Source organism: Actinoplanes subtropicus (assembly GCF_000721705.1).
Lineage (GTDB): Bacteria > Actinomycetota > Actinomycetes > Mycobacteriales > Micromonosporaceae > Actinoplanes > Actinoplanes subtropicus.
This window is the reverse complement of sequence record NZ_JOJL01000002.1, coordinates 230,686-461,371: the sequence shown is the minus strand read 5'-3', so window position 1 is coordinate 461,371 and position 230,686 is coordinate 230,686. Positions and strand designations below refer to the sequence as shown.

Below are 230,686 nucleotides of genomic sequence, written 5' to 3'. Positions count from 1 at the left end.
ATCGGCCGCCCTGCGGACAGTTCAGCGGTACGCCGGCTCGCGGTCTCCGCGGCCGAGGTGTACGCGCTGCTCGCCAACGGAGCGGTGTACCACTTCGACAGCGCCACCCGGGTCTGGCAACACCTGCGCGACGGCATGGTGGACCTGCTTGCCAGCCGGGACGGCACCGTGTCCCTCGACCCCAACACGCTGGGCCAGCTGCACCCGTTCCTTTACGGGGTGGACCGTGACGGTGGCGTCTGGCGGCAGGTCGGGCAGAGCTGGACTCTGATCGGCAGTGGCGCGGGCGTGGGCTCGCTGGCCGAGCGCGGCTGGTTCGGGCGCACCAGCCTGTACGAATTGAACTCCGCGCGCACGCTCGTGCAGGAGTGGGGCGGCGCGCCCGGTTCCTGGGTGCCCATTGGCGGGATGGCCAAGTCCATCACGGCCAACCAGAACTTCGTCCTGGTGACCAGCAACAGCGGCCAGCCGATGACGTACCTGGACGCCCCGTTCAAGTGGGCGTCGTGGGCGGTACCCGCCGGAGCCACCGTGCCGTTCGCCGCGGGCGGGCGGGCCATTCTCGGCGAGCGCAGCATGTACTACCGCACGGCGACGGGCGAACTGTTCGGCATACGCGGGCCCTCGGGGTTGCCCGGCATCGTCGTGGTGACGCCGTGGTGGCACCTGGCCGCATCTACTGTGGACAGTGTGGCGCCGCACCAACCGGTGCGGGGCGACGCGGACGCGACCGTCCTGCGGCACGAGGGCGTCGCCGTGGAGACCACCTGGGGCTCGATCGACCTGGCCGCCGTGTCGTTCGCGGCGCCCGACGCGGTGCAGGGCGAGGACTACCACGCGGCCGTCGCCGTCGTGACCGACTGGACCGGCTGGTTCGGCGCGACCGTGCTGTCCGGCACGCTGCCGCCCGGAATCACCGCCGGCGCGGATCACACCGGGCACCTGCTGCTGTCCGGTCGGGCCACGGCGGCGGGCAGCTTCGCCGCGACGCTGCGGCTGTGGGACGACGTGGGGGCGGTACGTGACCTGCCCATCACGGTCGTGGTGCAGCCGCCCGGTGGCGTGGTGATCACGAGCGACGACACGGTGAACCCGACCAGCGGCATCGAGCTGGGCAACTGCCTGCGCAGCCGGGTACCGATGCACGTGCTCGTCCGGAACGCCACCCGGGACGAGAGCTGGTCCGAGATCGCAGGCTCGCCGGTACCCGTACAACTCGACGCGGCCGGCGTCTGCCGGGCGGGTGCCGGCAGCGGCGTGCGGTGGCCGACTGTGCCGGCCGATCTGATCGAGGTGGTGGCGCTGGACACGGCCGCGCCGCAGTGCGCGGGACGCGTCGATCCGTCGGTGCTCGGCTGCGTGGCCATGCGCCGCTGGATCACCGGGTCCCCGGGCTTGCCGACGGACTTCCGTGTGGTCACCGGCTGAACCGCCGGGCCGGCGGTGTGCGCCGGCTCGGCACCGTGCGGGCATGGACGAGGCGACGGGGTATGCCGCGCGACGCACGCCGCGCATCCCGACCGGAGCCCGGCGCTGTGCGTGCCGAAAACTCCATCCAACCTCCTGAGCAGGGAGTTCCCGCCGCGACTGCCCGGTACGGGCATCGCGTGTGTGAACCCGTTCAAGGTCACTGAGCGAGGTTCTTGAGCATGTTCAAGAGCTGGGCATCAGGACTTGAACGCGTTCATCTTCCCGACTTACCCACGAGGGAGAGGCTGACCGAAGCCCAGGTCAGGGGCTTGGATGAGTTTTCGGCACCTACAGGAAGATTTATCTGATTCAGCGGAAAAGCCGAAAGAGTCTTTGGAGAATTTCTCATCGGGGCTGGGCCACCGCCAAGGACGGGCGCGGAACCACGACTCATGAACGGGCCGGTTCGAGACCTGTATCAGGGAGGAGCCACTCATGGGCCTTCGTATCAACCAGAACATCGCCGCGCAGAACGCCTACCGGAACCTCTCGGTCACCGACAACAATCTATCCAAGTCCCTGGAGAAGCTGTCCAGCGGTTTCCGGATCAACCGGGCCGCCGACGACGCGGCGGGCCTGTCGATCTCGGAGGGCCTGCGCTCGCAGACCAGCGGCCTCAAGGTCGCCGTCCGCAACACCCAGAACGGCATCAGCGTCGTCCAAACCGCTGAAGGCGCCCTCAACGAGTCCACCGCGATCCTGCAGCGCATGCGCGACCTCGCCGTCCAGACCGCCAACGCCGGCTCGATGGACGCCGACGCCAGGGACGCCGCGAACAAGGAGTTCCAGCAGCTCAACCAGGAGCTCGACCGGATCGGCAAGACCTCCTCATTCGGCAGGTCGAAGCTGCTCGACGGCTCCTTCGGCGCCACCGCGACAACCGCAACCGGCAGGGCCCTCGCCGCCGGCACCCATGCCGGGACCATTGCCGCCGCAATCGCGCTCGTCGGCGGTGGAACCTTTAAGCTCACGCGGATCGGCGGCGCCCCCACCGCCCCCGCCGCCGGCATCGACGTCACCCTCCCGGCCAAGGCGGTCTCGGCCACCTCCAGCGGCCAGGACATCGCCAGTGCGGTCAACACCGCGATCTCGACCGCACTCAAGGGCGTGGGTTACCAGCTGAGCACCCCGATCGCCATCAATATCGCAAGCGGCAGCTTTTCGAGCGCTGTCACCGGCCAGGATGTCACCGATGTCATCAACCTCGCGATCAAGACCGAACTCCAGGCCAACGGCTACCAGGGCGACGAAATCCAGATGACGGCCAGCACCGCGGCCAACGGCGACACCACCTTCACCACGTCCGGCGCCAGCGCCTTCACGATGACCGACGGTACCGCTGAGCACCCCGATCGCCATCAATATCGCAAGCGGCAGCTTTTCGAGCGCTGTCACCGGCCAGGATGTCACCGATGTCATCAACCTCGCGATCAAGACCAAACTCCAGGCCAACGGCTACCAGGGCGACGAAATCCAGATGACGGCCAGCACCGCGGCCAACGGCGACACCACCTTCACCATGTCCGGCACCGGCGCCTTCACCGCCACTCAGCCCACGGCTACCGGCATACTCGGTGACCTCAGGTTGACAACCACCACGACGCTCACTGGTGTCACGACCGTCGTCGGTGTCACTGACATCGTCGGTGGCGCTACTGTCGTCGGTGACACTCCCGTCACGAACGGTAACAGTGGCCGATTCCAGGTCGGTGCCAACGCGAACGATCGGATCGGCATCGCCATCGGCGCGGTCAATTCCCATACGCTCGGCACCGCCGCTCTCAACCTGACCACGCCTGCCGGACCGGACGCCGCGATCGCCGCGATCGGCAGGGCCATCGGCTACGTCTCCGACACCCGCGCGAACCTCGGCGCCTTCCAGAACCGGTTCGAGCACACCGTCAACAACCTCAACGTCGCGATCGAGAATCTCTCGGCCTCGGAGTCCCGTATCCGCGACACCGACATAGCCCAAGAAATGGTCAGCGTCACCCGCAACCAAATCCTGATCCAGGCCGGCACCTCCATGCTGTCCCAGGCCAACCAGACCGCACAGGGCGTCCTCTCCCTGCTCCGCGGATAAAGTTCGGCGATCTCCTCGACCATACGGGCTGTGGCGACTTCTTCGAGGGCGGCTTCGACGTAGCGGGCGGTGGTGCCAGCGTTGTTCGGCGTTTTCGGCATGTCCTGCGTAGGCGAGAGCGACACCGTAGTCGAAGACGCGTTCCACCCAGGTAAGCGTGGTGTGGCGCAGCCAGTGCGCGGAGACCTGCTGCTTGGCCACCCAGGGCAGAATCTTGCCGAGCCGTTCCCACAGGTAGTCATAGCGGCGCCGGGTGATTGGTTTTCCGTTCGCGTACCGCAGCAACTGCCCGTCGCCGGGGACGCGACGTTGCAGACAATGCCGCTGCAGGCACTGCTGGGACGCCGGCCGAATTGGTACGGCCACCCGGGTGGTGTTGGTGGGCGATCTGACGTTCCCGTGAGCCGGCGGTGTTGCGAAGCTCAGGAGCTCCGTTCGCGGTCGTCCAAAAGGCGACAGGGCGGCCCCAGCCTGCCGGATGCGTCGGCGTCGGTCGCCGGCCGGTGTGAGGTCCGCCCTGTGCTGCTGCGCGGGGGGTTACGGGCTGGTGCAGGTCACCGCCGGCATAGATGGTGTGCCGTTGGCGAGGAACCCGAACCGAAGTGTCATCTCGGTCCTCCCGGTGGATGCAGGTCGGGAGGACTTCGCACCCGGCGCCGGACTGCGCCGTCAGGCCGGCTCGGCCACGATGAGGCCGGAGGGCGGCGGCAGCTCCCGCAGGCCGGCGAACCGCCAACCCGCCGCGCCGAGCCAGTCGGCGACCTCGTCCACCTGGTAGAGGTCGCCGCCGCTGATCATCAGGAACTCGCCGGCGCCGAACCGGGCCGACGGGTGCGGCGCCACGTCGGTGCGCCACCAGTCGACCAGCAGCAGGCGGCCGCCGGGGGCGATCGCCGCGCGCGCCCGGCGGAACAGTTCGGCGATCTGCTCCGGCGGAAACAGGTGCACCACGTTGGCGACCAGCACGGCGTCGTGCCCGCCGGGCAGCGGCTCGGCGAAGATGTCCTGGCCGACGGCGGTGAGGCGGCCGGCGAGCGGCCCGTCCGCCGCCTCCGCGGCGACCGCCGACGCCACCTCCGGCAGGTCGACCAGGGTCGCGCTGAGATCGGGGTACGCGGTGAGGATCGGCTTGACGAACGTGCCGTAGCCGCCACCCACGTCGAGCAGCCGCCGGTGCGGGCCGAAGTCGTAGCCGCGGGCCAGGTCGGCGGCGGTCTCGGCGGTGACCAGCGCGACGGCCGACTCGTACGCCTCGGTCTGCGTCTTGTCGAGCTGCGACCGCACGCCGCGCCGGGTGCGGTACGCCTCGGTGGCGTGCCGCCAGGTCGGGTAGCTCACCAGATCCCAGTAGCGGGCCAGCGGCCGCAGGTCGAACGGGCCCCGCCCGGCGAGGAACGCCTCGGCGTCGGGCGCGTTGCGGAATCGGCCGCCGTCGCGCACCAGCAGGCCCGCGTCGGCCAGCAGGTCGGCCATCGCGCGGGCGCTGCGCTCGGGAACGGAGCACCGCTCGGCCAGCTCGGCCGGAGTGCGCCCGTCGGGCCCGGCGGCCGCGAACAGTCCCACCTCGATGGCCGCGAACAGCGTCTTCGAGACCATGAAGCCGGCAGCCAGCTCGATGATGCGGGCGGGCGCCGGCGGGCCGGCCGCGGCGCCGTCGGTCTGCTCGGTCGGCGTGAACATGCGCTGCGGCTCGTCGGACATGGCGTGGTCCCCCTGTCACCCGTCGTTGAGCCCCATCCTAGGCCGGTCCTCTGTGGTCGCGTCACCCAGCGAGTCGGCCCGGAAGCGCACGGCGACCGCGCGGGCCTGGTCGTCGAAGAGGACCAGGCGGGCCGGCACGCGGCCGGGGCACCCATCGACCTGGTCACGGTGTCATCCCCGGTCGCGTCGTCACTCTCACCGCTGCCCAGCCTCAGCCCGTGCTGGACGAGCTGACCATCCGGACTCCCCCGTGACAGCAGTGCCTCGCCCGCGTCCGCCGGTGGCGCCCCGAGGTGGACGACACCGGCGGGGACAACTATTGGTCCTGGCAGGCAGGCGTGCCGGTGGGCGCGGCGCCGGTGCCTTGGAAACCGAACTCGGTGCTGCCGCCGGCCGGGATCTGTCCGTTGTAGCTGACGTTGCGGAAGGTGACGGGCCCGGTCGTGCCCGACTCGGTCGCGTTCCAGGTGCTGGTGACGGCGCTGCCCGACGGCAACGTCATCCCGACCGTCCAGCCGTTGACCGCGTCAGCCCCGGCGGACACCTTCACTGTGGCGACGTAGCCCCCGTTCCAGGAATTGACCGACAGGCTCGCACTGCAGGCGCCCGTGGGCGTCGTGGTCGGTGGGGTGGTGGACGAGCCCGAGCCGGGGGTGATGGTGATGCGGTACGCGTTATTGGTGGCCATGGCGATCGGGACGGTGATCGTGCCGTTGGCCGGGGTGTAGGTGGTGGTCGCGACGGTGTCCGGCCCGGCGGAGGCGACCGTACGGCCCTGTGACACGGTCTGTTCGATCTTCACGTTCACGGTCGTGCCGAGGTTCAGCGAGTTGAGGCCGTTGACGGTGACCGCGCAGGCGCCGTTGCAGTTGCCGACGATGACGCTCACCTGGTTGTTCGCCGTGGGTACGGCGGCGAAGCCGTCGATGCCGGTCTGTGCCGGTGGTGTGGTGGTGACCATGTTGCCGCTCATCGCGGCGTACCACGTGTACATCCAGTAGGCGGCGTTCGGGCTGCCGCCGCGGCCGGTGAGCAGGTCGCCGAGTGCTCCGGACTGGTTCCAGAAGGCGAGTTCGGCGTCGCGGATGCCGAGTCGTTCGAACTTCGCGACGTAGCCGACCAGCGGGCCGGGCAGGCCGACCTCGGACGGCGCTGCGTATTCCTCGATCGCGACGGGTCGCCGACTGATACCCAGCGAGTCCTCGATGCCCTGCACGGCGGCGACGTCACCGGCGATCTTCGACGAGCTCGACAACTCGTGCCAGGCCAGCACGTCGGGCACCGTGTTGGTGGCGACCGCGTTCTGCAGGAAGTTCCGCATGTCGCTGATGTTGTCGGAGAAGCTGGGGCCCTGGATCGGCTTGTTCGGGTCGATCGAGCGAACCTGGCGGAACGTGGTGGTCCAGAAGCTTTCGTACGTGCCGTTGGCGGTCTTCCAGGTGTTGTCCGACTCGTTCCACAACTCGTACGCGGAAATGCTGTTGTAGTAGGAGGCTGACTTCATCGCGTTGATCTGCGACGTGATGAACGGCGTCCAGGTGCTCCAGCTGAACTGATAGGGCCAGCCGGCGTAGTAGTCGGAGAGCCGGTTGACCAGCTTCGCTCCCACACCGACCGCGGTCGGTGCCACGACCGAGATGTCACCGGTGGGCTGCTGTTTGCCACCCTGCGGCATCTGCACGAAGGTGTTCGGCTTGATCGCCTGAGCGAGCGCAACCGACGGCTGGGTGGCGTTCGCCAGCCCGTAGAGGCTGCCCGTCGCCACATGCGTCACCGGACGCAGGACCTGGCCGGCGTTGACCGTCAGGGTCGTCGAAGCGGCGGCCGCCGACGCCGGGTCGAGCGCGAAGCCGGTGGCGACCAGCCCCGCCGCGAGGGCCGCGGCGGAGGCCGAGAGAACGGCCCGGCGTGTGCTCGTACGCCGGGACCGTTTGGCGGTTTTTTCCATGGTGGCTCGTCCTTGACCTCTCGTGTCTCGCCGGGCGTGGCAGGCGTGCAAGGCAGAAACAAGGTTGCCTATATGCGGGAGTGATCCTGCTCAGAGCGGGTCGACTACTAAGGAAATCGTTTTCCGGACTGTAGCCATGGGATTTCCGGGCTGTCAAGTGACAGTCATCGATGTGATCAGCCGGCAGCGACGATCTTCCACCGCTGGTTGGCGCTCGTGGAGTCGCTGTACTGGCCGATGCTCGCGCCGTTCGTGGTCCGCCCCATGCCGTCGAGGTAGAGGCCGGTGGACCGGTTCCGCAGCCGTACGTTGTTCGCGTCGGTGGTCACCGTCCACTGCTGAGTGGCGGAGGTTCCGCCGGTGTACTGACCGGCGGCGCTCCCGCTGGTGGTCCGGCCCATGCCGTCGAAGTACAGGCCGCTGCCCAGATTCCTGATCCGGACGTAGGTGCCCGAGTTCTCGATCACCCACTGCTGGCTGGAACCGGCGGCGGCGGACGACTGGCCGAGGTCGGAACCGGCCGCGGTGCGGCCCAGGCCGTCGGCGTACCGGCCGGTGGCGGCGTTGACGATGCGGACGGTCGTGCTCCCTCCGGTGCCGATTCCCCAGGCGTACTGCAGCCGGTTCAAGCCGGACGGATTGGTCAGGGCCAGGGTCAGGTTCGAGCCGCTCCCGCTACGCCGGGTCAGGCTGTACCAGTCGCCGTCGCGCAGGCCGGGCCAGTAGACGCTGCCGACGCCCAGCTCGCGCAGCTTGCTGCTGACCCCGCGGACGTAGTCGGCGAAGAACGACCCGCTCGGGATGCTGTAGTCGATGGTGTCGTACGAGACCCCGTTCTTGCTGCCGGGGCTCATCGGGCCGCCCCACTCCGTGGCCACGGTGCGGGAGGCGTACCCGCCGATCGAGCCGGCGATGTGGTTGGCCCACGAGGTCTCGTCCTCGAACCCGGCGAAGAACGAATAGTCGTGGACGGCGAGCAGGGTGTTGTTCAGCCGGCTGTCCTGGCCGACGGCGGGGACGTTCTGGGCGAGCCCGGCGCCGTCGAGGATGACCCGGCCGCGAGGTACGTTCGAGTGCCGGGTGAGCCAAGCGTTGTAGAGGTTGTTCAAGTCGCCGGTGGAGTATCCGTACGGCTCGTTGATGACCTCGAAGTAGGCGTTGCTGTTGCCGGCGTACTTGGCGACGACGGTGTCCCACATCTGGTCGTAGGCGGCGGTGTTGCCGGGCCGGCCGTTGGCGTAGGCCCAGTACGCCAGGATCACCTTGCCCTTGGTGAGCGCCTGGTCGATCGCGCCGGTGTAGGTGCTCCAGTAGCCGGCGACCGTCGGTTCGTTGATCGGCATGCGGACGGTGTTGGCGCCGGTGATCGAGTACAACTGCCCGACCACCCGATCGGCGACCGTGGCTGCCGAGGCATAGGTGTCGGTCGAGCTGAGGCCCGATACGTACAGCACCCCGTTGACGAAGTTGTCCCGCTGGTCGGCCCAGTTCACGCCGCGGAATTCGCGGGTGTCGGCGTGCGCCGGCTCCTCAACGATGACGGTCGCGGCCACGGCGAGCGCCGCGGCGAGCAATACCCGGCCCCAGCGGCCGGCTCTTGACATCTGCATTTCCGGTTTCCCTTCGATCACATCCGGTACACCCCGGGCGTCGATCCTTCGGCGGCCCGCCCGGTCGGCGGTCGAGGTGGTGATTCAGCCGGCGCAGGTGAGTGCCGGGACGGACGGGGTACCGGCGGCCAGGAACCCGAACGTGATCGAGCCACCGGCCGGGACGGAACCGCTGTACGAGGCGTTGCGGACGGTCACTGCCGAGCCGCTCGTGGTCAGCGTGCCGTTCCACACCTGGGTGATGGTCTGGCCGCTGCCGAGCGTCCAGCCCACGGTCCACCCGTTGAGCGCCGCGCCGCCCGCGGTGACCGTGACCTCACCCTGGAATCCGCCCGGCCATGAGCCGACCGTCCGGTAACTGGCCGTGCACCCGGCGGCCGGATTGGACGGGCTCACGGACGGTGACGGCGACGGCGTACCGGGCGGCAGGTAGGGGCACTTGCTGCGGTACAGCGAGATGCCGCTCGGGTCGGCGAGCGACGGGCACAGGAACTGGGTGTACCGGGTGTCGTTGTCCAGGAAGATCTTCAGCCACGGGATCAGGACCTTCATCTCCGTGTTGTTCGCCCGGGTGAAGAACAGGTGGTCGGCGCCGGCGATCTGCACGAAGTCGCTGGGCGTGGTCGCCGGCATGCCGGCGTACAGGTTGTCCAGGTAGGCCGGGGTCACGGTCGGGTCGGTCTGCCCGCCGACAACCATCATCGGCACCTTGTCGGTGGCCAGGCTCAGGCTGCCCGGCGTGCCGGGCGCGAGCCCGACGCCGGCCTTCAGCGAGGGACGTTGCTCGGCGGCCAGGATCGTTCCGGCCCCACCCGCCGAGTGGCCCATCACCGCCAACCGGGTGGCATCGATCCGGTCCCGGACGGCGCTGCGCTGCGTCAGGTAGTCCAACGCGGCCAGCAGCTCGGTGGCACGGGCGTCGGCGCCGTCCGTACGGGTGATGGTCTCGACGCCGATGACCACGAACCCGAACGAGGCCAGCCACGGCCCCATCCACGCTTCCTCGTTGGCGAACAGAGCCGAGTAGCCGGGCACGATCGCCACCGCGCCCCAGGTGCCTTGGCTGGTGTCGGTCGGGTAGTAGAGGTATCCCCCGCCGAAGCCGTTGCCGGCCGGCACTGTCAGCTGCGCGGTGGCGAACGGGCCGCGGGTGGCCGCCACACTCGCCACGGTCGGGTCGGGACCGCGCTGGTAGGGGTTGTCCGCGGCGTACGCGGACCGAGGCGCCAGGATCGCGGTGATGGTCACTGCGACGGCCAGCACGGTGATCGCGAGGCACGCGACGAGTCGGCCGGGAGAATATCGGGGCATGGGAACTCCAGAGAATCGGGGAAGTCCGTCCGCCGGGGATCAGCGAAGCGTGCAGGTGACGGCCGGAGCGGTGTTGGCGCTGCCGGGCTGGGAGGCGAGGAAGCCGTAGGTGGTCGAACTGCCCGGGGCGAGCGCGCCGTTGTAGCTGACGTTGGACGCGGTCACGGTGGCGCCGTTCTGGGTCAGGTCGGTGCTCCAGAACTGGCTCACCTGCTGACCGTCGGCGTACGTGAAGCCGGTCCGCCAACCGGTGGACGCGGCCTCCGCGTTGTTGGTCACGGTGACCTCGCCCTGGAATCCCCCGGACCACGACGAGGTGATCTTGTAGGTGGCCGAGCACCCACCGGCCGGCGTCGATGGGCTCGGTGACGGGCTGGACGACGGGCTCGTCGACGGGGAGGGGGTCGGCGTCGGATCGACCGGCGGTGTCCCGTTGTAGACCTGCAGGTTGTCGAACTGGGCGGTCTCGCCCTGGCTGGTGCCGAATCCGACCTGCCCGGACCCGAAGGTGGAGTCGCTGACGCTGCCCACCGTGGTCCCGTCGATCACGGCGGTGATGCTGCTGCCGTTGAAGGTCAGCTTCAGGTTGTGCCAGCGGCCGGTGCCGAGGGTCGCGGTGGTGCCGCTACGCAGCGTGGTGAGCTGCCCGCTGGTGTTGTTGCGCAGGATGGACCAGGCGCCGGTGTCCTGGGCGCGCAGGAAATAGCCGTTGAACCGGTTGATCGGGTCCAGGTTGGTGGTGCCGACCCGACCCTCGAGCTGCGCGTAGCCGGCGTTCTCCAGCATGACGTCGGCGGACAGGGTGTAGTTGTTCCAGGCGAGGTTCCCGCCGTACGTGTTGGGCTCGGACAGGGTCTTCCAGGTGATCGGCGCCTGCGGTGAGGCCTGCCGCAGACACATCCCGGAACGGCCGCCGCCGCACGCGGTCGTCTCGAATGCGCCCTGCATGTCCTGCAGGTAGCGGGGGAACCGGCCGGCGGCGTACGACTCGAAGTTGTCGGTGTAGGGCAGCCCCAGCGAGCCCTGGCCGGGGCTGGTGGCGGTGCCCTTGCCCTGCCCGGTCGTGGTGGTGATGGTGTACACGTAGCCGGGCTGGACGGTCAGCGAGAAGGCGCCCCCGGACGGGGTGATGTCGGCGCTGTGCACGAAGTGGTCGGCGGTGTTGCTGGAGTTGAGGTTCGTCCGCCACACGTGGACCGGCCCGGTCGACAGACCCCCGCCGACGGTGAAGTCCATCTGCTGGGCGCCGGTGGCGTCCATGGTCTCGATGATCGTGCTGTAGTCGGTGTTGTTCGCCGACTTCAGCGACACGTAGCTGCCGTTGTTGCGGTTGCCGCCGATGAAGCCGCTGGACCGGTCCAGGTACTTCCAGCCGGGCGCGGTGAACTGGGTGGTGTGCGCCAGGGTCCAGGTGTCCTTGCCGACCGCGTACCAGCCGGACCACGGCTGGTTGGCCAGGATCAGCCCGACCGTCGCCCACGGCAGGTTCGGGGTGATCGACGCGATGAGGTCCCAGTTGAGATAGGCGGTCAGCCGGCCGTCGAGATAGCCACGGTTGATCCCGCGGGCCAGTGGCCCGGCGCCGTCGTTGTAGTCCTGCGAACCGCCCTCGCTGTTCCACAGCGTCTCGCCGGAGTTGGTGGCGTTGGCCGGCACCGTGCAGGTGCTCTGCGCGCTGAGGTAACCGCAGACGTAGTGCGCCGACAGGACGTCGATCGCCGACTTGAGCGCGCTGTTGTTCACGACCGTGTTGGCCGGGCTCCAGTCGCCGGGCCAGGAATCACCGTAGATGATCTTCACGGCGCCGTAGCCGTTGCTGTTCAACGCGTTGCGCAGGCTGATCGTCCAGTTGGGGTCGTACTTCTTCTCGTTCTGCCCGGCGGTCAGATAGTCGATGGTGAGGTTGTGCTGCTTGGCGCAGCCCAGCCAGGACAGCAGATAGTTGATCATGTCGGTGGACAGGATGTTGCCGTTGCCGATCCAGCCGGGCGCGCCCCAGGGCAGCCCGACCAGCTTGATGCCGGGGTTACGGGCCTTGGCCTGCTCCATGATCCACCACTCGTAGCCGCGGTCGCAGTTGAGATCGCCGCGAAAGTGCGCGTGGCTGGGCTCGGCGCCGCTCGTCGAGTTGGTGTCGCCGCCGATCTCCACCTTCAGGATCTGCAGCGCCGCACCGTAGTTCGGCTTGAACAGGTAATCGAGGATCTGGCTGCGCTGCGCCTCCGGATAGTCGTACAGCAGCCGGCTGTTGCCGCCACCGCCGCTGACCGCTCCGACGCCGTCGAAGGTGCGGCCGCCCGACGAACCGTCGATGGGGATCGACACGGCGGCCACGGCCGGGCTGCTCAGCGCCGTCACCCCGACGGTCGCGAGAAGCAGGCCGGCCAGGGCCGCGCCGAGGGTACGGCGCGGCCGTCGCGGAAACCTCATGAAACGTCCTTCCGGGTCGTGGACCGCGGGCGTCAGCCGCAGGTGGTTCCGTTGAGGCTGAAGGTGGTGGGGCTGGTGTCGTTGCCGGCCCAGGTGCCCTGGAAGCCGAACTGCACGTTGCCGCCCGGCGCGATCGCGGCGTTGTAGCTCACGTTGGTGGCGGTCGCCGCGCTTCCGGACTGGGTCACGACCGCGTTCCAGGCGTTGGTGACCTTCTGGTCGCCGGGGAAGCTCCACGCCACGGTCCAGCCGTTGACGGCGGCCGTGCCGGTGTTGGTGACGGTCACGTTCGCGGTGAACCCGCCGGACCACTCGTTGCGCTCGTACGCAACGCGGCAGGCGCCGCCGGTGCTGCCGCCGGCGCTGACCGTCCAGGTGAACGACGCCGAGCCGGAGAGGCCGGCCGAGTCGGTCGCCGAGACGGTGACGCCCGACGTGCCCGCAATCGCCGGTGTGCCGGTGATCAGTCCGGTCGAGGCGTTGATCGACAGACCGGCCGGCAGGCCGGACGCGGCGTACGTCAGCGTCTGCCCGGACGCCGAGGCGGTCGCCCGGATCTGCAGGCCGGCGATCGCGGTCCCGGCCGTGCTCGTCTGGTTGCCCGGGTTGGTGACCGACACGGCAGCGCTCTGCACGCCGCTCTGGCTGATCACCTGTTGCGCGGCGGACGGCCAGTTCGTGCCGGAGATCTGCACGTTGCCACTGAGGGTGTTGTTGTGCGGGGCCCCGGTGGCGACGTTGGTGACCCCGCCGTTGTACCAGTTGTTCCGGAACGCGTTGTCGTCGGTGTGGTTGTTGCCGTTGGCGTTGGTGAACGCCCAGACCCCGGAGTCCTGCACCACGTTGTCGGTGAGGGTGACGTAGCGGGAACCCTCGTCCAGGTAGAGCCCGACAGTGTGCTGGTTGTCGTAGATGTAGTTGGCGGTGAAGGTCGCGCCCGGGTTCGCCGACAGGTTGTAGAGGCTGCCGCCGTCGTGGAACAGCTTCTTGGTGCCGTGGATCCGGTTGTAGTTGACCGCGGTGTTCTTCAGCGTCGTGGCCGTGGTGTAGATCGGCTGGTAGTTGTAGGTGCCGCGGTTGGCGTAGTCCTGGCTGCCGCCCGGGTCGTTCATGCCCCAGCCCCAGCCGACGTCGATGCCGTCGTACGGCAGGTCGGCGACCTCGTTGTGCTCGATCACGGCGTGGGTGACGTAGGTGGACAGGATGCCGGCCATGTCCTTGTAGTCCTTGGCCACGCCCGAGACGAGGTTGTTGGTGACGGTGATGTTCTGGTTGGTCATCGCCGGGTTGCCGGGGTGGTGCGCGTCCGGCTGCACGCCGCCGATCACGATCCCGGCCCCGGCATCGTCGGTGAAGCTGTTGCCGGTCACGGTGACCGCGGACGCGCCCAGGCCGACGCCGGACGCGTGGGCGTTGGCGTCGTTGCCGATGCCGAGCGCGACCTGACCCAGATGGGCGAACGTGTTCCCGCTGAAGGTGATGTTCGAGGCCGCCGAGACCTGCACTGCGGCCGGCGCCTGGTGCCAGCTGCTACGAGTCGCCTCGAACAACTGGCAGCCGGACTGGCAGGACGACAGGAAGTTCGAAGGCTGCTGGTACGTCTGGGCGAGGAACGCGCCGGACTGCTGGTCGGCGTACCCGATGGTGGAGCCCGGCGTCAGCCAGGTGGTGTGCGAGAACGCGACGCCCTGGAACGTGATGTCGTGCGCGGGCGCGGCGTAGCTGCCGGAGATCTGGAGAAGCGAGGTCAGCCGGGGCAGCTCGATGTCGTGGGCGGCCGGGTTCCATCCGGCCGGCGCCCGGTAGTAGAGCTGGCCGGCGGCCGGATCGAGGTACCACTGCCCCGCCCTGGTCAGGAACGAGTACGAGTTCTCCAGTTGCAGGCCACCGCCGGCGAACGGGCTGGCCAGGGTGTCGTACCCCCAGTTGTTGTTGTTCCAGGCCGGCTGCTGCATGGTGATGGTCGTGCCGGAGATCGACTGGACCGGCGCGTAGCGGTCGGTGAACGAGTTCTGGCTTTCCAGCTCGATCCGGTTCTGGGCGGGCAGGCCGGCCAGGTAGTTGAGCGCCGAGTTGGCGATCGTCATGCCGGTCGTGGTGAACCGGACGTCGCTGCGGTTGATGCCGATCGCGGCGCGCGGCGCCAGCGTGCCGTCGACGAAGAGCTGGCGGGAGTCGGCCCCGGCCGGCACCGCGGCGGCATAGATGTTGCTTGCCGAGTCGTGCAGGGTCCATCCGGTGACCTGCTGGCCGCCGGAGAGCACCGGCGCGCTCCCGGGTGCCGCCTGCCAGATCACCCGGTAACCGTTGGCGCCGGAGTCCGCGGAGCCCAGCGCCAGCGGAGCGGCCAGCCGGTAGACGCCGCCGGCAAGCTGCACGACGATATCGCCGGTCATCGCGCCGGTGAGGGCGCGCACCGCGGTGCGCGCCTGGGTCAGCGAGCACGGCGCCGCCGCGGAGCAGTCGGTGCCGCTCCCGGCCGGCGACGCGTACACGGTGGTCATCGTGGCGGCGTGCGACACGGCCGGAGCGGCGGCGACGCACCCGAGGGCGGCGACGACGGTGATCGCCGCCCTCGTGGTCCGGCCGGGTCCGCGGCCGGTTCGGGATCGAGGCATGATGGTTGCGCCTTGTCAGTGGTAGGCGGCGGCCACGAGGCTGGCCTGCACCGCGTTCTCGGTGGCGTCGGTGGGGAAGCCGGTGGTGATGGCGCCCTCGAAGAACTCGCCCTGGCCGCTGTGGCTGTTGTCGCCGCCGGTGCCCAGCAGCAGCGAGCTCTCGGTCTTCATCGGCGAGTAACCGTTGGGCAGCGCACCCGAGTACGGCGTGGTCAGTCCGCCGCTGGTCGCGTTGCCGTACTTGAGGGTGAAGTTGCTGGTGCCGTTGTTCTTCTCCCACGCGCTGACGAACGGGAAGTGCACGCCGGAGTTGTTGGGATCCTTGTTGGAGCCGGTGTTGGTGTGGTACATCCCGTTCTCCAGGTCGGCCTCGACCCACGGCCCGGTGCCGACGCACGGATTGTTGGCCCAGTCACCGAACCAGCAGGCGGTGCCCCACTCGATCGCGTTCATCGTCGCGTTGCCGGTGTCGGTGTGCGAGTTCTCGCCGCTGCCGTAGTCGAAGCAGCACCACTGGTTCACGTAGTTCGACGACGTGATCATGTAGATGCCCTCGGGGTGGGATCCGGTCGGCGCGTTCTTGGCGTTGTCGACCCGGTAACCGACGCCGGGCGTCACCTTCACGCCGTACGCCTTGTGGCCGCCGACGGTGATCGGCAGGGCCTCGGCGTCCGCGCCCACGTCGGCGCCGTTGGGCCCGGGGCCCTTCCAGAGGCCGCCCCACGAGATCGGCAGGTCGTTGTGATTAGCGGTCTGGTCGTAGATCTTGGTGATGGTGCACGCGGTGTTCGCGCAGAACGAGTCCTGCGTGGCGGCGTTCGCCACGCCGCCGGCGGACAGCGCGCCGACGTTCGTGTACGCCTTGTCCGACGCCCGCTGCACCTGGTAGAGCGGCCCGTTGTAGGACGCGAACAGCGCCCGGGTCGTGCTGTGTGCCCCGATGCACGGCGTACCACCGGCGGCGTAGATGTCACACGCCTGCTGCGTGGGTGGCGGGGTGGTCGGGGGCGGCGTGGTCGGCGCGTCGCTGGTCGGCACCGCGGTCGGCGTCGTCGTGGTCGGCGGCGTGGTCACGGTGCCGGTGCAGGTGACGCCGTTCAGGGTGAACGCGGCTGGGATCGGGTTGCTGCTGTTGTTCCAGGCGCCGTTGAACCCGAAATTCACGCTCCCGCCGGTCGGGATGCCGGCGTTGTAGGCCGCGTTGGTGACCGTGACCGCGGCGCCGGATTGCGTGTAGCTGCCGTTCCACAGCTGCGTCACGGTCTGCCCGGCTCCGAACGTCCAGGACAGCCGCCAGCCGTCGACCGGATCGCCCAGATTGCTGACGCTCACGCCGGCCCCGAAACCGCCGGGCCACTGGGAGCTGATCGTGTAGTCGACGTGGCATCCGGCCGCGGCGTGCGCGGCGGTCGCGGTGACGATTCCGCCCCCGGCCAGGACCGACGCGGCGGCGGCTGCCACCACCCACCGAATTTTCATCAGAACCTCCTTGCGGGACAGGACGAGTCCCGGCGGACAGGCTTCGCGCACGGCGCGACCCGTCCGGTGAGCCGGTGGAGGCACTGGTCCGGGCCGTCAAGCGCCGGGCCTGCCGCGGTGGAACGGCTGCCGCACCGGCAGCCGGCAGCGGCCGCCATGTGTCGCTGAAGTTAACGTTCACAACGTCATACGTCAAACGACACATGTCTATGTCCGCAGCAGGCGCGAACCCACCCCATTCGCGAGCCGCAACGTGAGCCTAGATTGACGATCATCGATGCAAAGGGCCCTATGCGCGGGAGTCATCCAAAGATTCAGCCTTCCAGGCGGAGAAGGACAGCTCCGGTGGGCGGGTAAGCATCCGGCGGGTTCGACGTGCTACGCGCGAGCCCCTCGTGTGTTCCGTCGGTGGCGCTGCGACGGCGGTCACGCCGCGCCACCGACGGGATTCGACCACTAACTACTACTGCAGGAGACCGATGGCCAGGTCCATTGGCCGTTGGTCGAGACGGTAAAGCCGAAGTTGTTGCCGCTGCCGTTGGGTTTGGCCACCATCACGTATTGGCTGGGCCAACTGGCGCTGGTGTTCCACGTGTTGTAGACGACCGATGGGGCCACCATGTTCACCGTCACCGTCCAGTTGCTGGAACCAGCGACCGAGACGTTGAGGTTGTACCAGTTGTTCCCGACCGTGCCGGCCGACAGCGTCGCGGTGCAGCCGCTGCTGCCACCGCCGCCCCCACCGCCACCGCCACCGCCGGTGCCGCGGCTGACGCTGACGTTGGAGTTACCACTTCCGCCACCCCAGGCCTCAGTCGCCATGATCTGGTAATTCATCGTGCCGAGGTTCATGCCGTGGCTGGCCCAGGCGTTGACGAAGTTGGGGAACGTGATGGTTCCACTGGTACGCGGCGAGTTGCGGATCGCGAGGTACTGCCAGAACGTCGCCGTGCCCTGGATGGAGGGTTGATTGACCTGCTGGTGCTTGATGATGGTGTACGTGCCACCGTCGCTGGTCATGGTGCCCATGTTCTGGCCGGAGTAGTTGGGCGAGCCCACGTAGCCGTCGATGACGTAGTACTCGACGAGCGGGTTCGTCGACCAGCCGTAGAGCGACAGCAGGTTGGTGCCGCCGGACGCGTTGAGGCTGCCCGAGTACGACACCGATTGGGAGGTGCTGCCCGGATTCCAGCCGACGCCGGCGACGAAGTCACCGATGCCGCTCCAACTGCTGGAATAGCTGCTGCTCGAGTTCAACGTCATACAGGCTGAGCCTTGGCCCGCGGTCCACATCTGGTAGTAGGTGCCGCCGCTGCTGCTGCTCTGGTTCGAGCAGATCTGGCTGGCCGCGCTCGCCGGGCCGGTCACGGCCAGCGCCGCGGCGGTCAGGACGACCGTACAGGCGCCGGACAGCAGCAGCATGAGCCGGCCGTGTCTACGACTCCGCGGGTGGTCCGGGACTTCGTTCATCAATGCTTCCTCCTCATGAGGACGGGCTGGGAGGTGCTGCGAACCGCCTTCGGCCGGACGAGACCGCCGACGGCTGGGTGCCACATGACGCGGTGGGCTGCCGGTCGTCGCTTGACCGAGCAGCCGGCTCCGAGTCGGGTCGCATCGACGACCTGTCGGCAAAATCGCCGCCCAGTAATGTGTGTCAATTACAGTGCACCTGGGACACGGAACTGTCAATCGACGCCCTTCAGTGGCTCACCCGATCGCCGGGCGACGATGGTCGTCGGAGTGGATAATCGCGATCGGCGGCCCGTCGGCCGAGCGCCGCCGGCCACCTCCAACCCGACGCCGGAGCAGCTAATTGGTCAGCCCGTACGACATCGAGGACGTCTTCCCCACCGATGCGGCGACCGTGCGTCTGCCGCGCCAACAGGCCGGCAGTACCGCGCGGAATCTGGCCGTCACTCTCCTGGCCGACTACACGTTGCGCACCCGAGCCTGGCTGCCGTCGGCGGCGATCGTCGCCCTGCTCGAGGAAGCCGGCATCGGCAGCGCCGCCGCCCGCACGGCCATCAGCCGGCTGTTCCGGAATCAGGTGCTGGAAAGCAGTCGGAACGGGCGTTACAGCTCCTACCGCATGACGACGGCCGCCGCCGCCGACCTGAGCGCGGGCGGCGCCTGGATCGCCGGATTCGGCACCCGGCCCGAGCCATGGGACGGATATTGGACCCTCGTGTCCTTCTCGTTCCCCCAGGATGAGCGCGGCGGGCGACGAGCCCTGCGAACCCAGCTGAGATGGCTGGGCTTCGCGCCCCTGTACGACGCGCTCTGGATCTCGCCGGACGCACCGAACCCGACCGTCAAGCAACGACTGGCGGCCACCACCCTGGGCACCATGACCATGTTCCACGCGCGCCAGGTGGAACTCGCCGCACCCGGCATGCGGGACCCGATCGAGGCGTGGGACGTCGCGAACATCGCGAGTCGCTACCACACCTTCATCCGGCGCTGGCAGCCACTGCTGCCCGAGATCCGCACCGGAACGGTCCTCGGCGCCGCCGCCGTGCGGGCCCGCACCGAGGTCATGGACGCCTACCGGCAGTTCCCCGTCATCGATCCGGAACTGCCGATCGAGCTGCTGCCCGCTCACTGGCCGCGGGCGGAGGCGCGGGAGATCTTCGTCGCCGTCTACGACGGGCTGGCCGCACCGGCCGAGGAACACGTGCGCGCCCTCGTCGCCCGGTTCGACGACGCTCCTCGCCGGGAGATCCGAGCCCACAGCACGGCGGAGTTGGCCGGTTCCTTCGTCCCCTCATGATGGGCGAGATGGCGACAAGCCTGCCGGCCGCACAAGGCGGCGCGGTAGTTCCGAACCCACGCGTCACAATGTGACGACCCTGGTCGTCCTGCAGACATGACGCTCTCCTTCACCCGCCGCGGCGCCGGGGTGCCGCTGATCCTGCTGCACGGCATCGGCTCCGCTCGCCAGGCGTGGGATCCCGTCCTCGACCGGCTCGCCGAACGTTTCGACGTGATCGCCGTCGACCTGCCCGGCTTTGGCGAATCCCCGGAACTGCCCTCGCACGTCGAACCACGGCCGGACGCCATCGCCGCCGCCGTGGCCGCCTTCCTCGACAGCCAGGGCATAGCGACACCGCATGTGGCCGGCAACTCGCTCGGCGGCTGGGTCGCCCTCGAGCTCGCCGCCACCCGCCCGCTCCGGTCGCTGGCCCTGCTCTCCCCGGCCGGCCTGTGGCACGGCCGAACCCCGCTGTACAACCGGATCAGCCTGCGCACCACCCGATGGCTCGCCAAGCGCTTCACCGCGCCGGCGTGCCGCCTCGTCCGGTACCGCGCCGGGCGGATCGCCGTCCTCGGCCAGACCCACGGGCAACCGTCCCTGATCACCGCCGCCTACGCCCGCACCGCCGTACGGGCGATGGCCGGCGGGCCCGGCTTCGACGCGACCATGAAAGCCACCGGGTCGCGCCGCTACCGTGCCGGTCCACCCATCGACGCGCCGGTCACCGTCACCTTCGGCTCGCGTGACCGCCTCCTGCTCCCCCGCCAGTCCCGCCATTTGAACGAACTGCCCCCGGGAACCCGCGTCGCCGAGCTGCCGGGCTGCGGACACGTCCCGATGGCCGACGATCCCGCCGCCGTCGCCGCGCTCATCGTCGCCGCCACCGAGCAATGTCGGGTTTGAGCCAGGGCTTAGACCCGATATTCGTGTCAGTCGGTGACCACCCGCCTTCAGCAGCCGCAGGCGCGAGGCCAGCCAGTCGAGCGACGTTGCCTCCGCGGGATCCGGCAACGCTCCCACCGGCATCCCTCCCCCGTGCGACCCACCATCGCATCGGAGAACACGGGGGAGGTGGACGATGCCTCAGGATCCGTTGATGAAGATCCCGCCGCTCTGGGTCGTGTCGGTGACCGGGGCGTAATTCGCGGTGAAGTAGGCCGACGACAGGCACAGGCCCGAGCCGGAGACCTTGGTGAACTGCTGGTTGGTGAAGGAGATCGAGTTGGTGGCGTTGTCGGCCGTGCCGGAGATGCTGCCAGAGGCCGGGCGGTAGACGCAGGTGATCGAGCCGAGGATCGTGTTGATCACGACCGTCGACTGGATCGAGCCGGAGATCGTCACGGCGTTCGTGGCGCTGTCCTCGCTGACCGTGTAGGGCAGGTTGTTCAACGTGACGCTCCGGACGCCGGTGGTGCCGAACACGTTGGTGGTACAGCCGGTGAAGGTCTGGCTGTCGAGCGTCTCGGTGGCCACGCCGCCCGCGGGCGGGTTGTCGGTGACGGTCGTCGAGAAGGTGGACGCGGAGCACTTCACCCCGCTGGTGCCGGTGGCGGTGGAGTAGAAGGTGGCAGACGTGCCGCTGGCCAGGGCTGCGGCCACGGTGTCGCCCACGGCGGCGTTGCTACCGCCCGCGGCGCCGACCGTGAGCACGGCCCCACTGTCGGCGTAGGCGGCGCCGGAAGCCACCAGGGTCGCGCACAACGTGCTGCCGGCGACGGCCGCGAGGTACAGATATCTGCGCATGGCTTTCTCCTGTTCGGACGGGACTGGTCAGGACGTTAACCAACCGGTAACAATCGGAGAGCTACCTGAAGTGCGCGTCCGGCGACGCCGAGTTGTCATTCCAGTTGGTAGATCCGCGCGTCTTCCGAAGCGGTTCGGCCGTCGCCACGGGGCGCAGATTGGTTTGCCGCAGCAGGCGCCCTTGCGTTACCAGCCGTCTTGACGCCGCATCGCAAGGAGCGCTGCGGGTGCTCGACTGCCGGGGTGGGCTTGGCGACCTTGGCCGCCGGGTTCGCGGCCCCGGTGATGATGCCGTCAGCGACCGCCCGTTCGTACAGGCACCGCAACGCCGAGAATCGCCGACGGATGAAGGATCAGCCGCTGCTGGGTGGGCAGTGCGGCGAGCAGGATCCGGTCTGGCCTGCAGCCGGCAGGCCCGACGCACCTCGACGAGCAACAACAAGACGCCGTGCGGGCCGAGCTCTCGGTGTCCAAGCGAATCGACCATCGTTGTCACATGGCGGGCGGTAGTTGTCACCGCGCCGCCATCGACGCCGAACTGGCCGACCTGGCGACCATCCGCCAAACCCCGACCAAGATCCTCGAAACGAGCTGACCGCATCCGAGCCGGCCGTCATCAGCGGTGACGGAATATCCCCACGCTTGTGGACGACAGCCGGAAAACGTCACACCCGAGCGGTTGACTCGACCCCGCCCAGCGCAGGGGTGGGGGCGGGACGGGGGCTCGGCTGATCAACAGCGGAGCGAGCCACGGGGCCGGGCTGTGCGAGGGTGGCAGTGCCGGCCTGTCGCCTGACGGCGAGCCAGGCTATCCAGCCGGTGCCGACGATGAATCCGAGGGTGAGGATGCGGTAGAGCACGACGGCGGCGATGGCGGTCGCGCTTCCGGCGCCGGTGGCGACCAGGGCGACGATCAGGGCGCTGTCGATGATGCCCAGGCCGCCCGGGACGATCGTGATGCCGCCGGCGGCCATGCCGGCGCAGAAGGCCAGCAGCACCTGGGTTCCGCGCGGCAGGTCGTCGCTGACGGCGCGCAGGCACATCCACAGGGCGGCGGCGTCGAAGAGCCAGTTGAGGACGGAGTGGCCGATGGCCGCCGCGCCGTGCCCGGGGCTCAGGCGGGCGGCGCGCAGCTGGTCGACGAAGCCGCGGACTTGATCGATCCCGTGGTCCCGCGGGCGGCGAAGCAGCCGGTTGACGCGGACCAGCCCGGCGCGGGCCACCGGCTCCAGCCGGTCGGGGTTCGCGGTGATCCAGCGGATGCCGAGGACGAGCAGCACGCCGGCGAGGGTGAGGCCGACGAGCGTACGCCATTGCGGTGTGCCGCCGGCGGCGACCGCGCTCGCGGCGCTGACCAGGGCCAGGCCGGCCGTGGACAGGATGCCGCTGAACGCGATGGCCCAAGTCGCCACGGCGGGCCCGGCACCGAAGCGGCGCATCTGCTGGTAGTTGAGCCTGGTGGAGAAGGCCGCCCCGCCGGGCAGGGTGACGCTCAGCGAGTGGGCGGCGTAGGCGAGCGCGATGTGCCGGCGCAGCGGGGCGCGGACCCCGGCCGAGCGCAGCAGCCGGCGTTGCATCCGGGCGTACGCGCTCATCGCGGCGATCTCCAGGGCGAGGCCGGCCGCGAGCCAGCCGGGCCGGGGCGCACGGATCTGGGCCAGGGCAGCGGTCAGGGACGACCAGCCCAGTGCCAGCTCGACGGCGAGCACAATGACCACGGCGCCCGCGACGATCCGGGGAAGCAAGCGGCGCACGGTTCGGGCTCGCGCGGTACCGGCTCCCCCGTCGGCCGCCGCCGCCACGGTAGCGGAGGCGTCGGCGCCGCTCGCCCGAGCAGCGACGGAGCCGCCGGCTTGGGCCACGCCGGTCGCCGCGGGCCGGGCGGGCTTGGTCCGGGGCGTGGCGGGCATCGCGCGAGTCCCGGTGTGCTTGGCGCAGGGCCCGGCGAGCTTGGTTCGAGGCCCGGCCGACTTGGCGCGAGGTCCGGCGGCGTCACCGCGGAGCCCGGCCGACTTGGCGGGAGGCCCGGCGGCGTCACCGCGGAGCCCGGCCGACTTGGCGGGAGGCCCGGCGGCGTCACCGCGGAGCCCGGCCGACTTGGCGCGAGGTCCGGCGGCGTCACCGCGGAGCCCGGCCAGGTCGATGTGAGGCAGGGCGGCGGCACCGCCGATCCGGGCAAGGTCGGCGCGAGCCAAGGCGGCGGCACCACCGATCCCGGCAAAGTCAGCCAGAGGCCCGGCAGCGTCACCACCGAGCCCCGCAAACCCGGCGCGGTGCCGGGCCGGCTTCGAGCGGTGGCGGGCGAGGTTCGCTCGATGGCGGGCGGGCGCGGGCCGGGGGCCGGCGGATGTGGTGTGGAAACGGCCCGCCAGATGCCACGCGACGCCGGCCAGCGCGGCGCCGGCGATGCCGTCCAGGATGTAGTGGTTGGCGGTCAGCACGACGGTTGCGTCCATGGCCAGGGTGAGCGCGACCGCGGCGACGCGCAGCCGGCGTCGGGCAGCCACCTGGGCGGCGTCCGACCGACCACCATGCCGTACATCGAGCTGCGAGGGTACGCGGCGGTGGCGGTCGTCATGGTGTGCCTCCTGGAAGCCGCCGCGGTGGACACCGCGGCGGCCGGTCAAATGCCGATGTGGTTCGTCAGCCTCGCGATGGCGCCGGCTATCTCGCCGTCCGGCAGGACGGTGCCGGGTTGGACGTGCACGACCCAGTCGATGTCGTGGTCGCCGCTGGCGGGCCGGCGGGCGGAGACCGAGCCGACCACGCGGCCGTCGTGCCACAGCGGAGCGTGGGCCAGCGTGGTGGCGCCGATCCGCTCGCGGGCCAGGCGCAGCAGCCGGTCCGGGGCCGCGGTGCGCAGGACCACGTCGGGCGCCTCCTCGGGTCGCCTGCTGACCAGGCGCAGCTGGGCTCGCCCGGCGTCCCAGCAGGCCTGTTCGACCTGGTCCCAGCCGAGCCGGTACCAGAATCCGGTACCCGGGTTCTGGTAGTGGATGGCGTCCCGGGTGGCGACCAGGCGCCGCCCGGTGTGCATGTCGCGCTCGGTGAGCAGGGCGCGCTCGCCCCTGGCCAGGATGGGCCGGGTCGAGCGGGCCGCTCGGTGGCGGCCCGTTCCGGTCGCGGCGCGGGCGGCGAACACTCCGCGCCATGGAGCCGCTGATACCGACATGGCTGCCTCCTCGGTCGGGCCGGCCGGTCAGTGCCGGACGAAGACCGCGTTGACGGTGAGGGTGTTCTTCATCGAGGCCATGCCCATCTGGTTCCAGGTCAGGCCGTAGTCGGAGCGGTCGATCTCGACCTCCGCCTCGATGCCCACCTCGTCGTCGCCCGAGGCGGTGATCCTGGCGGGGAAGGTCAGCGGCCGGTTGCGGTCGCGGATGCGGAGCTTGCCGGCCACGATCGCCTGGTCGCCGGAGGGGGTGACGCTCTCGACGGTGAAGACGACGTGCGGGTAGGTGTCCGCCTCCAGGAAGTCGGCGGATCGCAGGTGGGTGTCGCGCCGCTTGTTCCGGGTGTCGATGGAGGCCGCGGCGACCAGGAGGCGCCCGCTGACCCGGCCGTCTTCGGACAGCACGCCCTCCCCCGAGACCTCGCCGAAGACGCCCTTGACCGGTGCCAGGCCCCACATGCTCTTGCTCCGCAGCCCGACGGTCGTGCGCCCGGCGTCGAGCCGCCACATCCCGGCCAGCGAGCCGTCGGCCAGCCGCGCCCGCAGCCGCGGCTCCGTCATGCGTACCGACATCGCCATCTCGTCCTCCTCAAATATTTGGTTTGAACATCAGAACTGTTTTGCTTGACGAACCGTATAGACTGCTGGTCAGCGAAGTCAAGGGAGGAACATGGCGGCGGAGACCAACGACACAAAGCACAGCGCGGCGTGCCTGCGGCTCATCCAGCTGCTCCCCCGCATCACCCGCGGCATGCGGCGATCCCAGGACCGCGCCGCACCGGAGACCATCACCCCGCTGGGCCCTCGGCACGTCGCCGCCCTCGAGCAGCTGCGGGCCGGCCCGGTCGTCGTGGGCAGCCTCGCCGCCCGGCTGGGCCTGACCCTCTCCACGGTCAGCGGCGTGCTGGCCGACCTCGACCGGGCGGGCTTCGTCGTGCGCGAGGCCGACGCCGGCGACCGGCGGCGCACCATCGTGCGGATCACCCCGGCCAAGGAGGCCGAGATCCGGCAGTGGCTGGACAGCGCCGCCCAGCCGGTGGCCCGCGTCCTGGATCGGCTCGACCCGGCCGAGCAGGCCACCTTCCTCAAGGCGATGGACATGCTCGAAGCCGAGCTGCGCACCGAGGAGAGATAGCGGGCCGAAACGGCTCCCCGCCGAGGAGACCCGGGTGGCCGCGCGACGCCTGCTAGTCGGCATCCTCAGCTCGAAGCTCATCACGCAAAGCGCCGCCCAGGCGGCGCAGCCGTCGCTGTACGCCGCGACCGTGCCCGGCGTCGACGGCGGCCAGTTCTACGGCCCCGACCGACTCGGCGAACTCCGCGGGCACCCCACACTTCGACGTTCGGACTGCCTGGCCGCCAACGCTCTCGCCGCGGCGCTTTCCCTAGCTTCCGTACCGGGGTCAATCTGCTGCGGGCCCTCTTCCTCGACCCCGCCGAGCGAGAGCTACGAATGGGTTGCCTCGCTGCATAGTTCTCACCCGACAAGCACAGACGTGGAAGGGGGATGGGGAGACGTGCCCGCGAGGGCCCGGCCCCGACTACCGATGCGAGTGATCAGAGTGACCGACGGCCCCGCGTACCAGTGACAGGGCCGCTGCCGTAGTCGAGGCTGCTCCTGTGCCTGGATCAGCTTTCTCCTGGCCGTAGTCGCGCAACGTTTCCGACATCCGGTACCGGGCGGTCTGACCCACGTACTCTGCGGACGGCCGCGCTCGAAATGCCGAACGGCGGCCCGCTGAATCAGTCGGGCCGCCGTTCGCAGAATGGGGATCAGAGCGAGCGGATGTTCTCCGCCTGCAGACCCTTCTGGCCCTGGGCGATGTCGAACTCCACCCGCTGGTTCTCATCGAGGCTGCGGAAGCCGCTCGACGCGATCGCGGAGAAGTGGGCGAAGACGTCCGCGCCACCGCCGTCCTGAGCGATGAAGCCGAAGCCCTTGTCGCCGTTGAACCATTTCACGGTACCTGTAGCCATGTCTGCTCCTTCGCAGGCTGTGGGCTCGCCGTATGCGGACCCTGACGCCGCCGCGTTGATCACCCGCGCCGAACCGACACGACAAACGAAAAAGCGCCTGGCTGGGTTTCAGATAACCCCATCAGGCGCTGGAAACGTCTACGGAAATCAAAACTGCAACAACAGGACCATAGCACAGACGCGTCGTAGTCCCGATCTCCCCGATGTGCGTCCCTGTTGTTCCGGTGCAGCGGTACGCGGATCGGCAGGTTCTCGGGGCGCGGCAGACGGTCCTTCTCGTGCTGGAGAAGGACCGTGCGGCGTCGAGTCAGGCCGCGCCGGTCTGCTGGCGGCTTTGGAGGTTGCGGTTGAGCTGGAGGGCTTCTTCGAGCTGGTCTTCCAGGATGATGATCCGGCAGGCCGCCTCGAGTGCGGTGCCGTGGTCGACCATCTCGCGAGCTCGCGCGGCCAGACGCAGCTGGTAGCGGGAGTAGCGGCGGTGTCCACCGGAGGAGCGGAAGGGGATGATCAGTTTCGCCTCGTCGAGGCGGCGCAGGAAGTCCTGCGACGCGCCCACGATCTCGGCGGCGCGGCCCATGGTGTAGGCGGGGTAATCGTCGTCGTTGAGCATGTCGTCGGGTTGGGCCATACATTCCTCGTCATGAACGAGGGCCCCGGCGCAGAACGCGCCGGGGCCCGGGGTTACGGGTGGATACACCATCTACCGACAGGTTCGTCGGCTTGTCGTTTCCGCACCGTGCCGCCATCAGCGTCGGGTGCGAGGATCGCATAAGCGTGACCGGAGACCACCTCACGTTCGATGGCACTACGGTGTCCACCACAGAACTGCAACTACGTCCTGATGGCGGGCGATCCAACGGTTTCCAGCCCTCCCTTTCCTCTTCTTCCCTTTACCTGCGGTGCTACCCGCCGGTGTCGGAGCCCACGCGACTTCACGGCCCCGCACACGTACGGCGGATCCTTCCTGCATCAGGCGGAGCCCGAACCTGCACCGGCCCTGCCTGCGGTTGCCCTGACCTGGAGTTACGTCAAGGTCTTGTCGTGCACGTGCCATGTTGCGTGCGGTGACTTGGGTCCACCGCAGTTGCCGAGCGAGCCACGAGAAGTTCCGGGCCCTGCGTTGACGCTCGGCATGTTACGTCAGCGTCTTCAACGGATCTCTGTCGTCAACGAGGGAAAGATTACCCAGACCTACCGAGGATGTCTAGTCTCAGCAGACCAGATTTTCTCGGCCGTTGACCATAGCCATCCTGGCCGTGCCGCCGGCCCGCGCCGATGTATGCCCCAGAGGCGGGACCTCGGCTGTCGAGACCGGGCCAAGGTCCGTTGCTCGAACAGTCGGAACCAAAGTCGCGCCACGCGTCCGAGCAAGGCGGCGAGCTGCTCCGACCGCCCGGCAAGCGATCGGCCGGCGATGGTCATGGCGTTATGGCGACGATGCTTGGTAACCACAGTTCGGTGTTCGCGGGCGACGAGTCCCAGCGGTGTTCCGGGCTCCCCCGCAACCTGCGGCGACAGCGGGCGCCCGAGCGCGCCACCGACGGCAACGGGACACCGGGCGTTTGTCGCGGTGGGTCCGGTTGTCCGCTGGTTCAGCGGCGACGGCGTCCGGATCAGGCGGCGCTGCGTTCGCTGGTTGCTCTGCGGCGCAGGTTCGGGTCGAGCAAGGCCGGGGGCACGTAGGCCTGGTCGAGGCGGGTGACGTCGGTGCCGGGCGGGACGGTCTCGTCGATCCTGTCGAGGATGTCGTCGGTGAGCGCTACGCCGATGCCCGTGAGCAGGTCGTCGAGCTGTTCCGCGGTGCGCGCGCCGAGCAGCGTGCTGGTCACGCCCGGGTGGGCGATGGTGAAGGCCATGGCGAGGTGGGTCAGCGGCAGGCCGGCCTCGTCGGCGAGCGGGACGGGAGGACTGTGCCGGATACCACCGCTTCGAGGGGGAGCGCGGGCGCGCGCCGGATGCGCACCGACGCACAGCGCAACGTCGAGTCGCTGCTCGAAGCAGCGAAATCGGTCTTCGCCACGTCTGGCGTCGACGCGCCCGCGAAGGAAATCACCGATCTGGCCGGCGTGGGAGTCCGGAATCAGCCCCCAAGACCTGCTGTACGCGGTCGCAAAACTGTGCGCGCCCCTTCCGGGCGAGGAACCCGACCACGTGCGTCGCATGATCACGCTCATCGTCGATGGACTTCGGGCCGGCGGAATCCAGCGCTGACCCATCCTCTCGTGCCGCGGCCACTCGCCATGCCCAGGGTCCTCGGTACCGGAATATCGGGTATCTGGTGCCATCCTTTGGAGCTATGCTCGCCCGTCCGAGGCATGCGCGGTCTCGATCTCCTGGACCAGGCGCCACGCGGGGGTGCCGGGCCGGGCGATGACGACGACCGGGTCCCCGCGGTCGGTCCACGTCCGCCGGACGAGTTCGAGCGCCCGGTCGACCGCCGCCGCCACGTCGCCGTGGGCGCCCGATCGCAGCCAGGCCCGCAACCCGTGGTTGTGGGCGGCCACGATGCCGGCCGCGATGACGCCGGCCCTGATTCCGCCGTCTGGCAGCGTGGCGAACCGCTGGTCCAGGTAGGAGGCCAGCGCCCGCTCATACCGCCACACCACCGTTTTCTCGTACGTCCTGAGCGCCGTCACCTCGCGGGTCAGCGCGTACCGGCGTACCGAGAATTCGGGGTTCTGCGCGTACATCCGCATGACCAGCCGTGCGGCGTCGCACGCCCGTGCGACCGGGTCCGGATCCTGGGCGCTCTCGCGCAGGTACGCCACCATGCGGGCCAGGGTGCCCTCGTGGTCGGGGAACGCGACCGCTTCCTTGGTCGGGAAGTAGCGGAAGAACGACCGCCGGCCCACACCGGCGCGGACCGCGATGTCGGCAACGGTCGCGCCGTCGTAGCCGCGCTCGGCGAACAGTTCGAAGGCGGCCGACACGAGGGCCGTGCGCGTGGTCTCGCCCTCTAGGCCGTCGTGTTCCTCACTCATAGGCCAGGAATCTACCGGTCCCCTCGACGTATGGCACCAGGAATGTAAATATGGGGTACTGGGTGCCACACTGCGAGAGAGGTAGGCCCGTGTCGTCCTTCGACTACTTCACGCTGTCCGAGGAGCACCGGATGCTCCGCGAAGCCGTCCGCGACCTGGCTAGGGACAGGATCGCGCCGCACGCCGCCGACGTCGACGAGCAGGCCCGCTTCCCCCAGGAGGCGCACGACGCGCTGGTCGCCAACGACCTGCACGCCGTACACGTGCCCGAGGAGTTCGGCGGCGCCGGCGCGGACGCGCTCGCCAGCGTCATCGTGATCGAGGAGGTCGCCCGGGTCTGCGCCTCGTCCTCGCTGATCCCGGCGGTCAACAAGCTCGGCTCGTTGCCGCTCGTCCTGGCCGGTTCCGAGGCGCTGAAGAAGCGGTACCTGGCTCCGCTGGCCGCCGGCGACGCGATGTTCTCCTACTGCCTCTCCGAACCGGGCGCCGGATCGGACGCGGCCGGCATGACCACCCGGGCCGTCCGCGACGGCGACCACTATGTCCTCAACGGCGTCAAACGCTGGATCACCAACGCCGGCGTCTCCGAGTACTACACGGTCATGGCCGTCACCGACCCCAGCCGCAGGTCCGGCGGCATCTCCGCGTTCGTCGTCGAGAAGTCCGACCCCGGCGTCACCTTCGGCGCCCCCGAGAAGAAGCTCGGTATCAAGGGCTCCCCCACCCGCGAGGTCTACCTCGACAACGTCCGCATCCCGGCCGACCGCATGATCGGCGACGAGGGCACCGGCTTCGCCACCGCGATGAGGACCCTCGACCACACCCGCATCACCATCGCCGCCCAAGCGCTCGGCATCGCGCAGGGCGCCCTCGACCACGCCACCGCCTACCTGCGCGAACGAAAGCAGTTCGGTAAACCGCTCGCCGACTTCCAGGGCCTGCAATTCATGGTCGCCGACATGGCCATGAAGATCTCCGCCGCCCGCGCCCTGACCTACCAGGCCGCCGCGGCCTCCGAGCGCGGCGACGCCGACCTCACCTACCAGGGCGCCGCGGCGAAATGCTTCGCCTCCGACGTCGCGATGGAGGTCACCACCGACGCCGTCCAGTTGCTCGGCGGCTACGGCTACAGCCGCGAATACCCCCTGGAGCGCATGATGCGCGACGCCAAGATCACCCAGATCTACGAGGGCACCAACCAGATCCAGCGCGTCGTCATGTCCCGCAGCCTCCTGCGTGCCGCGGACACCGGCAAGCGGAACTGACATCGCGCGCGGTGGCCAGCGACGGGCCGTACCAGATCAGTGGGCGGCCCGGCACGAGCACCGTCCGCCGGCCGGGGAACGCCTCGGGGCCGTCACACGTTGCGCCGATACTGGCCGCCCACCGCGAAGAACGCGTCGGAGATCTGCCCGAGCGAGCAGCACCGGGCCGCGTTCATCAGCTCGGCAAAGAGGTTCTCGCCGGACATCGCGGCCTGCTGCAGCCGGGCCAGCGCGGCCGGCGCCTCGTGCGCGTGCCGGGCGTGGAAGTCGGCCAGCCGGTCGAGCTGAGACTGTTTCTCGGCCTCGGTCGCGCGGGCCAGTTCCAGGCCGGTGGCGGCTTCGGCGCTCGGGCCGAGGAACGTGTTGACCCCGACGATGGGCAGCGTGCCGTCGTGTTTGCGCTGCTCGTAGAGCATGGATTCGTCCTGGATGCGGCCGCGCTGGTAGCCGGTCTCCATGGCGCCGAGGACGCCGCCGCGGTCGGCGAGCCGGTCGAACTCGGCCAGCACCGCCTCCTCGACCAGGTCGGTGAGCAGATCCACGGCGTACGACCCCTGCAGTGCGTTCTCCACCCCGGCCAGGCCCCACTCCGCGTCGATGATCATCTGGATGGCCAGCGCCCGGCGCACCGACTGCGTCGTCGGCGTGGTCACCGCCTCGTCGTACGCGTTGGTGTGCAGGCTGTTGGCGTTGTCGTAGATCGCGCACAACGCCTGCAACGTGGTCCGGATGTCGTTGAAGTCCATCTCCTGGGCGTGCAGCGACCGGCCGGACGTCTGGATGTGGTACTTCAGCTTCTGCGAGCGCTCATCCGCGCCGTAGAGCTCGCGCATCGCGATCGCCCAGATCCGGCGGGCGACCCGTCCGATCACGGTGTACTCGGCGTCCATCCCGTTGGAGAAGAAGAAGGACAGGTTGGGCGCGAAGTCGTTCACGTCCATCCCCCGCGCCCGGTACGCCTCCACATAGGTCAGTCCATTGGCAAGAGTGAACGCGAGCTGACTGATCGGATTCGCGCCCGCCTCGGCGATGTGGTAGCCGCTGATGCTGACCGAGTAGAAGTTGCGCACCCGGTGGGCGATGAACCACTCCTGCATGTCGGCCATGCAGCGCAGCGCGAAATCGGTCGAGAAGATGCACGTGTTCTGGCCCTGGTCCTCCTTGAGGATGTCGGCCTGCACGGTGCCGCGCACGGTCGACAGCGTGCGCGCGACGACCGCCTCGCGGGGCTCGTCCGGGCGTGCCGCGAGCTGCTGGTCGATGGCCGCGTTGAGGAACATGGCCAGGATCGCCGGCGCCGGCCCGTTGATCGTCATGGAGACCGACGTCTTCGGGCCGCAGAGGTCGAAACCGGCGTACAGCTCCCGCATGTCGTCGATGGTCGCGATCGACACCCCGGAGGTGCCGACCTTCCCGTATACGTCGGGGCGGGGATCGGGGTCGCGGCCGTACAGGGTGACCGAGTCGAACGCCGTGGACAGCCGGGTCGCCGGCTGGCCCTCGCTGAGCAGGTGGAAACGCCGGTTGGTGCGGAACGCGTCGCCCTCCCCCGCGAACATCCGCGCCGGCGCTTCACCGGCACGTTTCAGCGGGAAGACACCGGCGGTGAACGGGAACGCGCCCGGCAGGTTCTCCGCCCGCAGGAACCGGACCAGCTCGCCGTCGTCGCCGTCGCGCGGCAACGCGACCCGCGGAATCGTGCTGCCGGACAGCGTCGAGCGGGTCAGCGGCGTACGGATCTCGGTGTCCCGGACCCGGTAGACCAACTCGGCCTGCCGGTACGCCTGCCGGGTCGCCGGCCACCGGTCGAGGCCGTCGCGCACGTCCGCGGCCAGGTCACGCTCGGCCTGCTCGTGCAACCGGGCCACGTCCTCGTCGCCCGGCAGCAGCTCGCGGACGGTCGCCAGATGCTGCCGGCGCCGGGCGATCGCCATCTGGTCCGCGGTGGTCGCGTGATAGGCCCGCACGGCGTCCGCGACCTCCGACAGGTAACGCTCACGTCCGCGCGGCAGCACCGAGGTCAGCCCGGTCGACACCCGTCCGGCCACCGGCGGCAGGACCCCTTCGAAACCCTTCATCCCGTACGCGGTGAGCAGGCTCTTGACGTGGTGGTAGAGCGCGGTCACGCCGTCGTCGGCGAACCGGGCGGCGCTGGTGCCGAACACCGGCATCTCGGCCCACGGCGTCCCGAACGCCTCCCGGTTGCGCACCAGCTGGCGGGCCACGTCCCGCCGGGCGTCCTCGCCGCCGCGACGCTCGAACTTGTTGATCGCCACCACGTCGGCCAGGTCCAGCATGTCGATCTTCTCGAGCTGGCTGGCCGCGCCGAACTCGGGCGTCATGACGTACAGCGAGACCGCCGCGTATTCGGTGATCGCGGCGTCGCCCTGGCCGACGCCGGGCGTCTCCACGATGACCAGGTCGTGGCCGGCCGCCTGGCACGCCGCGATCACCTCGGCCAGGTGCGCCGGGACCGTCCCGTCCGCGCGACGGGTGGCCAGCGAGCGGAAGTAGACGACGCCCGGCGCGATGCTGTTCATCCGGATCCGGTCGCCGAGCAGCGCGCCGTTGCCCCGTCGCCGGGTCGGATCGATGGCGATCACCGCGACCCGCAGCTTGTCCTCGCCGTCGGTGCGCAACCGCCGGACCAGTTCGTCGGTGAGCGACGACTTGCCCGACCCTCCGGTGCCGGTGATGCCGAGTACCGGCACCGGGCGCCGCCCGGCCGCTTCGACGACCGCGGCCGCGAGTTCCGGGTCGGCGCCCGCCTGCAGCACGGTTATCGCCCGCGCCAGCGCCGCCTCGTCGCCCGCGACCAGCGCCGCCAGGTCGACCGGCTGCGCCGACGCGTCGACGTCGCAGTCGCGGACCAGCTCGTTGATCATGCCGGGCAGGCCGAGTCGCTGCCCGTCGGCCGGGCTGAAGATCCGCACCCCGCGCGCGGCGAGCGCGGCGATCTCCTCCGGCACGATCGTGCCGCCCCCGCCGCCGTACACCCGCACGTGCCCAGCGCCGCGCTCGGCCAGCCGATCGACGAGATAGCCGAAGTATTCGACGTGGCCGCCCTGGTAGGACGAGACCGCCACGCCCTGCGCATCCTCCTGCACCGCCGCGGTGACGACCTCCTCGACGCTGCGGTCGTGCCCGAGGTGGATCACCTCGGCGCCCTGCGCCTGCAACAGCCGCCGCATGACGTTGATGGCCGCGTCGTGCCCGTCGAACAAGCTGGCCGCCGTGACGAAACGGACCGGATGCATCGGAACGTGAAGGGTCATGAAGAGATACTAGGCCGTCCTACTGTTGGACGTCCACGCATCTGCGGTCACCACTAGGATGTCGCTCATGCCGTCCGACCCGATCGCCGAGGCCCACCGCCTGTGGGTCGCGCACGGCTGGGCGGACGCCGCCGACGGCATGGCCGCCATCACCTCACTGATGCGTGCCCAGCAGATCGTCCTGGCCCGGGTCGAGGCCGTGCTCAAACCGCACGGCATCACCTTCGCCCGCTATGAAGTCCTGATGCTGCTCTACTTCAGCCGCCGCCACTCGCTGCCCATGACCTTCATCGGCGAACGGCTGCAGGTCCACCCCACCAGCGTCACCAACGCCGTCGACCGCCTTCAGGCCGCCGCCCTGGTCCGCCGCACCCCCCACCCTCACGACCGCCGCTCCACCATCGTCGAGCTGCTCCCCGCCGGCCGCGAAGTCGCCGAGGCCGCCACCGCCGACCTCAACGACCAGGTCTTCGGCGCACCATGGATCAAGCCGGCCGAGATCACCAACCTGATCGAGGTGATCGCCCAGATCCGCCGACAGGCCGGCGACTTCTGAGGTACGCGCCGCATCCGCGACCACGCAGCCCGTCCATACAGGGCTGCCGGAGTTGACGGAGACGATCTCGGAGATTTCCCCGCGGTACGTGGCTCGCGACGGGGCGGTAACGGACCAGGCACAACGGCTCGCACGGGAAGGATAGAAGTCCGCAAGGTGTCAGGCGGCTGGCCGTCAAGAACTGAGTTCAGGCCGGCAGACCGACCACGAGTTCGTCGTTGTCCACCCGGACCGGGTAGACCTTGAGCGGTGGCTGACCGGTCTTCGAGCAACCGGTCGCCAGTTCGAAGATATGTTGGTGCAACGGGCACATGACGACCTCCGCGTCGATGAGCCCGTCGGCGATCGGGCCGCCCGCGTGCGGGCAGACCGCCGACACCGCTCGCAGTTCGCCGTTGCGCAGCCGGAAGACGGCCACCATCTCGTCGCCGACCGGGTACGCCCGGCCCTCACCGACGGGCAGGGCAGTCACCGAGCCGAGCCGATGTTCCATGGTCGCGGTCGTCATTGCGCACCTCCGTTCGACGGGCCCGCGACGGCGGAGCCGACCGCCGGCACCGGACCGGTGACCGCGCCGTTGCCGGCGCGGACCGGTACGAGCGGCAGGGACCGCAGCGGAAGGGCGGTTCTGAACTGGCCGGGGACGACCGGTTCCTGCCCTTCCTTCCACGGGTCGCGGTACGCGCCGACGGCCGCCTCCATCCGCGAGTCGAGTCCTTCGCCCAGATCTTCGGTGTCGTCGACGATCAGTGCGCGGAGGCGTTCGATCCCGACCCGGGGCACGAACGAGTACGTGCGCTCCAGCCAGTTGGCGTTCTCCCGGTAGTACTGGAGAAACCGGCCGGTCAGGGTTATCACCGCCGCGGGACTGTCCACCGTGGCCAACAGGTCGCCCTTGCGGATGTGGGCGCCGGCCGCGCCGCCGACGTAGATCTCCCATCGCCCGCCTTCGATCGCGACGACTCCGAGATCCTTCACGTACGCCTCGGCGCAGTTGCGTGGGCAGCCGGTGACCGCGAGCTTCATCTTCGCGGGGCTCTCCAGGCCCTGGAACTTCGACTCGATCGCGATGCCGAGCGCGGTCGAGTCGCCGAGCCCGAACCGGCAGAAGTCGCTGCCCACGCAGGTCTTCACGGTCCGCATGCTCTTGCCGTAGGCGTACCCGGACGGCATGTCGAGGTCGGCCCAGACGGCCGGCAGGTCTTCCTTGCGGATGCCGAGCAGATCGATCCGCTGGCCGCCGGTGAGCTTCACCATCGGCACCCGGTACTTGTCGGCGACGTCCGCGATCCGGCGCAACTGGGCCGGAGTGGTGACGCCGCCCTTCATCTGCGGCACGACCGAGAAGGTGCCGTCGCGCTGGATGTTCGCGTGCACCCGGTCGTTGATGAAACGCGCGCCACGCTCGTCCTCGTACTCGTCGCCCCACATCATGCGTAGCAGCGAGACCAGGCCCATCTTGCTCTTGGCATCCTCCTTGCCGCCGGCGAGCGTGTCGAAGACGGCCGAGACGCTCTTCAGGCCGTGCTCCCGGATGGCCGTCATGAGAGCCGGCTTGTCCAGCGGAATGCCCGGGACGTACCAAGCGGCGGAGGGGTCCTGCTCGACCTCGCCGCCGGCCGCCCACTCGACGATCTGCGCGACCAGGGACCGGCAGGAACCGCAGCCCTTGCCGGCCCGGGTGGCGTCCATCACCCCGTTGAGCGTTTTCACCCCACCGTGGACGGTGGAGACGAGGGCGCCCTTGCTGACCCCGTTGCAGTTGCAGACCTGCGCCGCGTCGTCCAACTCGGCGGCGGAAACCTCGGTGGCCGGCCCGCCGAGGTCGAAGAGCAGCCGCACTCGCTCCTCCGGCAGCGGCAGTCCCCGGTCGAATGCCTGCATCAGGAAGCCGACCTTGCTGACGTCGCCGAGCAGCGTCGCGCCGACCAGGCGCTCGTCGCGGATGATGACGCTCTTGTAGACGCCGCGTCGCGGCTCGGCGAAGACGACGAACTCGTCGTCTTCTCGTTCCGGCGCGGTGATGCCCATCGCGGCTACGTCGACGCCGGCGACCTTCAGCTTGGTCGCCGTCCGGGAGCCGTGGTACGAGGCCGTCGGATTCCGCCCCGTGATGTGGTCGGCGAGCACCTTTGCCTGGTCCCAGAGCGGGGCAACCAGACCGTACGTCTGGCCGCGGTGCTGCACGCATTCCCCGACGGCGTAGATGTCCGGCTCGTCGAGGACGCGGAGGTGGTCGTCGACCAGGATCGCGCGTTCCACCGGCAGGCCGCTGAGCTCGGCCACCTCGGTGTTGGGCCGGATGCCGGCGGCGACCACCACCATGTCGCAGGGTATGGTCCGGCCGTCGGCGAACCTGACGCCCTCGACCTTCTCCTTACCCAGTACGGCGTTCGTCCTCGCATCGAGCTCGACGGCGATGCCGAGCCGTTCCACGCTCTTGCGCAGGATGGCGCCGCCCTGCGCGTCGAGCTGGCTGTTCATCAGGTGACCGGCCGCGTGGACGAGGGTCACCGCGACGCCGTACTGCTGGAGTCCGCGTGCCGCCTCCAACCCGAGCAGTCCGCCGCCGATGACCACGACGCGTTCGTGGTCGCGGGCGTAGCGGATCATCCCGCGGGTGTCCTCGATCGTGCGGAACGTGAAGACGCCCTGGTGATAGCCGCGCTTCGGGTTGCGCATTCCATCGATCGGTGGGACGAACGGCCGGCTGCCGGTGGCGATGATCAGCTTGTCGTACGGCGTGACCGACCCGTCGTCCGCGTGGACCGTGCGCGCGAAGCGGTCGATCCGGTCGATGCGCACGCCGGCCCGTAGCGTGATCCCGTTCTCGGCGTACCAGGGAAGGCTGTTGAGGAAGATGCCGGCCTCGTCCTCCGCGCCGGAGAGCACATTGGACAGCAGGATCCGGTTGTAGTTGCCGTACGGCTCCTCGCCGAACATCGTGATGCTGAACCGGTCCCGCCCGCCCCGCTCCAGGATCTCCTCGACGGTACGGGCACCGGCCATCCCGTTGCCGATGACCACCAGCCGTTCCATCTAGACCTCCACGAGCCCGAAATCGACAACGACGGCCCCGGCGACCCCGTCGGGCGCGGCGACCAGCAACTCGATCACCGTGCCGCCGTCGAGGTCCTCGACCACCCGCAGCGGCACGTGGACGTCGCTCTTGGCGCCGATCGGGAAGTACCGCATGGGTTTGCCGTCCCGCATGAGGACGACGCAGATCAGCTCGTCGGTGGTGTTGCCGCCCCGGAAGTACACCGGCTGGGTGATGACACCGGCCGGAACGGTGTAGGTGAGCGCGGCGTCGAGCGGGAACGGCGACTCGATGCCCTTGCCCTGGAAGGCGAAGATCCCTTGAAGGAACCGCGGTGTGGACTGCACCTCAACCATCCTTTCGATCTGGGGTGACCGCATGCACGGGCGGTGGTGTCGCCGGGGCGACGTCGTCCGGGCCGCCGGCCCGGCTGACCGCGACCGCGCACACCTTGAAGGCGGGCATCTTCGAGTGCCGGTCGAGCGTCGGGTCGGTGAGCGCGTTCGCGCTGGCCAGGCCGCCCCAGTGGAACGGGGCGAAGACGGTGTCCGGCCGGATCGTGTCGGTGAGGCAGGCGCGGAACACCGCCCTGCCGCGGCGCGTGCGCAGCTCGACCAGGTCGGCCACGCCGATCCCGTGACGCCGGGCCAGATCCGGATGCAGCTCGACCTTCGGGTCCGCGGCGGTCACCTTCAACGACTTCGCGCGCCGGGTCTGGTTCCCGCTCTGGTATTGCTGCATGATGCGGCCGGTGGTCAGGACGTACGGGTATTCCCGGTCCGGCACCTCCGCCGGGTCGCGGTGGTCGACCCGGAGGAACCTGGCCCGCCCGTCGGGGGTCGGAAAGCGCTCGGTGAACAGTCGCGGCGTGCCCGGATGGCCGGCGGCGGGACAGGGCCAGAAGACCCCGTCCTCCGCCTCGATCCGTTCGTACGAGATGCCGGCGTAGTCGGCGATCCCGCCCGCGCTGGCCCGCCGCAACTCGTCGAAGACCGTCTCGGGATCGGGCGAGAAGTACTTCCCGAACCCGAGCCGGTCGGCGAGCGTCGCGAGGACCGTCAGGTCGTCGAGGACCCCGGGCGGGGGCGGCAGTACCCGCTTGCGGCGCAGCACCCGTCCTTCCAGGTTCGTCATCGTGCCCTCTTCCTCGGCCCACTGCGCGGTCGGCAGCACGACGTCGGCGAGCGCGGCGGTCTCGGAGAGGAAGATGTCGGAGACGGCCAGGAAGTCCAGCGCCAGCAGCCGTTCCCGCACACGGTTGCGGTCGGGCGCCGAGACGACGATGTTCGAGGCGAACACCAGCATGGCGCGAACACCGCCGGGGATGCCCAGCCGATCCAGCATCTCGACGGCCGAGACCCCAGGTCCCGGCAGCTCCGCCGGGTCGATGCCCCATACCGCGGCGACGTGGGCACGGGCGGCCGGGTCGTCGATCCGCCGATACCCCGGGAGTTGGTCCGCCTTCTGACCGTGCTCCCGGCCGCCCTGCCCGTTGCCCTGCCCGGTGATCGTCCCGTACCCGGAATGGGGTTTGCCCGGCAGGCCGAGCGCGAGGGCGAGATTGATGTACGCCTGGGCGGTGTCCGTGCCACTGCTGTGTTGCTCGGCGCCGCGGGCCGTCAGGACCATCGCGGACGGCGCGGTGGCGAGCAGCTGGACGGTCCGTCGCAGCTGGGCCTCGGAGACCCCGGTGACGCGCTCGACCCGGGCGGGCCACCACGCGGCCACCGCCGCGCGAACCGCCTCGAAGCCCGTCGTCCGGCCGGCCACATACGGCTCGTCGACGTAACCATCGCGGATCGCGATATGCAGCAACCCGTTCGCCAGGGCGAGATCGGTGCCGGGCGTGGGCTGCAGGTGCAGCGTGCTGCCGCGAGCCGTGGCCGAGTATCGCGGATCGACCACGATGTGCGCCGCACCGGCCGCCCGGCCGGCGTCGAAATGCTGCATCGCGGGTGGCATCGTGTCGGCCGGGTTGCTGCCCACCAGCAGGATGGCCCGCGCCTGAGCGATATCCGACAACGGAAAGGGCAACCCGCGGTCGATGCCGAACGCCCGGTTCCCGGCGGTCGCCGCCGAGGACATGCAGAACCGGCCGTTGTAGTCGATGTGCGGCGTTCTCAGCGCGACCCGGGCGAACTTGCCGAGCTGGTACGCCTTCTCGTTGGTCAACCCGCCACCGCCGAAACAGCCGACGCTCGGCAGGCCGTACGCCGCCTGGCTGGCGCGGATCGCCGTGACGATCCGATCGAGTGCCTCCGCCCAGCCGGCCGGCCGCAGCGGGCTCGACCGGTCGGCCGGATCGAGGCGGACCAGCGGGCTCGTCAACCGGTCCGGGTGGTCGAGCAACTCGGGCGCACTCCAACCCTTCGCGCACAGGCCGCCCCGGTTGGTGGGAAAGTCGGCCGGCTCGATGATCGGCGGCCGGGGCGCGGCGGCCCGCATCGTGACCCCGCACTGCAGGGAGCAATACGGACAATGCGTCGCGACCGGCAGTTCCACACGCCGATCATCGGCAGCCGCCGTTACCCGGTCGTACCGGCCTTGTTACACGGGCATGGCCAGGACCTCACCCGGTCGCCGGAAGCAGCCGAAGAGGGCATGACCAGGGGTAACTACCAGCTCTGGCTGGACACCCGGAACAACCCGCACCAAGGGCACCGCGTGATCATGGCAGCCGGACGGGTCTCTCGTGATCATCGGTCGGGAGGTCGCCGTCGGCAACCGCCATGACGGTCATGTCGACCAGTTGTACCGTTCCCGACAGCACTGTGCCGAAAGCCACGTCCGCCGCGTCGCGGCCGGTCGCCACGCGGATCAAGGACTGTCGCGGTGCCAGGCGGGTGGCATCCCACACGACCCACTCGTCGGCCAGTGCGGTCTCCGCTACCAGATGAAAGTCCATCGGATCGAGGCCGGGCGCGTACACGGCGGCGACGCGTGCCGGGACGTCGACGGCACGGCACAGGGCCACGGTGAGGTGGGCATAGTCGCGGCACACCCCACGCCCGGTCAGCAACGTGTCGATCGCATCGGTCGTCGGGCCGGTCGCCGTCCCGTCGTACACCAGCGAATCATGGACATCGGCGACGATCGCCTGCACAGTCGCACGTTCGTCGCCGCGACGGTAGCGGGCGGCGTAGCCGGCGAGCCGGTCCGACGGGCAGTACCGGCTGGGACGCAACGCCACGATCCGATCGAGAGCCGTCGGGGCGGTTGCCCGCGCCGCCGGGATCGGCCCGTTTCCGGCGTACGTGACAACCAACTTTCCGCGCCCGCAAGTCACCAAGTGCGTGCGCCCGCCCAGTGGCCCACCGGAGCCCGCCACCTCGGTGATGGCGACCGGGGCACCGTCGACCGTCGCGGCCAGTGCCTCGTCGTCGGGCCGTCCCGCCGTCGCGATCTGCAGCGCGATGACCGCCGGAGTCGTGATGTCGTATGTCAGCGTCGCCGCCACGCCCGGTGCCCACATGGACCTATTGTCGCCGCGCGACGTTTCGGATGGGTAAGCCATCGACCATCAACGACGTCGAGGAGGACGCGAGCCCGACGCCCCGAACCGCACCGGGTACATCCCCGATGCGGTGCTTCGCCCGGCCGGCTCGGGGCGATCTACGACCGCGTGTGACGACGTCCTAGATTCGCTCCGGGATATGACCAATCTAGGACAGGTACGGCGAAGTGGCGGGGCTAGGTTCGCGCCATGCTGACGGGGTCGACGGTGCCGCACGGTCGCAGCTCGGAGTGTCGAAAGATCGATGAGCTGCTCAGTGACCTGCGTGCCGGCGTCGGCCGATCGCTGTTCTTCAGCGGCGAACCCGGGATCGGCAAGACCACCCTTCTTGATTACGCCGCGGCGCGGGCCGGCCGGCCGACGTGCTACTCGCGCGCGGAGCCGAGGCCGAACGCGACTACCCGTACGCCGGTCTGCACGCCCTGCTCGCGCCGATGCACCACCTGTTGCCCGACATCCCGCCCCATCAGGCCGCTGTGCTGGCGGCGTGCCTGGCCGCCGGGCCGGTGCCCGGCGACGATTGCTACACCGTGGGCGCCGCCACGCTCAGCCTGCTCACCGCCGGTCCGGCGGGGCGGCGCCGCCTGCTGCTCATCGACGACCTTCACCTGATGGACGAGGTGTCCCGCCGGGCGCTGCACTTCGTGGCGCGGCGGGCGGTCAGCGCCGGCATCGCGGTCATCGTGGCCACCGCCGAGGCAGCCCAGGGCCACCGGCTGGAGCCGCTGGGCCGGGAGGCGGTCTCGGCCGTGCTGTGCGACGCCGCCCCGGTGCCGCCGGTCCCGCCGGTCGTCGACGCGCTGCTCGCGACGTACGGCGGAGTGCCGGCGGCGCTGGTCGAAGCGGTCGAGGCGCTGTCCCCCGGCGCGCTGACCGGCTCCTTGCCGTTGCCCGACCCGATGCCGATCGGCCCGCGGGCACTTGCCGCGGCCGACCTGTTCACCTCTGTCCTCAGCGAGCCCGAGCGCGAGGCGCTGCTGGTCGCGGCCGCGGCCGACGATGCCGGCCTGCTCGCGATCCGGGCCGTACTGGCCGCCCTCGGCCTGGCGCCCGACACGCTGGAGGCGGCCGAGGTCGCGGGCCTGGTCACCTGTCGCGGCAACGAGGTCACCTTCACCCGGCCGTTGCTGCGCTGCGCGGCCTACCACTACGGCGACGTCGCCCTGCGCCGCCGCGTGCACCAGGCCGTGGCCGGGGTCACCACCGGCGCCTGCCGCGCCCGGCACCTCGGGCTGGCCACGCTCGGCATCGACGAGTCGGTCGCCGCGGAACTGGAGACGGCGGCCCGGCAGCCGCACACCGGGTTGCCGATGATCGACTCGGCCCGGCTGCTGGAACGCGCGGCCGAGCTGACCGGCGGAGAGGCCGACCGCGCCCGCCGCGCCACCGATGCCGCCGAGTGCTGGCATTTGGCCGGGTACGCCGACCGTGCGCATCGGCTCAGCGAGAAGGCCGCCCACCGTAGCGGCGACCTCCGGGCGCACGCCGACGCGCAGGCGCTGCTGGCTCGGGCCGACCGGGTCCGCGGCCGGCCCGAGCTGGCCCGCCGGGCGCTGCGCCGGGAGTCGATCCGGCTCCGCACGATCGACCCGTCCCGGGCTGCGGTGATGTTGCTGGGTGCGGCCGACGCCGAGTCGCTGGCCGGTGATCCGCAGAACGCGCTGTCCATGGTGGCGCTGGCCTCCCGGATGTGCGGCGAGGTGCCGGACAAGCTGATCGCCGTCCGGCTGGCCGCCGCGTTGGCCGACCTCGACCGGCTCGACACGGCCCGCGAGCTGTGGACCGAGCACCGATTCCCGCTCGACCAGGTGCTCGCGGCCGGGATGCCTCCGCTGGGCTGGCACACCGACCTCTGGCTCTGGTACCCGATGCTGCTCCTGCGTCTGGGCGAGTACGACGAGGCCGCCCGGCTGCTCGAGGAGCTGGTCTTCCAGGCCCAACGGCGGCATGTCGAGGGGCTGCTGGCCGGGCTGCTGGCGTTGCGCGCCGAGCTGCATCTGCGGATCGGGGCCTGGGCGGATGCCCAGGCCTGGGCGGCCGAGGCGGTGTGCCGGGCGGAACGCTTCGGCCAGCGCACCTACGAGGCGGACGCCCGGCTCTGCCTGGCCCGGCTGGCCGCGGCCCGGGGCCGCCGGGACGACTGCGCCGAGTCCCTGGCCCTGGTGAGAACCCTGGCGAACGGCCGGATCGGGAGCCTGGCGGTGCCGATCGACGCCACCGAGGGGTTGATGGAGCTGAGTCTCGGGAATGCGGAGGCGGCGTACGCGAGCCTGGAGCACGCGGCCCGCCAGGCCGTCACGCACGGCAACGGCCTGGCCCGGATGCCGTGGCTGGGCGACTATGTCGAGGCGGCGGTCCGGACCGGACGGCTCGAGGAGGCCCGGCGCTTGGTGGCCAGGGTGAGCCCGCGCGGGGGCTCGCCGCCGTTGACCGGGGTCCTGGCCCGGTGCGCGGGGCTGCTGGCGGAGAGCAGCGGCGAGAGCCTGCTGCGGGAGGCGACGCTGGTGCGGGAACCGTTCGAGGCGGCCCGGGCCGAGTTGCTCCTGGGGGAATCCCTGGCCGCCCGGGGACTTCCGGGGGAGGCTGCCGGGCCGCTGACCCGGGCCGGTGACATGTTCGACCGGCTGGCCGCGTACCCCTGGAACCTGCGCGCCCGGCGCACGCTGGACACCCCGGCCCGGCCACCCACCCGGCCGATTCGGGCGGACGCGCCGCAACGGTGGTGCGCGGCGGGGCTGACCGAGAAGGAGATGCAGGTCGCCGCCCTGGTGGCGCGCGGCGCGACCAACCGCGAAGTGGCCGAGAAGCTGTTCCTGAGCCACAAGACGATCGAGTTCCACCTGCGCGGCATCTTCCGCAAGCTGGGTATCCGGACGCGCACCGAGCTGGCGCTGATGCTGGGCCTGGCCGAGGGGGCCAGGGAAATGCCCTGATCCACCGGAACCCGGGTCTTCATCGACGCGGCCGGCAACGACCCGGACATAGCTTCGATCCCGTCCTGGCAGGCGACCGGCGCGGGGAGGGCTCACGGTGGGCGACCACAACGTCATCAGCGACGTCTCCGAGATCCTCGTGGCCGTCCTGCGTGACGCCATCCGCGATCTCGACGACGACCAGCCCCCGCAGGCCATCCTGGACGACCTCTCCGGCACCATCCCGGTGAGCCCGCCGAAGCTGACGCTGTTCCTGTACGAGATCGCGGAGGACCCGTCGGTCCGCAATCGGCCGCCGGTGCGCATCGAGCCGGCCGGCGGCGATGCGCGATCCGGTTTCCGCAAGCCGCCGATGGCGCTGATCCTGCGCTACCTGATCACGGCGTGGGGCGGAGACCAGGTCACCCAGCACAAGATGCTCGGGCGGGCGATGGAGGCGCTCTACAACGACGCGATCATCGACGGCGGGCGGCTGGGCGGCAGCCTGGCCGGCACCACCGACGCGCTGCACCTCACGCTCACGCCGCTCACGCTCGACCAGAAGTCGTACGTCTGGTTCGCCCTCCAGAAGCCCTACCGCCTGTCGCTCAACTACGAGGTGCGGGTGGTCAACCTCGACGCCGTCGCGCAGGCCGGGACGCGGCCGGTCACCGCGCGCCAGACGGTGGCCGGCCGATGAGCAGGCTGACCGTCGGGGCCGGGTGGTTCGTGCTGTGGGACGAGTTCCGCGCCGATCGTTACGCCGGTCCGCTGGCCACGTCGCTGGAACGGTGGACCGGTGACGCGTGGCTGGCCGACGACGCACGGCCGCTGCTCACGCCGGGCCGGGCGCTCACCTATCCCGGTCTCGGGCGGCGGCTCCGCGACACCACCCTCTTCCGCGTCCGGGTCGAGGCCGCCGGCCTGCGCGCCCTCTATCCGGCCGACCGCGACCGGTTCGAGGAGTTCTTCGACGCCACCGTGGACGGCCGCGAGTTCGAGGTCGAGCCGTACGACGACGAGCACCCGCCCCCGGCCGTCGCCCTGCCCAAGCCGGAGATGCTGCGCCTGCTCCCGGCGGTGACCTGCCCGTATCCGCCGGGCACCCGGGTCGTCCGGGGCTCCGTGCGAACGCCCTCGGGGGCGGGCGTGCCCGGCGCGCTCGTGCAGGCGGAGGCGCCCGGCGAGTGGCGCGAGCGCACGCTGAGCGGCCACGACGGCACGTTCCGGCTGGCGTTGCGCTGGCGGGGGGCGGTGGACGACCCCGACGAGCTACGGCCGCGGTTCGAGGAGTTCACCGTCACGGCGTACGACGCGCCGGGCCGCTCCGGATCGGTGGACATCCGCCTCGACCGCGACGCCGATCGCCCCGGCGGCACGGAACCCCTTCCCTGCGTCATCGAGATCGGCGAATAGGAGCAAGCGGAATGCCCGAGTATCTGAGCCCCGGCGTCTTCATCGAGGAGATCGACTCCGGTCCGCGCCCGATCGCGGGCGTCAGCACCAGCACGGCCGGCATGGTCGGCGTCACCCGGCGCGGCCCGGAGAACGGCAAGCCGCGTCTGGTCACCACGTTCCTGGAGTTCCAGCGGACGTTCGGTGGCTTCCTGCCCGACCCCGGCCCCACGCTCACCGCCACCTGGTCGGCCACGACCAACCGCGAGGGCGGCCAGTGGTGGACATTTCCGATGGCCGTGAAGGGCTTCTTCGACAACGGTGGCCAGCGGCTCTTCGTCAAGCGGGTGCTCAGCGGCACCGCGGCGGCGGCGACCGGCACGCTGAAGAGCGGTCTCACCGCCGACGTGGCCCGCGACGCGGCCCCCAACGAGGACACCCTCGTGGTGAGCGGACTTCTCGGCTTCGCCGGCAACGAGGCCGTCACCATCCACGACGGGCAGACCGGCGCGCTCATCATGCCCAACCGCATCAACGGTTACTCGATCGGCGCGCAGACCACGATCACCCTCGAGACCCCGCTGACGGCCGGGGTGCGGGCCGCGCGCGGCGACTTCGTGCGGGCCGGCGAGGTAGGCGATCCGACCGTCGAGTTCACCGCCAGCAGCCGCGGCGACTGGGGCAACAACCTGCAGATCCGGCTGCGCCCGGCGGTCGGCGCGCAGCTGCCGCTGCTGCCGGGCGCGGGCGAGGGCAATCTCTTCGTCACCACGCTGGCGGCCGACGTGGCCCAGGGTGCGCGGGAGGTCACCGTGGCCCCGGCCACCGGCCTGGACACCGAACTGCCGGCCGACATCTTCGTACGGATCGGGACGGGCCGCTACGGCGCCACGGTCGCCGACGCCACGGCCGACCCGGTCACGCTCACCCTCGACCGGGGCGCCAACGTCGCCTGGAAGGCCGGCACGGCCGTGCAGCGGGTGCGACGGGTGACCTCCGGCGCGACCCGCACGGTGCGGGTCGGCGGCGCGAACCGGCTCTACGACGGCGCGCTGGTGCAGTTCGACACCGGCGAGGCGCTCAGCCTGCACCGGGTCACCGGCGCCCCCGCGGGCGACCTGGTCACCTTCGGCGACGACGTGACCGGCGACTTCTTCGAGGGCCAGCGGGCCTACCTGGTGGAGGCCCAGGTGACCGTGCGCTTCACCGACGACTTCGGCGACATCGCCGACGAGACCTTCACCGGGCTGCACTGGGGCAAGGACGACCCGCTAGGCGTGGTCCGCGCGCTCGGCGTCCGCTCCCAGAAGGTCACGGCATCGTCCGCGGGCGAGCTGATCGGCGAGGGCACCAGCGTCTTCCCGGGGTGGGACACGGGCTGGATGCCGCTGGCCGGCGGCGACGACGGCTACGACGGGCTGGCCGTGGCCCAGTTCGTCGGGGTGGACGGCGGCAGCGGCCTGCGCACCGGCATCGTGGCCCTGGAGGACATCGACGAGGTGGCCATCTGCGCCGTGCCGGGCGTGTGGTCGGGCACCGTGCAGGCCGCCCTGATCAACCATTGCGAGCAGCTCAAGGACCGGTTCGCGATCCTCGACCCGCCGGACGGTCTCGGCGTCGACGAGATCCTCGACTTCCGGGCGGCGTACGACACCAAGTACGCGGCGCTCTACTACCCATGGGTGGCCGCCGCGCACCCGGTGACCGGGGTCCTCACCCATCTGCCCCCGGCCGGTCACCTGGCCGGCATCTACGCCGCCAACGATGTGGCCCGCGGCGTGCACAAGGCCCCGGCCAACGTGGTCATCCGCGGGATCGACCTGCGCGACGGCCTGGCCCAGGACATCACCCGCCGCCACCAGGACCTGCTGAACCCCAAGGGAATCAACGCGCTGCGTTCGTTCCCCGGCATGGGCAACCGGGTGTGGGGCGCCCGCACGCTCTCCTCGGACACCGCGTGGAAGTACATCAACGTCCGCCGGCTCTTTCTCTTCCTCGAGGAGTCGATCGACGAGGGCACCCAGTGGGTGGTGTTCGAGCCGAACGCCGAGCCGCTGTGGGCGCTGGTCAAGCAGACCGTGGAGAACTTCCTGGCGAGCGTCTGGCGCACCGGGGCGCTGGCCGGCACCACTCCGGACGAGGCGTTCTTCGTCGCCTGCGACCGCACCACGATGACCCAGGACGACCTCGACAACGGACGTCTCATCTGCGTCATCGGCGTAGCGCCGGTCTTCCCGGCCGAGTTCGTCATCTTCCGGATCCAGCAAAGGACCAGCACGCAGACCGTCTGAGGGGAGCCGGCCGATGCCGCCCGTTTTCCGCGCCGATCCGTACGGCGCCTACAACTTCCAGGTCATCGTCACCAACGTCAGCGATGACGGGGTGGCCGTGGGCGGTGCCTTCAACGAGGTCACCGGCCTGGAGATCGAGATCAGCCCGATCGAGTACCGCACCGGCGCCGAGGACATCACCGTCCGCAAGGTCCCCGGCCTCAAGAAGTTCACCAACCTCAGCTTCAAGCGCGGCATCACCGGCGACGTGGCGTTCTGGAACTGGATCGTCGAGGCGCTCAACGGCAAGGTGCGGCGCACCGCCGGGTCGGTGATCCTGCTCGACGAGAACCGCCAGGAGGTCATGCGCTGGAACTTCGACCGGGCCTGGCCGACCAAGTACACCGGCCCGTCGCTCGGCGCCGGCAAGAACGAGATCGCCATGGAGACCCTGGTCCTGGCGGTCGAGAGCCTCGCGATCGCATGACCGTCACCGTCGCCGCCCAGCTACCCGGCCTGCGGGTCGTGGCCGACCCGCCGGCCGCCGGGCCCGATCCGCTGCGCACGGACGTGGCCGCGTTCCTCGGCGGATTCCCCCGCGGGCTGGTGGGGGTCGCCGCCCGGGTGACCAGCTGGACCGAGGCGCAGCAGGCGTTCGGCCCGATCGACGGGCGGCGCCGCACGCCGTACGCGGTCAGTGGCTTCTTCGCCAACGGCGGCCGGACGGCCTGGCTGATCCGGATCGCCGGCGCCGGCGCGGCGACGGCCCGTGCCGTCTGGACGGTCGGCGAGGTGCGTGGACGCGGCGGGTTCCGCCATGCCGCGTACGTGATCGAGGCGACCAGTCCCGGCGAGTGGGCGAACCAGACGAGGGTGACCATCCGGTTCCGGGCCAGCAGCGTGGCCGGGCCGCCCTCGCTGACCGTGCGGGTCGCCGCGCCCGGCGAGCCGGTGGAGACCTTCGCCGAGGTGCGGCCCGGCGCCCTGACCGATCGTCTCGCGTCCTCCCGGCTGATCCGGGTGACCCCGCTCGGGGAGGAACTGCCGGCCAGCGAGGAGGGGCCGCTCACGGCGTTCTGGACGGTTGTGCTGGGCGCGACCGGCGAGACCCGTGGCGCCGACCCGGTGCCCGGCCCGGCCGACTATCGGGCCGCCTTCCAGATCCAGGCCGACGAGCCCGAGCCGGCCCTGCTCGCGCTCCCCGAACTGGGCGCCGACCTTCCGGACCCGGCCGATCGGGCCGGTCTGGTCCGCGACCTGCTGACCGTCATCGCGCCGATGCGTGACCGGCTCGTGGTGCTCGACACGCTCACCGAGGATCCCGCGGCCGACGCGGTGCTGGCTTCGATCGAGGAGATCGCGGCCGACGGCGAGCTCCTGCGGGCGGCGGCGCTCTACCACCCGGCGGTCCGCGTGCCCGACCCGCCGCGTCCGCTCGCCACCGTGCCGGCCTGCGGCCATGTGCTCGGGCTGATCGCACGGCTCGACACCGAACGCGGACCGCACCAGACGCCGGCCAACGCGGCCCTCCTGGAGGTGGCGGATCTGGCCGTCGACTACCCGGTCGAGCAGCAGGCGCGCATGTTCGCGGCCGGGGTCAACCTGCTGCGCGCGCTGCCCGGCCGCGGCCCGCTGGTATGGGGCGGCCGCACGCTGGACAACCGGTTCGTCGCCCACCGCAGGCTGGTCCACCTGCTGGTACGCGCGATCCGCCGGGTCGCCGACCCGCTCGTCTTCGAGGTCAACGGGCCGGAGCTGCGGTTCACGCTGGTCCGCGGGATCACCTCGGTGCTGTTGGCCGCGTTCCGCTCCGGGGCGCTGGCCGGCGAGCGGCCCGAGGAGGCTTTCTCGGTCACCTGCGACGAGCGCAACAACCCACCCGGCTCCGACCCGGCCACGGTGGTCTGCGACATCGACGTGACGCCGGCCGACCCGATGGAGTTCATCACGCTACGGCTCGTCCTCGGTCAGGACCGCGCGCTGGAGGTGGTCGAGCAATGACCGCCCCGGCGCGGCCCGAGCCGCTGACCAAGCACCGCTTCGTGGTGACGCTGGATCCCGGCGACGCCTATCTGCCACCGGCCCAGGCGGTGCTGCTGCCGATGCTCGCGGCCGGCGCGTTCCAGGAGGTCACCGGGCTGGGCGGACAGCTCGACGTGACCGCGTACGCCGAGGGCGGCCAGAACGACACCGTCCACCAACTGCCGGTCCGCTACAGCTGGAACCGCCTGACGCTCAAGGCCGGCGTGGTCCGCGGCTCGGTGCTCTGGTCCTGGTACGTCGCCGGGATGGCCGACTCGCTCGGCGCCCGCCGCGACGGCGCGATCGTGCTCTTCGACCCCGCCGGCAAGCCCGCGGCGGCCTGGGCGTTCCGCGGCGGCCTCGCCGCCAGGTGGACCGGTCCCGACCTCAACGCCGAGCAGAACGCGGTGGCGGTCGAGGCGCTGGAGATCGCCCACGAGGGGCTGACCCAGGTCGGTGCCGATGCGGTGCTCCGGGCGTGAAGGGGAGGAAACACATGGCTTCGGTGACGATCCACCTGCTCGAGGTCCACTTCGAGGTCGAGGGCGACGACGACAAGGTCTTCGCCCGGCTCTTCGAGCGTCACATCAACGCCTGGTCGCGGGCCTATGCCCGGGAGTGCGACCGGCGCGCCCGGGCCCGCGACGACCGGGCCATCGGGGACCAGGAGCCGACCCGATGACCGCCCCCGTCGCCGCGGCCGGTCAGGGGCTCGCCCGGGCCCGGCTGGAGATCGTGCGCCCGCGGCAGGCCGACAACATCAAGAACGTCGTCCCGCTGCGCTTCAACCCGGCCGACTTCAAGATCAGCAAGAGCAACACGTTCGCCGAGATCGGCATCCCGGGCCTGGAGACGCCGCCGATCCAGTATGTCCGCGGCGGCAGCGAGTCACTCAGCCTCGAAGCGCTGGTCGACACGTCGGACACGGTCGAGGACGTGCGCGTGCGTTTCGTGCAGCGGCTGCGCGACCTGATGCGGCCCGACGAGAAGGAGCACGCGCCGCCGATCGTCCGCTTCGTCTGGGGCCCAACCGTCTTCCCCGGCGTGCTCGAGAAGCTCGATGTCACCTACCAGCTCTTCAAACCCGACGGGGTGCCGCTACGGGCCAAGCTCGACCTCACGATCCGCGAGTACCGCCAGGTCAAGGACCAGGTGAACGACCCTCCGCGGTCCTCGCCGACGGTGGAGAAAAGCTATCTGGTCCGGCGCGGCGACACGCTGAGCAGCATCGCGGCCGCCCTCTACCGCGATCCGGGCGCATGGCGGGTGCTGGCCCGCGCCAACGGCATCACCGACCCGCGCGACGTGGCGCCGGGCCGTCTGCTGATCGTCCCGAGGCTGAGGTGAGGCGCCGATGACCAGCAGCACCCGCGAGATCGCGCCGGCCGACCGTTACGCACCCGCCTTCACCGTGGTGATCAACGGACTCGAGGCCGACAAGACCACCAAGAACGACGTCATCGACCTCAAGGTCACCCGCGACCTGGAGGAGATGTCCGGCTTCGACATCACGCTGAACAACTGGGACGACGTCAAGCTCGTCTTCAAGCACAGCGACAACAAGCAGTTCCAGGTCGGCAACCAAGTCAAGATCCAATTAGGGTACGCGGACAGCGAGCTCCTCGTCTTCGCGGGAACGATCAACACGCTCAGCCCCCAGTTCCCCGACTCGGCCTCGCCCACGGTCGCCATCAGCGGCGTCGACGGCCTGGTCCGGCTCAAGGACAACAAGCCCGCCGCGACCGCCACCAAGACCTGGCACCACAAGGCCGACTGGGAGATCGCCCAGCAGATCGCCCAACGGCACGGCATGACCTGCGACCCCGACCGCACGGGCCCGGTGCACGAGCTGGTCGTGCAGAAGAACCAGGACGACGCCGCCTTCCTGGTCGAGCGGGCCAAGCGGATCGACTTCAACTGCTTCGTGCTGCCCGGGGGCGCCACCGGCGAGCCCGACGAGCTGCACTTCGAGCGCCCCTCGGACGGCCGCGGCGCCGGGACGGTACGGGTCTACCAGTTCGGCTACGGCCCGGGACTGGGCGCCGGAGCGCTGCGCGAGGCCGGCCGCACCGGGCCGCCGCCACCGGGCACGGCCGTGCAGCCGGCCGGAATGATGCCCAACCTGATCAGCTTCGCGCCCACCATCACGCTCTCCCGGCAGGTCGGCAAGCTCACCGTGCGGGGCTGGGATCCGCGGACCAAGCAGCCGATCGTCTTCACCGCCGACAGCCAGGACCTGCCGGGCGGCCTCGACGGCAAGGGCGGGGCGAACGGCGCCGACACCGCCCGGCAGAGCATGGACAACCGGCAGGACGTGGTCATCGACGCGCCGATCGCATCCGATCAGGAGGCCAGGGAGCTGGCGATCAGCCTGCTGCGCGAGCGGGCGTACGAGTTCGTGACGGCCACCGGCCGAGTGGCCGGCCTGCCCGAGCTGCGGCCCGGCGACAACGTGGAGATCTTCGGGGTCGGCGACCGTTTCTCCGGGGCCTACTTCGTCCGCCGGGTCGAGCATTCGCTGAGCAGCAGCGGCTTCTTCACCGAGTTCGCCGTGCGGCGCGTGTTCGCGGGGGCCGACTCGTGACCGCGGCCCCGCGCTCACGCAGCGCCGACAAGCGCTACTTCGGCGTGGCCGAGGCCATCGTCGAGGAGGTCGAGAACGACGACGAGTGCCGCGTGAAGCTGCGCTACCCCTGGTTCGACAGCGGCACGGTCTCCGACTGGTGCCGGGTGGCCCAGCTCTACGCGGGCAACGGCTACGGCTCCTGCTTCGTGCCCGAGAAGGGCGACGAGGTCCTGGTCGCGTTCGTGCACGGCGACATGCGCTTCCCGATCGTGCTGGGCGGGCTCTACAACGGCGTCGACAAGCCACCCACCGCCCGCACCCAGGGCCGCGACCAGAAGCTGATCCGCACCAAGCACGGCCACCAGTTGCTCTTCGACGACCAGGACTCGCAGGCCGCGGTCCGGGTCACCTCGGCCGCCGGCCACGTGGTCGAGCTCGACGACCAGGGCAACGCCATTCGCATCCAGGCCGCGGCCGGGGCCAGCGTCTCGATCAGCGCCGACGGGGGGATCACGCTGTCGTCCAAGGCCGAGGTGACGCTCTCGGCGCCGCAGGTCGCGCTGGACGCGGACAGCGTCACGCTCGGCAAGGGTGCCGCGCAGTCGGTGAACCTCGGCGACACGCTCGCGGTCGCCTTCGCCACGCACACCCACGGGTCGGGCGCCGGACCCACGACGACGCCGGTGCCGCCGGTGCAGCCGCCCGCGCTGACCTCGAAGAAGGTGAGGACGGCGTGAGCGACGACCTCAGCGGCACCGACTTCACCGGCACCGGCTGGCGCTTCCCGATCCTGCCCGACGAGACCGGGCGCCTGCCGTACGTCTCCGGCGCCGACAGCATCCACGACTGCCTGCTGGCGTTGCTGCTGACCGCGCGCGGCGAACGGGTGATGCGGCCGGATCTGGGCACGCGCGCCCCCGAGCTGTTGTTCGCGCCGGGCAGCGCGCAGAACCTGCGCGACCTGGAGGACTCGGTGCGGGAGGCGGTGCTGGCCTTCGAGCCCCGGATCGAGCTCGACGAGGTGCACGCCGAGCAGGTCGGAACCGGACGGGTGGACGTGCGGATCGCGTACCACATCCGGCACAGCAATACGAAGGCCAACCTGGTCTTCCCCTTCTATCTGGGCGTTACGGGGGCCGGCTCATGACGCTGCCGCCGCTCGTCCTGGACGACCTCACCTGGGAGACGCTGACCGAGGCGGCCCGGCGCCGCATCCCGGCCGCGTCGGGTGGGCGATGGACGCTGCACGCTCCGGTCGATCCCGGCGTCACCGTTCTGGAGTTGCTGGCCTACCTGCTCGAGCAACGCCTCTACTTCCTCGACCAGGTGCCGGACGAGCTGGTGCTGGCGATCCTGCGGCTGCTCGGCGTCGACCTGCCGCGACCGGCCCGCCCGGCCGCGACGGTGCTCCAGCCGTCGATCGAACCGGACGGCGGCCTGCTCCCGGCCGGCACCGTGCTGGCCCGCGACGCGGCTCAGCAGGTGCGGTTCACCCTGGACGACGCCCTGGCCGTGCTACCGCTCACCGACGCACCGGTGCGGGTGGTGGCCGGCGGGCGGGACCGGACGGCCGATCTGCTCGCCGGCCGGGGTGTCCCGCTGCTGCCGGCCGACGGCTCGGCGGCCGAGTTCCGCCTGATCCTGCCGCTGGCTTCCGGCCCGGCCGAGGCCGGCCTGACGCTGCTGATCGAGCTCGACTCCCCGGCGCCGCCCTCGTGGCACCCGGACGCCGTCGCCGACGTGCCGCCCCCGGCCGTGCTGGAGTGGGCCTGGTTCGACCCCGAGTCGTCCTGGACGCGGCCGGTTCCGGAGGTCGACGACGGGACGGCCGGCCTGCGCCGCTCGGGGATCGTCCGGCTGTCCGGACCGGGTGCCGCCGGGCTGCGGGTCAGCACCGCGGCCGGCACGTTCGCCTCGCCGCCCATGCTCGTCCAGGCGGTGCCCAACGCCGGCACGGCCCGGCAGGTCGAGTCGCGCGTGGCTGCCGGACCGGAGCTGGCCGCGCAGGTCGGCGCCTGGCTGCGGCTCCCCGGCGAGCGCCTGGTGCTGCCGGAGGCGGCGGGCACGCTGCTCGACGCCGAGGTGACGATCCGCCGCCGGGGCGAGGCCGAGCCGTGGCGGGCGGTGCCCGGGTGGGCGTTCACCGGGCCGGGCGAACGGGTCTTCAGGATCGACCGGGCGGCGGGCGCGATCGTGTTCGGCGACGGGCTCACCGGCGGCATCCCCGTGCCGGACGCCGGCGACGACGCGGTGACCGTGGCCTGGACGCGAGGTGGTGGCACGGTGGGGAACGGCGGCCGCACCACGACCTGGGTGCCCGTCGGGGACCCGGTGCCGGGCTCGCTGGTATCGGCCCGCAACGTCGTCGCGGCCGAGGGCGGCCGGGAGGCGGAGACCGTCGAGCAGGCTCGGGCCCGGGCGGCCGGCGATCTGGCCGAGGTGCGCCGGGCGGTGACGGCGGCCGATTTCGACGAGCTGGCCCGGCGCACCCCGGGCGTGGCGGTGGCCCGGTGCGACGTGGCGGTGGGCGCGCATCCGGCGTACCCGGGCACGACCGTGCCGGGCGCGGTGACCGTGCGGATCGTCCCGGCCGTGCCCGACACCCTGATCGCCGACCCGGCCGTCTCCCCGGCCGTGGTGCCCGACCCCGGCACGCTCGCCGCGGTCCGCGCCTGGCTCGGCAAGGCGCGCCTGCTGGGCACCGAGCTGTTCGTCTCGGCGCCGACATACCGGGATGTGGCGTTGCGCGCCGACGTGCGCGGGCGGCCGGCCGACCCGGCCGCGGTCCGCGCGACGCTGCGCCTGGCGCTGCGCCGCTACCTCGACCCGCTGACCGGTGGCGACGACGGCGCCGGCTGGCCGTTCGGCTCGCCCCTGCGGCCGACCGCGCTGGTCCGCGTCGCGCAGGCCGCCCTCGGCGACGACGCCGAGGTGGCCGCGGTCGCGGTCGGGCTCGACGGCGCCGCACCGGCCGAGGACTGCACCGACACCGGGCTGCGCCCCGGCGAACTGCCCGCCCTGACCACGACGACGCTGCGCCTGGTCGCCGCGCCGGCCGGGCCCGGACTGTCCTGAGGGGAGGGACGCCATGACCGGCGAGATCTGGTGGGGCCGCGAGGCCGGGGGCGAGGTGCCTCCGCTGCGGCCCGGGCCGAGCGGGCGGCAACCCGCGCTGGTCGACGACCGGCGCGCGGCGATCCGCGACGCCATCCGGGCGCGGATTCCGGCGTACACGCCCGAGTGGAGCGACCCCGGGCCGGCCGATGCGGGCAGCGCGCTGGTCGAGGTCTTCGCCGCCCAGGCCGAGCCGGTGCGGCAACGGCTCAACCGGCTGCCCGAAAAGCTGCTCACCGAACAGTTGCGGATCGCCGGCCTGACGCCCCTGGCCGCCGCGCCGGCCGAGGCCGTGCTGCAGTTCACGGTCACTCCCGCCGACGGCGCGTCGGTGCTCGTGCCGGCCGGTTTCCAGGCCGGGGCGGCGTCGCCGGCGCCGGGCGCGGGCGGGCAGATCGTCTTCGAGACGCAGCGCGACCTGTGGGCCACCCCGGCCACCTTGGCGGCCACGCTCACCGGCACCGCGGGACGGCTGGATCCGGTCGGCGGGGGCACGTTCCGGCCGTTCGGCGACCATCCCCAGCCCGGCGACGCGCTCTGGCTCGGGCTCTCCGGCCCGGTCGCACCGTACCCCCGGCTCACCGTCGAGATCGTGGCCCAGCCCGGCGGCCCGGCCCCGACCGGGCTCGCCCCCCTGCTCGCGTGGTCGGTTCTGGACGGCGGCCGCTCTCTTGCCCTGGAGGTGATCCGGGACGACACCGCCGGTCTGCGCACCTCGGGCACGGTCGAGCTGCGGCTGCCCGGCACCTGGCGGCCCGGACGGCCGCCCGGCACCCGGCCGCTTCCGCTGCTGCGCTGGCTGCGGGTCTCGCTCAACCACGGGGCGTACGCCACCCCGCCCGCGCTCACGGCCGTGCGGCTGAACGCCGTGCCGGCCGTCGCGGTCCGCACGATCCGGGACGAGGCGCTGCTGCCGATCCCGGGCGGCCCAGCCGACGGCCGCACCCGGATGCGCCTGTCCGGCACGCCGATCGTGCCCGGCAGCGCGGTCATCGAAGTGGACGACGACCTGGCCGGCGACCCGCCGGTCGCGGCGCGCTGGCGTGAGGTCCGGAGCCTCGCCGGCCAGACCGGCGACGCCCGCGTCTTCACGGTCGACCACGCGACCGGCGAGGTGACGTTCGGCGACGGCGTGCGGGGAGCCAAGGTGCCGCCCGGCTTCCGCAACGTGCGCGCGACCGCGTACCGCGTCGGTGGCGGCTCCGCGGGCCGGGTCGCGGCCGGGGCGATCAACGCGACCGTCACCTCGCTGCCCGACGTCACCGGCGTCGCCAACGCCGACCCGGCGACCGGCGGCTCCGACCCCGAGCCGGTGGCCGACGTGCTGGGCCGCGGGCCGGCCGAGCTGCGGGCCGGCGGCCGGGCGGTCACCGCGGCCGACTACGCCCAGCTGGCCCTGGGCGCGCCGGGCACGCTGGTGGCCCGGGCGCACGGCGTGGCCGGGCTCGACCCGGGCCGGCCGGCCGTCTCCTCCCCCGGCGTGGTGGCGGTCCTCGTGGTGCCGGAGCCGACCGGCGTGGACGGTCCGCCGGTGCCCACGAACGCCGACCTGACCGCGGTGGAGAACCACCTCACCGGCGCCTCGGCCCCGGCCGGGGTCCGGGTGGCGGCGGCGGCCCCGGTCTATCAGCGGGTCCGCATCGAGGCGCGCCTGGCCGTGGATCCGCGGCTCGACCGGGCCGGGATCTTCCAGGCCGCCGGCGACGCCGTGCTGGCCTACCTCCATCCGATCACCGGTGGCGGCGACGGCAACGGCTGGCCGCTGGGTGCGCCGCTGCCCTACGTCACTCTGGTCCGCCGCTTGCTCGACGTTCCCGGCGTACGCGCGGTGCCCGGCCTCCGGGTGCTGCTGGACGGCCGCCGCGTGCCGCCGTGCACGGACGCGGCGCTGCGCCCGCACGCGTTGCCCTGGGCCGAGCGGCCGGTCCTGATCCCGGTGAGCGACCCGGACGGAGGTGCGTCGTGACGTTCCGGCTCCTGGACGCCCATGTCGGCTGGGACGCGGCCGAGAGCACGCTGGCCGGGCTCGACGACCCGGCCGGGGTGCGGCTGCCACGAGCGGGTGCGGACCCCGACGGGCCCGACCGGGCGAGCCTGCTGCCGTGGTTCCCCGACCGGCGGCTGGCGCCCGCGTGCTCGGGTGGCTGGTATCTGGCCACCGCCTCGGGACTGCTGCGCCGCGACGGATGCGGCGCCGGCTTCGCACCGGTCCGCTCGGACCCCGTGGAGGCGGTAGCAGCCTCGGGGCACTGGGTCGCCGCGATCCGGTCCGACGGGCGGGTGCACGTCTGGTGGCGGGAGGGGGAGATGCTCACCGGGGTGGTCGAGCGGGCCGGTGCCGCCCTGCTCGCGGTGGCCCCGGGCGGAGTCATCCTGGTGGCCGGGGAACAGGGAACCGTGCTGCGCGCGTACACCCCGGTCGGCGACGCCCAGCGTGCGTGGCGCACGGAGATCGAGGGACGCCTGGCCGGCCTGCGGCTCGGCCCGGACCGGACGGTCTGGCTGCTCGGCGAGGATGACGGGCAGCTGCGGATCTGGGTCGCCGAGCGGATCGGAGCCCGGCCGGTGCGGGCGACGACGGCCGAACTGGCCGCGGCGCTTCCACCCAGCGATCTCGTCTCGGCCGGGACCGATGGGTTCTGTCTCGGACGGCCCGAGACGCTCAACGCGGACGCGGGGACCGATTGCTTCGACTGGCTGGGACGGCCGCTCGACGAACCACCCACGTCGTCGAGCGGCGCCTATGCGAGGACGGGACGGCTGGCGACGACGGCGCTCGACAGCGGAGTGTCACGGTGCCGGTGGCACCGGATACGGATCGACGCCGATCTGCCGGCGGGCACCACGGTGCAGGCGTCCGTGGCGGTCACCGAGGACGACCCACCGGCCGAGTCCGACTGGCAGCAGGCGCCCGCCGGGGCCACCGACGTGCTGATCGACCAGCCGCCGGGGCGCTATCTCCAGCTACGGCTGGCCCTGGCCTCGGACGGCGCCGAGACGCCGGTCGTGCGGCGGATCCGGCTCGACTTCCCCCGTCGGACAAGCGCCGATCTGCTGCCGGCGGCGTTCCGGGACGACCCGCTGGCCGACGACTTCGCCGAACGGTTCCTGTCGCTGTTCGACTCGACCCTGGCCGAGATCGACCGGGTGGTCGAGCGCTACCCGGCGCTGCTCGACGGGACGAACGTCCCCGGCGAGTTGCTGCCCTGGCTGGGCGGGCTGCTGGGGATCGGGTTCGAGGCCGGATGGGACGCGGACACCCGGCGGGCGCTGATCGCGGCGGCGCCGGCGCTGTTCCGAGGGCGCGGAACGCCGGCCGCGGTGCGCGAGGCGGTGCGGATCGTGTTCGGCGCCGAGCCGGTGATCGACGAGCTGGCTGCGGAACGGAGCTGGCTGCGCGTCGGCACGGACGGGGCGCTCGGCGCCGGGCGGCTGTTCGGGCGGTCCCGGGCCCGGGTCCGGCTCGGGTCCCCGCTGGCCGGGTCGCCGCTGAACAGCCTGGGCGATCCCTACGGGGATCCGCTGCGGGAGCACGCCTACCGGCTGCGGGTCTCGTTGCCCGCGCGGGCCGGCAAGGCGGCGCTGGAACGGCTGGTGCGGTCGCAGACGCCGGCGCACACCGTGGCCGAGGTCCGCGACGGCGGCTCGGGCTGGGTGGTCGGGGTGCGGTCGGTGGTGGGGGTGGACACGGCCTTCGAGCCGCTGCCGGCGGCGGTGCTGGGACCGGTGGCGGGGGCCGAGCCGCTGCGGCTCAACCGGCAGAGCGTGCTGGCGGGCAGCCGGCGGGGACCCTGCCGAGCGATGACGGTGGGCGAGCGCGCCGTGGTGGGCGTGACGTCCGTGGCCTGGTGAGTGAGGGATGACAGAGATGACCGAGAATTTCACGGCGCCGGATCTGCGCAGGCTGCGGTACTTCCACGGCCAGTTGCTGGGAGCGCGCGACCTGCGGCGGGAGCAGGACTACTTCCGGGAGAAGCTGAAGCTGCGGATGCGGTGCCTCGCCGGGTACGGCGTGGCGCACGGATTGTTGATCCTGGGGGACGAGCCGCCGCACCCCCAGGCGACCGAGGAGCAGGCCGCACCCGGACAACCCCAGCCGGAGACCACACCTCACGGGAATCCGCGAGCGCGGATGCGGCTCACCGCGGGGCTCGGCGTCGACGCGCACGGCAACGAGATCGTCGTGCCGGCCGACCGGGAGATCGACCTCTGGCGGGAGCTCCCGCCCGAGGAGCGGCACGCCGAGCACCCGCCCCGCACGATCTGGATCGGCGTCGAATACGCCGAGGAGGCCGTCGAGCCGACCCGAACGGTCTTCACCTCGGCCTGCGGCGACTCGTCGGACTGCGAGTACGGCTGGACCCGGGAGACCTACCGGGTGCGGGTCACCGGACTTCGCCCCGAGCCGGACCGCCGCTGCGACTCGTGCGGCGAGCCGGACGACCACTCGGCCGCGGGCGGCGCCAACCCCGTGCTGTGGCTGGCCCGCATCGACGACCTGGACTGGCGCGGAGGCATCGGACCGGAGGAGATCCACATGTGTATCCGGCGACTGTTCGGCCGGCGCGTACCCACCGTGATCACCGGAATCAGCTGGCGGCACGGGCACACCTACTCCGTGACCGAGGCCCAGGAGATCCTCGGCACGTTCGATCACGACGGCGGGCTGCGGGTGCGGTTCTCCGACGAGATCCGTACGTCGAGCCTGCGCGACGGCGTCATCGACATCCAGGTGATCGAGGGTGGCAGCGGCCGCAACGCGACCTCGTGGTGGATGGGCGGCAGGTTCGAGGACTGCGAGGACATCGAGTTCACCCGCGAGATCCGCTACCGGCAGCGGACGCGGGAGACCCTGCAGGAGTACGACCGGGTGCTCATCACGATCCGCACTGCCTTCGTGCTCGACCGCTGCTGCCGGCCCGTCGACGGCACCCACGTGGGCGGCAAGGTCCCGCTGATCGGCGAGCATCACCACCACCAGCACGGACACGGGCAGGGCGACTGCCGGGTGCCGCCGTCCGGGATCGGGCCGTGGACCTCGGGCAGCGGCGCGGGCGGGGACGTCTTCGAGAGCTGGTTCTTCGTCGCGGGAAGTGAGTCATGAGCAGCACCACCACGGATTGCGGCTGCTCCCCGGCGACGGAGGCGGCCGGCGGGCTGACGCTCCCCCGCTTCTTCGCCGGGCAGTTGCTGACCGAGGACGACCTGACCGCGCTCACCACGTACGTGACCGCGAAAAGCCGCCTGCACAACCGGATGCTGCACGGGTCGGGTGCGGTCTGCGGGCTCGACGTGGTGTGCGACCCGTGCGGTTCGGACACCGTCACCGTCAAGCCCGGCTACGCCCTGGACACGTGCGGCAACGACATCGTGGTGGACCGGGCCGAGCGCCTCGGCGTCGCCGGTCTGGTGCGCGACATGCGTCGCGGCCTGCTCGGTACCGACTGCGGCGACCCGTGCGACAGCGACGACGACCTCCGCGACTACGGCCTCTGCGTCCGCTACGCCGAGAAGCCGGCCGAACCCATCGCGGCCTACCCCACCGGCGACTCCTGCGGCGGCGAGTGCACGCCGTCGCGGACCGTCGAGTCGCACCGCTTCCTCCTCGCCCCGTTCGAGTGGGACGCGCCCGCGGCCAACCCGGGCACGCGGCTGGTGAAGTGCCTGGGTGACCCGGTCAGGTTCCACGAGATCCGGACCCGCTCACGCCGGCTCGGCCTCTACGCGACACCACTGTGGGACGCGGCCACCAACGCCGATCGGCCCTCGTTCGGCGAGGACGACGCCGCCCGATTCGCCGGCAACCTCGACGACCTGGCCGGGATGGGCGACGACGTGCCCGACGCCGACACCGCCCACCTGATGACCGAGCGACTGCGCGCGCTGGCCGCCTCGGTGGCCCGGTACGACCTGGCCGGCACGCCCGACAAGAATGTCGAAGACCGGCTCGGCGAGGCCCGGCAGGCCATCGTCACGGCAGCGGCGGCCCTCCAGCAGTCGAGCGAGGACGAGAACGTCTGGGCCGACCCGGTGGACCGCTCGACCGTGGCCGCGCTGCTGACCGAGGCGGTGAGCCGGTGCGGCCCGGAGGCCCCCGAGGGCTGGGACCTCGAACGCCGGATGCTGGTGTGGGGCACGCCGTTGCGCCCGGTGCTCCGGGCCGAGTTGCTGGCCGACCTGCGCCGCATCCGGGAGTGGCTGACCGTACGGCTGGAGACCATCCCCGACCGCGGCGACTGCGGCCTGCCCGCCGACGTAGCGGCGGTCACCCTGCCGGCCGGCACCGGCAACGACACCCCGGCCGACCAGGCCGGGCTACGCGCGCTCGCCTCGGCGGCCCGCCGCCTGACCGCGGCCGTCCGCCGGCTGCTGGCCGACTGCACGAGCCGCAGCCTGATCCCGCCGTGCCCGTCCGGCACCGAATCGGCCGTGTTGCTTGCCCGGCTTACCCTGCGCGGCTGCGCGGTGGTGCGGATCTGCACCGCGGTCCGGCCGGTCCCGGACCCGGCCGGTGACCCGCGGCTCCGCGTGGCGCGGCGACTCGCGGTCGCGGTCTGCACGGCGCCGCCCGAGGAGCCCGGCCCGCCCGCGTACGTGCAGGACCTGCTCGACCCGGGCCCGTGGGACGACCTCCAACAGCTGCTCGGTCTCCTGATGGAGATGTACGAAGAGGTCAGCGGGGGGCGGTCGTGACCCGCCCGCTCTTCGCCGAGGGGCAGATCCTCGCGGCGGCCGACCTCACCGCGGCCGTCGACCACGCGCGCGCCCAGCTGGCCCGGCACGCGCGGTACGCCCACGAGTGGGGCATCGCCGAGGGCCTCGACCTCACGACCGCCGGCAAGACCGACCCGGACACCGGCGACACGTACGTCGAGGTGACCCTGAAGCCCGGGGTGGCGTACGACGGGACCGGCCGCGAGGTGATCGTGCCGGCGGCGGTGGTGCTGCAGGAGTCGCTCTTCGACGAGGTGAACGGCGCCGACCCGGCGACCACCGACCCGTACCCGGTCTTCCTCGCCGGTTTCGACGAGGAGAAGGCGGCCGGGTCGGTGGCCGACGTCTGCGGTCCGGCCTCGGGCGCCAACCGGGTGAACGAGACCTACCAGATCATCTTCGGCAAGCTCGGCGAGCAGCAGCAGACGCCCGAACCCCCGGCGGCCGGCGACGGCCCGGCCGACGGCACCGAGCCGTGGCCGATCCTGCTGGGTTACGTGATCTGGGACGGCCGGCACTTCACCCGGACGACCGACCACGACGCTCAGGGCCGCACCCCGCCGCGCACCGGCGTCCGGGCCGCCACCGTGGCCGCGCCGAAGGGCCGGCTCGACCTGCGCTCCCATCCGCTCGCCGAGGCCTCCGCCGTGGTGCGGATCGATGACAAGGACGGCCTGGTCTTCGGCACGGCCGGCGCCGCGGGCAACGTGACCAGCCTGTTCTCGGTCTCCCCGGACGGCAACGTGTCGGTACGCGGCACGCTGAACGAGGCCCCGCGCCGCGGTGACGTGGTGGTCGACTCGGGCGTGGTCAGCGACGGTGTCATCCTTCCGCTGCCCGCCGGCGTCGACCCCGAGCGGGTGGCCGACGCGGGCGTGGTGCTGCACGTCCAGCTGCGGCCGCAACCGTCGGCCGAGGCCGGTTCGGGCGAGGGCATCTGGGTCGACTCGACGATCGAATGCTTCGTCGACGCCGACCGGCGCGTGCACTCCCGGGTCCGCGCGATCCGGCTCGACGTCGACCCGGTCGAGCACCGGGACGGCTCGGTGCCGGCCGACTATCTGCTGCTCGCGGTGACCGCGGAACCGACCGGGCCGGTCGTCGCCGGAGGGGAGTCGTCGTGAGCGCCACGGCCGTCTACTGCACCCTCACCGGGCACATCCTGGCTGCCATCGACCGCGCCGGGAAGCAGGCCGGACCGGTCCCGGTCGACCGGCTCGTCGGCCCGGCCCTGCCCGTCCGGCGGCGCACCGAGAGCGGCGACACCGGCCCGATCGAGGTGGCGGTGCCGGTCGATCAACTCGGCACGGCGGCCGTCGACAGCGTCCCGAATTTATTGACAAACCCCTTCCAGTACGCGGTCGGCAGTGGTCGCACGCCCACGACGCTCAGCCCGTGGGGCACCGATGCCTCGCCGACGGTGCTGACGACGACCTCGGTGACGGTCACTCTGGAGCGCACATCCCGGGGCGCGGCGACCCCGGTCGTGGTCGTGCTGGCCGGTCCGGACGGAGTTGTCACGCTCAACGGCCAGGTCTTCTCGGGCCGGAAGGCGGTCACGATCGGGGTGGGGTTGCGGCTGGGGCAGTCGCACGCGGTGCTCACCCTGGCCGCCGGCTGGCAGGCGCGGGCCGACGTGCTGCCGGTGAGGGCGCCGGCGTGACCGAGACCGAAATCGTCGTGGAGCGGTGCGTGATGCGCATCGTCCGCCGGGGCGGGTGGAGCTGGGGTCCCGATCCCCGCGCCCTGCCGGCCCGGCTGGCCGAGGCACTGCCCGGGCTGCTGGCCGGCCGGTTCGCGGCCGAGCTGGCAGGCGCCGAGGACGTCGACATCACCGAGCCGGTCCGCGTGGTCGTCCCGGTCCCGGCCGGAGCGTTCGTCCGCGGGAGACTCGACCTGGACGAGGTGGCGACGGCCGAGTTCCGGTCCGGTCTCGACGCGCCCGGTCCGCACGACCCGGGCGCCGGCCCACGGCTGATGACCGAGATCTCCGGCGGAGACGGAGGGCCGGTCCCGTTCGGCGAGGCGACCCCCATCGCCACGCCGGCCGGGCTTACCGTCTCGGCGGCGGTTCGGCTGGCTCGGCTGCTCGCGGCCATGCAGCGGGAAGGACGGCTTGCCGATCTGCTCGCGACCCTCCCCGTCGAGACGTTGCGTATGTATTCGACGGCCCTGATCGGCGCCGATGACCTCCTCCGCCAGGTGACAGTCACACCCGAGCTCCGCGGTCCGAAGGGGGCGACGGCGGCGCCGAACCGGACCGCCCGGCCGCCGGAACGACGCCGTACCGAAGAGGGGCCGCCCGCCGGCGAGCGCCGCGCGGCCTCCACCACAACCGACGAGGATGCCGAGCCGGCCGTCGCCGGATCCGTCACGCACCCAGCGACGGTTCCCGGCAACGACGCTCCCCTGAGTCCGGGATTGTCCGGTGAGTCGGAAGCCGCGCGACTTCGCGACGAGGTCGCCGCCGCGGCGGTCGGCGAAGACGAGCGGGCGCTCGCCGCGATCCCGCCTTCGGCGGCCCCGGCGCGGGAGACCGAGGCGGGCGGCGGCGTTGCCACCGTCCGGTCCAGGGGGGTGGTCGAGGTGCGGTCGGCTCTTCCCTTCCTGGTCGCGGCCGCGCTGTCGCGCATCGGGGCGCTCGACCGAATCGGGATCGCGCTGGATGCTGCCGGGCTGGACGCGAGGGAGACCGCCGCCTTCGCTACGGCGCTCGCCTACAAGACTCTGGGGCCGGTCGAAAGGGGCTGGCGACGGCCGCCCACCGACCGGCATGACGCCGCCGCCTTTGCCGGGTGCGACGCGGAAGAACCCGAGCCGGATCTGGCCGGACTCGCTCGACGCGCCGCTTCGGCGCTACCGATGGTCGACGCGCTGCTCTCGGCGACGGTCGCCGCCGGACATGAGCCGGGGCGCCCGCTGCTTCTCCGGGCGGTCACCGACGGCCTTCTCCTCGTCGAGGCGGACGGGCTCTTCCCCCTCGCCCAGGTGCCGGACGTGGCCGCGCTGCTCCCGCACTGGCGCTCGGCCGGATGCCCGCTCGTGCTCACCGACGGCCTCGATCCGCGGAGAACCCGGGAGCTCGCGGCTTCCGGCGTACCTCTGTGTCAAGCGCAACCACCCACCCGCGGTGAGCGATGGGTGCGTCTTCCCGGACCGGGACGCCTCTGGGCGACCGACCGGTCGGCCGCGCCGCCATCCGACCTCGACCCGACACGTCTCGGTGCGGCGCTGGACAACCAGATCGCGGACGCCGAGGCCCGCACCGCCGTGCCGCACGACGGAGGCCCGGCGCTCGAACGCACGGTGACGCTCGCGGCCGGGATCGGGCTCGCCTCGATCTCGTGGCTGCTGTGGCGCGACCGCGAACCCACCGACGCGCCGCTGGCCGTCGAGCGGTTCGGCGACCTCAGCGCCATGATCGCCTTCACCCGGGACACCGTGCACGTCCGGCTCCCGCTCGGCCGGCGGCACGCCGACCTCGACCACCACGGGCTGCTCGCCGACCTGCCGGAGGCGTTCTGGCTGGGCGGGCGCGTGGTCAGCTTCAGTGGAGGGTAAGCCATGTCCGATCTCGCCCTCGCCCACCTGCGGCTCCGGCTGCGGCCGTTGCACCGCGCGCTGCGGGCCGCCGCCGAGCGCCGCTCCGCCCTGGCCGCGCGACTGGACCGGCCCGACCTGACCGCCTACTGCGTGACCGAGGAGCAAGTCCGGCTGCTGCTCGATGTGGTGGACACCCCGGTCGGCCCGGCCTCGCTTCCGCCGGTCGTGGACGCCGAGGAGCAGGCGTTACGCCGCACCGCCGCCGCGGCCGGGAGCACGCTGCCGCTGGACGCGCTCGCGGCCCGGCTGCGGCTCAGCCGGGACGAGCAGGACCTGCTGACGCTCGTGGCCGCACCCGAGATCGACGCGGCCTACGAGCGGATCTTCGCGTACGTGGTCGACGACCTGAACCGTCGACGCCCCAGCGGCGAGCTGATCGGCACGGTGCTCGGACGGCCGTCCGTCCGGCTGTGCCACGAGGCCTCCACCCTGCGCCGCTTCGGGATCGTCGAGGCCGTCCCGGGCGAGGGAACATTGCCGGCGACCGATTTCCGGCTCGGCCCGGGCGTGCTCGACCTGCTGCTCGGCTGGACGGCCGAGGTGGGCCTGATCGCTCACGACCCCGACGAGATCGCCGTGCCGGCCGGCTTCGTCCCACCGCCCAACTGCCCGGCCTCCGAGACCGCCCGGCTGGCCGCGGGAATCGTGTCGGGCCGCCTCGATCTGGTCGGCATGTGGGGAGCCGCGAGCACGCAGCGGGACGCCGCCCTGGCCCTGGCCGTCGCGACCGGCCGTCCGCTGCGGACGATCACCGATCCCCTGCCGGGCCTGCGCACGGCGGCCGCCCTCAACGCGATCGTCTGGGTGCCGACCGACGACGACGTGCCAGGTCCGGCCGTGGTCGAGGCCCTGAGCCGCACCCGGGTGCCGGCCATCGTGAGCGGCACCATGCCGTGGCGGCCCGTGCGCCTGCTGATGAACCGCTCCTACGCCGAGGTCGTCGTCCCCGCACCCGACCACCGGCAGCGTCGCGCCGCCTGGTCGGCCGCGCTGCCCCAGCTCGGCGACGACGCGGTGACCGAGCTGGCCGTGCGGTTCCGGATGAGTGGCGACGAGCTGCGCGCGGTGGCCGCGGTGGCCGAGACCGGGGCGCGCTTCGCCGGGAACGGCCGCCCCGACCGGATCGACCGCCATCTGCCGTCCGCCCTGGCCACCGTCACCCGCGGGCGCACCAGCGGCTATGCGCGCGCGACGACGCCCCGGCGGACCCCCGACGACCTGATCCTGCCGCCCGAGCAGCTGCGCCGGGTGCTCGAGATCGGGTCGGCCTTCCAGGCGTGGCCGCGCGTCGCCGAGACGTGGGGCTTCGGGCGGCGCAGCTCGGACGCCGGCGTGAAGGCGCTGTTCACCGGCGAGCCCGGCACCGGCAAGACGCTGAGTGCCGAGGTGCTGGCCGGGATGCTCGGGCTCGACCTCCTGAAGATCGACCTGTCGCAGATCGTCTCCAAGTGGATCGGCGAGACCGAGAAGAACCTGGAGTCCGTGTTCCGGCTGGCCGAGGAGAGCCAGGCGGTGATGTTCTTCGACGAGGCGGACGCGCTGTTCGGCAAGCGCGGGGACGTCCGGCACGGCACCGACCGGTACGCCAACCTGGAGGTCGGCTATCTGCTGCAGCGTCTCGAGGCCAGCGACGCGCTGGTGATCCTGGCCAGCAACCTCCAGGAGAACATCGACGTCGCCTTCACCCGCCGCTTCCATTTCGTGGTCAACTTCGCCCGCCCCGGCCGCGCCGAACGCCGGCGCCTGTGGCGGCGCGCGTTCCCGCCCGAGGCCCCGCTCGCGGCGGATGTCGACGTCGAGGCGCTTGCCCGCCTGGACATGACGGGCGCCGCGATCGTCTCGGCCGCCCGCAGCGCCGCGCTGGCCGCGGCCGACGGTCCCGGCCGCGACATCACGATGCGGGACGTGGTGGGCGGTGTGGCGCGGCAGTTCCAGCGCGAGGCCCGGCTGTTGCGCCCGGGCGACCTGGGCGCCTACGCATCCCTGCTGGACAACCACGCCCGGCGGGAGGCCTGACCGATGCCCGCCCCGGCGAAGGCCCGCCTCCCCAAGCCTTCCCCGCGTCCGGCCGCGGCGCGGGCGGCCGGCCCGGGACGCTCGCCGGCCGCTTCGAGCACGGGGAGCCGGACCGCACGGCCGCCGGGCGGCAATGCCGCCGCGGCGTCGCTTCTCTCCGGTCAGGCAGCGGGGGTGCCCACGCTGGCCATGCTTTCCCGGAGCGCACAGCCGCCCGGGACCACATCCGGTCCGAGGCCGGCGGGCGGCGCGCCCCTCGTGCGTGCCGCCACGTCGAGCCCGACGACCGCGCCGGCCTCGGGCAGCTCGACGGGCCGCACGGCACTGTCCGCCCCCAGCGCCGCGGCCTCTCTCGCCTCGGGCGCAGCGAGCCCGACACCCGCAACCGCACCGGCCGCACCCGCGGGGAACGCGACCGCGCCGCCCATGGCAAGCGCGACGCCAACGCCGGGGACAAGCGCGATGGCCACGCCCACAACGGGCGCGGCGGCGACGGCCGGAGGCTCGTCGACCGCGGCCAGCGCTGCCGCAGCGTCGAGCGCGCCCGCTACCGCGCCGGGTGCCCCGGCCGCGGCGTCGAGCGCGCCCGCTGCCACGCCGGCTGCGCCGGCGGCCGCGTCGAGTTCGCCCGCGGCGGCGGGCGAGCAGTCGGGGACCGGGGTGGCGGCCGCGCCGGCTGTGCGGCGAGGGCCCGGGAACGACCCGAAGTTTGTGGCGCTGGCTCACGACGTACACAAGAAAAAGAAAGCAGTGGCGAGCAGTCACCCACCGGCGAAGGCGGAAGCCGCCGCCGCGGGCGCGGCCGCACGGCAACCGGCCGATCACCGGGAGGCCGAGGGCAAGGTGGCGCAGGCCGGGCACATGGATGCCGCGAAGCCGCAGGAGTTCGACAAGGCGGCGTTCATCTCGGCCGTCGAGACCGCGGTGGCCAAGCAGGCGCCGAAGAACCTGGCGGAGGCCGACGAGTTCGGGGACTCGGGAAAGGCCGACGCGGTCAAGGCGGACGTCCAGGGGCAGGTGAAGGGGGGCAAGCAGGCCGCCGCCGGGGAGATCGCCGGCACCACGGCCGCGGCGCCGGACACCTCGCACGTCGTCGACAAGTCCGTCGTACCTCTGAAGGCGGACCAACCGCCCGGCGTGCCCGGGCGTCCCAACCCCAGCCAGGCGATTCCCGACCCCGCGCCGGCCGCCGCCACCGACTTCTCCGGTGGGCCCCGGGCCATCGACCAGCAGATGGCCTCGGCTCAGGTCACCGAGACGCAGCTGGCCAGGTCGAACGAGCCACAGTTCACAGCCGCTCTCGGCGAGCGGGAGAAGGCCGCGCGGCATTCGGAGACGGCGCCCGGGAAGGTCCGCGCGAGCGAGCATGCGACATTGGCCGGCGCCCAGGCGGACGCCGGCGCGATCGGCGCGCAAGGCATGGCCGCGCTGGCCGCCGACCGGGTCGCGGCGGGACAGCAGGTGGCCGCGGGCAAGGGCCGGGCGCAGACCGCCGACGAGGCCAGGCAGGCCGCGGTGACGGCGACGCTGCACCGGGTCTTCGACGCCACCAGGGCCGACGTCGAGAAGATCCTCGCCGATCTCGACGGCAAGGTGGACACCGAGTTCACGGCGCGGGAGAAGGTGACCCGCGACTGGTTCACCGGCGAGCACAAGAAGAAGATGGAGGAGTACAAGGACCGGCGGTACAGCGGGGCGATCGGGCTCTACCGCTGGGGCCGCGACAAGCTCCTCGGGCTCCCGGCCGAGGCCGACCAGATCTTCCAGCGGGCCCGCGAGGGCTACGTGACCCGCATGCGCGACGTCATCTCGGCCGTCGCCGACCTCATCGCGGGCGAGTTGGGCCGGGCCAAACAGCGGATCGCCCAGGGGCGTACGCAACTGCAGGAGGCCATCGACGCCCTGCCCGCCGATCAGAAGGAGCTCGGACGGCAGGCCGCGGCCGAGTTCGCGAGCCGTTTCGACGACCTCCAGCAGTCGGTGGACGACAAGGGCACCGAGCTGGTCGACACGCTGGCGTCGAAGTACAACGAGGCGCTCAAGGCCGTCGACGACGAGATCAAGGCCGAGCGGGAGAAGAACAAGGGCCTGGTCGCCAAGGCGATCGACGCGGTCAAGGGCGTCATCAAGACGATCATCGAGCTCAAGAACCTGCTGCTCGGCGTCCTGCGCAAGGCCGCGCAGGCGATCATGCTGATCCTGGGCGACCCGATCGGGTTCCTGCGCAACCTGGTGTCCGCGGTCGGCGCGGGGCTGAAGCTGTTCCTCGGCAACATCGGCAAGCACCTCATCGAGGGCCTGCTCGGCTGGCTGACCGGCGCGGCGGCCGAGGCTGGGCTCCAGCTCCCGGCCAAGTGGGACGCCAAGGGTGTGCTGCTGATGCTGGCGTCCTTGCTGGGCTTGACGATCGAGGCGATCCGGGCTCGCATCATGCGCAAGCTGCCGAAGCCGATGGTGACCGCGATCGGGTATCTGGAGCGGGCGGTTCCGCTGTTCACCCGGATCGCCAAGGAGGGCATCGCCGGTCTCTGGGAGGAGATCAAGGAGCGGGTCGGCGATCTCAGGAAGAACCTGTTCGACAACATCGCCGACTTCATCATCCCGACGGTCATCGAGGCCGGCATCACCTGGATCCTGTCGCTGCTCAACCCGGCGTCGGCCTTCGTCCGAGCGGTCAAGCTGATCATCGACATCGTCCGCTTCGTGGTCGAGCGAGGCCGCCAGATCGTCGAGTTCGTCAACGCGGTCCTGGACGCGGTGATCTCCATAGCCCAGGGCGGCACCGGCGGCGTCCCCGCGCTGATCGAGAAGGCGCTGGCCCGCTCGATCCCGGTGCTGATCGGCGTGCTGGCCTCGATCCTGGGACTGGGCGGCATCCCGGGCCGGGTGAAGAAGTTCTTCGAGAAGGTGGCGGCCATGGTCGGCCGGGCCCTGGACTGGGTGATCGACAAGATCGTCGCGCTGATGAAGAAGCTCTGGAACAAGATCAAGAGCGTTTTCCGCCGCGACGGCAAGGACGGCAAGGGTGCGGAGGGCACCCCCGCCAAGGGCCCCGGGATGGATCCGATCAAGGACACCGTCTCGATGAGCGGCCAGGCGCACGAACTGGAGCTGGCCGCCGACGGCGAGTTCACCATCGCCAGCGTGTCCGGCCGGGTCGTCGACAAGATCCGCGGCATGGTCGTCGTGCTGAAACCGGACCCGGCCAACGCCGACCAGGTCAAGGCACTCGAGCACATCAACCGGTACGCCGTCCGAGCCACGAACGCGGCGATGGAGGTCAAGGCGGAGTCCGCCAAGGCAGCCAAGGATCAGGACGCGGCGGCGCTCAAGGCGGCCCGGAAGACGGCGAAGGACAACTTCGGGTGGGCCAAGCAGGCGATCGCGGAGTACGGCAGTAAGTACGATGCGTCGGACCTCACGGCGGCCGCGAAGTGGAGCAAACCTCTGGAGGGGGCTCTGCGGACGCTGAAGGACGCCGCGGCCGGGCAGTTCCGGTCGCGCGGCCTCACCGACAATCAGACCTACGACATCGTCCGGGGCTACCGCACCGAGCACACGAAGGCCGGTCCCGAGCCGGACAAGGACTCCGGCAACGAGAAACAGGCGCCGTGGTACGTCCGCTTCTACTGGCATCAGGGCACCCAGATCGACACGACGTTCAAGCTTCTGGCCGAGGTCGACAAGGAGCGCATCAAGAGCCGCGCCAAGATCTCCCCGCGCGGCCTGCCCAAGGGCACCAAGATGCCCGATGTCTACAAACCAGGCCAATGGTGGGCCGACGTCACCACCTACAACGCGTGGACCGATCACATCGCCAGCTACGCCGGCACCTACGGGGTCGAGGCTCTGGGTCTGCTATACCAGCCCCAGAGCTGGGAAGAGTACAAGTCCGCGAGAAAGGCCGACCTGATGGCGGCCGAGAAGGTCATCGACAAGGAGCTCGGCACGAAGGGGAAGCAGAATGCCTGAGACTGTTCCGGACCAGCCGGGCGTCGCCGAGGCGTTCGCGCGCCTGCTCACCGGCCGGCCGGTGGGTTCGGTGCGGCCGACCACGAACGGCCGGGTCGATCTGCGCGACGTCACCGCCCCGCGGCCCGAAGATGTCGCCGCCCTCCTCCCCGCCGAGCAGGCTGCCGACGTGGCGGAGGGACTTCTCTTCGAAAACGTACGGGTCGAGGGCGTCGACTTCTCCGGTGCCCGGCTGGACGAGGTCGGGTTCATCGACGCGCAGCTGGAGAACTGCCGGTTCGACCGCTGCGTCCTGACCGATTTCGTGCTGCTGGGCGTCGCCGTGACCGGCTGCTCCTTCGACGGTGCCGACTTGCGCCGATCCGGCCTGGGCGGCTGGTCCGACAGCGGATGGACGCGTTTCTCGAAGACGAGCTTCCGGGGCGCTGACATGCGCCACACCGGCTGCGTCGCGGCCTCGTTCACCGATGTGGACTTCTCGCACGCCCGGCTCGAGGATGTCGATTTCATGGCGGTGAGCTTCGTCCGCTGCACCTTCGCCGGGCCGTTGCGGCGGGTCATCTTCCAGGAGCCGCTGCCCGGCCTTCACGGACCCGACGTGAACCCGATGGAGGAGATCGACTTCAGCGGCGCCGCGCTCCACTTCGTGGAGTTCCGGAAGCTGGAACTCGACCGGGTGCGGTTCCCGGAGGGCAACGAGCATGTCGTTGTCCACCACTATCCCTGTGTGCTCCAACGGGCATCGCGCGAGCTCGGCCTGGACGATCCGCTCGGCGCGGTGGCGGCCAACCAGCTCCGGTGGGCTCACCCGCGCCGCAAGGTCGGGATCTGGCACCGCGACCAGCTCGGCGAGACGGAGGCGGAGCGCGACGAGGCCGCCGCGAGGCTGCTGGCGTGGGACGAAGAATGCGCGCGCGAGCTGTGACCGCCGGTCAACCCGCTTCTTTTGTGGCCCAGACGATCACGTTGTCGCGGTAGGAGCCCAGGCGGTGGTTGAATGAGCCGCCGCAGGTGATCAGGCGCAGTTCGGGATCGGTGACCGGGCCGTAGACCTGGGCGGTGGGAAAAGCATTCTTCGGGTACGCCGCGGCGCGCGAGACCGCGAAATGCGCCACGATCCCGTCGGCGCGGGTGATCGCGATGTCGTCGCCGGGTTTCAGCGCGCCCAGGCGGTAGAAGACCGCGGCGCCGTCCCGGGCCGAGTCGACGTGGCCGACCAGGATCGCCGCGCCCGGCTCGCCGGGCGTGGGGGAATTCCGGTACCAGCCGGCCGGCGCATCGCCGGAGAGCGGCGGCACCTGCAGCGTGCCGTCCGCGTTCAGGCCGAGCTCGATCAGGCGGGTGTGCACGCCGATAGCCGGAATGTCGAGCCGGGTCGGGACGGGCCGGGAAAGCGTTGCGGGCGAACGGTCCGGCCCGGGCGCAACGCGACCCCCGGGCGAAGACCCAGCCGTCCCCGCGACCCCGGGGCCGGCGAGCGGAGTGCCGCCCGGGGGTTGGGGTGGGGTGGGCGGAACACGTACCCCGGCACCGACAAGAAGGCCGCCGGTCAGTGCCAGCACGGCCGCCAGTGCCACCACTGCCGGCCGCACGTCAGCTCTTGGCAGGTGGCCGGGTGGCGACGACCGCCACGCCCATCGCGGCCAGCATGCTCAGCGCGCCCAGGACGATCAGACCATCGTTGCCGCCGCCGGCCGTGCTGCCACCGCCGGCTTCCACCCCACCGCTCGGCGGCGGCGTGGTCGGCCGGGTCGTGGGCCTGGTGGTCGGCGGCGTCGTGGGCCGAGTCGTCGGCGGCGTGGTGGTCGGCTGAGTGGTGGGCGGTGTTGTCGGTGGTGTCGTCGGCGGTGTCGTCGTGGGCGCAGTGGTCGGCGAGGACGGGTAGCTGGACGACGGCTGGCCCACCGGGGTGCCGTCGCCGTTTCCGCAGAATGCGAGCAACAAAATGATCAAAAGGAGAAGAAGAAGCAGGAGCGAGATCAAAATCGCCAGCCTGCGCCGCCGTGGACGCCCCCCGGTTCCTGGTGCGATTTCCGACATCGGTCCGCCTTCCGCAGCATCGATTGTCGCGGCGAACCGCCGCGATCGATGAATGCTACGAATATCGCACCGGAATTGTTGTCGTCTACGCGACCACACCATTCTCATCGGCTGGGCGGGGTGGGGCGGTCAGATCTCCGAACGCGGCGATCGGCCGGCGGCACACAGGTTGCCGCGGTTGTCAGGTCAGGTAGTCGACAGTCCCGGCGTCGCTTCCCTCGCCGGCGCCGCCGTCTGCCTTGGGCTCGGGCTCACGGCCGCCGGCTACGCACGAACGGGGATCGGTCGGCCTGCCGCGGGCGGTTCAGCTGACCACGACGCGGACCTGGAAGCCCTGGATGGCGTGGCAGGTGACCGTCCCGGACGGGCAGGCGGGCCGGGAGGACGTGATGGTGGTCTTGCCCGCGCTGACCGCCTTGAACGTGGTGGCGCCGGCGGGCGAGAGGATCGCGCCGTCGGACGTGGGCTTCTTCCAGCCGGTGCCGGACAGGTGCAGGGTGAGCCGGCCGCCGGCGGTCACGCAGACCACGCCGCCGTTGTCGGAGTCGGTGATGGTCACCGAGCTGGCCGGGGGCGTGCAGCCGTGCGGTGCGGGGCCCGAGGTGCGGGGTGCGGCCGGCGGGAGGCTCGCGGGCGGGGCGGCGGCCGAGGGCTGAGCCGCGGCGCCGTTCCTGGCCGAGCTGTCCGCGCCGCCGGCGCCCGACGAGGGGATCCCGGAGCACCTGCGCGAGGTCGTCCGGCAGCAGCTCGACGACCTGCCGGACGACACCCGGGAACTGCTGCGGCGCCTCGCGACGGGTCCGGTGGTCGTACCGGCGGAGCGGCTCACCCCGGATCTGGAGCCGGCCCGGTTGCTGGCCGCGCTCGAACCGGCCATTCAACGCCGGATCGTGGACGACACGGCGGCCGGATTTCGTTTCCGCTATCCGCCGTTCCGCGAGGTGCTCGTGGCCGACCTCGGCCCGACCCGGCGCCGCCTGTTACGCGGCGCCGTCTCGATGATGACGATGACGCGATACCTCGGCCGGGCCAGACTGACCTGATCTGCCGCACAGCTGACGGTAACCGGGTCGTCACTACCGGCTTCGTGCCATCACAGTGGACGGTCCGCTCACCGGGCCGCCGCCATCGCTAGCGTCCCCGACACACGATCACCCTCAGTCGAAGGGACACCATCAGTGCGTACGCCCAGAGTCATCGCCGGCGTGGTACTCGCCGGCCTCGCGGCGGCCATGGCCGTGGCCTCGCCCGCGCTCGCGGACACCGGGACCGGCAGCCTCTCCGGCTCGGTCCGGGACACCCGTGGTGCGGTCATGGCCGGCACCGAGATCCTCGTCTACCCGCTCACGCCCGCCGGCGGCTCCGTCGCCGAGACCCACACCGACGCCGCCGGACGCTTCCGGGTCACCGGCCTGGAGGCGGCCGGCTACAAGATCTACATCGGCCTCGGCGGCTGGTACGAGTACGCCCCGGGCCGCACCGACAGCTTCGACGCGGCGCGGACGTACGCGGTCGTCGCCGGCCGGAACACGGTGGCCAACAGCGTCGTGACGGCCGCGAGCACCATCAGGGGCACGGTCCTCGCCGCCTCCGGCGGGCCGGCGGCCGGCGTCACGGTCACCGCCGAGAACGACGAGCACGCGGCCGCCTGGTCCGCCACGACGGCGGCCGACGGCACGTACACCATGCGGGTCGCCCCGGACCGCTACTACGTCATCCGCTTCACCGACGGCCACTTCGAGCAGTTCGCACCGGGCACCCTCGACCGGGCACAGGCCCGGCAGTACCCGGTCCGGTCCGGCCGGACGCTGCGGGTCAGCGAGCGCCTGCTGCCGGCCGCGTCGCTCACCGGCCGCCTCGTCGACGCCGCGGGGGCGCCGGTCGCGGACGCTGCGGTGCACCTGGTCACCACGAGCGCGCAGGACTTCGCGGCCGCCACGGACGCGGACGGCCGGTACCGGCTCGACAAGCTGGCGCCGGGCGCGGTCAAGGTGTATTTCCGGCTGGCCGACGGGCGCGTGCAGTGGGCATACCGGAAGCTGTCGTACGAGGAGGCCGACGAGGTCACGCTGGCGCTCGGCACCGTCACGACGGTGAACGACCAGCTGCTGCCGAGCTGACGGTCCCCGAAACAGCCCCGGAGCGATCCGGGGCTGCTTCCGGTCCAGGCCGCCGAACCGGAGGGCCCGAAGCCTCAACCGCGGGGGGGACGCGGTCGATAGGGGCCCCGTGAAGCGTACGGGCCTGCGGTGGATTTCGTTCCTCTTCGCGGCACTGGGTGTCTTGACGGCGGTGCTCGGCACGGCCGTCGCGGCGTCGCGGGCGTCGACCGAGCGGGCGCAACTCGACCGGAACCTGGTCACCGCGGCCGGCGAGAAGGCGGCACTGGTCGACACCGAGCTGGAGCGGATGCGCGCGCTGGCCCGGGTGACCTCGCGGATCCCGCCGTTCTCCGAGTTCTACGCCGACGCCGGCTCCCAGGCGGCGGCGATCGCGGCGGTCGCCGGCCCGGGCCGGGAGATCAACAACGCGCTCATGTACCTGTGGCAGCTCTACCCCGACCGGATCGTCGAGGCCGGCTACGTCGACGTCGACGGCGCCGAGAACGCCCGGGTGGTCGACGGCAAGCCGGTACCGGCCGCCCGGCTGTCGCACGACGTACGATCATGGCCGTCCTACTGGCAGGGCATCGGCACGCCGGTCGACAGCGCGTTGATCAGCGAACCGTTCCGGTCGCCGACCGCGGACGTCCCGGTGGTCGCGGTGACCGTGCCGGTTGCGGTCGACGGGCGCGTACGGGCGTACATCGAGCTGGAATTGTCGACCGCCGCCCTGGGCCGGGTCCTCGCCGCCGACCGCGACTCCGCCCTGGCACTGCAGGTCGGGCTGGTCGACGGTACGGCGGTGACCAGTGCCGGACCGCACGTCCCGGCGCTCCCCACGACCGCGGGCGCCGGCCTGGTCACCGCTCGCCACTGGCGGTACGCCGTCCGCGAGGTCCCGGACGCACCGGGCTGGTACGTCGTCGCGGCGGCACGCCCCCGCTCGACCGTCCAGCTGGCCGTCCAACCCACCCAGGCGGCGCTGCTCGGCCTGGCCGTCCTGATGCTCGCGGCGGCGCTGGTCGGCTTCCGCCGGTACCGGAAATCCGCGGCCCAGGAATTCGCCGCCGAGCAGCAGGCCCGCGCCGAGGCCGAGCAGCGGTCCCGGGTCGACGCGCTGACCGGGCTGTTCAACCGCCGGCACGCGATGGAGACCATCGAGCACGAGCTGGCCCGGGGATCGACCGGGCCCGGCCTCGGCGTGCTCATGGTCGACGTCGACCACTTCAAGCGGGTCAACGACCGGTATGGGCACAGCGGCGGCGACACGGTCCTGGTGGCGGTGGCCGAGCGGCTGCGCACCGGCGTACGGGAATGGGACGTCGTCGCCCGTATCGGCGGCGAGGAGTTCTGCGTGGTGGCGCCCGGCCTCGACCACGAGGGGGCGCTGGCCGAGCTGGGCGAGCGGCTACGCCTGGCGATCGCCGAACGGCCGGTCACCCTGCCCGGTGGCGCGCTCGTGCCGGTGACGATCTCGATCGGCGCGGCCATGGTCGCGCACGACGACGGCTCCGCCGAGCACGCCCTGGACTTCGCCGACCGGGCGCTCTACTCCGCCAAGCGGCAGGGCCGCAACCGGCTGCGTACCTTCTCCCAGCTGGGCAGCGCCGACCTGCGCGCCGAGCAGCCCGAGTGCCTGCACATCGCGGAGGCCCTGGCGATCAGCAGCGACCTGCGCGAGGGCAATCTCGGCGCGCACAGCCGCCAGGTGGCCGACCTGTCCGCCGCGGTCGCCCGCCGGCTCGGCCTCGCCGACGAGGACGTCCTGCGGGTCCAGCTCGGCGGCTGGCTGCACGACGTCGGCAAGATCGCCGTCCCGGACGCCGTCCTCGTCAAGCCCGGCCCGCTGACCGACGCCGAGCGGTGCACCGTGGGCACGCACTCGGCGGTCGGCGCCGACCTGCTGCGGCACTTCCCGGAGCTGGCGCCGGCCTGCGCCGCGGTACGCCACCACCACGAGCGCTTCGACGGCACCGGCTACCCCGACGGCCTCGCCGGCGACCAGATCCCGCTCGACGCCCGCATCGTGGCCGCCGCCGACGCCTACTCCGCGATGACCGCCGACCGCCCGTACCGCTCGCCACGCACCACCGCCGAAGCCATCGGCGAGTTGCGCGACTCCGCCGGCACCCAGCTGGACCCCGTGGTGGTGGCCGCCCTCGTGGAGGAGCTCGAGGCCAATCCCGCCACGCCCGCACCGCACCGGGCTACCGTCTGACCACGTCGCGGTTGTGGGACCGCACCTGGCCCGGAACGGCGCCCCGCTCCTCGGTGCCGTAGCTGATGACCCGCCGGGGCCGGACCCGGATGATCGGGTCGCCGCTGCCGTAGGCCGAGTCGGACGGCTTCTCGATCGCCTCGGCGGTGCCCCGGATCTCCAGGCAGCGCACCTTCCACGGGCTCAGTGACGGCACGTCGTCGACGACGAACGCTACCTGCCCGTTCGCCGCGACGTTGCGGTACTTGCGGCTCGAGGTCAGGTTGTGGCCGCCGATGTCGATCGTGCCGAGGGCACGGTTGTAGCGGAACCCGACCGGGCTGTTCTGCAGGGTGCCGTCGGGGCGCAGCGTGGCCAGGCGGCCCAGGGGCTGCTCGTCGAGGTAGGCGATCTCAGACGGTGTGAAGGTCATTTCCACAGGCTGCAAGTTAAACCTGGCTCGAAGTCAAGGGGCACGGAACGGACTTCGGCTCAAGGCAGGTGCGGACCGGTTCCACGGGCGTCCAGGAATCGGCGGGCCGCCTCGGTACGGGTGGCGGCGCCGAGTTTCGCGAGGATCCGGGACACATGCACGCCGGCCGTGTTGCTGCTGATGAACAGCTCCGCGGCGATCTGCCGGTTGCTCCGGCCCTCGGCGACCAGGTGCAGAACTTCCACCTCGCGCGCGGTCAGCCCGAGGATGGCCGGCCGGCCGGGCGCCGGTCGCGGCGCCCCGCCCTGGCACAGCGACAGCTCGTACGGCTGAGCGAGCGCACGCCAGCCACGCGCGGCGGCCTCCCGATCGCCGCGAGCCATGGCCCGGTACGCCTCGTCCACCGGCCCGACCACCGCGATGTCCGGCACCTCGGCCGGACCGGGCGCCCCCGCCTTCGCGGCCACCAGGGCCCACGCCTCGTGTGGGTACGCGGCCAAGCCGTCGGCCAGCCCGGCGTAGATCTCCCCGGCCCGGTCCGGAGCGAGCCGGATGTCCAGCGCGCCCAGCCTGATCCGGTACCGCCGGACGGCCGGGCCGTCGCCGAGCAGCCGGCGGGCACAGTCGGCGTCGGCCGCGGCGGCCGCCCGGTCACCCCGCGCGAGGTGGATCTCGCCGCGGCTGATGCGCAGCGCGGCCTGGCTGAGCCGCGGCCGGTCCGGCTCGCCGAGGGCCTCGTCGATCAGATCGAGAGCTTGCGCCCACTCGCCCAGGGCGGTCAGCGCCTGTACCCACTTGACGACCAGGACCGGCGCGCGTTTCTCGTACTGGAACGTCTCGTGGGCGGTGCGCAGGCCGGCCTGGACGACCTCGACGGCGGTCCGGTAGGCGCCCATGCTCACGTGCAGCGCCGACTCCCAGACGGCGACGTCGATCATCGTCAGCGGATCCGCGGTCGCCCGGGCCGCCGCGAAGTGCCGGGCCGCGGCCGTCGGGTCGCCCTCCGCGGCCAGGCCGAGATACGCGTGGGCGCGGGCCAGCAGCGACGGGCTGCCGACCTGCTCGGCCACCTCGAGCGCGGCCGCGGCGTACCGCCCGCCGGGTCCGAGGTCGCCGGCGAAGATGCAGCCGATCGCCAGCGCGGCGAGCACGTCACCACGCAGTGGCGACGCCTCGGGCAGCAGCCGCAGCGCCCGATGCAGTTCGTCCCGGCCGTCGCCGTGACCCAGACTCTTGAGCACCGCCTGGCGGTAGTACCGCCGGGGATCCGGCGCCGCCGCCAGAGCCTCGGCCGACCAGCGCAGGCCCGCGGCAACCGCGTTCGTGGCGAGGCCGGCCTCCGCCGCGTGATCCAGGACGGTCAGCCGGTCCAGCCCGGCTTTGTCGTCGACCTGCGCCCACAGCTCCAGCACCCGTTCCAGCAGGTGCAGCCGTACGTGCTCGGCGCCCGGTCCGGTCCGCAGCGCGGCCTGCCAGGCCGAGCGCAACGCGCAGGCGTGTTCCCCGGCCGCGTAGGCGTGTGCCGCGAGTTGGGCGACGCGCTCCGGCATCGCCGACAACACGGCGGCGAACTGCCGGTGCAGGCCGGTTCTCTCGGCCGGCAACAGACGGTCGTAGACGGCCTGGCGGATCAGCGCGTGGCGGAACTCGTAGCCGGCGCCGGCTGCCACCAGCACCTGCCCGTCCACGAGCTCCCGCAGGGCCCGGTGCAGCGAGAATTCGGGCAGCTCGGCGACGGCCGCCAGGACGTCGTGCTCGACGGTCGTGCCGGCGACCGCGGCCAGGGCCAGCACCCGGCTGCCGTCGGCGGTCAATTCCGGCAGCCCGGCCACCAGCAGCTCGAGCAGCTCGGCCGGATTGTCCTCGGGCGCGTCGCCGAGCGCCTCGATGAACAGCGGGTTGCCCTGGCTGCGCTGGAAGACCCGGGTGACCAGGGTCGGCTCCGGCTCGCGGCCCAGCAGCGCGGCGAGCTGCCGCCCGGTTTCGTGCCGGCTCAGCGGCGCCGGGGTGAGCACGCGGACCGCCGGCAGCCGGGACAGCTCGGCCACCACCTGGCGGAGCCGGCCGCCGGGCGACCGGAAGGTGGCGACCAGCAGAACGCCCTCGGCGTCGAGGTTCGCCACCAGGAACGCCAGCAGGTGCAGGCTGGACGGATCCGCCCAGTGCAGGTCCTCCAGCACCACCACGAGCGGCCGCTCCGCGGCGGCCCGTTCCACGGCGGTCAGCACCTGCCCGAAGTCGGCCGGCGAAACGATCGACAGCTCCCGCAGCGGCAACAGGAACGGCGCGTACGCCACGGTGTCGTTCCCGAACTGCACGCACCGGCCGGTCAGCACCCGCGGCCGCGGACCGAGCCGGGAGACGAACTCGTCGACCAGACGGGACTTGCCGATGCCGGCCGCGCCGCAGATCAGTGCCGTGTGGACGGCCGGGTCCTGGTAGGCCTCCCGCAGCGCCTGAAGTTCGGGGCCGCGGCCGACGAACGTGGCGCTGCGCCGGAAGATGCTCACGGTCCAGGATAACGAATTCTCATGATTCGCGACCCGGCTCTTTACCAGCAGGATCAAGGGCATGACGAACGACATCGAGCCCTTCCGCATCGAGATCACGGCGGCCGGCCTGGACGATCTCAAGGACCGGCTCCGCCGTACGCGGTGGACCGACGAGCTGCCCGGGGCCGGCTGGGAGCGCGGTGTCCCGGTGAGCTACCTCAGGGAGTTGGTGGCGTACTGGGGAGGCACGTTCGACTGGCGCGCCGTCGAAGCCGAACTCAACCGGCACGCGCAGTTCACCACCGTCATCGACGGCCAGAATCTGCACTTCCTGCACGTACGCTCGGAGCGCGCGGACGCGACGCCGCTGCTGTTGCTGCACGGCTGGCCCGGTTCGGTGGTCGACTTCCTCGACGTGATCGAACCACTCACCACCGGCGAGACCCCCTTCCACCTGGTCATCCCGTCCCTGCCCGGTTTCGGCTTCTCCGGCCCGATCACCGAGGCGGGTTGGACCGACACCCGGATCGCGTCCGCACTGGCGGTTCTCATGGCCCGGCTGGGGTATGAGCGGTACGGCGTGCAGGGCGGCGACATCGGCGCATTCGTCGGCCCGGCGCTGGGTCGCGTCGACCCGGAGCACGTCCTCGGCGTCCACGCGAACGCGCTGGTCACCTTCCCCACCGGCGACCCGGCCGACATGGCGGCGCTGACCGAGGCCGAACAGTTGCGGCTCGAAGCACTGAAGCGTTTCCAGGACGACATGTCCGCCTACATGCAGCTGCAGGGCACCCGGCCGCAGACGCTGGCGCACGCCCTCGCCGACTCCCCGGCCGGCCAGCTCGCCTGGATCGTCGAGAAATACCGGGAATGGACCGACGCGACCAAGGAACTGCCCGAGCAGGCCGTCGACCGGGACCGGATGCTGGCAACCGTGAGCATCTACTGGTTCACCGACACCGCGCGCAGCGTCGCCAACTCCTACTACGAACGGTTCCACGACGCGAGCATGTGGGCCCCCAAGCCGCCGGCCACGGTGCCCACCGGGGTCGCGGTCTTCCCGACCGGTGACTACGCGATCCGCCGCTTCGCCGAAAGGGCCCACCACATCACGCACTGGTCCGAGTTCTACCGCGGCGGGCACTTCCCCGCCCTGGAGGCGCCGGACCTGCTCGTCGGCGACATCCGCGAGTTCTTCGCCTCGCTGACCCGGCAGTGACCATCCACAAAGCCCAGGCGTAGGAGGCCTCTGTACGCCTGATATCCGGAGGCGGCCGGCCGCCGGTGGCTGGCAGGATGTCGGGCGTGACGTACCGGATCCGGTTGCTCGGCACGGAGGATCAGCGGCTCGCGTGGGAGCTCGGGAGCCTTGCGTTCGGGTACCACGGGCAGCCGATGCCCGAGGACTGGGCCTCCGAACGGCCCGGCCGGCGGACGTTCGGTGTCTTCGACTCGGCCGGGCGGCTGGTCGCCAAGGCGGTGGACCGCGAGCAGGGCCAATGGTTCGGCGGCCGGGTGGTACCGGCCAGCGGGGTGGCCGGCGTGGCGACCGCGGCCGAGCTGCGGGGGCGTGGTCTGGGCCGGCTGGTGCTGACCCGGCTGTTGCGGGAGGCCCGGGAACGCGGCGCGGTGATCAGCACGCTGTTCGACACCACCGCGGGGCCATACCGGGCGCTGGGCTGGGAGGAGGTCGGCGCGCTCGTCTACTACGCGGTGCCGACCCGGGTGCTGGCCGAGATTCGCGCCGATGCCGGGACGACGTTGCGTCCGGCGACCGAGGCCGACATCCCCACCGTCGGCGAGATCTACCGCGAGGTGGCACGGGCCGGCACCGGCATGATGGAGCGGTCCGGGCCGGCCTTCGGGGCGACCCCGGCGCAGCTGCTGGCCGATTACGACGGCTTGACCGTCGCCGTTGACGGCACCGGCGCCATCGTCGGGTACGCGAGGTGGGACCGCGGGCCCGGCTACGACGAGAGCGGCAGACTCACCGTGGACGACCTGATCGGGCTGACGCCCGAGGCGACGCGCACGCTGCTGGCGATGCTCGGCGGCTGGGCCAGTGTCGCGCCGACGACCGCGATCCGGCTGGGCACCGCCGACCCGGTCTGGTCGCTGCTGGCCCGCGGCGACGCCAAGCCCGAGTCCGCCCAGCCGTGGATGCTTCGCCTCGTCGACGCGCCGGGCGCGGTCGCCGCCCGCGGCTGGCCGCGGCTCCTGACCGGCGAGGTCGACCTGGAGCTGACCGACGACGTCTGCCCGTGGAATCAAGGCCGCCACCGACTCGTGCTCGAGGGCGGAAAGGGCCGGCTGGAGCCGGGCGGCGCGGGCACGGTCCGGCTGACACCGCGCGGCCTGGCCTCCTGGTACGCGGGTGCCGCGACGCCGCGGCAACTTCGCCGCAGCGGTTTCCTGACCGGTGGGGACGCCGGCACCGACGAACTGCTGCACGCCGCAACCGCCGGCCCCGTGCCGACACTGCACAACTACTTCTGAGGGTCGGCTCTGGACTCATCGGCGGTCTTCCATGTTAGCGTAAACACCCAGCTCATCCCGCCCACCACGGGAGGATCGCGTGTTCCCCGTACGCTTGAAAGCCGCTCTCGTCCTCGCGGCCGTCACCCTCGCTTCCGCCGCGACGGCGCGGCCGGCCCTGGCCGACACCTCGGTGACCTTCACGCCCGGCGCGGCCTGGACCGACACCTCCGGCAACACCCTGCAGACGCACGGTCTCGGCATCCTCAAGTCCGGATCGACCTGGTACGCCTTCGGCGAGAACAAGACCGGCGAGAGCTCCGGCAACACCTCGTTCCAGTCGATCAACTGTTACAGCTCGACCGACCTGAAGAACTGGACCTATCAGCGGGCCGCGCTCTCCCTGCAGAGCAGCGGCGACCTCGGCCCGAGCCGCATCGTCGAGCGGCCCAAGGTCATCTACAACTCGTCGACCAGCACGTACGTCATGTACCTGCACATCGACAGCACAGACTACGCCGAGGCCAAGGTCGGCGTGGCCACCAGCAGCACGCCCTGCGGCGCCTACACCTACCTGGGCAGCAGCCGGCCGCTCGGTTACCAGAGCCGCGACATCGGCCTCTTCCAGGACACCGACGGCACCGGATACCTGCTCAGCGAGGACCGGGCGAACGGCCTGCGGATCGACAAACTCTCCAGCGACTACCTCACGGTGAGCTCGGCCGTTGCGGTGCTCGCCGACTACGAGGCGCCGGCCATGGTCAAGGCCGGCGGCCGCTACTACCTCCTCGGGTCCCACCTGACCGGCTGGAGCACCAACGACAACGACTACACCACCGCGACGTCGCTCTCCGGCACCTGGGCGGCCTGGCGGCCGGTGGCGCCCAGCGGCACCAACACCTTCACCAGCCAGACCGCGAACATCATCACGGTCTCGGGTGGTTCCTCCACCACTTACCTGTACGCGGGTGACCGCTGGACAACCGCGAACCTGGGCACCTCGCCTCTCGTCTGGCTCCCCCTCACCCTGTCCGGGACGACGGCCTCGATCGGCTGGCAGAGCAGTTGGACGCTGAACGTCACGGCAGGCACCTGGACCGGCGCGACCAACCCGGCGAACGGCACGTACAAGCTGTCCGCCGTCAACAGCGGACTGCTGCTGGACGTCTCCGGCGGCAGCACGGCGAACGGCGCGTCGATCATCCAGTGGTCGTTCACCGGCGGCACCAACCAGCGGTGGACCCTGGCCCCGGTCTCCGGCAACGTCTACACCATCACCGGCGTGGGCAGCGGCAAATGCCTCGAGGTCCCCAGTTCTTCCACGACCCAGGGCACCCGCTTGAGCATCTACACCTGCAACGGCGGCGCCAACCAGCAGTGGGCGCTGGCCGGCACCGGGTCGACGCAGTTCGTCCTGGTGAACCTGAACAGCGGCTGGGTGGCCGACGTGGTGAGCGGTTCCACCGCGACCGGCGCCCAGATCGAGCAGTGGGCGCAGAACGGCGGCGCCAACCAGCACTGGACGCTGACCGCGGCGTGATCCCGGGGGCGCCGCCCGAGCCGGGCGGCGCCCTCTCCCCGGCTACGACGGCGCCGGATCACGTGCCGAGGACGGGAAGGGGATCCCCGGCCTCCCGGAACGCGCGGGACAGCAGGGCGCCGGCGTCGGTCGCCGACAGGCCGGGCGGCAGCGCGTGCGGCGGGCCGGGTCGCCACGTGCCGGGCACCGACAGTTGCTGGTTGCCGACCTCGACCACCCGGCCGTTGATCTCTCTGGCGTCCGGGCCGAGCAGCGCGGCGACGATCGGCGCGACATGCTCGGGCGCCCACGGGTCGTCGCCGCCGCCGGGGCCCGCGGGCAGCCAGTCGGTCAACCGGGTGCGGGCGGCGGGGGCGATCGCGTTCACCGTCGTTCCGTACCGGCCGAGTTCGTCGGCCGCGACCCGGGTGAGCATGGCCACGGCCGCCTTCGACGCGCTGTAGGCGGCTTCGGCCCGGAACCCGTACAGCCCGGCCGCGGAGGTGGTCAGCACGGCGGCGGCCGGAACGGCGCGGCCGGCCTTCGCCTCGGCGCGCCAGTACGCGCCGAACGTCCGCAGCAGCCGGAACGGCGCGGTCACGTGTACGTCGAGCAGCAGTCGCAGGTCGTCGTCGGCCAGCCGCAGCACCGGCCCCGAACGCAGCACCCCGGCGTTGGCCACCAGGCCGTGCACCTGCCCGTAGCGGCGCAGCGCGGTGTCGAGCAGCGCCCGCGGAGTGGCCGGGTCGGTGACGTCGTGGACGGCCGGGCAGGCGCTGCCGGCCGTTCCCCGTGTGGCGTCCACCGTCTCCTTGAGGGCCGCCTCGTCGATGTCGTTCGCGACCACGGCGGCGCCCTGGCGGCAAAGCTCCAGGGTGTACGCCCGGCCGAGGCCGCGTGCGGCGCCGGTCACCACGACCACCCGGCCGGCCAGCGGGGCCGGGCCCGGATCGGGGGCGGCGGGGGCCATCGTGCCCGCGCGCACCCGCTGCACCACCGCGTCGATCTGCCGGAGCATGTCGGCCTCGGCGCGGTAGGCGCCGAACGCCGCATCGGCGCCGCGGGCCAGCAGGTCGGCCTGGTCGGCGTCGGTGAGCACGCTGCCGCCGAACACCAGCCCGATCCCCAGGTCACGGCAGCGGCGGACCAGCTCGTCGGCGTACGCGGTGAATTCCCAGGAGTGCACCGAGACGCCGATGACGTCGGCGTCCTCCTGCTCGGCCACGGCGGCCAGCCGGTGCGGGGTGTTGAACCGGCCGAGATAGATGACCTCGTAGCCGTGCCGGACCAGGATCTGGCTGATCGCCATGGCGCCGACCTCGTGCTGGTCCAGACCGAGCGTGCCGATCACGAAGCGGCCGGGGCGTGGCGGCGTCATCGGTGCGCCCCGGCGTACTCGAACGGGTCGGCCGGCAGGCCCTGCCCCTCGCGGAGGCAACCGGCGATCTCGCCGAAGGTGGCGTCGGCGTCCAGGGCGGCCAGCAGTGGGGCCATCAGGTCCGCCTCCGGGTCGGCGGCCGCCCGGCGTACGTCCGCAAGATTTTCCTGCAATGGACCATCTGCCCGGGTCGGCCGCCAGGACCGGATGCGCTCGACGTGCGCGAGGTCGGGCGGGAACCGCTCCTCCGCCACGTCCCGGAGCAGCCGGTCGGACTCGGGCGGTACGACGTGCTCGTTCACGCCGACGATCCGCAGTCGTCCGTCCTGGACGGAGGTCGAGTGCCGGTCCATGGCGTTGGTGAAGATGCCGCGGAAGTAGCCGTTCTCGACCAGGGTGTCGACGTCGCCGAGGGCCTCCATCCGGCGGACCGCCTCGTCGATGCGCCGTTCGAGGTCGTCGGTCAGCGACTCCAGGTACCACGAGCCACCCAGCGGGTCCTCGACCGCGCCGACGCCGGTCTCCGCCTGGATGATCTGCTGGGTGCGGATCGCGAGCTGGTGCGCGACCGCCGACGGCGTACGGAACGGCTCGTCGAACGTGGAGATCTCCAGGCCCTGTACGCCGGCCATGGCCATCGCCAGCGCCTGGACCGCGCCGCGCACGATGTTGTTGGCCGGTTGCGCGGCGGTCAGGCTGAGTCCCGAGGTGTGCACGGCGATGTTCACCGACCAGGACCGCGGGTCGACCGCCCCGAACTCCTCGCGCATCATCCGGGCGTAGAGCCGGCGGGTGGCGCGGATCTTCGCGATCTCCTCGAACAGGTCCATCCGGCAGTTGACCAGGATCGCGATGCGCGGCGCGAACGCGTCGACCGGCAGTCCCCGGGCGATCAGCCGGCGGCTGACCTCGCGGATCTCGAGCAGGCCGAGGCTCATCTCCTCGACCACGTCGAGCCCGCCGTCCGAGATGTAGTACGTGTCCTCGAGGAACGCGTGGAACCGGGGCATCTCGCGCAGCGAGAACGCGATCGAGTCGAGCGCCAGCCGCATGCGCAGCCGGAACGGCAGGAACGTGGAGTACGAGCAGTCCTCGGCGTACAGCGGGGGCTGGATGGCCGAGCCGCGCAGCACCGCCGGTTGCAGGCCGCTCTCCCGCCCGGCGAGGTACTGCCCGGCCAGCGCGAACGCCGCCGGCAGCGAGTGGCTGAGCGTGATGCGGTCCAGCGGGATGCCGTCGAGCAGTTCGAGGAAGTCCTGTTTGCGGCAGAGCGAGACGCCGGTGGTGCCGACCGCGGGCACGGACATCGGGTGGTCCGGGTCCATCACCGACATGGTCGGGTTGTCGCCGATCACGTCCACCCCGTGGGCGCCGTGCGCGAGCAGCATCCGCAGCTGCTCGTTGGAGCGGCGGGGCGATCCCTCGCCGGAGAGCTCCCGCTGGATCCAGCCGTCCGGGGGCCGCAGCCGGCCGCGGGTGAACGGATAGGTGCCGGGGTCGGCGATGCGGTCGTAGTCCGTACCGCCGTCTTTGGGGGTGTAGAACCGGCGTGCCGTCACGGTTCACCGCCGGCCTGGCACAACGCCAGGGCGAAGGTGCGGTAGCGCGCCGCCAGCTCGGGCAGCGGGAGCGGCCCGTCCGGGTGGTACCAGCTGCGGATGCCGTCCAGCATGTCCAGCATGGCCATGGCGGTGAGCAGCGGGTCCGCGACGGGGAAGCCGCCCTCGGCGACGACGTCGCGGACCGCGTCCCGGTACGCGCGGCGCAGGGCGGCGATCCGCGCCTGCTGCTCGGGGCTCAGCGCGTTCAGCACCGGGCTGCCGACCAGCAGCTCCTTGCTCCGGGTCACGGTGAGCTCGACGTGCGCGACGACCGCCCGCCCCAGCCGCTCTCGCGGCGGGACGGTGGTGTCGCGCAGCCCGGCGACCTGCCGCCCGGTGAACTCCTCCAGGAACCGGCTGATGATCGCGAACAGGATGTCCTGCTTGGTGGCGTAGTAGTGGTACAGCGTCGAGGTGGACAGGCCGACCGCCTCGGCGAGGTCGCGGATCCCGACGGCGTGATACCCGCGCTCGGAGAACAGGGTGGCGGCACGGGACAGGATGGCGGCGTCGCGCGACTCTGACATCCGGCCAGTGTGCAGGACCGTGTTCATGGCCGCCCGCCCGCCGGCTGGATCTCCGCGAGCCTGCGCTTGAGGATCTTCCCGCTGGGGTTGCGCGGCAGTTCGTCCAGCCGCACCAGCTCGACCGGCAGCTTGTAGTCGGCGAGCCGGTCGGCGGCCCAGGCGCGCAGCTCGTCGAGAGCGAGCGTCCGGCCGGGCCGGAGCACGACGACGGCGCGGACCCGCTCGCCCATCACCTCGTCGGCGACGCCCACGACCGCCACGTCGGCGACCGCCGGATGCCGGGCGAGCGCGCCCTCCACCTCCAGGCTGTAGATGTTCTCGCCACCCCGGATGATCATGTCCTTGAGCCGGTCCAGGACCCGCACGTAGCCGGAGGCGTCGACCTGGCCGATGTCGCCGGTGCGCAGCCAGCCGTCGGCCCGGAAAGTCTCCGCGGTCGCCTCCGGTCGCCCCCAGTACCCGGCCGTCACGGCCGGGCCGCGCACCCAGAGCTCGCCGACGCCATCCGGGTCGGGCTCGGCCACGCGCACCTCGAGGCCGGGCACCGGCCGCCCCACCGACCAGGGCCGCTCCTGCCACTCCCGGCCGATCGCGCAGGTCACGATCGAGGTCGCCTCGGTGAGTCCCCAGATGTTGGCGAAGGTCACCCCGGGCAGTCGCGCGGTCGCGCCGGCCAGGAACGCCTCGGGCACCGGGGAGCCGCCGAAGCAGACCATCCGCAAGTGGGGCAGCTCGGCCGGGTCGAACGCCGGATCGGCGAGCATCAGATGGATCATCGCGGTCACCCCGGCGAAGACCGTAATCCGGTGCTCGATCAACGCCTCGCGCATGCCGGCCGCGGTGAACCGCGGCTGGAACACGCGGGCGGCGCCATGGGCGCCGAAGCCGACCAGTTGGGAGACGATGCCGGTGGCGTGGAACATCGGCGCGATGACCAGCGTACGGTCGCCGGCCGTGGCGCCCAGCACGGTGCCGCAGGTGCCCGTGTTGAAGGCGATGTTGGCGTGGGTCTGCATGGCGCCCTTGGGCTGCCCGGTGGTGCCGGAGGTGTAGAGGATGTTCGCCACGTCGCTTCCGGCGACGGACAGCCCGGGCAGCTCGTCGGCGGCGTCGCCGGGCGCGGTCAGCTCCTCGACGTCCCAGAGCGGGCACACCGGCGGCACCCGCGAAGCCGTCCCGGCATCCACGATCACCGCCAAGGCGCCGCAGTCGGTCAGCACGTATGCGATCTCCGGCTCGGCGAACCGGGTGTTGACGAGCACGGCCACCGCGCCGGCCAGTTGCACGCCGCCGTACGCGACCGCGTAGCGCCAGCCGTTGGGCAGGGCCAGCGCCACCCGGTCGCCGGGCCGGACCCCGCGCGCCTTCAGCCGGGCCGCGACCCGTCGGGCGGCCACGGCGGCCTCGGCGTGCGAGAGCACCGTGTCGTCCTCCACCAGCGAGTCGCGGTCCGGCCACCGGCGCGCCGCGGCCAGCATCAGCCCGCCCACAGTCGCGGTCATGGCTGAGCCTCCTTGGTCATGCCCTTCTGGCCCTCGCCTCCGGCCTGAGTGGGCAACTTGCCGAAGTGCCGCTCGGTGCAGGCGGTCATGACGGTGCTCCGGTCGCCAGAACCATGTCCGGCGCCGGGTCGTCGCCGGTGCGGATCAGCTCGGTGGTCAGCCGCAGGCCGGTAGCAGGGCACAGGTATTCGCGCAGCAGCATCTGTTCGCCGGGCCGGCCGGGCCGGGTGGCGAACTCCGGCGCCAGTTCGCTGACCGGCGTGTCGCGTACCGCGCAGGCGGACCGGTAGTCCCCGGTCACCGGGCCGAGCAGCACCCGCCCGGTCAGCGAGACCCACTGGCCGGCCGGGGTCGTCCCCAGTTCGCCGGCGATCGGGCGCAGCCGGGCGTCCGGCTCGGCGCGTCGCGCTTCCCCGGCCGGAGGAACGGCGCCGGAGAGCCGCGCGGCCAGGCGTTGCGCCCGTTGCCGGTCGGTGGCCGGCCGGTCCACCCCGCCCTCGGCGGCCCAGATCACCGCGTACACCCGGGTGGCGTCGGCCGGGTCGAGACGGCCGGCGGCGACGTCGCGGTCCACGTCGTCCGGGTCGCGGGCCAGCGGGTCGCCGTACCCGGGATTGTTCGCGCCGGTCCAGGAGATGACCGAGTCCGGGCCGAGCATCAGCATCGGCCCCTTGTGCTCGACCGGCTGGTCGGTGCCCGGCAGCGCGGCGAGATCCTGCGGCACCACGCCCGCCGCGAACTGGTCGGCCAATCCGACGCCGTGCCTGACCTGGACCCGGCCCATGCTGCTCGGGTTCGCGCCGAACGGGCCGACGGCCTTGGGGAACGAGTCGTCGATGTACAGCGCCGCGGCCATGCCCGGGGTGCCCCACGGCACGTACGCCTCGGTGATGGACCGGCCGCCCCGCCGGGTGCCGGCGCCGTCCGCGCCGCAGGGCAGTGCCCGCCGGTACAGGCAGAGCATCGGGTAGAGCTGCTCGGTGTCCTCGACGTTGCTGGCGATGCCCTCCGGGATCCAGAAGTGCCCGCCGAAGTCGGCGCCGTCGGCGTCGCTGCCGGCCGGCAGGGCGCCGATCATGTTGTTCGCGTTGACCGCGATGTACGGCGCGCCGTTGTCGAACTGGCCGGCGATGATGGTGCCGTACCAGTGCGGTTGTGCCGGGCCGAGCGCCCGGTCGCGCACCTCGGGCGGGCCCGCGGCCACCATCTTGGCGATGACCGAGCCGGCCAGGCTGATCAGCAGCTCCATCGTGAACACGCCGGACGGGCTGACCGCGGCCGGGAAGTCGGCGCAGGACAGAGTGCCCGGCACCGGATCGAAGTGCACCCGCCGGTACACACCGCCGTAGGCGCCGGCCAGGTCGGGAGTCAGCGAGGCGGTGAGCGCGGCGAGGAACGCGCCGACCAGCCCGGCGTACGTCACGTTGATCGAACCGGCCTGCGGATCGGTGCCGGCGTTGTCCACGAACAGCTCGTCCCCGCTCTTGCGCACGGTCAGCTGGTACCGGTAGAGCCCGGTGTCGCCGGTGTGCGAGGCCTCCGCGTAGAGCCGGTGCGACCAGGTGCCGTCCGGGATCTCGCCCAGCCGCTGCCGGAACAGCTGCTCGCCGGCGTCGAGCACCCGGTGCATCACGGTCTTCACCGCATCCGCGCCGTACCGGGAGATCAACGCCTCGATCTTGCGTACGGTCGCGGTGTTCGCCGAGACGGCGGCCCGCAGGTCCATCTGCACCACGCCGGGCAGCCGGGACTGGCGCAGGAACAGCTGTTCGAGGTCGGGCCGCAGCCGGCCGCCTTCGACGATCTTGAACGGCGGGAACGCCGGCGGGTCGGTGAAGATGTCCGCGGCGTCCACGCAGAAGCTGCCCACCACCGAGCCGCCGATGTCCGAGTGGTGCAGCACGTTCGCGACCCAGCAGAACAGCTGCTCCCCCACGAAGACCGGGGCGGCGACGATGGTGTCCGGCTGGTGCGGGGTGCCCACGTACGGGTCGTTGGAGAGGAACATGTCGCCGGGGCCGATGCCGGGATCGCCGCCGCGGTGTTCCAGGATCCACTTGACCGTCAGCGCCTGCGCGTTGGAGAAGTACTGCAGGTACGGGCCGAGGAACACCAGCTCGCCGCGCTCGGTGAGGATGGACGGCTGGAAGTCGCGGGTCAGCATGGTCACCGGGGAGACGCACAGCCGCTGCAGGGTCTGGCCGTGCTCCACGTTCGCGTTGAGCAACGCGTACCGGATCACCTCGAAGGTGACCGGATCGACGTCGGCGGAGCCGGCCTCGTGCAGGGGCAGGGCCGGATCGATCGGCAGCGGCTCGGCCGGCACGTAGCCGCGTTGCACGCCGTCCCAGGAAATCTTGGTCATCGCGCCGCCTCCCGGGTGGGTAGGTGCAGGTGGAGGTGGCCCCGGCCGGCGGTCAGCGAGGCTCCGCCGGGCACCGCCACCGTGGTGTGCGGCAACTCGACGAGGGCCGGGCCCGCGATGCGGTCGCCGCCGGCGAGCCCGCTGCCGTCGTGGACGGCGGTGTCCAGCCAGGCGCCCGGCTCGGGCCAGAACACCGAGACGGTGTCCGTGGCCGCGGCGGCCGCCGCGGCCGGCGGCGGCACGGCGGGTTGCTCCGGGCCGGGCACCCGGGCCCGGCAGCGCAGGGCGAACACCTCGGCCGCCTGGAACGCGGAGGCCGCCGCGACGCCGTACCGCTGCGCGTACTCCTGGAGGAACCGTCCGACCAGCTCGCCGGCGTCGCCGTCCGGCGTGACCGGCACCTCCAGGGCGTGCATGAGCTGCTCCTGGTAGCGCATCAGCGCCCACACGTCGACCCGCGGATCGGCGGTCACTCCGGCATCCACCATGGCCTGCCGGGCCCGGCTCATCGCGCCGGACACCGCCCGCCGCAGCTCGGCGTCGTCGATCGGCGCCCGCAGCGCGGTCTCGACCTCGACGAACCGGGCGACATCACCGGCGGCGATGCCGTACGCCGACAGAGTCGAGGCGCCGTTGCCGAGCGGGATCAGGACCTCGGCCACGCCGATCTCGGCCGCGTAGCCGAAGGCGTGCACCGGGCCGGCCCCGCCGTAGGCGTAGAGCACGAAATCGCGCGGGTCCAGGCCGCGTTCGAGGGTCTGCTGGCGGATCAGCGTCGCCGCCCGCAGGTTGTTCACCCGCAGGATGCCGGCCGCCGCCTCCTCCGGCCCGAGCCCCAGCGACTCGGCCAGCCGTCCGACGGCGGCCCGGGCGGCCGCCGCGTCCAGCGGCATCCGCCCGGCCAGGAAGCCCTCCGGCCGCAGCAGGCCGAGCACCACGTCGGCGTCGGTCACCGTGGGCTCGGTGCCGCCGCGGCCGTAGCAGGCGGGGCCGGGCTGCGAGCCGGCGCTGCGCGGGCCGACCCGCAGCGCGCCGGTCCGCGGATCGCGCGCGGCGATCGTGCCGCCGCCGCACGCGGTGGTCCGCACGTCGAGGTGCGGCAGCCGGTAGGTGTACTGGTCGATGACCGCCTCGTCGGCCACCACGGCCCGGCCGTCGACGACCAGGCCGATGTCGAACGACGTGCCGCCCATGTCGGTGGCCACGACGTTGCGGTGGCCCAGGGACGCCGCCAGCGCGACGGTGCCGGTCAGGCCGGCGGTCGGCCCGGAGTCGAGGGTGCCCAGCGCCAGCTCGGCCGCGGCCGGGGCGGGCACCACCCCGCCGCTGGACTGCATCACCAGCAGCGGCGCCGGCATGCCACCATCCGCCAGCCGGCCGGCCATCGTGGTCAGGTAGCGGGTGCAGGCCGGGCCGACGTAGCCGTTGAGCACCGTGGCCACCATCCGCTCGTATTCGCCGAGCCGGGGCGACACCCGGGACGAGAGCGAGACGAAGACCTCCGGCGCCTCGGCGTGCAGGATCTTCTCCAGCGCCAGCTCGTGCTCCGGGTTGGCGAACGACCAGAGGAACGCCACGGCAACGCTGTCCAGCCGGTGCCGGCGTACGAACGAGGACACCAGCTCGGCCGTACGGCCCTCGTCCAGCGCGACCACGACGGAGCCGGCGGCGTCCATCCGCTCGTGCAGCTCCAGGACCGCGCCCGGCACGATCAGCGGGGCGGGCAGGGCCGTTCCCCGCACCCGGAAGACGTCCTCGACGCCGCGGCCGGCGACTCGGCCGTGACCGCGCATGATGGCCAGCGCGTCACCGTGCCCGGCGGTGGTGATCAGGCCGACCCGGGCGCCGGCGCGCTCCAGGACGGCGTTGGTACCGATCGTGGTGCCGTGCCCGAACCGCTCGGTGGCGGCCAGCAGCTCGGGCAGCGACAGATGGGCCTCGGCGGCCAGCTCGGCCAGCCCGTTCAACACGCCCTCGGCGGGGTCGTCCTTGGTGGACAACACCTTCGAGCTCGCGTACGAGGCGTCGTCCGCCCCGATCAGTACACAGTCGGTAAAGGTTCCCCCGATGTCGACGCCCAGGTGAAACATGCGACCTCCCGCGGCCGCCCGATCGATCGATCGATCGGGAACGTCGACAACGTAACGCCGCGGAAATGCCAAGTCAACATTTCAGCCCGCCCAGCAGCTGACGTCACCGACGCGGCCGAGGAACTGGCCCCACCGGACACCGGGGACCTCACCCGGGATCTGGTCGCGCACCTCGGGGCGATCGGCCGCTTCCTGACCGCCTCGGACGCCGGCACGGTCTTCCGGGCACTCGCCGCCGAGGGGCAGCACGACCCCCGCCTGGCCGCCCGGCTGCGCGAGGAGCACCTCACTCACCAGCGGATGCGCGACCGGTTGCCGCTGGAGCGCGCCGTGCGGCGCGGCGACCTGTCGACCGGCACGGACCTCGACCTGCTGGTCGACCGGCTCGTCGGACCGCTCTACTACCGGGCGCTCGTGACCGGCGAGGAGATCGGCGAGGCATTCGTGACGGGCCTGGTGACAGCGACCCTCGGCGGCGTCTAGCGCGGCCGTCAGCCGGTGTCGCTGACCTCGGGCATGAACTCGCGCGCGATCACGGCAGCCGCACCGCGGTGCCGGGGGTGACCAGGCGGACGGCGACGCCGGGCGCGAGCCGGGCCGCCGCCTCGGCGAAGTGCCGCGGGTCCCGGTCGGATTTGGTGATCAGCCGGTCTCCCAGCCGGCCGCTGGTGAAGGCGTAGTGGTGGGGTATCGCCAGCGCCGGCCGCAGCACTGCCGCCAGCTCGGCGGCCTGTTCGGCGTTCATCACGACCTGCTGAAGGTTCATCGGACGGATGCACAGGCCGTTGGTCGGCAGCAGCGCCAGGTCGATCGCGCCGAACCGCCGCGGGATCTCGTCCTGCTCCGGTATCCGCAGCGAGTCGCCGCCGAAGAACACCGTGCGCCCGCCGGCCTGGATGACGAAGGTGACCTCGTGGACGCCGTGCCGGCCGGGCGTCGCCGTGACCGTGAGGTCGCCGACATCCTCCGACTGCCAGGCCTCGATGGTGCGGACGTCGCGGAACCCCTTGGCAGCCGCGATCGGGGTGACGGTACCCGGGCCGAGCAGCGGGGTGCCGAGGTCGAACCCGCCGTCGACCAGGGCGTCCAGGTCGCAGTGGTCGTAGTGGTCGTGGCTGACGACAACGGCGTCGACGTGGCCGAGCGCGGCGACCGTCGACGCGACGGGCTCGCCCGGGTAGTAGGTGGCCGTGGTGGTGAACCACGGATCGGTCAGCACCCTGGTCGCACCGAACCCGACGAGGTGGCAGCTGTGACCGATACGGGTGACGGTCAACGGGGTGGTCACGGCGGGGTCTCCTAGTCGTCGAGCAGGGCGCCGAGCAGTTCTTCGGGGGTTTCCAGCTGGGGCAGGTGGCCGGTCCGCGGCAGGATGGTCAGCCTTGCCAGCGGCAGTGCGCCGGCGTAGGCCCTGGCGTGCGCGGTGTCGACGATCCGGTCGCTCTCGCCCCAGATCACGTGCACCGGCAGGTGCAGCTCACGGAGCCGGTCGAGCAGCGTCGGGTCGGACATCGACGGCCCGCTGTAGGCCGCGAGCGCTTGCAGATCGGGACCGGGACCGGCAGCACCGGGCGGCGGGGCCGGGGCCCGGGTCGGGTCGTGCCAGGAGTGCGCGGCGAGCTCCGCCCGGGTCATCGCGCCCACGTCGGCCATCGGATGTCCGTCGACCTGGATGCCGACGGCGTCGATCAGGACCGCTCCGCTGACGCGCGGGCTGCCGAGCAGGGCGATCTCGGCGGCGAGCCAGCCGCCGAACGAGTTGCCGATGACCGTGACATCGGCGAGACCGAGCCGATCGAGCAGGGCGACGTAGGCGCGTGCCAGGTCGGCAACCGCATGGAGGGCGTCGGGCCGCGGGGTCGTGCCGAAGCCGGGATGCGTCGGCAGCAGCACGCGCGAGTGCGTGCGCTCGGCCAGCAGGTCGGCGAACCCGGCCATGGTGGCCACGCCCCCGCCGCCGTGCAGCAGCAGGAACGGCTGGCTCCGGTCGCGGTCGGCGACGGTGATCTCAACGGCGCCGACCGGCGGGATGTCGACAGTGGTCCGGGTCGTGGTGGTGGGCCGCAGTGAGCCGGCCGGAACAGTGGTGGTCATAGTCCCGAACCTTATATAAGGATCCTTAGGTACGCAACCTGAGTTAGACTCCCGCCATGCCACACCTCCGGGCCGACGTCGCGCTGGCCGTCAAGCGCCTGCAGCACCGCCACCACCGCGCGCTCAGCGCGGCCCTGGCCCCGCTCGGGCTGTCGCTGGTGCAGTGGGACACGCTGCGGCACCTGCACCGGAACCCGGACGCCTCGCTGCACGCCCTGGCCGAGCTCACCTTCCAAACCGATCAGTCGTTCGGTTCCCTGGCCGGGCGGATGGTCGATCGCGGCCTGATCGAGCGGGTCCCCGGCCCGGGCCGGGCCGTGAAGCACCGGCTCACCGACAAGGGCGAGCACCTGCGAGCCGCCGGCCAGGAGTTGGTGGACCAGGTCTTCGAGCGATCTTTCGAAGGGTTGACCGCGCAGCAGATCGACCAACTCGGCGACCTGCTCGCCGCCGCGCTCGATCAAAAGGCAGTCGAGCCGTTGCCCCCGCCGGAGTAGCTGGCGACTGGTTCACCGGTGGAGCGGGGCGCCGCTACGCCGGGTGGATCAGGGTTCGTCGAGGAAGTCCGCCACCGCCGCGGCCGTCTCGGCGGATCGCTCCAGCAGGAAGAGGTGCCCTCCCCCGGGCACCACGTGCAGCCTCGCACCGGGGATGAGGCGACTAAGGAGACGGCCGTTGGCCAGCGGCACGATCGGGTCGTCGTCGCCGGCGATGACCAGCGTGGGCTGCGGCAGGCGGCGCAGCCACGGCAGGCTGGTCCAGCCGCCGATGGCGTTCAGCTGGGCGAGATAGCCGGCGGTCGACGGCGCCTCGGCGAACCACGCCAAGGAGCCGTTCGGCGCCGCGTCGGGGTCGTGCCGGGCCGCGCCGCAGAGTCTGCTGGCTACGCTGCGCGTTCGACCATGTGCGGGCGGACACGATCCGGCCCGGGCCGTTGTGCCCGCGCACTATGGCGCCCGGCCGGGAGCCCGTACGCTGCGGGGATGACCCCGGAGCCGGTCGCCGTCATCGGTCAGCGGCTGCTCGGGCGGGTCGACGACCTGGCCACCGAGCTGACCGGGCTGATCCGGGGAGCCGAACCCTTCTACGGCACGGCCGGTGTGGTGCCGCCGGAGGATCTGTACGGGTCGGTGCTCGACAACCTCGTGCACATCCTCAGCCAGCTCGCCGGCCGGCCGATGCCCGGCCGCGAGCCGCCGCGGGACACCGGCCGGCGCCGGGCCGACCAGGGCGTGCCGCTGCCGGTCATCCTGCACGCGTACCGGGTGGCGGGGAAGTTCATCTGGTCGGTGATCCTGGCCGAGGCGGCCGGCGACGAGGTCGCCACCGCGGCCCTGCTGGAGGCCGGCTCCGAGTTGTGGCTGATCATCGACGACCGGTCGGGGGCGGTCACCGACGCGTACCGGGATGCCGTCGTGGAGCGCGCCCGCAGCGACACGCAGACCCGCAACGCCATGGTGGACGTGCTGTTGCGGGGCGAGGCGGGCGACGGGTCACGGCTGTGGGAGGCGGCCGCGACGCTGCGGCTGCCGCACCACGGCGAGTTCGTCGTGGCGGCGGCCCGGACGAACGGCCTGGGCGTGGCGGCCATCCCCCGCGTGGAGGAGACGCTGCTCCGGTGCGGGGTCGCCTCCGCCTGGCGAGTCGAGGCCGACGCGCACGTCGGCGTGCTCGTCCTCACGCCCCGGGCCGGCATCGACCAGGTGTGCGACCACCTCGCTGCCCGCGCGGCCGGCCCGCTCGGGGTCAGCGCCCCGTACGCTTCCTTGGAGCTGACCCCGACCGCCCTGCGTCAGGCCCGGCTGGCCTGCGCCGCCGGCGACCCGGCCGGCCACGCGGTGCTCCGCTACGAGCGGGCGCCCATCCCCATCCTGCTGGCCAGCGCCCCCGACGCGGCGGCGGCGGTGGCCCGCGCGATCCTGGGGCCGGTCCTCGATCTGCCCGAGGCCGATGCCGCGGTGCTGCTCGACACGCTGCGCGCCTGGTTCGCCGAGCGGGGCGCCACCTCCGCGGCCGCCGCGAGGCTGCACGTCCACCGCAACACCGTCCGCTACCGGCTGCGCCGGGTCGAGGAGCTCACCGGCCGCGACCTCGCCGAGCCGGCCGGGATCGCCGAGTTGCACCTCGCGCTCGAGGCCACCAGCCGGCTGCCGGGCCACGAACCCACCTCCGACCGGCCCTGACGACAGAGGGGATGGCGATGGCCACGCCCGAGCCCGCGACCGTGTTCCGGTGGGCCGCCGCGGCCACGTGCGGGGTGCTGGCCGTCCTGCTCGCCGCGTACGGCCTCTACCTGGTCCGCAGCATCCTCGTCCTGGTCCTGATCGCGCTCTTCATCGCGATCAGCTTCGAGCCGGTCGTGGTCAAGCTGACCGGCTGGGGCCTGCCGCGCGGCGTCGCCGTCGCCATCGTGATCGCCGCGCTGGTCGTGCTGACCGTTGCCTTCCTCTGGTCGGTCGTGCCGGCCCTCGCCGACCAGGGCGGCCGGCTGATCGACGACGCCCCGGCCTACCTGCGGCAGCTCACCGACGACTCGCGGCAGGTCCGCGAGGTCACCGACCGGTACCACCTCACCGACCGGCTGGCCTCGGCCGTGGCCGCCCTCCCGGGCACGATCGCCACCGGCGCCGTCGGGTTCTTCCAGCACTTCCTCGGCGCGGTCTCGTCCGGCCTCACCGTGCTGGTGCTGAGCATCTACTTCATGGCGGACCTGCCGCGCCTGCGCCGCGTCGTGCTGTGGCCGCTGCCCGAGCGCCATCGGGCCCGCGGCGCGTACGTGCTGGATGTCGTGGTCGACAAGGTCGGCGGCTACATGATCGGCAACATCATCATCTCGGTGTTCGCCGGGACGGCCGCGTTCCTGTGCCTCGAGGCCGTGGGTGTCCCGTTCGCGCTGCCGCTGGCCGTCACGGTGGCGATCTGCGACCTGATCCCGATGATCGGGGCCACCCTGGGCGCCGCCATCTGCGTGCTGGTCGCGCTGTTCACCGTGGGCCTGTGGCCACGGACCATCATCGTGATCATCTTCTTCGTCCTCTACCAGCTGGCCGAGAACTACCTGCTGGTGCCGCGGGTGTTCCGCAACACCGTGGACATGCCGGCCGCGGCGGTGCTGCTCGTCGCGTTGACCGGCGGCACGCTGCTCGGCCTGGCCGGCGTCATCATGGCGATCCCGATCGCCGCGACAATCAAGGTCGTGCTGACGCCGGCCACGACGATGGAATCACCGGGTCTGCCGGACATCGGTGAGCACCCGCCGGCCCGCCCGTAGGCGGACGCTGATCGTCCGAACCGGGTGATGCGCCGCCGGTTGCCGGCGTGCCAGGCTGACTCGATCGCGCCCGCAACGGGCAACACTCGATTCAGCCGGGCGGTGGCCATGTCGCAAACCGTGCCGGAGCCGGGTCTTCGAGGGCGGCTGCGGGAATGCGAGGTGCTGCGCCGGGCGGTGACCGACGCTCGGGACGGGACCAGTCAGGTCCTGGTCCTGCGCGGCGATCCGGGCTCGGGCAAGACCGCTCTGCTCGATTACTTCGCCGGTCTCCTCACCGACTGGCACCGGCTGGTGGCGGTCGGCGTCGAGTCGGAAATGGAGCTCGCCTACAGCGGGTTGCATCAACTGTGCTTTCCGGTGCTCGATCACCTCGGTCGGTTGCCCGCACCGCGGCGGGACGCACTCGCGGTCGTCTTCGGCCTGAGCTCGGGTCCGCCGCCCGACCGGTTCCTGGTCGCTCTGGCCACCTTGACGCTGCTGGACGAGATCGCCAAGGATCGGCCGCTGGCGTGTGTGGTCGACGACGCGCAATGGCTGGATCAAGCCTCGGCCCAGGTCCTCGCGTTCGTGGCGCGCCGCCTGCTGGCCGAGCCCATCGTGCTGGTCTGCGCCGCCCGGACCGGCATGGGCGACGCGGTGCTGGCCGGCCGGCCCGAGATGGCGGTCGGGGGTCTCGGCACGGAGGACTCCCGGGCATTGCTGCTGGCCACCATGACCGGTCCGATCGACACGCTGGTCGTCGACCAGATCGTCGCGGAGAGCCACGGCAATCCGCTCGCCCTTCTCGAGCTGCCCCGCACCTGGACAAGTTACGACCTCGCGGGTGGGTACGGCCTGCCGGACAGCCGGCCGGTGTCGAGCAAGGTGGAACAGAGCTACGTCCAGCGACTCGCCACGCTGCCACTGGAGACGCAGCACCTGCTGCTGGTCGCGGCGGCCGAGCCGCTCGGGGATCGGCGCCTGCTGGAGGCGGCCGCGGCCGGTCTCGGCATCGACCTGGCCGCGGCGGCCCCCGCGACCGCGGCCGGCCTGCTGCGGTTGACCGACCGGGTGCAGTTCGCGCATCCGCTGGTGCGGTCGGCGACCTACCGGTCGGCCACCCCGGATCAGCGCCAGCGGGTGCACCGGGCCCTGGCCGAGGTGACGAACGCCGGCACCGATCCGGACCGGCGGGCGTGGCACCGGGCCCGGGCCATCAAGACCGCCAACGAGGACGTGGCCGCGGAGCTGGAACGCTCGGCCGGCCGCGCCCAGTCGAAGGGCGGAATCGCCGCGTCCGCCGCGTTCCTGTCCCGAGCGGCCGAGCTGACACCGGACCCCTCCCTGCGCAGCCGGCGGGCCCTGGGCGCGGCGTTCGCCGCCGTGCAGGCCGGCGGCTTCGAGACCGCCCGGACGATGCTCACGCTCGCCACCGACGGCGTCGTCGACGAACTCCAGCGGGCCCAGATCGACCTGCTCCGCGCGCAGCTGGCCTTCGCGTCCAGCCGCGGCACGGAGGCACCGCCGCTGCTGCTGGCCGCGGCGCGGCGCTTGGAACCGCTGGACCCGGCACTGGCCCGCGAGACCTACCTGGACGCGTTCTCGGCGGCGTTGTTCGGTGCCAGGCTGAACGAGAGCGTCGGGGTGGCCGAGATCGCGAAGGCCGCGGAGGACGCGGCCGGCCGGATCGGGCCGTCGCCGAGCGCCGCCGACCTTCTGCTGCAAGGGCTGATCGCGCTCGCCGTCGACTACGGCACCGGCGTGCCGGCGTGCCGGGCCGCCGTGCGGCGGATGGCAGCCGGCTGGACGCCGCCTCCCGGCCAGCTGCGCCGCCTGTGGCAGGGCTGCGTCGTGGCGATCGAGATCTGGGACGACGAGGCCGCGTACGTCCTGGCCGGGCGCCACGTCGAGATCGCCCGCCGGACCGGAGCGCTCAGCGAGGTGGCGCTGGCGCTGAGCTCCCAGACGCCGGTTCTCGTCTTCTGCGGCGAACTGGCGGCCGCCGCGGCGGCGGTCGCGGAAACGCGATCCGTCGAGGAGATGACCGGCATCTCCGCCGCCCCGTACGGTGACCTGATCGTCGCCGCCTGGCAGGGCCGCACCGAGCACGCCGACCGGCTCATCGCCGGCACCCGCGACGAGGCGACGGCCCGCGGCGAGGGCATCGGCCTGGCCATCTGCGCCTACACCCGCGCCGTACTGGCCAACGGCAGCGGCCGGTACCGCGAAGCGATGGCCGCCGCCCGGGAGGCCGCCGGCCATCGCGAAGTCGTCGTCGAGAACTGGGCCCTGCCGGAGTTGATCGAGGCCGCGTCCCGGGCGGGCGAGCCCCGCCTCGCGGAGGCGAGCCTGGCCCGGCTGACGACGAAGACCCGGGCGAGCGGGACGGATTGGGCGCTCGGCGTCGAGGCACGCGCACGCGCGCTGCTGAGCGACGGCACGGCGGCGGAGGCCCACTACCGGGCCGCGATCGATTGTCTGGCTCGCACCCGGATGCGCGCGGATCTGGCGCGGGCGCACTTGCTCCACGGCGAATGGCTGCGCCGGGTCGACGCCCGCCGCGCGCTGGAGACGGCGTACGAAATGTTCACCGAGATGGACCTGGGGCAGTTCGCGGAGCGGGCCCGGCACGAGCTGTCGGCCACCGGCGCGACCGTACGCAAACGCGGAGGGGAAGCGTCCACCGAGCTGACGCCGCAGGAGACGCAGATCGCCCGGCTGGCCGCCGACGGGCAGACGAACTCCGAGATCGGCGCGCGACTGTTCATCAGCAGTCGCACCGTCGAGTGGCACCTGCGAAAGATCTACACCAAGCTCGGCATCAGCTCGCGCCGCTACCTGCACGCCGCGTTCCCGGATTGACCTCCAGGTCGAGGACAGCTCCGGTCACCGCGATGTCGGTCATGACCCGAACCGCCAGGGCGGCCACGTCGTCCGCCCGGGCGCCGGTGATCAGGTTTACCCGGACGGGGGCCGCCTCCGCCGCGAGGTGGGCGATGTGCGAGGGCAGCGCGTCTTCGGCGACGAACACCAGCGACCCACCGCCGCACATCTCCCGTCGGGCGTAGCACGCGGTGGCGATCGGAAGCAGCAGCCGGTCGACGGCGCGGCGCGCCCGCGCGAGATCGAACAGCATGTGATCGACATGGCCGGGCAGTCGGTCGAGGAACTCCGCGAGCTGCTCGACGTCCGACTCGTCGAAGGCGGCGGTGGCCTCGACGCCGATCTCCTCGGCCATGTCTTCGAGCGGTCCCGTGTGGCTGTCGGTGAGGATCAGTTGCGCTCCCTCACCCTTGGCTCGGCGGGCGGCCTCCTGGCCGATGGCGGTACCGGCTCCGATGATCACTACGGTCCGCCCGAACAGGGACATGGACCTGCTCCCTTCCCGTCGCCAAGGATGCCTGCACCGCCTCCCGGCCGCCACCCTGGACGACTCCGACTGGGCGTCAGTGGCGGGACTCGACCGACCCCGGCGCTCGCAGTGCACGGAACGCGGCCCGCAGCTCGGCGGCGAACAGCTCCGGTTCCTCCCAGGCGGCGAAGTGACCGCCCCGCTCGGCCTCGCCGTAGTAGCTGAGCGTGGGGTAGGCCTGCGCGGCCCAGCTGCGCGGCGTCTTCCAGATCTCGCCGGGGAACGCGCTGAAGCCGACCGGGACGCGCGGGTCCGGGAGCGGCGCGCCGCCCGCGCCGGGGGCGTCCGGGCCGTAGGCCTCCCAGTACGACCGGGCCGCGGAGGTGCCGGTGCCGGTCAGCCAGTACGCCGTGATGTTGTCGAGGATGTGGTCGCGGGTGAGGTTGCCGGAGGGCCGGCCGTCGACGAACGCGTGGGCGATCTTGTAGTAGGCGTCGGTGTCGTGGTCGATCATCCAGGCGGCCAGGGCGACCGGCGAGTCCAGCAGCGCGTACCCGATGGTCTGCGGGCGGGTGGCCATCTCCACGAAGTAGCCGTTGCCGCTGGTCTGGAAGGTCTTGATCGCGGCGAGCGCGGCCTGTTCCGCCGCCGTGCCGCTGGGCAGCGACGCCGGGTCGTTGAGCGCCGGCACGAGCAGGTTGGTGTGGATGCCGGCCAGCCCGTCGGGACCGATCCGGCCCATCGCGTCGGTGACGCCGGCGCCGACGTCGCCGCCCTGGGCCACGTACCGGTCGTAGCCGAGCCGGCTCATCAGCTCCGCCCAGGCGCGGGCGGTGCGGGCGAGGTCCCAGCCGGTCTCGGCCGGTTCGCCGGAGAAGCCGTAGCCGGGCAGGGACGGCAGCACGAGGTGGAACGCGTCGGCCGCGTCGCCGCCGTGCGCGGTGGGGTCGGTCAGCGGGCCGACCGAGTCGAGCATCTCGATGACCGAGCCCGGCCAGCCGTGCGTCATGATCAGCGGCAGGGCGTCCTCGTGCGGGGAACGTACGTGGACGAAGTGGATGTCCACGCCGTCGATCTCGGTGGTGAACTGGGGCAGCGCGTTCAACCGGGCGGCGACCCGGCCGCCGTCGTACTCGGTCGCCCAGTACTCGCGGACGGCCTGGATGGTGGCCAGCTGCACGCCCTGCGTACGGTCGCCGACGATCTCCCGGGTCGGCCAGCGGGTCGCCGCCAGGCGGCGCCGCAGATCGTCGAGCGCGTCCTTGGGAATCTGCACGGTGAACGGTCGGATGGCATTGCCGGTCTGCTCGGACGTGGTCATGTCGGGCTGCCTCTCTGTCGGACTTGCCGGACACCTCTCAGCCTGGCCGCGTCCCGCTGTCGCTCGCACCCGTGATAGACCCTGGTCGGTGCCGCCCGTCAGACGGGGGTGCGCTGCCAGCGGGTCGCCAGGCCCCGGGGTTCGGGGGCGGCCAGCGGCGCGGTGGCGGAGTCGTCGCGGTTGGGCAGCGCGAGGCGGAAGACCTTCGCCCACGCCGACGCGACCTGCTTGGGCAGCGGCCCGCTGGTGTAGCTGAGGCCGTACCGCTCGAACAGGTCGCGCACCTTCGGGGCGACCTCGGCGTACCGGTTGCTGGGCAGGTCGGGGAAGAGGTGATGCTCGATCTGGTGGGACAGGTTGCCGGTCATGATGTGCATGAGCCGGCCGCCGGAGATGTTGGCCGAGCCGAGCATCTGCCGCAGGTACCACTCGCCGCGGGTCTCGCCCTCGATGGACGTACGCTCGAAGGTCTCGACGCCCTTCGGGAAGTGGCCGCACATGATCACTGAGTGCGTCCAGAGGTTGCGGATCAGGTTGGCCGTGAAGTTCGCGGCGATCGTGTGCAGGAACGAGGGCCCGGACAGCAGCGGGTGCACGATGTAGTCCTTGAGGACCTGCTTGCCGATCTTCCGGCGTACCTCCTTGACCGCGGCCCGGAAGGCCGGCGCCCGCCGGCGCTTGCGGGTGGCGAGATTGCGGCCGAGTTCGAGGTCGTACGCGGCGATGCCGTACTCGAAGAAGCAGGCGTTGACGAAGTTCCACAGCGGCTGGGCCAGGTAGAGCGGGTGCCACTTCTGGCTCTCGTCGACCCGCATGATGCCGTAGCCGAGGTCGTTGTCCCGGCCGACCACGTTGGTGTACGTGTGGTGCAGCTCGTTGTGCGAGTGCTTCCACTGCGACGCCGGCGAGGCGTTGTCCCACTCCCACCTGGTCGAGTGGATCTTCGGGTCCTGCATCCAGTCCCACTGGCCGTGCATGACGTTGTGGCCGATCTCCATGTTCTCGAGGATCTTGGCGATCGCCAGGCCGGCGGTGCCGGCCAGCCAGGCCGGCGGGAAGAGCGAGAAGAGCAGGACCGCGCGGCTGCCGAGCTCCAGCCGGCGCTGCACGCTGATCACCTTGCGGATGTACGCGGCGTCGCGCGCGCCCCGGCTCGCGATCACCTCGTCCCGGATGGCGTCGAGCTCCCGGCCGATCGCCTCGACGTCGGCCGCCGTGAGGTGGGCGATCGGATTGACGCTCTTGCGCTGCAGGGTGGTCACGAAGTTCCTCTCAGTGGTCCAGGTGGCAGGGGCCGGCGGCGGCGGAGACACACGTCTGTACGGGGACGACCTCCCCCTCGGTGACCGTGGTGAGCCGGCCGTCGCGCAGGTCGCGGACGGCGCCACCGGTCAGCGGCAGCACGCAGGTGAAGCAGATGCCCATCCGGCACCCCGAGGGCATCAGGACGCCGGCGGCCTCCCCGGCCTCCAGCAGCGGGACACTCCCGTCGGCGTCGACCACGGTGCCCGTACGGCCGAAGGTGACCTTGCCGCCTTCGCCGATGGCCGCCGTCGCCGGCCGGAAACGCTCGACGTGCAACCGGCCGGCGAGCCCGGCCTCGTCCCAGTAGGCGCCGAGATCGTCGAGCATCCCGTTGGGCCCGCACGCCCAGGTGTGCCGCTCGGCCAGGTCGGGCACCAGGGCGGCCAGCGCCTCCGGGGTGAGCCGCCCGTCCGCGCGGGTGTGCCGCTCGACCAGCCGGATCCGGCCGCTCGCCGCCAGCTCGCGCAGCTCGGCGCCGAAGACGACCGCCTCGGGGATGGGCGCCGAGTGCACGACCACCACGTCGCGCAGCTCGCCGAGGTGCGTGCGCAGCATGCCCATGACCGGGGTGACGCCGCTGCCCGCGGTCACGAACAACACCTTGGCCGGACGGTCCGGCGGCAGGACGAAGTCGCCGGCGGCCTGGTCGAGGTGCAGCACCTGGCCGGGCCGCGCGTGCGCGATCAGGTGGTTGCTGACCACCCCGCCGGGTACGGCGTTGACCGTCACGGACAGTCCGCCGGGGGCGCTGGTCACCGAGTAGGCACGCCACCGGCGGACGCCGTCGACGTCGACGCCGAGCCGCACGTACTGCCCGGGCTCGTGCGGCCGGAAGCCGCGTCCGGGCCGCAGCACCAGGGTCACGGCGTCGCGGGTCTCCGGCCGGACCTGCTCGATCCGGCAGCGCAGGACGCCGGGGTTGCGCAACGGCGCGATCTCGTCGAGGTAGTCGGCCGGCACCAGGGGCGTCGAAAGCAGCTCGACGACCCGCCACGCGCCCGATCGGAGGGCCTGAACAACCGCCATGTGCCAAGCTTCCGGATTTTCGGATCGGCGCGCCTGACCGCAGCATGTGGAAACGGGGGCGCGTTATTGTTCCGTACGAACAAATGGGGGTTGCCGTGGAGGGCGCACAGGAGTTCCGTATGTCCGCTGAGGCGGTCGCCCCGCTGAAGCGCGCGCTGCCCGCGGTCGCCGCGCACACCGTCGAGGCGATCACCAGCGGCGTCCCGGCGTATGCGCGGGCGTTCAGCGGCGATCTCGGGCCGAAGATCGAGACGGCCGTACGGGCGGCGCTCGCCACCTTCCTCAACCTGGTGTCCCGGCCGACCGGCGCCGCCGAGTCGCCGCTCGCGCCCGCTCTCGAGGCGGCGTACGCGCTGGGTCGCGGCGAGGCGCGCAACGGCCGCAGCCTCGACGCGCTGCTGGCGGCGTACCGGCTGGGCGCCCGGGTGGCCTGGCGGGAACTGGCCGCCATCAGCGTGCGCACCGGGCAGGACTCCGAAGCCCTCGCGCACTTCGCCGAGCTCGTCTTCGCCTACATCGACGAGCTGTCGGCGGCCAGCGTCGCCGGGCACGCCGACGAGCTGGCCACCTCCGGCCGCGCCCGCCGCCGGCACCTGGAGCGGCTCGCCCAGGCCCTGCTGGCCGGCGAGCCCGCGCAGGTGGTCACCGCCGCCGCCGAGCGCGCCGAGTGGCTGCCGCCGCGGACGCTCACCGCCGTCCTGGTGCGCGAGCCCGCCGCCGGCGCGGTGCTGGACCTGCTCGACGCCCGTACGCTGCTGGTGGCCGAGGCCGGCCCGGAGGAGATGTCGGTCCTGCTGGTAGCGGACGCGCACGGCTCCTCCCGGGCGCACCTGATGCGCCTGCTCGCCGGCCGCGGCGCCGTGGTCGGCCCGGCGCTGCCCTGGCTGCGGGTGCGCGACTCGCTCGAACGCGCCGTGCGCACGTCCCGCTTCGCCGCCAGCACCGGGCGGGCCCCGATCGACACCGAGGACCACCTGGTCACGCTCGTCCTCACCGCCGACCCGCAGGCGCTGGCCGACCTGCGGGCCAAGGCGCTGGCCCGCTCGCCGCCGAGCGGGAGCCGATGACCGCCCGGCTGGCCGAGACCCTGCGCGGCTGGCTGCTGCACCACGGGCGCCGCGACGAGGTCGCCGCCGAGCTGTCCGTCCACCCGCAGACGGTGCGCTACCGGATGACCCGGCTCCGCGAGCTGTACGGCGACCGCCTCCGCGATCCGCACTGGCTCCTGCTGCTCACCGTCGCCCTCGGCGCGAAGGATTGACGGGGAACATCCATCAGATACATTGATGCGCATTGATATCTCCGCGGTTCCGGGACCCGGACCCCACGAGGGCCGCCCATCGGAAACGCTGACGAGAAGGGTAACCACGTGCGCATCCTGCGACGTCCACTCTGGGTGGCCTGCCTGGCGATCGGGACCGCGGTCCCGATGGTCAGCGCCGCCGAGGCGAACGCGGCACCGACCGCCGGCACCACCGGCATCACCGGCATCACGGCCACCGTCCAGATCGGCCGGGTGACCGGTGACGCCCTCACCGTGCGCTTCACGGCACGGAACATGTCGGCATCGACGGTCGACGTCCTCTCCCGGGACCTGTCCGTCCTGGCCGTGACCAGGGACGGCGTACCGGTCCCCTATCGCGGCAAGCTGATCAAGTACGCGGCGCCGACCGCGGCCGATTACATCCGCATTCCGGCCGGCGGCACGTACGCCGTGACCGAGAACCTGGCGGACGACTACGACCTGTCGCAGCCGGGAACCTTCACCGTCGCCCCGGCCTCCACCCAGGTGCGGGCCACGCGGGCGGCGACCGTCCGCACCACCACCGGCATCCGCCAGTCCCGCAGGACGGCCGGCGCCGCGCCGGCGACCACCGAGCGGGTGACGGCCGCCGCCGGCGCGGTCACCATCACGTACCGCGGGTGCTCCTCGAGCGAGAAGACCGCGATCAAGCAGGCCGTCGGCGACGCCGCGACGATGTCGACGAAATCCCAGAGCTGGCTCGCCGCGAACCCGTCCGGCGGGGGCGCCTACACGACCTGGTTCGGCACCTACAGCTCGTCCCGATTCTCCCGGGTGACCTCGGCGTACAGCCACATCACCAGCGAGCTGACCAGCAAGACCGTGACGCTCGACTGCACCAGTGACGAGGACTACTACGCCTACGTCTACCCGGACGACCCCTACGTCATCTACCTCTGCAACGCGTACTGGCCGGCGCCGGCCACGGGGACCGACTCCAAGGCGGGCACGCTCATCCACGAGTCGAGTCACTTCACCGTCAACGGCGGCACCGACGACCACGTCTACGGCCAGACCGCGGCCAGGCAACTCGCCAAGTCGAACCCGGCCAACGCCGTCGACAACGCCGACAACTACGAGTACTTCGCCGAGAGCCGCTGACCCATCGCGCCACCCATCGGACAGCCCGTTCCACCACGCCTTGGAACGGGCTGTTCGCCGCGCGCCTCCGGCACCCGTTGACGGCGACCCATCGACTGGGATCAAATCGCAGCAGGCATCTGATCTTTCACACCGACTTCACGGGCAAATGGCGCGATCCACGAGACCGCCACCGCCACACATCGGATGAAAGGGCCTCGATCCCATGGGACTGCGCAGACGAGACCTCCCGGCACCCGCCGATCCGCGACGGCGACCGGGTCACCATGCTCGGGTACCGGGGCGGGCCGCTGCACTGGACGCGCAACCCGTCCGGCGGCATCGCCATCGAGGTACCCGACGCGGCCATCCGCGCCGCCAATCACGTCTGGACCTTCAAGGTGACCTGGCGGCGCTGACCGCCGGCTCAGGCGGCGATGCCCGAGCCGTTCAGCAGGGCCAGCAGCGTCGGCCGGGCCGAGCGGCCGGCCACCGCGATGAGACCACCGGCGACCGCGATCGACCGCGCGGGCTCGGCTCCCATCGAGGTCTCCCATCGAAGGGTGCCGTCCAGATCGACCGCGATCACGTCACCGCCGTCGAAGGAGGCAACGAGGCGACCGCCGTCCGAGCACGCCAGCGCGCCGAGTCGCTCCGGCGCGATCCGCAGGTCGACCACCGGCTGGAAGTCGGCGTCATAGCAGGCCAGCTGCCCGTTCTCGGCGGCGATCACCAGCAGCGTGCTCGACCAGGCGCAGGCTCGGACCGCCGTGCCGGTCAGGCGGATCCAGTCGCCCGGTTCCCGCCCCGGACGCCACAGCCTCGCCCAGCCACTGCCGGTGATCGCGACGACCTGGTCGCCCCGGCAGTGCGTGGCCACGACCGGCTGACCGCCGCTGAGCTCCGCCTGGCCGACGCAATCGCCGCTGCGAACGTCCCACACCGCGGTACGCCCGGTGCCGGCCGTACTGAACAGGCAGCGGCCCTCCGCCACCCATCCGGTGGATCGGGGGCGACCCGCCGGCCCGGCCCACTCGGCCACGCATTCCGGCCGGCGATCGTCCGGGAGCCGCCACACGGCGACCGTGCCGTCGGAGGCCGCCGTCGCCAGCATGGTGGCGGCGGCCGGGTTCCACGCCGCCGCGACGATGCCGTGACGCATCCGCAGCCGCCCGGCCCGAACCGGGCTCGCCGGGGCCGACGTATCCCACAGCGCCAGTTCACCGTTGGGTGCGCTGATCGCGAGCCGGCGCGCGTCCGGGCGAAACGCCATCGCCGCGTAGCGGAAATCCCTCACAGCCGTGCCCTTCGTCCGCTCGTGCCGAGGGCGCACAGCAGCCGAGACGGGTGCTCCACGGTGGCGGCCGTGAAGCACCCGTCGTTCGCGCGGCACCTCGATCGGACAGCGCCGACGGGCGCCGTGATATCACGATGACCATTCACAGGAATCCACGCGACGCGAACATGGGAATGCGCGCAAATGCGTGAATGCGAAGCGGGGTTTGAAAAGTCCTGGTCAGATCGATGTCGCTAGGGAACGACTAGGTTCCGGATTCGGCGGCCGGCGATACCGGCAAACCGGCCCCCGACCAGGCCATCAAATCCATCGAACATTGCGTTTTCAGTCCTCGGTGGGTCGCGAGCCGCCGCCACGGCAATGGGCTCAAACGATGCACCCGGACATTCTCTTATACGGATAGATGATCCGCAAGCATCAAATAACGCCCGGGTGTACGCTGCCGACGGCCGCCGGGCCGGGCGCGTGCAAACCGTCCATGTCCGATGCGTTCAAGGAATACGGAGTGCACGTTTACCAGCCGGCCGGACGTGCCTGATATTGACTCGATGACGACCACTCCGCCCGCCTCATCGTCAGAGTACGAAGGCGCGGTTGCCCTCGCCCAGGCCGCCCCGGCCGAGATCACCGCCTACGGCGACCATGTTCTGGCCGTCGAACCGACCGGCGCGGAGCCGGTCCCCGCCGAGGCCCGCCACGGCCGGCCGCTCAGCCTGCTGTGGACGTGGACCTCGCCGAACATGGAGTTCGCCACCGTTTTCATCGGCGTGCTCGGGGTCGGCATCTTCGGCCTCGGCTTCTGGCCCGCCGTTCTCGCCATCGCCCTCGGCACCGGGCTCGGCGCCGTCGCGCACGCCTTCCTCGGCCTGGCCGGGCCGCGCTTCGGCGTGCCGCAGATGGTGGCCGGGCGCAGCGGCTTCGGCTTCTACGGCAACGCGCTGCCCGCCGGGCTCAACGCGCTGACCGCCGGCATCGGCTGGTTCGCGGTCAACAGCGTCAGCGCGGCCTACGCCCTCAACACACTGCTGGGCTGGCCGCTGCTGCTGTGCCTGTTCATCGTCGTGATCCTGCAGGTGGCCATCGCGTTCTACGGGCACAACTTCATCCACAGCGTGGAGAAGTACACCTTCCCGGTGCTCACGGTCATCTTCCTGGCCGCCTCCGTGGTGATCCTCGGCAAGGCCCACCCCGACCAGGGCGCCAGTGCCACGGCGGCGCCGGGCGCCTTCTGGCTCACCGCGGGCGCGGCCTTCGGCTATGCCGCGGGCTGGACGCCGTACGGCTCCGACTACACCCGTTACCTGGCGAAGGCGACGCCCAAGTGGGCCGTGGCGCTGTGGCCGGGCCTCGGCGTGTTCGTGTCCTGCGTCCTGCTGGGCGCGGTCGGCGCGGCCTCCGCCACCGTCGCGATCCCGGCGGACGTCGCCGCCAAGCTCAGCCCGACCGCGGCCTTCACCTACAGCCTGCCCGGCGCGCTGGCCAAGCTGACCCTGCTGGCCATCGCGATCGGCGGCATCGCGGCGAACGCGCTCAACATCTACTCCGGCGCGCTCTCGTTCGTGGCGATGGGCATCCGGCTCCCGGCGGCGGTGCGCCGCGCCACGGTCGCGGTCGTCTTCGGGGTGGCCGGGACGCTCGTGGCCTGGGCGGGCCTCAGCGACTCGGCGACGAAGTACACCGACTTCCTGCTGGTCATCACGTACTGGATCGGTCCGTGGCTGGGTGTCACCATCACCGACCGGTATCTGCGCCGCGGGCAGGCGGACGGCGAGATCGCCGCGCTGCTGGAGGACACCTCGTACCGCGTGTGGGCGGGGCCGCTGGCGATGGCGCTCGGCACGGCCATCGGCGTGGTGCTGTTCTCCAACCAGACGGAGTTCGTCGGTCTGGTCGCCAAGCATTTCCCGGGTATCGGCGACATCGCCTTCGCGGCCGGATTCGTCAGCGCGGCGGTGCTCTACCTCGGCCTGTTGAAGGTGCCGGGTCTCGCTCCCCGCCGGGGTTGACGGCGCTCCAGTCGCTCCGGTCAGGCGATGCGCCGGGGTTGACGGTGCTCCGGTCAGCCGATCGCGCGCAACACCCGCCGCGCGCAGGTCGCCAGCAGCAGCCCGGCGTGCGACTCCGGGTCGGCGACCGGACCGCCGAGCAGGGACTCGATCCGTTCCAGCCGCTGATACATCGACTGGCGGCCGATGTGCAGAAGCGCGGCCGTACGGGTGGGGCTGCAGCCGTTGCGGAGGTGGATCTCCAGGGTCCGCACCAGGTCGCTCGGGTGGTTCGCCTCCCACTCGAGCAGCGGCCCCAGCGCGTTCGTCACGAGCCGGGCCAGCCGGTCGTGCGACTCGGGCGTCAGGCCGTCGCCGACCAGTTCGCGCTCCAGGGCCAGCGCGCGCGAGGAGGTGACCAGGGGAAGGACCTGGGGACCGGGCGGCGGCACGACCAGCGCCAGCCGGAGCGTCGCGCGCGCGTCGCGCAGGGAATCGCCCCACCTCGTCCAGGCGGCCTGGGCCGGCACCGCGTGGCCCAGGGCGACGGTGACCGCCGGGGCGTCGCTCGCGCCCAGCGCGGCCGACACCTCCCGCTGCGCCCACCGCACCGGGTCTCCCCCGCACCCGGCCGACACCGAGATCAGCCCGAGCACGACTCCGGACAACGAGGCGCGCAGCAGCGGCGCCCCGGAGCGCCGCGCCATCCGGTCGAGCGCCGCCAGCGCATCCCTCGGATCGGCGGCCTGGGCCGCCACCCCCACCAGATGGTGCGCCCGCTCCGGCCGGAAACCGACGGCCTGCGCCCGGGCCACTACCTCCGACCGGCCCAGCGCGGTCCCGTCCACCAGGTCGCCGAGCAGAGTCACGCGGCGCGCCTCTTCCACGCTCCTGCGCTCGTGCCCGTGCGGGCCGATGGGGCGATCGGCCAGGGACTGCGCCACGATCGCCGTGTTGGCCGTCTCGGCGATCCGGATGAACGGCACCACGCGCCGCAGGACCACCAGGGGCAGGCCCCGCTGCTTGCTCTCGTCCACCAATTCGTACGGCATCTCGGGCAGTGAGCGCCCCACCTCGATGGCCACCGCCGCGACGCCGCGCTCGGCCAGCTCGCGAATGTAGTGCCGGCGAGCCCCGGCGTCGACCCCGGCCAGCCCCAGCCCGGTCGTCAGCAGCAGTTCGCCGCCGGACAGCAGCGGCCCGATCTCGTAGATCTCACTCGAATGGACCCACCGCACCGCCCGGTCCAACTGCTCCTGTCCGGCCAGCACCTCGGCGGCGGCCTCGTCCAGCACGTCGAAGCTGAGGATCTCGCGTAGCGTGAGGGCGGCCATGGCGGACTCCTGCTCTCGGGCGGCCCCCGCCGGGCACATTGTCCGCCGCGGCCTGCTCCGGAGGATACGGACCGCACATTGCACGGGCGTTTCCGTCCGGGCGAGAGTGGGGGCATGACGCACGTCGCCTCGTTCGAGGCTTTGCTCGCGGTCGCCCGGCAGGAGGCCCGGCTCGGCCTGGCCGAGGGCGGCATCCCGATCGGCGCGGCCCTGTTCGGCCCGGACGGCGAACCGCTCGGGCGCGGCCACAACCGCCGGGTGCAGGACGGCGACCCCTCGACGCACGCCGAGACCGCGGCCTTCCGCGCGGCCGGCCGGCAGCGGGACTACCGCGGCACGACCATGGTCACCACGCTCTCGCCGTGCTGGTACTGCTCCGGCCTGGTCCGGCAGTTCGGCATCGGCCACGTCGTGATCGGCGAGGCGACCACCTTCCACGGCGGTCACGACTGGCTGGCCGAGCACGGCGTACGGATCACCCTGCTGGACGACCCCGAGTGCGTCGCCCTGATGCGCGACTTCATCGCGGCGCGGCCCGAGCTGTGGTTCGAGGACATCGGCCAACCGGAAGACTGAGGAGTTTCAGCGTGTCCCTCATCCCCACCATCGACCTGGGCCCGTGGCGCTCCGGCGACCCGCAGGCCCGGGCGGCCGCCGCCCGCGAGGTCGACGCGGCGCTGTCCACCGCCGGGTTCCTGCTGGTCACCGGGCACGGCGTGACGCGCGAGACCCGCGACCGGGTGCGGGCCACCGCCCGGGCGTTCTTCGACCTGCCCGTCGAGGTCAAGCAGCGGTACTCGGTGGCGGTCGGCGGGCGCGGCTGGCTGGCGAAGGGCGCCGAGGCCAACGGCTATGCCGAGGGCACCGAGACCCCGCCCGACCTCAAGGAGTCCTGGACGGTCGCGGCGGACCAGCCCATCGGCGACCCGGAGATCGACGAGTACTGGTTCCGGCCCAACCGCTGGCCCGCCGAGGCGCCCGAACTCCAGGCGGTCGTCGAGGACTACCTGGCCCGGATGCGGGGCATCGCGGACGAGTTGCTGCGCCTGCTCGCCGCGGCGCTGGGCCAGCCGGAGGACTTCTTCACCCGGCACACGTCCCGTACGACGTACGGCTTCAATATCAATTGGTATCCCGGCGTCTCGGTGGTCGGCGAACCCGAGCCGGGCCAGTACCGGATCGGTCCGCACACCGATTTCGGCACGGTGACCCTGCTCGACCGCCAACAGGGCAAGGGCGGACTGCAGGTGTACGTCGATCCGGCCGACGGCGGCTCCGGGTGGCAGGACGCGCCGTACGACCCCGAAGCACTGACCGTCAACATCGGCGACCTGATGGCCCGCTGGACCGGCGACCGGTGGCGCTCCGGGCGGCACCGCGTGCTCGCACCCACGCCGCAGGCCCCGGAGGAGGATCTGATGTCGCTCGTCTATTTCTACGAGTGTGATCCGCACACCACGGTCGCGCCGCTGCCCGCTCCGCTCGGCAAGGTCGCCTATGAGCCGGTGGACTCCTCGGTCTACTTGAAGGCGAAGCTGGACGCCATCACCGTCGGCTGACCGGTCCGCTGATCCAGGCGGCGACCTGGGTGCGCCGGCTGAGGGCGAGTTCGGCCAGGATCCTCTGGACGTGGCTCTCGGCGGTCCGCCTCGAGATCAGGAGCCGGGCGGCGATGTCCCGGTCGGTCAGGCCCTGCGCGATCAACTCGGCGACCTCACGTCGTGCCGGAGGTTACCGGCGCCCGGGGGGAGGCAGGCACGGCGCCCATCCTCGCTCGCCGATCCGCTTGCGGCGACCGCGGCCGCCCCCGACGACGCCGACCGGGTTCAGCATTCACCCCGACGGGCGAACGCCGGTTGACGAGGATTCCGGGTGAGCAGCCTGCGGATCTCCTCGGCGACCAGGTCCGGCGCCTCCTCGGCCATGAAGTGGCCGCAGCGGACCGGGACGTGGTCGAGGTCCGGGGCCCACGCGCGCCACCGCGCGGCCGCATCGAAGCCGAGCTTCGAACCCCAGTCCTGTTGCAACACCGTGACCGGCATCCGCAGGGTATTGCCCGCTGCCCGGTCCGCCTTGTCGTGCTCGATGTCGATGCCGGCCGAAGCGCGGTAGTCGGCGACGATCGACGGGACGGCCGCACGGCCGGCCTTCAGGTAGGCCTGGCGCACGTCGGCCGGGATCGCCTCCGGGTCGCTGGTCCACCGGTCGAGGAAGTAGCCGAAGAAGTCGTCCGGCGCGCCGGCAATCATCTTCTCGGCGAGGCCGGGCGGTTGCGCCATCAGGTACAGATGGAAGCCGACCGCGGCGTTCACGCCCCGCATCACCTCCCACATGTCCAGCGTCGGCAGCACGTCCAGCGACGCCAGGTGCGTGACGCTCTCCGGGTGGTCCAGCGCGGCTCGGATCGCGACCAGGGCGCCGCGGTCGTGCCCGGCGAGGGCGAATCGGTCGTGTCCCAGCGCCTTCGCGAGGGCCACGATGTCCGCGCCCATCGTCCGCTTGGAGTAGGTGTCCGGCCCGGCCTCGGCCGGCTTGTCGCTCGCGCCGTATCCCCGCAGGTCCGGGCAGATGAGAGTGTGGTCGGCGGACAGCTCCGTGGCGACGTGACGCCACATGAGGTGGGTCTGCGGGAAGCCGTGCAGCATGACGATCGGGCTGCCCGTACCGGTGATCGCGGTGTTCAGCGCCACGCCGCCGGCGACCGGGACGCGTACGTATTCGAAGCTCAAGGTTGTTGCCCTTCGGTTGGTCTCAGCTCGAATCGACTGTCCCGGGTTCGGATGAGCAACGAATGAGCGGAGCGATAGAGTGGCCGCGGTGGGGCGTATCCGATTCGGCGTCCTCGGCCCGGTGATCGCCGAGGACGCGGCGGGCCGGCCGATCGCGCTGAAAGGCCCGATGCACCGCGCGGTGCTGGGCCGGCTGCTGGTGGCGCGCCGCCGGGTCGTCCCGGTCGACGCGCTCATCGACGATCTCTGGGTGGCGCCACCGGCGGGTGCGCTCGCCGCGGTCCGCACCTTTGTCGCGGCCCTGCGCCGGGCGCTCGAGCCGGACCGGTCGCCGCGTGCGCCGGCCACCCTTCTGATCACTCAGGGCTCGGGGTACGCGCTGGCGGCCGCCCCCGCCGACGTGGACGCGTGGCGGTTCGAGGACGCGGTGGCGTCGGCGCCCACGGCGGATCCGGCCACCGCGCTCCGTGTCCTCGACGAGGCGCTTGCCTGGTGGCGGGGTCCGGCGTACGCGGACTTCCCGGACGCCGCCTGGCCCCGCGCCGATCGATCCCGCCTGACGGAGCTCCGCCTCCAGGCCGTCGAACAGCGAGCCGAGGCACATCTCGCGCTGGGCCGGCCGGCCGAGGCGGTGCCGGACCTCGACGAGCACGTGACCGCGCATCCATGGCGGGAGCGGGGCTGGTATCTGCTGGCGCTGGCGCTCTACCGGTCCGGGCGACAGGGTGACGCCCTCGCGGTGCTGCGGCGCGCTCGCGACCTCCTGGCGGGCCAGCTCGGCGTCGACCCCGGACCTGCTCTGCGTACCCTCGAAACCGACATCCTCCGGCAGGATCCCCATCTCTCCGGGCCGGACGGCCCCGCCGCGGCGGTCTGGGAGCGGGCCGCGAAGGCGTTCGACCGCGTTCGGGTGGGCGGCGCCCGGGCACGGCTGGAGTCGGCGGTCGGGCTGTTGCGCAATCTCGCGGTGACCGGCTCGGACGGTCTCTCGGTGGCCCGTGAGCAGCGTGCGGCGGCGGTCGCCGCGGCGGAGCAGCTCGACGACCCCGAGCTGACGGCCCGGGTGATCGGTGCCTACGACGTGCCGGCGATCTGGACCCGATCCGACGACCCGGTCCAGGCGACGACGATCGTCGCGGCGGCGGAACGCGCTCTGTCCGGGCTGCCGCCGGCTGGGCATGAGCCGGCGCGGGCCCGGCTGCTCGCCACGATCGCTCTGGAGTCGCGGGGCACGCACGATCCCCGGCCGCTGGAATGCGCCCGCCAGGCCGAGTCGATCGCCCGGGAGCTGGATGACCCGGCGCTGCTGGTGTTCGCCCTCAACGGCGCCTTCATGCAGAGCTGCCATCGCACCGGCGGCTCGGCCCACCGGGACGCCGTCGGCACCGAACTGGTCGCTCTGGCGAGCCGCCACGACCTGGTCACCGCGGAGGTACTCGGTCATCTGATACGCATGCAGGCGAGTTGCGCGACAGCCGCGTTCGACCCGGCCGATCACCATGCGGGCGTGGCCGACCGGCTGTCCCGGCGGCACGAGTTGCCGCTGGTCGCAGTGTTCACGCAGTGGTACCGGGCGCTGCGTGCCGACGTTGCGGAGAAAGTCGCGGACGCGGCCGCGGAGCGTGGGTACCGAGCGGCGGCCGAGCGCCTCGATCACGCCGGGATGCCGGGCATGCGCGACGGGCTGCTGCCGCTGGCTCTGCTCGGGATGAGGGTGCGGCGCGGCCTGCCGATCGGCAGCCTGTCCGGTGCGGACTGGGGGCCGTACGAGCCGTGGGTCCGGCCGCTGCTGGAGCCGGGCCGGACCCCGCTCGCCGATGTCCCCGATCCGCCCGCCGATCTGCTGGCCGAGGCGTTGTGGTGGCTGTTCGCGCGGGCCGCTCTGGACGCCGGCGACGTGCCGGCCATGGTCCGTGCCCGGACGGCACTGGCTCCGGCGGCGTCCGAATGTGCGGGTGCGGCCAGTGGCGCGCTGACCTTCGGCCCGGTGTCGGAGGTGCTGGCGGCTCTGACCCGAAGTTGATCACGCGCGGACCTGCGACGGCGTCCGGCCCCACCAGCGGCGGGCACACCGGCTCAGCACGGCCGGCTCGGCGAGGCCCAGGCGGTTGCTGATCTCGGTGAGCGGCAGGTCGGTTCCGGTCAGGTACGCGCGGGCGCGCTCGCGGCGCACGCAATCCAGAATCTCCGCGAAGGTCAGGCCCTCGTCGAGCAGACTCCGCTGCAGCGTACGGGGATGAACCGCGACCGACCGCGCGACCTCGCCCAACGTGGCCGCCGGCCCACCCAGTCGCTCGGCCAGCGCATGCCGGACCCGCCATGCCAAGGTGGACCGCGGGACGGTGCCGACCTTGTCGGAGAGAACGCCGGCCGGGAGCCGCAACAGGGCAGCCGGGCGCCCGGGGCGCACCTTCGCACCGAACCTCTCCGTCCAGCCGTGCACGTCGGCCGCCGGCCCGGGCAGATCGACCGAGCGGGGACCGTAGTCGCCGGCCAGATCGCGCAGGCGCCGGTGCAGGGCGAGCAGCGCCCGCTCGGGGTCGCGGACTCCGCCGGGCAGCCGCAGCCCGACGACCTGCCGCGCGCCCTCGGGGTCGTGGACGAGGACGAACGGCGCCCCGCTGAGCTCTTCGACGACGGTCGGCATGCACCGCAGGATACGGTGACGAAGATCCGGTCGTCTTCGATCAAGGACCGCGCGGCACGGCACCCGTAGCGTCGCCGGCGTGGACACCGAAACCGAAGTCATCGTCGCCGGAGCGGGACCGGTCGGGCTGATGGTCGCCGCCGAGCTACGACTGGCGGGCGTCGACACCGTCGTGCTCGAGCGGGCGCCCGAGCCCTCCCCGCATCCGAAAGCGCTGGGGCTGCACGCCCGTACGCTGGAGCAGTTGGCCATGCGCGGCCTGATCGATCCGTTCCTGGCCGACGGGATCCGGGTGCCGTCCTGGCACTTCGGGTTTCTCCCGGAGCGGCTCGACCTGACCCGGCTGGACACCGCGTACCCGTTCCTGCTGGCGTTCCCGCAGAATCGCACCGAAGCGCTGCTCCAGGAGCGGGCGCTCGAGCTGGGTGCCCGGATCGTCCGCGGCGAGGAGGTCACCGGGCTGACCCGGACCGCGGACGGCGTCCGGGTCGAGACCGCGGTGCGGGCCTGGCAGGCGGGCTGGGTCGTGGGCGCGGACGGCGCGGGCAGCACCGTCCGCAAGGCGGCCGGCATCGGCTTTCCGGGTACGGACGGCGACACGTGGGCCTACCTCGGGGACGTGCGCGCGGACGCGCCGCCGCCGGCGGGCTACGGCGTTCAGAACGACAAGGGCGCGCTGATCGTGGCGCCGCTGCCCGGCGGGTTGCTGCGGTTCACCGGTTTCGACGCCGAGCGGCAGGATCCGGCGGGGCGGGAGCTGACCCTGGACGAGCTGCGCGAGACGACGGCGCGGATCTCGGGGCAGGAGTTCGGGCTGCGCGACCCGGTCTGGCTGAGCAGGTTCACCAACGCGACGCGAGTGGCCGCGGACTACCGCCGGGGACGGGTACTGCTTGCCGGGGACGCGGCGCACATGCATTTCCCGGCCGGCGGTGTGGGCCTCAACCTCGGCCTGCAGGACGCCATGAACCTCGGCTGGAAGCTCGCGGCCGTGGTGCGGGGACATGCGGGCGAGGACCTTCTGGACAGTTATCAGACCGAGCGCCGCCCGTGGGCCGAGGACGTCGCCGAGCACACGCTCGCGCAGACCGCGCTGATCACCGCGACGACCCCGGCGGGCCAGGCCCTGCGGCGCCTGCTGAGCGATCTCATCCGTACGCAGCCCGAGTTGTCCCTGGCCCTCGCCCGCCGCTTGACCGCCCTGGACGTGCACTATCCCGCCCCGGGGAAGCATCCGCTGGTGGGCACGCGCGTCGCCGGGGTCGCGCTGCTCGACGGGCGCCCGGCCGTGCTGGGGTCGACGGTCGTCCGGCCCGACGGGTACGTCCTGGAGGCCGGCGCGGTCCGTGGGCAGTCGACCAGCTGAGCGTGATCGTCCGGCGCGTGCGGGACGGGCGGCTGCCGTGAGGACTCGCCGCCCGCGCGTGTAACGCGGTGGCGGTGTGCCGAGACGGTAGGGCATCGACCGAGGAGGAACCGATGCCCGAAACCCGCTACGACGACCTGCGTGCCCTGTTCATCAACTGCACCCTCAAGCGCTCTCCGGAGCTGACCCACACCGGCGGCCTCATCGACCTCAGCCGGGCGATCCTCGAGAAACAGGGCGTACGGGTCGAGGTGCTGCGGGCCGTCGACCACGACATCGCCACCGGGGTCTGGCCGGACATCACCGAGCACGGCTGGGCCTCGGACGCCTGGCCCGAGATCTATCGCGAGCACGTCCTGCCGGCCGACATCCTGGTCATCGCCGGCCCGATCTGGCTGGGCGACAACTCCTCGGTCACCAAGCAGGTCATCGAGCGGCTGTACGCCTGCTCGCACCTGCTCAACGACGCCGGCCAGTACGCCTACTACGGCCGGGTCGGCGGCTGCCTGATCACCGGCAACGAGGACGGCGTCAAGCACTGCGCCCAGAACATCCTCTACAGCCTGCAGCACCTGGGCTACACGATCCCGCCGCAGGCCGACGCCGGCTGGATCGGCGAGGCCGGCCCCGGCCCCTCCTACCTCGACCCCGGCTCCGGCGGTCCGCAGAACGACTTCACCAACCGCAACACCACCTTCATGACCTGGAACCTGCTGCACCTGGCCCGGCTGCTCAAGGACGCCGGCGGCATCCCCGCGCACGGCAACCAGCGCAGCGAATGGGACGCCGGCTGCCGCTTCGACTTCCCCAACCCCGAATACCGCTGAAAGGCGCGCCGCCCGCGCCTTCGTCGCCGACGACCACACCGCGCAGGATGTCGTGCAGGAGGCGGGGCTCGGCGTCCTGCGCGGCATCGACGGGTTCCAGGAGCGGTCCTCGCTGCGGACCTGGGTCTACCGGATTCTCGTCAACAAGGCCAGGACCCGGGGCGTACGGGACGCCCGCACCATCCCGGCCAGCAGCCTCGACCCCGACCACGGCCGCGCCGTGGATCCGTCCCGGTTCCGCGGCCCGGACGACCCGTACCCCGGGCATTGGCGCGGCCGGGCCGCGCTGCGCGCCGTGCTGGAGCAGCACTGGACCAAGGAGACGACGGCATGAACTGCGACGAGTTCGTCGAACTGGTCACCGCCTACCTCGAGGGCGCCCTCCCACCCGAGACGCGGCAGCGGTTCGTCGAACACCTCGCCGAGTGCGACGGCTGCGACCGCTACCTCGACCAGATCCGCACCACCGTGCACGACCTGGGCCACCTGCCCGCGCAGCGGCTGGCGCCCGACGCCCGCGACCGGCTGCTGGCAGCCTTCCGCGACTGGCCCAGGGGTTCCTGACGACAACCCTCGGCCGCTCCCTCGGCGACGCCGTCGACCGGGTCGCGCCGGCCTGCTCCGGCGCTACCTGGCCACGCTGGACGGGGTGCCGCCCGGCGGCCCGTCCGCGGCCGTGGCGGCCCCGCCCGCCCGGTAGGGCCTGTTCGATGGTGTCAGGAAGATTCTGAACACCTTTGTTCGCCCAGTTCAGGCCGTGTCAGACCGATCTGACAAGGTCGGCCGGGTACCGAACAGCGGGTCCGTTCTCGCAAAGTGGTCGGGCGTCCCTGAACGCTCGAACCCAAGGAGACATGTTGAAGACCAGCATGGTCGGCCGGATCGCCGCCGGCGCCGCGGCCCTCGCCGCCGGCGCCACCACGATCGTCGCGGGCCCCACGGCCGCGCTCGCCGCCGACGTCAACCCCTACTCCGCATCCGCTCTCTGCGGGTCCGGCTACAGCGTCGTCGACTACTTCAAGGACGACGGCAGGGCGTACATCTACCTGCTCTACAACAGCGGCAACGGCAAGAACTGCGTGGTGAGCCTGAAGCAGAAGCAACTCGGGAGCAAGACCCACGTGTCCGCGGTCCTGCAGACCAAAGCCACCGTCAAGGTGGACTCCGGCAACTACGGCTACTACGCCGGCCCGGTCTACCTCTACGCACGCAACGAATGCGTCTCGTTCGGCGGCGAGGTCACGGTCAACGGCGAGCTGAGCGTTTACAGCAGCGACTTCCGCTACTGCGGCTGAGCAATCCCGCTCCGGGTGGCCGCTTCGCACGAACCGGCCACCCGGCTCGATCTGGCCGGATCCGGTCACGCTGAAACGTTGCAATCCGCGCGGCTACTGCCTACGTTCGGGAAGATCCGGACCTCCTCCGTCCGGACCGAACGGCCGGCGCCTCCCCGCCGGCCGCAGAAAGGGTAGGCCCCGATGCGGAATCGCAGCATTCGCCGCGCAGCCACCGCCGCCGGCACCATCGTTCTCCTGCTCCTCGGTGCGGCGTCACCCGCCGCCGCCCACCCACGGCCCGCGCCGTCGTGGGCGAAGTACGTCGTCGCGCCGGACAGCCGGGTCGTCTCGCCGGTACGGGTGCTGAGCACCGCCGGTGACGTCGCCAACGCCGGCGGCACGCTCGGCCGCGGGGTCGCGACGCTGTCCCGCCCCCAGCCGCCGGCCCGTCCGAAGTGGGCCGCCGGCACCACGGCGACCGCATCGTCGTACCACGCCGGCAACAACGGCAACGACGGCCGGCCACGCACCTATGTGCCCGGCAACGCCATCGACGGCGACACCGACACGTTCTGGAACGACGACACGTTCGGCGCCTACCCGGATGTTCTGACGATCACCGCGCCCGCCGCGGTGGACCTGCCCGGCATCACCCTGCTGTCCAACTCGGACGGGGTCCCGCAGGACTTCACCGTCGAAACCTGGGACGGCAGCGCGTGGCAGGCCGCGGCGACCGTCACCGGCAACGCGGAGGTCAAGCGCCAGGTGCCGTTCGCCGCACCGGTGCACACGTCCCAGGTGCGGATCACCGTCACCGCCGACCAGTCGTCCGGCAAGGGCGACTTCACCCGGGTCAACGAGGTCTATCCCGGTCTCGTGCCGGACGACCCGCCGGTGCCCAGCGTCACGGTGGACTTCGGCAAGGTGGTGGCCGGCTATCCGGTCGTACGGTTCGCGGGCGCCTCGGCCGCGAACGTCGGGGTCCGGCTCTCGTTCTCCGAGACGACGCAGTACCTCGGCGACGTCTCCGACTTCAGCCGGTCGTACAACGGCGACAGCATCACGCCCGGCTCCGACCAGGTCGCCGTCGGCACCAAGCCATTCACGTGGACGGACAAGCACGGCTGCGCCGAGGGGACCAAGGTCTGCGCGGACGGCCTGCACGGCTTCCGCTACCTGAGGATCAGCCTGGACGCGCTCGCCGCCGACGCGCCGGACACGGTCGCCTACGGCACCGTGCGGATCGGCGCGGTCTCGCTGAACTTCACCCCGTACCTCGGCACGCCGGCCAGCTACCAGGGCTGGTTCGAGTCCTCCGACAAGCAGCTCAACCAGTACTGGTACGACGCCTCCTACACCAACGAGCTGATCACCGACACCTTCCGCGCCGACGACATCGACCCGCGCGGGGCGGCCACCAGCGGGCTCGAGGGCAAGGTCGTGCTCACCGACGGCGCGAAGCGGGACCGCGACCCGTACGTCGGCGACATCGCGGTCTCCGGCCGTACCGACTATCTCACCCACGCCGTCGGCGAGGCGGCCCGGAACGTGCTCGCCGACCTGGCCGACCACCAGCGCGCGGACGGGTGGATCCCGCCGGCGTCGATCGGGAACTACACCCTGCCGCTCTTCGACTATCCGCTGTACTGGGTGACCAGCAGCTGGGACTACGTCCTGTACACGGGCGACACCGGCTACGCGCGGACGTACTACCCGAATCTGCTCAAGGTGCTCGACACCTGGTACCCGTCGGTCACCGGCGCCGACGGCCTGCTCCAGAAGGGACTCGACGGAACCTCCGGCTACGGCGATTACGCCTTCCTCGGCCGTACGGGTGAGGTCACGTACTACAACGCGCTTTACGTCCAGGCATTGAACAACGCGGCCGCGCTGGCCGCCGCCCTCGGCCACGACGACGACGCGGCCCGTTGGCGCTCCCGGGCCGGAACGGTGGCCGGCGCCGTCAACGCCCACCTCTGGGACGCCGGCGCCGGGGCCTACCTCGACTCGGCCGTCGGTTCGGCGCGGCACGCCCAGGACGGCAACGGCTACGCGGTGCTCAGCGGCGTGGCCGACCAGACCCGGGCGAGCAGCGCGCTCGGCTACCTGTCGGCGCACACCACCACGCCGTACGGCAATGCCTTCATGGACAACGACACCCTCGTCCCGGACGGATCCCAACGCGTCTACGCCTTCACCTCGTACCCCGAGATCCTGGCCCGCTTCCGCACCGGGCAGGCCGATTCCGCGATCGATCAGATCAAGCGGATGTACGGCTGGATGACGAGCCACGACCCGGGCATCACCGCGTGGGAGGGCATCGGGGCGGGCGGTTCGATGTACGAGGGCCCGTACACGTCGGCGGCGCACGGCTGGTCGACCGGCGTGCTGCCGGCGCTCACGAACGAACTGCTGGGCGCGACACCGACGGGTCCCGGGTTCTCGACCTGGACGGTGCAGCCACACCCCGGCACCGTGGCCTGGGCGCGCGGTCAACTGCCCACGCCGCACGGACCGCTGCGGGTCAGCTGGACGGCCGGCGCCGGCCGGTGCGCGTTCACGCTGACCGTCGACGCCCCCCGCGGCACGTCCGGCGTGGTCTCGGTGCCGGCGAACGGCAAATCCGTGCGGGTGCGGCTCGACGGCCGTACGGTGCGGGTCGACCCGGACGGCTCGTACGTCACGCTGACCGGCATCCGCGGTGAGCACACCATCACCGTCACGACGATCGGATCCTGACCTGCCTACTGTCCCGCACCACGGCGCCCCGGACCGCGAGCTACGAGCCGACGAGCTCGCGGTCCTGGCCCTGCTGGCCCAGGGCCTGCCCCTGGAAGCCGTGGCCCGGCAACGTGCCATCTCCGAGCGCACCCTGCGCCGGCGAACCAGGGCGATCTGCGATGCCCTCGGCGTGCCCGCGGCCATCACCGCCGTCGCCTGGGCCGCGCGACAAGGCCTCCTCTGAACGCCTCGCTCAAGCAGGGCGTACGCCAGGGTCGGGATCGTAGAGGAACACGCTGGACGTGGCTTCCTGCTGGAAGAGCACGGATGGCCACCAGGGTGCGTCCGGCGGAACCTGTACCAGGGTGGCCCGCCGGTCGAGTTCCGCGGTCAAGTCGTTGTCCAGGATGGCCGGCGCGGAGAGGGGTTGGTGCATGAGGAAGTCGCGGGGACCGAGGTACAGGTAGCCGTCGATTCCGGGGTAGCCCTTGCCCGGATCCAGCGGCGGGTCTTCGGGCAGTGCGAAGTATGCGGAGTCCAACTCGCGCCGGCCAGCGGCGACTCAGCCCTGGCCCAGAGCCTCATGGCGAACCTGGTCAGCAACGCCATCCGGCACAACCTCGACGGCGGCCGGGTCGAAATCTCCACCGGGATCATCGAGGGGCGCGCGGTCGTCAACGTCCGCAACACCGGGCCGGTGGTCCCGCCCGATGAGGTCGAGCGCCTCTTCCAGCCGTTCCAGCGTCTCGGCAACCCGCGAGTCCGCCGAGCCGACGGGCACGGACTCGGCCTGGCCATCGTCCGCGCGATCGTCACCGTCCACCGTGCCGAACTCAGCGCCCACCCAAGGCCCGAAGGCGGCCTGGACATCAGCGTCAGTTTTACCAGGCTCTGAGTCGGCGGATTTATCAATAATCTTAAATTTTTCCCAGCCTGGAGACATGTGGGGACATAAGTGCTTCGATTCGTTAATCAGTTTTACTAACGATTGACGGAGAGGTCCCGCCCATGCCATCCCCCCGCACGCGCTACGTTGTGGCGGCCGCCGCGGCTCTCGCGCTGGCCCTGCCGATCGGTCTCAAGGGCGCCGACGCCGCCACCACGGCCCCGGCCGCCGCGTCGTACACGCCCGCCGAGGTACTGGCCGGAGTCCAGGCGAACATGACGACCGCGAACAAGGTCAATTCCAAGCCCCACATCAACACCATGACGCGGGCCCAGAACGTGAACGTGTACCAGGTGGCGACGGGGGTCTACGCGTACACCTCCAGCATGGCCATCGACACGGACGGCAGCGACCCCGATCCCGACCCCGACCACCAGGGCGAGACCACCTGGCAGGACAGCAACGGCAAGAGCCTGGGCGCGCACCACGTCCCGTTCTACGTGCTGGGCGACGACTGCTGGGATCGCAAGTCCCCCTGCCCGCACTTCTTCTACAAGGAACACGGCATGACGGGCCGGCAGTTCGCGCTGATGTTCTACAACGGCAAGTGCATCGGCTCGATCTTCGGCGACACGCAGACCGCGAACAACCAGACCACCTCGGACAACGACTCCCGCGAGCTGGGCGAGGCGTCGGTGAAGGCGGCCCAGCTGCTCGGCATTCCCAGCAGCGGCACCACCGGTGGCGTCGACAACGGCGTGACCGTGGTGATGTTCTCGGGCTCGTCCTGGGTCGTGAACGGCACCAACGCCAACCTGAACACCAACACCCAGGCCCTTGTCCAGAAGGCCCTGGACACCCTCGGCGCCAGCATGGGCGGCACCCCGCCCACCACACCGCCGACGACACCGCCCACGACCCCGCCGTCGAGCAGCACCTTCGAGGCGGAGACGGGCACGCTGTCCGCCGGTGGCACGTTCGACTCCAACCACAGCGGCTTCACCGGCACCGGCTTCGCCAACACGGCCAACCAGGTCGGCTCGTACGTCGACATCCCGGTCACCGTGGCCGCCGCCGGCACCAGAACCGTGAGCTTCCGGTACTCCGACGGCACCAGCGCGGCGCGGCCCGCGACCATCTCGGTCAACGGCACCTCGCGCGGCACGCTGAACTTCCCGGTCACCGCGAACTGGGACACCTGGTCCACCGCATCCATCTCGGTGCCCCTGACCGCCGGCACCGACACCATCCGGGTCACCGGCACCACCGCGGGCGGCACCGCCAACATCGACTCCGTGACCATCTCCCAGTAGATCCACCATGCACCACGTCCCGGCGCCGGCCGGCGGGCCACCTCCCGTCCTCCGGCGCCGGGCGCTTATCGTCATCGATGGCGGGCGGGTTGGCGCGGGCGACGGGAGACAGATCATGACTGCAGGGCACGGCAGGTTCAGCCGGCGCACCGTGCTGGCCGGCTCGATCGCCTCGGTGGGCGGCCTGGTGACCGTCGCGGACCCCGGTGTCGCCCAGGCGGCCGGGCGGCCCGGCCCGGAGTTCTCGCTCACGCTGGCCGCGGGGACGTACAGCGGGGCCGGCCGTGCATTTGTGATCATCGCGCGTGCCTCGGATCTGAGCCCCGACGCGCCGGAACCCCGGGACAACCTGCAGGACAACGAGCCGATCACCGTGCCGTTCTTCGGCCTGGACGTGGCGCACGCCGGGCCCGGCCGGGCGATCTCGCTGCGCTCCGGCGCCGCGGTGGCCGGCTACCCGTTCGCCCGGTTCGAGGACATCCCGGCCGGCGACTACGTGGTGCAGGCGTTCTTCTGCACGTACGAGACCAACCATCGCTCGGACGGCTCGGTCGTCCAGGTGCACTGGCCGCAGGGCGACGGCGGCGACATCTGGCACTCGCCGGGCAACGTCTACTCCAAGCCGCGCACCGTCCGCCTGACCGGCCACGCGCAGACCGTGCCCCTCGAGCTCGACCAGGTCATCAAGCCGATCGGCACGATCCCGCCCGGCGGCACCGGCCAGCAGGGCAACCCGGCCGACTCGGCGCACGTCAAGCACCTGAAGATCCGCTCGGCGCTGCTGAGCCGCTTCTGGGGCCGCGACGTCCATCTCGGCGCCGACATCCTGCTGCCGGCCGGCTACGACCTGCCCGCCAACCGCCACGTCCGCTATCCCATGGAGCTGATCGGGAGCCACTTCCCGCACGGCAACCCGCACGGCTTCGACGAGTCGCTGGGCGACGACTTCTCCCGGTGGTGGGTGTCGGCGGACGCGGCCCGGTTCATCTCCGTGCGGGTGCGCAGCGAGAACCCGTTCTACGACGACTCCTACCACGCTAATTCCGCCAACCTCGGCCCGTACGGCGACGCGATCGACACGGAGCTCATCCCGGCCATCGACAAGTCGTTCCGGACGATCGGGCAGCGATGGGGCCGGGTCGTCGGCGGCGGGTCGACCGGCGGATGGATCGCCGCGGCGTCGCTGGTGCTCTACCCCGACACGTACGCGGGCGCCTGGGCCGGCTTCCCCGACTCCCTGGACTTCCGCGCCCACCAGGTGATCGACATCTACGGCGACACCAACGCGTACGTCACCGGCAGCTCGTGGGTGCCGGTGCCGCGGCCGGCGGCCCGCGGGACCAGCGGCGACACCCTGTGGACCAACCGGCAGGAGAACGCGTACGAGCGGGCGGCCGCCTCGCACGGCCGCAGCCAGGGACAGTGGGACATCTGGCAGGCGGTGTTCGGCCCGCAGGGCAGCGACGGCTACCCGGCGCCGATCTGGGACAAGCGCACCGGCGCCATCGACCACACCGTCGCCGCGTACTGGAAGAAGCACTTCGACCTGTCGTCGATCGTGGCGACCGACTGGGCGCGGCTGGGACCGAAGATCGCCGGCCGGTTGCACGTCTACGTCGGCACCGAGGACACCTATTTCCTCAACGACGGTGTCTCCTACTTCGAGCAGCGGACCGACGCCCTCACCTCGCCGAAACCCGACTTCCAGTTCCTGTACGGCGTGAGCCGGCCGCACGGGTGGACCCCGGTGACCGAGCCGCAACTGCTGACCACGATGGCCGACTTCATCGCGCGGCACGCGCCGCAGGGCACCGACGTCAGCGGCTGGCGCGGCCACGAACAGCCGCCGCCGCTCATGCTCACCCGCGGCCGGCAGGTCGTCGACGAAGGCGTCGACGCGACCCTGCTCACCGACGCAGCGTCACCCGCCCTGGCAAAGCAAGCGGCAGCTCGAACGCCGGGAACAGATCCGGGTCGAGGAAGGAGCTGATCGCGCCGACCAGGCCGTCGCGCACCTCGAGGACCGTGATCGACCACGCCTCGTGGCTCGAGCCGGGGTCCGCGCCGAGGTAGAACGCGATCGCCGGTTGGCCGTTGGCGGTGACCGGTCGCCATTGCCAGCTCGGGCAGCGCGTCATCGGCATCTCGTGGGCGAAGCGGGCGACCGCCTCGGCTCCGGCGTACCAATGCGGCAGCGGCGGCATGGTCCAGGTGACGTCCCTGGTCAGCAGCGACACGAAGGTGTCGAGGTCGCCGGCCTCGAGCGCCGCGGCGAACCGGCTCGCCAGGCGGCGTACCGCCGGGTCGGTGCCGCCCTGCGGCGGGCTGGCCGGGACCCGCTCGGCGAGCACGCGGCGGGCCCTGGCGAGGGCCGAGTTGACCGACGTGGCCGACGTCCGCATGATGCCGGCGATCTCGGCCGCGCTGAAGTCGAGCACCTCGAACAGCAGCAGCGCGGCCCGCTGGTTGGGCGCGAGATGCTGCAGCGCCGCGACGAAGGCCAACGTGATCGTCTCGGCGCGCTCGACCCGGTCGTGCGGTCCGGAGGCGTACGGCGTGAGCCACGCGACGTCGGCTCGTGGTTGCGAGTCGAGGATCGGGTGGGCACTGGCGGGACCCAGATCGACCGGCACCGCCCGCCGGCCCCGCGTCTCGGCGAGGTCGAGGCACACCCGCGTCGCCGTGGTGTAGAGCCACGTGCGCACCGGGCTGCGACCCTCGAACCGGGCCAGCCCCCGCCAGGCCCGCGTCCAGGTGAGCTGGAGCGCGTCGTCGGCGTCGTGGACCGAGCCGAGCATGCGGTAGCAGTGCGCGTGCAACTCGCGCCGCAGCGGCTCGATCAGCCGGGCGAACGCCCGCTCGTCACCGTTCCGGGCGCGATCAAGATCCTCGGAAAAATCTTGCGGCACAGCGACGATTCTGCCTCCGGCGCGGCGGTCTCACCACCGAAGAACCTGACCCCGACCGTACGGAGCATGCATGCCGACCCGCGATGAAATGACGACCCGCGACCCGATGTGGCCGGCGATCCACGCCGAACGCGCCGCCCTCGCCGCGGACCTGGAACGACTCGGCGACGCGCAGTGGGCACACCGGTCGCTGTGCGGCGCCTGGACGGTCGAGCAGGTCGTCGCCCACCTCACCGCCGGCGCGAGCACCGGCCGGGTGCGCTGGCTGGCCAGCATCATCGGCGCCCGCTTCGACGCCGGCCTGCACAACCAGCGGCGGCTGGCCGAGCACCTCGGCGCCACGCCCGCCGAGACCCTCGACCGGTTCCGCCGCATCCTCACCCGCACCACGGCCCCGAGCGGGCACACCGCCGCCTGGCTGGGCGAGATCGTCGTACACGGGCAGGACATCCGCCATCCCCTCGGCCTGCCGCACACGCCGCCGGTCGAGACCGTCGAGCCCGTCGCGCGCTTCTACGCGAGCCGGAACTTCACCGTCGCCGGCCGGACAATGATCGAGGGGCTACGGCTGGCGGCAACAGACAGTACGTTCACCGCCGGCACGGGTGCCCAGGTGCGCGGTACGACGCTCGCCCTGACCATGGCGATGGCCGGCCGGGCCGCCTATTGCGACGACCTGACCGGCGCGGGCGTACCAACCCTCCGGAAACGGTGTGGCGGCTAGCGGTCGGCCTGGATTGTCGGCTCTGGCGGTTCCCGCCCCATCGCTTCGGGGCGGCGTCCAGTAGCCGTTGGAGCGACACTTCGCCGCCCCTAGCCGTCGAATCGGCGGATGCCGAGCTGAAGGAGACGCGATGGTGGAGTTGCGGGCGTTCTCGATGCCGGAAGCCGTGACGTGCGGCTGGACGACCCCCGCGTACGGCAGGGGTGGCCCTGCCACGGTCCGGCACCACATGCGGGTGCTGCGCTTCCCCGCCGAGTCGCGGCAGACCGCGCGGGGCATCGGCGCGCACACCGACTACGGCCTGCTGGTCATCGCCTACCAGGACGACGTCGGCGGCCGGTACATCCGCCCGGCCCCGCACAAGGTGCGCCTGGCCGTCCTGTCCCGCCTCCACCAGGAAGCGGTCTCCTCAATATGATCAATGGATGCCGGAGCTGCCGAGAGACCCGCTCGCCGACACCTACCCCATGCCCTTCGTGCCCGACGGCTGGTACGCGCTGCTCCGCAGCCGCGAGCTCGGCCCCGGCAAGGTGGTGAGCCTGCACTATCTCGGCCGGGCGCTGATCGCCTTCCGCGGCTCCGACGGCCGCGCCGCCGTGCGGGACGCGTACTGCCCGCACTACGGGGCGCACCTCGGCGTCGGCGGCAAGGTGGTGGACGGCCGCGTGGAGTGCCCGTTCCACGGCTGGCGTTTCGGCGCCGACGGCAGCTGCACCCACGCGCCCTTCGCGGCCCGAACCCCCAAGGTCACCATCGGCGGGCTCGAGGTCCGCGAGCACAGCGGGCTGATTTTCGGGTACGCCGGGACGGGCGCCCCGGCCTGGGAGGTGCCCGAGATCCCCGAGACCATTTCGCGGGCGTACGCCGCCCCGATCGACGACGTCTGCCGCGCCCGCATCCACGTCCAGGAGATGCGGGAGAACATCGTCGACGAGTCGCATTTCCACCACATCCACGGCCAGAGCGAGCCGCCCGTGCAGGACCTCCGGACGGACGGCCCGTTCGCCGAGGTGCGCGGCCGGTTCCGCCGGCGGGTGCTGGGCTGGGATCTCGACAACACCTTCGACGTCTTCATGTACGGGCCGGGCGTGATGGCGGTCCGGGTCGAGGGGCCGGTGCTGTCGCTGACCGCGGTGGCCCTGACCACCCCGGTCGACGACAGGACCAGCGAGATGCGGATGCTCTACTACGTCCGTAAGCCGGCCCGGCTGCCGTTCCTGGCGCCGCTGCTCAAACTGGTCTTCCGGCGGGAGGCGCTGGCCGAGGTCCGCGAGGAGGTGCGCATCTGGGACCACAAGATCCACCAGGCGCGCCCGGTACTGCTCCCGCACGAGAAGGGCATCAAGGCGCTGCGCCGCTGGTACGCCCAGTTCTACCCGGGGACTCCGGGCACCGCCGCGGAGGTGGCCGCCGGTCAGTCGAGCGCGTCCGGAACGGCCCAGGTGACCGCCCCGTAGCACCTGGCCGGGAACCCGATGGACGACGGCTGGAACGCCCCGCCGAGCTCGCGGAGGCCTTCCTCGAGGCGCGACCGGCCGGCCGCGGGACATTGACAGGAAACCTGTTGATCATCACGCTGGAATATCGACAGGTTTCCTGCGCTTCTTGCTCCGCGAACAGGAGTCACCGATGCGAAGAGCGACAACGCTTCTGGCGGTCGCGGCGACGTGCGCCGCCGCATTTCTGAGCACGCCGGCCTACGCGGCCGCCGGCAGCTACACCGGCACGCTTTCCGACGGGGCGAGCTGGGTCGCCGACGTGCCGGCCAACTGGAACCACACGCTGATCCTCTACAGCCACGGGTTCGGCCCGCTGGCCGCGCAGGACGCACCCAACGCCGACACGCGGACCGAACTGCTGGCCGAGGGGTACGCCGTGGTCGGCTCCTCCTACTCCGGCCCGTCGATGTGGGCGCTGGCCACCGCGGTCGGCGACCAGGTCGGGGCGCTGCACGCCGCCGAGCGGATCGTCGGGCAGCCCCGGCGCACGATCGCCTGGGGCACCTCGATGGGCGGCCTGGTCAGCGCCCTGGAGGCGCAGGACGCCCGGCACTTCGTCGACGCCGCGCTGACCACCTGCGGCCTGGTCGCCGGCGCCCTCAACCTGAACGACTACCAGCTGTACGGCGAGTACGCCCTGGCCCACCTGCTCGCCCCCGGCCAGGACATCCAGCTCGTCCGCTACGCGAGCGGCGCCGACGGCACCGCCGCCGCGCAAGCCCTGTCCACGGTGGTCGCCGGCGCCCAGGCCAGCGCGGCCGGACGCGCCCGGATCGCGCTGGGCGCCGCCCTGCTGAACGAGCCCGGCTGGTACAACAGCGCCACCGCACCGGCGCCGGACGACTACGCCGGCCAGGAGGCGCAGCAACAGCTGGAGATCGGTTTCGTGCTGCCGTTCATCATGGGCGCCCGGCAGCAGGTCGAGCTCGCCGCCGGCGGCAACAGCTCCGCCACCAAGGGCGTCGACTTCGGCGCCGTCCTGCGCAGCAGCGCCCAGGCCGGCGAGGTGCGCGCCCTCTACCGGGCCGCCGGCCTCGACCTGAACGGCGATCTCAGAAAACTCACCCGGGACGCGGACATCACCGCCGACCCCGCCGCCATCGCCACCCTGGCCCGCACCTCGACCCCGACCGGGCGCCTCGGCGTTCCCGAGCTCGACATCCACACCATCGCCGATCAGCTCGTGCCGGTCGAACAGGAGAACTGGTACGGCAAGCTGGTCCAGCGGCGCGGCGACGAGCAACTGCTGCGCCAGGCGTACGTGAACGGCGCCGGTCACTGCGCGTTCCAGCCGGCCGAGACCATCGCGGCCTTGCACGCCGTCGAACACCGCCTCGACTCCGGCCGCTGGGGCGACACCTCGCCGCGGGCGTTGAACGCCGCCACGGCCGCGGCGGGCGGCACCGGACGCTACGTACGGTATCGGGCCCAGCGCCTGGCCGGCGGCCTGGGCGAACCACGCTGATTTCAGTGCGGGGGGTGCTCGGCGAGCGCCCCCCGGCAGGCGATCACATATCGCCGGAAGGCGGCCGCCTCTCGGTCGGTGAGCGGCGCGAGCATCCCCGCCTCCACCGCGGCCACCTGGTCCCGAACCCGATCGAGCAGGGCCACGCCCGGCTCGGTCAGCCGCAACACCCGCCGCCGGCGATCCGCCGGATCGCGCAGGCGGGCGATCAGCCCCCGCTCCTCCAGCACGGCGACCATGTCCGCCGCGCTCTGATCGGTGACGAACGCGTTGCGCGCCAACGCCGCCGTGCTCAGGTCGGCGTGCCGCTCGAGCACGGTCAAGGCAGTGTACTGCAACGGGGTGATCGACTCCGGACGCAGCAACTCGTCCAGCCGCGAGCGGACGGCCAACTCCAACTGCTTGATCAGATACAGCATGGTCGGCCCGGTCACGAAGCCATTTTCGCAGATCGAACCGGCCAAATATCTAGGGTTCGAGCCAGTTCGAGCGCGGCGGGCGCAGCCGTTCCAGCGCGTCGAGGAGCGGGCCGGGCACCTCCGCCATCGACGACCCGCCTCAGCCGGCGACGCGGCGGCGCCGGGCCCGCTGGCGGCACGTCGGGCCGCAGTAGTGGGCCGGCCGCCCGGTGCCCCGCGGGTGCAGCGGCGTCCCGCACTCCAGGCAACGACGCGTGGTTCCGTGACCGCGGTGCCCGGCCGCGTCACGGAACACGCCAGGTTCCGTGACCGGTGGCCGCAGGCCGTCCAGCAGCAGCCACACCAACTCCCGGCCGCGCTCGCGGTCGCGATGCGCCGAGCGCACCGCCGCTCCCCCGGCGACCAGGGCGGTCAGGTCGTCCACGCGCACGTCGGCACGCACCGCCCCGGCCTGTTTCGCCTGGCGCAGCAGGCGTTCCAGGGCCGCGTGGAAGCCCCGCACGGCGCCCGCCAGCGTGACATGCGGCCAGCTGCGGTCGCCGGCGAGGGCGTCGCAGACGAGCTTGCGGCCGGCCGACTTCTCGACCACTTCGAGCAGGAAACCGAACAGCGCGTCGCCGGGGCGGGCGCGGGCGGACCACCGGTCGGCGGCGGCCACGAAGCCGCCGACATGCTCGGCCAGCACCGCCTCGAGCAGGATCTCCCGGCTGGGGAAATGCCGGTAGACGGTGCCGGCGCCGACCCCGGCGCGCCGCGCGATCCGGCCGAGGGAGACCTCCAGCCCCTCCTCCGCGAACAGCTGCACCGCCGAGCGCAGGACGGCCGCCCGGTTGCGGCGGGCGTCGGCCCGCCCGCCCCCGGGGGTGTCACGGAAGCCTTGCCGGTCGACCGAAACGGGTGACACATTCCGCATCATGTCAGTATCCACCACCTCCCCGATCCTCGTCACCGGCGCCACCGGCAAGCAGGGCGGCGCCACCGCACGGCGGCTGCTCGCCGCCGGCCGCCCGGTCCGGGCCCTGGTCCGCGACCCGGGCGCCGCCGCTGCGGCCGCGCTGGCCGGCCTCGGCGCCGAACTCGTGCCCGGCGACTTCGACGACCCCGCGAGCCTGCCACCCGCCCTCGACGGCGCCGCCGCCGTCTTCGCCATCCCGCCGGTCGCCTTCGGACCGGACGGACCCGACACCCACCTCGAAGCCAACCGCGGCCGGGCCCTGATCGACGCCGCCGCCAAGGCCGGCATCGAGCAGGTCGTGTTCAGCACCGTCGCCTCGACCACGGCCGGCTCCGCCGGCTCGGCCGCCAAGGCGCAGATCGAGCAATACCTGTACGACCACATCGCCCGGCCCACCGTGCTGCGCCCGGTCCGCTTCATGACCAACTGGCTGTCCGCCGCGGTGCACGGCGTCGACGGCCTCGACGGCCGCGTACACCGGCACCTGTTCCCGCCGGACGAGCCGATGCAGATCATCGCCCTCGAGGACGTCGCCGAGTTCGCCGCGCTCGCCTTCGCCGACCCGGCCCGGTACGCCGGCCGCACCCTCGAACTGGCCGGCGACCAACCCACCCCGATCGAGGCCGCCGCCACGATCAGCGCGGCCACCGGCATCCCGATCCGCTATCACCAACTCACCGAGCGGGAAGCGGCCGCATTGAACCCGATCATCGCCGACACCCGCAGACGCTGGCTGGCCGGGCACCGCTGGCACGCCGACATCGAGACGCTCCGGGTCATCCACCCCGGCCTGCGTACGCTCGGCGACTGGCTCACCGCCTCCGGCGCGGCCGCGATCCGCGCCCGGCTCACCTGAGCCCGTTGTCGCGGCCTCGTCCCGGACGCCTACCGGTCCCTGACCGCGCCCCCGGGGTAGCGGCACAATGGGCCCATGCGCAGGAGTGTCGCCGCGGCCGGCAGCGCGGTCTTCTTCGCGGTCGCTCCGGGGGTCGTCGCCGGGCTGCTGCCCTGGTGGCTGACCCGGTGGCGGCCGGGTGACGGGTTCGGGCACTGGTTGCCGGCTCGGCTGCTCGGCGTCCTCCTCGTGCTCGCCGGGACAGCGGTGCTCATCCACGCCTTCGTCCGGTTCGCGGTCGAGGGCCTCGGCACGCCCGCCCCGGTCGCGCCGCCCGCTCACCTGGTTGTCGGTGGCCTCTACCGGTACGTCCGCAACCCGATGTACCTGGCGGTCATCGCGACCGTCCTCGGCCAGGCCCTGCTGCTGTGGCGGCCGGTGCTGCTCGGCTATGCCGCGATCGCCACCGCCGCCATGGTGGCCTTCGTCCTCGGTCACGAGCAGCCGGCCCTGACCCGCGCGTTCGGTGCTGAGTACACGACCTACCGCCGGGCCGTCCCGGGCTGGTGGCCCCGGCTGACCCCGTGGCGCCCCGGACCCTAGACGCCGGCCAGGGTGGCGGTGAGCCGGTCGGTCACCTCGGCTCCCGGTTGGAGCCGGTCGAGCGCCGCGGCCAGGTTGTGCATGATCCGGAGGACGTCGGGCGGGGCGGGGCTGCTCGATCCGGCCGCGCGCAGCAGATGGTCGGCGGCGTCGTCGACGTCCGGGCGGTTGGCCGGCGACCCCGCCGTCCGGGCCCGCAACAGCAGGCCCAGGGCGTAGAGCAGGTTGTCCGTACGGTCGGCCCGGCCGCTGTCGACCACGGCGGTGGCCAGCGCGACGACCTCGTCGACCTCGTCGACCGGCGGGCGGGCGGCCCCGGGCGCGAGCAGCCGCTCGATCGCGGCGAACAGGTCGAAGCCGTGGGCGACCAGGTCACGGAGGCGGCTGCGCATCGCCTCGACGCGATCGTCGGCGGGCGGCATCGGCACCGGCTTCGGCCTCGGTTTCGGCGGCGCCGGTTTGACGTCCATCATCATCACCGGGCGGTCCAGCGGATCCGCGCCGGCGAGACGCTCGGCGTCGTACAGGGAGAGCACGCCGGTGCCGAAGCCGCGGCCGGCCCGCGCCGACTGCTCCTCGTGGAACCGCTGGAAGACCTTGACCGCGTCCATGAGCTTGTTGATGGTCTGCATCGACGGCCCGCCGCGCAGGGCCACCACGATGGTGCGGAGGGCGTCCGCCATCGTCAGCAGCGACTCGGCCGCGTGCCGGCCCTCGGCGGACACCGCCGGGCCGTCGAGCACCTCGCGGAAGCAGCGGATCGCCCGGTCGACGTCGGCCTCGGCGGTGGCCGGCAGGGCCGTGCCCGCGGTCATCGAGGCCAGGTTGACGCCGCTCAGCGCCCGGGTCGACGTGATCAGGCAGAGCTGGCCGAGGGTCAGCCGGCACATGATCTGCACGGCCGGCGGGAGCTGCGGCATGCCGAGGCCGTCCTCGAGCAGCGCGATCGCGCGTACCCGGTCGGCCTCCGGGCTGCCGTGGGCCAGGTGCCGCGCGCCGATCAGGGTCCCTAGCTGGGCGGCCATCTGCCGGCGCCAGGGATCCTTGGCGTCGAAGTATCCGTACGCCTCCTCCGCCGTACCGATCGCCTCGTTCAGCAGCGGCAGCCCCTCGGGCCGGCCAGGCCCGATCTGCCAGTGCCGGTTGACGAGCTCCTGCGTGAGCTCCATCAGCGGCCCCACCCGGGACGGTCCCCGCAGATCGGCGAGCTTGGCGCGGAGCTGATCCACTCGATCGCTGGACATGATCTCTCCTAACGTCCCCAGTGGACGAAGCCCGCCCACCCCGTGATGTCGGTCGGGTCCGACTCGTTCAGTCGTTTCCGCAGCTCGGCGGGCATCCGGTCGGGAATCTCGCGATCCGGGTCGAGCATCCAGAGCTGGGCGTCGCGCAGGGCCTCCCACGGCGTCCGGCGGTCGACCATCAGGAACTGGTGGACCATGAACATCAGCACCGAGGTGCTGCCGTCCGGGATCGACCATTGCGTGGACAGCACCGATCGCGCGCCGGCGGCGAGGAACGCCGTACCCAGGCTGTACGCCTCGTCGTACCCGGTGATCGCCTTGCCGGTGTTGCAGCCGGCCAGCACGACGAGGCCGAGTTCCCGGTCCGGGCGTCCGGCGAGCAGGTCGACCAGCCGGTCGGCGGCCAGTTCCTGGCCGCCGTCGAGCAGGAGGTAGGACCGCCCGCGTTCGGTGTCGGCCACGGCGTGGCAGGCCAGGTGGAGCAGTCCGCCGCCGGCGAGTCCGGGATCGGTGAGCCACTTCGTCACCTCGGCCGGGGTGCCGGCCCCGGACGGGCTGACGTCGTCGTCCTGGGGCCGGCGCCCCAGGTAGCGGCTGCCGCGGTAGAAGGTCTGGTGGATCTCGTACGCCTCGAGCCGGGCGCCCGGCAGGGCCGTCCAGGGCGTCGCCGGATCGCCGACCACCAGGCCGTTGCGCGACGGGCGGACCGGCGGCCGGCCCGCGGTGTGGCACAGCAGCCGGGCCGACGCCGCCTGGGAGATCGCGACGTGGTGAACGGCCGGCTCGCCGCCCGCCCGGCGCGCCGCCGACCAGGGGACCCGGGCCAGTTCGCCGAGCGGGATCAACACCAGGTGAGGCGTACGCCCGGTGGCCACGCCCAGGCCGGGCAGGTATTGCTCGATCACCTTGCCGATGGCGGCCCGCCACGCCCAGTCGCACAGCGTCGCCACGCCGGCGGCCAGGTCCCGCGTTTCGGCCTCGGCCGCGCCGAGGTCCCGGGCAACGTCGCCGCGGTGGAGCGTGGCGTCGCGCCGGGCCAGCGACGACAACGCCGCGACCACCGGGTCGTCGCCGGCCAGCCGGAGGTTGGGCAGGGCGAAGTAGGTCATCGATCCGTCGGCGGCAACGGCCAGGCCGAAGCCGGTCACCGGGCCGTTGCCCGGAATCAGGTAGATCAGCGCGTCGGCGTCCAGTTCGGTCAGCGCCTCGGCGATCTCGGCCGGCTCGGGCGGGTCGAGCAGGGCGCCGGCCGGCGCCGCCGCGGCCAGCGCCTCGACGACCTCGCGGCGCAGCCCGACCGGCACGTCGTCGGGATCGGCCGTCATCGCCTCGCGCCGCCAGCGTTCGGCCAGGCGGTCGTGGCCCAGGGCGCTCAGCCGCTCGGCGACGTCGCGCATCTCGACGGCGGCGTACAGCGCCAGGCCTCGGCCCGCCTCCAGCGCGCGTACCGCCGCCGCCGGATCGCCGTGGGCCAGGCAGTCCCGCGCGTTGACGAGGGCCGTCTCGGCCGCGTCCCGGGCCACGGCGGCGGCACCGGCCAGGTCACGCTGCATCAGCACCCGCCAGAGGTGCCCGCGCATGCCGTCCAGCGCGGTGCGGTGCCGGTCCGGGCCGGCCGGCCGGCGCTGGTCGATGAACGCCAGGATGTCGTGCGCCATCGACCAGACCTTGTCGTGCGGGCGCCCCTCGACCAACCCGCGCGCCTCGAGGGCCAGCGCCTCGGCCTCGTCCAGCCGGTCGACGCGATTGTCCATCTCGTCCCGGCGGGCCAGGGCGCCGGCCAGGATGACCAGAAGCAGGCCGCGACGCTGATGGCCGGGGCCCAGGTCGGCCAGGGTGGTCCGCAACCGGTCGATCCACGCGTCGATGCGGGCCGGGTCGTTCTCGTTCAGCATCGCGTACAGGCTGAGCGTGGACAGGCCGATCGCACGATCGTCCGCGCTGACGCCCGGCCGGTCGATCGCGGCCAGCGCGTCGCCGGGATCCGCGTCCGCCGTGTACAGGCGCAGGAGCGGGAGCCGTTCCTCGACCGCTTTCCGCAGGTGGTGTTCCTCGGGAAGCCGTCCCAGGATCTCCATCAGCCGGGCCTGCCGCTCCTGCATGCCGGGTGCCGTCGGCGCGCGCATCATCTCCTGCATCAGCATCATGGCCTCGGCCAGCGCCTCCGCTTCCGGATTCGGCGCCCCGCCCTGCGCGGTCATCTTCCGGAACCGGTCCACGACCCGGTCGACCGCCTCGAGGTCGGTGGACCCGCCGGACAGCGCGGCCTCGACCGTCATGCGGGTCAGGTCGAGCTGGTTGAGAAGCGCCGGATCGTCGCCGCTGTGTCCGCGCAGCGTCTCCAACTCGGCCACCACGGCCGCCGGATCGCCCAGGTCCTGGTGGAACGCGGCCATCATGATGGCCGCGCTACGGGCCACGATCCGCAGCCGGCGCCACGCCGGGCCCGGCGGCGGCCCGGTGTCGGCGATGGCCACCAGCCAATCGATCGACCGCCGATGGCGTTCCGGCGCCCGGAAGGCCTCCTGGATCGTGCGTTCCACCAGCGCCGCGGCGAGGAGGCCGCGCTTGGGGGCGGCGGGCGGCAGCTCCCGTACGGCTCGGATGCCCTCCTCGAGAGTGGTGTACCCGGCCAGGACCCCGGCGATCGTCGCGTATCGTTCGAGTAGATCGTCCACTTTTGCCGCCCCATTCCGCCGTGTCCGTCGCCCATTTCTGACGGACCGGCCCGCGCCCGTCCGCCAGAGCCTGGACAGCGAGCCGTCACAGCCGAAGGGACCGACATGAACATCGAGACACTCGTCCCGCCAAATCCGGCCACGTGGGGGCGGCGTGAATACCTCTCATGGGTTCACAATCGGTGGGTGATCCGTGCCTGCCCGCGTACCGCCGATCTCGAGCGACCGCTCTGATGGAGCTCACCCGGGCGCAGCTCGAGCAGATCCGCCAGGTCCTCGAGGAGGAGCTCCGGAAGGCGTACGGCGACGCGCTCGATCGCGGCGAGTCCCCCGCGGCCGTGCAGGAGGCGATCGCCGGCCGCCGCCGGGCGCTGGAGGTGTTAGCGCAGCGGTTCGCCGCGAACGATCCCGAGCACGCGGTCCACGACGCCGGCGAGGGCGACGGGGTCGGCCAGCATCGCTGACAGGTGCTGGTGGCGGCCGTCGACGCCGGCCGGCGTGGCCAGCTCGAGCTCGTCCGACCCGGTGCCGCCGAGGAACAACCGCGTCAACACGTCGACCACGGTCACGGTGGGATCGTGGTGGTGCTCGATGCCGGTCCGGATGGCCTCGACGGCGACCTCGGCCAGATCGCTGAGCCGCGCGTCGACGATCTCCTCCGGGCTGACCACGACCAGCGGACGCGGGTCGGTGACCTCGTCGCCGGGCGGCGGAGCGACCGGCGCCACCTTGTGGCCGAGCGGCCGCTCCACGTAGTCCTGGTACCACGGGGGCCGGCGCCGCATCGCGGCCAGCACCCGCTCGACCTCGGCGGCCACCCGGGCGGGTGTGCTGCCGGCGATGTCGCGGGTGCGTTCGGCCCGCAACTGCGCCCAGCGGTCCAGCGGCCACAGGCTTGCCCCGGCCCCGGTCGGCACGCCGACCCACTCCAAGATCTTCAGGGCGAGCTCGCCGAGCCACGGGTCCTCGCCGAGGTCGGCGGCCAGCGCGCGGGTCATCCGGGGTCGCTGCAGCGCGCCCCGCTCCCCGCGCCGGCGGCGATGACCGTCCACGGTCGCGTTGCGGGCCCGGCGGGCCAGCCACGCCTCGAGGTCGTCGATCGGCTGCCGGGCGGCCAGCAGGTAGTCGATCACGGATTCGACGTCGTCGTAGTAGCGGTCGAGGCAGGGGCCGTCCATGAACGGGATGCCGCGGGCGCACCGGGAATGCCCGCGCGCCGTCAACTCGAACCGGCGGGTGACCACGTCGAAGACGATCTGGTGGCTCACCGCGAAGGCCGCCCGGCACAGCCGCGGGCCGTGGCCGGCCTCGACGGCCCGGCTCAACTCGCCGCGTTTGGCCAGGTCACGCAGCCAGGACAGGTCGTCCGGCACGGCCGGGCGCGGCCGCGCGTAGATGCGACGCTGGTTGGGGATGAGCGGAAGGGCCGGCCCGGCGTCGCCGCCGGGCCGGTACATGTTGCCGGAAGCCGTCGCGGCCTCATCCGCACTGCTCACCGTTGCCGTCCTCGATAGTTGCTTGTAAGCAGGGAGAAACGTCGCCCGTCGAGTGTCAGATCGGAGTGCCTTCGGTCGCCATGCCCCGGGGCAAGGAATGGCTGTCCGCTGGCGAAGGAGTGACGGACAGGGGTGCCGCGGCGCCCGGGCGGGGGACCGTGCCAACCCTCTCGGGTTAACCCGTTCCGTGTTCCGGAGGCGTATTTCCCGCGAACCCACCGCCATCCTGGATGACTTCGGAGGGTGACTTTCCGTCATTCGGCGGAGTCGACGTCACGCTCCGTGGGGGTCGACGGGTCGTCACCACGCGGTCGCGCGAGGTCGCGATCATCACCCGTTTCCCGCTCGGCCATACCAGCGAAGGCGAGATCAAGTCTCGCCGGCCCCGGTCGTCTTTCCGACACTCGCCATCGCCGTCCGTCAGAGACCGGCGCACGGACCGAGGCCTGGGCGTGCTCGTCCAGTGGGGAGAGTGAGTGACGATGATTCTCGACGAAGGACTGTCCGGCGAGGAGGTGCTGGCCGTCCGCGGGCTGGAGTCGCCGGACGGCCGCGGCGCGCCCGGGCCGGCCGCCGGGTACGCGGGCCTGGTCCGCTGCGGGCGCCCGCTCGCCTATCCGGTGCCGGCCGAGGATCTGCCGCCGTTGCTGCGGCGCCGCGCCGAGCGGAGCGCCGACCGGTACGCCGGGGTCATCTTCGCGTTCGATCTCGACGTGCTGCCGACCGGGGAGCGGTACACCGGTGCCCGGCTCGATGTGACGCTGGCCGATCCGGGCGCCCGGGTCGTCCAGCTGGCCGCCGACGGCGACGAGTTCGGGCTGGTCCAGGGCGAGGCGGCGTCGGCCGCGGCGCTGCGTACGGTGTCCGCCACCCGCTCTCGCCCCGGCCTGCTGCGGCGCCTGGGCCGGCGGGCCGGTACGCCACGCGCCTGGACGACCGGCCTGCAGTCCGGAAGCTTCGGCTGGGTCTACGACGATCCCCGGGGCACCGTCCTGCTCCCCCGCACGTACGGCATGCATGCCCTGGTGGAGATGCCGAGCGGCGCAACCGATCTCGCCGGCGTCCTCACCGTCCAGGCCGAGACGGCCGACCGGACCCTGATGACCCCGGCCGTCGAGTTCCGCGAGCCGTTCACCGAGGCCGCCGTGCCGAGCGGCGCGGCCGTCCGGATGTGCCTGGCCGCCGACGTGGTCGGCTACAGCCGGCGCCGGAATGCCGAGACCGAGGAGCTCCAGCGCGACCTGGTCCGGGTCCTGTCCGAAGCGCGGCGGGCGGCCGGCATCGCCGAGTCCGCCGTCCGGCCGCAGCCGCAGGGCGACGGCCAGTTCACCGTTCTTCCGGTCGGCATCGACGAGGCGGCGGTGATCCCGACGATGATCGCCACCCTCCGGGCCGCACTGCTGGATCGTGACCGCGGTCGCGCGGCCGCCGAGCGGATGCGGCTGCGGGTCGCGTTGCACCGGGGACTGGTCAAGGAGACGGCCAACGGGTGGGTCGGCGCGGCGGCCATCGCCGTTCACCGTCTCCTGGACAGCCCGCCGCTGCGCGCCGCGATCAAGGAGAACCCCGAGGCACCGTACGTGCTGGGACTGCCCGACGTGCTGTATCAGGACGTGATCGCCCATGCCGTGGAGCCGCCGCTGGCGTCCGACTTCCGGCCGATGACCGTGGAACTGCCGGAGAAGGACTTCGTCGAGCACGGCTGGCTGACCGTCGGAGCCGCTCGATGACCACGTTGTACGCCCTGCTGGTCGGCATCAACGAGTACGCCGATCCGGACGTGCCGAACCTGCGCGGCTGCGTCAACGACGTCGAGGCCGTCGAGGCCTACCTGACCCGTCCGGATGCGGAGTCGCGGCCCCGCATCAAGGTCCTGCGCGACGGCGAGGCCTCCCGGGCGGCGGTGGTCGAGGCCATCCGTACGCATCTGGGGCGGGCCACGCCGGCGGACGCGGTGCTGTTCTGGTTCAGCGGGCACGGCTCCGACGCGGCGTGCCCGGACTGGGCGTGGTTCGCCGAGCCGACCCGGCGGCTGCAGACGCTGGTGTGTGCGGACAGCCGGACCGGCGAGGTGCCGGACCTGTGGGACAAGGAGCTGTCGGTGCTGCTCGACGACGTGGGCCGGCACGCCGCCCACGTGGCCGTCGTGCTCGACAGCTGTCACTCCGACGGCGCCACCCGCGAGATCCCGACCGGCCGGACGTCGTTCCGCAACGTGCCCGAGGCCGCGCCCCGCATCCGCGCGTCGCTCGTCCCCGAGCTGATCCACGCCGCCGCGGCGGCCGACCGGCCCGAGCACATCGCGCTGGCCGCCTGCCGCTCGACCGAACGTGCCCGCGAAATCGAGATCGGCGGCCGGGACCGCGGCGTCTTCAGCTGGTCGCTGCTGCGCGCCCTCGAGCAACTGAGCCCGCTCGCCACCTACCGTGAGCTGGCCGCGGCGGCCCGGACCGAGGTGGAGCAGCGGGTGCGGGACCAGACGCCGCAGCTTCGCCCGGCCGCCTCGCCGCTGGCCGATCACGCGTTCCTGTCGCCGCGGCCCGGCGTGCACGGCGCGGCGATGCGGATGCGCTACCTGCGCGGCGACTGGGAGATCGACGCCGGCGCGGTGCACGGGCTGCCCGCGGGCGAGGGCCTGCAGGTCGGCGTACGCGGGGGCTCGCCGTCGCAGCAGGCGACCGTGACCACCGTGCAGACCCACCGCAGTCTGGTGCGGCCGGACGACGGCTGGGCGCCGGCCCGCGACCGGCAGTACCCGATGGTGGTGACCCAGGTACCGCTGCCGCGTCTCACCGTGTCGGTGACCGGTCGCGACCCGGCGGCGGTCCGGCGGCTGCTGCTGGACCTGCACACCGCGGCACCGGGCGGCCGTCCCTCCCCCCATGTCCGCGACGTCGAGCCGGGATCGCCGGCCGACCTGCGGGCCGACGTCGACCCGTCCGGGATGGTCGGCATCGACGACGACCGCGGCCGGCGCCGGTGCGAGGTGCGGGCCGAGGAGGCGGTCGGGGCGCTGGAGCACATCGCCCGGTGGACCCTGCTGTCCACGCTGGTCAACCCGCGATCCGAGCTGGCCGGGGCGGTCCGTATCGAGGTGCTCGAGGCACCCGCCGATCTGGCGCTCGCGCCGCGGACGGGCGGATCGGTGCTCGAACCCACCGGCGGCGAGCTCACCCTGAGCTACCTCCGGGACGGCTCCGGCCGGCGCCCGCCCGAGGTGTTCCTCCGGCTGCACAACACCTCGGACCGCGAGCTCTTCTGCGTCCTGCTCGACCTGACGCCGCGATTCCGGGTGCACGCCGCGCTGTTCCCCGGCGACTTCATCGCGCCCCGGAGCCCGGCGGCCGTGCTGGCGGGCCGGCGCGTCCAGGCGTACCTGCCGGACGGCATGGCACCGGAGCCCGGTGCCCGCGCCCGCGACCGGCTCCTGCTGCTGGTGGCCGAGCAGCAGTTCAGCGCCGAGCCGTTCCTGCTGCCGCAGCTGGGCGGCCGGTTGTCCCGCGAGCGGAGCGCCCTGACCTCCCGCGGCCTGCTGGAGCGGATCGGCAACGGCGTGGTGCTGCGCGATCTCGGCGAGGCCGAGACGGACCGCGGCGCCTACGACTGGACCGTCGAGTCGCTCACCCTGGTCACCGAGGTGCCGGACTGATCGGTCATTGCCACTCGGCCCGGTCGGCGACCGCGCGCAGGCCCGGCTCGTCCAGGATCACGATCTGGCGATACCCGGTACGCAGGAGGCCGTCCTGGCGCAGCATCCGCAGTCCGCGCTGGACGGTGTCCTCGCGCGCGCCGACCAGCGTGGCCAGCTCGGTCTGGCTGAGCTCGACACCGATCAGCAGCCCGTCGTCGACCGCCTCGCCGCAGCTGGCCGCGATCTCGCTGAGCACCCGCGCCAGCCGCACGTGCACCGGGAAGGCCGAGAACTCCGAGCGGCGCTCGTTGGCCCAGCGCAGCCGCCGCCCGACGGTCGCCGTGACCTGTGCCGCCACGTTCGGGTGCCGGGCGAGGAAGCCCATGAAGTCCGGCCGCTGGATCACCGTCGACACCACCTCGCCGCAGGTGGTGACGGTGGCGCTGCGCCCGCCGCCGGTGACCGCGGCCAGCTCGCCGACCAGGTCGCCGGGCAACCGGATCGCCAGCAGCCGCGGCAGGCCGGCGACCGACGTGGAGACCTTGACGTGCCCCTGGCGGATGATCTCGACGTGGGCGTCGAGCCGGCCCTCGACCAGCAGCTGCCGGCCGGGTGGGAGGCGCCGCGTGGTGCCGAGGGCCAGGAGTTGTTCGCGCTCCTCGGCAGTGATCAGCGAGAGGAACGATCCGGGCGCCCACACCGGGTCGGCTTCGGTCATTCTTCAAACTCCGATGTGGATGAAGGGTGCCCAGTACGCGGGCCCGTCTCCCGGGCCACTCCGCTCGACCGCGCCGACGTCACGCGCCTTCCCGCTGCCGGGTGCGCCGGCCAGCCGGGCGTACGCCGCCGCCCGCTCGCCCGCGTCCATCGCGCGGACCCGGCGCGCGGCACAGGCCAGCGCCGCGGCGACGCCGTGGCCCCGGGCCAGCCGCCGGTAGAACGTGGTCATCAGCAGGCAGGCCGCGACGTCGTCGACCGGCCAGAGCGAGACGATCAGGTGCCGGACGCCGGCCGCGACGGCGGCTCGGGCCAGGCCCAGCACGTCGCCGCCGGCGGTGGCCCGGCCGCGGCCGGTGTGGCAGGCCGACAGCACGAGCAGGTCGATGCCGAGGTCGAGCCCGGCCAGGTCCGGCATCGTGAGCCGGGCACCGCCGGACAGCGCCAGCGAGCTCAGGTACGGCCGGATCTCGTCCACCTCGCCGTGCGTGGCCAGGTGCACGACGGACCGGCCGGGCGCGTGCCGCGCGAACGCCTCGGCCGTCGCGTCCGGGCCGGTCAGCGCGACGGCGGAGCGCAGCCGGGCGGCGATCGCCCGCACCTCGACCCCGGTGCCGGGCAGCCGGGGCAGGGCGGCGTAGTCGGGATCGCCGACCAGCAGCGCCGGGCCGTCCAGGTCGGGCGGCCGGCCCGCGCCGGGGCGGGTCAGCAGCGCGGCCGACGGCAGGACGGACACGGTGAACCGCTCGGCCAGGGTCGAGCCGCCGAACGGGAGGACGGCGAACGGCAGCAGCATCAGGGCGCCCGGCGGCGCCACGAAGAGACGGTCCACCCCGGTCAGCGCGGCGGCGACCGGCTCGATCAGGTCGGCCGCCACGCGGGCGGCGAGGCCGGGCACCCGGGCGCCGTCGCCGCCCAGGCCGGAACACGCCGAGTGCAGTTCGCGCACCGACCGGATCAGATCCCGGCGCAGCCGTTCGCGCCGCTCGACCACGATCCCGTCGCGGCGGACCGCCCAGATGATCAGATCCAGGTCGAACGACTGGTAGTACAGCAGGGCGGCGTTCGCGGGCAGCGCGCGGCGCACCTCGTCCAGGCCGGCCGCGGCCGGCGGCCCGGTGGCGGCCCGGCCGGCCGCCTCCTCGGCTGCCTCGACCGCCGCGACCACGTCGGCGTACGCCGGCCGGTCGCCACGCAGCGCGGCGGCGGCCAGCCCCTCATGAACGGCGCCGAGGTGGGCCTCGGCCCGCCGCGCCTCGCGGTCCGGGGCCGCCCGGACGATCTCCGCCCGCAGCCGGTCGACCAGGCCGAACGCGCCGCCGGCGTCGCCGAGCTCGAGCCGGGCCCGCGCGGCGACGTTGTACATCCCGGCCACCGCCACGTGATCGCCGGCCAGGGCGCGGTAGTAGCCGCAACCCGCCGCAGCCAGGCTCCGCTCGAATGCTTCCACCGCCCGAGCGGCCAGCCCATCGGCCTCCTCGAGATCGCCCAGCATCAAGGCGATCTCCGCTCGGCGCCCGAGGTCCCCCCATGGCTGCTGGCGCGGTGCCCCGCCGGAGTGGGCGAGGATCGTCCGGGCCACGGCGGGCCGCCCGGCGCGGACGTTCAGCTCGGCCAGGACCACCGGGTCCAGGCCCGTCGTCTCGTCGATCGCCGCGCCTGCCTCACCCAGGCGGCCCAGCTCGATCAGCAGGACCGCTCGAAGGTACGACCCGGCCGGCGCCCGCGACAACGCCTGCTCCCGCAGCCGCCGGCCCTCGTCCGGCCGGCCCGCGTTCTCGGCCCGGACGGCCCGGTATCGCAAGGTCGACGCGGCGATCCGGCGGTGGGCGGCCTCGACGTCCTCCGCCGCGACCCGGATCACCTCATGCTCGTACGCGGCGACGGGGAGCACCGCGGCGGCCCGGTGGCAGTCCCGCAGATGCGTCGCGGCCAGCGCCGAGCAGTCCGGGTCGGGCAGTTCCTCGGCGACCCAGTCCAGTTCCAGGGTGGCCACCGCGGCCCGCGCGAACGACAGGGGATCGCCCGGCGTCCGCAGTGCCGCGGTCAGCGACTCCCCGGCGCCGGCCGAGGCCACCGCGAGCGCGGCCCACCGGGCGTTCCTCGCGACGAGTTCCGCCGCCAGACTCCGGGGCGCCGCCATCAGGAACGCTCGAGCACGCGAAGATGCGCGGCGCCCGGCGTCGCGACGAGTCGCGGACGGACGGCGTCGGGGTGGCCGTCGAGCAGCAGCTGATTGCACCCGAGCTCGAACGCCGTGCCGAGGGTCCGGCCGTAGGCGACGGCCTGGTAGAACGCGGTGGCGAAGCTGATCGCGGCGTCGTCGAGGATGCCGCCGCGCATGCCGATGACGCAGGGAATGTGCTCGGCGATAGCGTGCGCCTGCTCCTCGGTGAAGCACGCGTTGAGCACGACGCACAGCAGATCTTCGCGCATCACCCGGAACAGGTCGCTCAGGGCGTCCGGCGGTACCGCGCGCGGGCGGCCGCCGGCGTCGGTCACCATGATCCCGTAGGCGGCCGATCCGTGGCCGCTGAAGTGCGCGATCACCGGGTGGTGCCGCAGCAACGACCGCTGCAGGTCCGCCATCCGGACCGCGTCGGCCACCCGCACCTCCAGCCGTCCGCCGGCGTGCGCGTTCCAGATCGCCGCGTCGACCTCGCGATGCTCCCGGTCCAGGCCGAGGGGCCGCCGCCCGTCGGCGTCGGCGCTCATCAGGAGAATCACCTTCGGCTCCGCTCGCGGCGTCGGCCGGCCCGCCGCGTACACAATCTTGTTGCCGTTGATCTTGTCGCCGTTGACCTTGTCACCGTGCACGATGTCGCCCATGGCCACCTCCCGAAGGGGTCTGACGGACAGCGGGATCCTGTCCGTCAGATCACGACGGTGGTCACTGTCGAGTCCCGAGGGGGGCTGGGTCATGAAGGTCAAGCGCACGGCCGTCCGGGTCCGGATCAGTCGGCGGATCCTGTGGGTCGGATCGGAGGCCTACCCGCTGTCGCACGTGGTCCGGATCCATCCGGTCCAGCTGCGGCTGAAACGCTTGCCGATCTTCGTGGACTTCGGCCGCCGCGCCGGCGCCACCATCATGTTCGCCGTCCTCGGCGCGATCGCCATGGCCAAGCTCGGCCGGGCGCTGCCCACCGCCGCCTGGGTGGTGTTCTGGCCGATCGTCGGCGGCCTCCTGGTGTTCCACCTCGCCGGGCTCGTCCGCCTGCTGCGGCTGCCCCGGGTGTACGTGCTGCGCGTCGCCATGGCCGGCAGCGAGGAGGCCGCCGTGGTGAGCACGGACAAGGCGCAGATCGACGAGCTGACCATGCAGGTCACCGACGCGATCGACAATCCGGCCGCGGAGTTCGAGGTCCGGGTGGACAACCTCGAGTTCGTGTACGGCGACAAGGTCGGCGGGGACAAGGTCCTCGGCGACAAGAAGATCTTCGAAGGCTCGAACTGAGGACGCATCAGGGCTCGGCACGGCCGCCCAGGAGGCGGACGACCGTCGCGATGACGCGGCGCAGGCGGGCCGGCTCGGCGATGAGCGCGACCACCTCCTCCGGCCCGCCCCGGTCGGCGCCCGGCACCCGGTCCAGCCCGTGCGCCGCCGGCAACTCCCCGAACACGGCGGCCAGCACCTCGGGCACCACGTCGGCCGCCTTCTCGTCGCGGGCCAGCCGGGCCGCGATCAGCTCGATCGCCCGGGCCGCCAGCGCCCGCAGCTCGGCGTCGTCCCGCTCGTAGGGCGGCACCAGGGCCAGCGGTTCCGGCTCGCCGTCGTCGGCACCGGCCGGGAACCAGACCGCCGCCTCCTTGCGGCCGAGCGGCCGCTCCACGTTCTTCTCGTACCAGCCGCGGCGCCGGCGCATGGTCGCCAGGACAGCCTCCACCTCGGCCGCCACGGCGGCCTCGCCGGCGTCGTGCTCCCCGGTGACCGCGATCCGCCGCTCGGTCCAGGCGGTCAGCGGCCAGATCGAGCGGCCGGCCGTCGCCTCGACCCCGACCCACTCGAGGATCGCCCGGGCCAGCTCGACCCGCCACGGGTCGCCGCCGAGCTCGGCGATGAGCCAGGCCGGCGGCCGCGGGCGTTGCTGCGCACCACGTTCGCCGCGGCGACGGCGATGGGCGTCCACGGTGGACCGGCGCAGCCGCGCGGTGATCCAGCCCTCGAGGTTCGCGATCGGCCGGTCGGCGTGGGCGAACAGGTCGTCGAGGACGCCGTCGACGTCGTCGTGGTAGCGGTCCAGGCAGTCGGGCTCCAGGTGGCGCACGCCCGAGGCGCAGGCCCGGTGCCGCCGCCGGTGCTCCATCGGCCGGGTGACCCGGTGGAAGACGATGCGGCCGGCGATCTCGGCCGCGGCCGCGCGAAGCGCCCGCCGTTCCGCCGGCGACGCCGCCCGGTAGTGGTGCGCGAGGTGCCCGGCCTCGGCCAGGCTTCGGATCGAGGAGTTCTCGGCCATGGCATCAGGTTCGTGGCGCGGCCGACGGACGGGCAGAGCCGCCGGAAGAGATACCGCCGATTACGTACGAGGCCCGCGAACCGGCGCCGGATACGTACGGGCCGGGCTCCACTGCGGAGCCCGGCCCTGGTCGCCGGTTCGCTACGACATCTCGCTGGGGCGTGGGCCCTCGTCCAGGTCGAGCACCAGGCTGGGCACCGTGGCGCCGTTGACGAACACGCTCACCGCCCGGCCCTCGGCGTCGGCCAGCGGCAGTTCGACCGTCGCCCGCTGGGTCAGCGCGTCCCGCAGCTTGCTGACGACCGCCTCGGCATCGGCGTCCTTGATGGTCCACTCCGACTGTCCGATGATGATTTTCTTGGCCATTCCGGCACCTTTCTGGGCAGGAGCGGTGGTCAGTCCACCGCTTCGATCGAGTACGCGAAGGAAAAGTCCTGGGGGTGCCGCTCGTGCCGGCCGACGCCGAACCCCTCCTGGGCCAGCAGGGACGTCCGGTAGAGCCCGATGCTCGGGCCCACCACGCCGGTGAGCAGCTCGTAGCCGGCGTTGACGAGCACGGCGGTCGCGCCCGCCACGGCCACGGCGGCCGCCGCGTGCGGCGCGCCGAGCACCAGGCCGGCCACCTGCGCCTCGGCCAGCTGGACGACCGGGCTGGTCAGCTTGTGCTCCAGCAGCGTGCCGAGGGCCTGGGCGCCGGTGGTGTCCCGGGACACCCAGATGGCGATGTCGAGGAAGTCGGCGGCCGGGCCGTGGTAGATCAGCGCGCGCTCGAGCGGCAGCCGGTCGCCGTCGCGGATGTTGCTGAACCGCATCGTCTCGGCGCGGTACGCCGGCCGGTCGCCCGTCCCCCCGGTGAGCACCAGCGTGTCGATCCGGATGTCGGCGCCGCCGAGGGCGCGGTTCCGGTGCACGACCAGCTCGTCGATGCGGACGGCGACCGCACCCGGGGCCGGGCCGCGCGCCGACAACAGGCGGACCGGCTCGGCCGGGCGGTCGTCGACCAGGAACGCCGCCCGCTCGACGGCCGGCGGCCGGTTGGGGCTGACCGTGAAGTCGATCGGCTCGACGGCGTACCGGACCTGTTCGGCCGGCGGGTCGCTGATGTCGCGGGTGGTCCCGGTCGCGATCTGCGCCAGCAGGCTCTCCAGCCCGGGGCGGGCGGTGAGCTTACGGGCCGCCCGGACCGTCCGCTGCTGCAGCACCGACACGTCGACCGGGCCGTCGCTGATCAGGGCCAGCACCGTCTCCGGCCGGGCGTAGGTGGTGTCCACCCCCTCCGGCCACTTCATCTCCACCCCGGTCAGGCGCCGGGCGACGTCATCCCAGCCGTACGTGTACGACGCGCCCTTCTCGAGCCGGACGCCGCCGGGGTCCGCCGCGGTGAGCACGGCGACCCGGTACGCCACGCCGATGTCGACGAGGGACACGTACCTCGTCTGCTCGCCGAGATTGGTCAGCCGGAAGTAGACCCGCTCCCCCTCGTACGCGAAAAGCAGTGCCCCCGACGCCGGCAACGGTTCGGCCCGGCCGTCGCGCACCCGGCCCCACTCGACGGTCACGTCGTGTGCCAGCGGCCGGGCCGGATCCCCGCCGAGCCGGCGCAGCGTGGTCGCCTGGGCGATGCGTTGCAGGTTGTCGGCGATCGAGCTGATGCCCAGCGGCGTGGCCGGATACGGCTGGTGCAACGGCCCGATGCTGTCCCGCACCACCAGCCCGTCCCGGGCGTCGACGATCACCTCGACCGGTGCCGGCTCGCCCGCCGGCGCCGGAACCACGAGCGCCCGCAACGCCAGCGCGCCGGCCAGCGACGCCGCCACCGGGTGATCGGCCGGCAGCCGGACCGGCAGCGCCGGCGCCGCCGCATGCGTCCGGTGGGCGCGGGCGTCGACCGGCACCTTCGCGTCGCCGGACGGGAGTCGCAAGCGGGCGAGAGCCGAGGTCGGCAGGATCCGGTCGACCGTCGCGGTACCGATGGCCGGGCCGTCCTGCGGTCCGCCGGCGCCGCTCGGCATGATGGCGAACTCGTCGCCCAGCTCCACCCCGAGCAGCGGCGCGCCGAGCACCTCGACGTAGTCCGGCTCGGCCGGCACGAGCGGCAGGCCGGCGAGCGGGTCGAGGTCGGTCGGCTCGAACGGCTCCCGGGTCGACGGCCCCTCGGCCTCCGGGCGCTGGGCCGGCGCGAGCTCCTGCACGGACCGCCGGACCGCCTCCAGCATCGTCGCCCAGTTGACCCGGGCCGGCCGGTTGTCGCGCAGCGCCCGGGAGAGCGCGTCGGTCAGCAGGCCCATCCGGACGCCGTCCCGGTTGGCGCCCTCCCACGCCGACTCGGTGGGCGAGCAGGCCACCACGCGCACCGCGTACGGGTTGCTGACCAGCGACCGCCGGTCCACCTCGAGACCGGCCGCGGCCAGCTCGGCCAGGTGCGCCTGGACCGCCTCGTAGGTCGGCTGCCAGTGCGCGGGGGCCGTTCGCAGCAACGTCTTGAGGCGCAGGCTCACATCGCGCGACATGTGGGCGGCATGGCAGCAGTCCAGGATCACGGTGACGTTGCGGGTCCTGTCGGTCAGGCGGGCCAGCAGGACGGACAGCTCGACGCCGGTGATGCCCCGGAAGTCGCCGTCGCTCGAGTCGTTGTAGTCGTCGGGGACGATGAACTGCAGGTCCGGGCCGTCCGGCGCGGGCAGGCGGCCGCCGTGGCCGCTGTAGTAGAGCACGAGGGCGTCGTCCGGCCGCGCGTCGGCGATGACCTTCTCGTACGCGTCGAGCACCGCCGCCCGGGTCGCGTCCGGTGTGCTGAGCCGCCGCACCGTGAAGCCGCGCGGTTCCAGCGCGCCGGCCATCGCCTCGACATCGTGGAGAACGCCGCCCAGGCCGTTGGTCTGCGCGCCGATCAGGAGGGCTTTTCGCGTCATGCCCCTCTCTGACGGACACCGGCGAGGTCACCCGAAGAGGCCCTCCCGGCGGGCTTTCGTGATCGCCTCGGCCGCGCTGTGCACTTCCAATTTCGCGTACGCCCGGCGAAGCTGCGTCTCGACCGTTCGCTTGGACACCTTGCGCTTGGCGGCGATCGCCCCGGGGTCCAGGCCTTCGTAGCGGAAGCCCAGGGTGTCGAACTCGGCCTGGGTCAGGTCGTAGGGCAGCGGCGCCGCGGCCGGGCGCTCGGTCAGGTCGACGCGGAGCCGGCGGGCCGACCGGTCCACCGCGGCCCGCAGCGGTTCGGCCCGCAGCCGGCCAGCCGCCCGGTACGCCTCGCGCAACGGCTCCCGGGCCTCGTCCCGATCGCCGGCGGCGACGGCCTGGCGCCATCGGGCGTAGGCCGCTGGGTACGGCCGATCGAGCGCCTCCCAGCCGTCCGCCACCGCCCGCCAGAGCGACGGCCGATCGGTTCCCCGGATCCGCTGACGCTCCGCCCGGCAGAGCAGAAGGAGCTGACCCACCTCGGTGGACGATGGTTCGCCGCGGGCTCGCCGGGCCAGCCGGGCCAGCTCGTCGCCGTCGCGGACCGCCTGGCGATCGGCCGCGCTCCGCATGCCCAGCGCACACAGGCGCAGCAGCTCGAGGGTGTTCTCCCCCGCCCGCACGGCCCGCACGCCCGCGGCCACCTCCTCGACCACCCGGGCATCACGCTCCCAGAGGGCGAGCTCGGCCCGGACGGCGTGCAACGGACCGAGAAAACGCGGATCCCGGCCGTACTCGACACTCTCGATCGCATCGAGCAGCTCGCGGGCCTCGTCGAACTCGCCCCGCGCCACCTTGATCTCGGCCAGCGTGAGCCGCGGGTAGAGGCTCTCCAGCACCGGCCGGTCCAGCGACACCTCGGTGATGATCTCCTCGGCCTCGTCCCACTCGCCCAGCAGCACGAGCGCGGCGCTGGTGTTGCCGGCCAGCAGCGCGCCCTGCCGGGTGTGCGCGAGATCGAGCTGCCGTGCGGTCCGCAGGCCCTCCCGGGTCACCGCGGCGGCTTCCTGCAGCCGACCGGCATGTTCCAAGATCAAACCCAGGTTGCCGTACGCCCGGAACAGGTCCTCGAGATGGTCGGCGGCCCGCGCGATCTCGACAGCCCGCCGCAGCCGGACCTCGCCCTCCGGATCGCCCAGCAGGCCCAGAGCCAGCCCGGAGATGTTGAGCGCCCGGCCCTGCTCCGGCACCGCACCGGCTGCCAGCGCCATGGTGAGCGCCGCCTGCGCCAGGTTCGCACCCTCGGCGTAGCGTCCCGCCTGGAGCCGGCCGAGAGCCAGCCCGCACAGGCTGCGAGCCTTGACCGCCGAGGTGGGCCGGCCGTCCAGCAGCTCCACCGCCCGCCGGTACGCGGCCTGCGCGTCGACCCCGCGGCCGGCCTCCCACAGATAGCTGCCGAGCCGCTCCCGCAGGCCGGCCTCCGCCGGCGCCTCGGCGACGGCCTCCTCGATCCGGGCCACCGCCCGGTCCACGTGGCCCGACCACCGGGCCGCGTCGGCCGCCCGGACCAGCAGGTCGACGTGGGACAGGCCGGCCCGCCGCTGCGGGTCCTCCACCTGCCGCCACACCGCGAGCGCCCGCGAGAACTGCACCTCGGCGGAGGGAAAGGCCAGCTGCCGTACGGCGACCTCACCGGCCTGGACCGCCGAAGCGAGCGCCTCCGGCCGGCTGCCGGCGTGGTACCAGTGGCTGGCCAGCTCGGCGGCCGCCGACCCCTCGCTCAGGCACAGGCTGGAGTCGGCGGCCAGCGCCCTGGCCATCGCGAGGTGCAGGTCGACCTGGATGTCCCGTACGGTCGTCTGGTAGACCGCCTCCCGCAGCAGCGCGTGCCGGAACCGGTAGACGTCCTCCCCCGGCCCGGCCACCAGCATCTGCCGGTCGAAGCACTCCTGCACGGCGGCGCGCAGCACGTCCGGCGGGAACTCGCCGACCTCGCGCAGCAGCCGCCGGCTCATCGCGCGACCGGCCACCGCGGCCACCCGCAGCACCTTGAGCGCGTCCTCGCTGAGCACGCCGAGCCGGGCCAGCACCACCGACCGGGTGTCGGCGGGCAGCCGGACGTCCTCCGGATTCTCCAGGGCACCCGCGGCCATCAGCTGCTCGGCGTAGAACGGGATGCCGTCGGACCACTCGAAGCACCGCTCGGCCAGGTCATGGTCGACCGGGCCGCGCCGCCCCGCGCTGAGCAGCTCACGCAGCTCCCGCCGGTTCAGCGGGGGCAGTTCGAGCCGCTCGACCCGCCGTAGGAAGCCCGAGTTGGCCAGCAACTGCCACAGCGGATCACCACGGTCGAGCTCGGTCGACCGGTAGCTGGCGAGTACCAGCAGGCGGCGGTCCCCCGGGCCGGCCTGGCCGAGGTGCCGCACGATGTCGAGGGTGGACGGGTCGGCCCAGTGCAGGTCCTCCAGGATCAGCACGGTCGGCGCGTCGGCCCCGATCGCGTCCAGCATCTTCCGCACGGCGAGGATCACCTGCTGCGGGGAGCCGATCGGGTCACCGCCGAGGTCGAAGAAGGCGGTGAGTCGTTCGTACGCCGGGCCACCCAGCTCTCTCGCCCGCGCCGTCCCGTACTCCCGCCCGAAGGCCTCCAGCACCTCGAGCAGCGGCCCGTACGGCATCGGGTCCCCGAAGTACTCCTCGCAGGCGCCGGCCAGCACGTGCGCCCCCGCCGCCCGAGCCACCCCGGCGAACGTGCTGACCAGCCGGCTCTTCCCGATCCCCGCCTCGCCGCCGATCAGGACGGTGCAGGCCTGTCCGCCCCGGACCTGCTCGAGCCGGCGACCGAGAAGAGCCAACTGATCCGTACGGCCGATGAATGCCGTTTCCCGGGGCACCCGACCACCACCGCACTGAAACTCGACGGGCCCGGCTCCCGGCTACCCCCGTTCCGGACTGCCGAAGCTACCCGCCCCCTACCCGGAATGTATGGGCCTGTCCGCCAGAACTGCCGAACAGTTTTACCTGCCGGTTCGTCGAGAGCCGGGTCGCCGGCCGCCACGCTCGGGCCCGGAACGGCGGGGCCGGGTCGGCTGATCAGCCGGTGCGTCGACGGCGCCGGGGCTGGAGAACGACACCGAAGGCGCCGCCGGACGGGAAGACTTCGGCGGCGGCCACTGCGACGCCGCGATCTGGGCCCCGGTGACCGGCAGGGCAGGCGAGATCTGGTCGAGCAAGCGCTGCGCCAGACCGGCGTCGATCTCGAGGTCAGGGCTGATGCGAACATCGGCCGCGGTCGCCAGGTCCACAACGTCGTCGCTGGTGAACGCATCAGCCCCGAGAGTGCTCAGCCGCCGCGCGAACTCCTGGACATTGATCATTTGCCGCCTCATCGTCGGATTGTCAACGACCCACAGTAACCCGCCTCGCCCGGCGGATCCTGCCCTCACCGCCAACAGCCGATGCCGGCAACGGCGCCGCGGCCCACAACTCTCATCGCGGCGATGCTTGACATCAGGGTTGGGCCTATTCCTGCGGAACGCTTCTGCCGCGAACTGCTTGGCCGACCGGGCGAGCCCGGCTGGCGAAGGAGGCGGGCGTCCGCCGGCGCCCGGCGGTTCGGCGAGCGATGCATGGCCTTCGACGGCGCTTCTCTCGATTTCGGCCACCGAGGGCCCGCGCCGCCTGGCCCCTTGCCGGCACCTGCGGTCACAGTGGGTAACAGACGCAACGGCCTGGCGTTGCACTGATTTCCGATGTGAGTGCGTTGCCTATTGTTCCGCTGTGCTCAGTTCCAGGGTCTCTTTGATTTCCTGGATTCCACGCTCGACGCGGCCCTTCACCACATCGGCCATGGCATGAGGAAGAACATCAGTCAGCCAGACGAGCCGACTGCGATCGCCCTCCTCGAACACCTGGAACGCCGCGTGGTGATAAGTCAGCGGCAGTCGTTGCCCTTCGATGACCGCGTAGGCCATCCTGCGAATGGCGTGGTCAACCGCCAGGATCAGCTCGCGTACCTGAGCACCGTCCGGCATGGTCAGAATGCGGACGTCGCCCTCGATCCGGGCAGCGGCCACCCGGGCCGGCAGCAGCCGATGGTGTACCGCTCCGACGTCGGCAACAACGTCCCACACCTGCTGCGCCGGAACGTCGATGATGGTCTCGATACAGACCGTGGCCATGGCTGACGCGTTCCCCTTCGTATAGCGGGAATGTCGGCGGCAACAGCTTATCGGGCCCTGTTGCCCAACCGTTGGCCGCGTCCGCATGCCCCTTTCGCCGGCCCGGGGCTGTGTTTCTTCAGCTGGCGTCGGCCACGGGCTCCTGCTCGGCCTCGGTCTCTGCGTCGACCAGTGGGGATGAGGTCAGCAGCTCCACCTCCCAGTGTTCGACCAGCGCCTCGCCCTCCTCGTCGGCCTCGAGGTAGCTGCGCAGCCGGACGCCCAGGCCGAGCTGGTTGGCCGCCCGCAGGTGCTCGGTCACCTCGTCGATGCTGGTCAGGTAGTGGGTGGCGATGAGGTCGGGCTGCGCGGTGTGCTCGTCGAGATCAGTCACCGCACCAGGGTAGTCAGCACGACTTTGCTGCGCGTACGGCCGGTCTCGATCAGCCCGTGCGCGGGGGCGCCTCGTCCAGCAGGACCATGCGGATCAGCAGCACGGCGAACAGACCCGGACCAACTGGTCCGGGTCCTGAGGCTACGGCCGGGCGCGCGGGTGGCGCGGTGTCAGTCAGTGACGCCGAGGTGGAGCAGCCAAAGCCGTTTCTGATGGTTGATCACGACGTCGACGTAGAAGGGCGTGTACCAGTCGTCGGTTGCCCAGTTCATCCTCAGCGTGTGCACGTTCCACCTGGTCGGCCGAGCGCAGCGCCCGCAGCAGGCCGGGAACCGCTACCGCCGACTCGTACGGCCCGCAGAGCCCTGCGCAATCCACATCCGCCCGGCCGTGAGGTAACACCAGCCCACCCGCCCGCTGCTCACGCGTGCCCGGGCGACGGCCGGATACGGATACGGCGCCCCATCGGCGCGGCGAAGCAACTCGCCGGCAAAGAAACCGAGGCCGGGAGCCCGCGGCGGCGAGAACACCCAATAGCCGCGAACAGATCGCGACGGAACGTGACGGGCTGGTGGCAGCGCGACTCACGGACATGGCCGATGTGCGGGCGTCCGGCCGCATACCGCTGTTGGCCGGCCGAACGCGACCGCAGCTCCCTTTCCCTGCGGCTTTGCTCTGCTCACTTGTACGCACCGAAATCGAGCGGGCGTTCGATTTCGGTGCGTACAAGTGAGCAGAGCAAAGGCAGCCGGAGGTGTCCGGATTTGCCGCGATCCGGTGCGCGATGCCCTCACGTCGTGCCGTCCGCTTCACGTTTGCGTGACCTGGCATCCTGAGTCGGTGCCAAGTTCAGTGCGACGACACTATGTCGTCGGCCATGTCGCGCGCCGGATTCCCGTGCGTTGGGGCGGCGCGTGCCTTCGGGTCGCCGTCGACGGACCGGACGGCTCCGGCAAGACCACCTTCGCGGCTCAGGCGACGATATCGCGCTGGACCGGTTCGGAGACTTGGTTCGTACGGGCGGCACGAGTTTGACCGCTTGGACGTGCGAGTTCCCTGCTGCAACGCCGCCGTCGGCCTCAACCGCTTGCGTTTCGAGAACCCGATCGGCTTCGCCCGCTTCGAGGTGAGCGCCATGAACGGAACCTGGGTCAAACATGACTTCGACACCGAAGAGCTCAGTCAGGTAGCCAGCCTCCTCGGCCGCCCCGTCGAGCAGGTACTCGCACACTACTGACCAGCCGAGAGGGCGCGCCACGCCCGAGCCAACCTGTTCCCGGTCAGCACTCCTGACCGACCAAGATCACGTACCCAGATTCGCCGTCGTCAGTGGCGGCAGTGATGCGGAGCCGTGGTCGGCGATCCGGTCACGCGTCGTTGGAACCCCCGGCCGGTGGAGGCCGATGTCGGCGGTGGTCATGCCGGGCACGCCCGCCGGGACTTGGCTCACCATCTCGGCCACCGCAGCCGCGGCCTGCGGGTGACGGTGACCGCGCATTCCGGCGAACGACGGAAAAGGGTCGACTCGGCCGTCATTCCAAGATCACAATCACGCTCCGCAGTCATCTCAGATCATGGCGTTGATGCTGCTTCCGCAGCAGTTGACGGCATCCTACATGCCTGTTACCCATGAGTATTCGCGACGAGGAGTGACATCACCGGTCGCCTGAATGTGGTGACGAGGAGGCATTCCGGACGTGCGACTATCAAGCTGGGTGGGCGTTGGCCTCAGTGTCCTCCTGCTGACCGCGATCGGCACCGTCGGCATCTTCGTCAACGGCTCGGCGTTGCGGGCGGCCGACGCGGTGCACCGGTCCGACTCGCGGGTCCTGGGCGCCAACAATGCGGCCCTCACCGGAGGGCTTCAGCTGCTGTCCGCGCGGGAACTGGACGAGTTCGCCAGGACGGCGAGATTCGACCTCCGATCCCAGGATCTGAGTGACCGCAGTGCGTTGCGCAGGCTGAGCGGTTCGTCCGACTTCTTCCAGTACGGCGCGGAGCTCATCCGGCCCGACGGCACGCTGCTGACCGCAAGCCGGGACGACGGCCTGCCATCCGCCGGCGATCCGGGATGGGCGCCGATGCGGCGGCAGGTGCTTGCCGGTCAACCCGGCTTCTCCGCGGTGCTGACCTCCGGCGGCAAGCTGCTGTCGGCCGTGGCCGTGCCGCTCGGCGTCGACGGTCGTCTGGCGGGCGCGTTGGTCGGCTTCACCGAGCTGGCGGCGTCCCAACTCCAGGTGTACACGGCGAGGCTCAGGGTGCCGGGCGAGGTGACCTCGGTGGTCGACGGCAATGGACGGATCGCGGCCTCGACCGATCCCGGCCGCTTGGGCTCCAGCGTCGACCCGGCGATCGCCGCGGTCCTCGGCACCGCCCGGGCGAACGGGTTCGTCGAATACCACTCCGGCGGGACCGACATGATCGCCGTGGTGGTCGGCGGCACACCCAGCAACTGGGCCTACGTGCGGTTCCAGACCAAGGACTCGTTCGACGGACCGGTCGTCGGCCGGAACCGGACGACGAACCTCACGCTGCTCGCCATGCTCCTGCTCGGCGTCGTCGTGGTGACCCTGCTCGGTTACCGCATCCAGGTACAGCGCCGCCACGCCGAGCAGCGGTTCCAGACGCTGTTCCAGCACGCCCCCGACCTGGTCGCGGTGCTGGACGAGAACGGATACGCCGTCTACGCCAGCCCGAGCGCCGGCGCCCTGCTCGGCACCGACGTGCGCCTGTTGCTGGGCAACTGCGTCTTCGACCTCGTGCACTCCGAAGATCGCGCCCGGCTGAAGGCGGAGTTCCAGGAGCTGCGTAGCCACGCGAACCAGGTGCTGAGGCGGCAGTGCCGGGTGTTGGCGGCCGACCGTACGTTCCGCTGGGTCGAGTTCACCGCCTCCAACCAGTTGCACAACCCGTCCCTGAACGGCGTCGTGATCAATGCCCGCGACGTCACGGACAGCCGCGCGCTGCAGGACCGTCTGGCCCATGAGGCACAACATGACCCCCTGACCGCTCTGCCGAACCGCCGCTGCATGAACGAGAAGCTCCGCGAGTTGCTGCGCGACCAGGCGGTCGGTGTGCTCTTCATCGACCTGGACGGCTTCAAGCCGATCAATGACACGTACGGCCACGAGGCGGGTGACGACCTGCTCCGTCAGGTCGCCGAGCGCCTGGTCGGGCATCTGCGGTCCCAGGATCTGCTCGCCCGCGTCGGCGGCGACGAGTTCGTCGTGCTGATGCCCGGAATGGTGCGGTACTTCGAGGCGCAGGCCTTCGCCGGCCGCCTTCGCCGGGCGATCGAGGAACCGTTCCCGATCGGGTCGGACGCGGTCCGGATCAGCGCCAGCATCGGGGTGCACCTGGCCACCCCGGCCGACAACCCGGACCACGTACTGCGGGCCGCCGATCACGCCATGTACACGATCAAGAAAGCCGGCGGGGGCCACTCGGCGAGCGTGCCCCAGCTGGCCGCCTCGTCCCCCGCTGGGCGGCACCGGTCAACCAGCTGACGCGGCGCCAGGAACGCTGTCCGGCGGGTCCGGTTTTCCGATGCTCCGACGGGGTGCGGATTCCCCAGCAACGGCGCAAGGAGGCGCCACAGCGAGACCTTGTTCGTCTTGCCCAGCGTCATACCGGTATCTCAGCGCGCTCGGTCCATTCCCTTTGCACCAGACGTGCGCCACGACGCTCCCCGACGCGGACCCCTCGGCGACCGCAGATCCGGATCAGGCCCCTATTCCTCGACATCGACTCCGGTCTGGCGCACCGCCTCCGTCGCTTCGGCGAAGAACTTCTCGGATGTCACTACGGCGTCCGCCAGCCCCGTGATGACGTCCCCCGCGGCGCCGTCGCTGATCGCCTGCGCGAGATCTGCCCTTCTCGCCACGAGGTCCCGGTACGCGGTCTCCAGCCGGCCGACCAGGCCCCCGAGCCGCTCGACCGCACGCTGCACCTGCTCGCCCGCCCGCGACGCCTGGATCTCGTCGGGAAGGTTGTGGTACCTCTCGCTGATCTCCTCGGCGGCCTTCTCGGCGTCGGCGAGCGCCTTTTGGGTCTCCGGAGTGGCGTTTTTGGCGGCGGCCTCCTTCGCGGCGAAGATCTTGTCCGCTGCCTCGGTCGCCGCGTCGACGGTCTTGCGGTAGAAGTCCTTGCCCTCGCCACGGAGCAGTTCGTAGAACTTCGCCGTCTGCTGCCCGAGGGGCGTGGCGGCGTTCAGTGACTCGGTGTCCGGACTGCTGTTGGCCCGGATTGCGTCCTCGACGACGTTTTTCCTGACTTTCCACCGCTTCGCCAGCTCGCGAGGCGTCCCGCCTTTGCCCGCCTCCAGGCGGACCAGCCGGAACTCGATCAGCGCATGTTCCATCTCGTGCCGGACGTGGTCGCACAGCGCGGCGAACTCCTCGATGGAGGGCGCCTCGGCGGTGAGAGCGGCGTGCCCGATCTCGATCGACCACCGGTTCGACCGGAACTGCGACGTCTCGCCGTTGACCGCGCTCGCGGACGGCCGGGTAAGGCCGGTGCCGCCCGCCAGGTCCTCGTGCACCGCCTCTACCAGCATCTCCGCACGCTGGTTCGGCGAGGCGCCCGCCCACCGGTGACGCAGGACCTCCAGCATGCGGGCCGCGATCCGGATGCTCTGCGCCTCGGTCGCCGGATCCGGCGCCGTTGCCGAGCGGCGGCGGCCGGCCATCGAGGATCCGCCGCGTTCGGCCGCAGGGTCGACGACCGTGCCCTCGGCGGCGGGCAGGTGGCGGTCGCCCACGCCTTCCGTACGCTCCGGGCCGGTCACCACGTCGCCGGCCATGACCTCGCGCGGCTGGCTCTTCGGCACGAACGCCACCAGCGGCTCGGTCGTCGCATGCCGCTCGCGGATGCCCCGGTCCGCGTCCACGTCGTGCGATTCCGGGCTGTCCACCGCCCAGCTGACGTGGTCGGCGTGCTCGACGTTGATGCCCATCGACCGCAGCAGGCCGACCACGCCGCGGCGCACGTCGTTGTCCAGCGGCCGGCCGTCGGGCCCGGTGATCTCGAACAGGTCGTGGTCGCCGCCGATATCCTTGAACGCGCCGGCCTCGCGCGGGTCGGCTATCTGCAGCACGCCGTCCTTCACCCGCAGGATGCCCTCCTCGGTGAGCCGGCCGTACTCCTCCTGGTAGTGCGCGTGCTCCTCGGCGCGTTGGGCGAAGCGTTCCTGGACGGCCTGCCGCGCGTCCGGAGTCATCGCGTCGAGGATCTGCTGGCTGGGCAGCTTCGGCTCGAAGAAGCCGACCTTGCCGAGGCCGTCGGCGGGCGCCCCGATCAGCTGGTCGACCCGGTTCACGGTCTTGGCCTTGATCAGCTCGGGCTTGGCGACGCCGCCGGCCTCCAGCACCGGCAGCGAGGCGGTGTTGGTCGGGCGTACTTTGAGCACGACGTTGAGGACGTCGGCGACCTGCTGGAAACCCTCCGCGCTCTTCGGTGGGATGCCGTTGTCGAGCAGCATCTGCTTGGGCGAGCGGGGCCCGAAGACGTCGGCGGCCGGCGGGACCGGCTCGGGCTGGAACCCGGCGCTCACCGGCAGGGCGACTTCCTCCTGCCGCGGCCCGGTGGTCTCCTCTTCGCGCTCAGGCCCGGTGGTCTCCTCTTCGCGCCTGGGTCCGGCCCTGTCTTCCTCGGCCGGCCTGCTCTGCTCTTCCGTCGCACCGGGCTTGTTGCGGTGGGCCATCTTCCCGGCCGCCGTGGCCGCGAGCGCCTTCAGCACCTCTTCGACGGTGAGCCCGAAGTCACCGGTCATCACCTTGGGGGCGTAGATGCCGCCGAAGAAGCCGCCGGCCTCCTTCGCCCCGGTGATCACCATCGTCTTCGCGGACTCCTTGGTGATGACGGCGGTGACCTCGTGGGTCGCGGCTTTCACCTCGAACTCCTCCACCGCGATCACCGTCTTCTCGCCGGCGCCGGCGATCGCACCCACCTCGTGGGCGAGCGCCGTCTGCACGCCGAGCTTGCTCGCGGTCTCGGTGGTGGCCTCCGCCGCCGGCCGCAGCACCGCCGACGCGACCTTGCCCATCAGTGCCTCGCCGAACTTCGCCCCGCCGGCGCCCAGCGCGCCACCCAGGACGTCGGCCTTGAGGTCGTCGAGCGAGTAGTCGCCCATCTTGATCACGAAGTTCGAGGCCACGTTCGCGGCGATGTTCAGGGCCGTGGTCTGCAGGAACGCCATGATCCCCGCCCCCGCGCCCGGGATCGCCACGGCCAGCGCGATGGACACCGCGAAGCTCAGCGCCGACCGGATCTCGCCGAGCACCCGCTCGTTGTCCTTCTCGTACGCGTCGGCGTCCCCGGTCAGCGTCGCCCGCAGCCGCCGCATCTCCGCGACCAGCCGCTCCCGCCTCGCCGGGTCCTTCTCGGCGTTGAACTGCACAGCGAGCCCGGCGAGGTCGTTCCTGGTGCGCTGCAGCAGCCGCTCGGTCTCCGGGACGTCGCCGATCTCCCGCGCCCGCCCGGTGAGCCCGCGATGCTCCATGGTCACGTCGTACTCGGTGAAGCCGCCCGTGGTAATCCATCGTGCCTCGGCCGCGTGCGCGTCCGCCACGCCCGCCAGCTCCGCCGCGGTGGGCTTGACGAGCTGCTCGGCGACCTGCGCCGCGTCCCGCCCGGTCACCAGGCCGCCGCGGACCAGCATTGAGCTGCCGATCTGCGCGAGCTCGGGGGTGGCCGCCCGGCCCGTGTAGTCGGTGCCGAACAGGTCCTTGCGCAGGTCGCGCCCGTCACCGAGCCGGTTGTACGCGGCGACCAGCTCGTCGACCTCTTTCCGGCTCGGCTGCTTGCGCAGCAGCGCCTTGACCGCGTCGACGTCCTTCTTGCCCATGGCGTGCTCGAGCTCGCCCAGGTCGGAGGTGCGCCCACCGCCGTACGAGAGATCGGAGATATAACGTTCGTCGGCCTTGTCGGCGCTCGCGACGATCTCGTCGTAGCTGCGCCCCTTGCCCCCGGCGAGCCTGGTGTACTCGGCCTTGTACTCGTCCACGTAGCGCTGGGCGAGCCGGGTGATCGCCCCGTCCCCCTCGCGCTTGACCGCGAGCTTCTGCTCGACCGGCACCCGCGGGTCGAACGCCTGCGCGGTCAGGTCGTGCTGGGCGAGCTCGCGGAACGACTTCAGCGTCTCGATGACTTTCTTGGCCGACGTCGCGCCGGACTTCTCGTCGGCGACCAGCTGCGCGGCCGCCGCCCGGACCAGATTGGAGCTGCCCGAGGAATTCCACGGATCGGTCGACGCGGCCAGCACCGTCGCGTCCTCCTTGGCCAGGGTGCGCTGCAGCCCGGAGTCGAGCGTCCCGCCGCCCTCGCCGGTCTGCGTGCCGAGAACGGCCCGCATACGCTCGGCCACCGCCTCGCCCGCGGCACGTCCATAGTTCGCCGCCTCGGCGAGGGCCTCCTTCTTGCCGACCTCCAGGATCGACTGGATGTCCGCGGTGAGGGCCTGCTTCTCCTTCTGCCGCTTCCCGGCCAGCACGTCGTACGCCACGCCGAGGCCACCCGGGATCGCGGCGAGCTCCTCGTCCTCCTTGGCCAGCTCCTCGATGCGGCGGCGCTTGTCCTCGATGGCCCAGGCGTCCGCCTGAGCGAAGTGGCCCTTCCGCAGCTCGGTCATCCGCCTCCGCTGCGGGCCGCCGAGGCGGAAGTTGAGCATCAGCTCGACCGTGCCCGGCCCGTGCTCCTTCTCGTAGAGGGCATCGACTGCCTGGATCTCCTCTATCGGCCGGCGATGCATCGCCATCAGCCGCTCCACATGGGCCTCGTCGAGCTCGCCGGTGAGCAACTGGTAGAGCTCGACGGCGTCGGCCTGATGCCGGTGCAGCGCCGGCTCCGCGTCGGCCCGCTTCTCGAGGTCGGCCTTGAGCGGCCCAGCTATCTCGGGCGGGTACGTCCGCAGCTCGGCCATCACCTCGGGCGGGATCGGCTCGGGCCGAGTGCCTCGCAGCAGCGCCTCCAGCCGGGCCACCTGCTCGGGTGTGAGGTCGGCCTTGCGTTTCGACTGGCCACCGCCGAACAGATCCTCGCGCAGCGTCGTGATCTTCTCGAAGTCGAAGAAGACCTCCTCGACCCGTTTGACCTGGCTGGCCGTGAGCCCGTCCAGCGCGGCCACCACGGCCGGGAAGTCAACCTTGCGGCGCTCGGCCTCGACGTCCTCGGTCATGCCGCCGAGCGCGCCGCCCGAGCTCTTCATCGCGTACGTGTACTGCTCGGAGTCGATCGCCCGGAGCAGGTCGTGCGCCCGGGTCGTGGGGTTGAACGACGGGTCGTCCAGGGAGAGCGACGCCGGCGCCGGCCGCGGCACGGCGATCGGCGGGACCGGCTGCTGCGCGCCCGCGGCCACCGTCGCGAGCGCCCGATTGCCGGCGAACTGCTGGAGCAGCATCAGGGGCGTGGCGGCGACCGCCGGGCGCGGCGCGGCCTCGGTCGCCTTGACGGCCGAGCCCGGCTCGACGTCGTGGTCCAGAGTGCTCACGAGATCACGCTACGTCGGCAGTTCAACGGCGCGGTATCCGAGATCCGACGGGACGCCGGACGAGAATGGCCGATATGTCGGTGATCGTGAGGCTGCCGATCGAGGGGCGCGGTTTGTCAGCCGCCGGGCGGGGCCGCAAGGCTACGGTGTGGCTGTGAGACTCGGTGTCAACCTGCCGCAGACCACCGCGTACGACCTCGCCCACGACGTCACGGTGTTCGCACGCGAGGCGGAACGTATCGGTTTCGACAGCCTCTGGGCCTACGATCGGCTGCTGATGCCCGAGGACCAGAGCGGCCCGCACGGCCTGTTCGAGATTCCCGATGCGCCCTGGCCGGCTCGCTACGGCAGCTGCACCGATCCGCTCATTACGCTCGCCCTGGCCGCCGCCGTCACCGAACGGGTCGAACTCGGCACCGGCGTCGTCGTGCCGCCGCTGCACCTTCCCGTCCGGCTGGCCAAGACACTTGCCGCGCTGGATGCCGCGAGCGGCGGCCGGCTGGTCGCCGGGCTCGGAGCCGGCTGGTCGATCGACGAGTTCAACGCCACGGCGCCGCGCCCGCACGGCCATCGGGGCGCTGCGCTCGACGAGTTCCTCGACATCGCTGCGGCCGTCTGGGGACCCGACCCGGTCGCTTTCGACAACGGCGGCTACCGGATCGCGCCGTCCCGTATCAACCCGAAGCCGGCCCGGCGCATCCCGATCCTGCTGGGCGGCCGCGGCGAACCCGCGCTGCGCCGGATCGCGAAACGCGCGGACGGTTGGCTGCCCGCCGCCGTCGCGCCCGCGGAGACCGCCGCAACCCTGACCCGCCTCCGCGAGATGGCCGAGGCGAATGGCCGCGACCCAGCCGCGATCGGCTGCGTCTACCAGATCGGCGTAGCCGACCCCGCCGCTCTCAGCCGCGCCGGGCTCGCCCGCGTGGTCGAACAGATCGCCGAGCTGACCGCGGCGGGCGTAACCCACACATACGTCACGCTGCCGTCCGCCGCGCGCGACCTCTCCGAGCTCCTCGAGGCCGCCGAAGGCCTGTACTCCGCCGTCCGGCAAGCCGGTCTTCGGTGAGGCGCACAGCCGGCCCAAAACACGTCCGGGCCCGGACCCGGCACGTCCACGCTGGCCATCTGCGCGCCGGTCAGCCCGGCGGCCTGTGTCCATGCCGGCGGCCTCATCGTCCGGCTGAGCCCACGGCGGTGGCAACCATCGCTGTCCGGCACAGCCGGCGGGGCCTGGCGCGCGGCGTACGGCGGGGGCCGGCTTTGTCCGCCTCGGCTCGTGGCGGGTGGGCTCAGGCGTAGCCGCCGGTCTTGAATTCGACCGGGCCGGCGTCCATTTGGAACGTGCCGTCGCGGTAGAGGGCCGGGCGGGCCTCGCTGCGGCGGGCCGAGTATCGCTCGACGTGGCGGACGGCGATGCGGTCCGCGGCGCTCAGGTCGACCAGGGCGATCGCCACCCAGTACGAGTAACGGTTGCGGTGGTGCAGCGGGACCTGCACCACCGAGCCCGAGCCGTTGTCGATCTCGGCGAAGGCGCCGAAGCTGGCGAACGAGCCGATGCCGTTGGACAGGGCGGAGTAGGCGCAGATGAGCACGTAGCGGAGATGACCGGCGTGGCTGACCTCGATCGTCTCGCGGCCGCGGCGGTCGCCGGAGGTCAGGCATACGTACGGCGGGGCGGTGAGCGAACCGAGGTGGCGGTAGTAGCAGGCACCCGATCGGCCGTCGCGGTCGATGTAGAGCGCGTAGAGGTCGAGATCCTTGCTGTGCCGGTTCCAGTTGAGTGCCGCGTGAAAGGCTTCGCCGGTCCGAGGGACGGCCGCGACCTCTCCCCGGTCGAGCGAGACGTGGCCGACGAGCAGCCCGGCGGCCGGCCGGGGCGAGGACGCCGGCCGGGCCGTGGCCGCGATCGGGGCCGGGGCGAGCCCGTCCAGGAAGGTGTCGAGCCGGCGTTGCAGGGCGCCGTCCGGCTCCGCTCGGAAGCGGGCGGTCAGCCGCGCGCCGGAGGCCAGCCCGTAGCCGGCCCGCCGGTAGCGCCACTTGCCGCCGGCGTCCCGGACGAAGTCGGCCAGCACGACCATCGGCTCGCCCGGTTCGGCCGCCGCGGTGAACGGTGTCCCGTCGATGTCGAGCCGGACGAGTGCCGCGGCCGTCGGGTCGCGCAGCACGCCGACCGCGATCCGCCGGATCCCGGCGCCGGCCGCGTCCAGCGTCAGGCGCAGCGAGGTGCCCGCGCACCGGGCGGCCCCGGACGGGTGGGTCGGCAGGCCGGGGAAGACCAGATCGAACTCCGAGGTGACCCGGCCCCGGGCGTCGAGCAACAGGGCGAACGGCCGGTCCGCGCCGGTGACCTCGACGACCGGTCCGGCCGGCCGGTGGTCCGGGACCGCGGTCAGCGCCCGCATCGATCAGTACCCGGTCGTGGTCGACGTGCTGCCGCCGGCGACGAACCAGCCGATCACCACAGCCATCATGGTGAGCACGATCGCCAGGGTGAATACGCTGATGACCACGGCGCCGGCCACCCAGACCGCCTGACGCCAGCGTGCGTAGGGATTCATCAGTTCACTCCGTAACGGTTGAGGGTCCACAGCAGCAGGTCCTTGACACCGGTGTCGAACGGCCGGCCGCCGACGGCGGGTTCGCTCTTCGTGGTGACCCGGAAGTAGTGCGCGTCGCCGAACGCCTTGTCGATGGCGCGGACCATGTTGTCCATGCCGACGCGGTCGCTCAGCCACTCGCGTACGGCATCGGTGGTGTTGCCGACGCCCGCGCAGATCGGCACGCCCGCGGTGAGATCGCTCTTGGTGACCGCGACCGCCAGCGCCTTCCGCCGCGGTTCGACGCCCATGCCCTCCAGGTTCTGCAGCACCTGGGAGAAGATGAAATCGGGCGGCTCGGCCGAACGCAACGGCTGGTAGCGCTGCTGGGTCGCGGCGTCGAGCGAGTGCCAGACGTCGGGGATCGCGAGCGGGTCGACCACGAAGACGAACGTGTCGGCCATCCGCATGAAGCGCATCTCGTGCAGGCGGGCGGAGCTGCTGAGCCGCTCGCCCGGCGGGTCGTAGAGGTGCAGGAGGCGGCGCACCCGGCCGCCGTTGAGGTTGAACGACATCCCGCGCATGGCGTCGCCCGGCAGCGTCTTGTCGGTGTCGCCCTTGGTCCGCAGCGCCGTCTGCAGCTCGGTCAGCCGGCCCGAGGTGTACGTGTCGGCCGGTTGTGTCGTCAGCCGGGGCAGCGGTCTCTCCTCGACCATCGTGGTGGCCAGCGCCAGCATCATGCGCGTCTTCCCGGCGGCGGTGGCCCCGACCATCGGCACCACGATCTCCCGGGCGGTGCCCGCGCCCTCGGCCATCGGGGCCTGGCAGTGCGGGCAGAAGGCGGTCATCCGATGGCTGCCGAGCACCAGCAGGGTCGGCAACCGGCGGCCACAGGCGCAGATGCGGCGCACCACGCCGTACTTCCCGGGCCGGACGTCGCGGTGGTGGACGCCGCAGCCGGGGCACTCGTACTCGGGGTAGACCACCTTGTGGTGGCACGTCGGGCAGCTGAGCGAGATGCCGCGCAGGTGCGACATCCCGCTGTCGAGGCCGCGCAGCAGGTAGAGGAGGCCCTTGGCCAGCACGAAGAACACGGCCCAGGTCACCGCGAGGCCGGCCGCGACCACCGCCAGTGTGACCGCGGCGATGCCCGACCCCGCGACGAGACCCGCGCCGAGCAGAACACCGACCGCACGGCGGTAGTTGGTCATCCCGTACCGGAAGAAGTTGGCCTTGAGCCAGCCGCGGGTCTTGCCGGCCTGCAAGCCCATGTCGCGCCGGCAGATCCGCCAGATCTGCTTGAGGTCGTCGCCCAGCGGACCCGACAGGTACTGCCGGTAGGCGGGCTCGCCGGCGCCGGTGCGGTCGGGCACCCGGACCGGGAAGGCGTCGCCGGAGCCCAGCACGCCCAGCGCCAAGCCGCTGGACCGGATGTAGACGAACACCAGCAGGACCAGGAAGACCGCGCTCGATCCGACCACGAGCGGGACGCTGATCACCACGAAGACGGAGGCGACCAGCGCGTACCAGACCAGCAGGATGAACAGATAGATCACCGGATCCGCCTCTCCTTCAGCCTCTTCGGCGCGGCAGGAACCGCCCGATGCCGCGTCGTGCGTTGCCCTCGCGCCACTTCCGGAAGTAGCCGGACGAGCCGTTGACCGGCCCGCTGTCGACCCACTCCGCCAACCGGTCGAGGTCCCGGGACCGCCACTGCGCCACCGATTCGGCGAGGACCTGGTCGAAGTCGGCCGCGAGCCGGTCCCGGCCGGACATCTCGGCGCGCATCTCGAACAGCGCGCCGGCCAGGGCCAGATCGGGCTGCTTCGCCCGGAGCACCTGGGTGGCCAACCGGCAGAACTCGGTTCGCACCGGCTCGGGAGCGCGCGGCAACACGTCGGCCAGCACGAGCGCATCGACCCTCAGGAGCGCCTGCGGGAGGTAGCTCTCGAGAAATCGCCGAGCCGGCCCCTTCGCCTGCTTCGCCTGGGCGACCAGGTCGAGAAGGATCTTCCTCGGCTCGCTGCCCTTGGCCCGGGCCCGGTTCGCGATCGCGGCGCGGGCGCGGCGCATCTCGCCGACATGCCGGAGCGATTCGTCCGACAGGTGCTCCGACACCGGGCGGGTCCCCGCGAACTCGCAGATCGCCTTGTAGTTCGCCCAGGCGCTCTCGCCGCGCGGTGCCTCGGTCCGCCGCAGCACGGCGTCGATGCGGGCGACCATCGCCGGGGACCTCCAGTAGGCGCCCGGCACGGCGGCCACCACCTCGGCGGCGTCGGCGACGGTCCACTCCCCCGGCCACAGCGCGGTCAGCATCTCGCCGTCCGGGAGGCCGGAAGCGGCGAGCCGCTTGAGCGTCGGCACCCGCTCCTCCGGCTCGCCGGCCGCGCGCGCCAGCAGGATGGCCCGGTGCAGCTCCGGGTACGAGACGAGCTCCTCGTCCCGCACCACCTCGGCCAGCCGCGCGGTCGCGGCGAGGACCGCCGGCCGCTGCCGGGGCAACGCCGCGCTCAGCGACTCCAGGACCGTCCGGCGCGAGTGCGGCAGGCTGCCCAGCAGGCCGGGAACCCGATCGTCGGTGCCCGCCAGCAGCGCCGGCGCCAGGAGTTCGCGGCCCCAATGCTCGAGGGTGGGCCGGTCGAACCGCAGGCCGGCCCGGACCGCCACGGTGAGCACTGTGGTCGCCGCCGGGCCAGGGGGCGAACCGGCGAGCCGCCTGGTGATCAGGTCGGTCGCCTGGGCGATGCCGTCCGGGGTCACCGGCCGGGGCACGTCCGCGGGCGCCGCCGCGTCGGGCAGCTCGTCGACGAGCAGGGCGAACGCCCGCACCTCCGCGGTCGCCAGCAGGTCGTCGTCGCCCGCCCCGGCCGCGATGCCGACCAGGGCCGCGGCGCCGTCGGCCCGCAGTCCCGCGTGGTCGAAACACCGGTGAACCAGCTCGGAGGCGAGCATCGGCCGCAGCCGCGCCGCGTTCCCGGCCAGCCAGCCGACCACCGCGGCGACGTCGCCGGCGCTCACGCCGATCCCGGCGCGGAGGGCACCGGCGGCGGCGAGCGGATACCAGTCGTCGAAACCCCGCTCGGCGCCGGACCGCAACGGCTCGGCCAGCGACCACACCTCGGCCCCGTCCCGTACGTCCATCGCGGCCAGCATCTCGGCAAGCGGATGGGCCACGACCGGGGTGAAGTGGTCCCCGGGGAAGTCGAACAGGAAGTAGCCCCGCAGTGTGGTGTCGTCGACGACGAAGTCGGTGTCCGGAACGGTGCCGATCACGTGCTCGGCGCTGCGGCCGGGCCGGAAGCTGTAGGTCGAGAAGGACAACCGGCGGCTCATCGCCGGCGGCAGGAGGTGGCTGACCGCGGAGATCCACCCGGCGACCCGGTCGCTGTCCGCCTCGACGATCACCACCGAGCGCTCCCCCTTGATCATCGAGTGCTCGACGGCGGTCAGCAGCTGCGGTAACCGGCCCTGCCGGCCCGGGCCGATCTGGAGGAATTCCTCGGACGCGGCCGGCCCCGACGAGCACGGCGGCACGGGATCCAGCTCGGGCAGGTCGGTCCGCGCCGCCTCGGTCCGCGCCCAGAAGCCGGCCCGCCAGAAGTCGATCGGCAGGGCCGAGCCCAGGTCGTCCTCGATCGACGGCAGGCTCAGCGCGTGCACGAAGTAGTTGCCGAAGCGCTGGGAATAGTCCGTACCGATGAAGACGGTGTTGGCCAGCACGGCCGGTTCGCCGTCGTCGCCCGGCAGATAACACAGGTTCACCGGGAACCGCGCCATCTGCTCGGCGGTGGGCTGATAACCGGCCGAGCGGGGCGGCTCGTACGACGTGCCCTGCTCCACCCGGCGCATCACCACCGGATCGACGCCGGGCGTGGCGGCGTTGAACTGGAAACCCGGGTAGCCGGCCAGCCCGGCCTCGCACGACGTGTAGTACATCTGCGCGGCGCCCATCTCAGCTTCCCCCCTTCTCGATGACGTTGAGCCGGCTGAGCAGCCACAGGAACGGGTCCTCGACCCGGTGCGGCTGGACGCCGGAGGTGGCCACCTGCTGTCGTTGCTGACCGGGTCGCAGGGCCGGCGGCACCGCGCCGAGCGCCGAGAGGCCGAAGTAGCGGTAGTGGCGGTAGTGCTTGGCCAGCAGCTGGTCGATCTGCCCGCCCTCCCAGTCCTGCAGCAGAGCCTGGACGTACGCGTGCATCGCGGCGCCGTCCGGCTCGTCGAAGTAGGGCGTGGTGGGCGCGGGCTGCCGTAGCGGGCTGTCGTCGCCGAGCGCGTCCCACAGCGCGTCCACCTTGGAGAAGGCGATCGCGACCGGCACGTCGATGACCCGGTTCGGCCCGACGCCGGGCATCTTCTGCAGCACCTCGGTGACCCGGGTGAGGATGTTGATCGGGGTGTCCGCGCCGCTGGTGGCCTGCCGGGCGTGCGGCGGCAGGACGTTCGGGTCGAGCCCCAGGCTGCCGACCACCCCTGGGATGGTGAGCGGGTCGAGCAGGACGATGATGCCGTCGGCCGCGCTGAGGTAGCGGACGTTCTCGGCCACGCCTTTGTCGCTCTCCAGGTCCTCACCCGCGGTGTCGAAGAAGGACAGCACGGTGTGCCGCAGGGTGCTGTGGAAGCGCCGCCGCTCCCCCAGGACCAGCTTGAAGACGAACGGTTGCCGGCCCTGGTCGGCCACCGCGGTCCGGGTCGTCGCCGGCAGGAAACCGTCGTTGTAGAGCGCGCGCTCGTCGCTGCCGAACTCGCGCCGGGTCCGTTCGTCGGCGCCGACGACCGCGGCGTCGAAGCGCCGGCCGACCCGATGGATCAGCTCGTGCAGCAGCACGGTGGTGTAGACCGACTTGCCGCTGAACTTGGCGCCGACCATCGCCACCATGCGGTTGTCGACCTTGCTGTAGTGCACCGGCAGCTGGCTGTGGCAGTGCGGGCAGATCTGCAGCGTGGTCGAGTTGCCGCACTGTTTGCACACGGCCGAGAGCTTGCGGCCGTTCCCGGCCACCTCGGGCGGCACCGGCGAGGTGTCGTTGAACCGCTCCCGGACCGGATCCCGGGCCGGCTGGCACTGCTTTCCGTCGGCCGCCCGCAGCCCGCCGCAGCGGAAGGTGATCTCCTTCTCGGCGAATTTCTCGTAGCAGTACGGACAGGTCAGTTTGCCGCCCATGCTCAGTGCCCTCCCGGAGTACCCATGAGAACCACGCCGCCCGCCCCGGGCTCCCGCTTGTCGACGAAGCACCCCAGCCGGTACGGCCCCCGGGTCGGCTGCGGCTCCACCCGCACGGCGACCGGCCGGCCCGGCTCCAGCCGCTGGGCCGGCACCCGCCCGACCGGCGTGCCCTGATCGGGGCGCAACGGCGCGATCCGCCCCGGGGTCTGCACCACCACCAGCTCCGGCAGCGGGCAGGACTGCTCGCAGCTGAGGACCACCTGCGTCGTACGGCGGAACGGTGCGCCCCGCTCGACGAACTGGTAGCGCACCGGCACGCCGGCTCCGGCCACGCGTACGGTCGCCGGCACGCCCGTGCTCTCCTCGCCCGGCCCGCCCGCGACCGAGGCCACCGCGATCCGCACCGCGCCCAGGCCGGTCGGGAGCTCCGCGCCGCCGTCGTCCCGGTACGCCCGCAGCCAGCAGTCGACCTCCTGGGCGGGTCGCGCGCCCTCGTCCGCGTCGGCCGGCCACCAGCGGATGCGTACCAGCGAGACTCCCGGCGGCCAGTCCCAGCTGAGCCGGACCGCCGGCCCGACCCGCCGGGCGGCCAGGTTGGTCACCGGCGCGGTGTTGGTCACCGCGACCGTGGGCCCGCAGACGGCCCGGCCGCCGCCGACGCTGAACGCGGTGATGAAGATCCGGCCGGCCGGCCACTCCACGGTCAGGACGCGGCGGCGGTTCGGAGCCGTTCCGGCCCGGCCGTCGAGCGGCTCGCCGTACCCGGCGATCTCGGCCTCGGTGAGTTCCGTACCGGGCTGCCAGCGGGGACGGTGCGCGGCGCGGCGCAGGACGACGGTTCCGCTCTCCGGCGGTGTCCACACCAGCCGCAGCCGGTCCGCGCCCTGCTCGGGTGCCGGTTCGGCGGACAGGTCGGGCACCGCCCGCGGGGGAAGCTGCGGAGTGGCCGAGAAGGCCACCCCGGCTGAGGTCACGACCGCGCCGCCCGCCGCGGGATAGCCGACCCGGACGAGGTAGCGGTACTCCGTACCGGGGCGCAGGCCGGTGTCGGTGAAACCACTGCGGGTCGCGGCCGGGATCACCGCACCGTCCGGCTCGCGCACGACGGTAACGCGGGCGGCGTCCGGCCGGGCGGTCCAGCCGGCCCGGACGCTGGTCTCGTCGGCGTCGACGGTGACCCGGGTGACCTCGGGCAGGAACGCGACCGCGGGGGCGGCCGCGCCGTCCGACCAGGCGCCGCCGGCCCGGTTGGCGAAGACGCTGTACCGCAGGTCGTCGCCGGCCGGCGGCGCGTCGTCGACCACCTCGTTGCCCTCGGTGCTGCCGACCACGTCGCCGTCGGTGGCCGAGCCGGCGGCCCGGCCGCGGGTGCGCACCACCTGATAGGTGACGCCGCCGGTCCGCGCCGCGCTCGGCACCCAGCCGATCGTCACCCGCTCCGCGCCCACCCCGGCCCGTACGCCGGTGACCGGCGGCGGCGCCAGCGCGCGCAACCGACCGGCGAGGTCGGTGTCGTCGGCCGCCTCGCGCACGGCGGCGGTCAGCATCTCGGCCGCGAGTTCGGAACGACCGGCGGCGATCTCCCGCTGCGCCCCGGCGGCCAGGTCGGCGACCCGCCGGGAGACGGCCCGGACGCGGTCCGGCAGGTCGCCCGCGTCGTCCGCCGCGACCGTGGCCAGCAGCCGCTCGGCCGCCCGCAGTGACCCGGCCGCCAACAGCTCCTCCACCTCGGCGACCGGACCGGGCCGGGCCTCCCCCTGGCCCGGCCGGCGCATCAGGACGGACAGCGCGAACTCGGCCGCCTCGTCGCGGTCCAGCCCCAGGTTGGTGGCTTCCCGGGCGACCCGCGGCACCGAGGTCATCGGGAGCTCGGCGGCCGGGCGTACGGCCTCCATCAGCTCCCAGAGCACCAGTTCCTCGAGCTTGCCGGCGGCGAAGAGCGGCTGCAGGACGACCAGCACGCTGTCGAGCGCGGTCTTCCGCTCGTCCTGCGCCTGTTTCGCGGCGCGGTCCTTGACCGTGTCGAACATCTGCTGGGTCAGCGGCTCGCCACCCACGCGCAGGCCCTGGCGCAGTTTGAAGCCGGCCCGCACCTTCTGCTCGCCCGCCACCGCGGCGACCGACAGGTCGATGCCGAGCACCTTGCGGCTGTTGCGCAGGCCGGCGCTCCCCGGCGGCGCGCTCGCGGGAAGGGGCCACAGCTCGTCGATCACCCGGACCCGGCCGCGGCGCAACTGCTCGCGCAGGTCCGCCTCGGCCGTCCCGCCGCCGAGCCCGGCGGCCACGGCCGCGACCGTTGCCGCGGCCACGACCGGGCCGCCGGCGACCAGGTCCTCCACCGCCTGCTTCAGCCGGCTGCCGGCCTCCTTCGCGCCGCGGTCGCGTTCCTGGACGAAGTACGCCACGGTGAGCCGGCCGGACTGCTGCAGCGTCTTGTGCGCGGCCAGCAGGACCTCGGTCAGCGGCCGGTACGCGCGGCCCTTGGTCTGCAGCACCGCCCAGTACTTCGCCACCGCGATCACCTGCGCGTCGAACGCGGCCGGTGACGGCGCCGAGGCCGGGTCGAAGGCGTAGCGGACGAAGAGATCGGCCGGCGGGGTGTTCTTGTTCCGCACCGCCGGCTCGATCACCGCCAACCGGTACTTCTCCTGGTCGAACATCTCTGCCGTCACGCCGAGACGCTGTACCGGGCGACGGCCGTACGGAACTCGTCCACCTGTTCGTCCGAGAGGCCGCCCTTGATCTGCAGTTCGATGTGCAGGTCCTTGTTGGTCTTCAGCTCCACCGCGTGGACCCGCAGCAGCCCGTCGAGCTCCATCTCGAACGTGACGTCGATCGGCGAGCCCTTCGGCAGGCGCGGCAGGCCGCTGATCGTGCCGTCGGCGATCTGGGCGTTGTCAGCGAGGTCGTCCGACTCGACCGAGCCGGACTGCTCCCAGACCTCGACCTGGATCTCGACCTGGTCCGGATAGGCGGTGGCGAACCTGGTCGGTTCGGTCCTGGCCGGCAACGAGGTGTTGGCCTTCAGCACGTGCGCGATGGAGAAGACCTCGTTGTTCCGCTCGTCGAAGTCGACCACCTTGATGCCGAACGCCCGGGGCACGACGGTGGCCACCCGCTTGCCGGCCAGCGCACGCACCTTCTCGACCGGGATGTTGAGCTGGTCGGCGATCTCCTCAACGGCCGTACCGGGCGTCGTGCCGTCGTCCTCGTCGGGCAGCCGCACCTTGATCGACTCGATCAGGGCGTACTGCGCCGCGCCCTTGGCGACGGCGAGGTCGGGGTCGTGCTTGCGAGGGCTGAAACCCATCCCCTTCAACATCGCCTCGACGGCGGGCATCCGGCTCGAGCCGCCGACCAGAAGCACCTCGTCGAAGGTGGTGACGCCCTGCTCGGCCGCGGTCGCGATGGTCCGTTCGGTGATCTTGCGGGTGCGCTCCAGCAGGTCCGCCGTGATCTCGTCGAACTTCTCCCGGGTCAGCTCGATCTTGGACACCGCGCCCTCGTACCGGGCGTTGAAACGCCGCGCCTGCTGGCTGCTCAGCTGCTTCTTCATCTCCTCGGCCGCCGCCGCCAGCTCCTGCAGGAACTCCTCGCTCGTGGCCGCGCCGTCGGCCTCCGGATGCTCCTGCTGGAACGTCTCGAGCAGGAAGTCGACGATGCGGTCGTCCCAGTTGGCCCCGCCGAGCTGGTGATCGCCGTCGGTGCAGACCACCTTGATCTCCGCCGGGGAGACCTGGATGACCGTGGTGTCGAAGGTGCCGCCGCCGAGGTCGTACACGAACAGGGTCTTGGTGCCGCCGGCCGAGATGGCGTCGTAGTGCAGAGCGGCCGCGACCGGTTCGTCCACGATGCTCAGCACGTTCAGGCCGGCGATCGCCCCGGCCTTACGGGTCGCCTCGCGCTCGGCGACGCCGAAGTACGCCGGGACGGTGATCACCACGTCCCGGACCGGCTCGCCGCCGATCTCCTCGGCCGCCCGGGCCAGCTCGCGGAGGATCAGCGCGGAGATCGACTCGGGCGTGTGCCGCTGCCCGTGCACGGTGATCTCGATGTCCTTGCCCATCTGCCGCTTGATCAGGGACACCACGTTGTCCGGCTGCAACTGCGCGTTGGCCTTGGCGTCCTTGCCGACGATGACGCTGTCCGCGGTCTCGAAGTAGACGACCGACGGCGTGGTGTCGTCGCCGACCGCGTTCTTGATGATCTCGGCGTGGCCGGTGTCGTCGACGCGGGCGACACAGGAGTAGGTGGTGCCGAGGTCGATGCCGTACGTCGCCATGGTCTAGTCCCTTCCGGCGTGGTTGGTGGTGGGTACGGGTTCGTATCGGTAGAACCGGGCACGCGACGGCCGCCGCACCTTGCCGGTCTCGATCTCCTGGAGGCCGGCGCTGAGCGGCTCGGCGACCGTGTTGTCCAGCTCGGGGTCGTCGGTGGCCACCGTGCTCGCCGGTGCGAAGCGGCCGGATTCGTAGGCGGCACCGACCACGGCCGGGAAGAGCTGGTATCCACATCGCTCGACGGCGAGCTCGACCTCGTCGGCGAAGCTGGCCACGACGGGCGCGGCGGGCGACTCGGCGGCGGCCAGGCGGGCCGCCTCGCGGGTCATCGAGTCGTACAGGCGCAGCAGGTCGGTCACCACCGGCTCGAGCAGAACCCGCCGGACGCCGTCCCGGAACTGCTGGTTCTCCGCGTGCAGCCGATCGATGATCGCCTCACGGTGCGCCGACCGCCGGTGGAAGTCGGCCAGCTGCGCCTCGATCCGCTCGAGCCGTTCACCGATCTCGTCGCCCGGCGCCGGCGCCGGCGTTTCGTCCTCTGCGACCACGTCTCCCCGCCTCTGCTCGACTCGGCGACCGCGGTCCGATCGCCACGCCGGTATCTGACGGACAGCGGGCCGTCCGTCAGGTCCGGGCATGACCGACGCGTCCATCGACGACCTGCGTACGCGGTATGCCGCCGCCCCGCCGGGCAGCCCGGCCTCGGCGCTCCTGGCCGGTGCCCTGGGCCGGCGCCTCTTCCTGCGCTATTTCCGGGAGGCCGGGACGACGGCCGACCGCGACGAGGCGATCGTCCGGCTGGACGAGGCCCTCACGGTTCCCCATGACGACCCGACCGTGACCCACGCGGGCCTGGGCATGCTGCTGTTCTTCCGGGCGATGCCGATCCCGGTCGGCGGCGACCCGGACGGCCGGGCCGGCATCGCCCTCGGTATGGCGCTGATGCGCGGCGAGCTGAACGACCCGGGCCGGCTGGCCGACCGGGATCGCGCGCTCGGGCACCTGCGGTGGATCGTCGAACACGAGCCGCCCGAGGCCGAGGTCCGGCAGTACGCCGAGGCGCTGATCGCCACGATGCACCTCGTCGGCGCGCGGGACCTGGCCGAGATGATCGCCGCCGTCGCGTCGCTGGCCGGCGTGCTCGGGGGCCTCGGCGGCACTCACCGGGCCCTGGTCGAGCTGTTGAGCGCGTACGTCGAGCCGTCCGCGCCCGCCCGGCTCGGCGCCGCCCACGACGAGGTCCTGCGGCTGCTGCCGCCCGGGCACCGGCTGCGCCCGTTCATCCTGGCCGAGGCCGGGGCGCTGATCGCCGAACGCGGTCACGTCGCCGACCTGCCGGCGCACCTGACCGGCCTGGCCGGGGTGCTCAGCGACACGCTCGCCGGCCTGGCCGCCGACGACCCGGAGCACGACGCGATCGCGCGGCGGCTCACCGGGTTGCTGTTGTCGGCCTCGGCGTACACCGGAAAGCCCGAGCACATCGCTCAGGTGGTCGAGCTGGCCGACGAGATCGTCGCCGCGGCGCCGCCCGATCCGGTCCAGGCCGGCAAGGACCGATTCCTGCGGGCGATGACGCGGATCCTGCGGGCCCGCTTCGCCGACCGCCCCGCGGAGGACCTGACCGACGCCGCCGCGGACCTGCAAGCCGCGCTGGCCGCCGTGCCGGAGGGCGACGACCTGCGCCCGGTCATCGCGGGCACGCTCGGGGTGCTGCTCAACGACCGGCACCTCCGGCTGGGGATGGGCGTGGACGCCGAGACCGCTACCCGGATGCTGACCGCTTCGCGGGCCGGCGGACCCGATCGGATGGTGATCGAGCTTGCGCGGCTGATGTCGCGGACCGTCCTCGCCGTCCAGCACCTCGACGTCGCCGGCCTCGACGAGGTGATCGACGGCTTCGAGAGCGCGCTGGCCGGGCTGGACGCCGGCTATCCCTGGCGGTCCCGATTCGACGTGGGGCTCGGGCTGGCATACCTGGCTCGCGGCGCGCGGGCCCAACGCCAGGACGACCTGCGTACGGGCATCCGCCTGCTCCGCACGGCCGGCGTCGACCTGGCCGTCGAGGAGTCGGGCCGCCCGGCCCTGCGCGCGGCCGGGGCGCTGGGCGACCTGCTCGACGGCGCCCTCGACGGCGACGACCCGGCGGCCCGGGCCACGGCGGCCCGGCGGCTCGACGAGATCGCCGGCGACCCGTCCGTGCCGTCGCCGGACCGCGTCGCGCTCGCCGCGCTGGCCGCGACGGTCCGGCTTCCGGACGATCCGCGCGCGGCGCTTGACGGGCTCGAACGGGTACGGTCCGACCTGCTCGCCGGCCACCCGGCGCACCCGCTGGCGGCCCAGGTTCATGCCACGCTCGCCACCGCCTACCGCCGCGAGGGGCGGCTCGCCGAGGCGGTGGAGAGCGGATTGCGCGGCCTCCGGGCGTACGGCAACGACGTCCTGCTGCAGAGCGGGACGGCGCACGCGCTCGAAGCCGCCCGGCATGCCGCGGCGCTCGCCCTGGAGATCGCCGAGTGGTGCCTCGCCGAGGACCGGCTCGAAACGGCGATCGAGGCGCTCGAGCTGGGGCGCGGGCTGGTCCTGTACGGCGCGACCGCCGGGGCGACCGTGCTCGACCTCCTGCGGGCGGCCGGGCACGCCGCCCTGGCCGAGGAGTGGGCCGCGGCGCCGCCCGCGCCGGTTCCGGCTGCCAGCACCGCCGGGATGGTCGCGGCGACGCTCACCACCGTTCCGTCGGATCTGCGGCCGAGGGTCCTCGCCGCCCTGCACGATTCCGGCATCGCCGATCGGTTGGTCGCGGCGCCGGGCCGGCCGGAGATCGCCGCGGCGGTGGACGCGGTCGAGGCGGACGCGCTCGTGTATCTGCTAGCGGGTGCCGGCGACCGGCCCGGACGGCTGGTGGTCGTGCCGGCCGAGGGTGACCCCTGCTGCCTGCCCGCTCCGGAGCTGCGATGGGACGCCGTACCCGATCCCGAGCCGACGGTGACCGCCGGCCGGGACCGGGATCTGGGCCCGATCGCCGAACCCGCGGCCGACCGCTGGGAAAAGCTGTGCGACTGGGCCTGGCCGGCGGCGATCGCCCCGCTCCTGGCCGGCCTGGGCGAACCCGGCGCGGACCGGCCGCACCGCCTCGTCCTCGTGCCCTGGGGCCCGCTGGGCCAGATCCCCTGGCATGCGGCCCGCTCCCCGGAATCGGTGTACGCCTGCCGCCCGTTCGCGATCTCCTACGCCGCCTCGGCCCGCCAGTTGAGCGCGGTCGCCCGGCGGCCCCGGCGCACGACGGGGCCGGTCTCGCTGCTCGGCGATCCCACCGGCGACCTGGAATGGGCGCCGGTCGAGGTGGACCTGCTCCGCACCGGCCCCTACCCCGGCGCGGCCGTGATCAGCACCGCCGAGGACGTGCTCCGGTCGCTGGCCGGCGACGCCGTGCTGCACCTCGCCTGTCACGCCGTAACCGGCGCCACGCCGGACCTGTCCCGGCTCGTGCTGGCGCCGGACCTGCCGGTGGACACGATCCTGTCCGCGGCCCGGGTCCGGCCGCCCGGCCGGCCCGGCGGTCTCGTGGTGCTGTCCGCCTGCTCGACGGACCTCACCCCGTCCGCCGACGACGAAGCGCTCACCCTCGCCACCGCCGTGCTCGCCGCGGGCGCGGTCAGCGTCGTCGGCTCCCGCCGGCCGGTGTCCGACCAGGCCACGGTGTGCCTGATGGTGATGTTCCACCGGTACCGGAGCGCCGGCGGGCTGAACGATCGCGACGCGCTGCGGGCCGCGCAGCTGTGGGTGATCGACCCGGGCCGTGCGGTTCCGCCCGAACTGGCGTCGTTGGACGCGTCACGGCTGGGGCTCGCCGACCCGGCCGTCTGGGCACCCTTCACGCACCACGGCCGGTGAGCTCCGGGTTACCGAAGGGCCAGCGTGAGGCAGTACGTCGTGTCCTCGGGCTCGTTGGAGAAGGTCACGTGCTCGAACCCGCCGGGGCAGATCCCGTTCTTGCCTTTCTGGACCGAGTCCACGCGGTACACCGGGTCGCTGGTGAACGCCGCCTTCCCGGCCGTGCCGCAGTCGGCCTTCTCCATTTCCGACCCGTGCAGGCTGGCCCCGAGGTGCGCGCAGTCACCGACGGCGAAGCCGGGCCCGGTGACGCGGTGCAGCAGATCCGGATTCTGGATCACGTACGAGACCAGCCAGACGACCGCGACGGCGGCCAGCGCCATGCCGACGCGGACGAACATCGAACGGTGGGGGGCGGAATCGGCTGCTTGGTCGGCCATGGTGGTCCTCCTCTGTCGCTTTCCCTTAGCTGACGGACAGGAGTGGTGAACCCTTCGGCCCCGCGGGTGGACGTATGTGATGTGACAGGGTTGGTGGCGGCGGGGAGCCGGGGTGCGCGGTACCCGGCCGGGTGGGTTGGGGGGTACGCCCGGGTGGTGCGCGACGACGCGGGCGGGTCCGAGGAAGCGGACCGGGCGGCGGTCGCCGCGATGCGGGCCGGTGACCAGTCGGGATTGCGCTGGTTGCACGCGCGCTACGGCCGGTCGCTGCTGGGATATGTGTCCGCTTTGGTGGGTGACCCGGGGCGGGCCGAGGAAGTCGTGCAGGACGTGCTGGTGGCCGTCTGGCGCGGCGCGTCGGGGTTCGCCGGCCGGGGCACCGTACGCGGGTGGCTGTTCTCGGTCGCGCGGCGCCGGGCGATCTCGGCCTACCACGCCGACCCGGGCCGGTACGAGACCGCCGGCGAGTACCTGGAAGCCGTCGAGGACGGGAACGCCGGCCCGGAGCCGGTCGCCTTGGCGCGAGCCGACCTGCGGGCGGTCGTCGACGCGATCGGCCGGCTGCCCGCCCATCACCGGGAGGTGCTGGTGCTGGCCTGCGTGGAGCAGATGACCGGGCCGGAGATCGCCGATCTGCTCGAGGTGCCGGTCGGCACCGTGAAGAGCCGGCTCAGCCTGGCCCGCCGCGGCCTGGCCCGCTTGCTGACCGACCAGGGGGTGCACGATGAGTCCCGATGACGACCGGATCGAGCGGGCCGCCGCGGCGTGGGTCCGCGAACAGGTCGACACCACGGCCCTGGACCGGGTGCTGACCGGGGCCCTGGACCGCGTACGGGCGGAGGTGCCGTGGCCGGCCCGGCTGCGCTGGGGCTGGTTGCTCGTCCGCGCGCAGGTGCCGGTGGTCTACCCCCGGCTGGCGACCGCCTCGCTGCTGGTGATCGCGTTCGGCGCGACGGTCGCGCTGGCGGCCGGCCCGGGCTGGCCGGGCGAGGTGTTCGTGGCCCTCGCGCCGGCGGCCGCCGCGGCCGGTGCGGCGCTGGTGTTCCAGGACAGCCTGGGCGAACTCGCGCTGGTCCTGCGGGCGGGCCCCCGGCTCGTGCTGCTGGCCCGGCTGACCGTGGTGTGCGCGGCCGACCTGGCGGCGGCGCTGCTGGCCAGCGTGCTGGTGGCCGGGCGGGTGCACCAGACCCTCGGGGTGCTGATCGGCTCCTGGCTGGGTCCGATGCTCCTACTGGCGGCGGTGAGCGTGCTGGTGTCGGTGCTCAGCCGGCCGCCCGCCGGCGTGGCGGCCGCGCTGGGGCTGTGGTTCCTGCACGTGCTCGCCGGGCTGTCACCGGTGGCGCCGGCGGTCGTGACCCGTCTGGACGCTGTCTGGGCGACCAGCCCGGCCGTGCTCGCGGTGGCCGCGATGGTGGCGGCGGCCGCGGTGCTGGCCGCACCGCGCCGGTGGGCGGTGGCCTGGTGAGCGCGTCCGGTGCCCTGGCGGGCCAGGAGATCCGCCGGGCCGGGTGGCCGGCGCTGGCCGCGGTACCCGCGGTGCTGGCCGTCGGCACCGGCGTGAGCCTGCTGTTGGCGGTCAAGGGCAGCGACGCCGGGGTCTTCCTGCGCTTCTGGCTGCGCGAGGTGGTGCCGCTGGCGTTCGGCCTGGCGGTGCCCGCGGTGCCCGCCGCCGAGACGTCCCTGGAGCTGCAGTTGAGCCTGCCCACTCCGGTGCCGGTCACGCTGGCGCGCCGAGCCGGGCTGGCGGTGCTGTCCGCGGCCCTGGCCACGGCGGCCCTCACGGTCGTCGCGTACGCGGGCGGGCTGTGGCACCCCGCACACGGCGTGCTGGCCGGTCAGCTGTCCTGGCTGTCCCCCGCCCTGGCGCTCGGCGGCCTCGGCGCCGCCGTCTTCGCCCTCACCGCGAGCGTCACCGGGGCCGCCGCCGCGGTGGCCGGGGGCTGGCTCGTCTCGGACCTCACCGTGCAATGGTTCGCCGGCCACGGGTGGACCCGGGTTCTGTACCCGTTCGTCGACGACGCGCCGGGCTCGCTGGCCGGGTGGTGGTGGCCCAACCGGCTCACCCTGCTCGGCCTCGGCGCGATGCTGGCCGGTCTCGCCGGCACCATCCTCACCGTCCAGCGGCAGCGTGTCCTCACCGCCCGCCTGAGCCGTCAAGGGAGCGACGGATGACCTTCATCGGCGTGTTCCGCTACGAGTTCCGGATGCAACTGCGCCGCCCCAGCCTGTGGCTGACCATGGCCGCGCTCGCCGCGCTGCTGCTCACGCTGGCCGTGCACCCGGCCGCCCCCGGGCTGTTGCGCGCCGACGTGGCTCTCGCGGCGGTGAAACTCAACTGGCTCGCCCCGATGCTCGCCGGCGTGCTGCTCGCCGACCGGCTGGTCCGGGACCGCCGCCTGCACACCGCCGAACTCATCGAGGCCACCGGCGCCGACCCGGCGGCCCGGCTGTGCGGCAAGTATCTGGGCACGGTCGCCGCCGTCGCCGTACCGGTGGCCGTCATCTGGGTCATCACCCTCACCCGGTTCGCGGCGGTGCGCGGCCAACCGGAGGCCTACCTCGTCGGCCTGCTGGCGTTCCTCGCCATCCAGGTGCCCGGCCTGCTGTTCGTGGCCGGTTTCGCGCTGGTGTGCCCGACCGTTCTGAATCCGATCCTGTTCCGGGTCCTGTTCGTCGGTTACTGGCTCTGGGGCAACCTGCTCTCGCCGGGATACCTGCCCACCCTGTCCGGGACCGTGCTGACCCCGTTGGGCGACTACGCCCGGGCCGGGTTGTTCGGCGGGCGGAACCCGTACCCGGACAGCGGCATCGGCGCCCCCGGCCACACCTCGGCCGGCACCGCGCTGCTGAGCATCGCCCTGCTGCTCCTGCTGCCGGCCATCGCCCTGACCACCTATGCCGCGGCCGCCCGGCGCGCCCGATAGACCGAGGAGACCTGCCATGCGGATCGCCACGAACCAGCTCACCAAGCGGTACCGCCGCGGTGCGATCGCCCTCGACCACCTCGACCTGCGGGTGCCGGGCGGGATGTTCGGCCTGCTCGGCGCGAACGGGGCCGGCAAGACCACCCTGATGCGGGTCCTCGCCGGGATCATCGCGCCCACCTCGGGCACCGCCACGGTCGACGGCATCCCGCTGGACAGCACCCGCAACCGCCGCACGGTCCAGCGTGAACTCGGCTATCTGCCGCAGGAACTCGGCGTCTACCCGGACCTGACCGCCCGCCGCTTCCTGGACTACATCGCCATCCTCAAGGGCGTCCACAACAGCGCGCTCCGCCGCCGCAGCGTCGACCGGCTGCTGGAGACCGTCGCCCTCACCGGGCAGGCCGACCGCCGAATCGGCACCTTCTCCGGCGGCATGAAGCGCCGCATCGGCATCGCCCAGGCCCTCCTCGGCGAGCCCCGGCTGCTCATCGTCGACGAACCGACCGCCGGCCTCGACCCCACCGAACGGATCCGCTTCCGCAACCTGCTGACCGACCTCGCCCGGGACCGCACCGTCCTGCTGTCGACACATATCGTCGAGGACATCGCCTCGACCTGTCCCCGGCTGGCGGTCATGGACCGCGGCCGGATCCTGCACACCGGCGACACCGCCAGCCTGGTCGCGGCCGCCCGCGGCCGCACCTGGGTGGTCGACCTGCCGCACCGCGGTTCACCGCCGGCCGGCGCCACCGTCGTGGCCAGCGTCGACCACGGCGACCACGTCACCGCCCGCGTCATCACCGACGGCGAGCCGCCGGCCGGCGCCCGGCCCGCGGAGCCCACGCTGGAGGACGGCTACCTGGCCATCACCATCGACGCTCCGCCGAGAGTCGGCTCGCGGCCCTAGGCGCCGGACAGCACCCGCGACTCGGTGCGGCCGCTCGCTGTCCCCGACTTCTGGACGGCGATGAGATCGAGGCGGCCGTCGCCGTTCCAGTCGGCGAACGAGAGGACGCTGCGGTCGTCGGTCGGGCCCAGCGCGGTGGGGGTGGTCTTCAGCAGGTCACGCGAGAAGTTCGCGGCGCCGTCGAGGACCCGGATCTCGGTCTTGTGGCTCTTCGTGCCGGACTTCTGGACATCCACCAGGTCGAACCGGCCGTCGCCGTTCCAGTCGGTGACCGAGAAGTCGTGACTCGCGTCCGTGGGCCCGAGCGCGGTGGACACGTGCAGCAGCTCACGCTGGAAGCCGGACGCGCCGTCGAGCTCCTGGACCTCGGTCTTGCCGCTGGCCGTGTCCGACTTGTAGACCACGATCAGGTCGGGCACGTTGTCACCGTTCACGTCGGCGACGTTGATGTCGTGCCGGGCGTCGGTGGGCGCCAGCGCGGTGACGGCCTGCAGCAGGAAGGTCTGGAAGCTGGTCGCGCCGTCGAGGATCCGGACCTCGGTGCGCCCGCTCGCGGTGCCCGACTTCTGGATCGCGACCAGGTCGAGCCGGCCGTCGGCATTCCAGTCCGCCATCGTGTACGTGGTGGTGTTGCCGGCCGACAGATCCAGCGGGGTGGCCGTCCGCAGCAGCAGGCGCTGGAAGCTGGAATCCGCGCCGGGGATGCTGGGGGTGCCGTCGTAGATGGCGACCTCCGTGCGGCCGGTCGCGGTCGCCTCGTGCTGCACCACGACCAGGTCGGGGCGACGGTCGCCGTTCCAGTCGGCGACCATGACGTCCTGCCGGTCGTCGGTCGCCGCCGACCCGGTGGCCGCCCCCATCAACACCTTCGAGAACGGGCCGGCCGGCCGGGTCACCGGCTTCGCGGCGCCGGGCGTGGCCGGTTGCCGCCACAGGCTCGCCACGATCAGCTGCGCGTCGTGCACCTCCGGCGCGTACGCCTGCGGGAAGGCCGACGCCTGGACGGTCTGGCAGATCTGCCCGATGTCGCCGACCCGCCAGCCGCTCGCGGGCTGCTTACGGAGCATCGCGTTGAGGAACGCCTGCGTGCTGTAGCGGGGATCGGTGAGCTCGCCGGGCTGGCCCCAGCCCTGCGACGGCCGCTGCTGGAAGAGCCCTAGGCTGTCGGCATCGGTCGCGACCGTGTAGTTGTGCAGGCTGCTCTCGGTGATGGCCGCGGTGACCGCGATGACGGCGGCCCGCTCGTCCAGCCCGCGGGCCTGGACGTTGGCCACGATCGCCCGGGCGCAGGAGATGGTGTAGCCGGTCACCGAGCGGCCCAGCCGCCGGCCGGTCATGGCGGGCCGCACGGCCGCGGCGGTCGCATCGTCCGCCGTCGCCGGCCCGTCGGGCTGGCACGGCGCATAAGGAATCGCCGCGTGCGCCGGAGCGGAAAGACAGAGCCCGCCGGTCACCAGAGTCGCGATCATGACCATCGCGGCCCGATATGACATCTATCGATCCCTCCGTGCGGATTCCCCCGGTCCCTCGAACCTGCCACACGGCGGCCGTCTCCGGAAGGGACGGTCGGCTGGCAGCTGGCTGTGAGACGGCACTCAGACGTCGCGCCGGCACTGGCCGCCGACGTCGACGTCGACGTCGACGTCGACGAAGGCTCTGCGGCTTGACGCGGATCCGGGACCAAAACCAAACTAAGTTTAGTTCAGGCAAGGGAGGATCCATGGGACTGACCGGGAAGACCGCCCTGATCACCGGCGCGACCGGCGGCATCGGCGCGGCCACCGCACGGCGGCTGGCCGCCGACGGCGCCACCGTCGTGGTCACCGACCTGGACGAGGAGCGCTGCGCCGCGCTGGCCGAAGAGCTGGGTGGGCCCGCCGAGCCCCGGGTGCTGGACGTCTCTGACGAGGAGGCATGGCGGCAGGTGGTGGCCGAGGTCGCCGCCGCGCTCGGCGGGATCCACGTGCTGGTCAACAACGCCGGCATCGGCCACTTCACGACGGTCGAGTCGGAGACGCTCGAGACCTGGGCCGAGGTGGAGGCGGTCACCCAGCGTGGGGTCTGGCTCGGCATGAAGCACGCCGGCCCGGCCATCGAGGCGGCCGGCGGCGGCTCGATCGTCAACGTCTGCTCGATCTTCGGAACGGTGGGCGGCTTCGGGTCGAGCTTCTCGTACCATGCCGCCAAGGGCGCGGTACGGGTGATGACCAAGAACGCCGCCCTGCACTGGGCCGAGCGCGGCGTCCGGGTCAACTCGGTCCATCCGGGCTTCATCGCGAGCCCGACGCTGATCGAGCGCACCAGCGGCACCCCGCGCGAGCGGGCCATGCTGGAGGGGACGCCGATGCGCCGGCTGGGCCGCCCCGACGAGGTGGCCGGGGCGATCGCCTTCCTGGCCGGCGACGACGCGACCTTCGTCACCGGCAGCGAACTCTACGTCGACGGCGGCTGGACGGCGCGGTGACCCTCACGGCCCGGTGAAGAGCTCGGCCTCCTCGCCCATCACGGCGATCCGCCGGCCCCGCATCGCGCCGACGTGAGCCACCGCGGCGGCCCACTCCGGACTCGCCAGGGCGCGGCTGAGGTCGTCGGCGGTGTCGAAACTGAGCACCGACATCCCGTCCCAGCCCTCGGATCGGGGCTCGAGCGCGGCGTCGATGTCGAGGTGCCGCCAGCGCCGCAACCCGGGCAGCACCCGGGTGACCTCGGCGTGCTCGCTCCGCCACCAGGTGACGAACTGCTCGTGGCTCCAGTCGGGCGGGCGCGACGCGAGGACGACGAGGTTGTACACGGCGCTCACCCGTGGACCGCGGCCGGCGGAAAGGCGACCCCCGGCGCACGGCCGATGATGAGCCGGCGCACCCGGCCCTGGCCGTCGAGCAGGGCGGAGGCGACGAAGCTGGCCTCCCACTGGCCCAGCCGGATCACCTCGCCGAGCGCGAACTCGGTGTCGCCCGCGGCGCTGACCGCCAGCAGCCGGTGCGCCCGGGTGCCCCGCTCCCGCTGCGCCAGGTAGCCCTCCATCGCGGCCCGGCCGCCGGCGAAGTCGCTGGAGCCGGCGTCGCCCATGGAGAAGACGATGGCGAACTGGAAGTCCTCGGCGAGCCGGTCGAGGATCCCGTCCGGGGCCTCGCTGTCCATGATCTCGAACCACCGGACCAGCGCCGGTGCGGTCTTGGCGTCCACGTTGTCCACTCCCTCCCAAATTGAACTGAATTCAAGATAGGGGATCGAAGCCCCGCCAGGCCGGTGACCCGCCGTCGATCAGCCAGACCACCCCGTTCACGTACGCCGATTCCGCCTCCGGCAGACCAGGTTGGCGAGGCTCGACCCGTCAAGACCCGTGACACCCACCTTGCCGAAACCGACTTCAGTTTGGTAACTTCCGGGAAATCTTAGCCAGCCGGCCCGTTGTCCAGCAAGAACTCCACGGGGGAGCCAGGCCGCCCCGGCTGAACCGGTTTCACTTAGGGAGCCGAGTATGGGAGTGCGTCCGCGACGGCGCGGGGTCCCGCCCGTCGTCCTGCTACTGATATCCACCATGACGGTCGCCGCGTGCGGCGGCAGCGGCGACAAGTCCAAGAACCTGGTGTCGGCGGACGCCGGCATCGACGCGCTGGTCGCCGCGGCCAAGAAGGAAGGCAAGGTCACCATCTACTCGGCGCAGGGCCTCGACGCCCTGAACAACCTGGCCGCTGCCTTCAAGAAGGAGTATCCGGGCATCGACGTGGACGTCGTGCGCGGCGTCGACGGCGATCTGGGCACGAAGGTGGAGACCGAGTTCCAGACCGGCAAGGGCATCGCCGACCTGTACGTCAGCGCCAGCCTGCCCTGGGTGCAGAGCGAGGCCAAGGCCGGGAAGTTCCTGGCGCCGACCGGCCCCGAGCTGACCGGCAAGGGCGCGTACGACGTCAAGAAGTACGTCCACGACGGCAACTACTTCGAGACCAACTCCGCGGTCCTGACCTTCGGCTGGAACACCAAGCTCTACCCCAAGGGCCTGACCGATTACCCCGACCTCCTGGACCCCGCGCTGGCCGGCGGGAAGATCGGCGTGGTCCAGCCGACCGCGGCGTCGCTCGTCGACTTCTACCTCTGGCTGGAGGAGACGTACGGCGCCGACTTCGTGACCAAGCTGGCCGCCCAGAAGCCGCGCATCTACCCCAGTTCGCTGCCGATGGGCGAGGCGCTCGCGTCCGGCGAGATCGCGGCCGGCAGCTTCGTGGCGCCGATCGCGCTCGATCCGGCCAAGGCCAAGGGCGCGCCGATCGCGTACAAGATGCCGCCGTCCGGCGCGTGGGGCGCCCGGTACTACGGCATGGTCCTGACGACCGCTCCGCATCCCAACGCCGCCCAGCTCCTCGCCAACTTCATGGTGACCGAGAAGGGGCAGGAGCTGATCACCCCGGCCGCGGGCTCGGTGCTGCCGAACGTTCCCGGCACGCTCATCACCAACGACAAGGTACGGGTGCAGGCCATCGTGGCACTCCTTAACTGAGTTCAGTTCAGCTAGCCGAACTCTAACGCCTCCGGCGGTCAGGCCGCCACTATCCGGACGCAGGCATCCTCGATCAGATCGCGCACGTCGGCCAGCGGCGTGCTGCCCTGCGGGCGGTACCAGCGCCAGACGCTGACGATCATGCCCAGCAGGGAGAGCGCGAGCGTGCGGGCGTCGCGGCGGGCGAAGACGCCGGCGTCCATGCCGCGCTGCAGCAGCCCGGTCCAGGAGAGCTCGATCTGCTGCACCAGCTGACGCGCCGCCGCGCGCTCGCCCTCCTCCCGTGCGGACTGGCGCGGGACGGCGAGCAGGTCGAAGTTGTTCTCCAGGATCCGCATCCGCAGCACGTCCCGCTCGGAGACCTCGTACGCGGCGCGGACCGCGGCCCGGAGGGCGGCCATCGCCTCCGTCTCGCCGCTGGTCGCCTTCACGAACATCTCGTGCGAGCGCTCCAGCTCCATCCGCATGATGGTGAGCAGGCAGTGCGCCTTCGACTCGAAGTAGTGGTAGAGCGCGGGCTGGCCGATACCGACGCGGTCGGCCACCGACGACCACTTGGTGGCGTCGTACCCCGCCTTGCCGAAGCTCTCGATCGCCACCGTCAGGATCGCGGCACGCTTGGAGCGAGGCCCTGCCATTTCGGCCCTCCGGGTTGTCCGTCAAAACTGCAGCATAGAGCCGAGTTGAACTCGGTTCCACTGGACCGGTCACCGGGCCGTCCAGCCACCGTCGACCACCAGGACCTGTCCCGTGCAGTAGGACGAGGCGTCCGAGGCGAGGAACAGCAGTGCGCCGTCGAGCTCGCCGCCCTCGCCGCCCCGGCGCAGCATGGTGTTCCGCTCGACCCACTCGCTGGACCGGGAATCGGCGAACAGTGCCTCGGTCATCTCGGAGCGGAACCAGCCCGGGGCCAGGGCGTTGACCCGCACGCCGGCCCGGCCCCACTGCCCGGCGAGCTCGCGGGTCAGCCCGAGCAGGCCGGCCTTGGACGCGGCGTAGGCGGCGCCGCCCATCGGCGCGGCCGAAACCAAGCCCAAGATCGACGCGACGTTCACTATGCACCGGCCGGTACCGTGCCCGCCCGCGTCCGCCAGCAGCCGGGCCAGGTGAAACGGGGCCACCAGATTGACGGCGAGCACCTCGGCGAAGTCGTCCGGGCTCTCGTCGGCCGCGCTGGGCGCGCCGGCCGTACCGGCGTTGTTGACCAGCACGTCGAAGCGGCCGGTGACGTCGAGGGCCGTCGCCACGAGCCGGCTGCGGTCCTCCTCGCGGCGCACGTCGCAGGCGACCGGGTGGATCCGGTGGTCGGCGGCCGCGACCTCGGCCAGCCGCTCCACCCGGCGGGCCGCGGCGAAGACGGTCGCGCCCGCCGCGGCGAGCACGGCGGCGAAGCGGGCGCCGAGCCCGGACGACGCGCCGGTGACCACCGCGGTCCGGCCGTGCAGCGCGAACAGGTCGGCCGTCACGGCTCCACGCCGATCGGCAGGGCGAGCGCTCCCCCGTCGAGGACCAGGGTCTGGCCGGTGATCCAGGACGATGCGTCGGAGGCGAGGAACACGGCCGCGTTCGCGACATCTTCGGGCGTGCCGAGCCGGCGCAGCGGCAGCTTGGCGGTCAGGATCGGCTCGCGCACCTCCCACACCGCACGGGCCAGCTCGGTCTTGATCAAGCCGGGGGCGATCGCGTTGACCCGCGCCTTCGGCCCCAGCTCGTAGGCGAGCTGCCGGGTCAGGTGGATCATGGCGGCCTTGGTGGCGTTGTAGTAGCCGATGTGCGGGTCGACGATCAGCCCGCCGACCGAGGCGATGTTGACGACCGCGCCGCCGTGCTCGGCCATCGACGCCTTCCAGGCGCAACTGGTCCAGGCGATCAGGCCGTACTGGTTCACCCGTACCGTCTTCTCGGCCCGCGGCAAATCAAGATCAATAAGATTCCCCTGGTACGGGTTGGTAGCCGCGTTGTTGACCAGGATGTCCACCCGCCCGAACCGCTCCATCGTCTCGTCGATGCAACGCTCGGCGTGCTCGGGTTCGCCGGCGTTGGCCACGACCGTGTGCACGCCGCCGCCCGGCACCGCCGCGAGCTCCTCGCGGGCGGCGGCCAGCCCGTCGGCCTTGCGGGCGGCGATGGTCACGTGCGCGCCGGCCGCCCGGTAGGCGTGCGCGATGGCCAGGCCGATACCGCGCGAGCCGCCGGTGATCACCGCGACCCGCCCGACCAGAACGTTCACGAGGTTGCCCCCTTGGTGTAGCGGGCCAGTTCCTGCCGGGCGACCGTGCGCAGGTGCACCTCGTCCGGCCCGTCGGCGATGCGCAGGGCCCGGGTGATCGCGAAGAGCCGGGCCAGCACCGTGTCGTCGCTGACCCCGGCGGCCCCGTGCGCCTGCACCGCCCGGTCGACGACCCGGTGGGCCACCTCGAGCGCGGCCACCTTGATGGCCGCGACCTCCATCCGGACCGCGGCATTGCCCACCGTGTCCATCAGCCAGGCGGATTTGAGCACCAGCAGCCGCAACTGCTCGATCTCGATCCGGCTGCGGGCGATCCACTCCCGGATCACGCCCTGCTCGGCCAGTGGCCCGCCGAACGCCTCGCGCGCCAGCACCCGCCGGCACATCAGCTCCAGCGCCCGCTCGGCGAAGCCCACCGCGCGCATCGCGTAGTGCATCCGGCCCGGGCCGAGGCGCCCCTGCGCGAGCGCGAAGCCGTCCCCCTCCCCGCCGAGCAGGTTGCCGACCGGCACGCGTACGCCGGTGAAGAGCACGTCGCCGTGCCCGAGCCGGTCGGTGTAGCCGAACATCGGCAGGTCCCGCAGCACCGTGACGCCCGGGGTGTCGCGCGGGATCAGCAGCATGCTCTGCCGCCGGTAGGCCGGTGCGTCCGGGTCGGTGACGCCCATCAGGATGATCAGCGAGCAGTCCGGGTCGAGGATGCCGGAGGTGTACCACTTGCGGCCGTCGACGACGTACTCGCCGCCGTCCCGGACGATTCGGGTCCGCAGGTTGCGCGGGTCGGAGCTGGCCACCTCGGGCTCGGTCATCGCGAAACAGGACCGGATCCGCGCCTCCAGCAGCGGGCGCAGCCACCGGTCCTGCTGCTCGGGCGTGCCGAAGAGGGCCAGCAGCTCCATGTTGCCGGTGTCCGGGGCCGAGCAGTTGAACACCTCCGGCCCGATGATCGAACGGCCGGCGAGCTCGGCGAGCGGCGCGTACTCCAGGTTGGACAGCCCGGCGCCCCAGTCCCCGTGCGACAGGAACAGGTTCCACAGGCCCTCGGCGCGGGCCTTCTCCTTGAGCTCGCGCAGCACCGGCGGCAACGCGTGCCGGTCGTCCGCCTCGGCGAGCTGCCGGTCGTACACCGGCTCGGCGGGGTAGACGTGCTGCTCCATGAAGGACCGCATCCGGTCCTGCAGTTCCCGGGCCCGCGGCGTGGGTTCGAAGTCCATGGCCCTCCTCACTCCAGCAACTCGGCGGCGCCGCGGATCATCGCGGCGATGGTGGGTGGCAGCCGTTCCTGATCGGGGTCGTGGATCCGCCCCTCGCGGTGCCGGCGCAGGTTGTGGCCCATGATGGCGGCCATCTTCATCCGGCAGAGCGCGCCGAACCAGGCGAACGCGGGCGGCCGGGCGGCGCCGTCCAGGTAGGCGTCGAGCAGCTCCGCCTCGGTCGGGAGACCCGCGACCGGGCGGCCCAGCGCCGGGAAATGGCGATGGTCATGGAAAAGCAGGAACCAGCCCATGTCCGTACGCGGATCGCCGGCGCTCCAGATTTCCCAGTCGACGACCGCGGCCGCCCGCTCCCCCCGACAAAGCACGTTGCCCAGCCGGAAGTCGCCGTGCACGAGCACCGGCGGCAGCCCGGCCGGCACGGACTCCGCCAGCCGGCGCAGCAACCGCTCGGAGCCGGGCCGCAACTCGCCGGGCACGGCCCGCATCGTGCGGCTCCACTGCGCCAGCTCGGCGCTCGCGTCGCGCGGCGCGGGGGCGCCCAGGGGCAGGGCCGCCACGTCGAGGTCGTGCAACCGGCGCAGCACCCGAGCGGCCTCCAGCATCCGCGCCGCGGCCAGCTCGCTCGGCAGGTCGTGGTCGTCGAGCACGGGCTCCACCGCCTCGCCGTCGACGAACTCCATCGCGAACCAGGCGGGCTGAGTCTCGTCGAGAACGACCACATCCGGTACCGGCACGGTCGTACCCGCCAAGGCCTGCAGCACCCTTGCCTGGCGCAGCATGTCGTTGCGCCCGACCGGCCGTTCCGCGGGCGGCACCGCCTTGACGACGTATCGACGGTCCCCGACGTCGACCAGGTAGGTCAGGCCCGAGTGCCCGCCCGCCAGCGTCCGCAGGGGTCCCACCGACTGTCCCGGGAAGGCCGCCCGAACGCGGTCCGCGACGCTCATCGGGACGGGTCCCGGGGTAGGCCGAGCACCCGCTCGGCGAGGATGTTGCGCTGGATCTCGTCGGTGCCGCCGGCGATCCGGTAGCCGGGTGCGCCCATCAGATGCTCGGTCCAGGCGAAGGTCCCCCACTCGCCGGTGTCGGCCACGGCCCGCGGGCCGAGCAGTCGCACCACCAGGTCGCTCGTGCGCCGCATGGTCTCGGTGGCGTAGAGCTTGCCCACCGACGCCTCGGCGCCCGGCTCGCGGCCGGCGACCAGCGCCTCGGTGACCCGCCGCCCGATCAGCCGCTGCACCAGCGTCCGGACGAACAGGTCGGCGGCCCGCTCCACCTCCCCGCCGGTGAGCGGGCGGCCCAGGTTCCGGGCGAGCGCGAGCGCGCGGTCCGCGTTGGCCAGCCCCAGCGAGCCGCTGTCCAGCCGCTCGGCCGCCAGCACGCTGAGAGTCACCCGCCAGCCCTCGCCGGCCGGGCCCAGCCGGTCCGTGTCGGGCACGGCCACGTCGTCGAGGTAGACCTCGTTGAAGCTGGCGCCCCCGGTCATCTGCCGGATCGGCCGCACGCCGAGCCCGGGCGCGTCCATCCGTACCAGGAACACCGTGATCCCGGCGTGCTTGCGGGCCGCCGGATCGGTCCGGCAGACGGCGACGCCCCAATCGGCGACGCGGGCACCGGAGGTCCACACCTTGTGCCCGTTGAGGATCCAGCGGCCGCCGTCGCGGACCGCCCGGGTCCGTACCGCCGCGAGGTCCGAGCCCGCCTCCGTCTCCGAGAACAGCTGGCAGGCCAGCAGGTCGGTGCGCAGCATCGGCCCGATCCACCGTCGCTGCTGCTCCGGCGTGCCCCAGATCCGTACGGCGGGCGCGACGAGCTGCTGGGTGACCGGGAAGATCTCGGTGCGGCGCGGCACGTCGAAGGCCGCCTCCTCGGCCCGGTAGAGCTGCTCGAAGTACGCCGGCAGGTCGCGCCCGCCGAACTCGGCCGGCCAGCCCAGGGCGCCCCACCCCTGGTCGAACCGGAGCCGCTCCCACTCGCGGATCCGCTCGGTGTGCGCGCGCTCCTCCTCGGCGGACCAGTTCTCGAAGACCGCGACCGAGTCTTCGCCGGTCCCCCAGCCGCCGTCGGCGGGGCGCGGCCGGGCCACGGTGGCCAGCCAGGCGCGGGCCTTCGCCCGGAACTCGTCACTCTCCACGTCGCTCCTTCAGCCGGAAAGCCGGGACAGCACCGTGCAGGCGCTGACGCCGGGCGCGCCGTACACGTGCGTGAATCCGATCCGCGGCGCGCCGGGCACCTGGCGCTCGCCCGCGTGGCCGCGCAGTTGCTGCACGACCTCGTAGACCTGGCGCAGGCCGGAGGCGCCGATCGGCTCGCCGTTCGCGAGGCAGCCGCCGTCGGTGTTGACCGGCAGCGTGCCGCCGATCTCGGTGGCGCCGGCCGCGATCAGCTTCTCCTGCTCGCCGTCCGCGCAGAACCCGCACTCGGCCAGGTGCATGACCTCGGCGCCGCTCTCGGTGTCCTGCAGCTGGCAGACGTCCACATCGGACGGCCCCACCCCGGCCGCCTCGAACGCGGCCGCCGCGGCATCCCGGCTCACGCTGGTCAGCTCCCCGGCGGCCAGCCAGGGGCTGAACACCTCGAACGAGCCGAACCGGCGGGACCGCACCACGGCCGCGCGCAGCGTTACCGGCACGCCCGTCATCGTGCGGGCCGCCTCGGGCGAGCAGAGCACCACGGCCGCCGCGCCCTCGCCCGGCGAGCAGAACATGTACCGGGTCAGCGGGTCGCTGACCATCCCCGAGGCGAGCACCTCGTCGGCGCTGACCGGGGTGCGGCGCCAGGCGTTCGGGTTGCGGCTGCCGTTGCGGTAGGCCTTCTCCGCCACCAAGGCGAGGGTACGCGGGCTGATCCCGTACGCGTGCATGTAGCGGTTGATCTTCATGCCGAAGAACTGGGTGGTCACCATCAGCCCGTCGCGGCCGTATGCCTCGTCGAGGCCCCAGTCGGCCGGCATCGGATCGAACGCGCCCCGCGGATGCTTGTCGAAGCCGACCGCCAGCACGACGTCGGCCATGCCCGCGCGGATGGCGTTGACCGCGGACACGAGCGCGCTGCCGCCGGTGGCACAGCCGTTCTTGACGGTGACGAACGGCACCCCGGTCAGGCCCAGCTCGGCGACCAGCGTGTCGGCCTGGCCCGCGGCGTCGCTGCCGCCGAACGCCGCGCCCACGCGGGACCACGGGATCCCGGCGTCCGCCAGCGCCGCACGCACCGCCCGGACGGCGTGCGCCCGCCCGGTCGTGTGCTCGGTCCGGCCGAACCGGGAGATGCCGGCGCCGGCGATCAGCACGTCGGTCATCACCCCTCCTCGATCGGTGTGGCCCGCGGAACCCCGGCCGTGGCCTCGATCCGGACCGGCAGGTCGATCCGGATCGCGTCGGGGTCGGCGGTGTCCAGCACGGCGGCGACCCGGACCCGCTCGGGCAGCTCCACGTAGCCGACCGCGAACGGCCGGAACCCGCCCGGCGGTGGCACGTACGGCGGCGACTTGGGGGCGTACCGCTGGACCGTCCAGGTCCAGAGCGTGCCCACCGCGGACAGCGTGACCGGCGACGTGCCCTGCCCGCAGCGCGGGCATTGCCCGGCCGCCGGGTAGACCGTCACCGCGCAGGCGGCGCAGTGTGAGCCGGCGAGCACCGGTCAGCGCCCCTTCCACTTCGGCTCGCGCTTCTCCAGGAAGGCCGCCACCCCCTCGGCCGCGTCCTCCGAGTTGAGGGTCACGCCGACGGCGAGGTGCTCCATCACCATCAGCGACTGGATGTCCGCCTCCAGGCTGCGGTCGATGGTCATCTTGGTGATGCGCATCTGGAACGGGCTCTTGTCGGTCAGGTGGCCGATGAACTCCTCCACCGTGGCGTCCAGCTCCGCGGCCGGCGCCGAGGCGTTGATCAGGCCGAAGTCGGTGGCCTGGACGCCGGAGAGCAGCTTGCCGGTGAGCATCAGCTCCTTGGTCTTGCGGATGCCGATCATGCGCGGGACGCGGTAGATCGGGCCCGCGCCGCCGAACAGGGCACGCCGGATGTGGAAGTCGCCGATCCTGGCCTCGTCGTCGGCGATGGCGAAGTCGCAGGAGATCATCAGCTCGAACCCGCCCGCCGTGACGTAGCCCTCCAGCACGGCCACCGACGGGGTGGCCATCGAGTACAGCCGGTCGCAAACCTTGGCCGAGACGACGGCGACGTCCATGGCGGTGCTGCTGCCGATGTAGTCGGCCTGCAACTCGTCCAGGTCGAAGCCGGAGCAGAACGTCCCGCCGCGGCCGCGCAGCACCAGCACGCGCAGCTCGGGATCGGCGTCCACCTCGGTGATGATCTCGTCGAGCCGTTTGAGGATGGGCAGGGTGACCGAGTTCTTCTTCCACGGGCGGTTGAGCCACACGCGGGCCACGTTGCCGTCGCGCTCGAACTGGATCTCGTCGGTTACGGTCACGGGAGTCTCTCCTTCAAGTGATGTGCTCCGTCAGGCCGAGCAGCGCGCCCAGCCGTGCCCGGTGGTCGTCGGCCGTGCCGAACAGCACCTGCGCCGAGCGCGCCCGGCGCAGGTAGAGGTGCGCCGGGTGCTCCCAGGTGAAGCCGATGCCGCCGTGCAGCTGGACGTACTCCTCCGCGGCCCGCCGGAAGGTCTCGGAACAGACCACCTGGGCGGCGGCGGCCGCGACGGCCAGTTCCTCCGGTGGCCCGGCGACTTCCTCCGGTGGCGGGGCGACTTCCTCCGGTGGCGGGGCGACTTCCTCCGGCGGCCCGGCGACTTCCTCCGGCGGCCCGGCGACTTCCTCCGGCGGCCCGGCGACGCAGGAGGCCGCGTACGCCGCCGCCGACCGCGCCGCCTCGATCTCCACCAGCAGGTCGGCGAGCCGGTGCTGAACCGCCTGGAACGAGCCGATCGGCCGGCCGAACTGGTGCCGCTGCGTCACGTACGACACCGTGGCGTCGAGCGCGTGGGCACTGCCGCCGGCCTGCTCGGCGGCGAGCGCGGCCCGCCCGATGTCGAGGACCCGTTCGACGACGGCTTCGGCGGCGCCCGGCTCGCCGATCGGGGTCAGCGGGGTGTGCCGCAACGTCACCAGCGCCTGCGGGCGGGTGCCGTCCAGCACGGTCCGGGCCTGCCGGGCCAGGCCGGGCGCACCGGCCTCGCAGGCGAACAGGCCCGTTCCGGCGCCGGTCCGCGCGGCGAGCAGGATGAGGTCGGCGCCGGCGCCGTCGAGAACGAAGTCGGCGTGGCCGTCGCCGAACCAGCCGCCGGCCTCGCGGGTGGCGGTCAGCTCGCCGCCGCCGAATCCGGCCACCGTCGCCGTACGGGTGCCGGCAGCGATGGCCGGCAGGTGCTGACGGCAGGCCGCCTTGTCGTCGCTGAGCAGCAGGGTGTAGCCGGCGAGCACCACCGTGGACAGCAGCGGGCCGCCGGCCAGCGCCCGCCCGGCCTCCTCCAGGGCGACGGCCAGGTCGGCGAAGGAGAAGCCGGCTCCGCCGTACTCCTCCGGGATCGCCAGGCCCTGAACGCCGATCTCGCCGGCCATCCGGGCCCACAGCGCCTTGTCGAAGCCACGCGGGGTCGCGCCGAAGAAGTCGCGCAGCACGCCTCGCAGCTGCGTCTGCTCCTCGCTCTCCCGCATCGCTTCCGGCCCCCTAATTGAACTCAGTTCAGTTACTGTAGATGAAGCCCGGACGGCGGGGCAAGGTCATACCGTGAAGCGGCCGCCGTTGGCCAGCAGCACCGCGCCGACCAGGTTGGCGGCGCCGTCGCCGGCCAGGAAGAGCGCGACGTCGGCGATCTCCTCGGGCGTCGCGTACGGGCGCACCCTGCCGTCCCCCAGCGAGTGCCGCAGCGGCTCCGGCGTCCGGGCCGCCATGCCGGTGTCGGTGGGCCCCGGCGCCACGACGTTGACGCGTACCCCGAAGGCGATGGCCTCCTTGGCCACCGACTGGCAGAGCGCGTGCACCCCGGCCTTGGACGCGGCATAGTGCGCGTATCCGATCGGGGCGTCGAACGACGCGGACGAGCCGACGACGACGATCGCGCCGGCCCGGACGGGAGTCATCACCCGCAGGGCGGCGCCCAGCACATGGAACGTGCCATCGAGGTTGACCGACATGACACGGCGCCAGGCGGCGTCCTCGAGACGCGCGGTCACCTGCGGCGGCTCCCCGGCGAGCAGCGCGTCGGCGATGACCTGCTTGGCCGCCGGGTCATCCACCCCCGCCGCGTGGACCACGACGTCCAGCCGGCCGTGCGCGCGGATCACCGCCTCGATCGACTTCTCCACCTGCGCGGGGTCGGCGACATCCACGGCCTCGGCGGCCGCGGCATTCACGTCGGCCACCACGACAGCGTCGGCGCCCCGGTCCGACAGGCGCCGGGCGACCGCCGCGCCGATCCCCGATCCACCACCGGTGACGTACGCGACCTTGCCCGCGAACTCCATGAGCGTTCCTCTATGCTGAACTGATATCAGTTTGCTACCCTGTCGCGATGCCGGTGTCAACATGAGAGCCCTCCGGATGCCCGGCCCCGTGCTGGCCGACGTCGACCGGCCGGCCCCGCGCGGCGGCGAGGTGCTCGTCCGGATGACGGCCGCCGGGCTGTGCCACTCCGACCTGCACGTCATCGACGGCGCCGCCACCTTTCCGGCGCCGTTCACGCTCGGCCACGAGGTGGCCGGCGTGGTCTGCGAGCTCGGGCCGGAAGCCACCGGCGTCGCGCCGGACGACCCGGTGGTGGTGTATGGACCGTGGGGCTGCGGCCGCTGCCCCCGCTGCCTCGCCGGCCGCGACAACTACTGCGACCGGCGTGCCGAGCTGTCCTGGGCGGGCCTGGGACTCGGCCGGGACGGCGGCATGGCCGACTACGTGCTGGTCCCGTCCGCCCGGTATCTCGTACCGATCGGCGATCTCGACCCCGCGCAGGCGGCACCGCTGGCCGATGCCGGCCTGACGCCGTACCACGCCGTCCAGCGCTGCCGGCCCGCGCTGCAGGACGGCACCACGGTGGCCGTCATCGGGATCGGCGGGCTCGGCCATCTCGCCGTCCAGCTGCTGCGCCGGTTGACGCCCAGCACGGTGATCGCGGTCGACGTCCGGGAGGAGGCGCTCGCGCTGGCCACCCGCTGCGGCGCCCACCTGAGCCTGCCCGCGACGCCGGAGACCGACCGCCCGATCCGCAAGGCCACCGGCGGGCGGGGCGCGGACGTCGTGCTCGACTTCGCCGGCACCGACGCGACCCTCGACCTGGCCGCCCGGAGCCTGCGCGCCGACGGCGACCTGGTGATCGTCGGCAGCGGCGGCGGACACCTGACCCTGCGGAAGCCGGGCCCGCTGCCGGCCGGCGCCCGCGTGTCGCTCCCGTTCTGGGGCACCCGGGACGACCTCGCCGAGGTGGTGACGCTCGCCCGCGGCGGCGCCCTCACGGTCGAGGTCGAGCGCTTCCCGCTCGCGGCGGCCCACGAGGCGATCGACCGCCTGCGCGCCGGCACCCTCCACGGCCGCGCCGTCCTGATCCCCGACCCCACCATCGCGTAGGAGCCTCGGCCGCCTCGCACTCGCGGTCTGTCACCGCTGTCCGCGGTGCGGTAGGCAGGGTGTGTGGTGTCCCGGAACGTCGCCGGTTTTCCGGCTGAGTCGACCAGCTTCGTCGACCGGCGGCACGAGCTCTCCGAGGCGAAGCGGCTGCTGGCCACCACCCGGCTGGTCACCTTGACGGGCCCGAGCGGGGTCGGCAAGACGCGGCTGGCCACGCGGACGGCGCACTCGGTGGCGCGGGCCTTTCCGGACGGGGTGCACCTGGTGCCGCTGGATGCCCTGCGCGACGGCCGGCTCGTCCCGTACGCCGTCGCGGACGTGCTCGCCATCCGGGGCGGGACCGGCGAGTCGCCGATGGAGGCGATCCTCGCCCATCTGCGGGCCCGGCGGCTGCTGTTGATGCTGGACAACTGCGAGCACCTGCTCGACGCGTGTGCCGATCTCGTCAAGGCGATGCTGACCGCGGCCGAGAGCGTCCGGGTGCTCGCCACCAGCCGGCACCGGCTGGGGGTCACCGGCGAGCACCTCCTGGACGTGCCGCCGCTGCGTACCCCCGATCCGGGGGCGGCGCCGGCCACGGCGCGGGCCGTGGCCGAGTTCCCCGCGCTCACGCTCTTCGCCGACCGGGCCGCCGCGGTCGACCCCGATTTCGAGATCACCGTGGCGAACGTCGAGACGGTGGCCCGGTTGTGCCATCGGCTGGACGGGCTGCCGCTGGCGATCGAGTTGTCCGCGGCGCGGCTGCGGGCGCTGAGCGTCGAGCAGCTCGACGCCCGGCTGGACGACCTGTACCGGCTGGGGGCGGACGGTCCGGCGGCACCCCGGCACCGGACGCTGCGCGCCGCCGTGGCCTGGAGCCACGACCTGTGCACGCCGGCGGAGCAGCGCGCGTGGGCCCGCCTGTCGGTCTTCCCCGGCAGCTTCGACCTCGACGCCGCGACCGCGATCTGCGGCGAGGACGCCTTCGACGCGGTGGTGGGGCTGGTGGACAAGTCGGTTCTGGTCCGCGACCACGCCGACGGCGCGGCCCGCTACCGGCTGCTCACCGTGCTGCGCGAGTACGGCCAGGAGAAGCTGACGCCCGAGCAGCGGATCGAGACCGGGCGCCGCCACCGCGACCACTACCTGCGGCTGGGGCAGGACGGTCACCGGCGCTGGTTCAGCCCGCACCAGGCCGAGCTCATGCGGCACATGCGGGCCGAGCACGACAACCTGCGCGCGGCCCTGGAGTTCTGCCGGACCACCCCCGGCGAGGCCGAGGCGGGCCTGCGCCTGCTGGAGAGTCTCTGGTTCTACTGGATCGGCGGACAGTGGACGGAGGCGGTCTACTGGTCGCGGAGGTTGCACGAGAGCGCCGGCGCGCGGGCGCCCGCCGCCGGGCGTACCCGGTGGGCCGCCGGAGCCATGGCGGCGATCCGCTCGCGGATCGGCGCGATCCTGGTCGCCGGCGCCCCGTCGAGACCCGCGGTGCCGGAGGATCGGTTGCCGCCGATCGGCCGGCTGGCCGAGATGATCGCGGACGGCCCCGGCGACGCCGACCCGGAGCTGACCTTCCACGTGCTCAGCCGCGTCGAGGTCGCCCTCACGTTCACCACCTGGGGGTGGCCGCGGCGGGCCGTGCCGGTGTGCGCCGAGGCCCTGGTGGTCTGCGAACAGTACGGCGAGCAATGGACCCGCTCGCACGTGCTCTGCGCGCTGGCGCTGGCCGAGTGGGCCCTCGGTGACGTCGAGTCGGCCGCCGGGCATGCCGAGGACTGCCTGCGGCTGGAGTACGTGACCCAGGACCGGCTCGCCACCGGCTGGACGCTCGAGCTGCTCGCCCTCATCGACGCCGACCGCGGCGCGCCCCGGCAGGCCGCGACGCTGCGCGGTGCGGCGCAACGGATCTGGTACGAGACCGGCGGCAACGACCCGTTCGCGGTGCACGAGCGGGCCGGCCGGACCAGGATCGCCGAGCGGCTGGCCCGCGCGGCCCTCGGCGACGACGCCTTCGAGCAGGCGTACCGGCAGGGCTACGACCTGGGCCCGCGGGACGCCGACGGCGGCGGGACCGCGCCGGCGGCCCGCCCGGACGTCCCGCTGACCGCGCGCGAGTTCCAGGTCGCTCAGCTGATCGCTCGGGGCCTGACCAACCAGCAGATCGCCGCCACGCTGGTGATCTCCCGCCGGACGGCCGAGTCGCACGTCGAGCACATCCTGACCAAGCTGTCGCTCGCCAATCGCAGCCAGGTGGCGGCCTGGATGGCGGGCCAGGAGCGGTAACGCTCAGGCCTCCCGCAGCTCCAGTTGGGGCACGTCGCCGGCGCCCAGACCGCGCAGGACCGCCGCCAGCGTGGAGCCGCAGCGCACGGCGAGCCGCGCCTCGGCCGGCAGCGCCGCGGCGAACTCGATGAACTGGCAGGCGTAGTGCGCCTCGATGAAGAGCAGATCGGTCAGGTCCAGGTCGAACCGAACCGGCCCACCGCTCGACCCGCCGGCCACCAGGTCGCCCAGTTGCGCGGCCAGGCCCGCCCGGTTGGCCTCCCCGACCCGCCCGGCCACCCGGACACCGTCCGCGGACGACGTGACCTCCAGCGTGTCGAGCCGCTCCATCACCTGCAGCGGGTGGACGTCGAGGGTCGCGGCCACCAGATGGTCGCTGCACGTGATCCGGTCGTACCAGCACAGGCCCACGAACCGCGGGTCCACGAACAGGTTCGCCATGAACGCCTCGTAGTCCACGACCTCGTCGTCGGGCACCCCCGCCCGTTGCGCCCAGCGCATGTCGCCACCGGCCCGCACGCCCGCGTAGCCGGCACCCGCCGCCGCCTCCCAGGCCTGGTTCATGGCCCGCAGCATCCGCGTCTTGGAGAGCTTGCCGTCCGGCACGTACACGTCGACGTTGCGGCTCAGGTCCAGCTGCCCGGCCCGCGCCGCAGCCGGCGCCCGGCCGGTGCCGGCGTCGAGCCGCGCGACCGCGTCGTCGTCGCTCAGGTCGTCCGGATCCAGGATCAGCATCACCCGCTCACCGCGCGTGAAACCGGCTTGGGTGTACGCGGTCAGCAACTCCCACCGCGCCTCGTGATCGCCGGTGGCCAGGCACGCGTGGTCGCCCAGCCCCAACCGTTCCACCGGGACCCGCTTCTCCATGTCCAGCCTCCCGACGCCCGCCGATCGCCGTAGCTAAACACGCCGCCCGGCCCCGAGGGGAGCTACGACGCCCGGTCGGGTGACCCCGCGCTACGGGGTCAGCTCGCTGACGATCGCCTTCGTGCCCGCCGCATACCGGGACCACGGCGCGACCCCGCCGGTCAGCCGGATCTTCTGGCCGTTGTCGAAGTCGGTGAGCTTGATCCGGCGCGCCAGCCCGTGCCGGCTCACCTGCACGCTCGTGGTGGCCCGGTGGAAGCGCATGACCTCCTTGCCCGGGTTGGTGCCGACGGCCGGCAGCGACAGCAGGTGGATCGTCTCCGGCGTGACCGCGACGACCAGGCGCACGCTCACCCCCTGGGACCGGGCGTTGACCTCCCGCGCGGCGCGGAGCCCGCCCGCCGTGAGGATCCCGTCGGTGAGGGCGCTGACCCCCAGGTCGTCGGCGATGGATCCGGCGGTGATGATGGCGGTGATGTCGCCGACGAGGTCGCTCGGCACGCCGAGAATCCCCACGATGATCGGCCGGTCCACGCTCAGGATCCGCTGGGTCTTGCGCGCCAACTCGTCGAAATCGAACATTTTTCCTCGCCTGTTCCGGTGGGTCTCGGTTGTTCGATCATGAGAGTAGGCAAGCGGGAGGCCGCCGCGGATCAGGCCGCGAGCCGGAGCCTCTCCACCCGTGGAGGGAGATCGTCTCCGCCCGCGGGACAGATCTTGGTTAGTTTGCGATCGTGGAGTCGTTCCTCGAGACCCGTGCCGGGCGCCGGCTCGTGGCGGTCGGTATCGCGGTGCTCGCGGCGGGTGTCGCGGCCGGGCACGGGCTGTCGGCGTCGCCGCCTTGGCCGCCCGCCGCCTGGGCCGCCGGGGTGGCCGCCGCTCTGTGCCTGCTCGCTCGCCCGGCCTTCCCGCTGACCGTGCTGGCCGCGACGGTCACCGCCGACGTCGCGAGCGCGCAGCTGCTGGGCGCCGACGGGGTGGCCACCGCGGCGGCGCTCGTCGCGGCCGCGACCGTGGCGTCCCGGTCCGGCGTGACCATGCGCAGCATCCCGCTGCTCGTGGCCTTCACCTGCGGGGAGACCTTTCTCGTCGACCGGCCGCTGAATCTGGCGCCCGCCGCGATCTGCGCCCTGTGTCAACTGGCCGTCGCGGCCGGCCTGCGTGTGGGGGTACGCCGCGATCAGTCGACCAGGACCCGGGAGCACGTCGAACGCCTCCGCGAACGCGCGGCGGCGGCCGCCCGCGAGACCACGCTGGCGGTGCGCTCCGCCGCGGCCGAGGAGCGCCTGCGGATCGCGCAGGAGGTGCACGACGTCCTCGCGCACACGCTCAGCGTCGTCGTCGTGCAGGCCACCGCGGCCGCCGACGCGTTCGAGCGCAGCCCGGCCGGCGCGAAGGCGGCGGTGGAGACGATCGGTGACGTCGCCCGCAAGGCCCTGGGCGATCTCCGCGCCGTGTTGGCATCCCTGCACGAGACCGGAACCGAGACCGAGGACAACCCGCCGGCCAGGTCCGAGACCGCCCTGTCCGGGCTGGAGAACCTCGTCGGGCACGTCCGCGCGGCCGGCCTCGACGTTTCGCTCGACATCGGCGGCGACGTCCCCGGCCTGCCCCCGGCGACCGCACTGACCGCGTTCCGCGTCATCCAGGAGGCGCTGACCAATACGCTGCGCCACGCGCATGCCCACCGCGCGGCGGTCACCGTCCGGGTGGAGTCGCCCGAACTCGTCGTGGAGGTCGTCGACGACGGGTGGGGTAGAAACCCGGCCCGGCCCACGACGGAGCCGTGGCCGGGGAGCGGGCGCGGCCTGACCGGCATGCGATCACGGGTGACGAATCTCGGCGGTACGCTCGCCACGGGCAACCGGCATCCGCGCGGATTCCAGGTGCTGGCGCGGCTCCCACTGCCCGACGGACGGAAAGAGACCCGGTGACGACGCGTGTCCTGCTGGTGGACGACCAGGACCTGGTGCGGGCCGGTTTCCGGCTGATTCTCGGCGGCCGCGACGAGATCACCGTCGTGGGCGAGGCCGGCGAGGGCGAGGAGGCCGTACGCCTGGCCCGCGAGCTGGCCCCGGACGTCATCGTGATGGACATCCGGATGCCGGGCATGGACGGCATCACCGCCACCCGGCGGATCCTCGAGGCCCGCCCCGCCGCCCGGATCCTGATCCTGACCACCTTCGACACGGACGAGCACGTCTTCGCCGCGATCCGGGCGGGCGCCAGCGCGTTCCTGCTCAAGGACACCCGGGCCGACCAGTTCGTCGAGGCCATCCGGACCGTGGCCGCCGGCCAGGCCGTGATCGCCCCCGCCACCACCAGCCGCCTGCTGGACCACCTCGCGCGGACCGCGCCCGCGACCGCGACCGACGACCGGCTGGAGGCGTTGACCGTCCGCGAGCGCGAGGTCCTCGTCCACATCGCCCGCGGACTGACGAACCAGGAGATCGCCGAGGCCATGTACCTGGGCGAGTCCACCGTCAAGACGCACGTCTCGGCGATCATGCGCAAGCTGGACCTGCGCGACCGCGTCCACGCCGTCATCGCCGCGTACGACCACGGGCTCGTCCGCCCCAACGCGTAGCCCGGGACTTCTGCTGATCTCAACAAAAGTTCTTCATGACGAGAGGAAACTATTTACAGCTTCGGCATAAGTACGTAGCGTCTCGGCTCAGGAGCCGAACCGGGAGGTTGCCGTGGATGTCGAGCAGTCCGCCATCCGTCCGCTGTCGCAACGCTTGCTGCAGCTGCTGCGAGACCGTGGTCCGCTGTCCCGCGCCGAGCTCGCCGACCGACTCGACGTGCCCCGGCCGCGCCTGCTGACCGAGCTCGAGGCGCTGGTGGGCAGCGGGATCGTGCGCGAGGCGGGCCCGGCCGCGTCCCGGGGCGGGCGGCGCTCCACGCTGGTGGAGCTGCGCGGTGACCTGCGGTTCGCCGCCGTCGACCTCGGCGCCGCCTCGATCGATGTGGAGATCACCGACGGCCGGCTGGAGCCGGTCGCCGCGTACTCCGAGCCGGCCGACATCCGCTCCGGGCCCAAGGTGATTCTGCACCGGGTGAGCGAGATCCTGGCGAAGTTCAAGGTGGAGGGCGCGTACGAGCGGCTCGAGGCGATCGGCATCGGGGTGCCCGGCCCGGTCAGCTTCCGCGACGGCGTGCCGGTGTCGCCGCCGATCATGCCGGGCTGGGACCGCTATCCGGTCCGCGAGGTGCTCAGCCGCGAGCACGGCTGCCCGGTCGTGGTCGACAACGACGTGAACATCATGGCGATCGGCGAGTGCTACGGCGGCGTCGCGCACTCGGTGGACAACATGCTGTTCCTGAAGATCGGCACGGGCATCGGCTGCGGCATCTACCTCGGCGGCCAGGTCTACCGGGGCACCGACGGCTGCGCCGGCGACATCGGCCACATCCAGGTCGACAGCCAGGGGCCGGTCTGCGCGTGCGGCAACGTCGGCTGCCTGGAGGCGGTCTTCGGGGGCACGGCGCTGGCCCGCGACGCGCTCGCCGCGGCCCGCGGCGGCCGGTCCCCCGCGCTCGCCGAGCGGCTCGCGCAGAGCGGGACGCTGACGGCGCGCGACGTCGCGGACGGGGCGGCCGAGGGCGATCCGCTGTGCGTGCAGCTCATCCGCCAGGGCGGCCGGCGGGTCGGCGGCGTGCTGGCCGGGCTGGTCAGCTTCATCAACCCGTCGATGATCGTGATCGGCGGCGGGCTCTCCGGGCTGGGGCACCTGCTGCTGGCCGAGATCCGCAGCGTGGTCTACCGCCGGTCGCTGCCGCTGGCCACCGGCAACCTGCCGGTCGTGCTCTCCGAACTCGGCCCGCGGGCCGGGGTGGTCGGCGCCGCCGTGCTCGCCAGCGACCTCGCCTTCGGCCGGCCTTCCTGACGGGCGGGGCGGCAGATGACCGAGCGGGACGATCCGGCGGTGCTGCGGCTGACCGGGATAGTCAAAACCTTTCCGGGCGTACGGGCGCTGGATGGTGTTGATCTTGAAGTGCGCGCCGGCGAGGTGCACTGCCTGCTGGGGCAGAACGGCGCCGGCAAGTCCACCCTGATCAAGGTGCTGGCCGGCGCGCACCGGCCGGACGCGGGACAGATCTGGTGGCGGGGCGAGACCGTGACCTTCGCCGACCCGCAGTCCGCCATGTCGGCCGGCATCGCGACGATCTACCAGGAGCTGGATCTCGTCGACGAGCTCAGCGTCGCGGAGAACATCTACCTCGGCCACGAGCCGCGCACGGCGGGCTTCGTCCGCCGTCCGGCGCAGCGGCGGGCGGCCCGGGACCTCCTCGGCCGGCTGGGCCATCCCGAGATCCCGGCGGGCCGCGCGGTGGGCCGGCTCTCCCCGGCCGCCAAGCAGATCGTGAGCATGGCCCGCGCGCTGTCCCGGCGGGCCCGGCTGATCGTGATGGACGAGCCGAGCGCGGTGCTGGCGCACGACGAGGTCGCCAACCTCTTCCGGGTGGTCCGGGAGTTGACCGCGCAGGGCATCGCCGTCATCTACATCTCCCACCGGCTGGAGGAGATCCGCGAGATCGGCGACCGGGTCACCGTGCTCAAGGACGGCGCCACCTCGGCCATGAACCTGCCCGCCCGCACCACCCCGACCCGCGAACTGGTGACCCGGATGACCGGCCGGACCATCGAGTACGTCTTCCCCGAGCGCCGCGACTTCACGCCGAGCGGCCCGCCCCTGCTCGCCGTCGAGGGGCTGACCCGGGACGGCGAGTTCGCCGACGTCTCGCTGACCGTCCACCCGGGCGAGATCGTGGGCATCGCCGGGCTGGTCGGCGCCGGCCGCTCGGAGCTGCTGGAGACCGTCTACGGTGCCCGGCGGGCGCGGGCCGGCCGGGTCCGGCTCGGCGGCGCGGTGCTGCGGCCGGGCCGGGTCGGCGCCGCGGTGCGGGCCGGGCTGGGCCTGGCGCCGGAGGAGCGCAAGAGCCAGGCGCTGCTGCTCGACGAGCCGGTCTACCGCAACGCCACGCTGGCCACCTTCGCCCGGTTCGCGCGGGCCGGCTTCACCGACTCGGCCCGGGAGCGGGCGGAGGCGACCCGGGTCGCCGGCTCGCTGCAGCTCGTGCCGGCGGACGTCCGCCGGCCGGTGCGCACGCTCTCCGGCGGCAACCAGCAGAAGGTGGTGCTCGGCCGGTGGCTGCTCGGCGACACCAAGCTGCTGCTGCTCGACGAGCCCACCCGGGGCGTCGACGTGGGCGCCCGCGCCGACCTGTACGGCGTGATCCGCTCGCTCGCCGAAAGCGGGGTGGGCGTGCTGCTGGTCTCCAGCGAGGTGCCCGAGGTGCTCGGACTGTCCGACCGGGTGCTGGTGATGCGGGAGGGCCGGATCGTGCGGGAGGCGCCGGCCGCCCAACTGGACGAGGACACCGTACTCGATCTCGTGATGGCGGGGTCGCTCCGGGAAGAGGAACCCTCATGATCGACGTGATGACCCGCCGGTCGCCGTCCCCGGCCGACGGCACGAGCTGGTTGCGGTCCGACCGCGGCGAGCCGGTGCGGCGCAACCTCGGCCTGGTCGGCGTGCTGGCGCTGCTGTACCTGATCGGCGCGGTCGTCCGGCCGGACATCTTCCTGGACGGCGGCCGGCTGTGGTCCAACGAGCTGACCGTGCTGACCCAGGCGGCGAGCATCGGCGTGGTCACGGTCGGGATGACCTTCGTGATGATCAGCGGGGGCATCGACCTCTCCGTCGGCGCGCTGCTCGCCCTGGCCAGCGTCTGGTGCACCACGGTGGCCACGCAGAGCTACGGTCCCGGCGTCATGATCCTTACCGCGCTGGTCGTCGGCACGGCCAGCGGGCTCGTCAATGGACTGCTCATCGCGTACGGCCGGCTCGTGCCTTTCATCGCGACGCTGGCCATGATGGTGGCCGCGCGCGGGCTGTCCCAGAAGATCTCCGGGAAGCTGACCCAGATCGTCAAGGTCGACGCGATCAACAAGATCGCGGTGGACCGGATCCTCGGCGTGCCCGAGCTGGTCTGGATCATGCTGCTGGTCGCGGCGCTCGGCTGGATCCTGCTCAACCGCACCACCTTCGGCCGGCGCACCGTCGCGATCGGCGGCAACGCCGAGGCGGCCCGGCTGGCCGGCCTCAACGTGCGCCGGCACACCGTGCTCATCTACATGCTGTCCGGCCTGTGCTGCGGGATCGCCGCGATCATGGTGACCTCGCTGTCCAACGCCGGCTCCTCCGACCACGGCAACCTCTACGAGCTCAGCGCGATCGCGGCCGCCATCATCGGCGGCACCCTGCTCAGCGGCGGCCGCGGCACCATCGTCGGGTCGATCCTGGGCGTCGTCGTCTTCACCCAGATCAGCAACCTCTTCGTCATCAAGAACCTGCAACTGGAGTACCAGCTCATCGCCCAGGGCGCGATCATCGTCGCGGCCGTGCTCATCCAGCAGTTCCGGATCGGTGCGCTGCGGCGCCCGGCATAACCCAAAACCTTTCCTTCGTACGCACCAGGCGCCGTCTCTTCGCGACGGCCGCCCGGACGAACACACCCAAATTCCGACCAGGAGGTCGTGATGAAACAAGACCTGTCCCGCCGCCGGCTGCTCTTGGGCGGCGCGGCCTTCGGCGCCGGCATCGTGCTGACCGGCTGCACCTCCAACGCCACCAAGGAAGAGACCGACAGCGGGCAGACCAAGCTGACCGGGACGGGCAACGACACCCCCGGCAAGACCGTCACCATCGGGTTTTCCGCACCGGCCGCCGACCACGGCTGGATCCGGGCCATCACCGACAACGCCAAGAAGCAGGCGGCCCTGTTCAAGGACGTGAAGCTGACCCAGGTGGACGCCGGCAAGGACGCGCCGGCCCAGGTGGCCGCGCTGCAGACGCTGATCCAGCAGAAGCCGGACATCATCGTGCTGCTGCCGCAGGACGGCGCCCAGCTCACCGCCACCGGCAAGGCCGCGATGGACGCCGGGATCCCGGTCGTCAACCTGGACCGCGAGTTCTCCGACGCGAGCGCCTCCCGCCTGCTCATCAAGGGCGACAACTACGGCATGGGCCTGGCTGCCGGCCACTACATCGGCACGAAGCTGAAGGGGAACACCGGGGCGGTGATCGCCGAGATCGCCGGCATCGACAACCTGCCGCTGACCCAGGAGCGGTCGCGGGGGTTCAAGGACGGGCTGGCGCTGTACGGGCTCAAGGTCAGTCACCGGGTGGCCGCGCAGTTCACCGTCCAGAGTGGCCAGGACGTGACCGCGAACCTGCTGCAGGCCGCCTCGAAGATCGATGCGCTCTGGAACCACGACGACGACCAGGGCGTCGGCGTGCTGGCGGCCGTGAAGCAGGCCGGGCGCAAGGAGTTCTTCATGGTCGGCGGGGCCGGCTCGCTGGACGCCATGGAGCACATCAAGTCCGGCGACTCGCCGCTGGAGGCCACGGTGACCTACCCGCCGACGATGTCCTCCTCGGCGATCGCCCTGGCCCGGCTGATCGGCCAGGGCAAGGGTTTGTCCGACCTGGTCGAGCTGCAGGTGCCGAGCGAGATCGTGCTCGCCTCGGAAACGATCACCAAGGACAACGTCGACAAGTACCTGCCGCTCGGCTTCCGTTCCTGACCTTTTCGACAACTGAGGAGTGCCGACCTTGTCCACACCGGACCGCCCGGACCTGCGGGTCGCGATGATCGGGCACGCGTTCATGGGCACCGCCCACTCGCAGGCGTGGCGCACCGTGAACCGGGTGTTCGACCTGCCCCTGCGGGCCCGGATGGTCGCCGTCTGCGGTCGCGACGCCGACCGGACGAAAGCCGCCGCGAGCCGGCTCGGCTGGGACGAGGCGGTCACCGACTGGCGGGCCCTGGTCGAGCGCGACGACATCGACCTGATCGACATCTGCACGCCCGGGGACAGCCACGCCGAGATCGCCGTCGCGGCGCTGGCCGCCGGGAAGCACGTGCTCTGCGAGAAGCCGCTGGCGAACACGGTCGCCGAGGCCCGGCTGATGGCCACCGCCGCGGCCGACGCGCGCGCCCGGGGCGTACGGGCGATGTGCGGTTTCAACTATCGGCGGGTGCCCGGGGTCGTGCTGATGCGGCAGCTGGTCGACGCCGGCCGGATCGGCACCGTCCGCCACGTGCGGGCGGTCTACCTGCAGGACTGGCTCGGCGATCCGCAGTTCCCGCTGACCTGGCGGCTGCGGCGGGAGCGGGCCGGCTCCGGGGCGCTGGGCGACGTCGGCTCGCACATCGTCGACCTCGCCCAGTACGTCACGGGCCAGTCGGTCACCGGCGTCAGCGCGTTGACCGAGACCTTCGTACGGCGTCGGCCGCTGGCGTCCCGGTCGTCCGGTCTCGCCGCCGTGGCCGCGGCCGGCGCGCCGCAGTTCGGCGACGTCACGGTGGACGACGCCGCGCTGTTCACGGCCCGGATGTCCGGCGGGGCGGTGGCGAGCTTCGAGGCCACCCGCTTCGCCACCGGCCGCAAGAACGGGCTGCGCATCGAGGTCAACGGCGAGCTGGGGTCGGTGGCGTTCGACCTGGAGCGGCTCAACGAGATCGAGTTCTACGACGCCACCGGGCCGGGCACCGAGCAGGGCTTCACCCGCATCCTGGTCACCGAGCCGGAACACCCCTACCTGACGGCGTGGTGGCCGCCCGGGCACCTGATCGGCTACGAGCACTCGTTCACCCACGAAATGCGCGACCTGATCGACGCGGTCGCGACCGGTACCGATCCCCGGCCCTCCTTCGAGGACGGCCTGCGGGTGCAGCTCGTCCTGGACGCCGTGCAACAGAGCGCGAACGCCGGCTCGGCCTGGACGGCCGTCGAGTCCCCGTCAACGAGCAACGCAAGGAGCAACTATGTGCATCGGATGTGACACCCCCACCCCGGTCAGCCGCCGCGGCTTCCTGGGCGCCGCCGCGGGCGTCGCGGGCGTAGCGGCGGCCGCCGGGATCGGCGCCGGCTCTCCCGCCCTCGCCGCCGACGGCGGCCGCGGCCGCAACCGGATCCCGGTCGACCAGATCAGCATCCAGCTCTACACGCTGCGCGACCTGCTGACCGCCGATCTCGACGGCACCCTGGCCGGGCTGCACGGCTTGGGCTTCACCAAGGTGGAGCACGCCGGATTCGCCGGCCGGACCGCGGCCGACTTCAAGCGGGCGCTCGACCGCCACCGGCTGTGGTCGAGCTCCGGCCACCAGGCCATCCCGCAGCCGTTCGACGCGGCCGCCTGGCAGCGCACCCTGGCCGACGCCCGCACCATCGGGCAGCGCTACATCGTCAACCCGGTCGGGCCGATCAAGGGATTCCAGAACGGCCAGATCCTGTCGGCCACCACCGGAGTGGAGTGGGCCGCCTTCGCCGCCGACCTCAACAAGGCCGGCGCGCTGGCCCGCAAGGCAGGGCTGCGGCTGGGCTACCACAACCACTACTTCGAGTTCTACCCGCTGACCGACACGCCACTGGTGGGCTGCGACATCCTGCTGGCCGAGACCGATCCGGAGCTGGTGCACTTCGAGATCGACCTCTACTGGGCCTGGTACGCGCACCGCGACCCGGTCCAGCTGATCGCGGCCAACCAGCACCGGATCCGGCAGTTCCACGTCAAGGACATGACCTGGACGGCGACCGGCGGCGCGTTCACCGACCCGGGCCGCGGCATCATCGACTTCGCCCGGATCTTCGCCGTCGTCGACCACCCGGAGGACCACGAGTACACCATCGAGCGGGACGACGCCGGCGCGGCGGCCCTGACCACGGCCCGGGTGGGCCACGACTTTCTGCGGTCGATCCGCTTCTGACGCTTCGGAGGTACCCCATGGCGCGACCGATCACGCTGTTCACCGGCCAGTGGGCCGACCTGCCGTTCGAGGAGGTGTGCCGGCTGGCCGCGGAGTGGGGCTACGACGGCCTGGAGATCGCCTGCTGGGGCGACCACTTCGAGGTGGACCGGGCCCTGTCCGACGAGTCTTATGTGGAGCGCAAGCGGGAGACGCTGGCGAAGTACGACCTCGGCGTGTGGGCGATCTCCAACCACCTCGTCGGGCAGGCGGTCTGCGACCATCCGATCGACCGCCGGCACCGGGACATTCTGCCCGAACGGATCTGGGGCGACGGCGACCCCGAGCAGGTCCGGCGGGCCGCGGCGCGGGAGATGGCCGACACCGCCCGCGCCGCGGCCCGGCTCGGCGTGGACACCGTCGTCGGCTTCACCGGCTCCTCGATCTGGCATCTGCTGGCCATGTTCCCGCCGGTGTCCGCGGCGATGATCGACGACGGGTACGCGGACTTCGCGGCCCGGTGGAACCCGATCCTCGACGTGTTCGACGAGGTCGGCGTGCGCTTTGCGCACGAGGTCCACCCCAGCGAGATCGCGTACGACTACTGGACCACCACCCGCACGCTGGAGGCGATCGGGCGCCGGCCCGCCTTCGGGCTCAACTGGGACCCGTCGCACTTCGTGTGGCAGGACCTCGACCCGGTCGGCTTCATCCTCGACTTCGCCGACCGCATCTACCACGTCGACTGCAAGGACGCCAAGGTCCGCACCGGCGACGGCCGCCGCGGCCGCCTCGCCTCCCACCTGCCCTGGGCCGACCCGCGGCGGGGCTGGGACTTCGTCTCCACCGGCCACGGCGACGTGCCGTGGGAGGACTGCTTCCGTGCCCTCAACACGATCGGCTACCGCGGCCCGCTGTCGATCGAATGGGAGGACGCCGGGATGGACCGCCTGGTCGGCGCCCGCGAGGCACGGGAGTTCGTCCACCGGCTCGCCTTCGACCCGCCGGCCGCCGCCTTCGACGCCGCCTTCACCAGCGGCAGCTGAACAAAGTGGCCCGCCGGGGTTGTCGGCCCCCGGCGGGCCACGCCTGATCGGCGGCCGGGCTTGATCAGTGGCCGGAACCCTGGATGCCGGCCTGAGCGGCCGTCGCCAGCCACATGGCGGTGACGGTCGCGGCGGCGGTGAGGCCTGCGAGCAGCAGGGTGCGTACGCGTCGGCTCATCGGACACTCCTCATCGGTGACAGGGATCTCCACGGTCGCACAGGCCCGGCCGGTTCCGCACCCTGCTGATGCGGGTCATTTCAGGGTGATGTCGGTGGCCACGCAGGCCGCGTTCGGCGTGGTGCTGACCAGCTTCGGCTCGCCGTGCGTGACGCCCTTGAACTCGGCGCAGATCACGGTCTTCTTGCTGCTGCCGTTCACGGTCACGGAGTTGATCGTCGCGGTGTCGCCCAGGTTCGGGTTGATGCCCACGAGGTCCTTCATCGGGGCGGTGACGACCACGTTCGAGATCTGCACCTTGCGCGCGAACTGCGTCTTGCAGTTGCCGCACGAGCGGTAGAGCTTGCCGATGTCCTCGGCCTGGAAGTTCTTGATGACGAACGTGCCGGGCCCGTTGTGCTGGAACACCTTGTCGCCGGCGTGCTTGGCGCCACCGCCGTCGATGGTCATCACCTCGTTGGCGATCTTGCCCTTCTGGGTGGCGGCGTCCTCGCCCACGTCGAGCCACCAGACGTTCTTCAGCGTGCAGGTCCCCAGGCAGTGCACGCCGTCGGCCCCCGGGGCGCCGATGATGACGTTGGCGAGCGTGGCACCGTCGGCGAGCTCGAACAGCGGCTTCTGGTTCTCGCTCTGGTCGCCGTCACCCAGCTCGGAGCCGGCGATGAACTCGGCGTTCTTCAGGTCGACGCTACCGCTGATCTTACGGGTGGCGTGCAGCGTCGTCTTCGAGGTCGCGGCCGGCCAGGCCACCGCCGCCGACGTCTTGCCCGAGGCCGCCGTCGAGGTGGCGGTCGTGCCGGCGAAGGCGTTCGCGGTGAGCCCGGCCGCCGCGGCCACCACCACCGCGAAACCACCGATCAGCGCCGGGCGCTTCCGGCTTCCCACCCTTGCGTGCTTCATCCGTACCGTCCTCTCGATCGACGTCAACGCCCACAAGTGGTCGCCCGCGCCCGAAAGGTTGCCCGGCCGATCCAGAATTTCCGCCGGTCGGCGGTTCGCTACAGTCCGTCCGTGGCACCCGACGAGTTGCTGCTCACCCACCCCGACCCGGCCGCGCCCAGGTACGTGCACCTGGCGACCGACGGCGCTCGCCTGCTGCGCCGCTCGTGGCAGGGCGCCGCCAAGCCGCGGCACAGCAGCCGCGACCTGCCGAACCCGCGGGCGGCCCGCGATGCCCTCGACTGTGAGGCGGCCGCTCGCCTGCGCGAGGGCTTCGTCTTCGGCCTGTCCGACGCAGAGGCCGGCAAGAAGCTCCACCTCGGCGAGGGCACCGTGAAGACCCATGTGCGCCACATCCTCACCAAACTGGGCTGCACCAACCGCGTCCAGGCCGCCATCCTCGCCCAGGACGCCGGCCTGACCCCCTGATCCGCCGGGCGGCTCGACGTGGCGCCGTATCGTGGCGGCCGTGAAGCGATCGACAACCGTGTGGCTCTACCCGCTGGGACCCGAGCACACGCTTCCGATGTTCTTCGATGTCCTGTTCTTCATACTGATCTTCGTGATCGGGCTGTCCCTCGGCATGAGCGACGGCTTCCTGAGCACCGTCGCCTTCCTGGCCGCCGCCGTTGCGTTCCACGCCGTGCAGATGGTCTTCGTCTTCGTACGGTTCGACGACACCGCGATCACCATCGCCCGGCCGTGGCGGGGGCGCCGTCGCTTCGAGTGGTCCCAGATCGCCGGCCTGGTCTACACGCACGGCGTCGACACCGGCAATTACCGGGGTCGGGCGCCGTACCGGCTACGCCTCGTGCTCGAGGACGACGCGCCGCCGCTCGGCCGGTTCCTGACCGACCGCGAGCTGGAGCGGTACGCGAAGGGCCCGGTCGTGATGGCCCTCAGCGCCCTGGAGTCCGAGTTGCACGTCGGCCCGGACCGGCCCTCCGTGCTCTGCGAGCAGCGCGTCTACGCCCTGCTCGCCGAGCACGGGTTCCCGAAGCCGGAGCCGTACGCCCTGAAGTTCCGGACGCCGCTGTACACCCCCGACGAGCTTCGCCTGGCTCAGGTGGCCGACCTCAAACGGTGGCGCCCGGTCACCATCACGCACGGCCAGCTCGTCGACGACGACGCCGTGCGCCTGGTCGGCACCGTGCTGCCGGAGCTCGCCCGCGAGTGCGGCCCGGGCCCGACCGGCGACCACGAGTACGGCCGCTACGCCACCTTCCTGTTCGACGAGCAGGACGCCGCGGACGCCTTCCGCACGGCCGCCCGCGGCGTCATCCCTGCGCACTGGACGATTTCCGGCTCCGCGCTGCCCGACCTCGCCGGCCCGCGCTGACCCGCGGCGCGCCCGCCGAACCCGCCCGCACCGACCCACGGCGCGCCCGCCGAACCCGCCCGCACCGACCCACGGCGCGCCCGCCGAGCCGGCGGCCACGGCCGGCGGGTACGGTCGTCGATCCGTTTTTGTCGGGGGTGCTCGGCATGATGGACGCCATGCGGTATTCGGTGGATGTTCCGAATTTCGGGGAGTTCGCGGCGCCGGAGGTGTTCGCCGAGGTGGCGCGGCGGGCCGAGGCGGCGGGGTGGGACGCGCTGCTGGTGTGGGACCACGTGGTCGGCGAGAAGGAGGCGCGCTGGGAGATCGCCGATCCGTGGATCCTGCTGACCGCGGCGGCGCTGGCCACCCGGCGCATCCGGCTCGGCACGGCGATCACCCCGGTGGCCCGGCGGCGACCGGCCAAGCTGGCCCGGGAGGTGACCACGCTCGACCGGCTGACCGGCGGGCGGATGATCCTCGGGGTCGGGCTGGGCGAGCCGGTGCGGGAGGAGTACGGCGCTCTCGGTGACACGACCGACCGCCGGGTGCTCGCCCAGCGGCTCGACGAGGGGCTGCACGCGCTCGACCGGCTGTGGTCCGGCGAGCCGGTGTCCTATCGGGGCGAGCACGTCACGATCGACGACGTGGTGTTCCGGCCGACGCCGGTGCAGCGCCCGCGGGTGCCGATCTGGGTCGGCGGCATGTGGCCCAACAAGGCGCCGATGCGGCGGGCCGCCCGGTGGGACGGCGCGATCCCGGCCCTCGACGGGATGCTGGCGGCGCGGCCGCCCGAGCCGGCCACGGTGCGGGAGCTGGTGCGGTTCCTGCGCGAGCGGCGCGCCGAGAACGGCCGCACGGCGGAGCCGTTCGACATCGTGCTCGGCGGCGCGAGCCCGGCCGGGCCGGCGGGGCGCGATGTCGTCGCGCCGCTCGCCGACCTCGGGGTGACGTGGTGGGACGAACGCATGCCCTGGGACGACCGCCTGGAACGCGCCGAGCCGATGCTGCGCCGGATCGACGAGGGGCCGCCGCGGAACTGACCGGCTCCCCGGCCTACGGGAAGGCGGTGGTCGCCCAGGTGGTCAGCTCGGTCCGGGCGGCGGCCAGCGTGCTCGCCGCCGGGGCGGTCGAGTCGGCCACCAGGGCGAAGTGGACGGTGCCGGCCGGGCCCGCGCCGGACAGCAGCAGGCTGCGTGGCTGCACGGTGTAGGTGACGTCCGAGACGATCGTGTTGCGGTAACCGGCCGGCAGCTTCAGTTCGGTCGGGGAGCCGTCGCCGCCGGAGCGCCAGACCAGCATCGCGTACCGGCTGGCGGCGACGACCGCCTGCGTGTTCGGGAGGCCGGCCGGGACCGGGATCCAGGCCATCGGGGTGGTGCCGTCCCGGGAGCGGTCCTCGTAGGTGAAGGCCAGCGTCGTCCCGGCCACGGCGGCCGGGTAGACGCGGTCCAGCAGCCGGGCGTCCTGCCGCAGGTAGGCGGTGCCGGCCGAGTCCAGGGCGACCGACGAGAAGTCCTCGCCGTTCCAGGCGTCGCCGGTGGTGAGCACCTTGCTGGCGTTACCGTTCATCAGCTCGTGGTGCTGCCCGCTGTAGATGTCCCACTGCCACTGGGTGCCGGAGAGCACCGGGCCGGAGGCGGCCGCGTTGCCCCACCACTGCGCGCCGGTCAGCCGTGAATCCAGGCCCTGGTACATGGCCTTGTCGATGCTGGGCGCCTTGTCCGAGGTGTAGCCGCCCAGCGGGTGCCCGAACTCGGCGACGAGCGCCGGCGCGCCGAGGGCGGTGGAGCGGTCCCGGACCGTCCCGAAGGCGCTGCTCTCCTGGCCGTCGGAGGCCTTGCCCCACATCGCCACGCCGGAGATGGCGGCCTGGTCGTAGTAGTGGGGGGCGAAGACGAATCGCGGCCCGATGATGCCCGCGTCCAGGAAACCGCCGGTCTCGTGGGACAGCGTGCCGTTCCAGAACAGATTCGGTTCGACGTACGCGGGGCGATCGGCCCAGCCCGCGTCGTCCATCGCGGCCCGTACCGACACGAAGAACGGCCACAGCACGTTCTGTTCCCAGCTGCGACTGTCCTGCCCGGAGTCGTAATTCCCGGCGTACGGCTCGTTGTACGGGTCGACGCCGAGCACGTGCGCGAACTCGGTGGCGGTGAAGGTGGCCCGCACATAGGCCAGCACCTGCTTGGCCTGGTTCAGGAACTCGTCCCGCTCGTTGACCACCCGGTTGTGCCAGAAGTCGTAGGTCGCGGCCTTGACCGCGGCGTTGGAGGTGATGTTCTGCCCCCACATGACGCACAGCCCGCAGCTCTCCGCGGGATAACCGCCGGCGCTGACCACCCACTGCGGCGCGCCGTCGCCCTGGTACCAGCTTCCGGTGTTGAACAGGTAGCGGGAGAACAGGTCCTGGTGGAAGTCGAACAACACCTCGAAGCCGACGTCGGCGAACGCGGCGGCCTGGGCGGTGACGGCGGCCAGGTACGCAGTGTCCATAGTGCCCGCAGACGGTTCCGCGGCGTCCCAGGAGAGCAGGAACCGGACCGTGTTGGCGTTGGTGAGACTCTGCATCGCCAGCGCGGACTTGCGGGCGTCGGCGACGCCGGCGAAGGGCAGCTTGCCGTTCTCGGCCAGCTTCGCCTCGCCCGAGACGTTGAAGCCGCGCAGCACCACCTCGCGGCCGTGCGTGTCGACGAACCGGGTGCCGTCGACGGTGACCAGCGGAGCCGGCGAGTCCGCCGCGGTCGCGGGCTCGACCGGGCCGACAATGCCGGTCAATGCCGCCGCGAGTGAGATCGTGAGGAAGGCAGGAATGGTAGACCGCCGTGCGCCCATCGGGCCCCCAGGAGTCAACGAGCCGGAAACACCCCGGCAAAGATGAATATCTCTCGCGGACGCCGGGCGGGCGCAATGAGCGCCGACTATATTTCCTGGCAGGTGCACCTACCGACACACTAGGTCAACTCATCGGCACACTAGGTAATCATCGGATCGGGAGGACGATCGCGGAGGGGTGGGCCGGGTCGTGGAAGACGGTCTGGCCGGCGGCCAGCAAGGTGGTGGCGGTGGGGCGGGGCTCGCCGGTGCCGTGGTTGCGGGCATAGTGCGGGAAGGCGCCGCTGGAGACCTGGACGCGGATGCGGTGACCCTTCTTGAACCGGTACGCGGTGGGCCACAGCCGGACGGTCACGGATCGGGTCTCGTCGGCGCCGGTGAGACTGGTCAGGCCGTCGCAGATGTTCCACGAGCGGCCGGCCGGGTCGACGTCGCAGAGGCGGACGAACACGTCGGCGTACGGCAGGCTGGAGCGGAACCAGATCTCGGCGCCGATCTCGCCGATCACCTCCACATCGGACTCCAGCACCTCCGTGGTGTACGTGAGCACGTCCGGCCGGGCCTCCAGCGCGGTGTTGTCGACCCGCCCGCGGTCCTTGACCAGACGCGCGCCGCCGGCCGCGGGCGTCGGGTCGGCCGGGTCGTAGCGGTACCGGTCGGGCTCGGAGTCGACGGGCGGGGAGGCCGCGAGCCCGCCGCCGGGCTGGAGGTGGAAGCGTTCCGGGCGGTAGCCGGCCGGCGGCCAGGACTCGAAGTCGCGCCAGGCCTCCTCCCCCAGCACGTACAGCCGGACCGGCGGGCGCGGCGGGGGCTGCTCGCCGCGGGCGTGGGCGAGCCCGAACTCGAGGGCCTCGGTGTAGGGCACGCCGGAGAAGTCCACGTGGGTCCACGGCCCGACGGTCAGCCGGGCCGGGCGCCCCGCCCGCTGCAGGACCTGGAAGTCGCGGAGCTGGCCGGGCAGGAACACGTCGTACCAGCCGCCGATCGAGCTGACCGGCACGCTCACGCCGGCCACCCGGCCGGAGTGGTCGATGCCCTCCCAGACCGGCGAGCCGGCGTCGTGGGCGATGACGTCCTGGCAGTACTGCGAGCGCTCGCCGAACGCGGCCACATCGGCCCGATCCAGCGGCAGCGTCCACAGTGCACGGGCGGTCTTCCGCGTCTGCGCGGGCTGGCGGAGCACGGCCGCCCGGCGCTGCTGGGTGCCGACCAGCACGCCCCAGCCGAACGGGGTCTCCAGCGCCAGCCCGTCGGCACGCAGGAACTCCAGCGTCAGGGCCGATTCCGACACGTACGGAATCATGGCTTTGACCTGGGGTGGCATTTGATCGGCCACGGCCCACTGCACGTAGCCGAGGTAGCTCAGGCCGAACAGCACGATCGCGTCGCCGCACCAGGGCTGCTTCACCAGCCAGCCGAGGGTCGCCAGGCCGTCGGCCCGCTCCTGGCGCAGCGGGTCCATCACGCCGCCGGAGCCGAAGCCGCCGCGCACGCTCTGGATCAGCACCTGGTAGCCGCGCTCGGCGAGCGGGCGCGCGAGGAGGTTGCCGAACAGGCCGCTCCGGCCGTACGGGGTGCGGATCAGCGCGGTCGGCAGGCCGTCGCCGCCGGTCTTCGGCGCCCACCGGTCGGCCAGCAGGTCGACCCCGTCGTCCATCGGCACCCGCAGGTCCCGCTCGACCACGACGTCGCGGGTGGCCGGCGGGGGCAGTTCCAGCCGGCGCTGGAGAAGACGGCTGATCAGGCTCATCGGAGACCCTCCGGGTCGGGCATCAGGACGGACAGGGTGCGCAGCAGTCGATCGGTGAACGCCTCGGGGTCGAGCGGGTCGGCGGCATCGACGACCCACGCCGTGAAGAGGGCCGAGCCGCCACCGGCCAGGAAGGCGGCGAGGTCGTCGAGGACGGGCGGGGCGAGCCGGTCGCCGTACAGGTGCCGCATGCCCTGCCGGTTGACCGGCTGCATCAGGCCGGACAGTCCGCGATCCACCGCGAACGCGCACGAGCCGGTCAGCAGCGCCCGGTAGAAGACCCGGTGCTCGGCGAAGAACCGGGAGACCGCCAGCGTCCGCTCGCGTCCGCTGAGATTCCCCGCGCCGTCGGTCAGTCGCGGCAGCAACTCCCGCCTGGCCAGGTCGAGCGCCGCCGCCAGCAGCAGCGTGTCACGGTCGCCGAAGTGCTGATACACCAGCCGGCGGCTGACGTCGGCGGCCTCGGCGATGTCGGACAGCGTGACCGCCGCCGTGCCCCGCTCGACGACCAAAGCTATCGCGGCCCGCATCAGCGCGGCCCGCGATCGGCGTACCCGGCGGTCCTGCGCCGGCTCGACCACGGTGAGATCCACATCGAGATAATGCACATGTGTTACTAAAGAATCAAGTGTTCCGTTACGGCCATTGACACATTCGTAACACCGATGTCATCATCGCCACCCACCACCGTGTTTGCGTAAACATCCAGAGGCGCCAATGACCATCGGAGTCAGTAAGCTTCTCGCCCGCCCGCTGGCCGGGCTGATCATCGCGGCCGGCGCGCTGTTCGTCGTCGGCCACATGTCCGCCGCGAGCGCCGCGACCAACCAGATCAAGGGCGTCAACTGGGCGGACACCCGGGACAACTACAACACCGGCTGGGTCATCCCGGACGGGCTGGCCGCGGACATGTCCTACTCGCGGGTCTACTCGATCGCGAACGCCGACGTCCAGGCGTTCAAGAACAACCTCGGAGCCAACACCGTACGGCTGCCGATCAATCCACCCAGCGTCAGCGAGTCGTGGTGGGACAGCTACAAGGCGACCATCGACGCCTCGCTCGACAACGGCATGAACGTCATCATCTGCGCCTGGACCGAGAAGAACACGGTCGGCACGATCACCGACATGACCGCCTGGAACTCCATGTGGACGAAGGTGGTCGGCGCGTACGGAAGTAACGGAAAGGTCTACTTCCAGCCGCTGAACGAGCCCTTCGGATACTCGGCGAGCCAGTGGATCTCGGTCGCCTCGGGCTGGCTGTCCAAGTTCTCCAGCGTGCCCCGCGGGCGCGTGATCATCGGCGGCACCGGCTACGACGACAACGTCACCGCGGTCGGCGCCTCCTCGGCGCTCAGCGGGACGCTGCTGTCCCAGCACTACTACGCCACCTGGAACCCCAGCTTCACCCGCGAGTCGCAGTGGGTCGCCGACCTGAACAACCGGTTCGGCGGCTACCAGAGCCGCACCGTGGTGACCGAGTTCGGCGGCCCGATGACCACCGGGATCAACTACCTGGCCAACCACGACAACGGCGAGTACCAGTCGTACTTCGCCGCCGTCACCGACACCGCCCGGTCCGACAGCATGGGCACCGTGGTCTGGGCCGGCCTCAAGACCGGCGACAACTACTCGGTCGAGTACCACAGCGGCAGCACGCTGAAGAACAACAACAGCTCCGCCGTCACCCAGCTCCGCTGGGGCTGGGGCTACTGACCGCTGGGCTACTGAAAGAAGGGGAGCGATCAGGCGGCGGGCAGCCGAACCTCGAATCGGCAGCCCGCCCCGGTGTTCCGGACGCCGACCCGCCCGCCGTGCGCTTCCACCAGGCCGCGGACGATCGCGAGGCCGAGCCCGCCGCCGGTGCCCGGGCTCCGCGCCCGCTCGCCCCGGAAGGCGACGTCGAAGACCCGGTCGAGGTCGCCGTCGGGAATGCCGCCGCAGCTGTCGGAGACGGCCAGCCAGACGCCGTCCTTCTCCCGGCCGGCGTCGATGTGCACGGTGCCGTCGGCCGGGGTGTAACGGACCGAGTTGATGAGCAGGTTGCTGACGACGCGGGCGAGCTCGCGCTCGCCGCCTCGTACGGTCGGCCAGCCGGTCTCCGCCGCCACCAGGCTGATCCGCTTCCCGGCGGCGAGCGGGGCGACGCCGGCGATCGCGTCCGAGACCACCTCGCGCAGCGGCACGGTGGTCGGGATCAGGCGCAGCGCGCCCGCGTTGATCCGGGACAGCTCGAAGAGGTCGTCCACCAGCCGGGTCATCCGGTCGGTCTCGACCCGCAGCCGCCGGTGGTACTCGGCGACGGTCCGCGGATCGGCGACGACGCCGTCCTCGAGCGCCTCGGTCATCGCCCGCATCCCGGCCAGCGGGGTGCGCAGGTCGTGCGAGACCCAGGCGACCAGCTCACGCCGGCCGGCCTCGAGCCGCCGCTCGCGGTCGCGGGCCTGCTCGGCCCAGACCGCCGACGCGGCCAGCCGCCGGCCGAAGACCGCACCCACCGCCAGGCTGACCACCGCGGCGGCGCACACGGTGAGCAGGACGACCCGCAGGTCGTGGCCGGAGAGGAACATGGCGCCGGCGACGGTGACCACGCCGGCCACCACGGCGAGCACGGTCACCACCAGCAGCACCATGACGTGGGTGAGGATCGACCGGCCGCGCTGCAGCCGCAGCATCCCGGCGCCACCGACGCCGACGACCGCGCCGGCGGCGAGCGCGTAGAGGCCGATCAGCAGGGTGTCCTTCATGAGACCTCGTAGCGGTAGCCGACGCCCCACACGGTGAGGATCCGGCGCGGCTCGGCCGGATCGGCCTCGATCTTCTCGCGCAGGCGCCGGACGTGCACGGTCACCGTGGACTGGTCGCCGAACTGCCAGCCCCACACCCGGTCCAGCAGTTCGGCGCGCGACCAGGCCCGGCCCGGATGGCACAGCAGGAACATCAGCAGGTCGAACTCGCGCACGGTCAGCGACAGCGGCAGCCCGTTCAGGTCGGCCAGGCGCCGGGCGGTGTCGAGGGTCAGGCCGCCGTCGCGGATCATGGCGGGCGGCGGCGGATCCGCGGCCGGCGCCACGCGGCGCAACACCGACCGGATCCGCAGCACCAGCTCGCGCGGCGAGAATGGCTTGGTCACGTAGTCGTCGGCGCCGACCTCCAGGCCCAGGACCCGGTCGGCCTCCTCGCCCAGCGCGGTCAGCATGATCACCGGCAGGTCGGGCAGCTGCCGCCGCAACCGCCGGCAGACCTCGATGCCGTCGATGCCGGGCATCATCAGGTCGAGCACGACCAGGTCGGGGCGCTCGGCGGCGACGGCCGCCAACCCGTCGGCGCCGTCCCCAGCCAGCCGCACCTCGCAGCCGACCTGCTCCAGATAGCGCCGCACGACGTCGCTCACGGTCGGATCGTCGTCGACCACCAGCACCCGATGTCCCACCCCGCCACGCTACCCACCGCCGCGGTCCCGGGACCTTGCGAACTTCTTACGGACGACCGCCCGCACCCCCGAGATCAGCACGACGCCCAGCAGGATCAGAACGAAGTCTCTCCCATAGCGCAGCGGCAACACCGACGGATTGTCGGCCGGCCCTCCCGGACCCAGCACCAGCGGCAGCGCCACCACCCCGACCGAGGCCAGCACCAGCGCCACCATCCTCGTCCAGGAACCGGTTCGGGCGAGCAGGGCACCGGCCACGAGCACCAGCGGCATCCACAGCGCGTCGTGAACCACGAGCGCCACCGCGAGGAAGACCACTGCCCCGATTTCGTGCGAAACACCGACCATTGCGTACGCGATGACCAAGGCACCCGCCGAAACGAGCGCGACCCGGGTCCTCATCGCGCCGGAAGGACGGTGAGCCGCCCGACCCACTTGGTCTGCAGCACGCCGGGCCGGTTCGGCGCGATCAACCGCGCCGGATAGCCGTGATCGGGGTGCAGCACATCGCCGCCGAGCCGCAGCGCGATGAGGGTCAGCGGGTCGCGGACATGCTCCGCCGGCACGGTCGAGGTCCGGTAACGACCCCGCTGCTCGAGCGACTCGACGAGAACCGTGGATCGCTCCGGGTCGGCGCCGGCCAGCGTCACCAGGTCGCGCAGCCGGACGCCGGTCCACGTGGCGCCGGCGCTCCAGCCCTCGACGCAGGCGATCGGCAGGTGGACGGTGCGCTGCGGCATGGCGTTCAGCGCGGCGAGGCCGAGCGCGGTCTCGCCGGCCGGGCCGGCGAGAATCAGGCGATACGCGGCGGCGTCCAGAGCGATGCCGGCGCCCGCCGCGGTCTTGTTCACCGGTAGCCCTTGCGGTCCCACGTCCGGACGCCGGGGCGCGAGCAGGCCGAGACCGGAGAGTGGGCGGACCGTCTGGCCCACCGTGGTGACCGTGATCAACCCCACCGCGGCGGCGGCACCCCCCAGCAGACCGCGCCGGGTGAGCCGCTCACCGTCCGGCACCGGCCGGCCGGGACCGCGACGGCGCAGCGCCTCGCGGATCGCGGGCAACTGCACGCCGAGGTGGACCAGCAGGGCGCCAGTGACCAGCCAGGCCACCCAGTAGTGGCCGGTGGTGAAGAAGAACGGCATCGGGGCGTACCAGTGCGCGATGTTCAGGACTCCACTGAGCACCTGGAAGAGCGCCGCCGCCACCAGCAGCGCGACCCCGGCCCGTTCGGCGGCGTGCGCGATCGACCGGAGCGGCGGCCACGCGAACAGCCGCGGGTACACCGACCACAGCTTGACCCCGAGCAGCGGTACGCAGGCCAGTCCGGTAGCGACGTGCACGCCCTGGGTGACCCGGTAGAGCCAGACCGGCCGGGACGGCCACCAGAACCAGCCGGGCGGGTGCTGGATCAGGTGGCTGAGCAGCCCGGTGAGAAAGCAGACGGCGAAGGCGACGCCGAGCGCGACGCCGAGCTGGCTGGTCAGCCGCGCCGACCGCAGCCGCGACGGGAACGCCCCGGCCCGGAACGGCCCGCGCCGCAACGTCGCCGGCGGCGCCGGCAGCGGCTCGGTCAACCGGTGCCGCAGCCGCCGGGTCAGCGCGGTGACAGTGTCGCGAACCATCGGCCCGCCTCCGCCCAGGTCTCGAGCACCCGCATCGCCGTGGCGGCGGCGAGCGCGGCCACGTCGTCGACCGGCACCGAGGCCCACGCGAGCACGCCCTGCCCGCCCAGCCCGCCCTGGCCGCCCTGCCCGTCGTGGCCGCCGTGGCCGCCCAGCCCGCCCTGCCCGTCGTGGCCGCCGTGGCCGCCCAGCCCGCCCTGGCCGCCCAGCCCGTCGTGGCCGCCGTGGCCGCCCTGACCGCCGTGGCCGTCCTGCCCGTCGTGGCCGTCCTGCCCGTCGTGGCCGCCCTGACCGCCGTGGCCGCCCTGACCGCCGTGGCTGCCCTGACCGCCCTGCAGCACCGCCGTCCCCGACCAGCCGGCGGTGCCCGGGGCGGTCACCTCGACGTGCACCCGGCCGGCGGCCGCGAGCAGGCGACGACACCGGCGCAGCAGCCGGGCGGGGTCGCCGCCGATGCCGATGTTGCCGTCGGCGAGCAGCACGTGCTGCCAGCGGCCGGCCCCGGGCAGCGGCTCGAAGACGTCCCGGCGCAGCGCGGCGGCACCGCGGCGGCGGGCCAGCCGCACGGCGGTCGCGCTGATGTCGATGCCGAGCACGGGACAGCCCCGGCGGGCCAGTTCGCCGGCGAGCCGGCCGGGGCCGCACCCGACGTCGAGGGTCGGCCCGGTGCAGCGGGCGAGCAGTCCGCCGTCGCCCGGCAGGTCGTCCCGGCACCAGGCCACCGGGTCGAAGCGCTGCTCCCGGCCGGTGCGGTGGCGGATGGTGACCGGGGCGGCCCGGCGGAACAGGGCGTCGAACACCAGGGCCGCGCTCACCCGGCCACCACGGCCGGGACCTCGGCGGCGACCACGCGGGGGAAGCGTCGTCCCGGCGGGCACAGGGCGGCCACGGCGTGCGCGTCGGGCGCGGTGTCGACGTCGCGCAGCACCGGCAACTCCGTCACGCGCAGGCCCCGGGCGAGCAGTGCGGTACGCGTACACAATCCGGTTGTCGAAGTTGAAGTTGGTATGTCGCCCAGCACCGTGGCGTGCTCGGGCTCGCGCAGGCCCAGCGCCCACCAGCCGCCGTCCTCGGCCGGGCCCAGCACCGCATCCGGCCCGCCGGGCTCGCTCAGCAACCGCAGTGCCGCATCGAGCAGACCGGCGGTCAGCTGCGGGGTGTCCATGCCGATCAGCAGCGTCGCCGTCCCCGGCGTCCGTGTGTCGGCGAACGCGTTGGCGATCCGCTCGCCCAGCGGCCCGCCGCGCTGTACCCCGCTCCGCCAGCCGGGCGGCGCCGCCAGCGGGACGTCGGTGACCAGCACGCGCTCGGCGGCGACCGACACGCGGACCGCGTCGAGGGTGTCGGCCAGCGCGGCGCAGGCCACCCAGGCGGCCTGCTCGGGCGTGCACGGCGGGCACAGGCGGGTCTTGACCCGGCCCGGAACCGGCACCTTCGCGAGCACCACGACGCGGCTCATCGGGCCAGCACCCGGCTCATGTCGCGGATCGCGCGGGCGGTGCCCAGCACCGATCCGGTCACCTTCGAGCGGGTGCCGGCGGCCCGCGGCAGGTACGCCACGTCGATCTCGGCGACCCGCCAGCCGGCCCGCCCGGCCGCGATCAGCAGTTCGAGCGGATAGCCGAACCGCCGGTCGCGCAGGCCCAGCGAGAGCAGGTCGTCGCGGCGGACCGCCCGGATCGGCCCGATGTCGTGCACGGCCAGGCCGGTCGTGCGGCGCAGCCGCCGGGCGAGGACGGCGTTGCCGGCCCGCGCGTGCAGCGGCCACACGCCCGGCGCGGCCGGCCGGCGGCGGCCGGTCCCCAGCTCGGCCTCGCCCGCGCGCACCGGCCGGGCCACCGCCGGCAGCTGCGCCGGATCGAACGAGCCGTCGGCGTCCATCACGCACAGCACGCCGTCGTCCGGATCGGCGGCGAGCACGCCGGCGTGCACCGCGGCGCCGTAGCCGGGCTCGGCCACGGTGATCACCTCGGCTCCGCAGGCTCGGGCGACCGCCGCCGAGCCGTCGGTCGAGCCGTTGTCGACCACGATCGGCCGATAGCCGGCCGGCATCCGGGCCAGCAGCGCGGGCAGGGCCGGGGCCTCGTTCCGGCAGGGCAGCACCACATCGGTCATGGTCCCGACGCTAGGAACGAGCGGCCCGGAAAAGGCTTACGCGGCGATGACGAACCCTTACGAACCCATGACGCGCACCCCGCCCGGCCCGGCCGCGCCCTA

At 72.3% G+C, this 230,686-nt stretch carries 194 protein-coding genes and 4 pseudogenes (1 of these 198 cut by a window edge); 98 read left to right on the top strand and 100 right to left on the bottom strand.

Going from position 1 to position 230,686, the window contains the following annotated elements:
- From IH26_RS0104020 to IH26_RS55445, 3 genes are all read left to right on the top strand, one after another.
- On the top strand, positions 1 to 1,428 hold the 3' portion of the coding sequence (locus IH26_RS0104020) for a hypothetical protein (protein ID WP_030434728.1). It extends 273 nt beyond the left edge of the window; only the last 1,428 of its 1,701 coding nucleotides appear in the window; its start codon lies beyond the left edge, outside the window; its stop codon occupies positions 1,426 to 1,428.
- Between the two features lie 477 nt (positions 1,429 to 1,905).
- Positions 1,906 to 3,048, top strand: coding sequence for a flagellin N-terminal helical domain-containing protein (locus IH26_RS0104015; RefSeq protein ID WP_051807441.1), 1,143 nt, complete (start codon positions 1,906 to 1,908; stop codon positions 3,046 to 3,048).
- The gene (locus tag IH26_RS55445; protein ID WP_051807439.1) at positions 2,948 to 3,553 is read left to right on the top strand and encodes a flagellin; all 606 of its coding nucleotides are present in this window, start codon (positions 2,948 to 2,950) and stop codon (positions 3,551 to 3,553) included. Before IH26_RS0104015 ends, IH26_RS55445 begins: the two co-directional genes overlap by 101 nt.
- 669 nt (positions 3,554 to 4,222) lie before the next feature.
- On the opposite strand, the gene IH26_RS0104005 is transcribed toward IH26_RS55445, so the two are convergent.
- The 9 genes from IH26_RS0104005 to IH26_RS0103965 form a co-directional block, all read right to left on the bottom strand.
- Entirely contained in the window at positions 4,223 to 5,254 is a 1,032-nt protein-coding gene (locus IH26_RS0104005; protein WP_051807436.1) for a methyltransferase, read from the bottom strand.
- Between the two features lie 15 nt (positions 5,255 to 5,269).
- The gene (locus tag IH26_RS63790; protein WP_281179682.1) at positions 5,270 to 5,392 is read right to left on the bottom strand and encodes a hypothetical protein; all 123 of its coding nucleotides are present in this window, start codon (positions 5,390 to 5,392) and stop codon (positions 5,270 to 5,272) included.
- A gap of 178 nt (positions 5,393 to 5,570) precedes the next feature.
- Complete coding sequence (locus tag IH26_RS0103995; protein ID WP_084598600.1) at positions 5,571 to 7,202, bottom strand: cellulose binding domain-containing protein; 1,632 nt, start codon at positions 7,200 to 7,202, stop codon at positions 5,571 to 5,573.
- A gap of 176 nt (positions 7,203 to 7,378) precedes the next feature.
- Complete coding sequence (locus tag IH26_RS0103990) at positions 7,379 to 8,812, bottom strand: RICIN domain-containing protein (RefSeq protein WP_034213450.1); 1,434 nt, start codon at positions 8,810 to 8,812, stop codon at positions 7,379 to 7,381.
- A gap of 84 nt (positions 8,813 to 8,896) precedes the next feature.
- Positions 8,897 to 10,123 (bottom strand): poly(ethylene terephthalate) hydrolase family protein, encoded by a 1,227-nt coding sequence (locus IH26_RS0103985; protein ID WP_030434722.1) that lies wholly within the window; start codon positions 10,121 to 10,123, stop codon positions 8,897 to 8,899.
- A 39-nt stretch (positions 10,124 to 10,162) separates the two neighbouring features.
- The gene (locus tag IH26_RS0103980) at positions 10,163 to 12,553 is read right to left on the bottom strand and encodes a cellulose binding domain-containing protein (RefSeq protein ID WP_084598599.1); all 2,391 of its coding nucleotides are present in this window, start codon (positions 12,551 to 12,553) and stop codon (positions 10,163 to 10,165) included.
- Positions 12,554 to 12,585: 32 nt separating this feature from the next.
- The gene (locus IH26_RS53090; protein WP_051807434.1) at positions 12,586 to 15,171 is read right to left on the bottom strand and encodes a cellulose binding domain-containing protein; all 2,586 of its coding nucleotides are present in this window, start codon (positions 15,169 to 15,171) and stop codon (positions 12,586 to 12,588) included.
- A 15-nt stretch (positions 15,172 to 15,186) separates the two neighbouring features.
- On the bottom strand, positions 15,187 to 16,650 hold the full coding sequence (locus tag IH26_RS0103970; protein WP_030434719.1) for an arabinofuranosidase catalytic domain-containing protein: 1,464 nt from the start codon (positions 16,648 to 16,650) through the stop codon (positions 15,187 to 15,189).
- Positions 16,651 to 17,106: 456 nt separating this feature from the next.
- Positions 17,107 to 18,072, bottom strand: coding sequence for a glycoside hydrolase family 11 protein (locus IH26_RS0103965; RefSeq protein WP_245664900.1), 966 nt, complete (start codon positions 18,070 to 18,072; stop codon positions 17,107 to 17,109).
- Positions 18,073 to 18,463: 391 nt separating this feature from the next.
- On the opposite strand from IH26_RS0103965, the gene IH26_RS0103960 reads away from it, so the two are divergent.
- Positions 18,464 to 19,420 carry a PaaX family transcriptional regulator gene (locus IH26_RS0103960; protein WP_030434717.1) on the top strand — a complete coding sequence of 319 codons (957 nt, stop codon included), beginning with the start codon at positions 18,464 to 18,466 and terminating at the stop codon, positions 19,418 to 19,420.
- A gap of 96 nt (positions 19,421 to 19,516) precedes the next feature.
- A complete protein-coding gene (locus IH26_RS0103955; protein ID WP_030434716.1) occupies positions 19,517 to 20,308 on the top strand; it encodes an alpha/beta fold hydrolase in 792 nt (263 codons plus the stop codon).
- Positions 20,309 to 20,488: 180 nt separating this feature from the next.
- Here IH26_RS0103955 and IH26_RS0103950 read toward each other — a convergent pair whose 3' ends face one another.
- Positions 20,489 to 21,148 carry a hypothetical protein gene (locus IH26_RS0103950; protein WP_030434715.1) on the bottom strand — a complete coding sequence of 220 codons (660 nt, stop codon included), beginning with the start codon at positions 21,146 to 21,148 and terminating at the stop codon, positions 20,489 to 20,491.
- 367 nt (positions 21,149 to 21,515) lie between these two features.
- Between IH26_RS0103950 and IH26_RS0103945 the strand changes: the two genes are divergently transcribed.
- Positions 21,516 to 21,743: a hypothetical protein gene (locus tag IH26_RS0103945; RefSeq protein WP_030434714.1), complete on the top strand. Its 228-nt coding sequence runs from the start codon at positions 21,516 to 21,518 to the stop codon at positions 21,741 to 21,743.
- Positions 21,744 to 21,813: 70 nt separating this feature from the next.
- On the opposite strand, the gene IH26_RS56995 is transcribed toward IH26_RS0103945, so the two are convergent.
- The 3 genes from IH26_RS56995 to IH26_RS0103930 form a co-directional block, all read right to left on the bottom strand.
- The gene (locus IH26_RS56995) at positions 21,814 to 23,655 is read right to left on the bottom strand and encodes a flippase-like domain-containing protein (RefSeq protein ID WP_063763638.1); all 1,842 of its coding nucleotides are present in this window, start codon (positions 23,653 to 23,655) and stop codon (positions 21,814 to 21,816) included.
- Positions 23,656 to 23,771: 116 nt separating this feature from the next.
- Positions 23,772 to 24,320: a hypothetical protein gene (locus tag IH26_RS61135; RefSeq protein WP_169789712.1), complete on the bottom strand. Its 549-nt coding sequence runs from the start codon at positions 24,318 to 24,320 to the stop codon at positions 23,772 to 23,774.
- Between the two features lie 27 nt (positions 24,321 to 24,347).
- Positions 24,348 to 24,899: a YceI family protein gene (locus tag IH26_RS0103930; RefSeq protein ID WP_084598597.1), complete on the bottom strand. Its 552-nt coding sequence runs from the start codon at positions 24,897 to 24,899 to the stop codon at positions 24,348 to 24,350.
- A 91-nt stretch (positions 24,900 to 24,990) separates the two neighbouring features.
- Here IH26_RS0103930 and IH26_RS0103925 point away from each other — a divergent pair, with 91 nt between their 5' ends.
- Entirely contained in the window at positions 24,991 to 25,455 is a 465-nt protein-coding gene (locus IH26_RS0103925; protein ID WP_051807432.1) for a MarR family winged helix-turn-helix transcriptional regulator, read from the top strand.
- A 638-nt stretch (positions 25,456 to 26,093) separates the two neighbouring features.
- On the opposite strand, the gene IH26_RS0103920 is transcribed toward IH26_RS0103925, so the two are convergent.
- The 4 genes from IH26_RS0103920 to IH26_RS0103905 form a co-directional block, all read right to left on the bottom strand.
- Positions 26,094 to 26,297: a cold-shock protein gene (locus IH26_RS0103920; RefSeq protein ID WP_030434709.1), complete on the bottom strand. Its 204-nt coding sequence runs from the start codon at positions 26,295 to 26,297 to the stop codon at positions 26,094 to 26,096.
- A 307-nt stretch (positions 26,298 to 26,604) separates the two neighbouring features.
- Positions 26,605 to 26,925, bottom strand: coding sequence for a MerR family transcriptional regulator (locus IH26_RS0103915; RefSeq protein ID WP_030434708.1), 321 nt, complete (start codon positions 26,923 to 26,925; stop codon positions 26,605 to 26,607).
- A gap of 985 nt (positions 26,926 to 27,910) precedes the next feature.
- On the bottom strand, positions 27,911 to 28,471 hold the full coding sequence (locus IH26_RS62625) for an aldo/keto reductase (RefSeq protein WP_245664899.1): 561 nt from the start codon (positions 28,469 to 28,471) through the stop codon (positions 27,911 to 27,913).
- Positions 28,472 to 28,591: 120 nt separating this feature from the next.
- Positions 28,592 to 29,278, bottom strand: coding sequence for a TetR family transcriptional regulator (locus tag IH26_RS0103905; protein ID WP_030434706.1), 687 nt, complete (start codon positions 29,276 to 29,278; stop codon positions 28,592 to 28,594).
- A gap of 89 nt (positions 29,279 to 29,367) precedes the next feature.
- On the opposite strand from IH26_RS0103905, the gene IH26_RS0103900 reads away from it, so the two are divergent.
- Entirely contained in the window at positions 29,368 to 30,543 is a 1,176-nt protein-coding gene (locus IH26_RS0103900) for an acyl-CoA dehydrogenase (protein WP_030434705.1), read from the top strand.
- Between the two features lie 92 nt (positions 30,544 to 30,635).
- On the opposite strand, the gene icmF is transcribed toward IH26_RS0103900, so the two are convergent.
- Positions 30,636 to 33,818, bottom strand: a complete 3,183-nt coding sequence (gene icmF / locus IH26_RS0103895; protein ID WP_030434704.1) for a fused isobutyryl-CoA mutase/GTPase IcmF — start codon at positions 33,816 to 33,818, stop codon at positions 30,636 to 30,638.
- A gap of 67 nt (positions 33,819 to 33,885) precedes the next feature.
- Here icmF and IH26_RS0103890 point away from each other — a divergent pair, with 67 nt between their 5' ends.
- Positions 33,886 to 34,374 (top strand): MarR family winged helix-turn-helix transcriptional regulator, encoded by a 489-nt coding sequence (locus IH26_RS0103890; RefSeq protein WP_030434703.1) that lies wholly within the window; start codon positions 33,886 to 33,888, stop codon positions 34,372 to 34,374.
- A 187-nt stretch (positions 34,375 to 34,561) separates the two neighbouring features.
- Here IH26_RS0103890 and IH26_RS0103885 read toward each other — a convergent pair whose 3' ends face one another.
- The 5 genes from IH26_RS0103885 to IH26_RS0103865 form a co-directional block, all read right to left on the bottom strand.
- Entirely contained in the window at positions 34,562 to 34,882 is a 321-nt protein-coding gene (locus IH26_RS0103885) for a Rieske (2Fe-2S) protein (protein WP_030434702.1), read from the bottom strand.
- Entirely contained in the window at positions 34,879 to 37,413 is a 2,535-nt protein-coding gene (gene nirB, locus IH26_RS0103880; RefSeq protein WP_084598596.1) for a nitrite reductase large subunit NirB, read from the bottom strand. Before nirB ends, IH26_RS0103885 begins: the two co-directional genes overlap by 4 nt.
- Positions 37,414 to 37,770 (bottom strand): molybdopterin oxidoreductase, encoded by a 357-nt coding sequence (locus IH26_RS59465; protein WP_157437025.1) that lies wholly within the window; start codon positions 37,768 to 37,770, stop codon positions 37,414 to 37,416.
- Positions 37,763 to 39,916: a molybdopterin oxidoreductase family protein gene (locus tag IH26_RS0103870; RefSeq protein ID WP_034213445.1), complete on the bottom strand. Its 2,154-nt coding sequence runs from the start codon at positions 39,914 to 39,916 to the stop codon at positions 37,763 to 37,765. The genes IH26_RS59465 and IH26_RS0103870 overlap by 8 nt, the downstream gene beginning before the upstream one ends.
- A 166-nt stretch (positions 39,917 to 40,082) precedes the next feature.
- A complete protein-coding gene (locus IH26_RS0103865) occupies positions 40,083 to 40,871 on the bottom strand; it encodes a transglutaminase-like domain-containing protein (RefSeq protein ID WP_211268565.1) in 789 nt (262 codons plus the stop codon).
- Positions 40,872 to 41,117: 246 nt separating this feature from the next.
- On the opposite strand from IH26_RS0103865, the pseudogene IH26_RS64420 reads away from it, so the two are divergent.
- From IH26_RS64420 to IH26_RS0103760, 22 genes and pseudogenes are all read left to right on the top strand, one after another.
- A pseudogene (locus tag IH26_RS64420) lies at positions 41,118 to 41,261 on the top strand (hypothetical protein); the annotation flags it as partial.
- 29 nt (positions 41,262 to 41,290) lie between these two features.
- Complete coding sequence (locus IH26_RS0103860) at positions 41,291 to 43,861, top strand: helix-turn-helix domain-containing protein (RefSeq protein WP_030434697.1); 2,571 nt, start codon at positions 41,291 to 41,293, stop codon at positions 43,859 to 43,861.
- A gap of 97 nt (positions 43,862 to 43,958) precedes the next feature.
- Positions 43,959 to 44,540 carry a Pvc16 family protein gene (locus IH26_RS0103855; protein WP_030434696.1) on the top strand — a complete coding sequence of 194 codons (582 nt, stop codon included), beginning with the start codon at positions 43,959 to 43,961 and terminating at the stop codon, positions 44,538 to 44,540.
- Positions 44,537 to 45,256 (top strand): carboxypeptidase-like regulatory domain-containing protein, encoded by a 720-nt coding sequence (locus IH26_RS0103850; protein WP_051807429.1) that lies wholly within the window; start codon positions 44,537 to 44,539, stop codon positions 45,254 to 45,256. The genes IH26_RS0103855 and IH26_RS0103850 overlap by 4 nt, the downstream gene beginning before the upstream one ends.
- Positions 45,257 to 45,267: 11 nt before the next feature.
- Positions 45,268 to 47,526, top strand: a complete 2,259-nt coding sequence (locus IH26_RS0103845) for a phage tail sheath family protein (RefSeq protein WP_030434694.1) — start codon at positions 45,268 to 45,270, stop codon at positions 47,524 to 47,526.
- A 13-nt stretch (positions 47,527 to 47,539) separates the two neighbouring features.
- A complete protein-coding gene (locus IH26_RS0103840) occupies positions 47,540 to 47,992 on the top strand; it encodes a phage tail protein (RefSeq protein ID WP_030434693.1) in 453 nt (150 codons plus the stop codon).
- A complete protein-coding gene (locus tag IH26_RS0103835; protein WP_030434692.1) occupies positions 47,989 to 49,506 on the top strand; it encodes a phage tail sheath subtilisin-like domain-containing protein in 1,518 nt (505 codons plus the stop codon). The genes IH26_RS0103840 and IH26_RS0103835 overlap by 4 nt, the downstream gene beginning before the upstream one ends.
- Complete coding sequence (locus IH26_RS0103830) at positions 49,503 to 50,009, top strand: phage tail protein (protein WP_030434691.1); 507 nt, start codon at positions 49,503 to 49,505, stop codon at positions 50,007 to 50,009. Before IH26_RS0103835 ends, IH26_RS0103830 begins: the two co-directional genes overlap by 4 nt.
- 14 nt (positions 50,010 to 50,023) lie before the next feature.
- A complete protein-coding gene (locus tag IH26_RS0103825) occupies positions 50,024 to 50,209 on the top strand; it encodes a putative phage tail protein (RefSeq protein ID WP_030434690.1) in 186 nt (61 codons plus the stop codon).
- Positions 50,206 to 50,874 carry a CIS tube protein gene (locus IH26_RS0103820; protein WP_030434689.1) on the top strand — a complete coding sequence of 223 codons (669 nt, stop codon included), beginning with the start codon at positions 50,206 to 50,208 and terminating at the stop codon, positions 50,872 to 50,874. The genes IH26_RS0103825 and IH26_RS0103820 overlap by 4 nt, the downstream gene beginning before the upstream one ends.
- 7 nt (positions 50,875 to 50,881) lie before the next feature.
- Positions 50,882 to 52,111 (top strand): phage late control D family protein, encoded by a 1,230-nt coding sequence (locus tag IH26_RS0103815; RefSeq protein ID WP_030434688.1) that lies wholly within the window; start codon positions 50,882 to 50,884, stop codon positions 52,109 to 52,111.
- Positions 52,108 to 52,830, top strand: a complete 723-nt coding sequence (locus tag IH26_RS0103810) for a phage baseplate assembly protein V (RefSeq protein ID WP_030434687.1) — start codon at positions 52,108 to 52,110, stop codon at positions 52,828 to 52,830. The genes IH26_RS0103815 and IH26_RS0103810 overlap by 4 nt, the downstream gene beginning before the upstream one ends.
- Entirely contained in the window at positions 52,827 to 53,240 is a 414-nt protein-coding gene (locus IH26_RS0103805) for a GPW/gp25 family protein (protein ID WP_030434686.1), read from the top strand. Before IH26_RS0103810 ends, IH26_RS0103805 begins: the two co-directional genes overlap by 4 nt.
- Complete coding sequence (locus tag IH26_RS0103800; protein ID WP_030434685.1) at positions 53,237 to 55,168, top strand: baseplate J/gp47 family protein; 1,932 nt, start codon at positions 53,237 to 53,239, stop codon at positions 55,166 to 55,168. Before IH26_RS0103805 ends, IH26_RS0103800 begins: the two co-directional genes overlap by 4 nt.
- Positions 55,169 to 55,181: 13 nt before the next feature.
- Complete coding sequence (locus tag IH26_RS0103795; protein ID WP_030434684.1) at positions 55,182 to 57,173, top strand: putative baseplate assembly protein; 1,992 nt, start codon at positions 55,182 to 55,184, stop codon at positions 57,171 to 57,173.
- Positions 57,170 to 59,059 (top strand): phage tail protein, encoded by a 1,890-nt coding sequence (locus IH26_RS0103790; protein WP_030434683.1) that lies wholly within the window; start codon positions 57,170 to 57,172, stop codon positions 59,057 to 59,059. Before IH26_RS0103795 ends, IH26_RS0103790 begins: the two co-directional genes overlap by 4 nt.
- A gap of 16 nt (positions 59,060 to 59,075) precedes the next feature.
- Positions 59,076 to 60,311: a hypothetical protein gene (locus IH26_RS0103785; RefSeq protein WP_034213440.1), complete on the top strand. Its 1,236-nt coding sequence runs from the start codon at positions 59,076 to 59,078 to the stop codon at positions 60,309 to 60,311.
- Positions 60,308 to 61,900 (top strand): hypothetical protein, encoded by a 1,593-nt coding sequence (locus IH26_RS55440; RefSeq protein ID WP_051807428.1) that lies wholly within the window; start codon positions 60,308 to 60,310, stop codon positions 61,898 to 61,900. The genes IH26_RS0103785 and IH26_RS55440 overlap by 4 nt, the downstream gene beginning before the upstream one ends.
- On the top strand, positions 61,897 to 63,045 hold the full coding sequence (locus IH26_RS0103775) for a hypothetical protein (protein ID WP_030434680.1): 1,149 nt from the start codon (positions 61,897 to 61,899) through the stop codon (positions 63,043 to 63,045). The genes IH26_RS55440 and IH26_RS0103775 overlap by 4 nt, the downstream gene beginning before the upstream one ends.
- Complete coding sequence (locus IH26_RS0103770) at positions 63,042 to 63,584, top strand: hypothetical protein (protein WP_030434679.1); 543 nt, start codon at positions 63,042 to 63,044, stop codon at positions 63,582 to 63,584. The genes IH26_RS0103775 and IH26_RS0103770 overlap by 4 nt, the downstream gene beginning before the upstream one ends.
- Positions 63,581 to 65,482: a hypothetical protein gene (locus IH26_RS0103765; protein WP_051807427.1), complete on the top strand. Its 1,902-nt coding sequence runs from the start codon at positions 63,581 to 63,583 to the stop codon at positions 65,480 to 65,482. Before IH26_RS0103770 ends, IH26_RS0103765 begins: the two co-directional genes overlap by 4 nt.
- Positions 65,483 to 65,485: 3 nt before the next feature.
- Positions 65,486 to 67,540, top strand: coding sequence for an ATP-binding protein (locus IH26_RS0103760; RefSeq protein ID WP_030434677.1), 2,055 nt, complete (start codon positions 65,486 to 65,488; stop codon positions 67,538 to 67,540).
- 161 nt (positions 67,541 to 67,701) lie between these two features.
- Here IH26_RS0103760 and IH26_RS53080 read toward each other — a convergent pair whose 3' ends face one another.
- A complete protein-coding gene (locus IH26_RS53080; protein ID WP_034213436.1) occupies positions 67,702 to 68,136 on the bottom strand; it encodes a hypothetical protein in 435 nt (144 codons plus the stop codon).
- Between the two features lie 154 nt (positions 68,137 to 68,290).
- Between IH26_RS53080 and IH26_RS53075 the strand changes: the two genes are divergently transcribed.
- Both IH26_RS53075 and IH26_RS0103750 read left to right on the top strand, forming a co-directional pair.
- Positions 68,291 to 71,512 (top strand): phage tail protein, encoded by a 3,222-nt coding sequence (locus IH26_RS53075; RefSeq protein WP_051807426.1) that lies wholly within the window; start codon positions 68,291 to 68,293, stop codon positions 71,510 to 71,512.
- Entirely contained in the window at positions 71,505 to 72,437 is a 933-nt protein-coding gene (locus IH26_RS0103750) for a pentapeptide repeat-containing protein (RefSeq protein ID WP_030434675.1), read from the top strand. The genes IH26_RS53075 and IH26_RS0103750 overlap by 8 nt, the downstream gene beginning before the upstream one ends.
- Positions 72,438 to 72,444: 7 nt before the next feature.
- Here IH26_RS0103750 and IH26_RS0103745 read toward each other — a convergent pair whose 3' ends face one another.
- The gene (locus IH26_RS0103745) at positions 72,445 to 73,074 is read right to left on the bottom strand and encodes a class F sortase (protein ID WP_281179688.1); all 630 of its coding nucleotides are present in this window, start codon (positions 73,072 to 73,074) and stop codon (positions 72,445 to 72,447) included.
- A gap of 53 nt (positions 73,075 to 73,127) precedes the next feature.
- Here IH26_RS0103745 and IH26_RS61970 point away from each other — a divergent pair, with 53 nt between their 5' ends.
- Complete coding sequence (locus IH26_RS61970) at positions 73,128 to 73,325, top strand: hypothetical protein (RefSeq protein ID WP_211268564.1); 198 nt, start codon at positions 73,128 to 73,130, stop codon at positions 73,323 to 73,325.
- Between the two features lie 531 nt (positions 73,326 to 73,856).
- On the opposite strand, the gene IH26_RS59450 is transcribed toward IH26_RS61970, so the two are convergent.
- Complete coding sequence (locus tag IH26_RS59450) at positions 73,857 to 74,321, bottom strand: hypothetical protein (protein WP_157437022.1); 465 nt, start codon at positions 74,319 to 74,321, stop codon at positions 73,857 to 73,859.
- Positions 74,322 to 74,355: 34 nt separating this feature from the next.
- On the opposite strand from IH26_RS59450, the gene IH26_RS0103720 reads away from it, so the two are divergent.
- From IH26_RS0103720 to IH26_RS55435, 3 genes are all read left to right on the top strand, one after another.
- Complete coding sequence (locus IH26_RS0103720) at positions 74,356 to 74,595, top strand: hypothetical protein (RefSeq protein WP_030434672.1); 240 nt, start codon at positions 74,356 to 74,358, stop codon at positions 74,593 to 74,595.
- Positions 74,596 to 74,730: 135 nt separating this feature from the next.
- The gene (locus IH26_RS0103715) at positions 74,731 to 75,672 is read left to right on the top strand and encodes a carboxypeptidase-like regulatory domain-containing protein (RefSeq protein WP_157437021.1); all 942 of its coding nucleotides are present in this window, start codon (positions 74,731 to 74,733) and stop codon (positions 75,670 to 75,672) included.
- Positions 75,673 to 75,781: 109 nt separating this feature from the next.
- Positions 75,782 to 77,872 carry a diguanylate cyclase gene (locus IH26_RS55435; protein WP_051807422.1) on the top strand — a complete coding sequence of 697 codons (2,091 nt, stop codon included), beginning with the start codon at positions 75,782 to 75,784 and terminating at the stop codon, positions 77,870 to 77,872.
- On the opposite strand, the gene IH26_RS0103705 is transcribed toward IH26_RS55435, so the two are convergent.
- Positions 77,862 to 78,284 (bottom strand): PPOX class F420-dependent oxidoreductase, encoded by a 423-nt coding sequence (locus tag IH26_RS0103705; protein ID WP_030434669.1) that lies wholly within the window; start codon positions 78,282 to 78,284, stop codon positions 77,862 to 77,864. The two genes, IH26_RS55435 and IH26_RS0103705, sit on opposite strands and share 11 nt — an antisense overlap.
- Before the next feature lie 59 nt (positions 78,285 to 78,343).
- Positions 78,344 to 80,794 carry an ATP-binding protein gene (locus IH26_RS0103700; protein WP_169789710.1) on the bottom strand — a complete coding sequence of 817 codons (2,451 nt, stop codon included), beginning with the start codon at positions 80,792 to 80,794 and terminating at the stop codon, positions 78,344 to 78,346.
- A 61-nt stretch (positions 80,795 to 80,855) separates the two neighbouring features.
- Between IH26_RS0103700 and IH26_RS0103695 the strand changes: the two genes are divergently transcribed.
- The 3 genes from IH26_RS0103695 (at position 80,856) to IH26_RS0103685 (ending at position 84,791) form a co-directional block, all read left to right on the top strand.
- Complete coding sequence (locus IH26_RS0103695; protein ID WP_030434667.1) at positions 80,856 to 81,995, top strand: epoxide hydrolase family protein; 1,140 nt, start codon at positions 80,856 to 80,858, stop codon at positions 81,993 to 81,995.
- A gap of 86 nt (positions 81,996 to 82,081) precedes the next feature.
- Entirely contained in the window at positions 82,082 to 83,272 is a 1,191-nt protein-coding gene (locus tag IH26_RS0103690; protein ID WP_169789709.1) for a GNAT family N-acetyltransferase, read from the top strand.
- 79 nt (positions 83,273 to 83,351) lie between these two features.
- Positions 83,352 to 84,791: an RICIN domain-containing protein gene (locus tag IH26_RS0103685; protein WP_030434665.1), complete on the top strand. Its 1,440-nt coding sequence runs from the start codon at positions 83,352 to 83,354 to the stop codon at positions 84,789 to 84,791.
- Positions 84,792 to 84,849: 58 nt separating this feature from the next.
- Here the strand turns inward: IH26_RS0103685 and IH26_RS0103680 are convergent, their stop codons facing one another.
- The 6 genes from IH26_RS0103680 to IH26_RS0103655 all read right to left on the bottom strand — a co-directional run bounded on the left by IH26_RS0103680 (position 84,850) and on the right by IH26_RS0103655 (position 94,233).
- Positions 84,850 to 86,148, bottom strand: a complete 1,299-nt coding sequence (locus IH26_RS0103680) for an SDR family NAD(P)-dependent oxidoreductase (RefSeq protein ID WP_051807418.1) — start codon at positions 86,146 to 86,148, stop codon at positions 84,850 to 84,852.
- On the bottom strand, positions 86,145 to 87,707 hold the full coding sequence (locus IH26_RS0103675; RefSeq protein WP_051807417.1) for a methylmalonyl-CoA mutase family protein: 1,563 nt from the start codon (positions 87,705 to 87,707) through the stop codon (positions 86,145 to 86,147). Before IH26_RS0103675 ends, IH26_RS0103680 begins: the two co-directional genes overlap by 4 nt.
- Positions 87,704 to 88,276, bottom strand: coding sequence for a TetR/AcrR family transcriptional regulator (locus IH26_RS0103670; protein WP_169789708.1), 573 nt, complete (start codon positions 88,274 to 88,276; stop codon positions 87,704 to 87,706). Before IH26_RS0103670 ends, IH26_RS0103675 begins: the two co-directional genes overlap by 4 nt.
- 23 nt (positions 88,277 to 88,299) lie before the next feature.
- Positions 88,300 to 89,778, bottom strand: coding sequence for a class I adenylate-forming enzyme family protein (locus IH26_RS0103665; RefSeq protein ID WP_051807415.1), 1,479 nt, complete (start codon positions 89,776 to 89,778; stop codon positions 88,300 to 88,302).
- An 85-nt stretch (positions 89,779 to 89,863) separates the two neighbouring features.
- The gene (locus IH26_RS0103660; RefSeq protein ID WP_030434660.1) at positions 89,864 to 92,143 is read right to left on the bottom strand and encodes a hydantoinase B/oxoprolinase family protein; all 2,280 of its coding nucleotides are present in this window, start codon (positions 92,141 to 92,143) and stop codon (positions 89,864 to 89,866) included.
- Positions 92,140 to 94,233, bottom strand: a complete 2,094-nt coding sequence (locus IH26_RS0103655; protein WP_030434659.1) for a hydantoinase/oxoprolinase family protein — start codon at positions 94,231 to 94,233, stop codon at positions 92,140 to 92,142. The genes IH26_RS0103660 and IH26_RS0103655 overlap by 4 nt, the downstream gene beginning before the upstream one ends.
- Between IH26_RS0103655 and IH26_RS0103650 the strand changes: the two genes are divergently transcribed.
- The gene (locus IH26_RS0103650) at positions 94,225 to 94,716 is read left to right on the top strand and encodes a TetR-like C-terminal domain-containing protein (protein ID WP_084598592.1); all 492 of its coding nucleotides are present in this window, start codon (positions 94,225 to 94,227) and stop codon (positions 94,714 to 94,716) included. The two genes, IH26_RS0103655 and IH26_RS0103650, sit on opposite strands and share 9 nt — an antisense overlap.
- Positions 94,717 to 94,765: 49 nt before the next feature.
- On the opposite strand, the gene IH26_RS0103645 is transcribed toward IH26_RS0103650, so the two are convergent.
- Together IH26_RS0103645 and IH26_RS0103640 are read right to left on the bottom strand one after the other, a co-directional pair.
- A complete protein-coding gene (locus tag IH26_RS0103645) occupies positions 94,766 to 95,521 on the bottom strand; it encodes an MBL fold metallo-hydrolase (protein ID WP_030434657.1) in 756 nt (251 codons plus the stop codon).
- An 11-nt stretch (positions 95,522 to 95,532) separates the two neighbouring features.
- Positions 95,533 to 96,327: an alpha/beta fold hydrolase gene (locus IH26_RS0103640; RefSeq protein ID WP_030434656.1), complete on the bottom strand. Its 795-nt coding sequence runs from the start codon at positions 96,325 to 96,327 to the stop codon at positions 95,533 to 95,535.
- Positions 96,328 to 96,383: 56 nt separating this feature from the next.
- On the opposite strand from IH26_RS0103640, the gene IH26_RS0103635 reads away from it, so the two are divergent.
- Positions 96,384 to 96,824 carry a MarR family winged helix-turn-helix transcriptional regulator gene (locus tag IH26_RS0103635; protein WP_030434655.1) on the top strand — a complete coding sequence of 147 codons (441 nt, stop codon included), beginning with the start codon at positions 96,384 to 96,386 and terminating at the stop codon, positions 96,822 to 96,824.
- Positions 96,825 to 96,872: 48 nt separating this feature from the next.
- Here the strand turns inward: IH26_RS0103635 and IH26_RS53070 are convergent, their stop codons facing one another.
- Complete coding sequence (locus tag IH26_RS53070) at positions 96,873 to 97,154, bottom strand: alpha/beta fold hydrolase (RefSeq protein WP_051807413.1); 282 nt, start codon at positions 97,152 to 97,154, stop codon at positions 96,873 to 96,875.
- Between the two features lie 156 nt (positions 97,155 to 97,310).
- On the opposite strand from IH26_RS53070, the gene IH26_RS0103625 reads away from it, so the two are divergent.
- The 3 genes from IH26_RS0103625 to IH26_RS0103615 all read left to right on the top strand — a co-directional run bounded on the left by IH26_RS0103625 (position 97,311) and on the right by IH26_RS0103615 (position 102,442).
- Positions 97,311 to 98,510 (top strand): PucR family transcriptional regulator, encoded by a 1,200-nt coding sequence (locus IH26_RS0103625; RefSeq protein WP_051807412.1) that lies wholly within the window; start codon positions 97,311 to 97,313, stop codon positions 98,508 to 98,510.
- Positions 98,511 to 98,527: 17 nt separating this feature from the next.
- Positions 98,528 to 99,598 carry an AI-2E family transporter gene (locus IH26_RS0103620; RefSeq protein ID WP_084598624.1) on the top strand — a complete coding sequence of 357 codons (1,071 nt, stop codon included), beginning with the start codon at positions 98,528 to 98,530 and terminating at the stop codon, positions 99,596 to 99,598.
- 108 nt (positions 99,599 to 99,706) lie between these two features.
- Positions 99,707 to 102,442, top strand: coding sequence for a helix-turn-helix transcriptional regulator (locus tag IH26_RS0103615; protein ID WP_030434652.1), 2,736 nt, complete (start codon positions 99,707 to 99,709; stop codon positions 102,440 to 102,442).
- Here the strand turns inward: IH26_RS0103615 and IH26_RS0103610 are convergent.
- The 4 genes from IH26_RS0103610 to IH26_RS0103595 form a co-directional block, all read right to left on the bottom strand.
- Entirely contained in the window at positions 102,402 to 103,004 is a 603-nt protein-coding gene (locus IH26_RS0103610) for an SDR family NAD(P)-dependent oxidoreductase (RefSeq protein WP_281179679.1), read from the bottom strand. The genes IH26_RS0103615 and IH26_RS0103610 overlap by 41 nt on opposite strands.
- Positions 103,005 to 103,026: 22 nt before the next feature.
- The gene (locus tag IH26_RS0103605) at positions 103,027 to 104,253 is read right to left on the bottom strand and encodes an epoxide hydrolase family protein (RefSeq protein WP_034213432.1); all 1,227 of its coding nucleotides are present in this window, start codon (positions 104,251 to 104,253) and stop codon (positions 103,027 to 103,029) included.
- A 98-nt stretch (positions 104,254 to 104,351) separates the two neighbouring features.
- The gene (locus IH26_RS0103600; RefSeq protein WP_030434649.1) at positions 104,352 to 105,515 is read right to left on the bottom strand and encodes a fatty acid desaturase family protein; all 1,164 of its coding nucleotides are present in this window, start codon (positions 105,513 to 105,515) and stop codon (positions 104,352 to 104,354) included.
- 10 nt (positions 105,516 to 105,525) lie between these two features.
- On the bottom strand, positions 105,526 to 106,584 hold the full coding sequence (locus tag IH26_RS0103595; protein WP_030434648.1) for a ferredoxin reductase: 1,059 nt from the start codon (positions 106,582 to 106,584) through the stop codon (positions 105,526 to 105,528).
- Positions 106,585 to 106,667: 83 nt separating this feature from the next.
- Between IH26_RS0103595 and IH26_RS53065 the strand changes: the two are divergent.
- The 3 genes and pseudogenes from IH26_RS53065 to IH26_RS63785 all read left to right on the top strand — a co-directional run bounded on the left by IH26_RS53065 (position 106,668) and on the right by IH26_RS63785 (position 109,386).
- Positions 106,668 to 107,845, top strand: a pseudogene (locus IH26_RS53065) (PucR family transcriptional regulator).
- A gap of 108 nt (positions 107,846 to 107,953) precedes the next feature.
- Entirely contained in the window at positions 107,954 to 108,988 is a 1,035-nt protein-coding gene (locus IH26_RS0103585; protein ID WP_157437019.1) for a M35 family metalloendopeptidase, read from the top strand.
- A 266-nt stretch (positions 108,989 to 109,254) separates the two neighbouring features.
- A complete protein-coding gene (locus IH26_RS63785) occupies positions 109,255 to 109,386 on the top strand; it encodes a hypothetical protein (RefSeq protein WP_281179678.1) in 132 nt (43 codons plus the stop codon).
- A gap of 8 nt (positions 109,387 to 109,394) precedes the next feature.
- On the opposite strand, the gene IH26_RS0103575 is transcribed toward IH26_RS63785, so the two are convergent.
- Complete coding sequence (locus IH26_RS0103575) at positions 109,395 to 110,264, bottom strand: WD40 repeat domain-containing protein (protein WP_030434646.1); 870 nt, start codon at positions 110,262 to 110,264, stop codon at positions 109,395 to 109,397.
- A gap of 548 nt (positions 110,265 to 110,812) precedes the next feature.
- Between IH26_RS0103575 and IH26_RS0103570 the strand changes: the two genes are divergently transcribed.
- The gene (locus IH26_RS0103570; protein WP_051807410.1) at positions 110,813 to 112,270 is read left to right on the top strand and encodes a purine-cytosine permease family protein; all 1,458 of its coding nucleotides are present in this window, start codon (positions 110,813 to 110,815) and stop codon (positions 112,268 to 112,270) included.
- Positions 112,271 to 112,323: 53 nt separating this feature from the next.
- On the opposite strand, the gene IH26_RS0103565 is transcribed toward IH26_RS0103570, so the two are convergent.
- The gene (locus IH26_RS0103565; protein ID WP_030434644.1) at positions 112,324 to 113,583 is read right to left on the bottom strand and encodes a PucR family transcriptional regulator; all 1,260 of its coding nucleotides are present in this window, start codon (positions 113,581 to 113,583) and stop codon (positions 112,324 to 112,326) included.
- Positions 113,584 to 113,697: 114 nt separating this feature from the next.
- Here IH26_RS0103565 and IH26_RS0103560 point away from each other — a divergent pair, with 114 nt between their 5' ends.
- On the top strand, positions 113,698 to 114,159 hold the full coding sequence (locus tag IH26_RS0103560; protein WP_030434643.1) for a nucleoside deaminase: 462 nt from the start codon (positions 113,698 to 113,700) through the stop codon (positions 114,157 to 114,159).
- A gap of 11 nt (positions 114,160 to 114,170) precedes the next feature.
- Entirely contained in the window at positions 114,171 to 115,142 is a 972-nt protein-coding gene (locus IH26_RS0103555) for an isopenicillin N synthase family dioxygenase (RefSeq protein ID WP_211268563.1), read from the top strand.
- Here IH26_RS0103555 and IH26_RS57540 read toward each other — a convergent pair.
- Both IH26_RS57540 and IH26_RS0103545 read right to left on the bottom strand, forming a co-directional pair.
- A pseudogene (locus IH26_RS57540) lies at positions 115,129 to 115,290 on the bottom strand (LuxR C-terminal-related transcriptional regulator); the annotation flags it as partial. The gene IH26_RS0103555 and the pseudogene IH26_RS57540 sit on opposite strands and share 14 nt — an antisense overlap.
- A 119-nt stretch (positions 115,291 to 115,409) precedes the next feature.
- Positions 115,410 to 116,312 (bottom strand): alpha/beta fold hydrolase, encoded by a 903-nt coding sequence (locus tag IH26_RS0103545; protein WP_051807408.1) that lies wholly within the window; start codon positions 116,310 to 116,312, stop codon positions 115,410 to 115,412.
- An 88-nt stretch (positions 116,313 to 116,400) separates the two neighbouring features.
- Here IH26_RS0103545 and IH26_RS0103540 point away from each other — a divergent pair, with 88 nt between their 5' ends.
- Positions 116,401 to 118,335 (top strand): AfsR/SARP family transcriptional regulator, encoded by a 1,935-nt coding sequence (locus IH26_RS0103540; RefSeq protein ID WP_030434640.1) that lies wholly within the window; start codon positions 116,401 to 116,403, stop codon positions 118,333 to 118,335.
- Here the strand turns inward: IH26_RS0103540 and IH26_RS0103535 are convergent, their stop codons facing one another.
- A complete protein-coding gene (locus tag IH26_RS0103535) occupies positions 118,336 to 118,959 on the bottom strand; it encodes a helix-turn-helix transcriptional regulator (protein WP_051807406.1) in 624 nt (207 codons plus the stop codon). It lies immediately after the preceding gene.
- Positions 118,960 to 119,038: 79 nt separating this feature from the next.
- Here IH26_RS0103535 and IH26_RS0103530 point away from each other — a divergent pair, with 79 nt between their 5' ends.
- From IH26_RS0103530 to IH26_RS57535, 7 genes and pseudogenes are all read left to right on the top strand, one after another.
- Positions 119,039 to 120,325, top strand: a complete 1,287-nt coding sequence (locus IH26_RS0103530; RefSeq protein WP_030434638.1) for an FAD-dependent monooxygenase — start codon at positions 119,039 to 119,041, stop codon at positions 120,323 to 120,325.
- Between the two features lie 113 nt (positions 120,326 to 120,438).
- The gene (locus tag IH26_RS0103525; RefSeq protein WP_030434637.1) at positions 120,439 to 121,152 is read left to right on the top strand and encodes a flavodoxin family protein; all 714 of its coding nucleotides are present in this window, start codon (positions 120,439 to 120,441) and stop codon (positions 121,150 to 121,152) included.
- 16 nt (positions 121,153 to 121,168) lie between these two features.
- Positions 121,169 to 121,486 (top strand): annotated as a pseudogene (locus IH26_RS63780) (RNA polymerase sigma factor); the annotation flags it as partial.
- A complete protein-coding gene (locus tag IH26_RS0103515; RefSeq protein WP_030434635.1) occupies positions 121,483 to 121,716 on the top strand; it encodes an anti-sigma factor family protein in 234 nt (77 codons plus the stop codon). The pseudogene IH26_RS63780 and the gene IH26_RS0103515, both read left to right, overlap by 4 nt.
- Before the next feature lie 290 nt (positions 121,717 to 122,006).
- Entirely contained in the window at positions 122,007 to 122,447 is a 441-nt protein-coding gene (locus IH26_RS53060; RefSeq protein ID WP_030434634.1) for a hypothetical protein, read from the top strand.
- Positions 122,448 to 122,630: 183 nt separating this feature from the next.
- Positions 122,631 to 125,168, top strand: a complete 2,538-nt coding sequence (locus IH26_RS0103505) for an alpha-L-rhamnosidase-related protein (protein ID WP_051807404.1) — start codon at positions 122,631 to 122,633, stop codon at positions 125,166 to 125,168.
- Positions 125,131 to 125,394, top strand: coding sequence for a helix-turn-helix domain-containing protein (locus IH26_RS57535; protein WP_211268562.1), 264 nt, complete (start codon positions 125,131 to 125,133; stop codon positions 125,392 to 125,394). The genes IH26_RS0103505 and IH26_RS57535 overlap by 38 nt, the downstream gene beginning before the upstream one ends.
- 9 nt (positions 125,395 to 125,403) lie before the next feature.
- Here the strand turns inward: IH26_RS57535 and IH26_RS55430 are convergent, their stop codons facing one another.
- Positions 125,404 to 125,691 (bottom strand): hypothetical protein, encoded by a 288-nt coding sequence (locus tag IH26_RS55430; protein ID WP_030434632.1) that lies wholly within the window; start codon positions 125,689 to 125,691, stop codon positions 125,404 to 125,406.
- Here IH26_RS55430 and IH26_RS0103495 point away from each other — a divergent pair.
- From IH26_RS0103495 to IH26_RS0103485, 3 genes are all read left to right on the top strand, one after another.
- Positions 125,581 to 126,045 (top strand): sensor histidine kinase, encoded by a 465-nt coding sequence (locus tag IH26_RS0103495; RefSeq protein ID WP_281179677.1) that lies wholly within the window; start codon positions 125,581 to 125,583, stop codon positions 126,043 to 126,045. The two genes, IH26_RS55430 and IH26_RS0103495, sit on opposite strands and share 111 nt — an antisense overlap.
- A gap of 113 nt (positions 126,046 to 126,158) precedes the next feature.
- Positions 126,159 to 127,349 carry a glycoside hydrolase family 75 protein gene (locus IH26_RS57530; protein ID WP_084598590.1) on the top strand — a complete coding sequence of 397 codons (1,191 nt, stop codon included), beginning with the start codon at positions 126,159 to 126,161 and terminating at the stop codon, positions 127,347 to 127,349.
- 115 nt (positions 127,350 to 127,464) lie between these two features.
- A complete protein-coding gene (locus IH26_RS0103485) occupies positions 127,465 to 129,339 on the top strand; it encodes an alpha/beta hydrolase-fold protein (RefSeq protein WP_157437017.1) in 1,875 nt (624 codons plus the stop codon).
- On the opposite strand, the gene IH26_RS0103480 is transcribed toward IH26_RS0103485, so the two are convergent.
- Positions 129,257 to 130,258: a sigma-70 family RNA polymerase sigma factor gene (locus tag IH26_RS0103480; RefSeq protein WP_030434628.1), complete on the bottom strand. Its 1,002-nt coding sequence runs from the start codon at positions 130,256 to 130,258 to the stop codon at positions 129,257 to 129,259. The genes IH26_RS0103485 and IH26_RS0103480 overlap by 83 nt on opposite strands.
- A 70-nt stretch (positions 130,259 to 130,328) precedes the next feature.
- Between IH26_RS0103480 and IH26_RS0103475 the strand changes: the two genes are divergently transcribed.
- The 4 genes from IH26_RS0103475 (at position 130,329) to IH26_RS0103460 (ending at position 133,946) form a co-directional block, all read left to right on the top strand.
- On the top strand, positions 130,329 to 130,982 hold the full coding sequence (locus IH26_RS0103475; protein ID WP_030434627.1) for a maleylpyruvate isomerase family mycothiol-dependent enzyme: 654 nt from the start codon (positions 130,329 to 130,331) through the stop codon (positions 130,980 to 130,982).
- 130 nt (positions 130,983 to 131,112) lie between these two features.
- On the top strand, positions 131,113 to 131,400 hold the full coding sequence (locus IH26_RS61965; protein ID WP_030434626.1) for a 2OG-Fe(II) oxygenase family protein: 288 nt from the start codon (positions 131,113 to 131,115) through the stop codon (positions 131,398 to 131,400).
- Positions 131,401 to 131,407: 7 nt separating this feature from the next.
- Complete coding sequence (locus tag IH26_RS0103465) at positions 131,408 to 132,439, top strand: Rieske 2Fe-2S domain-containing protein (RefSeq protein WP_211268561.1); 1,032 nt, start codon at positions 131,408 to 131,410, stop codon at positions 132,437 to 132,439.
- Positions 132,440 to 132,611: 172 nt separating this feature from the next.
- Complete coding sequence (locus IH26_RS0103460) at positions 132,612 to 133,946, top strand: alpha/beta hydrolase (RefSeq protein ID WP_030434624.1); 1,335 nt, start codon at positions 132,612 to 132,614, stop codon at positions 133,944 to 133,946.
- Between the two features lie 2 nt (positions 133,947 to 133,948).
- Here the strand turns inward: IH26_RS0103460 and IH26_RS0103455 are convergent, their stop codons facing one another.
- Together IH26_RS0103455 and IH26_RS0103450 are read right to left on the bottom strand one after the other, a co-directional pair.
- Entirely contained in the window at positions 133,949 to 134,380 is a 432-nt protein-coding gene (locus IH26_RS0103455; RefSeq protein ID WP_245664895.1) for a MarR family winged helix-turn-helix transcriptional regulator, read from the bottom strand.
- Positions 134,381 to 134,504: 124 nt separating this feature from the next.
- Complete coding sequence (locus tag IH26_RS0103450) at positions 134,505 to 135,269, bottom strand: TetR/AcrR family transcriptional regulator (RefSeq protein ID WP_245664894.1); 765 nt, start codon at positions 135,267 to 135,269, stop codon at positions 134,505 to 134,507.
- Positions 135,270 to 135,279: 10 nt separating this feature from the next.
- Here IH26_RS0103450 and IH26_RS0103445 point away from each other — a divergent pair, with 10 nt between their 5' ends.
- Together IH26_RS0103445 and IH26_RS0103440 are read left to right on the top strand one after the other, a co-directional pair.
- Positions 135,280 to 136,176 (top strand): NmrA family NAD(P)-binding protein, encoded by an 897-nt coding sequence (locus tag IH26_RS0103445; RefSeq protein WP_030434621.1) that lies wholly within the window; start codon positions 135,280 to 135,282, stop codon positions 136,174 to 136,176.
- 75 nt (positions 136,177 to 136,251) lie between these two features.
- Positions 136,252 to 136,758 carry a methyltransferase family protein gene (locus tag IH26_RS0103440; protein WP_030434620.1) on the top strand — a complete coding sequence of 169 codons (507 nt, stop codon included), beginning with the start codon at positions 136,252 to 136,254 and terminating at the stop codon, positions 136,756 to 136,758.
- Here IH26_RS0103440 and IH26_RS53055 read toward each other — a convergent pair.
- Positions 136,755 to 138,002, bottom strand: coding sequence for a hypothetical protein (locus tag IH26_RS53055; RefSeq protein ID WP_157437015.1), 1,248 nt, complete (start codon positions 138,000 to 138,002; stop codon positions 136,755 to 136,757). The genes IH26_RS0103440 and IH26_RS53055 overlap by 4 nt on opposite strands.
- Positions 138,003 to 138,010: 8 nt before the next feature.
- Complete coding sequence (locus IH26_RS0103430) at positions 138,011 to 140,680, bottom strand: CHAT domain-containing protein (RefSeq protein ID WP_051807398.1); 2,670 nt, start codon at positions 140,678 to 140,680, stop codon at positions 138,011 to 138,013.
- A 167-nt stretch (positions 140,681 to 140,847) separates the two neighbouring features.
- On the opposite strand from IH26_RS0103430, the gene IH26_RS59445 reads away from it, so the two are divergent.
- Entirely contained in the window at positions 140,848 to 141,144 is a 297-nt protein-coding gene (locus IH26_RS59445) for a hypothetical protein (RefSeq protein WP_157437014.1), read from the top strand.
- Here IH26_RS59445 and IH26_RS0103425 read toward each other — a convergent pair.
- A complete protein-coding gene (locus tag IH26_RS0103425; protein ID WP_051807396.1) occupies positions 141,061 to 142,176 on the bottom strand; it encodes a hypothetical protein in 1,116 nt (371 codons plus the stop codon). The genes IH26_RS59445 and IH26_RS0103425 overlap by 84 nt on opposite strands.
- A gap of 476 nt (positions 142,177 to 142,652) precedes the next feature.
- On the opposite strand from IH26_RS0103425, the gene IH26_RS55425 reads away from it, so the two are divergent.
- Positions 142,653 to 143,906 (top strand): hypothetical protein, encoded by a 1,254-nt coding sequence (locus tag IH26_RS55425; protein ID WP_051807393.1) that lies wholly within the window; start codon positions 142,653 to 142,655, stop codon positions 143,904 to 143,906.
- Positions 143,903 to 145,825: a caspase family protein gene (locus tag IH26_RS0103415; RefSeq protein ID WP_030434616.1), complete on the top strand. Its 1,923-nt coding sequence runs from the start codon at positions 143,903 to 143,905 to the stop codon at positions 145,823 to 145,825. Before IH26_RS55425 ends, IH26_RS0103415 begins: the two co-directional genes overlap by 4 nt.
- A gap of 4 nt (positions 145,826 to 145,829) precedes the next feature.
- Here IH26_RS0103415 and IH26_RS0103410 read toward each other — a convergent pair whose 3' ends face one another.
- Genes IH26_RS0103410 through IH26_RS0103400 form a run of 3 tightly spaced genes read right to left on the bottom strand, consistent with a single transcriptional unit; the run spans position 145,830 to position 149,353 of the window.
- Positions 145,830 to 146,525 (bottom strand): Crp/Fnr family transcriptional regulator, encoded by a 696-nt coding sequence (locus tag IH26_RS0103410; RefSeq protein WP_030434615.1) that lies wholly within the window; start codon positions 146,523 to 146,525, stop codon positions 145,830 to 145,832.
- 3 nt (positions 146,526 to 146,528) lie between these two features.
- A complete protein-coding gene (locus IH26_RS0103405) occupies positions 146,529 to 148,667 on the bottom strand; it encodes a CHAT domain-containing protein (RefSeq protein ID WP_030434614.1) in 2,139 nt (712 codons plus the stop codon).
- On the bottom strand, positions 148,667 to 149,353 hold the full coding sequence (locus tag IH26_RS0103400) for a CHAT domain-containing protein (RefSeq protein WP_051807391.1): 687 nt from the start codon (positions 149,351 to 149,353) through the stop codon (positions 148,667 to 148,669). The genes IH26_RS0103405 and IH26_RS0103400 overlap by 1 nt, the downstream gene beginning before the upstream one ends.
- Before the next feature lie 91 nt (positions 149,354 to 149,444).
- Here IH26_RS0103400 and IH26_RS0103395 point away from each other — a divergent pair, with 91 nt between their 5' ends.
- On the top strand, positions 149,445 to 149,978 hold the full coding sequence (locus IH26_RS0103395; protein WP_030434612.1) for a DUF6232 family protein: 534 nt from the start codon (positions 149,445 to 149,447) through the stop codon (positions 149,976 to 149,978).
- Between the two features lie 7 nt (positions 149,979 to 149,985).
- On the opposite strand, the gene IH26_RS0103390 is transcribed toward IH26_RS0103395, so the two are convergent.
- From IH26_RS0103390 to IH26_RS0103360, 7 genes are all read right to left on the bottom strand, one after another.
- A complete protein-coding gene (locus IH26_RS0103390; RefSeq protein ID WP_030434611.1) occupies positions 149,986 to 150,978 on the bottom strand; it encodes a hypothetical protein in 993 nt (330 codons plus the stop codon).
- A gap of 141 nt (positions 150,979 to 151,119) precedes the next feature.
- Complete coding sequence (locus IH26_RS0103385; protein WP_030434610.1) at positions 151,120 to 151,344, bottom strand: hypothetical protein; 225 nt, start codon at positions 151,342 to 151,344, stop codon at positions 151,120 to 151,122.
- A gap of 29 nt (positions 151,345 to 151,373) precedes the next feature.
- Positions 151,374 to 153,890 (bottom strand): caspase family protein, encoded by a 2,517-nt coding sequence (locus tag IH26_RS0103380; protein ID WP_030434609.1) that lies wholly within the window; start codon positions 153,888 to 153,890, stop codon positions 151,374 to 151,376.
- Between the two features lie 27 nt (positions 153,891 to 153,917).
- Complete coding sequence (locus IH26_RS0103375) at positions 153,918 to 156,770, bottom strand: ATP-binding protein (protein WP_030434608.1); 2,853 nt, start codon at positions 156,768 to 156,770, stop codon at positions 153,918 to 153,920.
- A gap of 123 nt (positions 156,771 to 156,893) precedes the next feature.
- Positions 156,894 to 157,253 carry a hypothetical protein gene (locus IH26_RS61130; protein ID WP_030434607.1) on the bottom strand — a complete coding sequence of 120 codons (360 nt, stop codon included), beginning with the start codon at positions 157,251 to 157,253 and terminating at the stop codon, positions 156,894 to 156,896.
- 390 nt (positions 157,254 to 157,643) lie between these two features.
- Positions 157,644 to 158,057: an SRPBCC family protein gene (locus IH26_RS0103365; protein ID WP_030434606.1), complete on the bottom strand. Its 414-nt coding sequence runs from the start codon at positions 158,055 to 158,057 to the stop codon at positions 157,644 to 157,646.
- 118 nt (positions 158,058 to 158,175) lie between these two features.
- Positions 158,176 to 158,430: a hypothetical protein gene (locus tag IH26_RS0103360; protein WP_030434605.1), complete on the bottom strand. Its 255-nt coding sequence runs from the start codon at positions 158,428 to 158,430 to the stop codon at positions 158,176 to 158,178.
- A 1,039-nt stretch (positions 158,431 to 159,469) separates the two neighbouring features.
- Here IH26_RS0103360 and IH26_RS0103350 point away from each other — a divergent pair.
- Positions 159,470 to 159,667, top strand: a complete 198-nt coding sequence (locus tag IH26_RS0103350; RefSeq protein WP_051807389.1) for a hypothetical protein — start codon at positions 159,470 to 159,472, stop codon at positions 159,665 to 159,667.
- Between the two features lie 478 nt (positions 159,668 to 160,145).
- A complete protein-coding gene (locus IH26_RS0103340) occupies positions 160,146 to 161,936 on the top strand; it encodes a diguanylate cyclase domain-containing protein (RefSeq protein ID WP_245664893.1) in 1,791 nt (596 codons plus the stop codon).
- A 224-nt stretch (positions 161,937 to 162,160) separates the two neighbouring features.
- Here IH26_RS0103340 and IH26_RS53050 read toward each other — a convergent pair whose 3' ends face one another.
- Entirely contained in the window at positions 162,161 to 166,915 is a 4,755-nt protein-coding gene (locus IH26_RS53050; protein ID WP_034213420.1) for a hypothetical protein, read from the bottom strand.
- Here IH26_RS53050 and IH26_RS0103325 point away from each other — a divergent pair.
- A complete protein-coding gene (locus tag IH26_RS0103325) occupies positions 166,833 to 167,981 on the top strand; it encodes a TIGR03619 family F420-dependent LLM class oxidoreductase (protein ID WP_245664892.1) in 1,149 nt (382 codons plus the stop codon). The two genes, IH26_RS53050 and IH26_RS0103325, sit on opposite strands and share 83 nt — an antisense overlap.
- A 223-nt stretch (positions 167,982 to 168,204) precedes the next feature.
- Here IH26_RS0103325 and IH26_RS55420 read toward each other — a convergent pair whose 3' ends face one another.
- Genes IH26_RS55420 through IH26_RS53040 form a run of 8 tightly spaced genes read right to left on the bottom strand, consistent with a single transcriptional unit; the run spans position 168,205 to position 179,444 of the window.
- A complete protein-coding gene (locus IH26_RS55420; RefSeq protein WP_030434600.1) occupies positions 168,205 to 169,317 on the bottom strand; it encodes a TerD family protein in 1,113 nt (370 codons plus the stop codon).
- A 3-nt stretch (positions 169,318 to 169,320) separates the two neighbouring features.
- A complete protein-coding gene (locus IH26_RS59435; protein ID WP_157437012.1) occupies positions 169,321 to 169,473 on the bottom strand; it encodes a hypothetical protein in 153 nt (50 codons plus the stop codon).
- Positions 169,473 to 171,008 (bottom strand): TRAFAC clade GTPase domain-containing protein, encoded by a 1,536-nt coding sequence (locus IH26_RS0103310; RefSeq protein WP_030434599.1) that lies wholly within the window; start codon positions 171,006 to 171,008, stop codon positions 169,473 to 169,475. The genes IH26_RS59435 and IH26_RS0103310 overlap by 1 nt, the downstream gene beginning before the upstream one ends.
- Positions 171,009 to 171,024: 16 nt before the next feature.
- On the bottom strand, positions 171,025 to 173,403 hold the full coding sequence (locus IH26_RS55415) for a GTPase-associated protein 1-related protein (RefSeq protein WP_051807387.1): 2,379 nt from the start codon (positions 173,401 to 173,403) through the stop codon (positions 171,025 to 171,027).
- Between the two features lies 1 nt (position 173,404).
- The gene (locus IH26_RS0103300; RefSeq protein ID WP_030434597.1) at positions 173,405 to 174,613 is read right to left on the bottom strand and encodes a hypothetical protein; all 1,209 of its coding nucleotides are present in this window, start codon (positions 174,611 to 174,613) and stop codon (positions 173,405 to 173,407) included.
- A 2-nt stretch (positions 174,614 to 174,615) separates the two neighbouring features.
- Positions 174,616 to 177,288 carry a fibronectin type III domain-containing protein gene (locus IH26_RS0103295; protein WP_157437011.1) on the bottom strand — a complete coding sequence of 891 codons (2,673 nt, stop codon included), beginning with the start codon at positions 177,286 to 177,288 and terminating at the stop codon, positions 174,616 to 174,618.
- Positions 177,285 to 178,898 carry an Hsp70 family protein gene (locus tag IH26_RS0103290; RefSeq protein ID WP_030434595.1) on the bottom strand — a complete coding sequence of 538 codons (1,614 nt, stop codon included), beginning with the start codon at positions 178,896 to 178,898 and terminating at the stop codon, positions 177,285 to 177,287. Before IH26_RS0103290 ends, IH26_RS0103295 begins: the two co-directional genes overlap by 4 nt.
- A 3-nt stretch (positions 178,899 to 178,901) precedes the next feature.
- Positions 178,902 to 179,444, bottom strand: a complete 543-nt coding sequence (locus IH26_RS53040) for a hypothetical protein (RefSeq protein WP_051807386.1) — start codon at positions 179,442 to 179,444, stop codon at positions 178,902 to 178,904.
- Between the two features lie 88 nt (positions 179,445 to 179,532).
- Here IH26_RS53040 and IH26_RS55410 point away from each other — a divergent pair, with 88 nt between their 5' ends.
- Positions 179,533 to 182,787 carry a CHAT domain-containing protein gene (locus IH26_RS55410; protein WP_051807385.1) on the top strand — a complete coding sequence of 1,085 codons (3,255 nt, stop codon included), beginning with the start codon at positions 179,533 to 179,535 and terminating at the stop codon, positions 182,785 to 182,787.
- An 8-nt stretch (positions 182,788 to 182,795) separates the two neighbouring features.
- Here the strand turns inward: IH26_RS55410 and IH26_RS0103275 are convergent, their stop codons facing one another.
- Positions 182,796 to 183,167, bottom strand: a complete 372-nt coding sequence (locus IH26_RS0103275; RefSeq protein ID WP_030434592.1) for a hypothetical protein — start codon at positions 183,165 to 183,167, stop codon at positions 182,796 to 182,798.
- 156 nt (positions 183,168 to 183,323) lie between these two features.
- On the opposite strand from IH26_RS0103275, the gene IH26_RS0103270 reads away from it, so the two are divergent.
- From IH26_RS0103270 to IH26_RS0103250, 5 genes are read left to right on the top strand one after another with little or no spacing between them, the layout of a single operon-like run.
- Complete coding sequence (locus IH26_RS0103270; protein ID WP_157437010.1) at positions 183,324 to 183,905, top strand: RNA polymerase sigma factor; 582 nt, start codon at positions 183,324 to 183,326, stop codon at positions 183,903 to 183,905.
- Positions 183,892 to 184,632 (top strand): hypothetical protein, encoded by a 741-nt coding sequence (locus IH26_RS0103265; RefSeq protein ID WP_030434590.1) that lies wholly within the window; start codon positions 183,892 to 183,894, stop codon positions 184,630 to 184,632. Before IH26_RS0103270 ends, IH26_RS0103265 begins: the two co-directional genes overlap by 14 nt.
- Positions 184,629 to 185,339, top strand: coding sequence for a hypothetical protein (locus IH26_RS0103260; protein WP_157437009.1), 711 nt, complete (start codon positions 184,629 to 184,631; stop codon positions 185,337 to 185,339). Before IH26_RS0103265 ends, IH26_RS0103260 begins: the two co-directional genes overlap by 4 nt.
- Positions 185,336 to 186,091, top strand: coding sequence for a hypothetical protein (locus IH26_RS0103255; protein WP_030434588.1), 756 nt, complete (start codon positions 185,336 to 185,338; stop codon positions 186,089 to 186,091). The genes IH26_RS0103260 and IH26_RS0103255 overlap by 4 nt, the downstream gene beginning before the upstream one ends.
- Before the next feature lie 16 nt (positions 186,092 to 186,107).
- On the top strand, positions 186,108 to 187,001 hold the full coding sequence (locus tag IH26_RS0103250; RefSeq protein WP_030434587.1) for an ABC transporter ATP-binding protein: 894 nt from the start codon (positions 186,108 to 186,110) through the stop codon (positions 186,999 to 187,001).
- On the opposite strand, the gene IH26_RS0103245 is transcribed toward IH26_RS0103250, so the two are convergent.
- A complete protein-coding gene (locus IH26_RS0103245; RefSeq protein ID WP_030434586.1) occupies positions 186,998 to 188,494 on the bottom strand; it encodes an FG-GAP repeat domain-containing protein in 1,497 nt (498 codons plus the stop codon). The two genes, IH26_RS0103250 and IH26_RS0103245, sit on opposite strands and share 4 nt — an antisense overlap.
- A gap of 227 nt (positions 188,495 to 188,721) precedes the next feature.
- On the opposite strand from IH26_RS0103245, the gene IH26_RS0103240 reads away from it, so the two are divergent.
- Positions 188,722 to 189,465 (top strand): SDR family NAD(P)-dependent oxidoreductase, encoded by a 744-nt coding sequence (locus tag IH26_RS0103240; protein WP_030434585.1) that lies wholly within the window; start codon positions 188,722 to 188,724, stop codon positions 189,463 to 189,465.
- A gap of 3 nt (positions 189,466 to 189,468) precedes the next feature.
- On the opposite strand, the gene IH26_RS0103235 is transcribed toward IH26_RS0103240, so the two are convergent.
- Positions 189,469 to 189,801, bottom strand: a complete 333-nt coding sequence (locus tag IH26_RS0103235; RefSeq protein ID WP_211268560.1) for an EthD family reductase — start codon at positions 189,799 to 189,801, stop codon at positions 189,469 to 189,471.
- The gene (locus IH26_RS0103230) at positions 189,798 to 190,187 is read right to left on the bottom strand and encodes a hypothetical protein (protein WP_034213560.1); all 390 of its coding nucleotides are present in this window, start codon (positions 190,185 to 190,187) and stop codon (positions 189,798 to 189,800) included. Before IH26_RS0103230 ends, IH26_RS0103235 begins: the two co-directional genes overlap by 4 nt.
- A gap of 355 nt (positions 190,188 to 190,542) precedes the next feature.
- Between IH26_RS0103230 and IH26_RS0103225 the strand changes: the two genes are divergently transcribed.
- Positions 190,543 to 191,499 carry an extracellular solute-binding protein gene (locus tag IH26_RS0103225; RefSeq protein WP_051807378.1) on the top strand — a complete coding sequence of 319 codons (957 nt, stop codon included), beginning with the start codon at positions 190,543 to 190,545 and terminating at the stop codon, positions 191,497 to 191,499.
- Between the two features lie 38 nt (positions 191,500 to 191,537).
- On the opposite strand, the gene IH26_RS0103220 is transcribed toward IH26_RS0103225, so the two are convergent.
- From IH26_RS0103220 to IH26_RS0103170, 11 genes are all read right to left on the bottom strand, one after another.
- Positions 191,538 to 192,137: a TetR/AcrR family transcriptional regulator gene (locus IH26_RS0103220; protein ID WP_030434581.1), complete on the bottom strand. Its 600-nt coding sequence runs from the start codon at positions 192,135 to 192,137 to the stop codon at positions 191,538 to 191,540.
- Between the two features lie 69 nt (positions 192,138 to 192,206).
- The gene (locus IH26_RS0103215; protein ID WP_030434580.1) at positions 192,207 to 192,965 is read right to left on the bottom strand and encodes an SDR family NAD(P)-dependent oxidoreductase; all 759 of its coding nucleotides are present in this window, start codon (positions 192,963 to 192,965) and stop codon (positions 192,207 to 192,209) included.
- The gene (locus tag IH26_RS0103210; RefSeq protein WP_030434579.1) at positions 192,962 to 193,729 is read right to left on the bottom strand and encodes an SDR family oxidoreductase; all 768 of its coding nucleotides are present in this window, start codon (positions 193,727 to 193,729) and stop codon (positions 192,962 to 192,964) included. The genes IH26_RS0103215 and IH26_RS0103210 overlap by 4 nt, the downstream gene beginning before the upstream one ends.
- The gene (locus tag IH26_RS0103205; RefSeq protein ID WP_030434578.1) at positions 193,726 to 194,943 is read right to left on the bottom strand and encodes an acyl-CoA dehydrogenase family protein; all 1,218 of its coding nucleotides are present in this window, start codon (positions 194,941 to 194,943) and stop codon (positions 193,726 to 193,728) included. The genes IH26_RS0103210 and IH26_RS0103205 overlap by 4 nt, the downstream gene beginning before the upstream one ends.
- Before the next feature lie 8 nt (positions 194,944 to 194,951).
- Complete coding sequence (locus IH26_RS0103200) at positions 194,952 to 195,848, bottom strand: phosphotransferase family protein (protein ID WP_211268559.1); 897 nt, start codon at positions 195,846 to 195,848, stop codon at positions 194,952 to 194,954.
- A 41-nt stretch (positions 195,849 to 195,889) separates the two neighbouring features.
- Positions 195,890 to 197,080 carry an acyl-CoA dehydrogenase family protein gene (locus IH26_RS0103195; protein ID WP_030434576.1) on the bottom strand — a complete coding sequence of 397 codons (1,191 nt, stop codon included), beginning with the start codon at positions 197,078 to 197,080 and terminating at the stop codon, positions 195,890 to 195,892.
- Between the two features lie 9 nt (positions 197,081 to 197,089).
- The gene (locus IH26_RS0103190) at positions 197,090 to 198,244 is read right to left on the bottom strand and encodes a thiolase family protein (RefSeq protein ID WP_030434575.1); all 1,155 of its coding nucleotides are present in this window, start codon (positions 198,242 to 198,244) and stop codon (positions 197,090 to 197,092) included.
- Positions 198,244 to 198,582, bottom strand: a complete 339-nt coding sequence (locus tag IH26_RS0103185; protein ID WP_030434574.1) for a Zn-ribbon domain-containing OB-fold protein — start codon at positions 198,580 to 198,582, stop codon at positions 198,244 to 198,246. The genes IH26_RS0103190 and IH26_RS0103185 overlap by 1 nt, the downstream gene beginning before the upstream one ends.
- A 3-nt stretch (positions 198,583 to 198,585) precedes the next feature.
- Complete coding sequence (locus tag IH26_RS0103180) at positions 198,586 to 199,374, bottom strand: enoyl-CoA hydratase/isomerase family protein (protein ID WP_030434573.1); 789 nt, start codon at positions 199,372 to 199,374, stop codon at positions 198,586 to 198,588.
- A 13-nt stretch (positions 199,375 to 199,387) separates the two neighbouring features.
- Positions 199,388 to 200,557, bottom strand: coding sequence for an acyl-CoA dehydrogenase family protein (locus tag IH26_RS0103175; protein WP_051807376.1), 1,170 nt, complete (start codon positions 200,555 to 200,557; stop codon positions 199,388 to 199,390).
- A 66-nt stretch (positions 200,558 to 200,623) separates the two neighbouring features.
- Positions 200,624 to 201,367 (bottom strand): SDR family NAD(P)-dependent oxidoreductase, encoded by a 744-nt coding sequence (locus tag IH26_RS0103170; RefSeq protein ID WP_030434571.1) that lies wholly within the window; start codon positions 201,365 to 201,367, stop codon positions 200,624 to 200,626.
- Positions 201,368 to 201,428: 61 nt separating this feature from the next.
- Between IH26_RS0103170 and IH26_RS0103165 the strand changes: the two genes are divergently transcribed.
- Positions 201,429 to 202,460 carry an NAD(P)-dependent alcohol dehydrogenase gene (locus IH26_RS0103165; RefSeq protein ID WP_030434570.1) on the top strand — a complete coding sequence of 344 codons (1,032 nt, stop codon included), beginning with the start codon at positions 201,429 to 201,431 and terminating at the stop codon, positions 202,458 to 202,460.
- A gap of 66 nt (positions 202,461 to 202,526) precedes the next feature.
- On the top strand, positions 202,527 to 204,722 hold the full coding sequence (locus tag IH26_RS0103160) for an ATP-binding protein (RefSeq protein WP_034213555.1): 2,196 nt from the start codon (positions 202,527 to 202,529) through the stop codon (positions 204,720 to 204,722).
- A gap of 3 nt (positions 204,723 to 204,725) precedes the next feature.
- Here IH26_RS0103160 and IH26_RS0103155 read toward each other — a convergent pair whose 3' ends face one another.
- Entirely contained in the window at positions 204,726 to 205,589 is an 864-nt protein-coding gene (locus IH26_RS0103155; protein WP_030434568.1) for an MEDS domain-containing protein, read from the bottom strand.
- A 90-nt stretch (positions 205,590 to 205,679) separates the two neighbouring features.
- The gene (locus IH26_RS0103150) at positions 205,680 to 206,171 is read right to left on the bottom strand and encodes a hypothetical protein (RefSeq protein WP_030434567.1); all 492 of its coding nucleotides are present in this window, start codon (positions 206,169 to 206,171) and stop codon (positions 205,680 to 205,682) included.
- A gap of 152 nt (positions 206,172 to 206,323) precedes the next feature.
- Between IH26_RS0103150 and IH26_RS55405 the strand changes: the two genes are divergently transcribed.
- The 9 genes from IH26_RS55405 (at position 206,324) to IH26_RS0103105 (ending at position 216,394) form a co-directional block, all read left to right on the top strand.
- Positions 206,324 to 207,523, top strand: a complete 1,200-nt coding sequence (locus IH26_RS55405; RefSeq protein ID WP_051807373.1) for a sensor histidine kinase — start codon at positions 206,324 to 206,326, stop codon at positions 207,521 to 207,523.
- Positions 207,520 to 208,176, top strand: a complete 657-nt coding sequence (locus IH26_RS0103140) for a response regulator (RefSeq protein ID WP_030434565.1) — start codon at positions 207,520 to 207,522, stop codon at positions 208,174 to 208,176. The genes IH26_RS55405 and IH26_RS0103140 overlap by 4 nt, the downstream gene beginning before the upstream one ends.
- Positions 208,177 to 208,288: 112 nt before the next feature.
- Positions 208,289 to 209,479, top strand: coding sequence for an ROK family protein (locus IH26_RS0103135; RefSeq protein WP_245664891.1), 1,191 nt, complete (start codon positions 208,289 to 208,291; stop codon positions 209,477 to 209,479).
- 15 nt (positions 209,480 to 209,494) lie between these two features.
- Positions 209,495 to 211,027, top strand: coding sequence for a sugar ABC transporter ATP-binding protein (locus tag IH26_RS0103130; protein ID WP_030434563.1), 1,533 nt, complete (start codon positions 209,495 to 209,497; stop codon positions 211,025 to 211,027).
- Positions 211,024 to 212,046: an ABC transporter permease gene (locus IH26_RS0103125; protein ID WP_157437008.1), complete on the top strand. Its 1,023-nt coding sequence runs from the start codon at positions 211,024 to 211,026 to the stop codon at positions 212,044 to 212,046. The genes IH26_RS0103130 and IH26_RS0103125 overlap by 4 nt, the downstream gene beginning before the upstream one ends.
- A gap of 90 nt (positions 212,047 to 212,136) precedes the next feature.
- Positions 212,137 to 213,183 (top strand): substrate-binding domain-containing protein, encoded by a 1,047-nt coding sequence (locus IH26_RS0103120; protein ID WP_030434561.1) that lies wholly within the window; start codon positions 212,137 to 212,139, stop codon positions 213,181 to 213,183.
- Between the two features lie 64 nt (positions 213,184 to 213,247).
- A complete protein-coding gene (locus IH26_RS0103115; protein ID WP_051807517.1) occupies positions 213,248 to 214,444 on the top strand; it encodes a Gfo/Idh/MocA family protein in 1,197 nt (398 codons plus the stop codon).
- The gene (locus IH26_RS0103110; RefSeq protein WP_030434559.1) at positions 214,428 to 215,369 is read left to right on the top strand and encodes a sugar phosphate isomerase/epimerase family protein; all 942 of its coding nucleotides are present in this window, start codon (positions 214,428 to 214,430) and stop codon (positions 215,367 to 215,369) included. The genes IH26_RS0103115 and IH26_RS0103110 overlap by 17 nt, the downstream gene beginning before the upstream one ends.
- Positions 215,370 to 215,386: 17 nt before the next feature.
- Positions 215,387 to 216,394: a sugar phosphate isomerase/epimerase family protein gene (locus tag IH26_RS0103105; RefSeq protein WP_030434558.1), complete on the top strand. Its 1,008-nt coding sequence runs from the start codon at positions 215,387 to 215,389 to the stop codon at positions 216,392 to 216,394.
- Between the two features lie 253 nt (positions 216,395 to 216,647).
- On the opposite strand, the gene IH26_RS0103095 is transcribed toward IH26_RS0103105, so the two are convergent.
- A complete protein-coding gene (locus IH26_RS0103095; protein ID WP_281179674.1) occupies positions 216,648 to 217,457 on the bottom strand; it encodes a pectate lyase in 810 nt (269 codons plus the stop codon).
- Positions 217,458 to 217,583: 126 nt separating this feature from the next.
- Here IH26_RS0103095 and IH26_RS63775 point away from each other — a divergent pair, with 126 nt between their 5' ends.
- From IH26_RS63775 to IH26_RS0103080, 3 genes are all read left to right on the top strand, one after another.
- Positions 217,584 to 217,940, top strand: coding sequence for a LuxR C-terminal-related transcriptional regulator (locus IH26_RS63775; RefSeq protein ID WP_281179673.1), 357 nt, complete (start codon positions 217,584 to 217,586; stop codon positions 217,938 to 217,940).
- Between the two features lie 40 nt (positions 217,941 to 217,980).
- Positions 217,981 to 218,850, top strand: coding sequence for a hypothetical protein (locus IH26_RS0103085; protein WP_157437007.1), 870 nt, complete (start codon positions 217,981 to 217,983; stop codon positions 218,848 to 218,850).
- A 146-nt stretch (positions 218,851 to 218,996) separates the two neighbouring features.
- The gene (locus IH26_RS0103080) at positions 218,997 to 219,872 is read left to right on the top strand and encodes a TIGR03619 family F420-dependent LLM class oxidoreductase (RefSeq protein ID WP_211268558.1); all 876 of its coding nucleotides are present in this window, start codon (positions 218,997 to 218,999) and stop codon (positions 219,870 to 219,872) included.
- A 13-nt stretch (positions 219,873 to 219,885) separates the two neighbouring features.
- Here IH26_RS0103080 and IH26_RS0103075 read toward each other — a convergent pair whose 3' ends face one another.
- From IH26_RS0103075 to IH26_RS0103065, 3 genes are all read right to left on the bottom strand, one after another.
- Complete coding sequence (locus IH26_RS0103075; protein ID WP_211268557.1) at positions 219,886 to 221,607, bottom strand: cellulase family glycosylhydrolase; 1,722 nt, start codon at positions 221,605 to 221,607, stop codon at positions 219,886 to 219,888.
- A gap of 205 nt (positions 221,608 to 221,812) precedes the next feature.
- Positions 221,813 to 223,414, bottom strand: a complete 1,602-nt coding sequence (locus tag IH26_RS0103070; protein ID WP_030434552.1) for a CocE/NonD family hydrolase — start codon at positions 223,412 to 223,414, stop codon at positions 221,813 to 221,815.
- Positions 223,411 to 224,007, bottom strand: a complete 597-nt coding sequence (locus IH26_RS0103065) for a TetR/AcrR family transcriptional regulator (RefSeq protein WP_030434551.1) — start codon at positions 224,005 to 224,007, stop codon at positions 223,411 to 223,413. Before IH26_RS0103065 ends, IH26_RS0103070 begins: the two co-directional genes overlap by 4 nt.
- A gap of 124 nt (positions 224,008 to 224,131) precedes the next feature.
- Between IH26_RS0103065 and IH26_RS0103060 the strand changes: the two genes are divergently transcribed.
- A complete protein-coding gene (locus IH26_RS0103060) occupies positions 224,132 to 225,130 on the top strand; it encodes a cellulase family glycosylhydrolase (RefSeq protein ID WP_051807370.1) in 999 nt (332 codons plus the stop codon).
- A 29-nt stretch (positions 225,131 to 225,159) separates the two neighbouring features.
- On the opposite strand, the gene IH26_RS0103055 is transcribed toward IH26_RS0103060, so the two are convergent.
- From IH26_RS0103055 to IH26_RS0103025, 7 genes are read right to left on the bottom strand one after another with little or no spacing between them, the layout of a single operon-like run.
- Entirely contained in the window at positions 225,160 to 226,161 is a 1,002-nt protein-coding gene (locus tag IH26_RS0103055) for a sensor histidine kinase (RefSeq protein ID WP_030434549.1), read from the bottom strand.
- Entirely contained in the window at positions 226,158 to 226,847 is a 690-nt protein-coding gene (locus IH26_RS0103050) for a response regulator transcription factor (RefSeq protein WP_030434548.1), read from the bottom strand. The genes IH26_RS0103055 and IH26_RS0103050 overlap by 4 nt, the downstream gene beginning before the upstream one ends.
- Positions 226,848 to 226,856: 9 nt before the next feature.
- A complete protein-coding gene (locus tag IH26_RS59430) occupies positions 226,857 to 227,249 on the bottom strand; it encodes a hypothetical protein (protein ID WP_157437005.1) in 393 nt (130 codons plus the stop codon).
- A complete protein-coding gene (locus IH26_RS0103040; RefSeq protein ID WP_084598585.1) occupies positions 227,246 to 228,469 on the bottom strand; it encodes a molybdopterin-dependent oxidoreductase in 1,224 nt (407 codons plus the stop codon). Before IH26_RS0103040 ends, IH26_RS59430 begins: the two co-directional genes overlap by 4 nt.
- Entirely contained in the window at positions 228,442 to 229,284 is an 843-nt protein-coding gene (locus tag IH26_RS64415) for a class I SAM-dependent methyltransferase (protein ID WP_245664890.1), read from the bottom strand. The genes IH26_RS0103040 and IH26_RS64415 overlap by 28 nt, the downstream gene beginning before the upstream one ends.
- On the bottom strand, positions 229,281 to 229,928 hold the full coding sequence (locus IH26_RS0103030; protein WP_030434544.1) for a TIGR04282 family arsenosugar biosynthesis glycosyltransferase: 648 nt from the start codon (positions 229,926 to 229,928) through the stop codon (positions 229,281 to 229,283). The genes IH26_RS64415 and IH26_RS0103030 overlap by 4 nt, the downstream gene beginning before the upstream one ends.
- Positions 229,925 to 230,584 carry a glycosyltransferase family 2 protein gene (locus tag IH26_RS0103025; RefSeq protein ID WP_030434543.1) on the bottom strand — a complete coding sequence of 220 codons (660 nt, stop codon included), beginning with the start codon at positions 230,582 to 230,584 and terminating at the stop codon, positions 229,925 to 229,927. Before IH26_RS0103025 ends, IH26_RS0103030 begins: the two co-directional genes overlap by 4 nt.
- Positions 230,585 to 230,686: the final 102 nt, after the last annotated feature.

Bases quoted from the DNA above. Each gene is read 5' to 3' on its own strand.
- IH26_RS0103840 (WP_030434693.1), top strand. From the start codon at position 47,540: ATGCCGCCCGTTTTCCGCGCCGATCCGTACGGCGCCTACAACTTCCAG.
- IH26_RS0103290 (WP_030434595.1), bottom strand. From the start codon at position 178,898: ATGGCGACGTACGGCATCGACCTCGGCACCACCTACTCCTGTGTCGCC.
- IH26_RS0103440 (WP_030434620.1), top strand. From the start codon at position 136,252: ATGCGCAGGAGTGTCGCCGCGGCCGGCAGCGCGGTCTTCTTCGCGGTC.
- IH26_RS0103680 (WP_051807418.1), bottom strand. From the start codon at position 86,148: ATGACGCCGCCACGCCCCGGCCGCTTCGTGATCGGCACGCTCGGTCTG.
- IH26_RS59435 (WP_157437012.1), bottom strand. From the start codon at position 169,473: ATGAATCCCTACGCACGCTGGCGTCAGGCGGTCTGGGTGGCCGGCGCC.
- IH26_RS0103475 (WP_030434627.1), top strand. From the start codon at position 130,329: ATGCCGACCCGCGATGAAATGACGACCCGCGACCCGATGTGGCCGGCG.
- IH26_RS0103380 (WP_030434609.1), bottom strand. From the start codon at position 153,890: ATGACGCGAAAAGCCCTCCTGATCGGCGCGCAGACCAACGGCCTGGGC.
- IH26_RS63785 (WP_281179678.1), top strand. From the start codon at position 109,255: ATGCTCGGGTACCGGGGCGGGCCGCTGCACTGGACGCGCAACCCGTCC.
- IH26_RS0103175 (WP_051807376.1), bottom strand. From the start codon at position 200,557: ATGCGGGAGAGCGAGGAGCAGACGCAGCTGCGAGGCGTGCTGCGCGAC.
- IH26_RS0103170 (WP_030434571.1), bottom strand. From the start codon at position 201,367: ATGGAGTTCGCGGGCAAGGTCGCGTACGTCACCGGTGGTGGATCGGGG.
- IH26_RS0103240 (WP_030434585.1), top strand. From the start codon at position 188,722: ATGGGACTGACCGGGAAGACCGCCCTGATCACCGGCGCGACCGGCGGC.
- IH26_RS0103990 (WP_034213450.1), bottom strand. From the start codon at position 8,812: ATGCAGATGTCAAGAGCCGGCCGCTGGGGCCGGGTATTGCTCGCCGCG.
- IH26_RS0103255 (WP_030434588.1), top strand. From the start codon at position 185,336: ATGACCTTCATCGGCGTGTTCCGCTACGAGTTCCGGATGCAACTGCGC.
- IH26_RS0103605 (WP_034213432.1), bottom strand. From the start codon at position 104,253: ATGACCACGTCCGAGCAGACCGGCAATGCCATCCGACCGTTCACCGTG.
- IH26_RS0103110 (WP_030434559.1), top strand. From the start codon at position 214,428: ATGTGCATCGGATGTGACACCCCCACCCCGGTCAGCCGCCGCGGCTTC.
- IH26_RS0103930 (WP_084598597.1), bottom strand. From the start codon at position 24,899: ATGGCGATGTCGGTACGCATGACGGAGCCGCGGCTGCGGGCGCGGCTG.
- IH26_RS0103905 (WP_030434706.1), bottom strand. From the start codon at position 29,278: ATGAGTGAGGAACACGACGGCCTAGAGGGCGAGACCACGCGCACGGCC.
- IH26_RS0103835 (WP_030434692.1), top strand. From the start codon at position 47,989: ATGACCGTCACCGTCGCCGCCCAGCTACCCGGCCTGCGGGTCGTGGCC.
- IH26_RS0103275 (WP_030434592.1), bottom strand. From the start codon at position 183,167: ATGGCCGACCAAGCAGCCGATTCCGCCCCCCACCGTTCGATGTTCGTC.
- IH26_RS0103965 (WP_245664900.1), bottom strand. From the start codon at position 18,072: ATGCTGCTGCTGTCCGGCGCCTGTACGGTCGTCCTGACCGCCGCGGCG.
- IH26_RS0103245 (WP_030434586.1), bottom strand. From the start codon at position 188,494: ATGTCATATCGGGCCGCGATGGTCATGATCGCGACTCTGGTGACCGGC.
- IH26_RS62625 (WP_245664899.1), bottom strand. From the start codon at position 28,471: ATGAGCGTGATCATGCGACGCACGTGGTCGGGTTCCTCGCCCGGAAGG.
- IH26_RS0103655 (WP_030434659.1), bottom strand. From the start codon at position 94,233: ATGTTTCACCTGGGCGTCGACATCGGGGGAACCTTTACCGACTGTGTA.
- IH26_RS0103505 (WP_051807404.1), top strand. From the start codon at position 122,631: ATGCGGAATCGCAGCATTCGCCGCGCAGCCACCGCCGCCGGCACCATC.
- IH26_RS0103915 (WP_030434708.1), bottom strand. From the start codon at position 26,925: ATGGCCCAACCCGACGACATGCTCAACGACGACGATTACCCCGCCTAC.
- IH26_RS0103750 (WP_030434675.1), top strand. From the start codon at position 71,505: ATGCCTGAGACTGTTCCGGACCAGCCGGGCGTCGCCGAGGCGTTCGCG.
- IH26_RS0103760 (WP_030434677.1), top strand. From the start codon at position 65,486: ATGTCCGATCTCGCCCTCGCCCACCTGCGGCTCCGGCTGCGGCCGTTG.
- IH26_RS0103300 (WP_030434597.1), bottom strand. From the start codon at position 174,613: ATGGGCGGCAAACTGACCTGTCCGTACTGCTACGAGAAATTCGCCGAG.
- nirB (WP_084598596.1), bottom strand. From the start codon at position 37,413: ATGGAACGGCTGGTGGTCATCGGCAACGGGATGGCCGGTGCCCGTACC.
- icmF (WP_030434704.1), bottom strand. From the start codon at position 33,818: ATGACCCTTCACGTTCCGATGCATCCGGTCCGTTTCGTCACGGCGGCC.
- IH26_RS0103955 (WP_030434716.1), top strand. From the start codon at position 19,517: ATGACGCTCTCCTTCACCCGCCGCGGCGCCGGGGTGCCGCTGATCCTG.
- IH26_RS0103980 (WP_084598599.1), bottom strand. From the start codon at position 12,553: ATGAGGTTTCCGCGACGGCCGCGCCGTACCCTCGGCGCGGCCCTGGCC.
- IH26_RS0103395 (WP_030434612.1), top strand. From the start codon at position 149,445: ATGAAGGTCAAGCGCACGGCCGTCCGGGTCCGGATCAGTCGGCGGATC.
- IH26_RS0103125 (WP_157437008.1), top strand. From the start codon at position 211,024: ATGATCGACGTGATGACCCGCCGGTCGCCGTCCCCGGCCGACGGCACG.
- IH26_RS0103485 (WP_157437017.1), top strand. From the start codon at position 127,465: ATGACTGCAGGGCACGGCAGGTTCAGCCGGCGCACCGTGCTGGCCGGC.
- IH26_RS0103265 (WP_030434590.1), top strand. From the start codon at position 183,892: ATGAGTCCCGATGACGACCGGATCGAGCGGGCCGCCGCGGCGTGGGTC.
- IH26_RS0103415 (WP_030434616.1), top strand. From the start codon at position 143,903: ATGACCACGTTGTACGCCCTGCTGGTCGGCATCAACGAGTACGCCGAT.
- IH26_RS0103565 (WP_030434644.1), bottom strand. From the start codon at position 113,583: ATGGCCGCCCTCACGCTACGCGAGATCCTCAGCTTCGACGTGCTGGAC.
- IH26_RS0103800 (WP_030434685.1), top strand. From the start codon at position 53,237: ATGACGCTGCCGCCGCTCGTCCTGGACGACCTCACCTGGGAGACGCTG.
- IH26_RS0104015 (WP_051807441.1), top strand. From the start codon at position 1,906: ATGGGCCTTCGTATCAACCAGAACATCGCCGCGCAGAACGCCTACCGG.
- IH26_RS61130 (WP_030434607.1), bottom strand. From the start codon at position 157,253: ATGATCAATGTCCAGGAGTTCGCGCGGCGGCTGAGCACTCTCGGGGCT.
- IH26_RS0103640 (WP_030434656.1), bottom strand. From the start codon at position 96,327: ATGACCACCACTGTTCCGGCCGGCTCACTGCGGCCCACCACCACGACC.
- IH26_RS0103460 (WP_030434624.1), top strand. From the start codon at position 132,612: ATGCGAAGAGCGACAACGCTTCTGGCGGTCGCGGCGACGTGCGCCGCC.
- IH26_RS0103070 (WP_030434552.1), bottom strand. From the start codon at position 223,414: ATGAGCCTGATCAGCCGTCTTCTCCAGCGCCGGCTGGAACTGCCCCCG.
- IH26_RS59445 (WP_157437014.1), top strand. From the start codon at position 140,848: ATGGGTTCACAATCGGTGGGTGATCCGTGCCTGCCCGCGTACCGCCGA.
- IH26_RS0103040 (WP_084598585.1), bottom strand. From the start codon at position 228,469: ATGGTTCGCGACACTGTCACCGCGCTGACCCGGCGGCTGCGGCACCGG.
- IH26_RS0103985 (WP_030434722.1), bottom strand. From the start codon at position 10,123: ATGCCCCGATATTCTCCCGGCCGACTCGTCGCGTGCCTCGCGATCACC.
- IH26_RS59465 (WP_157437025.1), bottom strand. From the start codon at position 37,770: ATGGTTGAGGTGCAGTCCACACCGCGGTTCCTTCAAGGGATCTTCGCC.
- IH26_RS0103850 (WP_051807429.1), top strand. From the start codon at position 44,537: ATGAGCAGGCTGACCGTCGGGGCCGGGTGGTTCGTGCTGTGGGACGAG.
- IH26_RS0103795 (WP_030434684.1), top strand. From the start codon at position 55,182: ATGACCGGCGAGATCTGGTGGGGCCGCGAGGCCGGGGGCGAGGTGCCT.
- IH26_RS0103165 (WP_030434570.1), top strand. From the start codon at position 201,429: ATGAGAGCCCTCCGGATGCCCGGCCCCGTGCTGGCCGACGTCGACCGG.
- IH26_RS0103815 (WP_030434688.1), top strand. From the start codon at position 50,882: ATGACCAGCAGCACCCGCGAGATCGCGCCGGCCGACCGTTACGCACCC.
- IH26_RS55445 (WP_051807439.1), top strand. From the start codon at position 2,948: ATGACGGCCAGCACCGCGGCCAACGGCGACACCACCTTCACCATGTCC.
- IH26_RS53055 (WP_157437015.1), bottom strand. From the start codon at position 138,002: ATGTCCAGCGATCGAGTGGATCAGCTCCGCGCCAAGCTCGCCGATCTG.
- IH26_RS0103155 (WP_030434568.1), bottom strand. From the start codon at position 205,589: ATGGAGAAGCGGGTCCCGGTGGAACGGTTGGGGCTGGGCGACCACGCG.
- IH26_RS55440 (WP_051807428.1), top strand. From the start codon at position 60,308: ATGAGCAGCACCACCACGGATTGCGGCTGCTCCCCGGCGACGGAGGCG.
- IH26_RS0103925 (WP_051807432.1), top strand. From the start codon at position 24,991: ATGGCGGCGGAGACCAACGACACAAAGCACAGCGCGGCGTGCCTGCGG.
- IH26_RS0103885 (WP_030434702.1), bottom strand. From the start codon at position 34,882: ATGACGACCGCGACCATGGAACATCGGCTCGGCTCGGTGACTGCCCTG.
- IH26_RS0103625 (WP_051807412.1), top strand. From the start codon at position 97,311: ATGACCCCGGAGCCGGTCGCCGTCATCGGTCAGCGGCTGCTCGGGCGG.
- IH26_RS0103515 (WP_030434635.1), top strand. From the start codon at position 121,483: ATGAACTGCGACGAGTTCGTCGAACTGGTCACCGCCTACCTCGAGGGC.
- IH26_RS0103365 (WP_030434606.1), bottom strand. From the start codon at position 158,057: ATGGCCACGGTCTGTATCGAGACCATCATCGACGTTCCGGCGCAGCAG.
- IH26_RS0103830 (WP_030434691.1), top strand. From the start codon at position 49,503: ATGACCGCCCCGGCGCGGCCCGAGCCGCTGACCAAGCACCGCTTCGTG.
- IH26_RS0103150 (WP_030434567.1), bottom strand. From the start codon at position 206,171: ATGTTCGATTTCGACGAGTTGGCGCGCAAGACCCAGCGGATCCTGAGC.
- IH26_RS0103400 (WP_051807391.1), bottom strand. From the start codon at position 149,353: ATGGGCGACATCGTGCACGGTGACAAGGTCAACGGCGACAAGATCAAC.
- IH26_RS0103705 (WP_030434669.1), bottom strand. From the start codon at position 78,284: ATGACCTTCACACCGTCTGAGATCGCCTACCTCGACGAGCAGCCCCTG.
- IH26_RS0103390 (WP_030434611.1), bottom strand. From the start codon at position 150,978: ATGGCCGAGAACTCCTCGATCCGAAGCCTGGCCGAGGCCGGGCACCTC.
- IH26_RS0103465 (WP_211268561.1), top strand. From the start codon at position 131,408: ATGCCGGAGCTGCCGAGAGACCCGCTCGCCGACACCTACCCCATGCCC.
- IH26_RS0103190 (WP_030434575.1), bottom strand. From the start codon at position 198,244: ATGACCGACGTGCTGATCGCCGGCGCCGGCATCTCCCGGTTCGGCCGG.
- IH26_RS0103920 (WP_030434709.1), bottom strand. From the start codon at position 26,297: ATGGCTACAGGTACCGTGAAATGGTTCAACGGCGACAAGGGCTTCGGC.
- IH26_RS0103995 (WP_084598600.1), bottom strand. From the start codon at position 7,202: ATGGAAAAAACCGCCAAACGGTCCCGGCGTACGAGCACACGCCGGGCC.
- IH26_RS0103820 (WP_030434689.1), top strand. From the start codon at position 50,206: ATGACCGCCCCCGTCGCCGCGGCCGGTCAGGGGCTCGCCCGGGCCCGG.
- IH26_RS0103785 (WP_034213440.1), top strand. From the start codon at position 59,076: ATGACCGAGAATTTCACGGCGCCGGATCTGCGCAGGCTGCGGTACTTC.
- IH26_RS55415 (WP_051807387.1), bottom strand. From the start codon at position 173,403: ATGGGCGCCGCGCAGATGTACTACACGTCGTGCGAGGCCGGGCTGGCC.
- IH26_RS0103385 (WP_030434610.1), bottom strand. From the start codon at position 151,344: ATGGCCAAGAAAATCATCATCGGACAGTCGGAGTGGACCATCAAGGAC.
- IH26_RS0103025 (WP_030434543.1), bottom strand. From the start codon at position 230,584: ATGACCGATGTGGTGCTGCCCTGCCGGAACGAGGCCCCGGCCCTGCCC.
- IH26_RS0103445 (WP_030434621.1), top strand. From the start codon at position 135,280: ATGTCAGTATCCACCACCTCCCCGATCCTCGTCACCGGCGCCACCGGC.
- IH26_RS0103060 (WP_051807370.1), top strand. From the start codon at position 224,132: ATGACCATCGGAGTCAGTAAGCTTCTCGCCCGCCCGCTGGCCGGGCTG.
- IH26_RS0103560 (WP_030434643.1), top strand. From the start codon at position 113,698: ATGACGCACGTCGCCTCGTTCGAGGCTTTGCTCGCGGTCGCCCGGCAG.
- IH26_RS0103535 (WP_051807406.1), bottom strand. From the start codon at position 118,959: ATGCCGACCGTCGTCGAAGAGCTCAGCGGGGCGCCGTTCGTCCTCGTC.
- IH26_RS0103115 (WP_051807517.1), top strand. From the start codon at position 213,248: ATGATCGGGCACGCGTTCATGGGCACCGCCCACTCGCAGGCGTGGCGC.
- IH26_RS0103950 (WP_030434715.1), bottom strand. From the start codon at position 21,148: ATGCGCAGATATCTGTACCTCGCGGCCGTCGCCGGCAGCACGTTGTGC.
- IH26_RS0103250 (WP_030434587.1), top strand. From the start codon at position 186,108: ATGCGGATCGCCACGAACCAGCTCACCAAGCGGTACCGCCGCGGTGCG.
- IH26_RS0103080 (WP_211268558.1), top strand. From the start codon at position 218,997: ATGATGGACGCCATGCGGTATTCGGTGGATGTTCCGAATTTCGGGGAG.
- IH26_RS0103570 (WP_051807410.1), top strand. From the start codon at position 110,813: ATGACGACCACTCCGCCCGCCTCATCGTCAGAGTACGAAGGCGCGGTT.
- IH26_RS0103890 (WP_030434703.1), top strand. From the start codon at position 33,886: ATGCCGTCCGACCCGATCGCCGAGGCCCACCGCCTGTGGGTCGCGCAC.
- IH26_RS0103665 (WP_051807415.1), bottom strand. From the start codon at position 89,778: ATGACCGCGACTGTGGGCGGGCTGATGCTGGCCGCGGCGCGCCGGTGG.
- IH26_RS0103615 (WP_030434652.1), top strand. From the start codon at position 99,707: ATGTCGCAAACCGTGCCGGAGCCGGGTCTTCGAGGGCGGCTGCGGGAA.
- IH26_RS57530 (WP_084598590.1), top strand. From the start codon at position 126,159: ATGCCATCCCCCCGCACGCGCTACGTTGTGGCGGCCGCCGCGGCTCTC.
- IH26_RS0104005 (WP_051807436.1), bottom strand. From the start codon at position 5,254: ATGTCCGACGAGCCGCAGCGCATGTTCACGCCGACCGAGCAGACCGAC.
- IH26_RS0103055 (WP_030434549.1), bottom strand. From the start codon at position 226,161: ATGAAGGACACCCTGCTGATCGGCCTCTACGCGCTCGCCGCCGGCGCG.
- IH26_RS0103405 (WP_030434614.1), bottom strand. From the start codon at position 148,667: ATGGCGGCGCCCCGGAGTCTGGCGGCGGAACTCGTCGCGAGGAACGCC.
- IH26_RS0103970 (WP_030434719.1), bottom strand. From the start codon at position 16,650: ATGAAAATTCGGTGGGTGGTGGCAGCCGCCGCCGCGTCGGTCCTGGCC.
- IH26_RS0103030 (WP_030434544.1), bottom strand. From the start codon at position 229,928: ATGAGCCGCGTCGTGGTGCTCGCGAAGGTGCCGGTTCCGGGCCGGGTC.
- IH26_RS55410 (WP_051807385.1), top strand. From the start codon at position 179,533: ATGACCGACGCGTCCATCGACGACCTGCGTACGCGGTATGCCGCCGCC.
- IH26_RS0103595 (WP_030434648.1), bottom strand. From the start codon at position 106,584: ATGGCGGTTGTTCAGGCCCTCCGATCGGGCGCGTGGCGGGTCGTCGAG.
- IH26_RS0103525 (WP_030434637.1), top strand. From the start codon at position 120,439: ATGCCCGAAACCCGCTACGACGACCTGCGTGCCCTGTTCATCAACTGC.
- IH26_RS59430 (WP_157437005.1), bottom strand. From the start codon at position 227,249: ATGAGGACCCGGGTCGCGCTCGTTTCGGCGGGTGCCTTGGTCATCGCG.
- IH26_RS0103120 (WP_030434561.1), top strand. From the start codon at position 212,137: ATGAAACAAGACCTGTCCCGCCGCCGGCTGCTCTTGGGCGGCGCGGCC.
- IH26_RS0103130 (WP_030434563.1), top strand. From the start codon at position 209,495: ATGACCGAGCGGGACGATCCGGCGGTGCTGCGGCTGACCGGGATAGTC.
- IH26_RS61965 (WP_030434626.1), top strand. From the start codon at position 131,113: ATGGTGGAGTTGCGGGCGTTCTCGATGCCGGAAGCCGTGACGTGCGGC.
- IH26_RS0103695 (WP_030434667.1), top strand. From the start codon at position 80,856: ATGACGAACGACATCGAGCCCTTCCGCATCGAGATCACGGCGGCCGGC.
- IH26_RS0103620 (WP_084598624.1), top strand. From the start codon at position 98,528: ATGGCCACGCCCGAGCCCGCGACCGTGTTCCGGTGGGCCGCCGCGGCC.
- IH26_RS0103635 (WP_030434655.1), top strand. From the start codon at position 96,384: ATGCCACACCTCCGGGCCGACGTCGCGCTGGCCGTCAAGCGCCTGCAG.
- IH26_RS0103670 (WP_169789708.1), bottom strand. From the start codon at position 88,276: ATGTCAGAGTCGCGCGACGCCGCCATCCTGTCCCGTGCCGCCACCCTG.
- IH26_RS55420 (WP_030434600.1), bottom strand. From the start codon at position 169,317: ATGCGGGCGCTGACCGCGGTCCCGGACCACCGGCCGGCCGGACCGGTC.
- IH26_RS0103225 (WP_051807378.1), top strand. From the start codon at position 190,543: ATGACGGTCGCCGCGTGCGGCGGCAGCGGCGACAAGTCCAAGAACCTG.
- IH26_RS0103220 (WP_030434581.1), bottom strand. From the start codon at position 192,137: ATGGCAGGGCCTCGCTCCAAGCGTGCCGCGATCCTGACGGTGGCGATC.
- IH26_RS0103825 (WP_030434690.1), top strand. From the start codon at position 50,024: ATGGCTTCGGTGACGATCCACCTGCTCGAGGTCCACTTCGAGGTCGAG.
- IH26_RS0103845 (WP_030434694.1), top strand. From the start codon at position 45,268: ATGCCCGAGTATCTGAGCCCCGGCGTCTTCATCGAGGAGATCGACTCC.
- IH26_RS0103105 (WP_030434558.1), top strand. From the start codon at position 215,387: ATGGCGCGACCGATCACGCTGTTCACCGGCCAGTGGGCCGACCTGCCG.
- IH26_RS53090 (WP_051807434.1), bottom strand. From the start codon at position 15,171: ATGCCTCGATCCCGAACCGGCCGCGGACCCGGCCGGACCACGAGGGCG.
- IH26_RS0103660 (WP_030434660.1), bottom strand. From the start codon at position 92,143: ATGACCAAGATTTCCTGGGACGGCGTGCAACGCGGCTACGTGCCGGCC.
- IH26_RS61135 (WP_169789712.1), bottom strand. From the start codon at position 24,320: ATGTCGGTATCAGCGGCTCCATGGCGCGGAGTGTTCGCCGCCCGCGCC.
- IH26_RS53060 (WP_030434634.1), top strand. From the start codon at position 122,007: ATGTTGAAGACCAGCATGGTCGGCCGGATCGCCGCCGGCGCCGCGGCC.
- IH26_RS0103205 (WP_030434578.1), bottom strand. From the start codon at position 194,943: ATGGACTTCGAACCCACGCCGCGGGCCCGGGAACTGCAGGACCGGATG.
- IH26_RS0103410 (WP_030434615.1), bottom strand. From the start codon at position 146,525: ATGACCGAAGCCGACCCGGTGTGGGCGCCCGGATCGTTCCTCTCGCTG.